Source organism: Streptomyces hiroshimensis (assembly GCF_014650335.1).
Taxonomy (GTDB): Bacteria; Actinomycetota; Actinomycetes; order Streptomycetales; family Streptomycetaceae; genus Streptomyces; species Streptomyces hiroshimensis.
This window is the reverse complement of record NZ_BMUT01000001.1, coordinates 982,124-1,209,579: the sequence shown is the minus strand read 5'-3', so window position 1 is coordinate 1,209,579 and position 227,456 is coordinate 982,124. Positions and strand designations below refer to the sequence as shown.

The 227,456-nt window shown below is 73.5% G+C and carries 199 protein-coding genes and 1 riboswitch (2 of these 200 running past the window's edge); of the genes, 102 read left to right on the top strand and 97 right to left on the bottom strand.

Annotated elements, in window-relative coordinates:
• On the top strand, positions 1-11 hold the 3' portion of the coding sequence (locus IE241_RS04950) for an Rv1733c family protein (protein WP_444545142.1). It extends 640 nt beyond the left edge of the window; only the last 11 of its 651 coding nucleotides appear in the window; its start codon lies beyond the left edge, outside the window; it ends in the stop codon at positions 9-11.
• Positions 12-117: 106 nt separating this feature from the next.
• Positions 118-2,547: a right-handed parallel beta-helix repeat-containing protein gene (locus IE241_RS04945; RefSeq protein WP_190020306.1), complete on the top strand. Its 2,430-nt coding sequence runs from the start codon at positions 118-120 to the stop codon at positions 2,545-2,547.
• On the opposite strand, the gene IE241_RS04940 is transcribed toward IE241_RS04945, so the two are convergent.
• Positions 2,517-4,931, bottom strand: a complete 2,415-nt coding sequence (locus IE241_RS04940) for a hypothetical protein (RefSeq protein ID WP_373300567.1) — start codon at positions 4,929-4,931, stop codon at positions 2,517-2,519. The genes IE241_RS04945 and IE241_RS04940 overlap by 31 nt on opposite strands.
• 187 nt (positions 4,932-5,118) lie before the next feature.
• Here IE241_RS04940 and IE241_RS04935 point away from each other — a divergent pair, with 187 nt between their 5' ends.
• Together IE241_RS04935 and IE241_RS04930 are read left to right on the top strand one after the other, a co-directional pair.
• Positions 5,119-5,979, top strand: a complete 861-nt coding sequence (locus tag IE241_RS04935; protein WP_190020304.1) for a DeoR/GlpR family DNA-binding transcription regulator — start codon at positions 5,119-5,121, stop codon at positions 5,977-5,979.
• Positions 5,980-6,023: 44 nt separating this feature from the next.
• On the top strand, positions 6,024-6,518 hold the full coding sequence (locus IE241_RS04930; protein WP_190020303.1) for an SRPBCC family protein: 495 nt from the start codon (positions 6,024-6,026) through the stop codon (positions 6,516-6,518).
• A gap of 97 nt (positions 6,519-6,615) precedes the next feature.
• Here the strand turns inward: IE241_RS04930 and cds1 are convergent, their stop codons facing one another.
• Positions 6,616-7,797: an L-cysteine desulfhydrase Cds1 gene (gene cds1, locus IE241_RS04925; RefSeq protein ID WP_229898745.1), complete on the bottom strand. Its 1,182-nt coding sequence runs from the start codon at positions 7,795-7,797 to the stop codon at positions 6,616-6,618.
• Between the two features lie 147 nt (positions 7,798-7,944).
• Between cds1 and IE241_RS04920 the strand changes: the two genes are divergently transcribed.
• Both IE241_RS04920 and IE241_RS04915 read left to right on the top strand, forming a co-directional pair.
• Positions 7,945-8,289 carry a hypothetical protein gene (locus IE241_RS04920; RefSeq protein WP_190020302.1) on the top strand — a complete coding sequence of 115 codons (345 nt, stop codon included), beginning with the start codon at positions 7,945-7,947 and terminating at the stop codon, positions 8,287-8,289.
• Between the two features lie 197 nt (positions 8,290-8,486).
• Positions 8,487-9,053 carry an ATP-binding protein gene (locus tag IE241_RS04915; protein WP_190020301.1) on the top strand — a complete coding sequence of 189 codons (567 nt, stop codon included), beginning with the start codon at positions 8,487-8,489 and terminating at the stop codon, positions 9,051-9,053.
• A 38-nt stretch (positions 9,054-9,091) separates the two neighbouring features.
• Here the strand turns inward: IE241_RS04915 and IE241_RS04910 are convergent, their stop codons facing one another.
• From IE241_RS04910 to IE241_RS04895, 4 genes are all read right to left on the bottom strand, one after another.
• A complete protein-coding gene (locus IE241_RS04910) occupies positions 9,092-11,674 on the bottom strand; it encodes an ABC transporter permease (RefSeq protein ID WP_190020300.1) in 2,583 nt (860 codons plus the stop codon).
• Positions 11,671-12,510, bottom strand: coding sequence for an ABC transporter ATP-binding protein (locus IE241_RS04905; protein ID WP_190020299.1), 840 nt, complete (start codon positions 12,508-12,510; stop codon positions 11,671-11,673). Before IE241_RS04905 ends, IE241_RS04910 begins: the two co-directional genes overlap by 4 nt.
• On the bottom strand, positions 12,507-12,806 hold the full coding sequence (locus tag IE241_RS04900) for an SHOCT domain-containing protein (RefSeq protein WP_190020298.1): 300 nt from the start codon (positions 12,804-12,806) through the stop codon (positions 12,507-12,509). Before IE241_RS04900 ends, IE241_RS04905 begins: the two co-directional genes overlap by 4 nt.
• Positions 12,807-13,068: 262 nt before the next feature.
• Entirely contained in the window at positions 13,069-14,289 is a 1,221-nt protein-coding gene (locus IE241_RS04895; RefSeq protein WP_190020297.1) for an ROK family protein, read from the bottom strand.
• 17 nt (positions 14,290-14,306) lie between these two features.
• Here IE241_RS04895 and IE241_RS04890 point away from each other — a divergent pair, with 17 nt between their 5' ends.
• Together IE241_RS04890 and IE241_RS04885 are read left to right on the top strand one after the other, a co-directional pair.
• On the top strand, positions 14,307-15,527 hold the full coding sequence (locus tag IE241_RS04890; RefSeq protein ID WP_190020296.1) for an MFS transporter: 1,221 nt from the start codon (positions 14,307-14,309) through the stop codon (positions 15,525-15,527).
• Positions 15,528-15,605: 78 nt separating this feature from the next.
• Positions 15,606-16,505, top strand: a complete 900-nt coding sequence (locus IE241_RS04885) for a DUF2797 domain-containing protein (RefSeq protein WP_190020295.1) — start codon at positions 15,606-15,608, stop codon at positions 16,503-16,505.
• A gap of 65 nt (positions 16,506-16,570) precedes the next feature.
• Here IE241_RS04885 and IE241_RS04880 read toward each other — a convergent pair whose 3' ends face one another.
• The 3 genes from IE241_RS04880 to IE241_RS04870 all read right to left on the bottom strand — a co-directional run bounded on the left by IE241_RS04880 (position 16,571) and on the right by IE241_RS04870 (position 20,090).
• The gene (locus IE241_RS04880) at positions 16,571-17,260 is read right to left on the bottom strand and encodes a response regulator (RefSeq protein ID WP_190020294.1); all 690 of its coding nucleotides are present in this window, start codon (positions 17,258-17,260) and stop codon (positions 16,571-16,573) included.
• On the bottom strand, positions 17,253-18,497 hold the full coding sequence (locus IE241_RS04875; protein ID WP_190020293.1) for a sensor histidine kinase: 1,245 nt from the start codon (positions 18,495-18,497) through the stop codon (positions 17,253-17,255). The genes IE241_RS04880 and IE241_RS04875 overlap by 8 nt, the downstream gene beginning before the upstream one ends.
• Before the next feature lie 363 nt (positions 18,498-18,860).
• Positions 18,861-20,090 (bottom strand): geranylgeranyl reductase family protein, encoded by a 1,230-nt coding sequence (locus IE241_RS04870; RefSeq protein WP_229898744.1) that lies wholly within the window; start codon positions 20,088-20,090, stop codon positions 18,861-18,863.
• Positions 20,091-20,267: 177 nt separating this feature from the next.
• Here IE241_RS04870 and IE241_RS04865 point away from each other — a divergent pair, with 177 nt between their 5' ends.
• Positions 20,268-21,665, top strand: coding sequence for a dipeptidase (locus IE241_RS04865; protein ID WP_190020291.1), 1,398 nt, complete (start codon positions 20,268-20,270; stop codon positions 21,663-21,665).
• Positions 21,666-21,910: 245 nt separating this feature from the next.
• Here the strand turns inward: IE241_RS04865 and IE241_RS04860 are convergent, their stop codons facing one another.
• Positions 21,911-22,948: an NUDIX hydrolase gene (locus IE241_RS04860; protein ID WP_190020290.1), complete on the bottom strand. Its 1,038-nt coding sequence runs from the start codon at positions 22,946-22,948 to the stop codon at positions 21,911-21,913.
• Between the two features lie 182 nt (positions 22,949-23,130).
• A complete protein-coding gene (locus tag IE241_RS04855; protein ID WP_190020289.1) occupies positions 23,131-24,102 on the bottom strand; it encodes an ROK family protein in 972 nt (323 codons plus the stop codon).
• A gap of 189 nt (positions 24,103-24,291) precedes the next feature.
• Between IE241_RS04855 and IE241_RS04850 the strand changes: the two genes are divergently transcribed.
• Positions 24,292-25,281 carry a LacI family DNA-binding transcriptional regulator gene (locus IE241_RS04850; protein WP_190020465.1) on the top strand — a complete coding sequence of 330 codons (990 nt, stop codon included), beginning with the start codon at positions 24,292-24,294 and terminating at the stop codon, positions 25,279-25,281.
• Positions 25,282-25,306: 25 nt separating this feature from the next.
• Here the strand turns inward: IE241_RS04850 and IE241_RS04845 are convergent, their stop codons facing one another.
• From IE241_RS04845 to IE241_RS04825, 6 genes are all read right to left on the bottom strand, one after another.
• Positions 25,307-26,581 (bottom strand): DUF6986 family protein, encoded by a 1,275-nt coding sequence (locus tag IE241_RS04845; protein ID WP_190020288.1) that lies wholly within the window; start codon positions 26,579-26,581, stop codon positions 25,307-25,309.
• Between the two features lie 202 nt (positions 26,582-26,783).
• Entirely contained in the window at positions 26,784-27,746 is a 963-nt protein-coding gene (locus IE241_RS04840) for an electron transfer flavoprotein subunit alpha/FixB family protein (protein ID WP_190020287.1), read from the bottom strand.
• Between the two features lie 57 nt (positions 27,747-27,803).
• Positions 27,804-28,592, bottom strand: coding sequence for an electron transfer flavoprotein subunit beta/FixA family protein (locus IE241_RS04835; protein WP_190020286.1), 789 nt, complete (start codon positions 28,590-28,592; stop codon positions 27,804-27,806).
• Between the two features lie 188 nt (positions 28,593-28,780).
• Positions 28,781-29,284, bottom strand: a complete 504-nt coding sequence (locus tag IE241_RS04830) for a flavin reductase family protein (RefSeq protein WP_190020285.1) — start codon at positions 29,282-29,284, stop codon at positions 28,781-28,783.
• A gap of 53 nt (positions 29,285-29,337) precedes the next feature.
• Complete coding sequence (locus IE241_RS34890) at positions 29,338-29,418, bottom strand: putative leader peptide (RefSeq protein WP_372504660.1); 81 nt, start codon at positions 29,416-29,418, stop codon at positions 29,338-29,340.
• 78 nt (positions 29,419-29,496) lie between these two features.
• On the bottom strand, positions 29,497-29,826 hold the full coding sequence (locus tag IE241_RS04825; protein ID WP_229898743.1) for a TlpA family protein disulfide reductase: 330 nt from the start codon (positions 29,824-29,826) through the stop codon (positions 29,497-29,499).
• A gap of 309 nt (positions 29,827-30,135) precedes the next feature.
• Here IE241_RS04825 and IE241_RS04820 point away from each other — a divergent pair, with 309 nt between their 5' ends.
• A complete protein-coding gene (locus IE241_RS04820; RefSeq protein WP_190020284.1) occupies positions 30,136-30,867 on the top strand; it encodes a lysophospholipid acyltransferase family protein in 732 nt (243 codons plus the stop codon).
• A gap of 102 nt (positions 30,868-30,969) precedes the next feature.
• Here the strand turns inward: IE241_RS04820 and IE241_RS04815 are convergent, their stop codons facing one another.
• From IE241_RS04815 to IE241_RS04805, 3 genes are read right to left on the bottom strand one after another with little or no spacing between them, the layout of a single operon-like run.
• Positions 30,970-32,052, bottom strand: coding sequence for a threonine aldolase family protein (locus IE241_RS04815; RefSeq protein ID WP_229898742.1), 1,083 nt, complete (start codon positions 32,050-32,052; stop codon positions 30,970-30,972).
• Entirely contained in the window at positions 32,049-32,810 is a 762-nt protein-coding gene (locus IE241_RS04810) for an SDR family NAD(P)-dependent oxidoreductase (protein WP_190020282.1), read from the bottom strand. Before IE241_RS04810 ends, IE241_RS04815 begins: the two co-directional genes overlap by 4 nt.
• A gap of 23 nt (positions 32,811-32,833) precedes the next feature.
• Positions 32,834-34,231 (bottom strand): DUF6421 family protein, encoded by a 1,398-nt coding sequence (locus tag IE241_RS04805; RefSeq protein WP_190020281.1) that lies wholly within the window; start codon positions 34,229-34,231, stop codon positions 32,834-32,836.
• Positions 34,232-34,642: 411 nt separating this feature from the next.
• Between IE241_RS04805 and IE241_RS04800 the strand changes: the two genes are divergently transcribed.
• From IE241_RS04800 to IE241_RS04790, 3 genes are read left to right on the top strand one after another with little or no spacing between them, the layout of a single operon-like run.
• Entirely contained in the window at positions 34,643-35,587 is a 945-nt protein-coding gene (locus IE241_RS04800) for an ABC transporter substrate-binding protein (protein WP_190020280.1), read from the top strand.
• Positions 35,584-36,501, top strand: coding sequence for an amino acid ABC transporter permease (locus tag IE241_RS04795; RefSeq protein WP_229898741.1), 918 nt, complete (start codon positions 35,584-35,586; stop codon positions 36,499-36,501). Before IE241_RS04800 ends, IE241_RS04795 begins: the two co-directional genes overlap by 4 nt.
• A complete protein-coding gene (locus IE241_RS04790) occupies positions 36,498-37,286 on the top strand; it encodes an amino acid ABC transporter ATP-binding protein (protein ID WP_190020278.1) in 789 nt (262 codons plus the stop codon). The genes IE241_RS04795 and IE241_RS04790 overlap by 4 nt, the downstream gene beginning before the upstream one ends.
• A 105-nt stretch (positions 37,287-37,391) precedes the next feature.
• Here the strand turns inward: IE241_RS04790 and IE241_RS04785 are convergent, their stop codons facing one another.
• The gene (locus IE241_RS04785) at positions 37,392-37,934 is read right to left on the bottom strand and encodes a GNAT family N-acetyltransferase (RefSeq protein WP_190020277.1); all 543 of its coding nucleotides are present in this window, start codon (positions 37,932-37,934) and stop codon (positions 37,392-37,394) included.
• A gap of 224 nt (positions 37,935-38,158) precedes the next feature.
• Here IE241_RS04785 and IE241_RS04780 point away from each other — a divergent pair, with 224 nt between their 5' ends.
• From IE241_RS04780 to IE241_RS04755, 6 genes are all read left to right on the top strand, one after another.
• Entirely contained in the window at positions 38,159-38,752 is a 594-nt protein-coding gene (locus tag IE241_RS04780) for a DUF5134 domain-containing protein (RefSeq protein WP_190020276.1), read from the top strand.
• 129 nt (positions 38,753-38,881) lie between these two features.
• The gene (locus IE241_RS04775) at positions 38,882-39,832 is read left to right on the top strand and encodes a M56 family metallopeptidase (protein ID WP_190020275.1); all 951 of its coding nucleotides are present in this window, start codon (positions 38,882-38,884) and stop codon (positions 39,830-39,832) included.
• A 154-nt stretch (positions 39,833-39,986) separates the two neighbouring features.
• Complete coding sequence (locus IE241_RS04770) at positions 39,987-40,694, top strand: phosphatase PAP2 family protein (RefSeq protein ID WP_190020463.1); 708 nt, start codon at positions 39,987-39,989, stop codon at positions 40,692-40,694.
• Between the two features lie 70 nt (positions 40,695-40,764).
• Positions 40,765-41,460: an HAD family hydrolase gene (locus IE241_RS04765; RefSeq protein WP_190020274.1), complete on the top strand. Its 696-nt coding sequence runs from the start codon at positions 40,765-40,767 to the stop codon at positions 41,458-41,460.
• Between the two features lie 148 nt (positions 41,461-41,608).
• The gene (locus IE241_RS04760; protein WP_190020273.1) at positions 41,609-42,226 is read left to right on the top strand and encodes a TetR/AcrR family transcriptional regulator; all 618 of its coding nucleotides are present in this window, start codon (positions 41,609-41,611) and stop codon (positions 42,224-42,226) included.
• Between the two features lie 119 nt (positions 42,227-42,345).
• Positions 42,346-43,707 (top strand): FAD-dependent oxidoreductase, encoded by a 1,362-nt coding sequence (locus IE241_RS04755; RefSeq protein WP_190020272.1) that lies wholly within the window; start codon positions 42,346-42,348, stop codon positions 43,705-43,707.
• Positions 43,708-43,757: 50 nt separating this feature from the next.
• Here the strand turns inward: IE241_RS04755 and IE241_RS04750 are convergent, their stop codons facing one another.
• Complete coding sequence (locus IE241_RS04750; protein WP_229898739.1) at positions 43,758-44,123, bottom strand: ArsR/SmtB family transcription factor; 366 nt, start codon at positions 44,121-44,123, stop codon at positions 43,758-43,760.
• Between the two features lie 164 nt (positions 44,124-44,287).
• Between IE241_RS04750 and IE241_RS04745 the strand changes: the two genes are divergently transcribed.
• The 4 genes from IE241_RS04745 (at position 44,288) to IE241_RS04730 (ending at position 48,477) form a co-directional block, all read left to right on the top strand.
• On the top strand, positions 44,288-45,382 hold the full coding sequence (locus tag IE241_RS04745) for an NADH:flavin oxidoreductase/NADH oxidase (protein WP_190020270.1): 1,095 nt from the start codon (positions 44,288-44,290) through the stop codon (positions 45,380-45,382).
• Positions 45,383-45,625: 243 nt separating this feature from the next.
• Positions 45,626-46,303: a uracil-DNA glycosylase gene (locus tag IE241_RS04740; protein ID WP_190020269.1), complete on the top strand. Its 678-nt coding sequence runs from the start codon at positions 45,626-45,628 to the stop codon at positions 46,301-46,303.
• A gap of 76 nt (positions 46,304-46,379) precedes the next feature.
• Positions 46,380-47,438 (top strand): N-acetylglucosamine kinase, encoded by a 1,059-nt coding sequence (locus IE241_RS04735; RefSeq protein WP_190020268.1) that lies wholly within the window; start codon positions 46,380-46,382, stop codon positions 47,436-47,438.
• A 106-nt stretch (positions 47,439-47,544) separates the two neighbouring features.
• Positions 47,545-48,477 carry a sirohydrochlorin chelatase gene (locus IE241_RS04730; protein WP_190020267.1) on the top strand — a complete coding sequence of 311 codons (933 nt, stop codon included), beginning with the start codon at positions 47,545-47,547 and terminating at the stop codon, positions 48,475-48,477.
• A 191-nt stretch (positions 48,478-48,668) separates the two neighbouring features.
• Here the strand turns inward: IE241_RS04730 and IE241_RS04725 are convergent, their stop codons facing one another.
• The 3 genes from IE241_RS04725 to IE241_RS04715 form a co-directional block, all read right to left on the bottom strand.
• Complete coding sequence (locus tag IE241_RS04725) at positions 48,669-49,778, bottom strand: lactonase family protein (protein ID WP_190020266.1); 1,110 nt, start codon at positions 49,776-49,778, stop codon at positions 48,669-48,671.
• A gap of 76 nt (positions 49,779-49,854) precedes the next feature.
• Positions 49,855-50,175 (bottom strand): DUF2180 family protein, encoded by a 321-nt coding sequence (locus IE241_RS04720; protein ID WP_190020265.1) that lies wholly within the window; start codon positions 50,173-50,175, stop codon positions 49,855-49,857.
• A gap of 68 nt (positions 50,176-50,243) precedes the next feature.
• Positions 50,244-51,191 carry a LysR family transcriptional regulator gene (locus IE241_RS04715; RefSeq protein ID WP_190020264.1) on the bottom strand — a complete coding sequence of 316 codons (948 nt, stop codon included), beginning with the start codon at positions 51,189-51,191 and terminating at the stop codon, positions 50,244-50,246.
• Between the two features lie 381 nt (positions 51,192-51,572).
• Here IE241_RS04715 and IE241_RS04710 point away from each other — a divergent pair, with 381 nt between their 5' ends.
• The 10 genes from IE241_RS04710 (at position 51,573) to IE241_RS04665 (ending at position 60,672) form a co-directional block, all read left to right on the top strand.
• Positions 51,573-52,493, top strand: coding sequence for a diiron oxygenase (locus IE241_RS04710; RefSeq protein ID WP_190020263.1), 921 nt, complete (start codon positions 51,573-51,575; stop codon positions 52,491-52,493).
• The gene (locus IE241_RS04705; RefSeq protein WP_190020262.1) at positions 52,490-53,323 is read left to right on the top strand and encodes a class-II aminoacyl-tRNA synthetase family protein; all 834 of its coding nucleotides are present in this window, start codon (positions 52,490-52,492) and stop codon (positions 53,321-53,323) included. Before IE241_RS04710 ends, IE241_RS04705 begins: the two co-directional genes overlap by 4 nt.
• Positions 53,320-53,760 (top strand): holo-ACP synthase, encoded by a 441-nt coding sequence (gene acpS / locus IE241_RS04700; protein WP_190020261.1) that lies wholly within the window; start codon positions 53,320-53,322, stop codon positions 53,758-53,760. Before IE241_RS04705 ends, acpS begins: the two co-directional genes overlap by 4 nt.
• Positions 53,732-53,971, top strand: coding sequence for a phosphopantetheine-binding protein (locus IE241_RS04695; RefSeq protein ID WP_190020260.1), 240 nt, complete (start codon positions 53,732-53,734; stop codon positions 53,969-53,971). The genes acpS and IE241_RS04695 overlap by 29 nt, the downstream gene beginning before the upstream one ends.
• Entirely contained in the window at positions 53,971-54,441 is a 471-nt protein-coding gene (locus IE241_RS04690) for a MaoC family dehydratase (RefSeq protein ID WP_190020259.1), read from the top strand. The genes IE241_RS04695 and IE241_RS04690 overlap by 1 nt, the downstream gene beginning before the upstream one ends.
• A gap of 29 nt (positions 54,442-54,470) precedes the next feature.
• Positions 54,471-55,289, top strand: a complete 819-nt coding sequence (locus IE241_RS04685; RefSeq protein WP_190020258.1) for an SAM-dependent methyltransferase — start codon at positions 54,471-54,473, stop codon at positions 55,287-55,289.
• A gap of 89 nt (positions 55,290-55,378) precedes the next feature.
• Positions 55,379-56,836 (top strand): catalase, encoded by a 1,458-nt coding sequence (locus IE241_RS04680; RefSeq protein ID WP_190020257.1) that lies wholly within the window; start codon positions 55,379-55,381, stop codon positions 56,834-56,836.
• A 34-nt stretch (positions 56,837-56,870) separates the two neighbouring features.
• Positions 56,871-57,656 carry an MBL fold metallo-hydrolase gene (locus tag IE241_RS04675; RefSeq protein WP_190020256.1) on the top strand — a complete coding sequence of 262 codons (786 nt, stop codon included), beginning with the start codon at positions 56,871-56,873 and terminating at the stop codon, positions 57,654-57,656.
• 143 nt (positions 57,657-57,799) lie between these two features.
• The gene (locus tag IE241_RS04670; RefSeq protein WP_190020255.1) at positions 57,800-58,951 is read left to right on the top strand and encodes a CynX/NimT family MFS transporter; all 1,152 of its coding nucleotides are present in this window, start codon (positions 57,800-57,802) and stop codon (positions 58,949-58,951) included.
• 233 nt (positions 58,952-59,184) lie between these two features.
• Positions 59,185-60,672 carry an FUSC family protein gene (locus IE241_RS04665; RefSeq protein WP_373300564.1) on the top strand — a complete coding sequence of 496 codons (1,488 nt, stop codon included), beginning with the start codon at positions 59,185-59,187 and terminating at the stop codon, positions 60,670-60,672.
• Here the strand turns inward: IE241_RS04665 and IE241_RS04660 are convergent.
• From IE241_RS04660 to IE241_RS04640, 5 genes are all read right to left on the bottom strand, one after another.
• On the bottom strand, positions 60,652-62,124 hold the full coding sequence (locus tag IE241_RS04660; protein ID WP_373300563.1) for an MATE family efflux transporter: 1,473 nt from the start codon (positions 62,122-62,124) through the stop codon (positions 60,652-60,654). The genes IE241_RS04665 and IE241_RS04660 overlap by 21 nt on opposite strands.
• Positions 62,125-62,132: 8 nt before the next feature.
• A complete protein-coding gene (locus tag IE241_RS04655; protein ID WP_190020252.1) occupies positions 62,133-63,158 on the bottom strand; it encodes a cysteine synthase family protein in 1,026 nt (341 codons plus the stop codon).
• Between the two features lie 74 nt (positions 63,159-63,232).
• Entirely contained in the window at positions 63,233-64,627 is a 1,395-nt protein-coding gene (locus IE241_RS04650) for a type III PLP-dependent enzyme domain-containing protein (RefSeq protein ID WP_190020251.1), read from the bottom strand.
• Complete coding sequence (locus IE241_RS04645; protein ID WP_190020250.1) at positions 64,618-65,634, bottom strand: ornithine cyclodeaminase family protein; 1,017 nt, start codon at positions 65,632-65,634, stop codon at positions 64,618-64,620. The genes IE241_RS04650 and IE241_RS04645 overlap by 10 nt, the downstream gene beginning before the upstream one ends.
• 28 nt (positions 65,635-65,662) lie before the next feature.
• A complete protein-coding gene (locus IE241_RS04640) occupies positions 65,663-66,655 on the bottom strand; it encodes a TauD/TfdA family dioxygenase (RefSeq protein ID WP_190020249.1) in 993 nt (330 codons plus the stop codon).
• A gap of 352 nt (positions 66,656-67,007) precedes the next feature.
• Here IE241_RS04640 and IE241_RS04635 point away from each other — a divergent pair, with 352 nt between their 5' ends.
• From IE241_RS04635 to IE241_RS04610, 6 genes are all read left to right on the top strand, one after another.
• Complete coding sequence (locus IE241_RS04635) at positions 67,008-68,561, top strand: ABC transporter substrate-binding protein (protein WP_190020248.1); 1,554 nt, start codon at positions 67,008-67,010, stop codon at positions 68,559-68,561.
• Entirely contained in the window at positions 68,546-69,568 is a 1,023-nt protein-coding gene (locus IE241_RS04630; RefSeq protein ID WP_373300582.1) for an ABC transporter permease, read from the top strand. The genes IE241_RS04635 and IE241_RS04630 overlap by 16 nt, the downstream gene beginning before the upstream one ends.
• Positions 69,565-70,398, top strand: a complete 834-nt coding sequence (locus IE241_RS04625; protein WP_190020247.1) for an ABC transporter permease — start codon at positions 69,565-69,567, stop codon at positions 70,396-70,398. The genes IE241_RS04630 and IE241_RS04625 overlap by 4 nt, the downstream gene beginning before the upstream one ends.
• 69 nt (positions 70,399-70,467) lie before the next feature.
• Entirely contained in the window at positions 70,468-72,060 is a 1,593-nt protein-coding gene (locus IE241_RS04620) for an ABC transporter ATP-binding protein (RefSeq protein WP_190020246.1), read from the top strand.
• A gap of 70 nt (positions 72,061-72,130) precedes the next feature.
• Positions 72,131-72,613: an Lrp/AsnC family transcriptional regulator gene (locus tag IE241_RS04615; protein WP_190020245.1), complete on the top strand. Its 483-nt coding sequence runs from the start codon at positions 72,131-72,133 to the stop codon at positions 72,611-72,613.
• A 164-nt stretch (positions 72,614-72,777) separates the two neighbouring features.
• Positions 72,778-73,698, top strand: a complete 921-nt coding sequence (locus IE241_RS04610) for a D-alanyl-D-alanine carboxypeptidase family protein (RefSeq protein WP_190020244.1) — start codon at positions 72,778-72,780, stop codon at positions 73,696-73,698.
• Between the two features lie 21 nt (positions 73,699-73,719).
• On the opposite strand, the gene IE241_RS04605 is transcribed toward IE241_RS04610, so the two are convergent.
• Positions 73,720-74,151, bottom strand: a complete 432-nt coding sequence (locus tag IE241_RS04605; protein WP_190020243.1) for a secondary thiamine-phosphate synthase enzyme YjbQ — start codon at positions 74,149-74,151, stop codon at positions 73,720-73,722.
• Between the two features lie 93 nt (positions 74,152-74,244).
• On the opposite strand from IE241_RS04605, the gene IE241_RS04600 reads away from it, so the two are divergent.
• The 5 genes from IE241_RS04600 to IE241_RS04580 all read left to right on the top strand — a co-directional run bounded on the left by IE241_RS04600 (position 74,245) and on the right by IE241_RS04580 (position 79,630).
• Positions 74,245-75,357 (top strand): NAD(P)-binding domain-containing protein, encoded by a 1,113-nt coding sequence (locus tag IE241_RS04600; protein WP_190020242.1) that lies wholly within the window; start codon positions 74,245-74,247, stop codon positions 75,355-75,357.
• A 35-nt stretch (positions 75,358-75,392) separates the two neighbouring features.
• Positions 75,393-76,190 carry a (Fe-S)-binding protein gene (locus tag IE241_RS04595; protein ID WP_190020241.1) on the top strand — a complete coding sequence of 266 codons (798 nt, stop codon included), beginning with the start codon at positions 75,393-75,395 and terminating at the stop codon, positions 76,188-76,190.
• Positions 76,187-77,674 (top strand): lactate utilization protein B, encoded by a 1,488-nt coding sequence (locus IE241_RS04590; protein ID WP_190020240.1) that lies wholly within the window; start codon positions 76,187-76,189, stop codon positions 77,672-77,674. The genes IE241_RS04595 and IE241_RS04590 overlap by 4 nt, the downstream gene beginning before the upstream one ends.
• Positions 77,671-78,339 (top strand): LutC/YkgG family protein, encoded by a 669-nt coding sequence (locus tag IE241_RS04585; RefSeq protein WP_190020239.1) that lies wholly within the window; start codon positions 77,671-77,673, stop codon positions 78,337-78,339. The genes IE241_RS04590 and IE241_RS04585 overlap by 4 nt, the downstream gene beginning before the upstream one ends.
• Positions 78,340-78,424: 85 nt before the next feature.
• Positions 78,425-79,630 carry a CaiB/BaiF CoA transferase family protein gene (locus IE241_RS04580; protein ID WP_190020238.1) on the top strand — a complete coding sequence of 402 codons (1,206 nt, stop codon included), beginning with the start codon at positions 78,425-78,427 and terminating at the stop codon, positions 79,628-79,630.
• On the opposite strand, the gene IE241_RS04575 is transcribed toward IE241_RS04580, so the two are convergent.
• Both IE241_RS04575 and IE241_RS04570 read right to left on the bottom strand, forming a co-directional pair.
• A complete protein-coding gene (locus IE241_RS04575; RefSeq protein ID WP_190020237.1) occupies positions 79,612-80,979 on the bottom strand; it encodes an MFS transporter in 1,368 nt (455 codons plus the stop codon). The genes IE241_RS04580 and IE241_RS04575 overlap by 19 nt on opposite strands.
• A gap of 75 nt (positions 80,980-81,054) precedes the next feature.
• Positions 81,055-82,872, bottom strand: a complete 1,818-nt coding sequence (locus IE241_RS04570; protein WP_190020236.1) for an ABC transporter ATP-binding protein — start codon at positions 82,870-82,872, stop codon at positions 81,055-81,057.
• Positions 82,873-83,014: 142 nt separating this feature from the next.
• Here IE241_RS04570 and IE241_RS04565 point away from each other — a divergent pair, with 142 nt between their 5' ends.
• Positions 83,015-83,455, top strand: a complete 441-nt coding sequence (locus IE241_RS04565) for a MarR family winged helix-turn-helix transcriptional regulator (protein WP_190020235.1) — start codon at positions 83,015-83,017, stop codon at positions 83,453-83,455.
• 33 nt (positions 83,456-83,488) lie between these two features.
• Here the strand turns inward: IE241_RS04565 and IE241_RS04560 are convergent, their stop codons facing one another.
• Positions 83,489-85,105, bottom strand: a complete 1,617-nt coding sequence (locus tag IE241_RS04560) for a peptide-N4-asparagine amidase (protein WP_190020234.1) — start codon at positions 85,103-85,105, stop codon at positions 83,489-83,491.
• Between the two features lie 149 nt (positions 85,106-85,254).
• On the opposite strand from IE241_RS04560, the gene IE241_RS04555 reads away from it, so the two are divergent.
• Entirely contained in the window at positions 85,255-87,078 is a 1,824-nt protein-coding gene (locus IE241_RS04555; RefSeq protein ID WP_190020233.1) for an ABC transporter transmembrane domain-containing protein, read from the top strand.
• Positions 87,075-88,856 (top strand): ABC transporter ATP-binding protein, encoded by a 1,782-nt coding sequence (locus IE241_RS04550; RefSeq protein WP_190020232.1) that lies wholly within the window; start codon positions 87,075-87,077, stop codon positions 88,854-88,856. Before IE241_RS04555 ends, IE241_RS04550 begins: the two co-directional genes overlap by 4 nt.
• A 31-nt stretch (positions 88,857-88,887) precedes the next feature.
• Here IE241_RS04550 and IE241_RS04545 read toward each other — a convergent pair whose 3' ends face one another.
• Positions 88,888-89,679 carry a metal-dependent hydrolase gene (locus IE241_RS04545; protein ID WP_190020231.1) on the bottom strand — a complete coding sequence of 264 codons (792 nt, stop codon included), beginning with the start codon at positions 89,677-89,679 and terminating at the stop codon, positions 88,888-88,890.
• 134 nt (positions 89,680-89,813) lie between these two features.
• Here IE241_RS04545 and IE241_RS04540 point away from each other — a divergent pair, with 134 nt between their 5' ends.
• Complete coding sequence (locus IE241_RS04540; protein ID WP_190020230.1) at positions 89,814-92,327, top strand: DEAD/DEAH box helicase; 2,514 nt, start codon at positions 89,814-89,816, stop codon at positions 92,325-92,327.
• Positions 92,328-92,376: 49 nt separating this feature from the next.
• Positions 92,377-93,240: an acyl-CoA thioesterase gene (locus IE241_RS04535; protein ID WP_190020229.1), complete on the top strand. Its 864-nt coding sequence runs from the start codon at positions 92,377-92,379 to the stop codon at positions 93,238-93,240.
• A gap of 30 nt (positions 93,241-93,270) precedes the next feature.
• Here IE241_RS04535 and IE241_RS04530 read toward each other — a convergent pair whose 3' ends face one another.
• Together IE241_RS04530 and IE241_RS04525 are read right to left on the bottom strand one after the other, a co-directional pair.
• Positions 93,271-94,266 (bottom strand): DUF6397 family protein, encoded by a 996-nt coding sequence (locus tag IE241_RS04530; RefSeq protein WP_190020228.1) that lies wholly within the window; start codon positions 94,264-94,266, stop codon positions 93,271-93,273.
• 117 nt (positions 94,267-94,383) lie between these two features.
• On the bottom strand, positions 94,384-94,770 hold the full coding sequence (locus IE241_RS04525) for a roadblock/LC7 domain-containing protein (protein ID WP_190020227.1): 387 nt from the start codon (positions 94,768-94,770) through the stop codon (positions 94,384-94,386).
• A 125-nt stretch (positions 94,771-94,895) separates the two neighbouring features.
• On the opposite strand from IE241_RS04525, the gene IE241_RS04520 reads away from it, so the two are divergent.
• Positions 94,896-95,537 carry a class I SAM-dependent methyltransferase gene (locus IE241_RS04520; RefSeq protein ID WP_229898738.1) on the top strand — a complete coding sequence of 214 codons (642 nt, stop codon included), beginning with the start codon at positions 94,896-94,898 and terminating at the stop codon, positions 95,535-95,537.
• Positions 95,538-95,557: 20 nt separating this feature from the next.
• On the opposite strand, the gene IE241_RS04515 is transcribed toward IE241_RS04520, so the two are convergent.
• The gene (locus tag IE241_RS04515) at positions 95,558-96,328 is read right to left on the bottom strand and encodes an alpha/beta fold hydrolase (RefSeq protein WP_190020226.1); all 771 of its coding nucleotides are present in this window, start codon (positions 96,326-96,328) and stop codon (positions 95,558-95,560) included.
• A gap of 101 nt (positions 96,329-96,429) precedes the next feature.
• On the opposite strand from IE241_RS04515, the gene IE241_RS04510 reads away from it, so the two are divergent.
• A complete protein-coding gene (locus IE241_RS04510; protein ID WP_190020225.1) occupies positions 96,430-96,957 on the top strand; it encodes a PadR family transcriptional regulator in 528 nt (175 codons plus the stop codon).
• Here the strand turns inward: IE241_RS04510 and IE241_RS04505 are convergent.
• The gene (locus tag IE241_RS04505; RefSeq protein ID WP_190020224.1) at positions 96,940-97,854 is read right to left on the bottom strand and encodes an oxygenase MpaB family protein; all 915 of its coding nucleotides are present in this window, start codon (positions 97,852-97,854) and stop codon (positions 96,940-96,942) included. The two genes, IE241_RS04510 and IE241_RS04505, sit on opposite strands and share 18 nt — an antisense overlap.
• Positions 97,855-97,955: 101 nt before the next feature.
• Here IE241_RS04505 and IE241_RS04500 point away from each other — a divergent pair, with 101 nt between their 5' ends.
• From IE241_RS04500 to IE241_RS04485, 4 genes are all read left to right on the top strand, one after another.
• Positions 97,956-98,243: a hypothetical protein gene (locus tag IE241_RS04500; protein WP_190020223.1), complete on the top strand. Its 288-nt coding sequence runs from the start codon at positions 97,956-97,958 to the stop codon at positions 98,241-98,243.
• 246 nt (positions 98,244-98,489) lie between these two features.
• Complete coding sequence (locus IE241_RS04495; RefSeq protein WP_190020222.1) at positions 98,490-99,482, top strand: alkaline phosphatase family protein; 993 nt, start codon at positions 98,490-98,492, stop codon at positions 99,480-99,482.
• Between the two features lie 2 nt (positions 99,483-99,484).
• Positions 99,485-100,837, top strand: a complete 1,353-nt coding sequence (locus IE241_RS04490) for an MFS transporter (RefSeq protein WP_190020221.1) — start codon at positions 99,485-99,487, stop codon at positions 100,835-100,837.
• On the top strand, positions 100,837-101,853 hold the full coding sequence (locus IE241_RS04485; RefSeq protein ID WP_190020220.1) for a TolB family protein: 1,017 nt from the start codon (positions 100,837-100,839) through the stop codon (positions 101,851-101,853). Before IE241_RS04490 ends, IE241_RS04485 begins: the two co-directional genes overlap by 1 nt.
• Positions 101,854-101,869: 16 nt before the next feature.
• Here the strand turns inward: IE241_RS04485 and IE241_RS04480 are convergent, their stop codons facing one another.
• Positions 101,870-102,052, bottom strand: coding sequence for a tail-anchor membrane protein (locus tag IE241_RS04480; RefSeq protein WP_058042796.1), 183 nt, complete (start codon positions 102,050-102,052; stop codon positions 101,870-101,872).
• Positions 102,053-102,119: 67 nt separating this feature from the next.
• A complete protein-coding gene (locus IE241_RS04475; protein WP_190020219.1) occupies positions 102,120-103,151 on the bottom strand; it encodes a fatty acid desaturase family protein in 1,032 nt (343 codons plus the stop codon).
• Between the two features lie 237 nt (positions 103,152-103,388).
• On the opposite strand from IE241_RS04475, the gene IE241_RS04470 reads away from it, so the two are divergent.
• From IE241_RS04470 to IE241_RS04460, 3 genes are all read left to right on the top strand, one after another.
• Positions 103,389-106,271, top strand: a complete 2,883-nt coding sequence (locus IE241_RS04470) for an SCO1167/SCO6262 family helicase (protein WP_190020218.1) — start codon at positions 103,389-103,391, stop codon at positions 106,269-106,271.
• Positions 106,268-107,548, top strand: a complete 1,281-nt coding sequence (locus IE241_RS04465) for an SWIM zinc finger family protein (RefSeq protein ID WP_190020217.1) — start codon at positions 106,268-106,270, stop codon at positions 107,546-107,548. Before IE241_RS04470 ends, IE241_RS04465 begins: the two co-directional genes overlap by 4 nt.
• Positions 107,549-107,670: 122 nt before the next feature.
• Positions 107,671-108,552 (top strand): YceI family protein, encoded by an 882-nt coding sequence (locus IE241_RS04460; RefSeq protein ID WP_190020216.1) that lies wholly within the window; start codon positions 107,671-107,673, stop codon positions 108,550-108,552.
• 38 nt (positions 108,553-108,590) lie between these two features.
• Here the strand turns inward: IE241_RS04460 and IE241_RS04455 are convergent, their stop codons facing one another.
• Positions 108,591-109,022, bottom strand: a complete 432-nt coding sequence (locus IE241_RS04455) for a hypothetical protein (protein WP_190020215.1) — start codon at positions 109,020-109,022, stop codon at positions 108,591-108,593.
• 92 nt (positions 109,023-109,114) lie between these two features.
• Positions 109,115-110,014: a phosphatidylinositol-specific phospholipase C/glycerophosphodiester phosphodiesterase family protein gene (locus IE241_RS04450; RefSeq protein ID WP_190020214.1), complete on the bottom strand. Its 900-nt coding sequence runs from the start codon at positions 110,012-110,014 to the stop codon at positions 109,115-109,117.
• 249 nt (positions 110,015-110,263) lie between these two features.
• Between IE241_RS04450 and IE241_RS04445 the strand changes: the two genes are divergently transcribed.
• The 3 genes from IE241_RS04445 to IE241_RS04435 all read left to right on the top strand — a co-directional run bounded on the left by IE241_RS04445 (position 110,264) and on the right by IE241_RS04435 (position 114,583).
• Positions 110,264-111,481: a phosphodiester glycosidase family protein gene (locus IE241_RS04445; RefSeq protein WP_190020213.1), complete on the top strand. Its 1,218-nt coding sequence runs from the start codon at positions 110,264-110,266 to the stop codon at positions 111,479-111,481.
• Between the two features lie 134 nt (positions 111,482-111,615).
• A complete protein-coding gene (locus IE241_RS04440; protein WP_190020212.1) occupies positions 111,616-113,028 on the top strand; it encodes a family 2B encapsulin nanocompartment shell protein in 1,413 nt (470 codons plus the stop codon).
• A gap of 148 nt (positions 113,029-113,176) precedes the next feature.
• Entirely contained in the window at positions 113,177-114,583 is a 1,407-nt protein-coding gene (locus IE241_RS04435) for a family 2B encapsulin nanocompartment shell protein (protein ID WP_190020211.1), read from the top strand.
• Between the two features lie 89 nt (positions 114,584-114,672).
• Here the strand turns inward: IE241_RS04435 and IE241_RS04430 are convergent, their stop codons facing one another.
• Positions 114,673-114,867 carry a hypothetical protein gene (locus IE241_RS04430; protein ID WP_190020210.1) on the bottom strand — a complete coding sequence of 65 codons (195 nt, stop codon included), beginning with the start codon at positions 114,865-114,867 and terminating at the stop codon, positions 114,673-114,675.
• A 110-nt stretch (positions 114,868-114,977) separates the two neighbouring features.
• On the opposite strand from IE241_RS04430, the gene IE241_RS04425 reads away from it, so the two are divergent.
• From IE241_RS04425 to IE241_RS04410, 4 genes are all read left to right on the top strand, one after another.
• Entirely contained in the window at positions 114,978-116,675 is a 1,698-nt protein-coding gene (locus IE241_RS04425; protein ID WP_190020209.1) for a P-loop domain-containing protein, read from the top strand.
• A 56-nt stretch (positions 116,676-116,731) separates the two neighbouring features.
• Complete coding sequence (locus IE241_RS04420; RefSeq protein ID WP_190020208.1) at positions 116,732-118,969, top strand: WD40 repeat domain-containing protein; 2,238 nt, start codon at positions 116,732-116,734, stop codon at positions 118,967-118,969.
• A 9-nt stretch (positions 118,970-118,978) separates the two neighbouring features.
• A complete protein-coding gene (gene lysX, locus IE241_RS04415) occupies positions 118,979-122,338 on the top strand; it encodes a bifunctional lysylphosphatidylglycerol synthetase/lysine--tRNA ligase LysX (protein WP_190020207.1) in 3,360 nt (1,119 codons plus the stop codon).
• 110 nt (positions 122,339-122,448) lie between these two features.
• The gene (locus tag IE241_RS04410; RefSeq protein WP_229898737.1) at positions 122,449-123,390 is read left to right on the top strand and encodes a DMT family transporter; all 942 of its coding nucleotides are present in this window, start codon (positions 122,449-122,451) and stop codon (positions 123,388-123,390) included.
• Between the two features lie 46 nt (positions 123,391-123,436).
• Here the strand turns inward: IE241_RS04410 and IE241_RS04405 are convergent, their stop codons facing one another.
• From IE241_RS04405 to IE241_RS04385, 5 genes are all read right to left on the bottom strand, one after another.
• Complete coding sequence (locus IE241_RS04405; protein WP_190020206.1) at positions 123,437-124,111, bottom strand: ABC transporter ATP-binding protein; 675 nt, start codon at positions 124,109-124,111, stop codon at positions 123,437-123,439.
• Complete coding sequence (locus IE241_RS04400; RefSeq protein ID WP_190020458.1) at positions 124,099-125,004, bottom strand: ABC transporter ATP-binding protein; 906 nt, start codon at positions 125,002-125,004, stop codon at positions 124,099-124,101. The genes IE241_RS04405 and IE241_RS04400 overlap by 13 nt, the downstream gene beginning before the upstream one ends.
• A gap of 95 nt (positions 125,005-125,099) precedes the next feature.
• Complete coding sequence (locus IE241_RS04395) at positions 125,100-125,945, bottom strand: ABC transporter permease (RefSeq protein WP_229898735.1); 846 nt, start codon at positions 125,943-125,945, stop codon at positions 125,100-125,102.
• 19 nt (positions 125,946-125,964) lie between these two features.
• Positions 125,965-126,930 carry an ABC transporter permease gene (locus IE241_RS04390; RefSeq protein WP_373300561.1) on the bottom strand — a complete coding sequence of 322 codons (966 nt, stop codon included), beginning with the start codon at positions 126,928-126,930 and terminating at the stop codon, positions 125,965-125,967.
• Between the two features lie 32 nt (positions 126,931-126,962).
• Positions 126,963-128,561, bottom strand: a complete 1,599-nt coding sequence (locus IE241_RS04385; RefSeq protein WP_190020204.1) for an ABC transporter substrate-binding protein — start codon at positions 128,559-128,561, stop codon at positions 126,963-126,965.
• Positions 128,562-128,633: 72 nt separating this feature from the next.
• On the opposite strand from IE241_RS04385, the gene IE241_RS04380 reads away from it, so the two are divergent.
• A complete protein-coding gene (locus tag IE241_RS04380; protein WP_229898734.1) occupies positions 128,634-128,975 on the top strand; it encodes a hypothetical protein in 342 nt (113 codons plus the stop codon).
• On the opposite strand, the gene IE241_RS04375 is transcribed toward IE241_RS04380, so the two are convergent.
• Complete coding sequence (locus IE241_RS04375; protein ID WP_190020203.1) at positions 128,967-130,019, bottom strand: LacI family DNA-binding transcriptional regulator; 1,053 nt, start codon at positions 130,017-130,019, stop codon at positions 128,967-128,969. The two genes, IE241_RS04380 and IE241_RS04375, sit on opposite strands and share 9 nt — an antisense overlap.
• Positions 130,020-130,178: 159 nt before the next feature.
• Here IE241_RS04375 and IE241_RS04370 point away from each other — a divergent pair, with 159 nt between their 5' ends.
• The 6 genes from IE241_RS04370 to IE241_RS04345 all read left to right on the top strand — a co-directional run bounded on the left by IE241_RS04370 (position 130,179) and on the right by IE241_RS04345 (position 139,798).
• Positions 130,179-131,498: an ABC transporter substrate-binding protein gene (locus IE241_RS04370; RefSeq protein ID WP_190020202.1), complete on the top strand. Its 1,320-nt coding sequence runs from the start codon at positions 130,179-130,181 to the stop codon at positions 131,496-131,498.
• 20 nt (positions 131,499-131,518) lie between these two features.
• Positions 131,519-132,385 carry a carbohydrate ABC transporter permease gene (locus IE241_RS04365; protein ID WP_190020456.1) on the top strand — a complete coding sequence of 289 codons (867 nt, stop codon included), beginning with the start codon at positions 131,519-131,521 and terminating at the stop codon, positions 132,383-132,385.
• Entirely contained in the window at positions 132,382-133,212 is an 831-nt protein-coding gene (locus tag IE241_RS04360) for a carbohydrate ABC transporter permease (protein ID WP_190020201.1), read from the top strand. The genes IE241_RS04365 and IE241_RS04360 overlap by 4 nt, the downstream gene beginning before the upstream one ends.
• Before the next feature lie 83 nt (positions 133,213-133,295).
• Positions 133,296-134,582, top strand: a complete 1,287-nt coding sequence (locus IE241_RS04355; RefSeq protein WP_190020200.1) for a glycoside hydrolase 5 family protein — start codon at positions 133,296-133,298, stop codon at positions 134,580-134,582.
• A 90-nt stretch (positions 134,583-134,672) separates the two neighbouring features.
• Entirely contained in the window at positions 134,673-136,748 is a 2,076-nt protein-coding gene (locus tag IE241_RS04350) for an endo-beta-N-acetylglucosaminidase (RefSeq protein WP_229898733.1), read from the top strand.
• Positions 136,749-136,774: 26 nt separating this feature from the next.
• A complete protein-coding gene (locus IE241_RS04345; RefSeq protein ID WP_190020199.1) occupies positions 136,775-139,798 on the top strand; it encodes an alpha-mannosidase in 3,024 nt (1,007 codons plus the stop codon).
• Here the strand turns inward: IE241_RS04345 and IE241_RS04340 are convergent.
• Complete coding sequence (locus IE241_RS04340) at positions 139,795-140,889, bottom strand: alpha/beta hydrolase (protein WP_190020198.1); 1,095 nt, start codon at positions 140,887-140,889, stop codon at positions 139,795-139,797. The genes IE241_RS04345 and IE241_RS04340 overlap by 4 nt on opposite strands.
• 49 nt (positions 140,890-140,938) lie before the next feature.
• Here IE241_RS04340 and IE241_RS04335 point away from each other — a divergent pair, with 49 nt between their 5' ends.
• The 3 genes from IE241_RS04335 to IE241_RS04325 all read left to right on the top strand — a co-directional run bounded on the left by IE241_RS04335 (position 140,939) and on the right by IE241_RS04325 (position 145,191).
• On the top strand, positions 140,939-141,514 hold the full coding sequence (locus tag IE241_RS04335; protein ID WP_190020197.1) for a DUF1697 domain-containing protein: 576 nt from the start codon (positions 140,939-140,941) through the stop codon (positions 141,512-141,514).
• 84 nt (positions 141,515-141,598) lie between these two features.
• Positions 141,599-144,322 carry an alpha/beta fold hydrolase gene (locus tag IE241_RS04330; protein WP_190020196.1) on the top strand — a complete coding sequence of 908 codons (2,724 nt, stop codon included), beginning with the start codon at positions 141,599-141,601 and terminating at the stop codon, positions 144,320-144,322.
• 5 nt (positions 144,323-144,327) lie between these two features.
• On the top strand, positions 144,328-145,191 hold the full coding sequence (locus tag IE241_RS04325) for an ABC transporter permease (protein ID WP_373300581.1): 864 nt from the start codon (positions 144,328-144,330) through the stop codon (positions 145,189-145,191).
• Positions 145,192-145,272: 81 nt separating this feature from the next.
• On the opposite strand, the gene IE241_RS04320 is transcribed toward IE241_RS04325, so the two are convergent.
• Positions 145,273-146,175, bottom strand: a complete 903-nt coding sequence (locus IE241_RS04320) for an SDR family oxidoreductase (protein ID WP_190020195.1) — start codon at positions 146,173-146,175, stop codon at positions 145,273-145,275.
• A complete protein-coding gene (locus tag IE241_RS04315; protein ID WP_190020454.1) occupies positions 146,172-146,957 on the bottom strand; it encodes an SDR family oxidoreductase in 786 nt (261 codons plus the stop codon). The genes IE241_RS04320 and IE241_RS04315 overlap by 4 nt, the downstream gene beginning before the upstream one ends.
• Positions 146,958-147,113: 156 nt before the next feature.
• Between IE241_RS04315 and IE241_RS04310 the strand changes: the two genes are divergently transcribed.
• Genes IE241_RS04310 through IE241_RS04295 form a run of 4 tightly spaced genes read left to right on the top strand, consistent with a single transcriptional unit; the run spans position 147,114 to position 150,575 of the window.
• The gene (locus tag IE241_RS04310) at positions 147,114-147,890 is read left to right on the top strand and encodes an enoyl-CoA hydratase family protein (RefSeq protein ID WP_190020194.1); all 777 of its coding nucleotides are present in this window, start codon (positions 147,114-147,116) and stop codon (positions 147,888-147,890) included.
• Positions 147,891-147,904: 14 nt separating this feature from the next.
• Positions 147,905-148,753, top strand: a complete 849-nt coding sequence (locus IE241_RS04305; RefSeq protein ID WP_190020453.1) for a CoA transferase subunit A — start codon at positions 147,905-147,907, stop codon at positions 148,751-148,753.
• A gap of 14 nt (positions 148,754-148,767) precedes the next feature.
• Positions 148,768-149,520 (top strand): CoA-transferase subunit beta, encoded by a 753-nt coding sequence (locus IE241_RS04300; protein WP_190020452.1) that lies wholly within the window; start codon positions 148,768-148,770, stop codon positions 149,518-149,520.
• Complete coding sequence (locus IE241_RS04295; protein WP_190020193.1) at positions 149,517-150,575, top strand: NAD(P)H-dependent flavin oxidoreductase; 1,059 nt, start codon at positions 149,517-149,519, stop codon at positions 150,573-150,575. Before IE241_RS04300 ends, IE241_RS04295 begins: the two co-directional genes overlap by 4 nt.
• A 56-nt stretch (positions 150,576-150,631) precedes the next feature.
• Here IE241_RS04295 and IE241_RS04290 read toward each other — a convergent pair whose 3' ends face one another.
• Genes IE241_RS04290 through IE241_RS04280 form a run of 3 tightly spaced genes read right to left on the bottom strand, consistent with a single transcriptional unit; the run spans position 150,632 to position 153,258 of the window.
• Positions 150,632-151,789 (bottom strand): acetyl-CoA C-acetyltransferase, encoded by a 1,158-nt coding sequence (locus tag IE241_RS04290; RefSeq protein ID WP_190020192.1) that lies wholly within the window; start codon positions 151,787-151,789, stop codon positions 150,632-150,634.
• 21 nt (positions 151,790-151,810) lie between these two features.
• Positions 151,811-152,425 (bottom strand): TetR/AcrR family transcriptional regulator, encoded by a 615-nt coding sequence (locus IE241_RS04285; RefSeq protein WP_190020191.1) that lies wholly within the window; start codon positions 152,423-152,425, stop codon positions 151,811-151,813.
• A gap of 14 nt (positions 152,426-152,439) precedes the next feature.
• Complete coding sequence (locus IE241_RS04280) at positions 152,440-153,258, bottom strand: SDR family oxidoreductase (RefSeq protein WP_190020190.1); 819 nt, start codon at positions 153,256-153,258, stop codon at positions 152,440-152,442.
• A 51-nt stretch (positions 153,259-153,309) separates the two neighbouring features.
• Here IE241_RS04280 and IE241_RS04275 point away from each other — a divergent pair, with 51 nt between their 5' ends.
• From IE241_RS04275 to IE241_RS04245, 7 genes are all read left to right on the top strand, one after another.
• Positions 153,310-154,164 carry an enoyl-CoA hydratase gene (locus IE241_RS04275; protein ID WP_190020189.1) on the top strand — a complete coding sequence of 285 codons (855 nt, stop codon included), beginning with the start codon at positions 153,310-153,312 and terminating at the stop codon, positions 154,162-154,164.
• A complete protein-coding gene (locus IE241_RS04270) occupies positions 154,164-155,327 on the top strand; it encodes an acyl-CoA dehydrogenase family protein (protein ID WP_190020188.1) in 1,164 nt (387 codons plus the stop codon). The genes IE241_RS04275 and IE241_RS04270 overlap by 1 nt, the downstream gene beginning before the upstream one ends.
• 76 nt (positions 155,328-155,403) lie before the next feature.
• Positions 155,404-156,423 carry an acyl-CoA dehydrogenase family protein gene (locus IE241_RS04265; RefSeq protein ID WP_190020187.1) on the top strand — a complete coding sequence of 340 codons (1,020 nt, stop codon included), beginning with the start codon at positions 155,404-155,406 and terminating at the stop codon, positions 156,421-156,423.
• A gap of 24 nt (positions 156,424-156,447) precedes the next feature.
• Positions 156,448-158,094 (top strand): FUSC family protein, encoded by a 1,647-nt coding sequence (locus IE241_RS04260; protein ID WP_190020186.1) that lies wholly within the window; start codon positions 156,448-156,450, stop codon positions 158,092-158,094.
• A gap of 72 nt (positions 158,095-158,166) precedes the next feature.
• On the top strand, positions 158,167-158,673 hold the full coding sequence (locus IE241_RS04255) for a MarR family winged helix-turn-helix transcriptional regulator (RefSeq protein ID WP_190020185.1): 507 nt from the start codon (positions 158,167-158,169) through the stop codon (positions 158,671-158,673).
• Positions 158,674-158,829: 156 nt separating this feature from the next.
• Entirely contained in the window at positions 158,830-161,097 is a 2,268-nt protein-coding gene (locus tag IE241_RS04250) for a heavy metal translocating P-type ATPase (RefSeq protein ID WP_190020184.1), read from the top strand.
• Positions 161,098-161,255: 158 nt separating this feature from the next.
• Positions 161,256-162,005, top strand: a complete 750-nt coding sequence (locus IE241_RS04245) for a polysaccharide deacetylase family protein (RefSeq protein WP_190020183.1) — start codon at positions 161,256-161,258, stop codon at positions 162,003-162,005.
• A gap of 24 nt (positions 162,006-162,029) precedes the next feature.
• Here IE241_RS04245 and IE241_RS04240 read toward each other — a convergent pair whose 3' ends face one another.
• The 8 genes from IE241_RS04240 to egtA form a co-directional block, all read right to left on the bottom strand.
• The gene (locus tag IE241_RS04240; RefSeq protein ID WP_190020182.1) at positions 162,030-162,560 is read right to left on the bottom strand and encodes a hypothetical protein; all 531 of its coding nucleotides are present in this window, start codon (positions 162,558-162,560) and stop codon (positions 162,030-162,032) included.
• A 41-nt stretch (positions 162,561-162,601) separates the two neighbouring features.
• The gene (locus IE241_RS04235; RefSeq protein ID WP_190020181.1) at positions 162,602-164,065 is read right to left on the bottom strand and encodes an ATP-binding protein; all 1,464 of its coding nucleotides are present in this window, start codon (positions 164,063-164,065) and stop codon (positions 162,602-162,604) included.
• A gap of 62 nt (positions 164,066-164,127) precedes the next feature.
• Positions 164,128-164,826 (bottom strand): response regulator, encoded by a 699-nt coding sequence (locus IE241_RS04230; protein WP_190020180.1) that lies wholly within the window; start codon positions 164,824-164,826, stop codon positions 164,128-164,130.
• A 112-nt stretch (positions 164,827-164,938) separates the two neighbouring features.
• Positions 164,939-165,154 carry a dodecin gene (locus IE241_RS04225; protein ID WP_190020179.1) on the bottom strand — a complete coding sequence of 72 codons (216 nt, stop codon included), beginning with the start codon at positions 165,152-165,154 and terminating at the stop codon, positions 164,939-164,941.
• Positions 165,155-165,318: 164 nt separating this feature from the next.
• Complete coding sequence (gene egtD, locus IE241_RS04220; protein WP_190020178.1) at positions 165,319-166,287, bottom strand: L-histidine N(alpha)-methyltransferase; 969 nt, start codon at positions 166,285-166,287, stop codon at positions 165,319-165,321.
• Positions 166,284-167,039 carry an ergothioneine biosynthesis protein EgtC gene (gene egtC / locus IE241_RS04215; protein WP_190020177.1) on the bottom strand — a complete coding sequence of 252 codons (756 nt, stop codon included), beginning with the start codon at positions 167,037-167,039 and terminating at the stop codon, positions 166,284-166,286. The genes egtD and egtC overlap by 4 nt, the downstream gene beginning before the upstream one ends.
• A complete protein-coding gene (egtB, locus tag IE241_RS04210; protein ID WP_190020176.1) occupies positions 167,039-168,364 on the bottom strand; it encodes an ergothioneine biosynthesis protein EgtB in 1,326 nt (441 codons plus the stop codon). Before egtB ends, egtC begins: the two co-directional genes overlap by 1 nt.
• Positions 168,361-169,767: an ergothioneine biosynthesis glutamate--cysteine ligase EgtA gene (gene egtA, locus IE241_RS04205; protein WP_190020175.1), complete on the bottom strand. Its 1,407-nt coding sequence runs from the start codon at positions 169,765-169,767 to the stop codon at positions 168,361-168,363. Before egtA ends, egtB begins: the two co-directional genes overlap by 4 nt.
• A gap of 95 nt (positions 169,768-169,862) precedes the next feature.
• Between egtA and IE241_RS04200 the strand changes: the two genes are divergently transcribed.
• On the top strand, positions 169,863-171,164 hold the full coding sequence (locus tag IE241_RS04200) for a cytochrome P450 (RefSeq protein WP_229898731.1): 1,302 nt from the start codon (positions 169,863-169,865) through the stop codon (positions 171,162-171,164).
• Here IE241_RS04200 and IE241_RS04195 read toward each other — a convergent pair.
• From IE241_RS04195 to IE241_RS04180, 4 genes are all read right to left on the bottom strand, one after another.
• Complete coding sequence (locus IE241_RS04195; protein WP_190020174.1) at positions 171,142-171,897, bottom strand: bestrophin-like domain; 756 nt, start codon at positions 171,895-171,897, stop codon at positions 171,142-171,144. The two genes, IE241_RS04200 and IE241_RS04195, sit on opposite strands and share 23 nt — an antisense overlap.
• Positions 171,898-172,005: 108 nt before the next feature.
• Positions 172,006-172,839, bottom strand: coding sequence for a hypothetical protein (locus IE241_RS04190; RefSeq protein WP_190020173.1), 834 nt, complete (start codon positions 172,837-172,839; stop codon positions 172,006-172,008).
• A 179-nt stretch (positions 172,840-173,018) separates the two neighbouring features.
• Positions 173,019-173,819, bottom strand: a complete 801-nt coding sequence (locus IE241_RS04185; protein WP_229898730.1) for a crotonase/enoyl-CoA hydratase family protein — start codon at positions 173,817-173,819, stop codon at positions 173,019-173,021.
• Entirely contained in the window at positions 173,816-175,465 is a 1,650-nt protein-coding gene (locus IE241_RS04180) for an acyl-CoA dehydrogenase family protein (protein ID WP_190020172.1), read from the bottom strand. The genes IE241_RS04185 and IE241_RS04180 overlap by 4 nt, the downstream gene beginning before the upstream one ends.
• Positions 175,466-175,577: 112 nt before the next feature.
• Between IE241_RS04180 and IE241_RS04175 the strand changes: the two genes are divergently transcribed.
• On the top strand, positions 175,578-176,339 hold the full coding sequence (locus tag IE241_RS04175) for a PaaX family transcriptional regulator C-terminal domain-containing protein (RefSeq protein ID WP_190020171.1): 762 nt from the start codon (positions 175,578-175,580) through the stop codon (positions 176,337-176,339).
• A gap of 53 nt (positions 176,340-176,392) precedes the next feature.
• Here the strand turns inward: IE241_RS04175 and IE241_RS04170 are convergent, their stop codons facing one another.
• On the bottom strand, positions 176,393-177,436 hold the full coding sequence (locus IE241_RS04170; protein ID WP_190020170.1) for a phosphatidylinositol-specific phospholipase C domain-containing protein: 1,044 nt from the start codon (positions 177,434-177,436) through the stop codon (positions 176,393-176,395).
• 119 nt (positions 177,437-177,555) lie between these two features.
• Positions 177,556-178,878, bottom strand: coding sequence for an NAD(P)/FAD-dependent oxidoreductase (locus IE241_RS04165; protein WP_190020169.1), 1,323 nt, complete (start codon positions 178,876-178,878; stop codon positions 177,556-177,558).
• Between the two features lie 80 nt (positions 178,879-178,958).
• On the opposite strand from IE241_RS04165, the gene IE241_RS04160 reads away from it, so the two are divergent.
• Positions 178,959-179,879, top strand: a complete 921-nt coding sequence (locus tag IE241_RS04160; protein ID WP_506004929.1) for a PAS domain-containing protein — start codon at positions 178,959-178,961, stop codon at positions 179,877-179,879.
• On the opposite strand, the gene IE241_RS04155 is transcribed toward IE241_RS04160, so the two are convergent.
• The gene (locus IE241_RS04155; protein ID WP_190020167.1) at positions 179,810-180,538 is read right to left on the bottom strand and encodes a (2Fe-2S)-binding protein; all 729 of its coding nucleotides are present in this window, start codon (positions 180,536-180,538) and stop codon (positions 179,810-179,812) included. The two genes, IE241_RS04160 and IE241_RS04155, sit on opposite strands and share 70 nt — an antisense overlap.
• 207 nt (positions 180,539-180,745) lie before the next feature.
• Between IE241_RS04155 and IE241_RS04150 the strand changes: the two genes are divergently transcribed.
• Entirely contained in the window at positions 180,746-183,073 is a 2,328-nt protein-coding gene (locus tag IE241_RS04150; protein ID WP_190020166.1) for a GH92 family glycosyl hydrolase, read from the top strand.
• 99 nt (positions 183,074-183,172) lie between these two features.
• The gene (locus IE241_RS04145) at positions 183,173-184,615 is read left to right on the top strand and encodes an amino acid permease (RefSeq protein ID WP_190020165.1); all 1,443 of its coding nucleotides are present in this window, start codon (positions 183,173-183,175) and stop codon (positions 184,613-184,615) included.
• Positions 184,616-184,636: 21 nt separating this feature from the next.
• On the opposite strand, the gene IE241_RS04140 is transcribed toward IE241_RS04145, so the two are convergent.
• The 3 genes from IE241_RS04140 to IE241_RS04130 all read right to left on the bottom strand — a co-directional run bounded on the left by IE241_RS04140 (position 184,637) and on the right by IE241_RS04130 (position 189,699).
• Entirely contained in the window at positions 184,637-185,503 is an 867-nt protein-coding gene (locus tag IE241_RS04140) for an Fpg/Nei family DNA glycosylase (RefSeq protein ID WP_190020164.1), read from the bottom strand.
• Between the two features lie 498 nt (positions 185,504-186,001).
• On the bottom strand, positions 186,002-187,159 hold the full coding sequence (locus IE241_RS04135; RefSeq protein ID WP_190020163.1) for an FAD-dependent monooxygenase: 1,158 nt from the start codon (positions 187,157-187,159) through the stop codon (positions 186,002-186,004).
• A gap of 125 nt (positions 187,160-187,284) precedes the next feature.
• Positions 187,285-189,699 carry an excinuclease ABC subunit UvrA gene (locus tag IE241_RS04130; protein WP_190020162.1) on the bottom strand — a complete coding sequence of 805 codons (2,415 nt, stop codon included), beginning with the start codon at positions 189,697-189,699 and terminating at the stop codon, positions 187,285-187,287.
• A gap of 186 nt (positions 189,700-189,885) precedes the next feature.
• Between IE241_RS04130 and IE241_RS04125 the strand changes: the two genes are divergently transcribed.
• The gene (locus IE241_RS04125; RefSeq protein ID WP_190020161.1) at positions 189,886-190,074 is read left to right on the top strand and encodes a hypothetical protein; all 189 of its coding nucleotides are present in this window, start codon (positions 189,886-189,888) and stop codon (positions 190,072-190,074) included.
• A gap of 13 nt (positions 190,075-190,087) precedes the next feature.
• Here the strand turns inward: IE241_RS04125 and IE241_RS04120 are convergent, their stop codons facing one another.
• The 10 genes from IE241_RS04120 to IE241_RS04075 form a co-directional block, all read right to left on the bottom strand.
• Positions 190,088-191,590, bottom strand: a complete 1,503-nt coding sequence (locus IE241_RS04120; RefSeq protein ID WP_190020160.1) for an ABC transporter ATP-binding protein — start codon at positions 191,588-191,590, stop codon at positions 190,088-190,090.
• Positions 191,584-192,435, bottom strand: coding sequence for an ABC transporter permease subunit (locus IE241_RS04115; RefSeq protein ID WP_190020159.1), 852 nt, complete (start codon positions 192,433-192,435; stop codon positions 191,584-191,586). The genes IE241_RS04120 and IE241_RS04115 overlap by 7 nt, the downstream gene beginning before the upstream one ends.
• Complete coding sequence (locus IE241_RS04110; protein WP_190020158.1) at positions 192,432-193,385, bottom strand: ABC transporter permease; 954 nt, start codon at positions 193,383-193,385, stop codon at positions 192,432-192,434. Before IE241_RS04110 ends, IE241_RS04115 begins: the two co-directional genes overlap by 4 nt.
• A complete protein-coding gene (locus tag IE241_RS04105; protein ID WP_190020157.1) occupies positions 193,373-194,953 on the bottom strand; it encodes an ABC transporter substrate-binding protein in 1,581 nt (526 codons plus the stop codon). The genes IE241_RS04110 and IE241_RS04105 overlap by 13 nt, the downstream gene beginning before the upstream one ends.
• A gap of 730 nt (positions 194,954-195,683) precedes the next feature.
• Positions 195,684-196,463, bottom strand: a complete 780-nt coding sequence (locus IE241_RS04100) for a class I SAM-dependent DNA methyltransferase (protein WP_190020156.1) — start codon at positions 196,461-196,463, stop codon at positions 195,684-195,686.
• 17 nt (positions 196,464-196,480) lie between these two features.
• A complete protein-coding gene (locus IE241_RS04095) occupies positions 196,481-197,728 on the bottom strand; it encodes an MFS transporter (RefSeq protein ID WP_190020155.1) in 1,248 nt (415 codons plus the stop codon).
• A complete protein-coding gene (locus tag IE241_RS04090; RefSeq protein ID WP_190020154.1) occupies positions 197,725-198,825 on the bottom strand; it encodes a dipeptide epimerase in 1,101 nt (366 codons plus the stop codon). The genes IE241_RS04095 and IE241_RS04090 overlap by 4 nt, the downstream gene beginning before the upstream one ends.
• Positions 198,822-200,027 carry a PLP-dependent cysteine synthase family protein gene (locus IE241_RS04085; protein WP_190020153.1) on the bottom strand — a complete coding sequence of 402 codons (1,206 nt, stop codon included), beginning with the start codon at positions 200,025-200,027 and terminating at the stop codon, positions 198,822-198,824. Before IE241_RS04085 ends, IE241_RS04090 begins: the two co-directional genes overlap by 4 nt.
• Positions 200,024-200,980, bottom strand: a complete 957-nt coding sequence (locus IE241_RS04080) for a Rossmann-like domain-containing protein (protein WP_229898729.1) — start codon at positions 200,978-200,980, stop codon at positions 200,024-200,026. The genes IE241_RS04085 and IE241_RS04080 overlap by 4 nt, the downstream gene beginning before the upstream one ends.
• Positions 200,977-202,233, bottom strand: coding sequence for an ATP-grasp domain-containing protein (locus tag IE241_RS04075; protein WP_190020152.1), 1,257 nt, complete (start codon positions 202,231-202,233; stop codon positions 200,977-200,979). The genes IE241_RS04080 and IE241_RS04075 overlap by 4 nt, the downstream gene beginning before the upstream one ends.
• Before the next feature lie 205 nt (positions 202,234-202,438).
• Here IE241_RS04075 and IE241_RS04070 point away from each other — a divergent pair, with 205 nt between their 5' ends.
• Positions 202,439-203,953 carry an alpha/beta hydrolase gene (locus tag IE241_RS04070; protein WP_190020151.1) on the top strand — a complete coding sequence of 505 codons (1,515 nt, stop codon included), beginning with the start codon at positions 202,439-202,441 and terminating at the stop codon, positions 203,951-203,953.
• A 109-nt stretch (positions 203,954-204,062) separates the two neighbouring features.
• Positions 204,063-205,268 carry an MFS transporter gene (locus IE241_RS04065; protein WP_190020150.1) on the top strand — a complete coding sequence of 402 codons (1,206 nt, stop codon included), beginning with the start codon at positions 204,063-204,065 and terminating at the stop codon, positions 205,266-205,268.
• A gap of 79 nt (positions 205,269-205,347) precedes the next feature.
• Here IE241_RS04065 and nicT read toward each other — a convergent pair whose 3' ends face one another.
• Positions 205,348-206,496 carry a Nickel transporter NicT gene (gene nicT / locus IE241_RS04060; RefSeq protein ID WP_190020149.1) on the bottom strand — a complete coding sequence of 383 codons (1,149 nt, stop codon included), beginning with the start codon at positions 206,494-206,496 and terminating at the stop codon, positions 205,348-205,350.
• Positions 206,497-206,527: 31 nt separating this feature from the next.
• A riboswitch (cobalamin riboswitch) is annotated at positions 206,528-206,745 on the bottom strand.
• Positions 206,746-206,915: 170 nt separating this feature from the next.
• Here nicT and IE241_RS04055 point away from each other — a divergent pair.
• The gene (locus IE241_RS04055) at positions 206,916-208,502 is read left to right on the top strand and encodes an APC family permease (protein ID WP_190020148.1); all 1,587 of its coding nucleotides are present in this window, start codon (positions 206,916-206,918) and stop codon (positions 208,500-208,502) included.
• Between the two features lie 11 nt (positions 208,503-208,513).
• Positions 208,514-209,116, top strand: coding sequence for a hypothetical protein (locus IE241_RS04050; protein ID WP_190020147.1), 603 nt, complete (start codon positions 208,514-208,516; stop codon positions 209,114-209,116).
• Between the two features lie 130 nt (positions 209,117-209,246).
• Here IE241_RS04050 and IE241_RS04045 read toward each other — a convergent pair whose 3' ends face one another.
• The 4 genes from IE241_RS04045 to IE241_RS04030 all read right to left on the bottom strand — a co-directional run bounded on the left by IE241_RS04045 (position 209,247) and on the right by IE241_RS04030 (position 212,985).
• Positions 209,247-210,458: a cytochrome P450 family protein gene (locus tag IE241_RS04045; RefSeq protein WP_190020146.1), complete on the bottom strand. Its 1,212-nt coding sequence runs from the start codon at positions 210,456-210,458 to the stop codon at positions 209,247-209,249.
• Between the two features lie 148 nt (positions 210,459-210,606).
• On the bottom strand, positions 210,607-211,818 hold the full coding sequence (locus IE241_RS04040; RefSeq protein ID WP_190020145.1) for an MAB_1171c family putative transporter: 1,212 nt from the start codon (positions 211,816-211,818) through the stop codon (positions 210,607-210,609).
• The gene (locus IE241_RS04035) at positions 211,811-212,506 is read right to left on the bottom strand and encodes a hypothetical protein (protein WP_190020144.1); all 696 of its coding nucleotides are present in this window, start codon (positions 212,504-212,506) and stop codon (positions 211,811-211,813) included. Before IE241_RS04035 ends, IE241_RS04040 begins: the two co-directional genes overlap by 8 nt.
• On the bottom strand, positions 212,503-212,985 hold the full coding sequence (locus IE241_RS04030) for a helix-turn-helix domain-containing protein (protein ID WP_190020143.1): 483 nt from the start codon (positions 212,983-212,985) through the stop codon (positions 212,503-212,505). Before IE241_RS04030 ends, IE241_RS04035 begins: the two co-directional genes overlap by 4 nt.
• Before the next feature lie 434 nt (positions 212,986-213,419).
• Here IE241_RS04030 and IE241_RS04025 point away from each other — a divergent pair, with 434 nt between their 5' ends.
• Together IE241_RS04025 and IE241_RS04020 are read left to right on the top strand one after the other, a co-directional pair.
• Positions 213,420-214,670, top strand: a complete 1,251-nt coding sequence (locus IE241_RS04025) for a hypothetical protein (protein ID WP_190020142.1) — start codon at positions 213,420-213,422, stop codon at positions 214,668-214,670.
• Positions 214,667-215,185 carry a hypothetical protein gene (locus IE241_RS04020; RefSeq protein ID WP_190020141.1) on the top strand — a complete coding sequence of 173 codons (519 nt, stop codon included), beginning with the start codon at positions 214,667-214,669 and terminating at the stop codon, positions 215,183-215,185. Before IE241_RS04025 ends, IE241_RS04020 begins: the two co-directional genes overlap by 4 nt.
• Positions 215,186-215,209: 24 nt before the next feature.
• Here the strand turns inward: IE241_RS04020 and IE241_RS04015 are convergent, their stop codons facing one another.
• Positions 215,210-217,618: a tetratricopeptide repeat protein gene (locus IE241_RS04015; protein ID WP_268254335.1), complete on the bottom strand. Its 2,409-nt coding sequence runs from the start codon at positions 217,616-217,618 to the stop codon at positions 215,210-215,212.
• 173 nt (positions 217,619-217,791) lie between these two features.
• Here IE241_RS04015 and IE241_RS04010 point away from each other — a divergent pair, with 173 nt between their 5' ends.
• Positions 217,792-221,037, top strand: coding sequence for an AfsR/SARP family transcriptional regulator (locus IE241_RS04010; RefSeq protein ID WP_190020139.1), 3,246 nt, complete (start codon positions 217,792-217,794; stop codon positions 221,035-221,037).
• Positions 221,038-221,271: 234 nt separating this feature from the next.
• Here the strand turns inward: IE241_RS04010 and IE241_RS04005 are convergent, their stop codons facing one another.
• The gene (locus IE241_RS04005; protein ID WP_190020138.1) at positions 221,272-221,685 is read right to left on the bottom strand and encodes a hypothetical protein; all 414 of its coding nucleotides are present in this window, start codon (positions 221,683-221,685) and stop codon (positions 221,272-221,274) included.
• A 179-nt stretch (positions 221,686-221,864) separates the two neighbouring features.
• Between IE241_RS04005 and IE241_RS04000 the strand changes: the two genes are divergently transcribed.
• Complete coding sequence (locus tag IE241_RS04000) at positions 221,865-222,803, top strand: trypsin-like serine peptidase (RefSeq protein ID WP_190020137.1); 939 nt, start codon at positions 221,865-221,867, stop codon at positions 222,801-222,803.
• Positions 222,804-222,842: 39 nt separating this feature from the next.
• Here the strand turns inward: IE241_RS04000 and IE241_RS03995 are convergent, their stop codons facing one another.
• From IE241_RS03995 to legP, 3 genes are all read right to left on the bottom strand, one after another.
• The gene (locus tag IE241_RS03995) at positions 222,843-223,613 is read right to left on the bottom strand and encodes a hypothetical protein (RefSeq protein WP_190020136.1); all 771 of its coding nucleotides are present in this window, start codon (positions 223,611-223,613) and stop codon (positions 222,843-222,845) included.
• Complete coding sequence (locus tag IE241_RS03990; RefSeq protein WP_190020135.1) at positions 223,613-224,884, bottom strand: VWA domain-containing protein; 1,272 nt, start codon at positions 224,882-224,884, stop codon at positions 223,613-223,615. The genes IE241_RS03995 and IE241_RS03990 overlap by 1 nt, the downstream gene beginning before the upstream one ends.
• A gap of 101 nt (positions 224,885-224,985) precedes the next feature.
• Entirely contained in the window at positions 224,986-225,804 is an 819-nt protein-coding gene (gene legP, locus IE241_RS03985; protein ID WP_190020134.1) for a Dot/Icm T4SS effector Zinc-dependent metalloprotease LegP, read from the bottom strand.
• Positions 225,805-225,899: 95 nt separating this feature from the next.
• Between legP and IE241_RS03980 the strand changes: the two genes are divergently transcribed.
• Positions 225,900-226,250 carry a hypothetical protein gene (locus IE241_RS03980; RefSeq protein ID WP_190020133.1) on the top strand — a complete coding sequence of 117 codons (351 nt, stop codon included), beginning with the start codon at positions 225,900-225,902 and terminating at the stop codon, positions 226,248-226,250.
• Positions 226,251-226,256: 6 nt separating this feature from the next.
• On the opposite strand, the gene IE241_RS03975 is transcribed toward IE241_RS03980, so the two are convergent.
• The 3 genes in view from IE241_RS03975 to IE241_RS03965 are tightly spaced (each overlapping or abutting the next) and all read right to left on the bottom strand, a layout consistent with a single transcriptional unit that may run on beyond the window.
• The gene (locus IE241_RS03975; RefSeq protein WP_229898728.1) at positions 226,257-226,943 is read right to left on the bottom strand and encodes a restriction endonuclease; all 687 of its coding nucleotides are present in this window, start codon (positions 226,941-226,943) and stop codon (positions 226,257-226,259) included.
• A complete protein-coding gene (locus tag IE241_RS03970; RefSeq protein ID WP_190020132.1) occupies positions 226,940-227,140 on the bottom strand; it encodes a hypothetical protein in 201 nt (66 codons plus the stop codon). The genes IE241_RS03975 and IE241_RS03970 overlap by 4 nt, the downstream gene beginning before the upstream one ends.
• On the bottom strand, positions 227,140-227,456 hold the 3' portion of the coding sequence (locus tag IE241_RS03965; protein ID WP_190020131.1) for a hypothetical protein. The gene runs 547 nt beyond the window's last position; 317 of the gene's 864 nt are visible here — the last part of the coding sequence; its start codon lies beyond the right edge, outside the window — the gene reads right to left on this strand; its stop codon occupies positions 227,140-227,142. Before IE241_RS03965 ends, IE241_RS03970 begins: the two co-directional genes overlap by 1 nt.

The following is a 227,456-nucleotide window of genomic DNA, read 5'->3' as shown; positions in this document are numbered from 1 at the left end:
CGGGCAGCTGACCGGTCAACTCCCGGGGCCCGCGCGCGCTACGGTGGCTACGGTGACCGGCGCCGTACCGGCCGGCCCCGGGTGAAGGCACGCACGAGGTGGGGGCACAGCAGCGCCATGGCAGAGGGCTCCGTCCAGGTGACGCATACCGGCACGTCGCGTTGGCGGCGGCGCACGGGCGAATACGACTCCCTCGCCTCGGCCCTGGAAGCGGCGGTGGACGGGGACGTGCTGTCCGTCGCCCCCGGCACCTACCGGGAGAACCTGGTCGTCACCCGCGCGGTGACGCTGCGCGGCGCGGAGGGCTCGCGCGGCAGCGTGCGCATCGCGCCCGCCGACGGAGTGGCCCTGACCGTACGGGCGTCCGCGGCGCTGCAGGACCTGCACATCGAGGCGCACGACGCCGCCGCCCCGGCGCTCGTCGTCGAGGACGGGGCGCCGGAACTGGCCGGCCTGCGGATCGTGACGCGCTCCGCGGTGGGCATCGAGGTGCGCGGCGGCTCCCGGCCGACCGTGCGCCACTGCACCGTCGACAATGCGGGCGGCGTCGGCATCAGCGTGCTGGACGGCTCGGGCGGCGTCTTCGAGGACTGCGAGGTGGTGGCCGCCGGGCAGTCCGGGTTCGCGGTGCACGGCGGGGCGCATCCCCGCCTGGAGCGCTGCCGGGTGCACCACACCTCGGGTGCGGGGCTGTCGCTCACGGGTGAGGGCAGCTCGCTGGAGGCGGTCGGCTGCGAGGTGTACGAGGTGCGGGGGGCCGGGGTACAGGTGGCCTCGCGGGCTGCCGGCCGGCTGACCGACTGCCGCGTGCACCGCACGTCCGGGGACGGCGTGACGCTGGACACCGACGCCGTGCTCTCGCTGGTCGACTGCGACATCCACGACGTGCCGGAGAACGGCGTGGACCTCAGATCCCGCTCCGTGCTGTCGATGACGCGCTCGGCCGTCCGCCGGTTCGGGCGCAACGGCCTGTCCGTGTGGGACCCGGGCACGCGCGTGGACGCCGACCTGTGCGAGATCCACGACAGCAAGGGCGACTATCCGGCGGTGTGGATCAGCGACGGGGCGACGGCCTCGCTCGGCTCCTGCCGGGTGCACGACGTGCCGGACGCCCTGTTCGTCCTGGACCGCGGCTCGCACGCGGACGTGGTCGACAGCGACCTCTCCCAGGTCCGCAACACGGCCGTGTCGGTGAGCGACGGGGCGACGGCCCGGCTCGCGGGCTGCCGGATCCGCGAGGCGGGTACGGGCGCGTGGTTCCGCGACCACGGCAGCGGCGGCTCGATGGCGGGCTGCACCATCGACTCCGCGGCGACGGGCGTCATCGTCACCAAGGGCGCCGACCCCACCGTCGAGCAGTGCACGGTGAGTTCGCCCGTGGAGGCGGGCTTCTACGTGTCGGCCGGGGGCCGGGGCACCTTCCACGAGTGCCGGGTGACGGGCAGCGGCGGCTACGGCTTCCACGTCATCGACGGCTGCCGGTCGACCCTCACCCGCTGCCGCACGGAGCGCTGCGAGCGCGGGGGTTACGAGTTCGCGGAGGCCGGCCCGGTCAGCGAGGGCTGTACGAGCGACGAGGCGGTGACGTCCGCTGCGGTGGCGTCGGTGCCCTCCGGGGCCGCAGGCGGCGGGAGGTCGGTGGTGACGGCCGTCCCGCGGGCGACGGTGCTGCCGGTGGCCGTGCCGGTGCAGCGCTCGGCCGGGGAGGCGCGGCCCGCGGCCGTCCCGGAGGGCGCGCGGGGCTCGGTGACGGTGCTGCGGGAACTGGACGCCCTGGTGGGCTTGGAGAGCGTCAAGAAGGAGGTCCGTGCCCTCACGGACATGATCGAGGTCGGGCGGCGGCGGCAGGAGGCCGGGCTGAAAGCCGCCTCGGTGCGCCGGCACCTGGTCTTCACGGGCTCCCCCGGCACGGGCAAGACGACGGTGGCCCGGCTCTACGGCGAGATCCTCGCCTCGCTCGGGGTACTGGAGCGCGGCCACCTGGTGGAGGTGTCGCGCGTGGACCTGGTGGGCGAGCACATCGGCTCGACGGCCATCCGCACTCAGGAGGCGTTCGACCGGGCCCGCGGGGGTGTGCTGTTCATCGACGAGGCGTACGCCCTCGCCCCCGAGGACTCCGGGCGGGACTTCGGCCGGGAGGCCATCGACACCCTGGTGAAGCTGATGGAGGACCATCGGGACGAGGTCGTGGTGATCGTGGCCGGCTACACCGACGAGATGGAGCGCTTCCTCACGGTCAATCCGGGCGTGGCCTCGCGCTTCTCACGCACCATCACCTTCGGTGACTATGCCCCGGATGAGCTGCTGCGCATCGTGCAGCAGCAGGCGGACGAGCACGAGTACCGGATCGGGGACGGGGCCTCCGAGGCGCTGCTGCAGTACTTCACGGACATCCCCCGGGGGCCGGCCTTCGGCAACGGCCGCACGGCGCGGCAGACCTTCGAGGCGATGGTCGAGCGGCACGCGGGCCGGGTGGCACAGCTGACCGACCCGAGCACCGACGACCTCACCCTGCTCTACGCCGAGGATCTGCCCGCGCTGCCCTGAGCGGACACCGGTATCCAGGCGGCGAGGCGGGTCAGCAGGGCCGCGCGGGTCCGGGCGAACTCGGGGTCGGACTGGTAGTGGGAGTGGCCGAGGATGGCCGCGGGCAGCGGGTGCTCGGCCGTACGGCCGTAGGCGAGGGGGTCCTTGAGGGGGCCGCGGTCCACGGCGGTGGCGCCGGTGCCCTCGCCGGGCAGGCGGACGGGGCCTCCGATGGGGTCCGTGAGCCGCCACAGATTGCACCAGCAGTGGATGTCGTCGTGCAGTGCCGCGAGCTTCACCGGCCCGAAGTAGGCGGGGAACCAGCGCCCGTAGAGCCGCTCCAGCGGCGATCCGTAGGTGAGCAGGGCGACGCGGCCGCGGGTGGCGGCGGGCAGCTGCCAGACGGCGGCCGCGGCGAGGACGCTGCCCTGGGAGTGGCCGGAGATGACGAGGCGGCCGCCGGTGCGCTCGGTCCAGGTCCGCATCCGCCAGGTGAGGTCGGGGACGGCGCGCTCCGCGTAACAGGGCGGTGCGAAGGGGTGGGCGGCGCGCGGCCAGAAGGTGCCGACGTCCCAGAGGATGCCGACGGTGCGGCGGGCGGCGGGGTCGCGGTAGGCGCGGCGGCCCCAGGCGAGCAGCAGGACGAAGCCGAGGCCGACGCACCAGGACCCGAGCGCCTGGGCGGTCTGGGCGACGTCCTCGACGATGCGGGCGGTGCCTGAGGCGGCCCGTCCCGGCACGTCGTGGGTGCTCCAGGCTCCGGCGACCGCACCGCCGCCGAGGAGGAGCGTGAGCGCGGCGACGGTGCCGAGGACCCAGGGGGCGGCGTCGGTGAGGCCGGCGCGGGCGACGGTGCCGGCGATGGCACGGGTGCGCGCCCGGTCGTGGCGCTCGCCGGGATAGCCGTCGGGGACCGTGCGGCACAGGCGCTCGCGCAGGCGCAGGGTGCGGGTCACGAGGACGACGAGCAGCAGGAGCAGGGCCGCGAGAAGCGGCGGGATGACGGACGCCTGCCAGGTGAGCAGGACCGGTGGCCCGCCGATCGGGCCGTCGCCCATACCGGGGGTGGCCGGGCCGTCGAGCCAGTCGGCGACGCGCTGGGCGACGCCTGCGGTCATGACGCCGCCGAGGGCGCAGGCGAGGGTGGCGACGGCGGGGCCCGCGAGCCCGCCCAGCGGCGTCCGCTCGACGGGGGCGGCGCGGTGCAGGCGGCGGGCGGCGAGCGCGAGGAAGAGCACCAGGGCGCCCTGGCCGAGGGCGATCAGGCCGAAGACGCGATCCCCGGGGAGCACGCCGTGGGACTGCCAGCCGGGGCGGTCCCAGGCGGCGTAGACGGCTGCGAGGAGGAGCAGGCCGAGCGTGGTGAAGGGCAGGGCGGCGACGGTGAACCGGTCGAGGGTGTCGTCGGGGGCGCCCTCGCTGCGGCCCCGGCGGCAGACGGCGTGGACGACGAACACGGCGGCGGCCGCCAGGACGGCGTCGAGCGCCCAGCCCAGGGCGTCGAGCACGGCGCTGCCGCCGGGCGCGCGGTCGTACCGGGAGGCGGCCTGGGCGAGGAAGGCGGCGACGGTGAGCAACGCTGCGGCCGTGTGGGCGGCGCGCAGGCGGGCCACGATGCGCCGCCCGTACCAGAAGCCGGGCAGGCACAGCGCGGGGCGTCCGCCGGCCCTGCGGGTGTCCTCGTCGGAGCCGGCGCGGGCGGGCACCTGGGCTTCGTAGGCGCTCCAGGTGCGGCGGGAGAGGAGCCACAGCAGGCCGGTCAGGGCCGTGGGCACGGCGGCGGCGAGGGCGAGCCTGCGGCCGGGAGGGCTCCACCAGCCGCCCCGGTCGGCCGACATGAAGCCGAGCCAGGCCTTGCCCGAGGAGCACGCGTGCGTGCCCGCGCACTGCCACGCCGTCAGGTCGAGGGCCACTTCGCAGGCTGCGGCGGTGAGCAGCACGGTGAGGGTGAGGGCGACGAGCCGCACCAGCAGGCCGTAGGCCCGGACGGTCCGGGCGCGGCCCTCGGAGGTGGGGCGCATCCAGTGGGCGAGGTTGATGACCATGAAGGGCAGCAGCATCAGCCACAGGGCGCGGGAGCCGTCGCCGGAGGTGAGGTTGGACCAGACGTAGGCCTCCCGGACCGGCTCGCCCCGGTGGTCGCCGGGGTGGGTCTCCGCGTCGAGGTCGGCGACGCGGCGGTGGATGCCGGCGATGCCGTCCCCCGTGACACGCTCGGTGCGCGGATCGCCCAGCATGGCCTGTGGCGTGGCGCCTCCGACTCCGTGCACGAGCAACTCCAGGGCGAGGCCCGGGGTGTCGGCCGGTAAGGCTTCCACCGGCGGGGCCTTCGCCGTTAAGGCTTCCTCCTGCGCCTGCCCGGGCACTTCCGCCGCTTGCCTGCGCGCTCGTTCCTCCGGTGCCACCGCGTCCCCCGATCCCGGTGTGGTTCTCCCTCCACCAGCATGGTGCCGGTAGGCACTGACAATCGGCCGTAGCCGGGGAGGCGAGGCCCAATCGTGATCCGGCCGAACGAAGACGATCGCTGCCGCGGCTCGCGTGGGAGGATGAGCGCGCACGACTGCCGGCGGCTGACCGGAAAGGACGGGCCGGGTGAGCGACAACCAGAATCTCCTGGCGGAGCAGCGGCGTGCGCTGATCCTCGACGAGGTCAGGAGGCGCGGTGGGGTGCGGGTCAACGAACTGACGCGGAGGCTCAATGTCTCGGACATGACGGTCCGTCGCGACCTCGACGCCCTGGCCCGGCTGGGCGTGGTGGAGAAGGTGCACGGCGGTGCGGTGCCGGTCGCGGAGGCGACCACGCACGAGCCCGGGTTCGAGGCGAAGTCGGCGCTGGAGCTGGCCGCCAAGGAGGACATCGCGCGGGCGGCGGCGCGGATGGCGCCGCCGGGCAGTGCGATAGCGCTGGCGGGCGGGACGACGGTGTACGCGCTGGCCCAACGGCTGGTGGACGTACCGGATCTGACGGTGGTGACGAATTCGGTGCGGGCGGCCGACGTCTTCCACAGCGCACAGCGGCCGGTGACGGCCGCGGGGCCGTCGGCCCGGCCGGGGGCGGCGACGGTGGTCCTGACGGGCGGGGTGCGCACTCCTTCGGACACGCTGGTGGGACCCGTCGCGGACACGGCGATCCGCTCCCTGCACTTCGACGTGCTGTTCATCGGGGTGCACGGCATATCCGCGGAGGCGGGCCTGTCGACGCCGAACCTGGCGGAGGCGGAGACCAACCGGCACTTCGTGCGCTCGGCGCGGCGCGTGGTGGTCCTCGCGGACCACACCAAGTGGGGGACGGTGGGGCTCAGTTCGTTCGCCATGCTGGACGAGGTGGACGCGCTCGTGACGGATGCGGGACTGCCGGAGACGGTGCGGCGGGAGATGGCCGAACGGCTGCCGGAGCTCGTGGTGGCCGATCCTTCCGGGGACTCCACGACATGCGACGGCGCGCGGGGCTAAGGTGTCGGCACCCGGCAGGCCGCCGACCCTTGGGGGTTCTCTCGATGGTGTACCGACTGCGCCCGGTAGGGCTGGAGTTCGTCGCGGACGCACCGCTGCGGATGGTCCTCGCGTCCCGCACGGCGGCCGCGCCGGAGGAGGTCTTCCGGGCGCTGGCGCTGGACGTGCCGGGCTGGACGCGCTGGTTCCGTGCGGTGACGCTGGCGCGGCCCGTGCAGACGGCCGGGCACGAGGGCCGGGAGGTGCATCTGCTGGGAGGGGCGCGCTTCATGGAGACGGTGATGGCGGCCGAGCCCTCCCACCGGTACGCGTACCGCGTCGACGTGACGAACGTGCCGGGGGTGCGGGCACTGCTGGAGGAGTGGCAGCTGCTGCCTTCGGGGACGGGCACGGTCGTGCGGTGGACGATCGCGCTGGACGCTCCCGCACCGGTGCGGCTGCTGGTCGCGCTGGGGCGCCCGGGGCTCAGGCACGCCTTCCGTGACGCGATACTGACGCTGGACCGGCGCCTCGCGGCGATGCGGGGCAGCACGCGCTGACGGCAGGCGCCCGGCACGGGCGCCGGGGGCCGGGCCGGGAGCCGGTCCGGCCGCGGCCGGGCGAGGCCGGGCGGGGAGTGGACCGGGAGCGGACGGGTCAGTCCGGCCAGTGCCCGGTGGCCAGGAACGCGGCGATGGCGGCGGCGTACGGCCCGATGTCCAGGCCCTGCTCGGCGAGCCAGGCGTCGGAGTAGTACGTGTCGAGGTAGCGCTCTCCCGGATCGCACAGGAGGGTGACCACGCTGCCCTTGGAGCCGTTGCCGGCCATCTCTGCGACGATCTTGAGGGCGCTCCACAGCCCCGTGCCGGTGGAGCCGCCGGCCCTGCGGCCGATGGCCTGCTCCAGGGCGCGGACGGCGGCGATGCTCGCGGCGTCCGGCACCTTCATCATCCGGTCGATCACACCCGGCATGAAGCTGGGTTCCATGCGCGGCCGGCCGATGCCCTCGATGCGCGAGCCGCGCTCGCCGGTCGCCGTGGGGTCGCCGTTCCGCCAGCCGTCGAAGAAGCAGGAGTACTCGGGGTCGGCGACGCAGATGCGGGTGTCGTGCTGCATGTAGCGCACGTAGCGGGCGATGGTCGCGGAGGTGCCGCCGGTGCCCGCGGTGGCCACGATCCAGGCGGGCACGGGGTGGCGTTCGCGGCGCAGCTGGCTGTAGACCGATTCCGCGATGTTGTTGTTGCCCCGCCAGTCGGTGGCCCGTTCGGCGTAGGTGAACTGGTCCATGTAGTGGCCGCCGGAGCGCTCGGCGAGCAGGGCGGCTTCCGCGTACATCTTGCGGGGGTCGTCCACGTAGTGGCACCGGCCGCCGTGGAACTCGATGAGGCGGGTCTTCTCGCGGCTGGTGGTGCGGGGCATGACGGCCACGAACGGCACGCCGATCAAGCCGGCGAAATAGGCTTCGGAGACGGCCGTGGAGCCGCTGGACGCCTCGACGACCGGGGCTTCGGGGCGGATCCAGCCGTTGCACAGCCCGTGCAGGAACAGCGAGCGGGCGAGGCGGTGTTTGAGGCTTCCGGTGGGGTGGGTGGACTCGTCTTTGAGGTAGAGGTCGATGCCCCACTCCTCGGGCAGGGGGAAGCGCAGCAGGTGGGTGTCGGCCGAACGGTTCGCGTCGGCCTGGACTTTGCGGACCGCTTCGGCGAGCCAGGCGCGGTAGGCCGGGTCGCTGCGGTCGACGTCGAGGGTGGGGGTCGGGGTGGGGCCTGCTGCGGAGGCGGCCGGGCCCGGGCCGGGGTCCGCCGCGTCCGCCGCCCCGGGGTCCACGGTGCCGTTCACGCCGCTCCTCCCGTTCCGTCCGGGCCGTTCCATCCGGGCCCATGCGGAGCACTCGGACCTTTCGATCATAAATGGGCACTGGTGCGTGAGCCGCCTCACAGGCAGACTGCGCACGAGGCACACGAATCGGCCGGGGAGGCGGTTGGCGTGGCGGAGCCGGAGTTCACTGCGACCGGGGTACGGATCGAGCGGTCCCTTCGCTCGCTCACCCGGGCGGGCCAGGTCAAGATCAGGGACGGCAGGCTGGAGCTGCTCACCAGCTACGGCCGGGAGATCGACAGCGCTCCCCTGGGGTCGGTCCACGCGAGCAAGCCGTGGTTCTCCGGCCGGGACCGCGCCCGGGCGACCGTGAACGGCACGCGCTACCTGCTCACCCTGGGCCGGTTGGAGGACGCACCGGAGGAGACGTCGGGGGAGACGTCCGGGGAGGCCGCCGTCCGGCGATTCCTGGAGGCCGTCCGCTCCGGACGCCATGGTGACACCAGGGGCTGAAGGTGCAGAAGTTGCGCTTCCGGCTGTGGGAGCCGACCCTTGACTCGTACCAGCATCACTGAGGGTTCACCGGTGGCTACGCTCTGGACATCAGCCGCCGCCCGGCTCGGCAGCCACCTCCGCCGGCCCGGCCCCAGCGCGTGCCAGAACGCCCTTCTGCATCAGGCTAGCCCTACTTCTTCCAGGGAGTCGCAGCCGTGATCAGCCGACCGAACAAGCACTGCACCGTAGAGCTCCAGGCTCTTCCGCCGCGGATCGGCCAGGTCCGCAGAATCGTATCTGCGCAACTGCGGTACTGGCACCTCGATCCGCTCATCGACCCCGCGGCGCTCTGTGTCACCGAGCTCCTCACCAACGTGCACCAGCATGCCGAACCGGACAAACGCTGCACGGTCGAGATCGACCTCGTACTGGACCGGCTCACCGTCTCGGTCCGCGACCACGATCCGCGGCTGCCCCGCATCGCGGACGCGGACGCCGGCAGCACCCACGGCCGCGGTCTCGCCCTGATCGCGGCCGTCAGCGACAGCTGGGGCGTACAGGAGCGCCACGACGGCGGCAAGGTCGTCTGGTTCTCGCTGCCCGTCCCCGAGCCGTCCGCCGCCGCCCGCCGGACCCGGGACGACCGGACCACCGTCACGTTCGAACAGCCCGTGCCGGCCCTCCCGCCGCTGGAGGAGCCCGCGTTCGACGAGCCCGCCGCCGCCCGCAGGCCGGCCGCGGTGCTCGAGCGCTCCCCCGTCCGCTCCGCCGTTCCCGGCTGACCGGACGGGGGTCCCCACCCCGGGCGGGTGCGCGGTGCTCACTCGGCCGCGACGGCGCGCAGGACGTCCAGGCGCGCCGCCCGCCGGGCGGGCCGCAGCCCCGCCAGCGCGCCGGCTGCAAGCCCCACCAGGGCGACCACCGTCAGGCGCAGCGCCGGCACCGCGAAGGCGGCGGTGCCCGTGGCCCGCACGAGGGCCCAGCCGAGGAAGCCGCCGAGCACCAGGCCGCCGGCCGTGCCGAACGCGGCGACCAGCACCGACTCCCAGCGGACCATCGCGCGCAGCTGCCCGCGGGTCTGTCCCACCGCCCGCAGCAGGCCCAGCTCGCGGGTGCGTTCGCGGACCGCGAGGGTCAGGGTGTTGGCGATGCCGAGCAGGGCGATGACCACTGCCAGGGCGAGCAGAGCGTAGACCAGGGTGAGCATCGTGTCGACGGTCTTCGCCGAGGAGGCCGCGTACTCGTCGCGGGTCTGGACCTCCGGATTGCCGTACGCGGCGGACGCCTTCTCCACGGCAGCCTTGCCGACGGCGGCGGAGACGCCCTTCTTGAACGCGACGGCGACGAGCCGGTCGGAGTCCTGGCCCCGGTGCGGGCTCCACGCCTCACGGGAGAGGACGTAGTCGCCCACGAGGCTCCGCTCGCCGTAGACGGCCCGGACGGTGAACCGCTGCTTCTGCCCGTCGACGAACGTGACGGACGCGGTGCTGCCCACCTTCCAGCCGCGCTTGTCCGCCTCGTCCCGGGAGACCGCGAGGCCATCGCTCCCGAGGGCGCCAGGCGCTCCGTCGACCGGCCCGAGGTCGAGCACGGCGGTGAGGGCGGCGGGATCGGCGACGGTCACCTGCCGGCCGCTTCCGTCCACCTCGGCGACGCCCTTGCCCAGGCCCAGCGCGGTGCCCACCTCGGGCAGCCGGGCGAGGGCGGGCGCGAGCTGCGGGCTGAGCCCGCTGCCGCCCGCGCCCAGCGCCGGGGTACTGACGGCGACGTCCCCGGCGAAGGCGCGGCCGACCGCCTGGTCCGTCGTCGCCTTCAGCGACGCGGCGAAGACGGTGAAGAGCGTGACGACGGCGACGCCCAGCATGAGGGCCATGGCCGTGGCCGCGGTGCGCCGGGGGTTGCGCAGGGCGTTGCGGCGCGCGAGCGATCCGGTCAGCCCGCGCAGCCGGACGAGCGGTCCTCCCAGCGCGCGGACCACGGAGGAGGAGGTGACGGGGCCGAGGGCCACGAACGCCGCGAGGACGAGCAGGGCGCCGGTTCCGGTGAGCAGGACGGAGGGCGTCCTGGCAGCGCCCGTCACGGTCAGGGCGACTCCGGCGGCGAGCAGCACCGTTCCGGCGAGCGCCCGGCCGCGGGAGGCCGCGGAGTCGTCGACGGCCGCCTCGCGGAGGGCGGCCAGGGGTGCCGTGCGCCCGGCCCGTACGGCGGGCAGCAGCGCCGAGCCGAGGCAGACGAGCAGGCCGACGGCGGGCGGCAGCAGCAGGGAGAGTGCGCCGATCACCAGGCCGCCCTGCGGGAACGGGAACCCGACGGCGGGGAAGAGCGCCTGGAGCCCGGCGGCGATGCCGATGCCGCACAGGAGCCCGGCCGCCGAGGCGACGGCTCCCACGGCGGCGGCCTCGGCCAGGGTGGCGGCCAGGAGCTGCCCGCGCGAGGCGCCGATAGCCCGCAGGAGGGCGTTGTCGCGCGTGCGCTGGGCGACGACGACGGCGAAGGTGTTGTGAATGCTGAAGGTGGCCACCAGCAAGGCGATTCCGGCGAACACGAGCAGCAGCGTCGTGAACAGCGACAGGAACCCGCCGGAGATGCTGTCCCGGCTCTCGTCGGCCCACTCCCGTCCGGTGATGGCCTCGACCCCCTCGGGGAGTACGGGCCCGAGGCGCTCGACGAGTTGGCGCTGGTCGACGCCGTCGGCTGCGCGGACGCGGACCGCGGTGGCCCGGCCCGGCTGCGGGGTCAGGTACTTCTCCGCGTCGGCCCGGGTCAGGCCGGTGTACGTGGTCCGGCCGAGGCCGTCCTCGCCGCCTGCCGTCGCGATGCCCACGACCGTGACGGTGAGGGGGTCCGGCGTGCGCAGGACGGTGCGGTCGCCGATCCGCAGGCCCCCGTCCTCGGCGGCGCCGCGGTTGACGACGGCCTCGCCGGGGGCGGCGGGCGCGCGGCCGGCGGCGAGCCGGTAGGGGTTGAGGCGCGGGTCGTCGATCCAGTTGCCCGCCAGGGTGGGCGGGCCCTGGCCGCCCACGGGCTCGCCGTCGCGTCCGATGAGCTGCCCGGCGCCCTGGATCTCGGGCACGGCGGCGGCGACGCCGGGGACCTTCTCCAGGGACGACGCGAGGCCGGCGGGCACGGTGCGCCTGCTGCCCTGTCCCGCGTCGGGCGCGGTGACGACGTCCGCGCTGCGCACGACCGCGTCCGTGCCCGCCGCGGCGTTGGCGAAGAGAGTGTCGAAGGAGCCGCGCAGAGTGTCGCCCATGACGAGGGTTCCGCTGAGGAATCCCACGCCGAGCAGGGCGGCGAGGAACGTGCCCGCGAAGCGCCTCTTGTGGGTGCGCAGGGAGGCGACGCTGAGGCGCAGGGCGGCGGCGAGGCCCCTCAGGCGCGGGGGTGCGGTGCCGGTGTTCATGACGGCACCTCCGCACGCCCGGGGGCGCCCGGCCGGTCGAAGTTCTTACGGTCGAGGTTCTTGCGGTCGAGGCTCTTGAGCCGGTCGAGGACGCTGTCCGCCGTGGGGTCGCTCAGGTGGCCTACGAGCCGCCCGTCGGCGAGGAAGACGACGTCGTCGGCGTGGGCGGCGGCGACCGGGTCGTGGGTGACCATGACGACCGTGCGGCCCATGGTGCGCACGGCGCGGCCGAGCAGGTTCAGCACCTCCTCGCCGGAGCGGGAGTCGAGGTTGCCGGTGGGCTCGTCGGCGAAGACCACGTCGGGACGCCCGGCGAGCGCGCGGGCCACGGCGACGCGCTGCTGCTGGCCGCCGGAGAGTTCGCCGGGCCGGTGGTGCAGCCGGTCGCGGAGGCCGACGACATCGATGAGGGCGTCGGCCCACTCGGCATCGCCGCGGTCGCCTCGCCGGCCGGCGAGGTCCTGGGGCAGCAAGATGTTCTCGGCCACGGTGAGGGTCGGGACGAGGTTGAAGGCCTGGAAGACGAAGCCGATCCGCTCGCGGCGCAGCAGCGTCAGACGGCGGTCGTCCAGGCCCCCCAGCTCGGTGTCGCCGATGAACGCCGAGCCGGAGGTGAGGGTGTCGAGCCCCGCGGCGCAGTGCATGAGGGTCGATTTGCCGGAGCCGGAGGGGCCCATGATGGCGGTGAACCGGCCTGACGGGAAGTCGACGCTCACTCCGTCGAGGGCGGTGACGGCGGTGACGGCGCCGCGCGCGGCGGTGCCGTAGACCTTGACGGCATCGACGACACGGGCGGCGGGGGCGGGCGGGACGGCCGCGAGGTGCGGGGTGTTCATGCCGCACCGCCGCGCTTGCCGGGCGTGCCGAAGTGCTCCTCCAGGACGGACACGCGCCGCCAGTACTCGTCCTCATCGATGTCGCCGGCTGCGAAGCGGCGGCCGAGGAGGGTCAGCGGCGAGTGCTCGGAGCGGGCCTGCCGCTGGTGCCAGGGGGCGCCGGCGCGTCCGCCGCGCCAGACGGTGCGGCGCAGGACGGTGACGACGCCGATGACGACGGCGGCCCAGACGAGGGGGAAGAAGAGGATCCAGGGGCCCGGGCCGCCGTCGGCCAGGGCGTGGGCGAGGGTGTTCATGAGGGATCGGCTCCTCGGTGGTGGCGGATGCCGGCGACGGGTCGTCGCCCACCACCGAGCCTCGCCGCCGCGGGGCTCCGGGTCGTCATACGGCCGGCTGCCGTACGGCTGCGGCGCGGGGAGTACGCAGGGGTGGTGCGCGTACTCCGCGGTGCAGCTCGTGCGCTGTCCCTGCAGTTGGTCGTGAGTGGCCACGCGTGCGCGCGCACGCGTGGCCACTCAGGGCGGCTGTCGGTAGCCGAGTAGCCGATCACGGCATCCGTCAGCCCAGGGCCGCCAGCGGGTCGTCGAGGACGGGCTGCCAGGCGGCTTCGGCCGCGCCGATGAGGCTGTTGAAATCGAGGGTGCAGGGCAGGATCGGGACGCTGCCGCTGCGACCCCACAGGCTGCGGTCGGCGACGACGGCGCGCAGCCGCTCGGGGTCGGCGTCCAGCAGGGCGCGGTGGAGCCCGCCGAGGATGATGCGGTCGGGGTTGAGGATGTTGACCAGACCCGCGAGGCCGAGGCCGAGCCGGTCGACGATCAGCTCGGCGGCGGTGCGCACGGCGGGGTCGGCGTACTCCGTACGGAGCAGGTCGCGGGACTGCTGCAGGAGGGACACTTCGGGGCCGGGGGTGCGGCCGGCCGCGGTGAGGAAGGCGAGCGGGTCCGTCTCGACGTCCAGGCAGCCGCGGCTGCCGCAGTGGCAGGGCAGGCCGGCGGGGTTGACGGTGAGGTGGCCGACCTCCAGGGCGAGGCCGGAACTGCCGCTGTGCAGGCGGCCGTCGAGGACGAGTGCTCCGCCGACGCCGCGGTGGCCCGTGGCCACGCACAGCAGGTGGCGCGAGCCGCGGCCGGCGCCGTGCCGGTGTTCGGCGAGCGCGGCCAGGTTGACGTCGTTGCCGGTGGAGCCGGTGGCGGTGACGCCTCCCGGGCCGGGGATTCCCGCCTTGGCCAGTGCTTGGGTGAACAGCTCGCGGACCGGCGCGCCGGCGGGCCAGGACAGGTGGAGCGGGTTGAGGGCGGTGCCCTCCGGCTCGGCGACGGCCGAGGGTACGGCGAGGCCCGCGCCCAGGCAGCGGCGGCCGGTCTCGCGCAGCAGGCCGGCCCCGGCCTCGACCACGGCGTCGATGATGTGCGACGGGTCGGCGGGGACGGTCATACAGCCGGGTGCGGTGGCTACCATGTTGCCGCCGAGGCCGACGAGCGCGGCGCGGAAGCCGTCGGCGTGGATCTGGGCGGCGAGCACCACCGGTCCGCCGGACGCGATCGACAGCCGGTGCGAGGGCCGGCCCTGGGAGCCGGCCGCCGCGGGGCGGGCGTCGACGGTGATCAGTCCGAGGGCCTCCAGCTCGGCCGCGACGGCACCGGCGGTCGCGCGCGTCACCCCGAGTTCGGCGGTGAGCACCGCGCGCGTGGGGGCGCGGCCGGTGTGTACGAGCTCCAAGGCCGGGCCGAGGGCGCCACGGCCCCGCTCCAAACGTGTTGTCCGAGTCTGGGTCACACCCCTATTCTGACTTTGTGCCGACGCTAAACAAAATACGGACGGCCCTTCTGGGCGAACAGCGCCCGGCTCCGGCCGCACCCGCCCTCCGCCGCCTCCGCATCGCCATCACCCTCTTCTTCGCCCTCGACGGCTTCCTCTTCGCCGGCTGGGTGGTCCGCATCCCCGCGATCAAGGAGCAGACCGGGGCGTCCGCGGGCGCCCTCGGCCTGGCCCTCCTCGGCGTGTCGGCGGGCGCCGTGGCCACCATGATGCTCACCGGACGGCTGTGCCGCCGGTTCGGGAGCCACCAGGTGACCGTCGCCGCCGCCGTGCTGATGTCCGCGGGGATCGCGCTGCCGCCCCTGACCCATTCCGCACCGGCCCTCGGCCTGGTCCTGCTCGTCTTCGGTGCCGCCTACGGAGGCATCAACGTCGCCATGAACAGCGCGGCCGTCGACCTCGTCGCCGCGCTCCGCAGGCCCGTGATGCCGAGCTTCCACGCCGCGTTCAGCCTCGGCGGGATGCTGGGCGCGGGCCTGGGCGGCCTCGTCGCCGGACACCTCTCCCCCACCCGCCACCTGCTGCTCCTGACCCTGATCGGGCTCGCCGCGACCGCAGTCGCAGGGCGCACCCTGCTGGCGCACCCGGCGCCGAGGACCGAACCGGCCCGGACCGTCACGGCGGCGGACGGCGCACCCTCCGGCCGCGGGAGGCGGACGGTCGCCCTCTTCGGCGTGATCGCCCTGTGCACGGCCTACGGCGAGGGAGCGCTCGCGGACTGGGGCGCGCTGCACCTCCAGCAGGACCTCGGGGCCCGCGCGGGCGTCGCCGCCGCCGGCTACTCCGTCTTCGCGCTCGCCATGACCCTGGGCCGCCTGAGCGGCACCGTGCTGCTCGAACGCCTCGGCCAGACGACGACGCTCGTCGCGGGCGGCGCCGCGGCCGCCGCCGGCATGCTGCTCGGATCGCTGGCGCCCACGGTCTGGGCCGCGCTCGCGGGATTCGCCGTCACGGGCCTGGGGCTGGCCAACATCTTCCCCGTCGCGGTCGGACGGGCCGGGGAGCTGGGCGGCCCGGGCGGTGTGGCCGCGGCCTCCACCTTCGGCTACGGCGGAATGCTGCTCGGCCCGCCGGTCATCGGCCTCGTCGCCGACGGATCGTCCCTGCCCACGGCCCTGACCACCGTCGCGGGCCTTGCAGCCGTGGCGGCGGCGGTCGCCTACGCCACCCGCCGCCAGGTCGCCGGGGCCCGCTGAGGCCGATCAGCCCGCCTGCGGGCGGCGTTGTCAGTGGGGGCTGACACAATCCGAAGGCGTGGACGGAAGGGGTGGGCCATGAGCACCGAGCAGGGGGACTGGCGGTGCGGCGGGCTGCGCTGGGCGGCGGACGGGCCGTCGCTGGCCTGGCTGCACCCCGTGCACGGCGAGCGCAGCACTCCGCTGCCCGCGGGCCGTCCGATCGCCTTCACGACGGGTGCGGCACGGCGGTGCGTGGGGGTCCGCAGGGGCGGCCGGCGCACACCGTGCCCGGTGGGCGCGGAGGTGGCGGCACCCGCGGTCTCGGCGCAGTGCGCGGAGTGCGCCCGGCTGGACCGCTCGCACTCGGTGGCCGCCGACACCGCCCTCGACGACCCCCGCCCCTACGACGTGTACCTGGCGTGGTCGGTGCCCGGAGCGGTCAAGGTCGGCATCACCGCGGCCGAGCGCGAAGGGGTGCGCCTGCTCGAACAGGGCGCGCTGTCCTACGCGCTGCTGGGGCGTGGGCCGCTGATGGCGGCCCGCCGTGCGGAGGCGGTGCTCGGTGCGGCGCTCTCGGTCCCCGACCGCATCCCCTACGCCGCCAAGCGGGCGGCCCGGTGCCCGGCGCCCGCCCGGGAGTTGCGGACGGCCGAGCTGGCAGGCCTGCACGCCCGGGCGTGCGCGCTCGGCACGCTGCCGGAGTCCCTGACCGTGCTGCCCTTCGCTCCCGTGCACCACGACGCGCTCTTCCACCTCGACCGGCTGCGGCCGGGCTGCGGGACGGTCGTGCTCGCGCCCGGGCGCACGATATCGGGCGGCGTCGCCGCGGTGGCCGGGCCCGACCTGTACCTGGATGCGGCGGACGGACGGCAACTGCTGGTGGACGCACGGCAGCTCGCCGGGTGGGCGCTCACGGCAGCCGCACCGGGGGCGGAGACGACCGCGGAGGTGCACATACGGCCGCCGGACGCCCCCGGCCCGGAGGCCCTCTTCTGACCCGGAGGCCCTCTTCTGAAGAGGCCCGCTGTACAGGTGCGCAAGCAGGGGGGGCGGGAGCGGAGTCAGCCCAGCCAGCCGGGCCGGACGAGCCCGCTCTCGTAGGCGAGGACGACGAGCTGGGCCCGGTCGCGGGCACCCAGCTTGACCATGGCGCGGCTGACGTGGGTCTTGGCGGTCAGCGGGCTGACGACGAGCCTCCGCGCGATCTCCTCGTTGGACAGGCCCATGCCGACCAGCGTCATCACCTCGCGCTCACGCTCCGTCAGCTCCGCGAGGCCCGCCGCCTCCGCGGGCTCCTTGGAGCGCGCGGCGAATTCGGCGATGAGGCGGCGGGTCACGCCCGGCGAGAGCAGGGCGTCCCCGTGCACCACGGCCCGTACCGCACGCAGCAGTTCCTCCGGCTCGGTGTCCTTGACCAGGAACCCCGAGGCACCGGAGCGGATGGCCTCGAAGACGTACTCGTCCAGTTCGAAGGTGGTGAGCATGATGACCCTCACGTCCGCCAGCGCCGGGTCCCCGGTGATCCGCCGGGTGGCGGCGAGGCCGTCGAGGACCGGCATCCGGATGTCCATGAGGACGGTGTGGGGCCGCAGTTCACGGACGAGGGCGAGGGCCTGCTCACCGTCGGCGGCCTCGCCGACGACGGCGATGTCGGGCTGGGCGTCCAGCAGGGCGCGGAAGCCCGCGCGGACGAGCAACTGGTCGTCCGCGAGCACCACACGGATCTCGGTCACGGCCTCTCCTTCACCCATCGCCACTCCGCCGCGGCGTCTCCTTGCGCGAGGAAGTGAGGGGCAGCCGGGCCCGTACGCGAAAGCCTCCGCCCGGCCGGGGGCCCGCCTCGGCGGTGCCGCCCAGGGCCGCGGCGCGCTCGCGCATGCCGAGCAGGCCGTTCCCCCCGCCGGTGACCGTACCCGCAAGGGCGGGCCCTTCGTCGTCGACGGTCACTTCGAGGGCGCCGGTCCCGTAGTGCAGCAGGACCTCGGCCGTGCGGGAGCCGGAGTGCCGGACGATGTTGGTGAGGGCTTCCTGGACGATGCGGAAGGCCGCGAGGTCGGCGCCGGGCGGCAGGTCCGTCCGCGGGCCCTCGGTCGTGACCTGCACGTCCAGTCCGGCCACGGCCGCCTGCCGGATGAGCTCCTGCAGCCGGTCGAGCCCCGGGGCCGGGGAGCGGGGCGCGTCGCCGGGGGTGCGCAGGGTGTCGAGCACCTGGCGCACCTCGCCGAGCGCCTCCTTGCTGGCGGCCTTGATGGTAGTGAGGGCGGCCCGGGCCTGCTCCGGATGGCTGTCGATGAGGGCGAGCCCCACCCCGGCCTGGACGTTGATGACGGAAATGCTGTGCGCGAGCACGTCGTGCAGCTCGCGCGCGATGCGCAGCCGCTCCTCGTCCGCACGGCGGCGCTCCGCCGCGGCGCGCTCGGCCCGGGCGTGCGCCCACTGCTCGCGCCGCACGCGCAGGAGCTCGGCCGCGACGACGACGGCGACGGCCCAGGCCGCGGGCGCCCACTCCTCGCCCCAGGGAGCCGGCCCGTCGCCGCCGGGCGGCAGCCACCGGTAGAGCCAGTGGGCGATGAGGAGGTGCCCGGCCCACAGCAGGCCGACGGCGCACCAGACGGCGCGGCGGTGCCCCGCGACGACCGCCGTGAAGCAGCTGATGCCGACGCTGGCGAACACCGGGCCGTAGGGGTAGCCGCCGCCGAGGTAGAGCGCGGTGACGAAGCAGGTGCCGAAGACGGCGAGGGAGGGATGGCGGTGGCGCAGGAGCAGAAAGGCGGGGCCGGCCGCGAGCAGCACCCGGGCGAAGGAGTCCAGGGGCACCCGGTCGGGCTGGTTGAGCGCGGCGTAGTGGCTGCCGACCTGCTGGAGGGCGGCGACGGCGAGGGTGGAGGCCCAGGGCAGGCGGCCCGCCGGGCGGGCGAGCCACCGCTCCCACGGCGGCTCGGCGCCGCCGCGCTCCCGCGCCCACGGCGCCCGTCTCTCGCTGCCCATACGGGCAAAGCTAGTCGGCGGCGGCGCCCGCCGCGTCAGCCCGGCGCGGTGGGCGCGTCTACTCCACCGGGAGTAGGGGGCCGGCGCCTGGCGCTGCTCCTTCCGGGCCCCGCGGCGGGGCCCGGAAGGAGCAGCGCTCGCCGGCTGACCGGCCGGGCTCCCGAGGCGGGTCCGGCACCGCCCGGAGCCCGGGGAACGCATTTCTTCCTCCCGCCACAGCGGCACTCATATGCCGCGGCGGAGTCCGGCAGTGCAGGACGAGCCCCTCGGGGCGGTCCGGCAGCGCCGGGCAGCTCGCCGGGGGCTGAGCGCCACCGCGGCGGATGCGTGCTGCCCGGGCACCGCCCACGCCCGGTCCGGGAGCTACGGGCGGTCCGCCGCCGACAGCACGCGCCGGGCCACCGGGTGCGTCCGGACGATCTCCGCGAGCGTGGTCGTACCCCGGGTGATCTTGGTGAAGGCGTGCCACGCCGGACGGAAGCCGGTGAGCGCGGCGTGCATCAGGCCGGGGCGGCGCTCGTAGAAGGCGAGCATGCGGCGGCCCACGCCCATCTCCACGCCCAGCCCGGCCTTGATGGCGAAGGCGTAGTTGAGGGCCTGGCGGCGGGCGTCGACCGCATCCTGCGCCTCGCCGATGCGGACCGCCCACTCCCCCGCCAGGCGCCCCGAGCGCAGGGCGAAGGAGATGCCCTCGCGCGTCCACGGCTCCAGGAGGCCTGCGGCGTCGCCGCAGACGATGACGCGGCCGCGCGAGAGCGGGGAGTCGTCCGAGCGGCAGCGGGTGAGGTGGCCGGAGGAGATGCTCGGCTCGAAGCCCGCGAGGCCGAGACGGGCGATGAAGTCCTCCAGGTACCGCTTGGTGGCCGAGCCGTCGCCGCGGGCCGCGATCACGCCCACGGTGAGGGTGTCGCCCTTGGGGAAGACCCAGCCGTAACTGCCGGGGATCGGGCCCCAGTCGATGAGCACGCGCCCGGCCCAGTCCTCGGCGACCGTCGGGGGCACCGGAATCTCGGCCTCCAGGCCGAGGTCGACCTGGGAGAGCTTCACTCCCACGTGTGCCCCTATGCGCCCGGCGCTGCCGTCGGCCCCGACGACCGCGCGGGCGAGGACGGTCTCACCGTCGGCGAGGACCACGGCGACCGTGCGCCGGTCGGGCACGGCCGGGCCGTGCTGCTCGACGCGCGAGACGGTCACGCCGGTGCGCACCTCGGCGCCGGCGTCCTGGGCGGCCTCGACCAGGGCGGCGTCGAACTCCGGCCGGTTGATGAGGCCGAACAGCATCCGCTTGGAGCGGCGCGTGCGCGTCAGCTTCCCGTTGAGGGAGAAGGTGACGGCGTGGACGCGGTCGCGCAGGGGCAGTTCGAAGCCGGGCGGCAGGGAGTCCCGCGAGGGGCCGATGATGCCGCCGCCGCACGTCTTGTAGCGCGGCAGCCCGGCCTTCTCCAGGAGCAGTACCCGGCGGCCCGCGGAGGCGGCCGCGTGGGCTGCGGAAGCCCCGGCGGGCCCTGCGCCCACCACCACGACGTCCCACACCGGCTCCGGGCCCCCGCCCGCGTCCCGCTCCGCGCCCTCGGCTGCGTTGTCGCTGCTCACCTGTGCTTCTACTCCCGCTCGATCACCGGCTACGGCTACCGCCCGCATCCTACGGCCAGCCCCTCGCGGCGCGGCCACGGGAAGGCCGTGGGCGCAGCGGGCGGCGGGCGTGGGAGGATCGAACGGCACAATCGCCCATACGTACGGATACAACGCCGCGTCCACAAGGAGCGTTCCATGGAAGCGTCCTCGAATCACCAGCACCGGCCGGCCACGGCCGCGCTGGCGGCCACCGTTGCCTCGCTGCAGTCCCGCGCCAGGACCGAGCTGGCCGAGCTGGTGGCATTCCGATCGGTGGCGGACGAGGCGCAGTTCCCCAAGAGCGAGTGCGAGGCGGCCGCGGGCTGGGTGGCCGACGCCCTGCGGGCCGAGGGGTTCGAGGACGTCGCCCTGCTCGACACCCCCGACGGCACCCAGTCCGTCTACGGCTTCCTCCCCGGCCCGGCCGGCGCCCCCACCGTGCTGCTCTACGCGCACTACGACGTGCAGCCGCCGCTGGACGAGGACGCCTGGATCTCTCCCCCGTTCGAGCTGACCGAGCGCGACGGGCGCTGGTACGGGCGCGGTGCGGCCGACTGCAAGGGCGGGGTGGTCCTGCACCTCACCGCCCTGCGCGCGCTCAGGGAGCACGGCGGCGTGCCGGTCAACGTGAAGATGATCGTCGAGGGCTCGGAGGAGCAGGGCACCGGCGGCCTGGAGCGCTACGCCACGGCGCACCCGGAGCTGCTGGCCGCCGACAGCATCGTCATCGGCGACGCCGGCAACTTCCGCGTGGGCCTGCCCACGGCCACCGCGACGCTGCGCGGCATGACGCTCGTCCGCGTCCGGGTGGACACCCTGGAGGGCAACCTGCACTCGGGCCAGTTCGGCGGCGCGGCGCCCGACGCCCTGGCGGCGCTGATCCGCATGCTGGACTCGCTGCGCGCCGAGGACGGTTCGACGACCGTCACCGGTCTGGAGGCCGAGGCGGCGGCGAGCTGGGAGGGCATGCAGTACCCGGAGGAGGACTTCCGCAAGGACGCCAAGGTCCTCGACGGCGTGGGGCTGATCGGCTCGGGCACGGTCTCCGACCGGCTGTGGGCGCGTCCGGCGGTCACCGTCCTCGGCATCGACTGCCCGCCCGTCATCGGCGCCACCCCCTCGGTCCACGCGGGCGCCCGCGCGCTGATCAGCCTGCGCGTGCCGCCGGGCACGGACGCGGCCGCGGCGACGAAGCTGCTGGGCGAGCACCTGAAGGCGGCGGCCCCGTGGGGCGCGCGCGTCTCGTGGGAGCAGATCGGCCAGGGGCAGGCGTTCCGCGCGGACACCGGCAGCCCGGCCTACACGGCGATGGCCGATGCCATGCGCATCGCCTACGAGGGCCAGGAGATGCAGATCTCCGGCATGGGCGGCTCGATCCCGCTGTGCAACACCCTGACCGCGCTGTACCCGGAGGCGGAGATCCTGCTGATCGGGCTGAGCGAGCCCGAGGCGCAGATCCACGCGGTCAACGAGAGCGTCTCGCCGGAGGAACTGGAGCGGCTCTCCCTGGCGGAGGCCCTGTTCCTGGGCAACTACGCGGAGAGCAAGCGCTAGCCCCGTCCGGGGTGGATCACGAAGGAGGGGCCGGCTCCGGGTAGGCGGGCATTCCGCCGGCTCCTCACCACGGCGGATTCTCGCCGTTGCGGCGGGCACATCCTCCCGCCGCAACGGCGCGGGACCACGACGAGGCGAGCCGGCGGTGCCCAACCGCGCCGCAGCCTGGGCGAACCCCGCAGGAGAGGAGCCCTGTCCCGGGAAGGGAACCGGGCTCCGCGGCCCGGCCCTTGGCGCCTGCGGGCTCACCCCACAGGGACGCCCGCCTCGAGGTTGAGCGGGCGCCCCTGTTCGCGGGCGCGCAGCGCCCAGCGCAGTCTGCTCAGCCGCACGGGCGGCAGCAGGGAGGCCGCCTCGCCTTCGGTGACGAACCGCCAGCCGCGCAGTTCGGAGCCTGGCAGCAGGAGGCGGCGGGCGTCGGCCCCGGCCAGCCGCCCTCCGTCGAAGAGGAACCGCAGGCCGCCGTAGCCGGGCGGCTTGGGCGGTTCCCAGTCGACGACCAGCAGGCGGGGCACCTCGGCGAGCTGGATGCCGATCTCCTCGGCCACCTCGCGCATCCCGGCGCGGGCGGGCGCCTCGCCGGGCTCGACCACGCCGCCGGGGAACTCCCAGCCGGGCTTGTAGGTGGGGTCGACCAGCAGGAAGCGGTCCTCCTCGTCGAAGAGGAGCACCCCGGCGGCGAGCGTCTCGGCCGTCGGCTCGGGGGTCTGCACGATCGCGCACGCCCCCGCGGCGCCGCTGCGTACGGCGTCCGCGACCCGTTCGGCCGCCTCGTGCGGCGTCAGCCGGCCGGTCTCGACGGCGTAGGCGTCGCTGCGGAGCCAGGGCAGCGCCTCGCGGTAGGGGGCGATGTGGTCCAGCGCCCACTGCCGGAGGGACTCGCTGCGCTCAGGGTCGTCCGCGAACTCCTCGCGCCCTGCTATCCGTGTGCGCAGGATCGTTTCGTCGACATCCAGCAACACATGCCGCACCGGAATGCGGCGGGCGGCGAGCCCTCCGAAGATCTCGTCCCGGTACTCCTGGCGCAGCAGCGTCATGGGGACGACGAGCACCCCGCCGACCTCGGCGAGCAGGGCGGCCGCGGCATCGACGACCAGCCGCCGCCAGACCGGCAGGTCCTGGTAGTCGCCGGCTTCGCCCATTCTCTTCGGCGGCAGCAGGTACTTCAGCGCCCCGCCGATCACCTCGGGGTCGTAGAGGGTGCTGTCCGGGATCAGTTCGGTCAGTTCCCTGGCCGTACTGGTCTTCCCTGCACTGAATGCACCGTTCAGCCAGACGATCACGGTTCCCCCTTCTCCGTAGACCCCTGTGAAGTGCCCGGAACACCTTGCCACGGAAACGCGTGTGAGGGGCACGGTGCCGGGGCTCCACAGGCTGCCGGAAGGGACGGAGCGGCGGCCGGTGCGTCCGGCTGCGTCCATCACGGCAGCGGCCCCTACCGCCGCTGTCCGGCGCGTTCTACGTCCTACGCCGGGCCGGGCTCCCGGGCGGTCCACAGCCCGAGCTGCTGCGCGGCCGCGGCGGCGGCCCCCACGAGGCCCGCGTCGGAGCCGAGTTCGGCGGGCAGCACCTCGATGCCCGCGGCGAACGACAGCGTCGCGTAGTCGCGCAGGCGTGCGCGCAGCGGGGCGAAGAGGACGTCCCCCGCGCCCGCCACGCCGCCGCCTATGACGGCGACCTCGACCTCGACCAGCGTCGCGGTGGCGGCGATGCCCGCGGCCAGGGCCTGGGCGGCCCGCTCGAAGGAGGCGCGGGCCACGGCGTCCCCCGCCCGGGCCGCCGCGGCGACGGCCGCCGCGCTCCGGTCGCCGTCCGGTCCGGGGAGCCAGCCGGCGTCCAGCGCGCGGCGGGCGATGTTGGGCCCGCTGGCGATGCGCTCGACGCAGCCGCGGGCGCCGCAGGGACAGGGGTCGCCGTCGAGGTCGACGCTGATGTGCCCGATGTGGCCCGCGTTGCCGGTGGGCCCGGGGTGCAGGCGGCCGCCGAGGACCAGGCCGCCGCCGACGCCGGTGGACACCACCATGCACAGGGCGTTCGCGCGCCCCCGGGCGGCGCCCTGCCAGTGCTCGGCCGCGGTCATCGCGACACCGTCGCCGACGAGCACCACCGGCAGGCCGTCCGCCCGCCGCGCCACCTCGGCGACCAGGTGATAGTCCCGCCACCCGGGGACGTTGACGGGGCTGACGGTCCCCCGGGAGGCGTCCACCGGCCCCGCGCTGCCGATGCCCACGGCCCGTACGCGCGGCCACTGCGGCGCGCGCCCGAGCTCCTCCAGCACCGCCGCCACCGCGCCCATCACCGTCGCGCCGTCCTCACGCGCGGGGGTCGGCCGCTGCGCGCGGGCCAGCAGCCGGCCCCGGTCGTCCACCAGCGCACCCGCGATCTTGGTGCCGCCGATGTCGAGGGCCGCGACAAGGTCGTCGAAGTCGGTGCGCATGGGGACGATCTCTCCTGGTGGGGCAAGGGTGCGGGCTCTGCGGACGCCAGTCTGTCCGGATCTGACAACGTTGTCTAGGCTCTATGCTCGACCTCACCCCGCACCGGCCCCTGGTAAGGACGAGCACCCGTGTCGAGCAGCGCCCAGCCCGCCCGCAGCCCTTCCCCCCGATACGGCGCCCGCCCGACGATGAAGGACGTGGCGGCCCGCGCCGGCGTCGGCCTGAAGACCGTCTCCCGGGTGGTGAACGGCGAGCCGGGCGTCACCCCCGACACCGAGCGGCGCGTGCAGGACGCGATCACGGCCCTGGGCTTCCGGCGCAACGACAGCGCCCGCATCCTGCGCAAGGGCCGCACCGCCTCCATCGGGCTCGTCCTCGAAGACCTCGCCGACCCCTTCTACGCACCGCTCAACCGGGCCGTCGAAGAGGTCGCCCGCGCCCACGGCGCCCTGCTCATCAACGGCTCCAGCGCGGAGGACCCGGAGCGCGAGCGGGAGCTCGCGCTGGCCTTCTGCGCCCGCCGGGTCGACGGTCTGATCATCATCCCGGCCGGTGACGACCACCGCTACCTCGAACCGGAGATAGCGGCGGGCATCGCCACCGTCTTCGTCGACCGCCCGGCCGGCCGGATGGACGCCGACGTCGTGCTCTCCGACAGCTTCGGCGGTGCCCGCGAGGGCGTCGCCCACCTCGTCGCCCACGGCCACCGCCGCATCGGCTTCATCGGCGACCGCCCGCGCATCCACACCGCCACGGAGCGCCTGCGCGGCTACCGCGCCGCCATGGCGGCCGCCGGCCTGCCCGTGGACGAGTCCTGGGTGTCCCTGGGCACCACGGCCCCCGAGCGCGTACGCACCGAGGCGGAGCGGATGCTCTCCGGGCCGCAGCCGGTGACCGCGCTGTTCGCCGGCAACAACCGGGTGACGGCCACGGTCGTGCGCGTCCTGGCCCGTTCGCAACGCCCGGTCGCCCTCGTGGGCTTCGACGACCTCGAACTGGCCGACCTGCTCTCCCCCGGTGTCACCGTCGTCGCCCAGGACGCGGCCCGGCTGGGCCGGACCGCCGCCGAGCGGCTGTTCCGCCGGCTGGACGGGGTGGCCGAGCCGCCGCAGCGGGTGGAGTTGCCGACCCGCCTGATCATCCGCGGTTCGGGCGAACTGCCCCCTGCGGAGGGCTGAGAGGGCCGGTCACCGGGGCGGACGATCAGCCCGCTCGCCCCGCCAGCCCCTCCAGGCCGTCGCGGCTCATGCCCGTCAGAGCGGTCACCTCCGCCGCGTCCACGGCGCCGCAGTCCAGGCCGCGCAGCAGGTGGCCGCTGAGGGCCCGTGCGGTGGCGGGCTCGTCCAGGATGTCGCCGCCGGAGCGGTTGACGTAGGCGTCCAGGCGGGCGGCGGCGCTCTCCAGGCCCTCGCGGTAGAAGGCGTACACCGCGGCGTAGCGGGTGGGCAGATGGCCCGGGTGCATGTCCCAGCCCTGGTAGTAGGCGCGCGTCAGCGACCGCCGCACGAGGCCGTAGTGGAGCCGCCAGGCGGCGTGCACCTGGGGTGTGGGCCCGACGGGCAGGACGTTGGTCGAGCCGTCGGAGACGCGGACGCCGGTGCCGGCCGCCGCCACCTGCATGACGGCCTTTGCGTGGTCGGCCACAGGATGGTCGGGCGACTGGTGCGCGGCGCCGACGCCGCAGGAGGCGCTGTAGTCGAAGGTGCCGTAGTGCAGCGAGGTCGCACGGCCGCCGGCCGCGTCGATCATCCGGGCGACGGTGGTGCGCCCGTCGGCCCCGAGGATCGCCTGGGTGGTCTCGATCTGTATCTCGAAGCGGATCCGGCCGCTCTCCAGCCCGCGCGCCTTCTCGAACTCCCCGGCGAGCTCGGCCATGGCGGCCACTTGCTCGGCATAGGTGACCTTGGGGAGGGTGAGGAGCAGTCCGCGGGGCAGCCCGCCCGCTTCCATCAGGCCGGTGAGGAAGATGTCGAGGGTGCGGATGCCGCGGTCCCGGACGGCGGCCTCCATGCCCTTCATGCGGATGCCCATGAAGGGCGCCGCGGTGCCCTCTTCGTGCATCCGGGCCACGAGCCGTGCCGCACGGGCGGCGGCCGCGTCCTCCTCGGCGTCGGGGCGCGGCCCGTAGCCGTCCTCGAAGTCGATGCGGAGGTCCTCGACGGGCTCCCGCTGCAGCTTGGCGCGCACGCGGTCGTGGACAGAGCCCGCGAGGGCCTCGGGGAGGCCGAGGACGGCGGCGAGGGCCGTGGCGTCGGGCGCGTGCTCGTCGAGGGCCGTGAGCGCCCGGCTGCCCCAGAAGCGGAGGGTGTCGGCGGCGAAGACGTCGGCGGGGACGTAGACGGTGTGGACGGGCTGGCGGGTGCCGGGGTCGCCGGGGTAACGGCGCGCGAGCTCGGCGTCGACGTCCGCGAGGGAGGCGCCGATGCGCTGCCCCACGGCGCTCGCGAAGGTCGTCGCGACCGTACGGTGCTGTCCCATTGCACACCCCTCAGCGCAGCCCCCGCGACCTGCGCCGGGAGGCACCCCCACCCACGGAACCGATCGTCCGTGCGGGCGAAGCTATCGACGGTCCCGGCGGCGGGTCAACAGGCCGGTGGCGTCGGCTGGCGGTGCTCCCGGACATGCCGGGGCCCCCGCACGCCGTCGCGTACGGGGGCCTCGGCACGGTGGTGCCGCCGGGTCAGCCCTTGCGGGTCTTGACCTCGTCGGTCAGCTGCGGGACGACCTCGAAGAGGTCGCCGACCACGCCGTAGTCGACCAGGTCGAAGATCGGGGCCTCGGCGTCCTTGTTGATGGCCACGATGGTCTTCGAGGTCTGCATGCCGGCCCGGTGCTGGATGGCGCCGGAGATGCCCGCCGCGATGTACAGCTGCGGCGAGACGGACTTGCCGGTCTGGCCGACCTGGTTGGTGTGCGGGTACCAGCCGGCGTCCACGGCGGCACGGGAGGCGCCGACGGCCGCGCCGAGCGAGTCGGCCAGGGCCTCGATGATCGAGAAGTTCTCGGCGCCGTTGACGCCGCGGCCGCCGGAGACCACGATCGCGGCCTCGGTCAGCTCGGGGCGGCCGGTCGACTCACGCGGGGTGCGGGAGACGACCTTGGTGCCGGTGGACTTCTCACCGAAGGAGACGGCGAGCTGCTCGACCGTGCCGGCGGCCTGGGCGGCCTCCGGAGCGGCGGAGTTGGGCTTGACCGTGATGACCGGGGTGCCCTTGGTGACGCGGGACTTGGTGGAGTACGAGGCCGCGAAGACGGACTGCGTGGCCACCGGGCCCTCGGCGCCGGCCTCCAGGTCGACGGCGTCGGTGATGATGCCGGAGCCGATACGGACCGCGAGGCGGGCCGCGATCTCCTTGCCCTCGGCGGAGGACGGCAGCAGCACGGCGGCCGGGGAGACGGCGTTGTACGCGGCCTCCAGCGCGTCGACCTTCGGCGCGACGAGGTAGTCGGCGAACTCGGAGGCGTCGGCCGCGAGGACCTTCACCGCGCCGTACTCGCCGAGCACGGCGGCCGCGGCGTCGGCACCGGCGCCCAGGTGCACGGCGACGGGCTCGCCGATGCGGCGGGCGAGGGTGAGCAGTTCGAGGGTGGGCTTGCGGACGGCGCCGTCCACGTGGTCGACGTAGACGAGGACTTCAGCCATGGCGTTGCTCCTGCGGAAAAAGTGGGGCGGGTGACGGTTCGTTCGGGATCAGAGAGCTCAGATGAACTTCTGGCCCGCGAGGAACTCGGCGAGCTGCTTGCCGCCCTCGCCCTCGTCCTTGACGACGGTGCCGGCCGTGCGGGCCGGGCGCTCCGTGGCCTCGTCGACCTTGGTCCAGGCGCCCTCCAGGCCGACCTCCTCGGCCTCCAGGCCGAGGTCGGAGAGGTCCAGGGACTCGACCGGCTTCTTCTTGGCCGCCATGATGCCCTTGAAGGACGGGTAGCGGGCCTCGCCGGACTGGTCGGTCACGGAGACGACGGCCGGGAGGGAGGCCTCCAGCTGCTCGCTGGCGGCGTCGCCGTCGCGGCGGCCGGTCACCTTGCCGTCCTCGACCTTGACCTCGGAGAGCAGGGTGACCTGCGGGACGCCCAGGCGCTCGGCGAGCATCGCCGGGACGACGCCCATGCCGCCGTCGGTGGAGGCCATGCCGGAGACGACCAGGTCGTAGCCGACGTGCTCCAGGGCCTTGGCCAGCACCAGCGAGGTGCCGAGGGCGTCGGTGCCGTGGAGGTCGTCGTCCTCGACGTGGACGGCCTTGTCGGCACCCATGGAAAGCGCCTTGCGGAGCGCGTCCTTGGCGTCCTCGGGGCCGACGGTCAGGACGGTGATCTCCGCTTCGCCGTCGGCCGCCTCCTTGATCTGCAGCGCCTGCTCGACCGCGTACTCGTCGAGCTCCGAGAGCAGGCCGTCCACGTCGTCGCGGTCGACGGTCAGGTCTTCGGCGAAGTGCCGGTCGCCGGTGGCGTCGGGCACGTACTTCACAGTGACAACGATCCTCAAGCTCACGCCGGCTCTCCTACTGCATCGTCTCTTCGTAGCTGCCTTGGCAGGCAGCATAGGCGCCTTGTGGGGCGGATTCCGCCCGTGGCGGGCCGCGCCTCGAACGGAATGTTACTCGTCAGTACAGCGACCCGTTCACCGGGGCGCAAGGCCGGTCGGCTGTGATCTGCCCAACGCGGGAAACGCGGGACGTCTCAGTCCCGCAGACCGTTGAAGCGCCCCTGGTGGTAGACGAGCGGACGGCCCGCCCCCGCGGAGTCTCCCGCGACGACCTCGGCGAGCACGACCCGGTGGTCCCCGGCGGGCACACGGGCCACCACGCGGCACACGAGCCATGCGAGAACACCGTCCAGCAGCGGTACGCCCTCCGGGCCGGGGCGCCAGCTCGTGGGCGCGGCGAAGCGGTCGGCACCGCTGCGCGCGAAGGTGCCGGCCAGCTCCCGCTGGTGCTCGCCGAGTATGTGCACGCCGACGTGTTCCGCCTCGGCGAGCACGGGCCAGCTGGACGAGCCGGTGCCCACGCCGAAGGAGACCAGGGGCGGTTCCGCGGCGACGGAGGTCAGCGAGGTGGCCGTGAAGCCGACCGGTCGCGCGCCCTGCGCGGTGATCACGGCGACGCCGGCGGCATGCCGGCGGAAGACGGAGCGCAGCAGTTCGGGGGTGGCGAGGGAGGTACCGAGCCCGGGCGTGGCCGTCATGGAACTGTCCTTCTGCTGGAGGGTCGAGCCGGTCTGAACGGTCGTCGCAGTGCTCACGCGCCCGGACAGCACGCGCTCGCCGTCCGCAGCAGGTCGACGTGCGCGCGTCCGTGGAGAAACGGTCCTGGCCACATAACGTCACACTGACGATTCGCGGTGCGGAGCGTCAAGTGCGGTCCCGGAGATGGGAGAGGGATCACGATCACGACACTTCACACCGCCGCCCCGAGCGCCGCGATGACGTCGGCCCTGCGCGGCTGCCCGGCCGCGCGGCGCACGATGCGGCCGGCGGCGTCGAGGACGAGGACGGTGGGCGTCGCGGTGATCTCCAGGGCCCGCACCAGGGCGAGGTGCGCCTCCGCGTCGACCTCGACGTGGGCGACCCCGTCGACCATGGCCGCGACCTGCTCCAGGGTCCGCCTGGTCGCCCGGCACGGCTGGCAGAAGGCACTGGAGAACTGCACGAGCGTGGCGCGCTCCCCCAGCTCCCCGCCGATGTCGGCGGCCCCCAGCCGCAGCCCCTCGTCGCCCTCGCGCCGCACCTTCTGCCTCGCTTTCCCGTTTTTTCCAGACCCTTGCGGGTTTATCTAGACCCTTGCGGGCCATGCGTCCCCAGGTGCAGCGCCGTGGGCACCGGGGAAAATTCCGCCGCGCTCACCGGCTGGTTTCGGGCCTACGTGATGAGGATCTCCCGGCCGCCGGGGCGTCCTCGCTGGCCCCGGGCCGGGCATTCAGGCACGATCTGGCAGAAGCCACACCCTACGGCCGCGTAACTTAGCCGGTACGTCAAGCAACACAAGCAGCACTTCAGCCGGGAGTCCCCTCCCCAGGCCCGGAAGGAACCTCCCCCGATGGCAGAGCTCGTCTACCCCCCGGTGATCGGTGTCGCCCGCACCATGTTCAAGGCGCTCGACCTGCGCTTCGACATCCAGGGCGCCGAGCACGTCCCGGCGCGCGGCGGGGCGGTCCTGGTGAGCAACCACATCGGCTACCTCGACTTCGTCTTCTGCGGCCTGGCCGCCCGCCCCGCCAAGCGGCTGGTGCGGTTCATGGCGAAGGAGTCCGTCTTCCGGCACAAGGTGTCGGGGCCGCTGATGCGGGCGATGAAGCACATCCCCGTGGACCGCGCGGCCGGCATGGACGCCTACAAGCACGCGCTCTCGGCGCTGCGCTCCGGTGAGATCATCGGGGTCTTCCCGGAGGCGACGATCTCCCCGTCGTTCACGCTCAAGAACTTCAAGTCCGGCGCGGCACGGCTCGCGCAGGAGGCCGGGGTGCCGCTGCTGCCGATGGCGCTGTGGGGCACCCAGCGGCTGTGGACCAAGGGCCACAAGCGCGACCTGGGCCGCAACCACGTGCCGATCGCGATACGGGTCGGCGAGCCGATGACCGCCGACCCCGCCGAGCACGCGGACACCGTCACCGACCGGGTGCGCTCCCGGGTGCAGGACCTCCTGGAGGCGGCCCAGCGCGCCTATCCCGTGCGCCCCAAGGACGCGAACGACACCTGGTGGATCCCGGCCCACCTCGGCGGCACGGCGCCCTCGCCCCACGAAGCGGCGGCCATGGACCGGCGCCGCTAGGGCTCTGCCTCCAAAGCCCTGTAAAGACCGGAAAGGGGCACTCGGCCGCACTCGCGGCCGGGTGCCCCTTTCCGGTCTTTTCCGCCGTTTTCAGGCGAGCCGCTACTGGCGGCCCATCTCCTCGGCCAGGGCCGCCGCGAAGGCGTCGACATCGGCCTCGGTCGTGTCGAAGGAGCACATCCAGCGGACGTCGCCGGCGCCCTCGTCCCAGAAGTAGAAGCGGTAGCGCTTCTGCAGGCGCTCGCTCACGTCGTGCGGAAGGCGGGCGAAGACGGCGTTGGACTGCACCGGGTGCAGGACCTCCACGCCCTCGACGGCCCGCACGCGCTCGGCCAGGCGCGCGGCCATGGCGTTGGCGTGCGAGGCGCTGCGCAGCCACAGGTCGCCGCTGAGCAGGGCCTCGAACTGCACCGAGACGAACCGCATCTTGGAGGCGAGCTGCATCGACATCTTGCGCAGGTGCTTCATCGCCCGCACGGCGTCCGGATTCAGGACGACGACGCACTCGCCGAAGACCATGCCGTTCTTCGTGCCGCCGAAGGAGAGCACGTCCACGCCCGCGTCGGTGGTGAAGGCCCGCAGCGGGACCCCGAGGGTGGCCGCGGCGTTGGCGATGCGCGAACCGTCGAGGTGGACCTTCATGCCCCGCTCGTGGGCGTGGTCGCAGATCTCGCGGATCTCCTCGGGCGTGTAGCACGTGCCCAGCTCGGTGGTCTGGGCGATCGAGACGACCTGCGGCTGCGCCCGGTGCTCGTCGTCCCAGCCGAAGGCCTCGCGGTCGATCAGCTCCGGGGTGAGCTTGCCGTGCCCGGTGGGCACCGTCAGCAGCTTCAGGCCGCCGACGCGCTCGGGCGCACCGCACTCGTCGACGTGGATGTGCGCGGTGCCGGCGCAGATCACCGCGCCCCAGCGCTCGGTCAGGGCCTGGAGGGCGACGACGTTGGCGCCCGTGCCGTTGAAGACCGGGAACGCCTCGGCGGTGGGGCCGAAGTGGCCGCGCATCACGTCCTGGAGGTGGGCGGTGTAGTCGTCCTCGCCGTAGGCGACCTGGTGGCCGCCGTTGGCGAGGGCGAGCGCCGCGAGGATCTCGGGGTGCACGCCCGCGTAGTTGTCGCTGGCGAAGCCGCGCACCTCGGGGTCGTGCCGGCGTATGGCGTCGGTCGCGGCCGACGGGTTGGTGCTCACGCGTGCGGAGTCAGCCACAGACGGGATCCGTTCACTTCCTGGGCGGGCTTGTCCCACACGCCGACGATGGCCTCGGCGAGGTCCTTGACGTCGGTGAAGCCCGCGAACTTCGCGTTCGGGCGCTCGGCGCGCATGGCGTCGTGCACCAGTGCCTTGACGATCAGAATGGCGGCGGCGGCCGACGGCGCCTCCTCGCCCGCGGCCTTGCGGAAGGAGTCGGCGAGGGCGAGCGTCCACGCCTCGGCGGCGGCCTTGGAGGCGGCGTAGGCGGCGTTGCCCGCGGTGGGCTTGCTGGCGCCCGCCGCGCTGATGAGCAGGAACCGGCCGTTTCCGCTGCGCTGCAGGGCGGGCTCGAAGGCCAGCGAGGTGTGCTGCACGGTGCGGATGAGCAGCTTCTCGAGCAGCTCCCAGTCGGCGAGGTCGGTCTCGGCGAAGGAGGCCGAGCCGCGCCAGCCGCCCACGAGGTGGACCAGGCCGTCGATGCGGCCGAACTCCTTCTCGGTGCGGTCCACCCACTGGCGGGTGGCCTCGAGGTCGAGGAGGTCCACGATGTCGCCGGTGACGGTGGCACCGCCGTGGGCGTAGCGGGCGGCGTCCACGGCCTCGGCGAGGCGGGCCGCATCCGCGTCCGACGCGACGACCGTGGCACCGGCCTCGGCCAGTCGCAGCAGCGTGGCGCGGCCTGCGGGGCCGGCGGCCCCCGCCACAGCCACGACGGCGCCGTCCAGCCGGCCGTTGCCGTTGGTGGGAGTGCTCATGGTCGTCTCCTTCGTCTGCTCGCTCACGCGGCCACCCGCTCGGCCTTCGCCGCGGTGATCCCCTTGGTCGAGGCGATCACGTGACGCAGCTTCTTGGCAAGCGCCTCGTAGAACATGCTGAGCGGGAACTCGTCCGGCAGCACGTCGTCCACGAGCTTGCGGGGCGGCTGGGCGAGGTCGAGGGCCTCGGGGCCCTTGGCCCAGACGGAGCCGGGGTGCGGAGCGAGGTAGGTGGAGACCAGCTCGTAGGCGGCGAGCCAGTGGACCAGCTTGGGCCGGTCGATGCCGTCGCGGTAGAGCTTCTCGATCTCGCCGCAGAGCTGGTTGGTGACCTGCGGGGCGCGGTCCCAGTCGATGTGCAGAGTGTTGTCCGTCCAGCGTACGACGTCGTGCCGGTGGAGGTACGCGAAGAGCAGCTGACCGCCGAGGCCGTCGTAGTTGCGGACGCGGTCGCCGGTGACCGGGAAGCGGAACATCCGGTCGAAGAGGACGGCGTACTGCACGTCGCGGCCGTGCGAGTTGCCCTCGGCCTCCAGCTTCACGGCCTCCTTGAAGGCGGTGAGGTCGCAGCGGAGCTCCTCCAGGCCGTACATCCAGAACGGCTGCCGCTGCTTGATCATGAAGGGGTCGAAGGGCAGGTCGCCGTGGCTGTGCGTGCGGTCGTGGACCATGTCCCACAGGACGAAGGCCTGCTCGCAGCGGTGCTGGTCGCCGATCATGTCCTGGATGTCGGCCGGGAGCTCCAGGCCGAGGGCGGAGACGGCCGCCTCGGTGACGCGGCGGAAGCGGGCCGCCTCGCGGTCACAGAAGATGCCGCCCCAGGTGAAGCGCTCGGGTGCCTCGCGGACGGCGATGGTCTCCGGGAAGAGGACGGCGGAGTTGGTGTCGTAGCCCGAGGTGAAGTCCTCGAAGGTGATGCCGAGGAAGAGCGGGTTGTCGTAGCGGGTGCGCTCCAGCTCGGAGAGCCACTCGGGCCAGACCATGCGCAGGACGACGGCCTCGAAGTTGCGGTCGGGGTTGCCGTTCTGGGTGTACATCGGGAAGACGACCAGGTGCTGGCGGCCGTCCTCGCGGTGGGCGGCCGGCTGGAAGGCGAGCAGCGAGTCGAGGAAGTCCGGCACGCCGAAGCCGGCGTCGGCCCAGCGGCGCAGGTCCGCGACCAGGGCCGCGTGGTAGGCGGCGTCGTGCGGAACGAGCGGCGAGAGCTGCTCGACGGCCTCCGCGACGCACTCCACCTGGGCCCGGACGGTCTCGCCCGGTGGGGCGCCCTCGGCGGCGAGATCGATGGAACCGTCCTGGGACTGCCACGGCCGGATCGTTTCCACGGCGTCCTTGAGCACGGCCCACGCGGGGTGATCGATCACCGGGTCGGCGGCCGTTTTGTCGGTCGCTATCGCCGACGACGCAAGGATTTCCGTCATGGCTGCCCCTCCTCGGGAGAACTTGGTGTTAAGACACCGTATCTGTGCGCGCTTCTCCTGCTCAAGAGGGGAGGCCACAAATTATCCTGCCGAACCCCCGGTCGGGCCGACGTTTTTCCTGCACCCCTCCGCCATATGCGCCCTCATGGGTACGTTTCCGTCACACCAGTCCCACAGACCCCATGAGCTGTTCTAGGCGGGATCCGGCCATTCCCCTGCCCGCCCGGCTGAGCGCCGCCCCGGGGCGCCCCGGGGCGCCCCCGCCACCGGGCGCCCCGCCTCCGGCGCCCCGTCCCCCGGGCCTACCCCTGTACCGCCGGTGAATTCATGAAAGTGCAACAGTCTTCCGGTATGCGGACGGTTGGTGATCCGACCTGGACAGCGTGGTGATCACGCTGCCAGTCTCCCGCCATGCCCGTCGTCAACCGGCCCACGCGCCGCACCGCCACGCCCGCCGGCACCCGCCGCACGGCCCGCCTCGCCGCCTCCTTCGCCGTCCTGCTCACGGCCGCCGTCGGCTGTGCTCCCCAGGACGACACCGGTTCCTCCTCCGGCTCGGGCTCGGGCGCCGGCAAGTCCTCCGCCGCACCGCCCACCGCAGCCGCGTGCGCGAAGGACAAGCTGGCCACGCAGACCCCCGGCAAGCTGACCGTCGGCACCGACAAGCCCGCCTACGCGCCCTGGTTCCAGGACGACGACCCCGCGAGCGGCAAGGGCTTCGAGTCGGCGGTCGCCTACGCCCTCGCCGAGCGGCTCGGGTACGGCCGGGCCGACGTGGTCTGGCAGACCGTTCCCTTCAACACGGCCGTCGCCCCCGGCGCCAAGAAGTTCGACCTCGACGTCAACCAGATCTCCGTCAGCGACGAACGCCGCCGGGCCGTCGACTTCTCCTCCGGCTACTACGACGTCCGCCAGGCCGTCATCGCCCTGAAGGACTCCCCCGCCGCCAAGGCCCGGAGCGCCGCCGACCTCAAGCACGTCAAGCTCGGCGCCCAGGTCGGCACCACCAGCCTCGACGTCGTGAACGACGTCATCCGGCCCGACCGGGCGCCCGCCGTCTTCCAGAAGAACGACTACGCCAAGACGGCGCTCAAGAACGGCCAGGTCGAGGCGATCGTCGTCGACCTGCCGACCGCCTTCTACATCACCTCCGCCGAGGTCCAGGACGCCCGCATCGTCGGCCAGTTCGCCGGCACGGGGGACAAGCCCGAGCAGTTCGGCTTCGTCCTCGACAAGGGCAGCCGCCTCACCTCGTGCGTCTCCGGCGCCGTCGACTCCCTCCGCAAGGACGGCACACTCGCCCGGCTGGAGAAGAAGTGGCTGTCCGAGGCCGCCGACGCCCCGGTGCTCAAGTGAGCTCCGGGGAAGCGGCCGCCGCCCCCGAGGGCGCCGCACCGTCCCTCGCGAAGGCGGCCGCCGAGGACGCCTACACCCCCTCGGCACGCCGCCTGGAGCGGGAGCGCTTCAAGCGCGCCCGGGCGCGCCGGGCCACGGCCGTCGCCGCGTGCAGCACGCTGATCACGGGCGCCGTCCTGTTCGTCGCCGTCGTCAACTCCCCCGGCTGGCCACGCACCCGTGAAACGTTTCTGAGCGGGCACTACGCGCGCGAGGCGCTGCCCAAAGTCCTCGACGGGCTGTGGCTGAACCTCCGCCTGCTGGCCGTCTGCGGGGCGGCCGTGCTCGTCCTGGGGCTGCTGATAGCGGTCGCCCGGACGCTGCGCGGCCCGGTCTTCTTCCCCCTGCGTGCGCTCGCCACCGCCTACACCGACTTCTTCCGCGGGCTGCCGCTCGTGATCTGCCTGCTGATGGTCGTCTTCGGCGTGCCGGCCCTGCGGCTGCAGGGCGTGACGACCGACCCCGTGCTGCTGGGCGGGACCGCGCTCGTGCTGACGTACTCGGCCTACGTCGCCGAGGTCTTCCGCGCGGGCATCGAGTCCGTGCACCCCAGCCAGCGCGCCGCCGCCCGCTCGCTGGGCCTCAGCGCCCGGCAGACCCTGCGCCACGTCATCCTGCCGCAGGCCGTGCGCAGGGTCGTGCCGCCGCTCCTGAACGACCTGGTGTCCCTGCAGAAGGACACCGGCCTCGTCTCGATCGCGGGCGCGGTGGACGCCGTCTACGCGGCGCAGATCCTCGCGAGCAAGAGCTTCAACTACACGCCGTACGTCGTCGCCGGGCTCATCTTCGTCGCCCTCACCATCCCCATGACCCGCTTCACCGACTGGGTCACGGCACGGACGGACCGCCGGCGGGCACAGGGAGGAATCGTATGAGCGACGTGACGGACGCGAACCCGGCCGGCAGCACCGGTACGCGGCCCGTGCTGCGCATGGAGGCCGTCCGCAAGACCTTCGGCGGCACGGTCGTGCTGCGCGACGTGGACCTGGAGGTCGCCCCGCACACGGTGACCGCGCTCATCGGCGCCTCCGGATCGGGCAAGTCGACGCTCCTGCGCTGCGCCAACCTGCTGGAGGAGATCGACGACGGGGCGATCCTCCTCGACGGCGAGGACATCACCGACCCGCGCGTGGACCCCGACGCCGTCCGCCGCCGCATCGGCGTCGTCTTCCAGGCCTACAACCTCTTCCCGCACATGACCGTGCTCGACAACATCACGCTGGCGCCGCGGCGGGTGCACGGCGTCGCCCGCGCGGAGGCCGAGGAGCGGGCCCGGGAGCTGCTGGACCGGCTCGGCCTGGGCGGCAAGGCCGGCGAGTACCCGGACCGGCTCAGCGGCGGCCAGCAGCAGCGGGTGGCGATCGTACGGGCGCTCGCCGGCCGGCCGCGGCTGCTGCTCCTGGACGAGATCACCGCAGCGCTCGACCCCGAGCTCGTCGGGGAGGTGCTGGGCGTCGTGCGCGACCTCAAGGAGGACGGCATGACGATGGTCCTGGCCACCCACGAGATGGGCTTCGCCCGGGACGTCGCCGACCAGGTGTGCTTCCTGGACGGCGGCGTGGTGCTGGAGCGCGGCACCCCCGCCGAGGTCTTCGGCGCGCCGCGGCAGGAGCGCACCCGGAAGTTCCTGCGGCGGATCGTGGAGGCGGGCCGGCTGTGAGGTAGCCAGCTGTGCGGTAGCCAGCTGTGCGGTAGCCAGCTGTGCGGTACCGGCTGCGATGTAAGGGGCTCTGCCCGTGGAGCAGAGCCCCTTACAGCAGCTCCTTTACTGCAGTTCCTTGATCAGCAGCTCGAACTCGAGGTCGTCGCGCTGCGGGATGCCGAAGCGCTCGTCGCCGTACGGGAACGGGCTCATCCGCCCGGTGCGCCGGTAGCCGCGCCGCTCGTACCAGGCGATCAGCTCGTCCCGCTGCTTGATCACGGTCATGTGCATCTCGGTCGCGCCCCAGCCGGCGCGCACGAGCCGCTCGGCCTCCGCGATGACGACCTTGCCGAGCCCGCCGCCCTGCATCTCCGGGCTGACGGCGAACATCCCGAAGTACGCGTGGGTCCCCCGGTGTTCGAGCTGGCAGCAGGCGACTATCTCGCCGCCGCGCTCGACCACGAGCAGACGGCTGTCCGGGTCCGTCACCACAGCCTTCACGCCGTCGGGGTCGGTGCGCTGGCCCTCCAGCAGATCCGCCTCGGTCGTCCACCCGGCGCGGCTCGCGTCGCCGCGGTAGGCCGATTCGACGAGCGCGACGAGAACGGGCACGTCGTCGACGGTCGCGTCCCGGAAGGTCGTCTCCGTGCTGCTGGTGGTCTCCATGGTGTTCCTGTGGTCCTCTCCGTACGGTTCCGGCTCCACGTGCACACTAACCCGGGCCCGGAGAAACACCGCCGGGCCCTTGCGCGCCCCTGACATGCCACCGCGCGTGCGCGGGCGCACTCTCACGCGTTCAGTGCTCCGCTTGTGCGCCTGTGCGCTCCCATGTGCTCTCGCCGCCGGGGGAATCAACCGTGGGTGGGTCTGCGCGTCCGGGGAGGTGTGCCGTGCACGGACCGCCGCTGATCGGCTGGCTGCTCGTCGCGGTATGCGCCGCGACGGGCGCGTACTGCCTGGTGCGCCTCCGCGCGCGTGAGGGAGCGGGAGGGGAGCGCCGGGCCGTCGGGAGCGACGCCCTGATGGGGCTCGGCATGGCGGCCATGGCCGTGCCGCCGGCCGTCCTGGACACCCGGCCCTGGGGCGCGCTGCTGTTCGCCGTCGTCTTCGGAGCCGCCGGGGTCCACACGCTGCTGGGCGTGGCGCGGGGCCGCGCGGACACCCACCATCTGCACCACGCCGTGAGTGCGTTCGCCATGGTCTATATGGCGCTCGCGATGGCGGGCACCCCGTTGGGCGGCCGCGCGGAGCACACGGGGGCGGGGGCCACGCACGCCGCGGGCGCACATGTCCCGGCCGGCACACCCTTGCTGACGGGACTGCTGCTGGTGTACTTCGCCGTGTACGTGGTCCGCACGGTGGCCGTGCTCGTCCCCGTCACCGTGGCCGCCGGGCAGGTGTCGTGGCCGGCCCGGCCGGATCTCACCCATGCCTGCAGGCTGTCCATGGGCATCGGCATGCTGGCGATGCTGCTGACGCTGTGACCCTGAGCCCGCCTCCCGCGGGGGCGGCCGTGCAAGCAGCCGTGCAAGGCGTCACTTCGGCCGTGGCATGCATCACTTCACACACCGGACCGTACCCGTGGGCGCTGCCCCGCTCATAGGCTGACGGCCATGATGGTCCCGCTCGCGCTGCTGGTCCTCGGCGCACTGGTCGCGGCCATGGCCCCGCGCGTGCTGACCCGCTCCGACTGGCCCGACCGCGAACCGGTCGTGGCCCTGTGGGTGTGGCAGTGCGCGGTGGCGGCCGTGCTGCTGTGCTGTCTGCTCGCCATGGCGCTGAGCGCCGCAGCGGCCTGGGAGGCCGTGCGCGGGCATGTCTTCGCGATCGCGCCGCACGGCGTGGTCGAGGCCTACGCCCTCACCGCCTACGGTGCGTGGGCCGCGCCCCTGGCCGTGGCGCTGGCGAGCGGCGCCGTGTGGACCGCCGCGATGCTGACCCGCGAGATCAGCTGGTCGCGGGCCCGGCGCCGGCAGCGCCGCGCGGAGCTGCTCGTGCGCTCCCCCCGGCTGCCCGGCGAGGAGCCGGGCGAGGACCGGCTCGTGGTGCTGGAGGGGGACCGCCCCGATGCGTGGTGGCTGCCCGGCGGCGCCGCGCCGCAGCTGGTGATCACGACCGGCGCCCTCCGCCGCCTCAAGGGCCCCCAGCTCGATGCGGTGCTGGCCCACGAGCAGGGGCACGCCCGGGCCCGGCACCACTGGCTGCTGCACGTCTCCTCGGCGCTGGCCAACGGATTCCCGCAGGTCCCGGTGTTCGCCGCGTTCCGCGACCAGGTGCACCACCTGGTGGAGCTGGCGGCGGACGACTCGGCGTCGCGCCGCTTCGGCCGTATGACCACGGCGCTCGCCCTGGTGGAACTGAACGAGGACCGCGGGGTGTTCGGGCCGTGCCCGACGCAGCTCTCCCAGGTGCCGACGCGGGTCCACCGGCTCCTGGCCCCCGCGCCGAGGCTGACGGCCGCGCGGCGGCTGCGGCTGACGGCGGTCGCGGCGCTGGTGCCCGCGGTGCCGCTCCTGGTGACGTTCGTACCGGGGCTCAGCGCGCTGAGCTGGTCCGGGTCGTAGCACCCGCCCGGACCGTAGCCCCGGCCCAGGCCGAAGAGCCCCGTCCGGACCGTAGCCCCGGCCCAGGCCGTAGAGCCCGTCCGAGTCGCGGTCCAGGCCGGAACGGCCCGCAGGAGTGGTGGCCCCTCCGGTCCCCATGCGCGAGGATCTGCTGATGCACGCCCCTCCGCGCCCCTCGCCTGCGCTCCGCCGTTCCCCGTCCCTCCCCCGCTCGGTGCCCGTCGTGACGGGTCTCGGCCTCGCGGCCGTCTTCGGTGTCCTGCTCACCCTGGTCGCGGGCGCGTGGGAGCCGCTCGTCTCGCTGGACCGGCACGTCGCGGACGGCTTGCACACCGTGGCCGTGGAGCACCGGGGCTGGACCCGGTTCGTCCGCGTGCTCTCCGACTGGCTGTGGGACCCGTGGACGATGCGCGCCGCCCTGGCCCTGGCGGTCCTGTGGCTCCTGCGGCGGCGCGACCGGCTGCTCGCCGCCTGGATCGCCGGGACGTCGGCCCTGGGCACCGCTCTGCAGCAGGGCATCAAGGCGGCCGTGGGCAGGGCTCGTCCGAGCTGGCCGGATCCTGTGGCGACCGCGCACTACGCGGCGTTCCCCTCGGGGCACGCCCTGACGGCGACGGTGGCGTGCGGGCTCCTGGTGTGGCTGCTGAGGAGGCACGGCGTACGGGCGCGAGGCCTGCGTGCCGCCGCGGCGGCGGGCGCGGTGTCGGTGCTCGGAGTGGGCTTGACCCGCCTCTACCTGGGGGTCCACTGGGCGTCGGACGTCGTGGGCGGCTGGCTGCTGGGCGGGGCGCTCGTGGCCGTTTCGGCGGGGCTGTTCGGCATGGTGACGCAGCGACAGGGACACGAAAGGCTTGGCGGATGAAGGGACTTCGTGGGGTGCACCGGAGAGAAATCGCCACAGCGCGGCAGGCAGGAACGGCGGAGGCGGCGTCATGACGCTCAAGGGGGTGCTCTTCGACTTCTCCGGCACGCTCTTCCGGGTCGAGCCCACCGCGTCATGGCTGGCCGCGGCCCTGGAGCGTACCGGAGTGCGCATGAGCGAGGCCGAAGCCGCCCGGGCCGCCGAGCGGTTGGAGGAGGCGGGCGCCCTGCCGGGAGGCGGGCACCCGCTCTCCGTACCACCGCACCTGGCCACGGTGTGGGCCGAACGCGACCGCAGTGCGGAGCAGCACCGCGCCGCGTACACGGGGATGGCGCGTGAGGTGCCGCTGCCCCGGCCGGAGCTGTACGACGTGCTGTACGAGCGGCACATGGAACCGGCGGCCTGGCGCCCGTACGCCGATGCGGCCGGTGTCCTCGGGGAACTGCGGCGGCGTGGGATACGGACGGCCGTGGTGAGCAACATCGGCTGGGACCTGCGGCCGGTGTTCCGTACGCACGGCCTGGACGCCTGCGTGGACGCCTATGTGCTGTCCTTCGAGCACGGGGTGCAGAAGCCCGATCCCCGGCTCTTCCTGGCGGCCTGTCAGGCGCTCGGGCTGACGCCCGGGGAGGTGCTGATGGTCGGTGACGACCGCCGGGCCGACGGGGGCGCCGCCGCGCTCGGCTGTGCGGTGCATCTGGTGGACCACCTGCCGGTCGGGGAGCGGCCCGCCGCTCTGCGCCCGGTGCTCGGCCTGCTCGGCTGACAGGCGCGGTTGCCACGCTGGTCTGGGCGGTCCCCCGCGCCGCCCAGGCCAGCCGACACGCCGGTGCCGTACCACGCCCGGGCGGGCAGGGCACCGGATTCCTCCCTGAGTATATTGGCCCGGAGCCAGTCAACGCAGGAGTTGTGGAATGTCCCCGCGCAGCGCGTCGGCCAACGAGGAGATGCGCCGCCGTTCCCGTGAGCGGCTGCTCCAGGCCACGGTCGAGCTCGTCGGTGAACGCGGGTACGAGGCGACGACGCTCGCCGACATCGCCGACCGGGCCGGCACGGCGCGCGGCCTGGTCTCGTACTACTTCCCCGGAAAACGGCAGTTGCTGCAGTCGGCGGTGCACCGGGTGATGCACCTGGAGCTCGAGGCGGGCCTGGAGCGCGCCCCGTGCGCCCGGGACGGCCGCGAGCGCCTCGCACGGGCGATCGACGCGATCCTGGGCCTCGCGCGGGACCGCCCCCTGCTGATGCGCACCCACATGGCCGGGATCCTCCAGGCGGAGGGCTTCATCCAGTGCCCCGAGCAGCAGCGCCTGGCGCACCTGCTGCACGACACGGTGGCGGCCTACGGCTCCCCCGACCCCGACTCGGACTACCCGCTGCTGCGCGCCCTGCTGATGGGCGCCGTCGTGGCGGTCCTGCTGCCGGGCGCACCCATGCCGTTCGAGAGGCTGCGGGCCGAGCTGTTCCAGCGCTACGGGCTCGACTGGGAGCTGGGCGTCCCGCCGGGCGCCGAGCCGCCGCCCGCGGGCGCCTGACCCGCACGGCCCACCCGAACCGGCCATGACCACGCGTCGCACTCCCGTCCCGCGCTCACCGGTGCGATCCTGGAGGGATCTGCGGGACATCTGCGGAGGTCTGCGGAAAGGGGCCCACCGTGCTTCGCGTCGCAGTGATCGGGTCGGGGCCGAGCGGGGTCTACACCGCTCAGGCCCTGGTGCAGCAGCAGGACGTCCCCGGCGTGACGGTGGACGTGCTGGACCGGCTGCCCTGCCCGTACGGGCTGGTGCGCTACGGGGTCGCCCCGGACCACGAGAAGATCAAGTCCCTGCAGGGCAACCTGCGGGCCGCCATGGAGCACCCCGCCATCACGTTCTTCGGCAACGTCCCGGTGGGGGACGACCCGCGCGGCCTCGCGCCGCGGCGGCTGCTGGAGCTCTATCACGCGGTCGTCTACTGCGTAGGCGCCGCGGCCGACCGGCGGCTCGGCGTCCCGGGCGAGGATCTGGCCGGCAGCTTCTCGGCCACCGAGTTCGTCTCCTGGTACAGCGCCCACCCGGATGCGGCACCGGACGGGTTCGTGCTGGGCGCGCGCTCCGCGGTCGTCATCGGCGTGGGCAACGTGGCCGTCGACGTGGCCCGCGTGCTGGCACGCGGCCCGGGCGAACTGCACGGGACCGACGTGCCGCACGCCGCGCTGTCCGCCCTCGCGGCCAGCCGGGTCACGGATATTCACGTGGTCGGCCGGCGCGGCCCGTCACAGGCGAAGTTCACCACGAAGGAGCTGCGCGAGCTGGGCGCGCTGCCCGGCGCCGAGGCGCTCGTACGGGCGGATGAGGCGGCGCTCGACCCCGCGTGGGGCGATCCCGCCGGGCTGCCCGCGGTGGGGCGGCGCAACGTCGAGGTCCTGCGGGGCTGGGCAGAACAGCCGCCGGGCGGCCGCCCGCGCCGCATCTACCTGCGGTTCTTCCTCCGCCCCGCCGCGCTGCTCGGCGGCGATGACGGGGCGGTGCGCGCCGTGCGCTTCGAGCGGACGGCGCCCGACGGGCGCGGCGGCGTCGTCGGCACGGGCGAGTTCGAGGACATCGAGGCTCAGCTGGTGCTGCGCTCGGTGGGCTACCGCGGGGTGCCGATCGCGGGGCTGCCGTTCGACCCGGAGCTCGGGATCGTGCCGCACGAGGCGGGCCGCGTGCTGCGGGAGGGCGTCCCGTCGCCGGGCGAGTACGTGGCGGGCTGGATCAAGCGCGGCCCCACGGGCGTCATCGGCACGAACCGCTCGTGCGCGAAGGAGACGGTGACGTCCCTGCTGGCGGATGCCGGGGCGCTCGCGGCGCGCCGGCCCGCGCCGGTGGACGACGCGCATGCCGTCCTGCGGGCGGCGGGGCGAGAGCCCGTGGAGTGGCCGGGCTGGCTGGGGATCGAGGCCGCGGAGGCCGCTCTCGGCGAGCGGCTGGGCCGCGGGCCGGTGAAGATCCCCGACTGGGAGGGGCTGCTGGCCGCGGCCCGCGCCGGCGGCTGAGCGGCTCGGGCCCCCTGGCCGGCCCCGGACCCGAGACCCCGGACCCCGGCTCAGGAGGGGACGGCGAGGCGCGACGCCTGTCGTCCGGCCGCCTCGAGGACGGTGCCGAGCAGCCCCGGGAAGAGCGATTCGAGATCGTCACGGCGCAGGGCGTTCATCTTCGCCGTGCCCCGGTAGACCTGCCGGACCACGCCGTTCTCGCGCAGCACCCGGAAGTGGTGCGTCGTCGTCGACTTGCTGACCGGGAGGTCGAAGACCGAACAGTTCAACTCGCCCTCGACCGCGGCGAGGTCGCGCACGATCTGCAGGCGCATGGGGTCGGAGAACGCGTGCAGCACGCCTTCCAGGCGGATCTCCGCGCGGTCGGGGTGCTCCAGTGAGCGGCCGCTCGACGGCGGACGGTTCTGTGCTGGCACGGCTGCTCCTCCAGGTGCGTCGGGCTCTCCGCGACGCCTCCATTGTACGAAGGGCATCGTAGTTTGACATCCCTCGTACTACGATGAGTATCGTACGAACCGTGCCCGCCGCGGAGCCTTCGCGGTCGGGAAGACGTCGCCGTGAAGCGCCTAGGAGAGCTGCCGTGACCTCCCTGTTCACCCCGTACACCCTGCGTTCGCTCACGATCCCCAACCGGGTCTGGATGGCCCCGATGTGCCAGTACAGCGCCGAGGTCTTCGGCCCGGGCGCAGGCGTCGCGAACGACTGGCACTTCGCGCACTACACCGCCCGGGCGACCGGCGGAGCGGGGCTGATCCTCGTCGAGGCGACCGCGGTCGGCCCGCAGGGCCGGATCAGCCCGGCCGACCTGGGCCTGTGGAACGACACCCAGGTGAACGCGCTGCGCCGCATCACCTCCTTCTTCGAAGAGCGCGGCACCGTGGCCGGCATCCAGCTCGGTCACGCAGGCCGCAAGGCCGCCACCGACCGGCCGTGGCGCGGCGACGGGCCGGTCGGCCCGGAGGAGGCCTGGCAGACGGTGGCCCCGAGCGCAGTGCCGTACAACGAGGAACACCGCGTCCCCGACGAGCTGACGGTGGAGCAGATCCAGGAGATCGTGGGGCAGTTCGCGGACGCGGCACGGCGCGCCCTGGCCGCAGGCTTCCGGGTCGTCGAGGTGCACGGCGCCCACGGTTACCTCATCCACGAGTTCCTCTCCCCGCTCAGCAACCGCCGCACGGACCGGTACGGCGGATCGTTCGAGAACCGGGCGCGGTTCGCGCTGGAGGTCGTGGAAGCGGTGCGCGAGGTGTGGCCGCAGGAGCTGCCGGTGTTCTTCCGGGTCTCGGCGACGGACTGGGTGACGGAGAACCCCGAGGACGGGCGTGACGGCTGGACCGCGGGCGACACCGTGCGCCTCGCACACGAGCTGCGGGCGCGCGGCGTGGACCTGATGGACGTCTCCACGGGCGGCATCACCTCCGGCATCCGCATCCCCACGGGCCCGGGGTACCAGGCGCCGTTCGCCCGGCGCGTCCGCCAGGAGGCCGGCATACCGACCGCCGCGGTCGGCCTCATCACCGATCCGCGGCAGGCGGAGAAGATCATCGCCGAAGGCGACGCCGACGCCGTCCTGCTCGGCCGCGAACTCCTCCGCGACCCCCACTGGCCGCACCGCGCAGCGGCCGAACTCGGCGCGGCGAAGCGCTTCCCCGACCAGTACGCCTGGGCCGTCTGACACACCTGTGAAACACCTGGGCCGTGTGAGGCGTGGGGGTGACGGGCCCCACCGCCGGCACCCTTACGGCTGAATCTGCCGGGCGCGGATCCATGCAGGCGCGCACCGCTCCGCGCCCGGTTCCCCGCGGCCGCCCGCGCCGTCCGGCCGCGGGGGCCGGAATACGGGCGCGGCCCCTCCTTCGCGTACGATCCTGGACTTGCGCAACTGCCAGCAGTTTGTTTACAGGGAGGGGCGGCAGCTGTGGCTGCACGACCTTTGAACGAGATCGTCGAACCGGGCTGGGCCAAGGCCCTGGAGCCGGTGGCGGACCGGATCGCCGCGATGGGTGACTTCCTGCGCTCCGAGATCGCCGCGGGCCGTACGTACCTGCCGTCGGGCGCCAACGTGCTGCGCGCCTTCCAGCAGCCGTTCGACGACGTCCGGGTGCTGATCGTGGGTCAGGACCCGTACCCGACACCGGGTCACGCCGTCGGGCTGAGCTTCTCGGTCGCCCCGGAGGTGCGGCCGCTGCCCGGCAGCCTGGAGAACATATACCGCGAGCTCCACACCGACCTGGGACTCCCCCGCCCGTCCAACGGCGACCTCACCCCGTGGACCCGGCAGGGCGTGCTGCTGCTCAACAGGGCGCTGACCACCGCCCCGCGCAAGCCGGCCGCGCACCGGGGCAAGGGCTGGGAAGAGGTCACCGAGCAGGCGATCCGGGCGCTGGTCGAACGGGGACGGCCGCTGGTGGCGGTCCTGTGGGGCCGCGACGCCCGCAACCTGCGGCCGATCCTGGGCCAGGTGCCGTCCGTGGAGTCGGCGCACCCCTCCCCCATGTCGGCCGACCGCGGTTTCTTCGGCTCGCGGCCGTTCAGCCGGGCCAACGACCTGCTGGCGCGGCAGGGCGCGGCCCCGGTGGACTGGCAGCTTCCGTGAGCCGGGTCCGATCAGGACCGGCGCGGCTGACGCGACCGACACAGCTGACGCGACTGAAACGACCGGCACGACCGGCATGACCGGCCATGTCCTGGGGGTCGACTCCGGCGGCTCGGGGGTCCGGGTCGCCCTGCGCCCGGTCCCCGGTGACGGCCCGGACCTGACCTGGTCCTCCGCCGTCCCCGCCACGGTCGGCGCCAAGGGCGTCGACGCCCGCAGCCTGCTCGCCCAGGTGGTGCCGGCGGCCAGGGACCTGCTGGCCCGGGCCGGGGCGCAGCACTGCGAGGCCGCCTGCGTCGGCGCCGCCGGCATGGCCTCCCTCGGCGGCGATCTGCACGCCGCCCTCCCCTCCGCCCTCCGTGAGGCCCTGGGCGTGCGCACGCTCGCCCTGGCGTCGGACGCGGTCACCGCCTACGCCGGTGCCCTGGGCCAGCGGCCGGGAGCCGTCGTCGCCGCGGGCACCGGGCTGATCGCGTTGGGCACGGACCTGACGGCGGAGGGCGGCTGGCGGCGCGCCGACGGCTGGGGCCACCTGCTCGGCGACTGCGGCAGCGGGGCGTGGATCGGCCGCGCCGGGCTGGAGGCGGCGATGCGCGCGTACGACGGGCGGGCGGGCGGTTCGCAGGCTCTGCTGGAGCGGCTGCGCGCGGTCTTCGGCCCGGCGCCGGAGCTGCCCGCCGCCCTGTATCCCCGCGCGGACCGGCCCGCCGTCCTCGCCTCCTTCGCGCCCGAGGTGGGCCGGTGCGCACCGGCCGACCCCGTCGCGGCCGGCATTCTCCGGCGGGCGGCCCGGCACATCGCCGAGGCGGCCGCGGCGGTCTGCCCGCCTCCCCGGTCCGGCCGGGAAGGGCCTCCCGCAGAAGCGGCCCGGCGGACGGACGGAGTGGGTGAGGTCACACAGGGGACGAGCGAGGCCGGCGGGACGTACGAGGTGGCACTGACCGGAGGCCTCCTCCGTATGGGCACCCCCCTGCTCACACCCTTGTTCGAGGAATTGCACATGCAACTTCCTCATGCGCGACAGGTCGCGGCGGCGGGCGAGCCGCTGGACGGCGCATTGTGCGTGGCGGAGGCCCTGCTGACGGATGGTCTGCTACTGCCCGCCGATCCGCCGATGCTCCGGATCGTTTGCTGAACACTTCTGCGATGAGCGTATTTTCGGGCGAATAAATCCGGACAGACGCCACCGAGACGCCCCCACCCGAACGGCCCAGTGCCCCGAACGACTAACATGCGGCGCCATGAGCTCCCCCACAGGGCCCGCGCCTGGCCTGCCTGTACGAATGCCGCGACCCCGTCAGCCCGGACGGCACCGGCGGCCGGAGCCGGCGGCAGCGCCCGTCGGTGCTCCGCCGCTGGTTCTCGCCGTTCCGGGTCTCCCCGACACGGCGACGCGCCTCCTCGCCGAGGAGACCCTCAGCATCGCGCGCTCCGAGCTTCCGGGCCTCGACGCGCGCATCGGCTACGTGGACGCCGACGGCACCGCCGAGGGCTACCCGTCGCTCGAGTCCGTCCTCGCCTACGCCGCCGCCCAGCGCGCCGCTCGCGCCGGCGAAGCCCGCGAAGCCGGTGCCGAGGACGGCGCCTGGGACCAGTGGCCCCCGGCCATCGTGGTGCCGCTCCTGGCCGGTCCGGACAACTCCCTCCTGCGCCGGATCCGCCAGTCCGTGATGAGCAGCGGTTCCGCCGCGGAGCTCACCGACGCGCTCGGCCCGCACCCGCTGCTCGCCGAGGCCCTGCACGTGCGTCTGTCGGAGGCCGGCCTGGCCCGCGCCGACCGCGCGCGACTGTTCACAGTTGCAACGGCCGCGGACGGGATCATCCTGGCGACGGTCGGTGGCGAGGAGGCCGTGCAGGCCGCCGGGATCAGCGGCATGCTGCTCTCCGCCCGCCTCGCCGTGCCGGTCCTCGCGGCCGCGCTGGACATCGAGGGCGACATCGCCCGCGCCGCCGACCAGCTGCGCGCCTCCGGCTCGCGGAACCTGGCGCTCGCCCCGGGCCTCATCGGCCCGGAGATCGCCGAGGGCCTCGCGGACGCCGCCGCCAAGGAGGCGGACTGCACGGCAGCCGCGCCGCTCGGCGCCTACCCGGCGATCGGCAAGCTCGTCCTGGCCAAGTACGCGGAGGTCCTGGGCATATCCGTGCAGCCGCCCCAGGGCGTTCCGGCGCGCTGACCCGTACGACCGACGAGGCCCTGCGACCAGACCGTGCCGTGACTGTCTGACCGCTCGTCCCGTCCGTTCCACCTCTGCTTCCCGAAAGAGGGGCTCCCGCCGCGCGGGGCCCCTCTTCGGCCGTTCCAGGGCCCGTACGGTACGGGTTGTGCCGCCTCAGGCGATGATCGGCTTGCGCACCGCCGGCCGCCTCAGGCGAAGATCACGCAGGACGCAGCCGGCACGGGGACCGAGCCCGCGAGCCGCGGCGTCCCGGTCTCCGGGTCCACCGCGAACCAGGTGACGTCGCCGGAGCGCTCGTTGGCGGCGTACAGGTGGCGGCCCGACGGGTGCAGCGTCAGGTCCCGCGGCCAGACGCCCCCGCAGCCGACGACCTCGGGGAGCCCGAGGACGTCCCCGGATGCGTCGAGGGCCAGGACCGAGATGCTGTCGTGGCCGCGGTTGGCCGTCCACAGGAACCGCCCGTCGGCGGAGACCACCGGCGCCGAGGGGTACGTCCGCACACCCTCGCCCGGCGGCAGGACCCGTGTCTCGCCGAGTGGTTCGAGCACTCCGTCCGCGCCGTTCCAGCGGCAGACCGTGACGCTCGGGACCAGCTCGTTCAGCACGTAGACGCGGTCGGTCACCGGGGAGAAGACGAGGTGCCGGGGTCCCGTGCCGGGCCGCAGCGGCGTCTCCCCGTGCGGGCGCGGCAGCCCCGTCACCGGGTCGAGGAGGTACGTCCACACCGAGTCCGTGCCGAGGTCGACGGCCAGGAGCCTGCCGCCCGAGGGGTCGGGGACGACGGCGTGGGCGTGCGGGCCCTTCTGCCGGTCGGCGTCCGGGCCGCCGCCCCGGTGGGCCATGACCGCGGCCGGTGCACCGAGCCCACCGCCCGTACGGACCGGGAGGGCGCTGACGCTGCCCGAGCCGTAGTTGGCGGTGAACAAGTGGCTGCCGGTGACGGCCAGGTGCGTGGGGCCGTCACCGCGTACGGGAACCGGCGGTCCGAGCAGCTCTGGGCGTACGGGGTCCGCCAGGGAGAGCGCCGCGGCGGCGCCCTCGTCGGTCTCGCCCACCGCGTACAGCACGTCGGCCCCCGGCGAGAGGGCGAGGAAGGAAGGGTTCGGCACAGCGTCCGTGGAGCCCAGGAGCGTCAGCGCGCCCGTGCCGGGGTCGGTCCGCGCGACCGTGATCCCCCGGCCGCCGGCCTCCGTGAACGACCCGATGTACGCGAGGAGCCCGCGCTGCCCGGCCTGTCCGGTCTGCCTTGCCTGCCCGGCCCGTTCGTCCTGCGCGCCCTGTCCGCCGCCGACCGCCATCCCGCCGCCTTCCCCGCCCGCCCCGCCCCGAACTCTGTGATCCCGACGCTACACGGCGGTACCGGCCCGCCCCAGGTCAGGCCTCTGCAGGGCACTCCGCGGCCCCGCGGGCACCCGCGGAGTCCGGCCCCGGTGCGGCGGGCCCCGGCGCGGCCGGGACAGGAGCGCGTCGCGCTGCCGGAGCGGCGGGCAGGCCGTTCCGGGCGGCGTGGCAGGTGAGGCACAGCACCTGCCGGGCCGGGGTGGGGCCGTGGGAGACGCCCATGCCGTTCGGGCGGTGCAGCACAGGGCGGATCATGCGGAGGTGGTCGGGGCAGAGGCCGGAGTGACAGCCGTGGCAGACGGCTACCGCAGGGGTGTGGGCGCTGTCGGCGGCGTAGCAGTCGTAGCAGTTCATCCAAGTTCTCCTTCAGGTTCGGACGGCTCCGCCCCGCGGAGGACGGCCACGGCCGGGGCGGCGGTCGCTCAGCGCACCAGGCACCCGCGGTCCGCGCCGTTGCCGGCGTACCCGATCCGGCAGCACGCGGCGACGAACCGCGAGGCCAGCTCCGGGTCCTGGTCGTAGCGCCAGACCACGGCGATGTCCGTGCGGGGCTCGGGCAGCCCCAGCGGACGCACGCGCAGGTCCGCGCTGAGGCTCATCCATTCGGCGATGCCGCGGTCCATGTACGACACGCCGGCACCGGAGGCCACGGCCGCGGCCACGTTGATGTAGTCGGGCTCTTCCCACGCGACCTGCGGGGACCGCTCCTGCCGGACGAAGTCCAGGACCTTGTCGTAGAGCCCGGGGGCGAGCGACCGGGGCCACATGATGAGCGGAAGCTCCTCTGCGGGCCGCTCCTCCGCCATGCGGTCGGCAGCACCTCCTCCCGGAAGGAGCTTGACCAGCTCCACGTCTCCCACCACGGACATCCGCAGGTCGTCCGCTTCGACGGGCGGCCTGACGAACGCGAAGTCGGCTTGCCCGGCGCGCACCAGATTGACGTTCCGTTCCGACCAGCCGGATTCGACGGAGACGGGGACGGCGTTGCGTTCCCGGAACTCCGCGACCATCTCCCGCTGGCGCAGGGCGTGTCCCGAGCGGCTGAAGACGACCCGGATCGGGCGTCTGCTCTCCGCGGCCGCCTGCCGGATCCGCTCCTTGATCGAGTACGTGCACTGCAGGAGCCGCGGCGCCTCCTCCTGAAGTGCCTTGCCGGAAGCGGTCAGTGCTATCCGGCGGCTGCCGCGGCTGAGCAGTTCGGCGCCCAGCTCCTTCTCCAGCACCTTCATCTGGTGCGAGAGGGTGGGCTGGCTCACCCCGCAGCGCCGGGCCGCTCTCCCCAGATGAAGCTCGTCGGCCACTGCGACGAAATACTCCAGGCGGCGCAGCAGTCCGGAGAGGCTCAGTAAAGGCTCCTCGTCACCCCGCACGCCCACGACCTCCCGCCTGAACAGGGTTTTCCCGTACGAAAGTTGTTTTCCGGGTGCTTCACGAGTGTAGCAACCGTAGACGAAGCCGGGTCAACAACGCCCCAAGGGATACGGGGTGTTGACGGGGCGACGCCGGCCGCAGCGGCGCGGCCCACTCGCTACTCCGGAACTCACATATCACCTGACACCAGGCATCCCGACCAGCTCCAGCGCGCCCCACCCTGTGACCCACGCCACTCACAGCACCCCGGAAAGGCGTCCCGCCAGCCCTCTTAGCAGTCATCTATTTGACCTATAGAGCGGTTTTATTGGACCGTTCGGAGAACGCGTGGAACTGTCGCCCTGGATTGATCAACCGCCCCCCGGACAGCAGGAGGTAGGATGATCAGCGAGCTGATCAGCAAGGACGACCGGTTCCAGGAGATCCTGGAACGCCTGAACCGCAAATCGGTCGAGGATTACTACAACCCCTACCGGATGTTCGACTGGCCGGATTCCCTGCCGGAGCACCAGTGGTGGATGAGTCCCGAACTCACGACCACATTCGGCACCGATGTCGCCCCCGAACTCGATCGGGAACAGCTGTACCGCCTGTCCCGGTACGAGAGCATCAATTTCTACAGCCTCAATGTGGACGGAATCCGCGAGCTCATCGTCGAGGTGACCCGGCGCATCCACACCCGGGGCTTCGAGATTCCGTCGGAGTTCTTCCACCATTTCATCGGCGAAGAGAACGAGCACATGTGGTTCTTCGCCGAGTTCTGTCTGCGCTACGGCAAGAAGATCTACCGGCAGCTGGAGCCGGCCGGGCAGGGGAACACATGGTCCGACGAGGCCGCGAGCTTCCTGGTGTTCGTCCGCATCCTCCTCTTCGAGGAGCTGGTCGACCACTTCAACAGCACGATGGCGGCCGACGAGCGGCTGCACGACACCATCCGTGCGGTCAACCGGATCCACCACCAGGACGAGTCCCGGCACATCGCCTTCGGCCGCGAGCTGGTCTCCCTGCTCTTCAAGGACCTGCAGGCGAAGGCTTCGGAAGAGGAACTCCGCCGGGTGCGGGAGTACCTCAAGCGCTATCTGAACTACAGCTTCGAGTCGCTGTTCAACCCGCAGGTCTACCGGGATGCCGGAATCCCCGAGCCGTTCGCCGTCCGGCGGCGGCTGCTGGCCTCGCCGCGCAGCGCGGAGTTCCAGCTGCAGGTGTTCCGCAAGCCCCTGAATTATCTGATCAAGACCGGGATTCTGCAGGACCGGGAGCTGAGCCTCTCCCGGGCGTCGGTGGGACAGGGGGAGGCGTGACCGCGACGATCTCGACGGCCGAGGGCGGTGCCCTCACCATCCTCGGGCCCGACCAGACCGACCTGCTGCGCGATCTGGACCGCACCATCACCGGCTGGGCCGGCGAGTCCGGCGCGCGGGAGATCATGCCGCCGCCCGTGTACCCGCTCAGCGACCTGGAGAAGTTCGACGTCTACGAGAACTTTCCGCACCTGCAGTTCGTCGGCGGTCCGCTGGATGTGACCGGTGCCCCGCCGGCGCCGGTGGAAGGCGCCTTCGCCAGCGGCGACGTCGATCCCCCGTTCCTGGGGCTGCCGCACTCCAGCTGCTACGGCGCCTATCTCTACTTCGAGAACCGGGCGGTGGCCCCCGAGACCACCATCACCCTCATCAACCGGTGCTTCCGCAACGAGGAGAAGTACGAGGGGCTGAGGCGGCTGCTCAGCTTCCAGATGCGGGAGATCGTGGCCATCGGTTCGTTCGAGCACACCCAGCAGATCATCGCCCGCTTCACGGACCGGATCGAGCAGTTCGCGAAGAACCTCGGCCTGGAGCTGACCAAGGAGGCGGCGAGTGACCCGTTCTTCGAACGCGACAGCGGTCGTGCCCTCCTGCAGCGGCTCAGCCCGGCCAAGTACGAGTTCCAGGCCGACGGCCTGGCCATCGCATCGGTCAACACCCACCGCAACTTCTTCGGCGAGCGGTGCCGCATCACGATCGACGGCACGGGCGAGCACGCCTTCACGGGGTGCGTCGCCTTCGGTCTCGAACGGTGGCTCGCAGTGCTGAGCGACCGGTTCGACGGCGATCTGCAGCGCGCCCGCGCAGCCGTCAACGCCGCCGCCTCGTGAGCGGGCCCGCGATCCGGGTCGGTGTGGACCTCGTCCCCCTGAGCCGGGTACGGACCATGGCCGGCACCGACGGCGGCAGGCTGCTGCACCGGATGCTCACTCCGGCGGAAGCGGAGCTGAGCCGCTCCGGCGCCGGATGGGACATCCACGGGGTGGCCGGCCGGCTCGCCGCCAAGGAAGCGGTCTTCAAGCTCTTCCACGTCACCGGTCAGCCGCTTCCCTGGCAGTCCATCGAGGTTCTCAAGAGCCCCGGGGAATGGCCCTGCGTCCGGCTCAGCGGGCCGGCGCGCAGATGGGCCGCCGACGCCGGCATCGAGGCCGTCGACATCAGCATCTCCCACGAAGAACAGTTCGCCGTCGCCGTCGCGGCCGGCGCGACGGCACGCCCCCCACTCGAGGAGGAATTCCATGCCCAGCAAGACCTCGTCCAACGTTGACGCAGTGCGGAACTGGCTGCTCGCCAAGCACCCCGAGCGCACCTCCATCGCCCCGGACGAGGACCTCATCGGATCCCGCCTCGTCGACTCGCTCTCCTTCGTCGAGTTCGTCCTGACGGTCGAGGAGGCCAGCGGCGTGGAGATCGACCACGAGGCCATCGACCTCGCCGACTTCCGCACGCTGGAGGCCATCGAGCGGAAGTACTTCTGATGGGCCGTCTGGTCCACGCCGAGGATTACGAGACCGGGACGCGCTACGACCTCGGGTCGCACAAGGTGACGGCCGAGGAGATCACCGCCTTCGGCCGGACCTACGACCCGCAGCCGTACCACCTCGACGAGGAGGCGGGGCGTGCCTCCGCCTTCGGCGGCCTGATCGCCAGCGGGTGGAACACGGCGGCGATCTGGATGCGCCTGTACGTGACGACGCTGCTGCCCGACGCCGCGGCCGAGGGCACGGTCGAGGGCTCCCCCGGAGTGGACGAGGTGCGCTTCCTGCAGCCGGTCCGGCCGGGCGACGTGCTGCAGGGCACCTGCGAGATCCTCGGCTCCCTCCCCTCCCTCTCCGCGCCCGGGTTCCGCATCGTCCGCAACCGCGGACGCCTGGTGAACGCGGACGGAGCCGAGGTGCTGACGCTGATCCTCAACGCCCGGTTCCGGTGCCGGCCCAAGTCCGTCTGAACCACACCATCCCGAGAACGGAGCCCGTCATGGAGACCGTGTCCTACACGTCGCAGTGGACTGCGGCCGCCCGCGCCCTGGAGAGCGAGCGGAGCGACGCGCTGTTCGACGACCCGCTGGCCCGGGCGCTCGCCGCGCCGCGCGGCTTCGAGCTTCTCGACCACTACGGCGGCGGCGGACTCGTCGAGTTCGTGGCCGTCCGCACCCGCTATCTCGACGACGCCATCAACGATCTCGTGGGACGTGGCATCCGGCAGGTCGTGCTGATCGCCGCCGGCATGGACACGCGCGCGTACCGGCTGAGCCTCCCGGGCGACGTCACCGTCTACGAGGTCGACCACCAGGCCCTGATCGACGAGAAGGAGAAGCGTCTCGCTCAGCTCGGATCCCCGTCGCCGACCGTGACGCTGCAGCGTGTCGGGGCGGACCTGGCGGGCGACTGGTCCGCGTCGCTGCGCGCCGCCGGCTTCGACCCCTCCCTGCCCACGCTGTGGATCCCCGAGGCCCTGCTGTTCTTCCTGACCGAGGAGCAGTCCGCCACGCTGATGCGCACCTTCGCGGCCAACTCCGCCCCCGGCAGCTGGGTGGCGGTGGACATCCTCAGCAAGACGCTGCTGCGCAGCCCGGCGACCCAGATCTTCCTGTCCTCCCTCAACGAGGACGGCATCCCCTGGCTCTTCGGGACCGACGAGCCCGAGGAGTTCATGGCCGGCACCGGCTGGACCGTACGGGAGCTCAAGGAGCCCGGCGAGCCCGGTGCGGGCGAGGGCCGCTGGCCCTACGACGTCCAGCCCCGCGGGGTCAAGGGAGTGCCGCGCAACTGGCTGCTGCGCGCGGAACTCGCCTAGTCGCGCACCACGCCAAGCGGCACAGCCCCCGGGGCTGTGCCGCTCCGGGCCGTTCGTACCGACCATCCGCCAAGCGAAGGGAACGTGCCATGACCGACAGTCGTCCCGTGACGACCACGGACAGCGGTATCCCCGTACCGAGCGACGAGTTCTCCCAGTCCGTGGGGGCCGACGGCCCGCTGCTGATGCAGGACCACTACCTGATCCAGAAGCTCGCGCACTTCGACCGCGAGCGCGTGCCCGAGCGGGTCGTGCACGCCAAGGGCGGCGGCGCGTACGGAGTCCTCGAGATCACCGAGGACGTCAGCCAGTACACCAAGGCCGACGTCTTCCGCCGCGGCAAGCGCACGGAGCTGTTCCTGCGCTTCTCGACGGTGGCCGGCGAGCTCGGCTTCGCGGACACGGCCCGCGACCCGCGCGGATTCGCGGTGAAGCTGTACACCGAGGAAGGCAATTACGACATCGTCGGCAACAACACGCCGATCTTCTTCATCCGCGACCCGCAGAAGTTCCCGGACTTCATCCACTCGCAGAAGCGGCGTGCCGACAACCACCTGCACGACAACAACATGCAGTGGGACTTCTGGACGCTCTCGCCGGAGTCGGCGCACCAGGTCACGATCCTGATGTCCGACCGCGGCACCCCGTACTCCTGGCGGCACATGAACGGCTACGGCAGCCACACGTTCCTGTGGTACAACGACGCCCGGCAGAAGTTCTGGGTGAAGTACCACTTCAAGACCGGCCAGGGCATCAGGAACTTCACCCACGACGAGGCGGCGGCCGCGGGCGCCGACGACCCCGACTTCCACATCCGGGACCTCTTCCAGGCCGTCAGGAAGGGCGACCACCCGACCTGGACCCTCCAGGTGCAGGTCATGCCCTTCGAGGACGCCGCGGACTACCGCTTCAACCCCTTCGACCTGACCAAGGTCTGGCCGCACGAGGACTACCCCCCGATCGACATCGGGACCCTGACCCTCAACCGCAACCCGGAGAACTACTTCGCCGAGGTCGAGCAGGCCGCGTTCGAGCCGTCGAACCTGGTGCCGGGCGTGGCCCCCTCCCCGGACAAGATGCTGCAGGGGCGGCTGTTCAGCTACCCCGACACCCACCGCTACCGGATCGGCCCCAACTACCTGCAGCTTCCGGTCAACCGGCCGAAGAACGCGGTGCACTCCTACAACCGCGACGGGTCCATGCGCTACGGCAACCCGGGCGACCCCGTGTACGCGCCCAACAGCTTCGGCGGGCCGGTCGCCGACCCGATGCTGCTGGCCGGCGAGCACTACGAGGTCACCGGCGAGATCGTCCGCAGCGCCCACCGGCTCCACACCGAGGACGACGACTTCGTCCAGGCCCGGGCCCTGTGGGAGAAGGTCATGACCGATACCGACCGCGCGCATCTGGTGACCAACATCGTCGCGCACGCCTCCGCGCCCGAGGTGACGACGGAGACGAAGGAGCGCGTCGTCGACTACTGGCGCAGCGTCCACAAGGACCTGGGCGACCGGGTCTCCCGGGGCCTGGGCGTCACCGGGCAGTGATCACCGACAGCGGTACGAGGAGCAGGAGCACACCATGAGTTCGGCCGAGACCGTCACCCTGCGGCGTCTCGCCTGGGCCGGCGTCGAAGTGGCCTCCGGGGACGACCGGATCGTCATCGACGCCCTCAAGAACCCCGCGGACCTCGCGGGGTTCCAGGGCATGCCCCGGCGCCCGCTGCCCAGCATCGAGGCGCGCCCGGGCGTGCGGACCCACGCGTTCGTCACCCACCTCCACCCCGACCACTGCGACCGGCTGCTGCTCGCGGAGTTCGCCGCCGCCGAGGGCTCCACCGTGGGCTGCCACACCCCGATCGTGGACGTGCTCGGGAAGATGGGGGTGGCCGCCGTCGCACAGGACATGGGAGAGCGGCGGAAGATCGGGCCCTTCACCACCATCCCCGTGCCCTCGCACGACTGGCGCGGCGACGACCAGGTCGCGTGGATCGTGGAGGCCCCCGGGCTGCGCGCCATCCACTTCGGCGACACCATCTGGCACGGCAAGTGGTGGGAGATCGCGCGCGAGTACGGCCCCTTCGACGTCGCGTTCCTGCCCATCGCCGGGGTGATGGCCCGCCGCGACGGCATCACGCCCACCAACCAGCCCGCCACGCTCACCCCGGAGCAGGCCGTCGAGGCGGCGGTCGTGCTGGAGGCGTCGACCGCCTGCGCGATCCACTACGACCTCTTCAACAACCCCCCGTACTACACCGAGCAGCACGACGTGCGCGGGCGCTTCCTGCGGGCCGCCGAGGCCCGGGGCATCAACGGGATCGCTCCCGGCGACGGGAAGCCCGTGCCGTTCGCGACCGCCGCTGCCTGACCGCGGACACCGCTGCCCGACCGGAACCGGAAGGATGGTTCGTGACCCCACCCCCTGAATCGGAAACCACGGTTTCACCGCCCCGAGGGACGGCGGACGAGCCAGGGCCCGGTCCCGCCCGCGGCGCCCCGGGGAGCCGCCGCGTGCTCTGGTACGCGCTGGCGGTGCTGCTGGTCGGGATCAACATGCGGCCCGCCATCGTGGCGGTCTCACCGCTGCTGGACGAGATCCGGCACGTCACCGGCCTGTCCAACGGCGGCGCCGGCGCGCTGTCGACGCTGCCGCTGATCTGCTTCGGCATCTTCGCCCCGCTCGCGCCCCGGCTGGCCCGCCGCTGGGGCATGGAGCGCACCCTGGTCGCGGTGCTGGCGGTGCTGCTGGCCGGCACCGCGATACGCCTCGTGCCGGCGCTGTTCCCCCTGTTCGCCGGAACGTTCCTGGTCGGCACCGCGGTGGCCGTCGCCAACGTGGTCATCACCGCGCTGATCAAACGGGACTTCCCTCGGCAGGTCGGGCTGATGTCCGGCCTGCACACCACCATGCTCGTCGGCGGCGGCGCGGTCACGGCCGCCGCGACCGTTCCGCTGCGCGACACGCTGTCGCTGTCGTGGGCGGGCGGCCTGTCCGTCTGGGGTGTGCTGGCGCTCGCGGCACTGGTGGTGTGGGCGCCGCGGCTGCGCCGCGGACGGTCCCGGCCGCCGGTCCCGGAACAGGCGGGCGGTTCGATCTGGCGGAGCGGGCTGGCGTGGGCGGTCGCCCTGTTCTACGCGTTCCAGTCGCTGCTCTACTACACCGCGACCACCTGGCTGCCGTCGTTCTACATCGACCACGGCTGGACCGAGGGCGGCGCCGGGGTGCTGCTGGCGGTCTGCATGGGCTCCGCCATCGTCACCTCGCTGCTGGTGCCGGTGTGGGCGCAGCGGTCCCGGCGGCAGAGCTACCTGGCGGTGGGGGGCACCGTGCTGTGCATGGCCGCCTTCGCCGGCCTGATCGCGGCGCCGGCCGGGGCGGCGGTGCTGTGGGCCGTCCTGCTGGGACTCGGTCTGGGGGCCGTGCTCTCCCTGGGCATCGCCTATATGTCCATGTGCGCCCGCACCACGCACGACGCGGGCCTGCTGTCGGCGATGTCCCAGTGCGTGGGCTACCTGGTGGCGGCCGTGGGCCCCACCGCCTTCGGTGCCGCCCGCGACCTGACGGGGGCGTGGACCGCGGGGCTGATCGCCCTGGTGGTCCTGGCCGTGCCGATGGGGGTCACCGGAGCGCTGGCCGGCCGCGGCGGCCACATAGAACGGTAGGGAGGTGCGTGCCATTGGCCCTCCCCCGGCGCGGCCCGAGCGGCCGCCACTGGGCCAATGGCACAGCAATCCTCGTCTCTCTTGAGCCAGCAGTCGATGTGATGGTCTGATGAGGGTGTCGATGGCGCTGCGGATCCCCGCGGCGCCTTTTTCATGCCGGCTTCCGTGCCGGCTGTCGTCGGCTTTCACACCGGAGCGTCGAAGGGGCGGGAGCATTGCTGAAGAGGGCGTTCATGGCACCGGATCCGGGCCTGGGCAGACTGCGGGTCGCCGTCCGCGCCGTCCTGGGCGTGACCTTCGCGGTCACCGTCGTCCAGCTGTCCGGCCTGCCGCTGACCGCCTCCATCACCGGTGGGCTCGCGGCGCTGCTCGCGCTGTTCACCGTCGCCGACCCGACCGTGCGGCGCCAGGTGACCACGACCGCGCTGCTGCCGGTCGTCGGCTTCCCGGTGCTCGCCCTGGCGGCCGGGCTGCACGGGCTGCCGCTGGTGCGCGACGCCGCCTTCCTCGCCGTCGTCTTCTGCGGGGTCTACGCCCGCCGCTGGGGCCCGCGGGGCAATGCGCTCGGGATCTTCGGCTTCATGATGTTCTTCGCGACGCAGTTCCTGCACGCGGTCCCCGCCCAGCTGCCGCACCTGTACACGGCCGTGATCATGTCGCTGGCGGCCGCCGGCACCGTCCGCTTCGGGCTCTGGTGCATCGAGCGGCGCACGCCGCCGCCCGCCGGCCCGGCTCCCCTCGCGGGGCGCGGCCTGGCGCGCGTCACGACCCGGCAGGCCTTCCAGGCCGCCTTCGCCTGCGGCCTGGCGCTCGCCGTGGGCCAGATGGTCTCCGACGAACGCTGGTACTGGGCCGTCGGCACCGCCTGGTGGATCTTCGTCAACACCGCCTCGCGCGGCGAGACGCTCGTCCGGGGCTTCCGCCGGGTCCTGGGCACGATGATGGGCATCGTCACCGGGATGGTCGTCGCCATCCCCCTGCACGGGGCGGCCGCGCCCACCGCGCTCCTCGTCGCGCTGTGCGTCTTCGGCATCTTCTACACCGCGGCCGTCTCGTACACGTGGATGATGTTCGCCGTCACCGTGATGGCCGGACTGCTCTACGGGCTCCTCGGGGTCCTCGACGCGGACCTGCTCACCCTCCGGCTCGCCCAGACCGGCGTAGGAGCGGCCGGTGCGGCGCTCGCCGTTCTCGTCGTGCTGCCGGTGACGACGCACGCCTCCACCGACGCCTGGATCCAGCGCGCCCTGCGCTGCGTGCACGCCTGCGCCGCCGAGGCCGCCGCCCGCCTGGCGGGTTCCGGGACCGCCGACCCCGCGCCGCGCGTCGCCGAACTGGAACTGCTGCTCGGCCGGGTGCGGCTCTCCCTCGCTCCGCTCGTCCACCCGCTGAACCCCTTCCGCACCCGCAAGGAGAAGGCCCGCCGCGTGCTCGCGCTCCTCGACGACTGCGCCCGCGAAGTGCGGGGGCTGGCGTCCGTCGCAGCCGACCCGGAGGCCTCCCACGACGACCGGCTCGCGGCCGCCTGCTGGCGCGTGGAAGCGGCGGTGGAGGCGCTCACCACGCCCGGGAAGGCGCGCGAGGCGGCGGCCGCCTCCGCGGCGCCCGAGCACCTGCCGGCCGAGCCGGCCCTCGCCCACCTGCACGACCTGGAGAGGGCCCTGGCCGAGCTGGCGGCGCCGCTGCGCAGCTCCCGGCCCTCACCCCTGGTCGGCGCCTGACCGCTTCCGCAGCGGGGGCCCGGCCGGCGGGCCCGGATACGGTCCCTGATACGCGGTGGCACCGGCCTCCTGCTCCCGTGCGCGGGCGCGGAGGCCGCTGCCGTAGCGGCGCAGGAGGAGGATCGCGGTGGTGGCGAGGCCGGTGAGGAGGCCGAGCCAGATGCCGAGGGTGTCGAGGCCGGCCGCGTAGCCGAGGAGCCAGGCGGCGGGAAGGCCGACGGCCCAGTAGCCGACGAGGGTGATGCGGAAGCCGCTCCCCGTGTCGTCGAGGCCGCGCAGGAGGCCGACGCCGATGTTCTGCGCGCAGTCGAAGAACTGGAGCACGGCGATGACGAGCAGCAACCGGCTCGCGATGGAGACGGCCTCGTCGTCGCCCGCGGCACCGGCGTCGAGGAACGGGCGCAGCACCAGGCCGGGCAGGGTGACGTAGACGACGGCGACGACGGCCATGACGGCGGCGGCGCAGGCCAGCGCGGTGTTCTTGATGCGCTGAGCGGCGTCGAAGCGGCCGAGGGCGAGTTCGCGGCTGACGTTGACGGACGCCGCGTGGGAGAGCCCGACGGCGACCTGGAAGACGATGTAGACGAGCTGGTTGACGGCGGTGTGGGCGGCCAGGGCGGCGCTGCCGAAGGAGCCGGCCATCAGGGCGGTGACCGAGAAGAACCCGGCCTCCGACCCGTAGGTCGCGGCGATGGGTATGCCGAGCCCGATGAGCTCGCGCACGGTGGCGCGGTCGGCCCGCAGCGCGTTGAGGCTGAGCAGCGGGGCGAGGACGCTGTCCCTCCTCGCCGAGGCGTACAGGGCGAGGAAGGAGAGCAGGTAGACCGTGGAGGTGGCCACGCCGATGCCCGGCAGGCCCAGTTCGGGCAGGCCCCAGGTGCCGTGGATCAGCAGCCAGTCGAGCCCGGCGTTGACCGCGACCGAGGCGATGGTGATCTGCAGCAGCGCCTGCGGGCGGCGCATGCCGACGGTGAACTGGCGGATCGCCTGGAACCACAGGCACGGCAGGAGGCCGGGGGCCAGTGCCGGCAGCATCGTCTGTGCCCGGTCGGCGACGGCCTCGTCCTGGCCGAGCAGCGGGAGGGCCTGGCCGATGAGGAGCATGAGGACCGCCCCGGCCAGCCCGGCGAGGGTGGCCACCGCCGTGCTCGCGCGGACGGTCTTCCGAACCCCCTCGTCGCTCTCCGCCGAGTCGCCTTCCGCTGCCTCCGCGCGTGCGGCGGCAGCGGCGATCCGGTTGCCCACGGAGGTGACGAGACCGACGCCCATGGTGCGGAGCTGGTTGAAGATGACGATGGCCAGGCCGCCCGCCGCCAGGTCCCGGGTCCCGAGGAGGCCCATCATCACCGTGTCGGTGGTGGTCAGGGCCACCTGGGCGAGCTGGGTGAGGATGAGGGGGACGGCGAGGCCGGCCAGGGCGCGGCTGTCGCGGAGGAGAGCGGTCGGCTGCATGGAGGGCATCAGTTCTCGCGGAGCTTGGTGAGGGTTTCGTCGATCTCGCGCTCCGTGGCGGGGTCGATGAGGTTCCGGTCGTTCATCCAGTCGTCGTTGAAGACGGTGTCCATGTACTTCTCCCCGCCGTCGTTGATGAGCGCGACCATGGTCGTGCCCGGCGGCAGCGAGGGCAGGCGCGTCAGGGCCTCGTGGACGACGCCGCCGGCGGACCCGCCGATGAGCAGGCCGGTGCGGGCGACGGCCCGGCAGGTGGCGAACGCTTCCACGTCACCGACCTTGACCCCTTCGTCGATCAGGGCGAAGTCGACCAGCGCGCCGATCCCGGCGCCTTCGGGGGTGCCGGTGCCGGACTGGTAATAGTCGTGGGCGGGACCGCCGAAGGCCACCGAACCCTTGGGCTCGACGCCGACGGTCTTCACGCCGGGGACGAGCTTGCGCAGCTCCCGGGTGGTGCCGCACAGGGCGCCGCCCGTGCCGACGGCGCCGATGAGGATGTCGATCCGTCCGTCGAGGGCCTGGTGGAGCTCGTGGGCGACCGGGAAGTAGCCGACGCCGTTGGCGGGGTTGTTGTGCTGCTCGGTGAAGATGGTGTTGTCCTGGCCGCGGGCCATGTCCTCGGCGAGCTCCTCGCGGGCCGCGGTGGCGAGCTCCTCGGTGCCGTCGCCGACGACGTAGACGAGCTCGGTGCCGAGCGCCTTCATGCCGCGCAGCTTGTCGGAGCAGGCGTGGTGGTCGACGACGGCGGTGAAGGTGTAGCCGCGCTCGGCGGCGATCACCGACAGGCCCAGGCCGGTGTTGCCGGAGGTGGACTCGATGATGCGGCCGCCGGGGCGCAGCTCGCCCGCGGCTTCGGCGGCGTCGACCATGGCGCGTGCCATACGGATCTTGGCGGTGCCGGTGGGGTTGTACATCTCCAGCTTCAGGAGCAGGCGGCTGCCGTTCTCGGTGCGGCACAGCTCGAACAGCGGGGTGTATCCGATGAGGTCGGATATGCGGGAGACCACGGCGGGGCGCGTCAGTGCCTCGTTCATGGGAGAAGCTCCTGTGACAGGTGGGGAGGGGAACAGCAGGCGGGGGGCGAGGATCAGCAGGCGGGGAGCAGGGATCAGCAGGCGGGGCGGCGGTCCAGGTGCCAGCGCGGCCGACCGCAGCCGGTGGGGGTGGCGGTGGTTTCCAGGACGATCTTGGGTGGCAGCGCCAGGTCGTGGAACGGCGACTCGTTGGAGTCCATCTGGTAGCCCGCCGTGTTGGGGTAGACCAGCAGGTCGCCGGCCGAGGGACGGGCCGGGAAAGGGATCTTTCTCCAGGTGAGCATGTCCGACTCCAGGCAGGTCGCTCCGCCCACGCACGCGGGGTGGACGCCCTGGCCGCCGACCCGGCCGGCCGGGGTCACGAGCACGGGGTCGGGCAGGTACTCGCTGTTGAACCACTGCTCGGACAGGCTCAGGCTCGTCCCGTCGACGGTGAGGACCGCGTAGCCGTCGCGGTCCTTGACGCCCTGGACGCGGAAGACGGAGCAGCCGGCGCGGTCCAGCAGTGCGCGGCCGGGTTCCATCAGCAGGACGGTGCCGGTCTCCCGGAGTCTGCGGGCGAGGCTGTCCCGGCCGCCTGCGGGGACGGCGGCCAGCACGGCGCGGAGCGCTTCGGCCCCGGCGACCGGCGAGTGGTAGGGGTAGAAGTCGGCGGGCGTGAACCTCCTGCGCGCGTGGTAGTGCCCGGGCTGCTGCGCCGCGAGGAAGGAGTCCCAGTCGCCGGCCGCCGCGTAGTCGACGGCGAAGCCGCCGCCGATGCTGATCCGGTCGGCCTGGAGCCCCAGGACGCGGGCCTTGAGGCAGAGGTCGACCAGATGCCCGGCGAGGTCGGCGCGCGGCTGGACGGCGTAACCGGACAGATGGAAGCTGAAGCCCTCCATCCGGACGGCGTCGCCCGCCCGTACGCACCTCGTCAAGGCCTCTTCGAGCTCGGCCTCGTCCAGGCCGAAGCGGCTGTGGGGCTGCGCCGGGGGGAGCCGGCGCAACAGCAGCCGGGCGGGGCGGACCTCGCCGGTGCGCGCCAACGCGATGATCCGGTCCAACTCGTCGAGGGAGTCGACGGCGGTCAGGGCGCCCTGGAGGACGGCGATCCGCAGCAGTTCCTCGTTCTTGGCCGGGCCGGTCACCACGACGTTCTCGCCGCGGACGCCGTGGCCGAGGACCTCGCGGAGTTCGCCCGGGCTCGCGACGTCCACCCCGGCGCTGGTAGCCGCGCAGCGTTCGATCCATGCAGCGGCCTTGTTGGCTTTCTTCGCGTAGTACACACACCCGTCCACCCCGGCCTCGTCCAGCGCTGCCCGGAACGCGGCGAGGTTGGCGTCGAAGCGGTGCGGGAGGAGGAAGTGGAAGGGTCCGCCGAAGGCGTGGGCCAGCTCGTGGAGGAGACCGCTGTCGAGGACCGCTTCGGTCTCGGGGTCCGGGTGCACGGGGAGCGTGGGGAGCGCCTGGGGTATGCCGTTCACCGCCACAGCGGCACCTGCGTTCCCAGGCCCTGCTCGATGGCGAGCTGGGCGAAGCGGTGGCCGAGGGCGATGTCCGTGACGACCAGGCCGCTGTTGTAGGCGAAGATCCGCTCGTGCGGTGCGGTGCGGCCCGCCGCCTCGCCCGCGAGGACCGGGGGGAACTCGGCGTCGACGGCGGGGAGGTTGCCGCCGGCGTCCGCCATGTCGGTGCCCGTGACGTTCATCTGGGCCTCGCTGGTGGCCACGACGCGGTCGGCGCGGTGCAGCGTGGAGGGGGCCAGGCCGTGGCCGACCAGGATCGACAGCGCGCCCGGCTTGAGGTCGTCGGCCTCGACGGCTGCGGGGGTGTGGCCGCCGGCGGTGGCCACGACGACGTCGGCCTCGGCCGCGGCCGCCCGTGCCTCGGTGACGACCTCGACGTCCCGGTCGGGGAAGTGGGCGCGCAGCCGTGTGCGTACCGCCTCGATGCCCTCCGGGTGGGTGCCGAAGAGCATCAGCCGGTCCAGGCCGGGCAGCGTGGTCAGCAGGAACGGCAGGGCCAGCCGTCCTTGCGTGCCGGTGCCGATGACCAGCGCGCTGCGCGCCCCGGGGGCGGCGCACTCGCGGGCGAGGAGCGCGGAGACGGCCGGGGTCCGCAGGGAGCCGATGCGGCCGCAGTCCATCATCGCCACGGGCAGGCCGGTGACGTCGTCGTAGAGCGTGAGCGAGGTGTAGTAGTGCTGCTCCTCGCGGCCCTTGTCCAGACCGTGCTTGTACGAGGTCTTGATGGCGACGACGTCGCGGGAACCGTCTCGGCCGAGCATCGCGTACGAGACGGAATGGCCGTCGGAGGGCTTGACGGTGAGCTTGCGGGGGTTGTCCGAGAGGCCTGCGGCCAGGGTGCGGTAGGCGCCCTCGACCGTGCCGACGACGTCGGTCAGGGTGATGTCGATGCCTGCGAGGTCGCTGGTGGACAGCAGGCGCAGGGTGGTGTCGTCGGCGGCTATGCAGGGGCCCGTGGTGGGGCTGGTCATGGTCGGCTCCTCGTCTGGTGGTCGGTGATCAGGCGGCGTACGCCTCGAGGGCGGCCTGGCCGTAGCCGTGCTCGGCGGCCTCGGCGGGCGGGCGGGTGGCGCGGCCGGGGACGCGCACCGAGGCGCGCTTGAGCCAGCGGTCGGTGCCGTCGTAGCGGGCCTTGAACGGGACGCGGCCGTGGACGACGAGGTCGTTGTCGACGACGAGGACCTCGCCGGGCTCCAGGCTCACCGCGACCGAGACGCGGGCGAGTTCGGCCTCCAGCCGCTCGTACGCCGCCCGGTAGCCGGGGCCGGCCTTCTCCAGCGGGGTGTAGGCGGGGTCGAAGCGCAGGGTGAGGCCGTCCTCGGAGTGCCACAGGACCGGGACGTCCGGCGGGCTCCCCCCGAAGCCCTGCGCCTCCGCGTAGGCGTCGTCGGGGAGGATCGGCAGCTCGGCGCGCGAGAGGACGGCGATGTCGGCGTCGTCCAGCCGTACCTTGCGGATGCTCGCGGCGGTGGTGGCGATGTCGTCGTGGTTGCGCATGCAGCCGAGCATCAGCAGGTGGGCGCGGCCGGGGTGGAAGGCGTCCTCGGTGTGCGGGCTGAGCAGGACGGCACTGCTGGCGCCGGTCTGCTCCTGCTCGTGGCCCGGGGCGGGGACGATGTTGTGGACGAACTGCCCGTTCTGCTGGCCCTCCCAGGCGATGGGGGTGCCCATGGCGGTGGCGAGCAGCAGCATCACGATGTCGTGGACGGCGCCGGCGTCCCCGGCGGTGGCCCAGCTTCCGGGCGTGGGGCCTATGCCGGCGTCGTCGACGGTCAGCCCGCGCAGCACGAACAGGCCGTCGTCGGTGTCTACGGGCCGCAGGTGCCGGCGGACCGCGTCGCTGAGGGCGGCCGCCGACTCGGCGACTCGTCCGAGGAGTTCGGGGGACGTGGCGGAGGTGCCGGATGCGGCGAGGATCTGTCCGGCGGCCTGGTGGAGCTCGGCGGCCGAGGCGGCGTCGAGCAGGCGGACGGGGGCGGTTCCCGTACTCATGGCGAAGTCATCCGTTTCCGTGGGGTGGGGGCGGAGGAGCGGTTTCCGGGCATGCCTCGGGGCGGCCGCAAGGCGGGGCGGTACGCAGGAGTGCGGCCTGTGGGGGGAATGGCAGATGGCGGGAACCGGCGGTTGGCGTCAGCGGCTGCCGAGGAAAGTACCACCGAAGTTAGGTAAGGCAAACCTTACCAAGCGGTAGTCCGGTTCATCCGATTTTGGCCAATTGGCGGGCCAGAAACGGAGGTTGAGGGCGATTCGCCTTTCGCTTCAGCGCCCACCCATCATTGCGATCATGACTGAAGTTAGGGTAGGCAAGCCTAAGTACCAGTAATTGCAGCGGAACGGGGACGACGTGAATTGGACAAGGCGCCAGGCGCTGTGGGCCGGCGGGGGCATAGGTGCGGCCGCGCTGCTCTCCGCCTGCGGCGGCGGCACGGACGCGGCTTCCTCACCGGCGGACTCCGCCGGCGGCACACCTCGCAAGGGCGGCACCCTCCGCATCGGCGCGCTCGGCCGCGCCTCCGCAATCACCCGTGACCCGCACGGAGTTCAGGGCAACGAGAGCGACTACCTCATCATCGCCCTCGTCTACGACACGCTCACCGCACCGGGCGTCAAGGACAACACCGTCGGGCGCCTGGCCTCCGCCTGGAAGCCCTCCGACGACCTCAAGACCTGGCGCTTCACCATCGCCGAGGGCGCCGCATTCCACGACGGTTCACCGGTCACCGCCGACGACGTGGTCTGGTCGCTGCGCCGGCTGCGCAACACCCCCGCGGGCCCCGGCCGGCTGCCGGGCATCAAGGCGGAGAACATCACCGCCGACGGCAAGGAGACCGTCGTCCTGGTCTCCGACGACGCCAACGCCGAACTCCCCCTGCTCACCCGCCTGTCGACGTTCGTCCTCAAGAAGGACACCGCCGACAAGGAGGTGGCCAAGGCACCCGGCACGGGACCGTTCAAGCTGGACTGGTACCGCAACGGCAACGCCCGCCTGCTGCGCAACGACAAGTGGCACGGCGGGCAGGTCCACCTCGACGCCATCGAGGTGACCATGTTCGAGAGCCCCCAGGCCATGGCCAACGCCCTTCTGGGCGGCCAGATCGACGTCGCCTCCAACGTGGGCGCCGTCGCGGCCCGCACCGCCGCCTCGCGCAAGGACATCCAGCTCGTCCGCCGCCCCGACGACATGGCGATGCCCATCGTGATGCGCACCGCCGACGGGCCCTTCGCCGACGTCAAGGTCCGCGAGGCCATGAAGCTCGTCGTCGACCGCGAGGCCATGGTCAAGCAGGTCCTCTCCGGCTACGGAACCGTCGCCAACGACATCCTGGGCACCGGCGACCCCGCCTACGCCAAGGACATCCCCCAGCGCAGGCGGGACCTCGCCAAGGCCAAGAAGCTGCTCGAAGAGGCGAAGTTCGACTTCTCCAAGACCTACGAGCTCATCACCACCGAGGACATCCCCGGCCTGGCCGAGTCCGCGACCCTCTTCGCCAACCAGGCCCGCGAGGCCGACGTCAAGATCAAGGTCGTCAAGCAGGAGTCGGGCGCCTTCTACGACAAGACCTGGCTCAAGGGCGAGCTCTACACCAACTACTGGGGCACCAACGACTCTGTGGTGTTCTTCGCTTCGAAGACCATGGTCACCGGCGCCGGGCAGAACGAGGCCGGCTGGTCGGACTCGCAGTTCGACGGCACGTACCGCAAGGTCATCGGCACCGCCGACAAGAAGGCCCGCGCCGCCGCCCTGCGCGAGCTCCAGCAGATCGAGCACGAGAAGTCCGGCTACCTGCTGTGGGGCATGGCCGACGGCATCGACCTGGCCGGGTCCAAGGTGCGCAACCTGCCCAAGCTGCCCGGCTACGGGCGGGTGCAGTTCGAGAACGTCTGGCTGGCGCGTTGAGCGAGGCAGCGATAGAGGGGGCCGAGGCCGCCGCAGCACCTGCGGCGGCCTCGGCCCTGCGCCGCTCCCTCCGGGCGGTCGGCCGTACCGGCGTGGTGCTCGCCAAACGGGCCCTGATGCTGGCCGTGCTGCTCGCCGTCGTGTTCGCCGCGATCGAACTGCTGCCCGGCGACGCGGCCTCGGCCACCTCCGAGCGCGGCGAGAGCGCCGCCGACACCGCGGCCCGACGCCGCTTGCTCGGCCTGGACCGGCCGGTGTGGGAGCGGTTTCCGGACTGGATGACCGCGTTGCCCACCGGCGACCTGGGCACCTCCGCGCGCGGCGAACACGTCACCGATCTGCTCGCCGCGCCCTTCCCCAACACGCTCCTGCTCGGGGCCACCGCCTTCGCCGTGACCCTCGCGGCGGCGCTCGCCCTGGGCTGCTGGGCCGCGCTGCGCCCCGGCGGCACGGCGGACCGGATCGTCGGCTTCGCCTCCGGCATCGCGCTGGCCCTGCCGGAATTCGTCGTCTCCATCGGCCTGTTGCTGGTCCTGTCGCTGTGGACCGGCTGGCTGCCCGCCGTCACGCTCACCGCCCCCGACGGCTCGCCCGCCTCCTGGACCATGCTCGTCATGCCGGTCCTGGCCCTCACCGTCCCGCAGATCGGCTGGAACGCCCGTATCGTGCGCGGTGCGCTGGCCGACCAGGCCGCGGCACCGCACGTGGCGGCCGCCCGGCTGGACGGTCTGTCCCCGCGCCGCGTGCTGCTGCGCCACGCGCTGCCCGGCGCGTGGCCCGCGATCGCCACGGGGGCCGCGACGTCCACCGGGATGCTGCTGGGCGGGGCGGTCGTTGTGGAGACCCTCTTCAACTATCCCGGCCTCGGCACCGTCCTGTCCGGTGCCGTCGCCGACCGCGACACCCCGGTCATCGCCGGGGTCGTGGCCTGCACCGGAGCCGTCATCAGCCTCGTCCTGCTCTGCGCCGACCTCGTCCGCGCCCGCACCCTGGGAGCCCGCCCATGAGCTCCGCCGCCCTCGCCCCGCCCCGCTCCCGGCGCCCCCGGGCGCGCGTCCTGATCGCCGTGGCACCCGGACTCCTGCTGACGCTCCTCGCCCTGACCGGGCCCCTGTTCGCCCCACGGACGGTGGACTCCCCCGTCACCGCCCCCTACGCCCCGCCCGGCAAGGACGCGCTCCTGGGCGGCGACCAGCTCGGCCGCGACGTGCTGAGCCGGATGCTGCACGGCGGCAGCGCCCTCATCGGCAGCGCGCTCGTCGTCGCCGTACTCGTCACCGCCCTGGCCGCCGTGCTGGGCTGCTTCGCCGTCCTCACCCCGGTGCTGGGGCGGCTCGTCGAGCGCAGCGCCGACGTCGCCATCCTGCTGCCGCCCGTGCTGGGCATGATGCTGATCGCCCTGGCCTGGCCCGGCGGCGGGCGCCTCGCCGTCATGGCCGCCGCCACCGTCCTCGGCGTGCCGTACGCGGTGCGCGTGGTGGCGAGCGCGGCCGCGCCCGTCGCCGCCTCGGGCTTCGTCGAAGCCGCCACCGCGGGCGGCGAACGGCTGTGGCACCTCGCGCTGCGCGAGATCCTGCCCAACCTGCGATCCACCGTCCTCGCGCTCTTCGGCCTGCGCTTCGTCGCCGCCGTCTACGTCATCTCCATGGCCGGCTTCCTCCAGCTCGGACCCCAGCCACCGGCCGCCGACTGGGCGCTGATGATCCGTGAGAACGCACCCGGCGCCCTGCTCAACCCCTGGGCCGTCGTCGCTCCCAGCATCGCCATCGGCCTCCTGGCCGTCAGCGTCAACCTCGCCGCCGACGCGCTGACGCCTGCGGCGCGGCGTGAGCCGTAGCTCGCCCGTGCCCGCGTCAGCGCCCCATCCCGCGTCAGCGCCCCCTCCCGCAGAGGAGCCTCCCCGGCCATGACCGACAGCCCGACCGCGGTGCACGTCACCGACCTGGAGATATCCATACCCGGCGGCCCCGCCCTACTGGCCAAGACCAGCCTCACCCTCCGCCGCGGCCGCATCACCGCCCTCACCGGCCCCTCCGGCTCCGGTAAGTCCACCCTGCTGCGTGCCGTCATCGGAGACCTGCCCGACGGCGCCCGCGTCGCGTCGGGAACGGTCGAGGTCCTCGGCCACGACGTCCTCGCCCTCCCCGCGGACCGGCTCAGGCACCTACGGCGCCACCGCGTCGCCTACGTCGGCCAGGACCCGGGCTCCGCCCTCGACCCCCGCATGCGCGTCCGCCGCCTCGTAGCCGAGACCGCCGTGGACCCCTCCCCACAGGCCGTGCGGGACCTGCTCGCCGAGTGCCGCCTGCCCGTCGGCGACGGGCTGCCCGACCGCCGCCCGGGAGCCCTCTCCGGCGGACAGCAGCGCAGAGTGGCGCTCGCCCGTGCCCTCGCCCGTCGCCCCGACGTCCTCCTGCTGGACGAGCCCACCGCAGGACTCGACGCCACCTTGCGCGACGAGATCGCCGACCTCCTGCGCCACCTCGCCACCACCCGCGACCTCGCCATCGTCCTCGCCTGCCACGACCCCGAACTCGTCGACCACTGCGCCGACGACGTCGTCGACCTCGGCACGGCGGCGTCGGTGAACACGTCCGGGGCTGCGCCCGTGGATACGTCCGGGGCCGCACCCGTGGGAATGTCCGAGAAGACGTCCGTGGAAGTGTCCGAGAAGACGTCCGTGGGCAGGTCCGAGGCGGCGCCCGCGAGCATCTCTGTGAACGCGCCCGCCAGCGCGTCGCCTCCCCGCGGCGACGCGACCGTCCCCCTGCTGGCCGCCCGGGACCTCGCAGTGACGTTCACCCGGCACGGGCGGACGCACCGCGCCCTGGACGAGGTCGGTTTCTCGGTGGCCCCCGGCAGTTCCACCGGCATCGTCGGCCCCTCCGGCTCCGGCAAGACCACCTTGCTGCGCGTCCTCGCCGGGCTGCAGCACCCGGACGCCGGCGCCCTCACGCTCGACGGCCGTCCCCTGCACGCCGGGGCACGACGGCGCAGCCGCGCACAGCAGCGCCGTATCCAGCTGATCCCCCAGAACCCTCTCGGCGCCCTCAACCCGGCCCGTACGGTGGGCGCCACGCTCGCCCGCCCCCTCCGCCTCCACCGGACCGCGGCGAAGGCGGACGTTCCCGACCGCGTCGCCGAGCTCCTCGACCACGTCGGTCTGCCGGCCGACTTCGCCCGCCGCTACCCCCACGAGCTCTCCGGCGGCCAGCGCCAGCGCGTCTCCATCGCCCGCGCCCTGGCCCCCGGCCCGGACGTGCTGCTGTGCGACGAGGTCACCTCCGCCCTCGACCCCGGCACCGCGGCCGCCGTCATGGACCTGCTCACCCGGCTCAGGACCGAGCGCCGGCTGACGCTCGTCGTCGTCAGCCACGAGCTCCGCCTCGTCGCCGCGTGCACCGAGACCGTCCACGTCCTCGAAGCGGGCCGGGTCACCGGGAGCGGACCGAGCCGGCGCCTGCTGCCGGCGGGCACTCTGCCTCCAATGGCTCAATAGCGGGGTCGGCCGCAGGGCCATTGGTACAGTTGCCGGCCGGAGACGCCGACCACGAGGAGGCCGCCGGCCCATGGCCGTCGACGCACTGGACGCGAAGATTCTCCGGCTGCTTCTGGAGCAGCCCCGCACGAGCGTGCGCGAGTACGCGCGCGTGCTGGGCGTCGCCCGGGGCACGCTGCAGGCCCGGCTGGACCGGCTGGAGCGCGAGGGCGTGATCACGGGTACGGGTCCGCGCCTGTCCGCCGCGGCGCTGGGCCACCCCGTGCTGGCTTTCGTGCACATCGAGGTGACCCAGGGGCATCTCGACACGGTCGCGGAGGCGCTCGCGGACGTCCCGGAGATCATCGAGGCGTTCTCGATCACCGGGGGCGGCGACCTGATGGCCCGGGTGGTCGCCCGGGACGCGGGGCACCTGGAGGACGTGATCCAGGTGCTGGTGCAGACGCCGGGGGTCGTACGCACCCGTACGGAGATGGTGCTGCGCGAGCGGGTGCCCTACCGGGTCCTGCCGCTGGTGGATGCGGTGGGGCGCGCCGCCCGGCGAGGTACGTGAGGCGGACCGCCGGCGAGGTACGTGAGGCGGACCGCCCGGCGCAGCACGGCAACTGAGGCGCCCCCAGGTTTCTCCCTGCCGGGAAACCGGTGCGATCATCGGCTCGCTCAGCAGTACAAGCGAGACGACTCGCTCAGCTCGACACGTGAGGAACAGAGGCATACATGGAGCGATCCGGAAGACCGGTCCGCCGCTGGGGCGCGGCCGCGGTCGCATCGACCGCGGCGGTCGCCGTCGTGCTCCCGGCGACGGGAGCGGAGGCCGCGAGCGGCCCGTCGGTCAGCGCGAAGGGCGCGTTCCTGCTCGACGGCAGCCGCAACCGCCAGCTGTGGGCCAAGGACGCCGACACCAAGCGGCAGATGGCCAGCACCACCAAGGTCATGACCGCGGTGACCGTCCTGGACACCAAGGGCGTGGACCTCGACAAGAAGGTCACCGTCAAGCAGTCGTACCGCGACTACGTCGCGCGGAACGGGGCCAGCACGGCCGATCTGCGCACGGGCGACAAGATGACCGTACGTCAGCTGCTGTACGGCCTGATGCTGCCGTCGGGCTGTGACGCCGCCTACGCGCTCGCGGACACCTTCGGCAGTGGCAGCACGGAGTCCGCGCGGACCACGTCGTTCATCGCCAAGATGAACAAGAAGGCCGCCGACCTCGGCATGAAGAACACCAAGTACGACTCGTTCGACGGCATATCGCGGGCCGGGGCCAACTACACGACCCCGCGCGACTCGGCGCAGCTGGCCCGGCACGCGCTGGGCAACAGCACGTTCAAGACCGTCGTCAGGACGCCGGCGACCCGTCAGAAGGCGGCGAACGTCAACCGCACGTACTACTGGGACAACACCAACAAGCTGCTCGGCTCGTACAAGGGCGCGATCGGCATCAAGACCGGCACCGGCACGGCGGCCGGCGCCTGCCTGGTCTTCGCCGCCGAGCGCGACGGCCGCACGGTGGTGGGCGTCATCCTCAACGACGGTGCCAACCGCTACCCGGACGCCGTGAAGATGCTGGACTGGGCCTACCGGACCAAGACCAACGTGAAGCTCCGCCAGCTGCCGGAGTCGGCGCAGAAGGACTGACGGCCCGGCGGGGCCTGCCCCTCAGCCGAGGAACGTCAGCCGCACCTGGCGGTCAGGGTTGTCCCTGTTGGTGTCGACCAGACACACCGACTGCCAGGTGCCCAGCTCCAGCCGCCCGCCGATGACCGGAAGGGTCGCGTGCGGGGGCACGAGGGCGGGCAGCACGTGGTCGCGCCCGTGGCCGCGGCTGCCGTGGCGGTGGCGCCAGCGGTCGTCCGCCGGCAGCAGGTCGTGCAGGGCGGACAGCAGGTCGTCGTCACTGCCCGAGCCCGTCTCCAGCACCGCCACACCGGCCGTCGCGTGCGGGACGAAGACGTTGAGCAGGCCGTCGCGGCCGGCGGCCGCCTCGCGCAGGAATGCCTCACAGTCGTGGGTGAGGTCGTACACCGTCTCCGAGGATCCGGTGGCGATGTCGAGGACGTGCGTGCGGAAGGTGCCATAGGTGTCTGCCATGCCTCCATTTTCTTACGAGCCCGGGGGAAGGCCGGGAAGGGAAGGCAGGGGAAGGCCGGGAAGATATACCTCACCCCGCACGTTAGTGGAATCATGAACAATCTTGTGGCGCGTGAGACCGAGGTCGTGGTGATCGGTGCCGGGCAGGCGGGCCTGTCCAGCGCCTACCACCTGCGCCGCGCGGGATACGAGCCGGACCGGGACTTCGTCGTCCTGGACCACTCCCCGCGCCCCGGCGGCGCCTGGCAGTTCCGCTGGCCGTCGCTCACCTACGGCAAGGTGCACGGGATGCACGCCCTGCCCGGCATGGAACTGACCGGCGCCGACGGCTCCCGGCCCTCGTCCTCGGTGATCGGCGGCTACTTCGCCGACTACGAGCGTGCCTTCGACCTGCGCGTGCACCGCCCGGTCGACGTCCGCGCGGTACGGGACGGGCAGGACGGGCGATACGGGCAGGACGGGCGGCTGACGGTCGAGAGCTCCGAGGGCCTGTGGTCGGCCCGCGCCCTGATCAACGCGACCGGCACCTGGGACCGCCCCTTCTGGCCCCGCTACCCCGGCCAGGAGACCTTCCGCGGCCGCCAGCTGCACACGGCGCACTACCCCGGCCCGCAGGAGTTCGCCGGGCAGCGCGTCGTCGTGGTCGGCGGCGGCACCTCCGCGGTGCAGCACCTGCTGGAGATCTCCGAGGTGGCGGCCGCGACGACCTGGGTGACGCGCCGGCCCCCGGTCTTCCGTGAGGGCCCGTTCGACGAGGAGTGGGGGCGCGCCGCGGTAGCCCGCGTCGAAGAGCGGGTGCGCCGGGGCCTGCCCCCGCAGAGCGTCGTCTCCGTGACCGGGCTGCCCATGACGGAGGCCATGGAGCGGGCGCGGGCCGCCGGCGTCCTGGCCCCGCGGCCCATGTTCGACCGCGTCACCCCCACCGGCGTGGAGTGGGCCGACGGCGGCACCGCCGACGCCGACATCATCCTCTGGGCCACCGGCTTCCGGGCGGCCGTCGATCACCTCGCCCCTCTGAAGCTGCGCGAACCCGGCGGCGGCATCCGCATGGAGGGGACGCGCGCGGCACGCGACCCACGGGTGCACCTCGTCGGCTACGGGCCCTCCGCCAGCACCATCGGCGCGAACCGGGCGGGCCGCGCGGCCGTCCGCGAGATCCACGCCCTGCTCGGTTCTTCACAGCCGCCGGTCCCTGCGGCAGTATGAGGCCCTCCGGATGATCACGACGCGAGGAGGGGCCCATGCGCGTGGGGCTGTTCGTGACGTGCGTCAACGACACGCTCTACCCGCGGACGGCCCGGGCGGTCGTCACCCTCCTCGAACGGCTCGGCGTGCAGGTCGACTTCCCTGCCGAACAGAGCTGCTGCGGCCAGCCCTTCTTCAACACCGGCTACCGGCACCGCACCGAACCGCTGCTGCGTCGCTACGCCGCCGCCTTCCGCGACCACGACTACATCGTCACCCCCTCCGGATCCTGCGCGGCCATGGTCCGCGACAACTACCCCCGGATCGCCGCGAAGGCGGCCGCCGAGGGACGCCCCGCAGCGGTCCCCGGGGCCGTGGCCGAGGCGGTGGCCAGGACCTACGAGCTGACGGAGTTCCTGGTCGACGTCCTCGGAGTGACCGACGTCGGTGCGTACTACCCGCACACCGTCACCTACCACCCCACCTGTCACGGGCTGCGGGTGCTCGGGCTGGGCGACCGGCCGCGGCGGCTCCTGGAGCACGTGGAGGGCCTGGACCTGCGCGAGCTGCCGGGGGCCGAGGAGTGCTGCGGCTTCGGCGGCACCTTCGCCGTCAAGAACCCCGCCGTCTCCACGGCGATGGGCACCGACAAGGCGCGCGCCGTCACCGCGACCGGAGCCCGCGCCCTGTGCGCGGTCGACAACTCCTGCCTCATGCACATCGGCGGAATCCTCGCCCGCGAGGGCTCGCCGGTCACCCCCGTGCACATCGCCGAGATCCTGGCCTGCAGCAAGGAGGAAGGCGCCGACAGGACCCGTAGCGGCGACGGGGCAGGAAGGGGAGCCGTCCGGTGACCGGCACCTATCTGGGGATGCCTTCCTTCCCGCGCGCCGCCGAGGCCTCGACCCGTGACCACCGGCTGCGCGCCAACCTCCGGCGCGCCACCCACACCATCCGCGCCAAACGCGACCGGGCCGTCGCGGAGCTGGACGACTGGGCGCAGCTGCGGGCCGCCGGTGCCGCAGTCAAGGACCGGACCCTGCGCCATCTCGACCACTACCTCCTCCAGCTGGAGGAGTCGGTGACACGGGCCGGCGGCACGGTCCACTGGGCGGCCGACGCCGCCGAGGCCAACCGCATCGTCACCGGCCTGGTCCTGGCCACCGGCGAACGCGAGGTGGTCAAGGTCAAGTCGATGGCCACGCAGGAGATCGGCCTCAACGGAGCCCTCGCGGCGGCCGGTATCCGTGCGTACGAGACCGACCTCGCCGAACTGATCGTGCAGCTCGACGACGATCTTCCCTCGCACATCCTGGTGCCGGCCATCCACCGCAACCGCGCCGAGATCCGCGACATCTTCCTCCGGCGGATGGCCGACTGGGGGCTGTCCGCCCCCGAGGGGCTGACCGACCGGCCCGCCGATCTGGCCGAGGCGGCGCGGCTGCACCTGCGGGAGAAGTTCCTGCGGGCCAAAGTGGCCGTATCGGGGGCCAACTTCGCCGTGGCGGAGACCGGGACGCTGGTCGTGGTCGAGTCCGAAGGCAACGGCCGGATGTGCCTCACCCTCCCGGAAACCCTGATCTCGGTGGTCGGGATCGAGAAGGTCGTGCCCACCTGGCGCGACCTGGAGATCTTCCTCCAGTTGCTGCCGCGTTCGTCGACGGCGGAGCGGATGAACCCGTACACCTCGATGTGGACGGGCATCACCGACGGCGACGGCCCCCGTGCCTTCCATCTGGTGCTGCTCGACAACGGCCGCACCGACACCCTCGCGGACGGGACCGGCCGCCAGGCCCTGCGCTGTATCCGCTGCTCGGCCTGCCTGAACGTCTGCCCCGTGTACGAGCGGGCCGGGGGCCACGCGTACGGATCGCCGTATCCGGGACCCATCGGGGCCGTCCTCACCCCCCAGCTCCGTGGCCTGGCCTCGCCCCTGGAGGAGTCGCTCCCGTACGCCTCTTCTCTGTGCGGCGCCTGTTTCGAGGCGTGCCCGGTGGCCATCGACATCCCCGAAGTCCTCGTCCATCTGCGGGAGAGGGTCGTGGAAGGGGGCGCCGTGACGGTCCGCGGCACCCGCACCGTCATCAAGCCGGCGAAGCGGCATGCCACCGAGCGCGCCGTGATGCGTGCCGCAGGCTGGGCCTTCGACCACCCCCGCGTGCTGCGCAGCGGCCAGCGGCTGCTGGCCCGGACCCGCGGGCTGCATCCCCGGCGGCTGCCCGGACCGGGCCGTGCCTGGTCGGACACGCGCGACCTGCCCGAGGTGCCACCCGAGTCCTTCCGCGACTGGTGGGCCCGCACCCGCGGCGGCCCCGGCCGGGGAGGAGAGCCGTCGTGAACGGCGGGACGAGCAGGGAAAGGATCCTCGGCCGGGTGCGGCGGGCGCTCGCCGACGTGCCGCCGTCGGAGCACCCGGGGGATCACCCGGTAGCACGTGACTACGCCGTGCAGCACGGCGAGCGCACGCATTCCGCGACCGTCGGCCTGCTGGCGGAGAATCTGGAGGACTACCGCGCCCGCGTCCACCGCACGGACGCGCCCGGCCTGCCCGCGCTCCTCGCCCGCCTGCTCGGCGAACGCGGCGCCCGCCGCGTGGTCGTGCCGGCAGGGCTTCCGGGCGGCTGGCTCGCCGGGGCTCCGGCCGAACTCGTCCTGGACTCGCCCGTGCTGACGGATCATGAGCTGGACTCCGTCGACAGCGTGGTGACCGGCTGTGCGCTGGCGATCGCCGAGACCGGGACCGTCGTCCTCGATGCGGGCCCGGATCAGGGGAGCCGGCGCATCACCCTCATCCCGGACCATCACCTGTGCGTGGTGCGAACCGACGACCAAGTGGTCGGCTCCGTGCCGCAGGCGATCCGGCGGCTGACCCCGGCACGGCCCCTGACCTGGATCTCGGGCCCGTCGGCGACGAGCGACATCGAGCTGGAGCGGGTCGAGGGCGTCCACGGGCCGCGCACCCTGGAGGTGATCCTGGTGGCGGGCGATCCACGCGAGCTGTGAGCTGCTGTCCATGGCCGCGACACTATGCCGTGGCCGGTCTCCGGTGTGCCGGGCTGTCCACAACCCCGGTCATATGAACTGCCTGATGGAAGGAGCCGAGTTGAAGCAGCCTCTGCACGACATCACGGTCGTCGCCCTCGAACAGGCCGTGGCCGCCCCCTTCGCCACCCGTCAGCTCGCGGACCTCGGCGCCCGTGTGATCAAGATCGAACGGCCGGGCCGCGGGGACTTCGCCCGCGACTACGACCGCAGGACGAAAGGGCTCTCCGCCTATTTCGTCTGGGTCAACCGCGGGAAGGAGAGCGTCGCCCTCGACCTGGGGACCGATACCGACCGCGCGCTGCTCGACCGCTTCCTGGCCCGCGCAGATGTCTTCATCCAGAACCTGGGCCCCGGCGCGGCCGGACGGCTGGGCCTCGGCTGCGAGGTGCTGCGCGCCCGCCACCCCCGCCTGATCACCTGCGACGTCTCCGGGTACGGCGCCGAGGGCCCGTACCGTGACAAGAAGGCGTACGACCTGCTGGTGCAGTGCGAGGCCGGGCTGGTCTCGCTCACCGGCGACGTCGCCTCCCCCGCCCGTCCCGGCATCTCCGTCGCCGACATAGCAGGCGGCATGTACGCCTACACGGGCATCCTCACCGCTCTCTACGAGCGCGAACGCACCGGCGAGGGCACGGCGCTGTCCGTCTCCCTCTTCGACGCGCTCGCGGAGTGGATGGGGCAGCCGTACTACGCAGAGGCGTACGGCGGCGCCCCGCTCACCCGCAGCGGCGCACGGCACCCGTCCATCTCCCCCTACGGCCACTATCGCTGCGGAGACGGCGGACAGGTGTTCCTGAGCGTGCAGAACGACCGGGAATGGGTGGCCCTGTGCGAACGGGTGCTGCGGCAGCCTGCGCTGATCCGTGATCCCCGCTTCGCGGACAATCCACTGCGCCGGACCCACGACGAGGAGCTCACCGGCGTCATCGAGAAGCACTTCGCCGCGCACACCGCGGACGGGGTGGTGGCCCTGCTCGACAGGACGGGCATCGCGAACGCCCGGCTGCGGACGGTGTCCGAGTTCACGGACCATCCGCAGCTCGCGGCGCGCGACCGGTGGCGCGAATTCGGCTCCCCCGCCGGACCGCTGCGCGGACTGCTCCCGCCGGTGGAGGTGAGGGGGCGGGAGGCGGCCATGCGCGCGGTACCGGCGCTGGGGGAACACACGGAGGCCGTCCGTGCCGAGTTCGCCGAGCAAGCGTCCTCTGGAGCCGACGCCTCCGGGGCGGATCAGCGGCCGGCAGGCTGAACGGAGCGGTCGAGCGGTCGCTTCGCCGTCTCCGGCAGGATCACGTAGACGCACGCGGAGACCAGGCAGAGCCCTGCCACGTACCAGGGGAACGCACCCGGGTGACCCGAATCCTTGAACCAGGTGCCGAGGTAGGGAGCCGTGCCGCCGAAGAGCGCCACGGTCAGCGAGTAGGGGAAGCCGATCCCTGCAGCCCGTACACGCGCGGGGAACACCTCGGCGTTCACGGCGGCCGCGATCGAGGTGTATCCGGTGAGCAGCACCATGCCGGCGCACTGCACGAGCAGCAGAGACGTGAAGGAGCCGCCGATCGCGTGCAGCAGGGGGACTGCCAGGGCGGCGAACCCCACCGCGAAGCCGATCAGCAGCGGTTTGCGGCCGACGCGGTCGGACAGCAGCCCGCCGAGGGGCTGGAGCGCCGCGAAGAAGGCCAGCGAGATCGTGCCCACGGCGAGCGCATCGCCCTTGTCGAATCCGGCGTTCATCTGGGCGTAGGTCGGCAGGTAGGTCGTCCAGGTGTAGTAGGCGAGGGTGCCGCCGGCGGTGATGCCGCAGATCAGGAGCGACTCACGGGGGTGCCGTCGTACGGCTTCGAAGAGGGCCGGCCGCGCGGCCTCCTTCCCCGGTACGTCGTGCGTCTCCTCGGCGCCCTGCCGGATCCAGAATCCGGCCAGGCTGATGACCGCACCGATGAGGAACGGCACACGCCACCCCCAGTCGCCCATCTGTCCCTCGGTGAGGAGGTGGTCGAGCAGTGCCGCGATGCCCGAGGCGAGGAGCTGGCCGATGGTCGTGGACACGTACTGGAAGCTGGAGAACAGCCCTCTGCGGCCCGGGCCCGCCGACTCCACGAGGAAGGTCGTGGACGCGGCGAACTCCCCTCCGACCGAGAGTCCCTGGATCAGCCGGGCGATCACGAGGACGACGGGTGCGAGGACGCCGGTGGCGGCGTAGGTCGGAGTGAGCGCGAGCAGGAGGCTGCCGGCGCCCATGAGCAGGATGGTGACAGTAAGGGCGGCGCGCCGGCCTCGCCGGTCGGCGACCGCGCCCATGAGCAGGCCGCCGACCGGGCGCATGAAGAAGCCGACCGCGAAGACGGCGAAGGTCGAGAGCAGCGGCACGAGGGAGTTGCCGGAGCCCTTGGGGAAGACCTGGTCGGCGAAGTAGACGGCCAGGAATGAATAGGCGTACCAGTCGTACCACTCTGCGGCGTTTCCCACGGACGCCGCAGCGAGCTGGCGCAGCGGGGAACGGGACGGCAGCGTGGGGACGTTCGTGACGTCGGGGGCGGCGGCGTCGGGGGCGGCGCTGATCTCGCCGCCGGCGGACAAGGGCTCGGATTGTTTCATGATCCCTTGGATCCCCCGGGCAACCCTCCCGCACACCCGTACGAACCCTCTCGGTCCGACGAGGGCTACCCGGTCTCAGGCATCGGCCGTCACGCGGTCGGCATCCTTGCGCACGAGCGCGGCGTAGTGCCCGTCCTCCGCGAGGAGTTCCTCATGGGTGCCGTGCTCGGTGACGCGACCGCGGTCGAGGACGACGATCCGGTCGGCGTTGCGGACCGTGGAGAGGCGGTGCGCGATGGTGATCGTCGTCCGCCCGGCGGAGAGGGCGTCGATGGCCTGCTGGACGGCGTGCTCGGTGCGGGTGTCCAGGGCGCTGGTCGCCTCGTCGAGGATCAGCACAGGAGGGTCGCGCAGGATCGTCCGGGCGATGGCCAGACGCTGCTTCTCACCGCCGGAGAAGCGGTAGCCCCGCTCACCGACGAGGGTGTCGTACCCGTCGGGGAGGGCGGCGATGTGGTCGTGGATCTGTGCGGCACGGGCCGCCGATCTGATCTCCTCGTCCGTCGCCTCGGGCTTGGCGAAGCGAAGGTTGTCCGCGACGGAGGCGTGGAAGAGGTAGGTCTCCTGGGAGACCACGCCGACCGCCCGGGCCAGGGTGTCGAAGTCGAGGTCGCGGACGTCGACCCCGTCGAGCAGGACGCGGCCGCCGGTGACGTCGTAGAGGCGGGGCACGAGGTAACTGAGCGTGCTCTTGCCCGAGCCGGTCGGTCCGACGACGGCGAGGCTTCCGCCGGCCGGCACGGTCAGGTCGATCCCGCTGAGCGTCGGGGCCGAGAGTTCGCGCGAGCCCGGGGCGTCGTAGGAGAAGGAGACCTCGTCGAAGCGCACTTCGCCCCGCACCTTCTCCAGGCGCACCGGCTTCTCCGGCTCGGCGATGTCCACCGGGAGGTCGAGGTATTCGAAGATCCGCTGGAAGAGCGCGAGGGAGGTCTGCATCTGCACGCCCGTGGACAGGAGCTGGACAGCGGGCCGGAACATGCCCTGCTGCAGGGAGACGAAGGCCACCAGGGTGCCGATGGAGATCCCCGGACCGCCCGTCTGCAGGGCGATGCCCGCGGCCCAGTAGATGACGGCGGGCATCGCGGCCATGACGATGCCGATGGTGGACATCCGCCAGCGCCCGGCCATGCTCGCCCGCACCTCGAGGCCGACGAGCCGATCGGACTCCTTGGCGAAGCCCTGGGCCAGGGAGTCGGCGCGGCCCATCGTGCGGCCGAGCAGGATGCCACTGACGGAGAGCGACTCGGTGACCATGGCGGCCATGACCGCCATCTGTTTCTGCCGCTGTGACGTGATCTTCTTGCGCTCGCGGCCGACGCGGCGGCTGATCGCCACGAACACCGGCAGCAGGAGCAGCGAGACGACAGTCAGCCGCCAGTCGAGGGCGAGCATCGCGACCACGGTGGCGACGACGCTGGTGAGGTTGGAGACGAGCGAGGTGGCCGTGGAGGTGACGGTGGCCTGCATGCCGCCGATGTCGTTGGCGATGCGGGACTGCACCTCGCCGGTGCGGGTGCGGGTGAAGAAGGCGAGCGGCATCCGCTGGAGGCGGTCGTAGACGGCGGTGCGCAGGTCGTGCATCACGCGCTGGCCGACGGTCGTGGAGAGCAGGGTCTGCACGACGCCGAAGACGCTGTTCACGACTGCGGCGACGATCATGCCGAGCGCGAGGAGGCTCAGCAGCCCCGTGCGCCCCTGGGGGATCGCGGTGTCGAGGACCTCGCGCAGCATGAACGGCGAGGCGACGGAGACGAGCGAGGAGGCGGCGACGAGCAGGCCGACAAGGGCGAGCCTGCCTCGGTAGGGGCGGAACAACCGGAGGATGCGACGCACCTGTGCGGGCTGCTCCGGATCAGCGGGCGGTGGGGTCCAGTTCTCTTCGTCGTGACGCATGGGCTCCTGGTTTTCAGAGACGGGCTGTCTTCGGACGGTGGTGTCTCAGAGGCGGATGCCTCAGAGGTGGAACGGTCGATCACCGAGCTTAGCTCACTGTTACCTAAGCTCACAATGAATTCCGTCCTGGTAACCTCTGATCATGACCGCCCCCGACACGTCCGGACAGCTCGCCGAGCAGCTGCTGCGTCTCACCCGCAGGCTCCACCGGGCCCAGAAGCACTATCTGGACCCGGTCGGGATCACCCCTGCCCAGTCACGGCTGCTGCGCACCGTCGCGCACTACGACCACCCTCCGCGGATGGCCGATCTCGCCCAGCGCCTGGAGGTCGTGCCGCGGGCCGTGACCACCCTCGTCGACGCCCTGGAGGCGGGCGGCTCGGTGTGCCGGGTGCCGGATCCGTCCAACCGCCGGGTCATCCGCATCGAGCTGACGGACGAGGGCCGCAGGATCCTGAGGAAGCTCAGGGAGGCCCGCCGGGCGGCCGTGGAGGACGTCCTCGCACCGCTCTCGGCGGAGCAGCGCGAGCAGCTCGGCAGCCTGCTGGACGAGCTGATGGCCGGTCCGGGCCCCGCCTGCTGAAGGCGCGGGCCCGGCACGCTTCCGCCAGGAGGGTCAGCAGGAGCGCCTGTCCTCCGTCAGCTCTCCCTGGGCGGTGGCCAGGGTCCGGTCGTAACAGGTCCCGGGGCCGAGGAGTCGGTAGCGCTCACGCGAGACGCCCGTGGCGTGCCGCTGGTCCCTCGGGACGTTCTGGTTGTACGCCGCGTCGCCCGTGTAGCCGTCGTCCAGCAGCGACCACCCGATCCGCTTGCCGGCGCGCAGGGTGACGTTCTCGGAGCGGTCACCCATCGTCATCACGGTGCGCAGCCGGTCGCCCGCGCCGATGCTGATCTCGCCGTCCATGCTGTAGACCCGGTGGGCGCGGGTCGTCGTGGCGGGTCCGTGGCCGGCCACCGTGACGTTCTCGTCGTCGGTCCAGCGGGCCAGGAGGGCGTCCTTCGACTCGCCGTCGGTCCAGCTGTGGGTGGACGCGGCGGCAAGCGAGCGGGTGACGGTGGTGGTCACCCTTCCGTGCGAGGTGTCGATGTAGCCGGCGACCTTCAGGGAGTGCCCGCCGTCGGCCTTCAGCCGGTGCTCCGTGCCCGGTTCGTAGGTGGCCGTGTTCGCGGGCGCACCCGCCTCGTGCGTGGTCAGGGCCCCGGTGACCTGCGTCGCCTTGGAGTCCTGCCAGACCAGGATGTTGGTCGGGGTGCTCCAGCCGCTCTGGCCCTCCGGCACGCCGGCGACCGAGATCGTGATCCGGTGCGGCCTGCCGTCGTTGAGCTGCCCGGCGAAGGGGGTCAGGTCGTACTCCACCGGCCGTACGTCGAAGGCCCGCGGGCCGGGAATGACGTACCACAGGAAGGGGTTGGACCAGCCGCCCGTCCATACGGTGGGGAAGGGTGCGGCGATCCCGGCGAGTTTGCCGTCCACGGACACCTGAACCTCGCGGTAGGGGCCGTCCTTGGCCTTGCACGAGTACGGTGCCGCGTCCGGCACGGTGAGGTACCAGAACTCCTCGCAGCCACCGCCCGAGCCGGTCGCGTACACCTCCGCCACGATCCGCTCGCTGTTGCGCGGCGTGGTCAACAGCCCTTCATAGGACGTACCCACGTTGTGCGCGCCGTCCAGGGTGAGCACCTTGTCCGGCGTATGTGCCGCCCCGGCCCGCCCCTCGGCGGCGTAGAAGGTCAGCGTCGCCTTGACCTTGATGACACCGGTGTAGGTCTCGTTCACCAGGTTGCCGATGAGCATCTCGACGGGCTGCTTGTCCCGGAAGGTGGCCGCGTAGCGGGTGACGTCCTTCTCCACGTGCCAGGTGATGCCCTCGGGAGAGGGCTCCGGGGTGGAGGTGCGCAGGACTTCCACGCCGCCGACCTGCAGATAGCCGAGGCGGTCGTACTGCCGTCCGGCGACGGCCCCGTCGAGCCGCAGGACGACCTTGTTCCAGCGGTCGCCGCAGCCCTTGGGCGGTATGTAGGTGCTCTTGTAGGGCGTGTAGTCGCGGAACTCGGTGTCGGCGAGCGTGGCCGTGCACGACGTGGTGCCGGGCGTGGCCACCGGCGGGCCGGCGGTGATCGGGTCGTGCCAGTCGGTGCCGAACTCGGTCGGCGGGCCCGCGGCCACGGCGGGGCCCATGCCCAGCACCAGACCGGTGGTCGCGGCGCACAGCGCGAGAAACAGTCGTCTCATGGGGCAGGAGTGAAGCGGTTCGTACTCCAGTGCGCCAGAGCCCCTTTGGCCTGATCCGACGCCGGAGTGTGAAAACCGGTTGAATGCGGCACTGCAGTGGCGCGAACCTTTCACAACTCCTGCCGGCTCGCCCGCACCCCTGGGATGACATGCAGATCCGCGACCTTCCGTATACCGATCCCGGCCGTCCCGACACCGGATCGGGACCGCGATTACTGCTCTGGCTCGGACGGAATCAGCTGGCCGGCCAGGCGAAGGCCATGGCATGGGGCGTGGTGCACATGGCCGCCGTGGCCGCGCTGCCGGTGGCCCTCGGCATCGCCGTCCAGGCCGTGGTCGACCGCTCCGGCGCCCGGCTCGCCCTGGCGGGCGGCCTGATGGTGCTGCTGGGCGGCCTCGTGGCGCTGGGCGACACGATGCTGCACCGTACGGCCGTCACCAACTGGATCACTGCAGCGGCGCGTGTGCAGCAGCTTCTGGCCCGCAAGACGGCCGAGTTGGGTGCCACGCTGACCCGTCAGGTCGCGGCCGGCGAGGTCGTCGCGGTGTCGACGGGGGACGTCGAGAAAATCGGCTGGTTCGTGGAGGCGCTGTCACGCTTCGGCTCCGCGCTGTTCACGACGCTAGCGGTGTGCGTGACCCTGGTGGTCTACCAGCCGGCCCTGGGCACGGTGATCGCGCTGGCGGTGCCCGCCCTGGTCCTGGCCGTGCTGCCCCTGCTGCCGCCCGCGACGAGGCGCGCCGACGAGCAGCGTGAGAAGGCCGGGTACGCCACGGAGCTGGCCTCAGACACCGTGGCCGGGCTGCGCGTGCTGCGCGGCATCGGCGGCGAGGAGCTGTTCCTGGACCGCTACCGGCGCGCCTCCCAGGAGGTGCGCCGGGCAGCCGTGCGCAGTGCCCGGATGTGGGCGCTGATCGCGGCGGTCCAAGTGCTGCTGCCGGGGCTGCTGCTGATCGCGGTGGTCGGCTACGGGGTCGGGCTGGTGGAGGACGGCCGCGTGGACGTCGGTGAACTGGTCACCGTCTACGGCCTGGTCACCTTCCTCCTCTTCCCGCTCAGGGTGTTCGAGGAGATTGCCATGGCCTATTCCTTCTCCCGGCCGTCCGCGGCGCGTGCGGCCCGCGTGCTGTCGCTTCGGCGTACCGCACGGGCCGGGGAGGGCGAAGGACCCGCGCAGATGCCGGCAGGCGACCTGTACGACCCCGAGAGCGGCCTGGCGGCGCCCGCCGGCCGACTGACCGCAGTGGTGTGCGGCGACCCCGACGCGGCCGGACGCCTGGCCGACCGGCTGGGCGGCCACGCCGCGGCCGGTGCCGGGGAAGCGCCCTCCGCGCTGCTCGGCGGCGTCGCGCTGGACGGGCTGCCGCTGGAGACGGCCCGCACCGCGGTGCTCGTCCAGGACAAGGACCCGGTGCTGCTGTCGGGGACGCTCGCCGAGCTGCTGGACGTGCCCGCCTCCGGAGCCGTCCCGGCCGAGGCCGCGCTGGCGGCGGCACAGTGCGGGGACGTGCTGACCGCTCTCGCACAGGCCTCTCCGGACGCCTCCGGAGATCCCATGCGGACGCGGATCACCGAGCGGGGGCGTTCGCTGTCGGGAGGGCAGCGGCAGCGGCTGGCGCTGGCCCGGTCGCTGGTGACCGATCCGCAGGTGCTGGTGCTCGACGAGCCGACCTCGGCGGTCGACTCGCACACCGAGGCCCGGATCGCCGACGGGCTGCGGGCGCTGCGGCAGGGCCGTACGACGGTGGTGTTCTCCTCCAGCCCCCTGCTGCTCGACCGGGCGGACCGTGTGGTGTTCGTCCAGGAGGGCCGCGCAGTGGCGGTGGGAACGCACCGCGCCCTCCTGCGGGACGACCCGGCGTACCGCGCAGTGGTCACGCGGGAGACGGACACCGGCGCGCGGCCGGCGGGGGAACTGGACGCGGAGCTCACCGAGCTCGGCGAGAGCGAGCAGATCGAGGAGTCGGCATGATCGGCGTGGCACCCCCGGCGCACGACCCCGCGGCGCCGGAGTCGGCGACCACTCTCCCGGTGGCCGCGCCCGCGACCGTCCGGGCCTACGTGCGCATGCTGCTCCGCAGACACCGCAGGGCGTTCGTCCTGCTGGTGGCGGTGAACGCCGTCGCCGTGACCGCCTCCATGGTGGGCCCCTACCTGCTGGGCGGCATGGTCGAGGACCTGGCGGCGAGTGCGAGGGAGGTGCATCTGGGGCGCACGCTCTCGCTGTTCGCCGTCGCTCTCGCCGTGCAGACCGTCTTCGTGCACATGGTGCGGCTGCGCGGGTCGGTGCTCGGCGAGGAGATCCTGGCGGATCTGCGCGAGGACTTCCTCGTGCGGTCGGTGGGGCTGCCGCCGGGCGTCCTGGAGCGGGCGGGCACCGGTGACCTGCTGTCGCGGATCACCACCGACATCGACCGGCTGGCCAATGCCATGCGCGAGGCCGTGCCCCAGCTGGCGATCGGTTTCGTGTGGGCGGCGCTGCTGCTGGGAGCGCTGACGGTGACCGCGCCGCCGCTCGCGCTGTGCGTCCTGGTCGCGGTGCCGGTGCTCGTCATCGGCTGCCGCTGGTACTTCCGCAGGGCGCCGGCCGCCTACCGTTCGGAGGCCGCGGGGTACGCGGCGGTCGCGGCGTCGCTCACGGAGACCGTCGACGCGGGGCGGACCGTCGAGGCGCACCGGCTGGGCGAGCGGCGCGTGGCGCTCTCCGACCGCCGGATCACTTCCTGGACCCAGTGGGAGCGGTACACCCTGTGGCTGCGTTCGGTCCTCTTCCCCGTGATCAACGTGACCCACTCGCTGGTCTTCGGCTCCGTGCTGATCATCGGCGGTGTCTTCGTGCTCCGGGGCTGGGTGTCGGTGGGACAGCTGACGACCGGCGCGCTGTTCGCGCAGATGCTCGTCGAACCGGTCGGCCTGATCCTGCGCTGGTACGACGAGCTCCAGATCGCGCAGGTGTCGCTCGCGCGGCTCGTGGGGGTCCGTGAGATCGGCACGGGCGGCGCCGACGACGGCACGGAGCCCGTGGGCCGGGAGGTACGGGCGGACGAGGTGCGGTTCGGCTACCTGGAGGGGAACGACGTCCTGCACGACGTGTCCCTGGCGGTCCGGCCCGGCAGCCGGGTGGCGCTGGTCGGGCCGTCCGGCGCGGGAAAGTCGACACTGGGCCGGCTGCTGGCCGGGATCTACGCACCGCGCTCGGGCGCCGTGACCCTCGGCGGCGCGGAGCTCGCGCGGATGCCGGCGGAGCGGGTGCGCCGCCATGTGGCCCTGGTCAACCAGGAACACCACGTCTTCGTCGGGTCGCTGCGCGACAACCTGCTGCTGGCGCGGACGGCGGCCGAGGACGGCGAGCTGTGGTCCGCTCTGGGCGCGGTGGACGCCGACGGCTGGGTACGTGCGCTCGAGGCGGGGCTGGACACGGAGGTGGGTTCGGGCGGGCTCGCGCTCACCCCGGCCCAGGCACAGCAGATCGCTCTGGCCCGGCTCGTTCTGGCGGATCCGCACACGCTGGTGCTGGACGAGGCGACGTCCCTGCTGGACCCGCGTGCGGCCCGGCACCTGGAGCGCTCGCTGGCGACGGTGCTGGAGGGCCGCACCGTGGTGGCCATCGCGCACCGGCTGCACACCGCCCACGACGCGGATGTGATCGCGGTGGCGGAGGACGGCCGGATCTCCGAGCTGGGCAGCCACGACGAGCTGGTCGCCGCGGGCGGTACGTACGCGGCGCTGTGGCGCTCCTGGCACCGGTGATCGCGGTGGGCGGGGCCGGGTGCCGCCGGGGTCAGATGAACTCCAGGGCGCCCAGCCCGCCCAGGCCGCCGAGGACCAGGAACGCCGGCATGAGGACCTTGAGCTCCACCCAGCTGCCCGCCCGGAAGCGCATGGCCTTCGGCGGTCCGATGGGATACCAGCGCTTGCGGCCGATGGGTATGGGCCACAGGATCGGGCAGCCGGAGACGGTGAGAGCGTCGCCGATGTCGTGCACGAGGGCGCCGAGGACGATCGGCAGGCCCAGCCACAGGTACTCCTGCCCGGGGTCGGAGAAGAGCCAGCCGGCGCCGTTGCCCGGCTCGTTCAGGACGCCGGCCAGTATCCAGGCGCTGGTGGCGCCGAGGAGCCAGACCAGGACGTCGCTGGAGGTGCGGGCCGCGCGCCACAGGAGTCCTTCGACGGCGAGCACCAGGTGGACGAAGAGGATGCCGAGCACGGCCCAGCGGCCGCCGGTCATGGCCAGCGCCGAGGTCCCGCCGCCGATCAGGACGGCCCACAGCCAGGTGTGGGTGAGGGTGCGGTGGCCGCCGTTGCGGCGCGGGTCGCCGTGTCCGCGGGTGGCCTTGTAGACCGAGTGCGAGAGCTTGTCGATGATGCCGCACAGCGCACGCGATATCGGGCCGAAGGCTCGCGATATCGTCGCCGACTTGTGGTCGAGGTCGGGGGCGAGGGCCGCTCCGGCGCAGATCAGGGCGCCGACGACGAGCACCGGCCAGGGCATCGGGTGGCCTGCGGCGGCCACGGCCGCTCCCACTCCCAGCCAGGCGGCCGCTCCCGAGAGCGAGTGCGCCGGTCCCATCATGGTCGATTCCCCTCCTCGTGCCGGTCGGCCCCGGCTTTTCTGACACGGGGTCGGCGACTCAGCGTAGCGTCCGGATGATCACCATTCGACCGGCCGGTTCCCTGATCCGGCCGGGGGCCAGGCAGTATGGAGGGGTGACCCTTATCGATCAGATGCCGAGCCATGCCGACCCCGATGCCCTTTTCGAAGCCTTCTCGACCTGGGCCGAGGAGCGGGGCATCTCGCTGTACCCCGCGCAGGAGGAGGCGCTGATCGAGGTGGTCTCCGGGGCGAACGTGATCCTTTCGACGCCCACGGGTTCCGGCAAGAGCCTCGTCGCGGCCGGAGCGCACTTCACCGCGCTCGCCAACGACCAGGTGACCTTCTACACCGCGCCCATCAAGGCGCTGGTGTCGGAGAAGTTCTTCGACCTGTGCAAGATCTTCGGCACGGAGAACGTCGGCATGCTCACGGGCGACGCCTCGGTCAACGCCGACGCGCCCATCATCTGCTGCACCGCCGAGGTGCTCGCCTCCATCGCACTGCGGGACGGCAGGGACGCCGACATCGGCCAGGTCGTGATGGACGAGTTCCACTTCTATGCGGAGCAGGACCGGGGCTGGGCATGGCAGATCCCGCTGCTGGAGCTGCCCCAGGCGCAGTTCATCCTGATGTCGGCCACTCTGGGTGATGTGTCCCGGTTCGAGGAGGACCTGACCCGCCGCACGGGACGCCCCACGGCCGTCGTCCGCTCGGCGACCCGGCCCGTACCGCTGTCCTACGAGTACCGCGCGACGCCGCTCACCGACACCCTCACCGAGCTGCTGCAGACGCAGCAGTCCCCGGTCTACATCGTGCACTTCACCCAGGCCGCGGCCGTGGAGCGGGCGCAGGCGCTGATGAGCATCAACATGTGCTCGCGCGAGGAGAAGGACGAGATCGCCAAGCTCATCGGCAACTTCCGCTTCACCACCAAGTTCGGCCGGAACCTCTCGCGCTACGTCCGGCACGGCATCGGCGTGCACCACGCGGGCATGCTGCCCAAGTACCGCCGGCTGGTGGAGCGGCTCGCGCAGGCGGGCATGCTGAAGGTCATCTGCGGCACGGACACCCTCGGCGTCGGCGTCAACGTGCCGATCCGCACGGTGCTGTTCACCGCCCTCACCAAGTACGACGGCCAGCGGGTGCGGACGCTGCGGGCCCGGGAGTTCCACCAGATCGCGGGCCGCGCCGGGCGGGCCGGATTCGACACGGCCGGGTTCGTCGTCGCCCAGGCCCCCGACCACGTCGTGGAGAACGAGAAGGCCCTGGCCAAGGCGGGTGACGACCCCAAGAAGCGGCGCAAGGTCGTCCGCAAGAAGGCTCCCGAGGGCTTCGTCAACTGGAACGAGAACACCTTCGAGAAGCTCATCGCCTCCGAGCCGGAGCAGCTCACCTCCCGCTTCCGGGTCACCCACGCGATGCTGCTGGCGGTCATCGCCCGCCCGGGCAACGCCTTCGAGGCGATGCGCCGCCTGCTGGAGGACAACCACGAGCCGCGCAGGAACCAGCTGCGGCACATCCGCCGCGCCATCGCGATCTACCGCTCCCTGCTGGACGGCGGCGTGGTCGAGCGGCTCGACGAGCCCGACGCCGAGGGCCGCATCGTGCGCCTGACCGTGGACCTGCAGTCGGACTTCGCGCTCAACCAGCCGCTGTCGACGTTCGCGCTCGCCTCCTTCGAGCTCCTGGACCCGGAGTCGCCCTCCTACGCCCTGGACATGGTCTCGGTCGTGGAGTCGACGCTGGACGACCCGCGGCAGATCCTCGCGGCGCAGCAGAACAAGGCCCGCGGCGAGGCGGTCGCCGCGATGAAGGCGGACGGCGTCGAGTACGAGGACCGCATGGAGCGGCTCATGGACGTCACCTACCCCAAGCCGCTGGAAGAGCTGCTGACCCACGCCTACAACCTCTACCGCAAGAGCCACCCCTGGGTCGGCGACCACCCGCTGTCGCCGAAGTCGGTCATCCGCGACATGTACGAGCGGGCCATGACCTTCACGGAGTTCACCTCCCACTACGACCTGGCGCGGACCGAGGGCATCGTCCTGCGCTACCTCGCCGGGGCGTACAAGGCGCTGGACCACACCGTCCCCGACGACCTGAAGTCCGAGGACTTCGAGGACCTGATCGCCTGGCTGGGCGAGATGGTGCGCCAGGTCGACTCCAGCCTGCTGGACGAGTGGGAGCAGCTGGCCAACCCCGAGGAGGAGACGGCCGAGCAGGCGCAGGACCGCGCCGACCAGGTCAAGCCGGTCACGGCGAACGCCCGCGCCTTCCGGGTGCTGGTGCGCAACGCCCTCTTCCGCCGGGTCGAGCTGGCCGCCCTCGACAAGGTCGGAGAGCTCGGCGAGATGGACGCCGAGTCCGGCTGGGACGAGGACCGCTGGGCCGAGGCCATGGACGCCTACTGGGACGAGTACGACGACCTGGGGACCGGGCCCGACGCGCGCGGCCCGAAGCTGCTGCGCATCGAGGAGAAGCCGGAGGACGGGCTGTGGCGGGTCCGGCAGACCTTCGCGGACCCGGGTGGCGACCACGACTGGGGCATCACCGCCGAGGTGGACCTCACCGCCTCCGACGAGGAGGGCCGCGCGGTGGTCCGCGTCGTGGAGGTCGGTCAGCTGTAGCCTCCGAGGCACGGCCCACGCGTCGGGCCCCGGCGGCGAAGGAGGCCCGATGACCACACCGACCGACCGTCTGGTGGGTTTGCTCGACCTGGAGCGGATCGACCTGAACATCTTCCGGGGCCGCAGTCCCGACGAGTCGCTGCAGCGCGTGTTCGGCGGGCAGGTGGCCGGGCAGGCGCTGGTCGCGGCCGGGCGGACCACCGATGGTGACCGCCCGGTCCATTCGCTGCACGCGTACTTCCTGCGCCCCGGGCGGCCGGGGGTGCCCATCGTGTACCAGGTGGAGCGGGTGCGCGACGGCCGCTCCTTCACCACGCGGCGCGTGGTGGCCGTCCAGCAGGGCCGTACGATCTTCAATCTCACCGCCTCCTTCCATGAACCCGAGCCGGGCTTCGAGCACCAGGTGCCCATGCCGGACGTGCCGGCGCCCGAGGAACTGCCACGGCTCGCCGACGAGATCCGCGACCGCCTCGGCGAGCTGCCCAGCGCCCTTCGCCACATGGAGCGCCGGCTGGCTTTCGACATCCGCTACGTGGACCGGCTCCGCTGGACCCCGCAGGAGCTGGCGGACACCGAGCCGCGCAGCGCGGTGTGGATGCGCGCGCTGGGGCCGCTGGGCGACGACCCGCTCGTGCACACCTGCGCCCTCACGTACGCGAGCGACATGACGCTGCTCGACGCCGTGCGCATCCCGGTGGAACCGCTGTGGGGGCCGCGCGGATTCGACATGGCCTCGCTGGACCACGCGATGTGGTTCCACCGGCCCTTCCAGGCGGACGAGTGGTTCCTCTACCAGCAGGAGTCACCCATCGCGACGGGCGCCCGGGGCCTGGCCCGTGGTCAGATCTTCGACCGCGAGGGCCGGCTGCTGGTGTCGGTGATGCAGGAGGGCCTGTTTCGCAAGGTGGGCTGAGCACCGGCAGAGCCGGACCCGGCAGGGCGTTCACATGATGCGGCGCAGCCGGCGCAGCCACCCCCGCAGACCCGCCGGAGCCGTCGGTGCCGCCGTGGGCGCCCCTGCCGCCTGTCCCTCTGCCGGCTCCCCTTCCGGCCCCTGCTCCTGCACTCGCTTCAGTGCCTGCTCCGGCTCCGGTCCCTGCCCACGCTCCGGCTCCGGCTCCCGCTCCCCCTCCGGTTCCACGACAGCCCAGGCCACGTGCCCGGCAGGCCTCGGCGCCGACCGGGCCGCACGGGCTGCGTCCAAGGCCAGGGCGAGCCGCTCCCGGTGGCGCCCGATCTCGTCGGCGTCGACGGCGAGCGTCACCGTCGCGATGACCTCCCGCGCCGCCGCCGAGTCCGAGCGGAAGCCGGCGATGTCCGGGCGCAGCGAGCTCACGTACGCCCGCTCGTAGGCGTCGGGTACGGCATCCGCCAGTTGGTCGGGGGCGAGCACGGCCGCCACGACCGCCGCGCGCTCCCAGGGATCCGCCGTCCGCCCGGACAGCTGGTCGAGCCGCCGGGCGCGCCAGCTCCGGGCCCGCTGGTCCTCACGCCCCTCCAGCTCCAGGCGGAGCCCGGGATCCGTGCGTCCCGTGAGGAGCCCGGGGTTGGCGTCGGCGAACTCCACGAGGTCGGCGGCCAGATAGTGCCAGACCACCGCCCGGTAGCGATTGACGTAGAACCTCACCGGCGCGAAGCAGCCCGCTCTGGCGAGGCGCGCGAAGCGGGCAGGGCTCACCCCCATCAGCTGGGCGGCCTCGGCCGTGCCCACCGCCCACAGACTGTTGCGCAGGGCTTCGGGGAATCCCGTGCCGGACCTCACCCGCTCGATCTCCTCGCGGGCGACCCGCGGCCTGCCGCCGACGACGGACACCGTCCGCACATGCCCCAGCTGCACGGCCAGTTGGAACTCGCGGGGCTTCAGCCCCAGCTCCCGCGCCGCTCTCCCGCAGGCCACCGTGGCCGTCGTACCCCGCTCCCGGCATTCCTGCACCGCCATGGAACCCTCCCCCGTCATCCGCTCGATCACTGACAGTGACGACGATAGCGACGGAGTACGACAGCGCGTCCGGCCTGTGGATAACTCTCCCGGCGCGCCCGACTCTGCTGACTCGCTCTATTGCCTGGCCTCGACGCCCAAGTGCTCGCCGACGCGGTTGACCAGCAGCGTCATCTCGTAACCGATCTGGCCGATGTCGGCCTCCGCTCCCCCGAGGACGCACAGACAGCTGCCGTCGCCCGCGGCCGTCACGAACAGCACGCCTTCGTCGAACTCGACCATCGTCTGCCGCACCCGGCCCGCACGGAACTGGCGTCCCGTGCCCTTCGCGAGGCTGTGCAGCCCGGACGCGACCGCGGCCAGGTGCTCGGCGTCCTCCCGTTGCAGGCTCGCGCTGGCCCCCGTCACCAGCCCGTCGTTGGAGAGCACCAGTGCGTGCCGTATGTGCTCGATCCGCTCGGTCAGGTCGTCCAGCATCCAGTCGAGCCCCTTGCCGACTGTCATGTCCCGCCTCCCCGTTCCGCTGTTCCCCGTAACTGCCGTGCCAGCCTTGCTCACCCGCGTGCCGTCGGCAACCCGTCCCGGCCCGTCGGCACGGGTCCGTGCGCAAGTTGGCACATGATGGGGACATGGCACAGCAGATGACCAGGGAACAGTGGCGGGATCCCGCCCACGTGCAGGAGTTCTTCACCGAGCGGGCGGGCGACTGGGACGCCCGCTTCCCCGATGACGGACCCGCCTACGACGCCGCCGTCGCCGATCTCGGGCTGCGCCGCGGCGACGTGGTCCTGGACGCGGGATGCGGTACCGGGCGGGCGCTTGCCGCCCTGCGCGCCGCGGTCGGCCCACAGGGCGTCGTGCTCGGCGCGGACCTCACGCCCGCGATGCTGGACGCCGCCGTGCAGGCGGGCCGGCACCTCGAGGGCCGGCTGCTCCTGGCCGATGTCACCAGGCTGCCGCTGCGCGACGGTTCGCTCGACGCCGTCTTCGCCGCAGGGCTCATCTCGCACTTGGCGGACCTGGTGGCGGGCCTGCACGAGCTGGCCCGCGTCGTACGGCCCGGCGGGCGGCTCGCGCTCTTCCACCCCATCGGGCGCGCCGCGCTCGCCGCCCGCCACGGCCGTCAGGTGACGCCCGACGACGAGCGCGCCGAGCCCAACCTGCGCCCCCTGCTGGCGCGCGGCGGCTGGCACCTCGACTCCTACACGGACGAGGACACCCGTTTCCTGGCGCTCGCGAGCCGGGCGGACCGGCCGGAGCCGACGGCATGAGAGGCAGCGGGTAAGGAGCGTCAGGACGGGAGCAGGGACCGCGCGGCGACCGCTTCGACGAAGGCGGCGGGGTTGTCGAACATCATGTTGTGCCCGGCACCGGGCACGGTCTCCACGGTCACCCCGGAGGCCTCCAGCTCTTCGCGCCCCGGCAGCTCACCGCTGAGCTCCCCCATCAGATACGTCCGGGGAATGGTCATCTCCTGCAGCATGCGACGCATCGTCGGCCGGGTCCCGCGCACCAGGCCGATCGCGCTGCGGTGCAGGGCGGTGGGGTCGGCGAGCCGCATCGTCGCGCGCCACAGCGGCCCCACCCGCTGCAGGGTGTCCGTGAATCCCCCGCCGTGGACGAAGCCCTCCTCCGTATAGGAGGCGATGCCGCTGCTGCCGGCCGTCCGGGGCGGATCGGGGTCGAGGTTGGCCTCGGCCAGGACCAGCCGCGAGACCAGCTCGGGCCGCCGCGCCGCCAGCACGACGGCGACGGCTCCGCCCATGCTGTGGCCCACGACCTCGGCCCCCTTGACCCCGGCCGAGTACAGGGCCGCCGCCACCGCGTCGGCGTGCTCCTCAAGCGTGTAACCGAAGTCCAGGGGGCGGTCGCTGATGCCGTGTCCCGGCAGGTCGACAAAGAGCGAGCGCCGGTCGGACAGCGCTGCGGCGGCGGCGATGTGCGCGTGGTAGACGGCCGAGGCCGACCCCAGCCCGTGGAGGTAGACCCGCGCGGGGCCGCCTCCGGAGGCCTCGGTCCATCGCACACAGGCCCCCGTGGATCCGAACTCCGCCTGTCGCATGCCCTTCTCCCCTCCAGCGATTCCGTACTGGATCATCACCATACATCGATCTCGATGTACCGCCATAGCGATGTACACCGGCTGTCGGGTTGAATACCGCCATGCTTGAACTCGCCATCCTCGGATTCCTCTACGACGCTTCACTGCACGGCTATGAGCTGCGCAAACGCATCGCCGCGCTCACCGGGCACGTCAAGCCCGTGGCAGAGGGCTCGCTATACCCGGCGATCAAGCGGCTGGAGTCGGCGGGGCTGCTCGCCCGGGAGACCCGGCCGGGCTGCGGAGCCGCGCCGCGGCACGTCCTCTCCCTCACGGCGCACGGCCGCGCGGAGCTGAGACACCGGCTCGCGGAGCCGGCCGACAACGACATCACGGACGAGAACCGCTGGTTCACGGTGCTCGCGTTCCTGCGCCACCTGGGCGAACCGGAGGGGCAGGCCACCGTCCTGGAGCGGAGGCTCGCCTTCCTTCAGCAGCCGGCGAGCTTCTTCTACGCCGGTGACCGGCCGCTGCACGCCGAGGAGATCGAGGATCCGTTCCGGCGGGGTGTGCTCACCATCGCCCGCGCCACCAGCCGCGCGGAGCTTGCCTGGCTGCGCGAGACGATCGGCTCACTCCGCGGCGTCTGAGCCCGACGACCCGTGCGGCACCGGGCAGGCGCCGGGCCGTGCGCCGCGCCGGGCGCCGGGGAAAGTACCGAGCTCCGCGACGGCATAGCCGTTCGGATAGCCCTTGATCTCGGGGTTCTGGCGCGCATAGTGGGGTGTGCGGCGCGGCGGGAGGAGCCGCACCGCCTTGGCCCGCGCCCGCAGGGCGCCCCGGACCACGGCGCGCGCGGCCGGGTGCGGCTGCTCGTAGCGGAATGCCTGCAGCAGGGAGTCGTCCAGCAGGGCCATGCTCGCGCCGCGCACGAGCGGGGCCAGGGGGCGCGGATACCAGGAGGCCATCAGGCCGAGCGTGGCGTCCGAGACGCGCCGGCCGCCCTCGTCCCAGCCGAAGTGCGCCGCCTCGTACTCGTCCAGGCAGCGCTCGAAGGCGGCGTAGGACTCCGGGATGTCCTGGATGCCCATGTGCTTGCCGAGGGTGCGGTAGTACGCGGCGATCGCGCGCCGCTCGTGCTCGGAGAGCCGGCGCCAGCCGTACGCGTCGAGCCACCTTCCGGGGATGACGACGAAGGTGCACAGGACGTAGCGCATGTCGTCGTTGCTGATGTCATAGCTGCGATGCATCTGGTTGATTCGGCGGATCGCGGTGCGCCCGCTCTCACTGTCGAATCCGTGCTCCACGACGGCGTCCAGCAGCAGGGCGGTGTCGTCGTACCGCTTCTGCGGGCGGCCCGGGAACTCGCCCGTGGCGGCGAGGAGACGGCCGATGCTGGGGACGGCGTAGGTCCTGTAGAGGGCCAGTTCGAGCGCGCGGCTGATGTCCCAGGGGAACTCCAGGGTCGCCGTGATCCGGTAGATCCTCAGGAAGTCCCGTTCGGGGTCCAGCCTCCGGATCTCCCTCAGCCAGTCGTAACGCTTCACTCGGCGGCCGCCCCTTCGTTCGTCGGAGGTTCAACTCTACGGGTGGCGGGCACACTTGAACGACCACGGCCCGGACGGCTCGCGGAGGCAGGTGACGATCGGTGTTCGACAAGCTCCGCAAGCGCATCGAGGAGGCCTGGCAGCTGCCTGCGCCCCCGCCGCCCGCCGGGCGGCAGCGCAATCTCTTCGAGGCGGCCGCCACCTATGTGGCGGCGTGCGCCGAGGACGACCACGACAGAAGCGCCGAGGCCGCCCGCTGGGTCTCCCCCGAGGCGCTCTGCTTCGGGGTGAACGAGCTCGCGTGCCGGGCGGTCGTCGCGCTCGCCCGTGAACACGACGAGACACCGCAGCACATGGCGCGCAAACTGCTGGGGCTGCCCGTCGCCTGAGGCTCGGGCGCACACCTGAGGCCCGGCCGCGCATCGCTCCGCGGCCGGGGACGTGCGCACCGGGGACGGTTCCGTGCACGCGCAGGACCACCGCCGGACAACCCCTCTGTACGGACGCATACAGAACGCCTTACGCGCGCCTGCAGCACAGCTCTGTACGTGGTCTGTACGCGCGCCCCCACCCCTGACGGCTGTCGCATTCCACTGGGGCTTTGTTCCCGAAGCCGTCACCTTAAGGGCGTGTACATGTCATGCGCGCCGTTCTACATTTCCCTCACGCCCCCGGCCGCCGCCCTGCCCAGCGCCTTCCCCGCCGAGCACCCACCCGCCTGTACGGAGGACACCGTGCCCGCCTCCCCCGCCCATGCCCCCGGCCTGCCCCGGTCCCGCCGTCACCTCGGCGCCCTGGCCACGGCCTTCGGCCTCGCCGCCACCTCCCTCGGCCTGTGGGCCTCGGACTCATCCGCCGCGGCGGCCGTGCCCACCCCGGACCACGTCGTGGTCGTCGTCTTCGAGAACCACGCGTACGGCCAGGTCATGGGCAGCTCCAGCGCGCCCTACATCAACTCCCTCGCCGCGGGAGGGGCCAGTCTGACCGCGTCGTACGCCGAGACGCACCCCAGCCAGCCCAACTACTACGCGCTGTTCTCCGGGGACACCCAGGGCGTCACCGACGACAGCTGTGTCACCCCGGGCTTCAGCGACGAGCCCAATCTCGCCTCCGAGCTGGTCGCCGCGGGCAGGAGCTGGGCCAGCTACAACGAGTCCCTGCCCGCCGAAGGATCCACCACCTGCAAGAGCGGCAAGTACGCGCAGAAGCACAACCCGTGGTTCGGCTTCGGCAACGTGCCCACCAACACCGCGCACACGATGAGCGCCTTCCCCGGCGACTACGGCAAACTGCCGACCGTCTCCTTCGTCGTGCCGAACCTCTGCAGTGACATGCACGACTGCTCGGTGGGCACCGGCGACACCTGGCTGAAGGACAACCTCAAGGGCTATGCGGACTGGGCCAAGACCCACAACAGCCTGCTCCTCATCACCTTCGACGAGGACAACAGGCTCAGCGGCAACCGCATCCCGACCGTCGTCTACGGGCAGCCCGTCAAGGCCGGTTCCACCTCCGGCACGACCTACAACCACTACGACGTCCTGCGCACCCTCGAGGACATGTACGGCACCGCGCACGCCGGGCAGGCAGCGGGCGCCAAGGACATCACCGGTATCTGGAACAGCTGACCGTGTACCTCGCGGACAGCCGCACCGCCCCGGGCGTCCCCGACACCGCCGGCCGGGCCCCCTCCCCCGGCCGGCGGGCCGCCGTCCCGGCGACCGTGCTCACCCTGGGCACCGTCAGCCTCGTCACCGACATCTCCTCGGAGATGGTCAGCGCCGTCCTGCCGCTCTACCTCGTGGCCGAACTCGGGCTGTCCCCCCTCGGCTTCGGCCTCCTGGACGGCATCCACAACGGCGTCAGCGCACTCGTACGGCTGCTCGGCGGCAGGTTCGCCGACCGCGGTCCGGGCGGCCACAAGGCCGTGGCCGCCGCCGGGTACGGTCTCTCCGCCCTGTGCAAGCCGCTGCTGCTCGTCGTGCACAGCGTGCCGCTGATCGGTGCGGTGCTCGCCGCCGACCGCACGGGCAAGGGCCTGCGCACCGCACCGCGCGACGCCATGATCTCGCTGGCCTGCGAACCGGCCGGACGGGGCCGGGCCTTCGGCGTGCACCGCGCCATGGACACCGCGGGGGCGCTGCTCGGCCCCCTGCTCGCCTTCCTCATCCTGCGGGCCGCAGCAGGCGGCTACGACGCCGTGTTCACGGTGAGCGGCTGCGTGGCCGTCCTCGGCGTCCTCGTCCTCCTGCTCTTCGTGCCCGGTCGCGCAGCCTCCCGCGGGCACCTCGCACCCGCAGGCAAGGCGCCCCTGCGGGCCGTCTCGCGCCGTCCGGAGGTCCGCCGGCTGACCGTCTGCGCGGTGCTGCTGGGGCTGACCACCGTCAGCGACTCGTTCCTGTACCTCACGCTGCAGCGCCGGCTGGACCTGTCCGAGGCGTGGTTCCCGCTTCTGCCGCTGGGCACGGCCACCGCCTTCCTCCTGCTGGCCGTCCCCCTGGGGGCCGTCGCCGACCGCTTCGGCCGCCGGCGGCTGTTCCTCTGCGGCCACCTCGCGCTCCTGGGGGCGTACGGCATGCTCGTCGCCCCGCTCGGCGACTCGCCCGCCCTGCTCTGCCTCGCTCTCGCCTTGCACGGCGGCTTCTACGCGGCCACGGACGGCGTACTGGCCGCCGCCACGGCCGACGCCGTTCCGGAGTCCGTCCGCGGCAGCGGGCTCGCCGTCGTGCAGACCGGACAGGCGGCCGCCCGCTTCGCCTGCTCGATCGCCTTCGGTGCGGCCTGGGCGGCGTGGGGCGACCGTACGGCGCTGGAGGCGGCAGCGGCCAGCCTCGCCGTCTCTGCCGCCGTCAGCGCCCTGCTGCTGCGCCCTGCGAAATCCCCGTCCGCGTCCCCCGTCGGCATCCCTGCCCGCGGACGGCCCTCCGGCGCCGGTCCGCTGAACAACCACGTGAACCGCGTGACCCACAAGGACCCGCCCTGATGAACCGCAAGAACCGTCTCCTGATCCTCGTCGCGGCCGTGCTGGTCCTGGGCGGCGTCGCGATCGCGGCCACCCTGCACGCCGCCGGGCGGGCCGCCGAGAAGGACCGGGCGCGCCCCGGCGACCCGCGCGTCGGCCGCGGCGAGGTCGTCCTGGACGCGCCGGGCCGGAGCGTCTTCCGGAACATGGCCTGGGGGCCGCACCGCGACGAGATCGCCTCCGTGCCCGCCGCCGCCCCGGCGGGGCCCCGCACCTCGTCCGGAGTGCGCTGCCTGCGCTTCCACGCGGCCGGCGGGACGGGGATCTGCCTGCAGGCGGTACACGGCAAGCTCCGGGACGGCTACCGGGCCGTCGTCCTGGACGCCCGGATGCGCGAGCTGCGCCGCTACGACCTGGCCGGCGTGCCGACCCGGGCGCGGGTCTCCCCCAGCGGCCGCTCCGTCGCCTGGACCGTCTTCGTCAGCGGGGACTCGTACGCGGGGACGGACTTCTCCACCCGCACCTCCGTACTGGGCCTGGACGGCTGGACGCTGGACCGCAACCTGGAGGACTACCGGTTCTTCCTGGACGGCCGGCTCCACAAAGCTGCGGACGTCAACGTCTGGGGCGTCACGTTCGCCGACGACAGGCACTTCTACGCGACCGTCGCGACCGGCGGGCGCACGTACCTGGTGCGCGGCGATCGCACCGACCGGACGCTGCGGTCGCTGCACACCAACGTGGAGTGCCCGTCCCTCTCGCCGGACGGGACGCGCATCGCCTACAAGAAGCGCGTGGAGGGCGTGCCCGACGACGCGCCCTGGCGGCTGTACGTCCTGGATCTGCGCACGCTGCGCGAGACTGCGACGGCCGAGCGGCGCAACATCGACGACCAGGCGGTGTGGCGGGACGGGCACACCCTCGTCTATGCGCTGCCCGGCGACTACGGATCGGATCTGTGGACCGTCCCGGCGGACGGATCCGGCAGCCCGCGGGTCACGATGCCCGCGGCGCTGGCGCCGGCCTTCACCGGCTGATCCCGCCCGGGAACCGTCAGCGCCCCAGCTCCTTGCGCGACACCCGGCGCAGCCTCTTGCGCTGCGAGGAGTCCAGCAGGAGATACGCGCCGACCGGCACCCCGACCATCACCAGCAGCGCGGCCCAGAAGGGCAGCAGCCACAGCAGGATGACTCCGACCGCCACGCCTCCGACGGCGACCTTGGTCCTGTTGCTCATGTCCCTGCCTCCTTCGCGACGGCTGCCGCTCTGTCCGTGAGAACGCCCGGCGGCGGCGTCTGGTTCCTCACCCGGTCCGCAGCGGGGCGCCCACCGCGTGCATGTGGTGCAGCGCCTGGCGGTACGAGTCGACGATTCCAGTCTCCGTGTACGCGAGCCCCGACGCGCGGCAGTGTGTGCGGACCAGCGGCCGGGCGAGGCGCAGGTGGGGGCGCGGCATGCTGGGGAAGAGGTGGTGCTCGATCTGGTAGTTCAGCCCGCCCATGAGCCAGTCCGTGACGGGGCCGCCGCGTACGTTGCGCGAGGTGAGGACCTGGCGGCGCAGGTGGCCCCAGCGCTCACCGTCCGGGTCGGGCATCTCCATGCCCTTGTGGTTGGGGGCGAAGACCATGCCGAGGTGGAGGCCGAAGAGGGCGTGGTGGGCGAGGGCGAAGACGACGGCCTTGCCCGGGGACATCGCGGACAGCAGCAGAGCGGCGTAGCCGGTCGCGTGGAGGGCCAGGAGTGCCGCTTCCGTCCGCCGCTCGGCCGGGCTCTGCCTCTTGAGGTCGCGCACGCTCGAGATCTTCAGGTTGACGCCTTCGAGCAGGAGCATCGGGAAGAAGAGAACGGCCTGGTTGCGGGTGAGCCACCGGGAGAAGCCCAGTCGCTGTGCGGCCTGCCGCCGGGTCCATACGAGCGCCCCGACGCCGACGTCGGGGTCCTTGTCGACGTGGTTGGGGTTGGCGTGGTGGCGGTTGTGCTTGTCGTTCCACCATGCGTAGCTCATGCCCAGCAGCAGGTCCGCGTGGACGAGGCCGATCAGCCGGCCCGCGCGGCGGGTGCCGGCTATCTGGGCGTGCCCGCTGTCGTGTCCGACGAACGCGGTGCGGGCCCAGAACAGGGCGGCGGGCACGGCCAGCAGGACCGTCCACCAGGAGTCGCCGCAGAGCACGATCCCGGTGGCCGTGGCGGCGAGCGCGAGGAGGTTCACGGCGATGCTGCGCGCGTACCAGCCCCTGCGGCGTTCGAGGAGGCCCTGCCCCCGCACCTGACGGAGGAGCGGGGCGAAGTCGCTGCCTGCGGCAGGTTCCGCGAGCAGGGTGGTGGCCTGGGGCATGGGTTCTCCGGACGGTCGGCAGGCTGGGCTGACCTCACAGAACGTACGGACCGGAGCCGGTCGGGGGCCATGGAGTCACCACCCGGTTCCTGCGGGGGCAAGCCCCCGCAGCGCACAGGGGGGTTGAGTACACCTCGCCTCCGGCATGTGGCGCGGCTCACCTCGCGAAGGTCTTCGCCGGGAGCGTGCGTCCTGTACCCTCGGGCGCTCCGGACCGCGACTAGTCAAATTTGAGGAATGCGCAGCGCTGTGACACCGCCCTCTGCCGCAACACCCTCCGAGATCTCCCGGCTCGCCCAGTGCTCGGCGGTCTTCCTTCCCGGAGACCCCGCACGCACCGGGCGGGTGGCCTTCTGGCTCCCGGACGCCGAACCGCCCGCCTCCCCCGGCGGCGTCGAGGACCTGACCATCGCCGTCCCGGACGGCACCGACGTCACCACCACGACCGTACGGGCCGCCGTGCTGCCCGTACGCGACGCCCTTCCTGTCCTCACCCGCGCCCGGGCCGCGCGGGCCGACGAGGCGGCCGCCTTCTGGGGCGCCGCCGCCGTGCTCGCCCTGCAGATGGCGGCGCGCGGCCGCCTGCTGCCCGGCCTGTCGGAGACCGATCACGACGCGTGGCGGGTCGGCCCGCTCACCGCCGACGACCTGCGCCGGGTACGTGAGCTGGCCGCCGCGATGCCTCCCGCGGCGCACGCCGTGCCGCTCCCGGGCACCGGCCCCCTGCTGCTGCCGGAACCCGAACTGCTCGTACGGTCCTTCCTGGACGCCGTCGCCGACGGGCTGCCCCGCTCCCCCGCCGCCGCCCTCGCCGCCGGCGGCCCCGCCTTCGCCGCGCCCGAACCGCGCCGCCTGCCCGAGCAGCGCGCGTGGGCCGCCGGCGTCGCCGCCGGACACGATGCAGGCGTACGGCTCTCGCTGCGCGTCGAGGTGCTGGGAGCCCTCGCCGACGAGGACGCCGCGCCCCGCTTCCGGGCCGTGCTCCAGCTGCACAGCCTCTCCGACCCCGCGCTCGTCGCGGACGCCGCCGAGGTGTGGTCCGGAGCGTCGTCCGCGGCCGCAGCGCTCGGCCGGGACGCCCGGATGAAGGCGCTCCTCGCGCTGCGCAGGGCCGCCCGTGCCTGGCCTGCGCTCGCCCCGCTGCTCTCCGCCGCGGTCCCCGACGCCATCGACCTCGCCGACGAGGAGGTCGGCGAACTGCTGGGGACGGCTTCCGCTGCGCTGGACGCCACCGGGGTCGAGGTGCACTGGCCGAAGGAGCTCGTCCGCAGCTTCACCGCGCGGGCCGTCGTGGGGCCCCCGGAGGGCGACGGCACGGGGGCGGACCGCGAGCGTTCCGGCATGCCGTCACTGCTCTCGGCCGACGCGCTGCTCACCTTCGGCTGGCGCTTCGCCGTCGGCGGCCTGGAGCTGACGCAGGCCGAGCTGGACCGGCTGGCGGAAGCGGGCCGCCCCGCCGTACGGCTGCGCGACCAGTGGGTGCTCGTCGACCCCGGCGCGGTGCGCCGCGCCCGCGAGCGGCAGGACCGCAAGCTCACGCCGGTCGAGGCGCTGGGGGCGGCCCTGACCGGCCGTGCGCCCGTGGAGGAGGGCGACGAGGAGGGCCCGCAGGTCGACGTCCGGGCCACCGGCTGGCTCGCGGCGCTCCGCGACCGCATCGCCGACCCCGAGCGGTCCCGCGAGCCCGTCCCCCAGCCCGCCGGGCTCGCCGCCACCTTGCGCGACTACCAGCTGCGCGGCCTGGACTGGCTGCACCGGATGACCTCCCTCGGGCTCGGCGGCTGCCTGGCCGACGACATGGGCCTCGGCAAGACCATCACCCTCATCGCCCTCCACCTGCACCGGCAGGCGCTGCCCGAGGCGGCCGGTCCCACGCTGGTGGTCTGCCCGGCGTCCCTGATGGGCAACTGGCAGCGGGAAGTCGAGCGGTTCGCGCCCGGCACCCCCGTACGCCGCTTCCACGGCCCGGCACGGTCCCTGGAGGGGCTGTCCGGCGGGGAGTTCGTGCTGACGACGTACGGCACCATGCGCCTCGACGCCCGGCGGCTGGCCGGCGAAGCCTGGGGCCTGGTCGTCGCGGACGAGGCCCAGCACGTCAAGAACCCGTATTCCGACACCGCCAAGCAGCTGCGCACCATCGGTGCGAAGGCGCGCGTCGCACTGTCCGGCACACCGGTGGAGAACAACCTCTCCGAGCTGTGGGCGATCCTCGACTGGACGACGCCGGGACTGCTCGGCCCGCTGAGCCGGTTCCGCAAGCGCTACGCCCAAGCCGTCGAAGGCGGCACGGACCCCGCCGCGGCCGAGCGCCTCGCGGTACTCGTCCGTCCGTTCCTGCTGCGCCGCCGCAAGTCCGACCCCGGCATCGCGCCGGAGCTGCCGCCGAAGACCGAGACGGACCGCGCGGTCGCGCTCACCAAGGAACAGGCGGGCCTGTACGAGGCCGTGGTGCGGGAGATCCTCGCCGAGATCGAGGGTGCGGACGGCTTCGAGCGGCGCGGCCTGATCGTCAAGCTGCTGACCGGCCTGAAGCAGATCTGCAACCACCCGGCGCAGTTCCTCAAGGAGAAGTCCCCGAGGATCGCCGGCCGCTCGGGCAAGGTCGAGCTCCTGGACGAGCTGCTGGACACGATCCTCGCCGAGGGCGCGAGCGTGCTGGTGTTCACGCAGTACGTGGCAACCGCCCGCATCCTGGAGCAGCACCTGGCGGCACGGGGCGTCCCCACGCAGCTCCTGCACGGCGGTACGCCCGTCCCGCGCCGCGAGGACATGGTGCGCCGCTTCCAGGACGGCGAGGTTCCCGTCTTCCTGCTGTCGCTCAAGGCAGCCGGTACGGGCCTGAACCTCACCCGGGCCGGACACGTCGTGCACTTCGACCGGTGGTGGAACCCGGCAGTCGAGGCGCAGGCGACCGACCGCGCGTACCGGATCGGACAGACGCAGCCGGTACAGGTGCACCGGTTCGTCACCGAGGGCACGGTCGAGGACCGCATCGCGGAGATGCTCACCCGCAAGCAGGCCCTGGCGGATGCCGTCCTCGGCACCGCCGAGGCGGCCGTGACCGAACTGACCGACGCCGAGCTGGCGGATCTCGTCGCACTGAGGGGGAACGGACGTTGAGCGGACAGGAAGGCTCCGGCCGGCCGGAGCACACGTTCGAGGCGCTGCCGCCCGAGCCCGGGCGGAGCTCCGCCCGGACCTGGTGGGGCCGGGCGTGGCTCAAGGCCCTGGAGGACACGGCGCTGGACGGCAAGCAGGTGAAGGCCGGGCGCAGCCACGCGCGCGCGGGCGCGGTGGGCGCGGTTTCGGTGCGGCCCGGGCGCATCACGGCCGTCGTACGGGACCGCGACGGCACCCCGTACCGCGCCGACGTGGTGGTACAGGAGTTCGGCGCGGCCGACTGGGAGCGCCTGCTGGAGCTGGTGGCGGGTCAGGCGGGGTACATCGCCGCTCTGCTCGACCGTGACATACCGCCGCACCTGGCCGAGGACGCACTCGCGGCCGGGGTGGACCTGCTGCCGGGCATCGGGGATCTGGAGCCGGAGTGCACGTGCGGCGCCTGGGACCACTGCGCGCACACGGCGGCGCTGTGCCATCAGATGGCACGGCTGCTCGACCAGGACCCGTTCGTGCTGCTGCTGATGCGCGGCCGGGGGGAGCGCGAGCTGCTGGAGGAGCTGCAGGCCCGCAATGCTGCGCGCGGATCCGGCGGGGCGCCCGGACAGGGCGCCGAAGGGCCTTCCGGAGTGCCTGCGGCGGAGGTGTTCGCCATGGCGTCCTTCGTGGCCCCGCTGCCGGATCCGCCTCCCGTGGTGGAGAGCCCGGGCCGCCCTCCGGAGCTCGGCGGAGACGTGGCCCCCGCGCCCGGGCTGGATCCCGCAGCGCTGGAGTTCCTCGTCGCGGACGCCGCGGCCCGGGCCCGGCAGCTGCTGGCCGAGGCGCTGGCCCCCGGTCATGAGACCGCTCCCGTCGCCGGGGAGCTCTCGCTGTGGGAGGACGCCGTGCGCCTCGCGGCGGCCGGACCGGACAGCCGCATCACCGCCCGGCTCGCGACGGGCTGCCGGCGGGAGCGAGCCGAGCTCGCGCGGGCCGTACGCGCCTGGGAGCACGGCGGGCCGGCGTCTCTCGCCGTACTGGAGGAGGAGTGGACTCCGGAGGGCGAGGGCCTTGCACGGGCCCGCGCGCAGCTGGCTGCGGCCTGGGGCGAGGAGCAGGCTCCGCAGCTGCGGGCCGTGCGCAACCGATGGACCGCGGTGGGCACTTCCGCGCAGCTGCGGTATGGGAGGGACGGCCGCTGGTGGCCCTACCGCAAGGAGGGCGGTCGCTGGCTGCCCGCGGGGCCCTGTGACCACGATCCGGCGGCCGCGCTCGCAGCACTCCTCACCGACGACCGGTGATTCAAAGGCAGAAGATGACAAAAAGGGAGCTTTCATAGGCACCCCGAGGATTTTGCCTATCAGCGACAGAATATGGTGATCTACAGTTCAATCACCTTCTGGTCACAGAAAGGCCCTTTGGGATGGCTTTCGCCCTGATCCGCCGGTTCACGCGCCCCTCCCGCCCGGAGACCGCGCCGATTCCGCTCGGGGCGGGGGCTCTCGAATGCGTCGTGGTGGAGCCGATGCAGACACCCATGCACAGAGCCGAGGTCTCCGTACGGGACGCGGGCGGCCAGGAGGTGGTGCACGGTCAGACCGACCCGCACGGCCGCTTCGCGACGACCGTCGCCCCCGGCGAGTACAGCGTCTCCGTGACGGCCGACGGCTTCCGGCCTGTCATGCGCACCGTCACCTGCGCCGAGGAGACACGCACATCGCTCGGCACCGTCGCGATGGAACTCGCCCCGGCGCCGCCCATGCCCGCCCCGGGCGCATGGCGCATCGACCCGGACCACACGGCGGTGCGCTTCATCGCCCGGCACATCGGCCTCGCCGAGGTGCACGGCCGCTTCAACCGCTTCGAGGGCACCCTCTGGATCGCGGAGGACGTCCGGCACTCCCGCATCGACGTCGTGATCGAGACCGCCAGCATCGACACGGGGGTCGCCCAGCGCGACGAGCACCTGCGCTCGCAGGAGTTCCTCGACGTCGTCAACTTCCCGTACATGCAGTTCACCAGCGAGCACTTCGTGCACCGCGGCGGCTCCCGGTGGACCGTGCAAGGCGTGCTCAACCTGCACGGCGTCAGCAGGAACATCGCGCTCGACACCCGCTACCTGGGGATCGGCACCGGCATCATGGGCGAGTCCCGCACCGCCTGCTCGGCCTCCACCGAACTGCACCGCGAGGACTTCACCCTGGACTGGCGCTCCATGCTCCGGCGCGGCATCGCCATGATCGGCGCGACGATCAGGATCGAGCTGGACATCCAGGCCGTTCCGCAGCAGACGCCGGCCGGCTGACGCCCCGTACGCCTCACCGCCCCGTACGCCCCCGGCGGTCAGCCCCGGTCGCCGTCGCCGGCGACCGGGAGCAGGCCCGAAGGAAAGCCGCTCGGCAGGCTCGTGGGCAAGGACGTGGGCAGACCGCTGGGCAGACCGGACGGCAGGGCCGTCGGCCACTGCGACGGGAACCCGCTCGGGACGGTGAGCGAGGGCGACGACGTGCCCGCGCCCGGGCCGCCGGATGCATTCCCGTCACCCGGCCTGCCCGGCTCGCCGCCCTTGCCGCCGACGACCAGGACGGCGCCCAGGGCGAGCCCGGCCACCGCCACCAGCGCGACGACGAGCAGGGCGGCCCGCCGCCCGCCGCCGCCCGGGCGAGGGGGCGGGGGCGGTGACGGCGGCGTGCCCCACGGCGGCTGGGCGGGCCCGAAGCCGCCCGGAGGCGGACCCGCGGGCGGCCCGTACGGCGGTCCAGGTGGAGTGGCCATGCGACCAGCGTCCCGCCGGGCGCGCACACACCGGCGGGCGGTGACGGAACCACCACAGGTTCCACCCCGGACCGGGACATTCCACCCGGCGCTCAGCCCTCCGCGCGCAGGAACGCCTCCAGGCCGGACAGATCGTCGGTGTTGAGCAGGTCCACGCCGGCGGAGAGCAGCTCCCGCCACACGGCCTCGCGCGCCGGGCCGGGCCGGTCCGGTGTGGCCCAGAACCGCACGCGGCGGCCCTCGGCGTGCGCACCGGACACGATCCGCCGGAGCCGGGCCCTCTCCGTGGCCGGCATCGGGCCGGCGCCCTGCCAGCCGAAGTTGGCGCTCCAGTTGTCGCTCACCAGGGGGATGAACGACGCGGGGGCACCGCCTCCGAGGTCGGCGAGCCGGCCGTCGTAGAAGGCGTGCCGGAGCCGCTCCTCCGCCATCGGCCCCCGCGCGCCACGGTCACCCGAGACGACCGCCGTGACGGCACCGCGGCGGATCCGGCCGTCGGCACAGGACGTGAACAGCGTCCCGTAGCGGCGCAGGCGCCGCGAGAGCTCCCGGTAGGTCGCGGCGCCGTCGGTCTTGATGTCGACGAGCAGCTGCAGCGAGAGGTTGTAGCCCTGGTAGACACGGCCGTGACCGGCTCTGACCCGGCGCTGCAGCGGATCGAGGTAGAGGGCTTCGAGAGTGCGGGCCGGGTCGAGGCCCGAGGCGTCGTGGGCGACGAGGAGCCGCCCGTCCACGAGCCAGATGTCCGCCTCGACGCTGCCGAACCCGTGGGAGAGCGCATCGGTGAGCGGGTGGGTGTGCTCGTAGTCGTTGTGCGCGTGCGCGCGGCGCAGGGGCAGCCTGCCCGGCGCGCCGGACTCATCGCGCCCCCGCGCCGCCGGCTCGGCGAACGTCGTGGTGGCGAAGGCCGGGGTGGCGAAGGACCCCGTGAGCGCGCCGCCCAGGGCGGCTCCGAAGGCGACGACGGCTGCGCGGCGCGTGCGAAGGCTCATGGCAGCTCTCCCAGTTCTCCAGGAACTCCCAGGTCGGTGTGTGTGCCAGTGTGCAGCGGCGTCCGCCCGCACGTGCCGGCACCTGTGAGTATCCGGGCCCGACGGGCCTCTGGGCAGGGATGTGCCGAGAGTTGCCCGCGTCGACGTCGGCGCGTTCCCTGTCGTTCTTTCGGGGCATGGTGAACTGTTCTGCACCGTGCCAGAGTTGACGAGACCTCTGGGGTGACTGTGAAGAGACGCAGAAGACGTATGCGCTCGGTGCTGACGGTTCTGGTGGCGTGGACCTCGCTGATCGGCGGAGGCACCGCCCTGGCGGATGCGAGCGACCGGCCCGCACTGCAGTTCCGGACCCTGGCCCCGGTCGCGCCGGGCGTGGAGTACCGGGAGTTCTCCCTGTCCGCCTCCCACGGCCCGGCGTACGGGCATGTGCTGAGGGTCGATCTGAGCCGCTCGGGCGTCTCGCTCGACCTGCTGTATCCGGGCTCCGTCGCCGCGAGGTCGACGGTTTCGCGGATGGCGGCCGCCCGGGGCGCCGTGGCCGGGGTCAACGGCGACTTCTTCAATATCACGGAGACCCAGCACCCGGGGGTCGAGGCGACGGGTGCACCGGTCGGGCCGTCCATCGCGAGCGGCCGCCGTCTGGGCGCGGCCGTGCCCAACGGGCAGCGCTTCGGGCCGGCGATGCCCCCGGGCGTGTCCACACGGGACGTCATCGGCCTGGGCACCGACTACAGGGGCCGGCTGGACCGGCTCACCCTGGAGGGCACCGTGACGGCCAACGGCAGGACGCTGCCGTTGCGCGGGCTCAACCAGTACGCCCTGCCGGTCGGCGGCATCGGCGCGTACACCCCCTCCTGGGGCTCGGCGTCACGGCTCCGCGCCACCTGCGGCACGGACGCCAGCAGGGGCGCGCCCTGCACGAACGACACCTACGAACTGACCGTGCGGCACGGCAAGGTGACGGCCGCGGCGCACAAGCCCGGCCACGGCGCGATCGCCTCCGGCACACTGGTGCTCGTCGGGCGGGACGCGGGGGCCCGGGAGCTGCGCAGACTCAAGGTCGGTGACGCCGTGCGCGTCGAGGACAGGCTGAAGGCGGCGCACCGGGGCGCGCTGCGCTTCGCGATCGGCGGGTTCCCCGTGCTGCGCGACGGCCGGCCGCTGTCCGGACTGGACGGCTCGACCTCCGCCGTACGCACCGCCGCGGGCCTGGGCGACGACGGACGGCTGTTCTACCTTCTGGCGCTGGACGGCGCCGCCGACTACCGGACGGGGCTCACCGTCGCCGAGCTCGCCGACCTGATGCGCGATCTCGGCGCGGACGACGCCGTCAACCTCGACGGCGGCGGCTCGAGCACGCTGGTCACCCGCGATCCGGACAGCGGCCGGACGGCGGTCCGCAATCATCCGTCGGGCGGGGCGGAGCGGCCGGTGGCAAACGGTGTCGGGGTTTTCGTCCGAACGTAACATGATCGATCAATCCACCCTTTTGAGTGACTGCGCCCACCGATATCCCACTGATAACTTCGAGGGCGGGCAGGGGAATTCTTGAGCAGGCCCGCTGCGGCCTGTTTCCATAACGGATGGGTGGGCATTCGCATATGACGACGTCAGTGGAGACCGGTAACGAAGGCAATAACGGTGCCGGCCGGCTGAGTCTGGGCACCGAGGCCGCACGGAATCTGGCGACCACGACAAAGTCCGTTCCTCAGATGCAGGGAATCACCTCGCGGTGGCTCCTGCGCATGCTGTCCTGGGTGCACGTCCCGGGCGGTACGTACCGGGTCAACCGGCGTCTGACGCACACCCTCGGCGACGGCCGGGTGGAGTTCGTCTCCACCGGCGCGGACGTCCGGGTCATCCCGGCGGAGCTGGGCGAGCTCCCGCTGCTGCGCGGCTTCGGCGACCCGGAGGTCCTCGAAGCGCTCGCGGGCCGCTTCACCCAGCGGGAGTTCCGGCCGGGGGACGTCGTCGTGGAGGCCGGGCAGCCGGCGGACCAGGTGGTCCTGATCGCCCACGGCAAGCTCAACAAGGTCCGTGAGGGCGAGTACGGCGATCCGGCCGTCCTCGGCGTCCTGGCCGACGGCGGCTATTTCGGCGACAAGGCCCTGGCCGCGGCGGCGGAGAGCGACTGGGACTTCACCGTCAAGGCCGTCACCGCCTGCACCGTGCTGACCATGCCGCGCCAGGCGTTCCAGGAGGTCATGGAGGCATCGGCCGGGCTTCGGTCCCATGTGGAGGCGTTCCGCACCGCCACCGCCCGCCCGCAGAACGAGTACGGCGAGTCCGCCATCGACGTGGCCTCCGGCCACTCCGGCGAGCCGGCGCTGCCCGGCGTCTTCGCCGACTACGAGCTCTCTCCCCGTGAGTACGAGCTGAGCGTCGCCCAGACGGTCCTGCGCGTCCACACCCGCGTGGCCGACCTCTACAACGAGCCCATGAACCAGGTCGAGCAGCAGCTGCGGCTGACCATCGAGGCGCTGCGCGAGCGCCAGGAGCACGAGATGGTCAACAACCGCCGGTTCGGCCTGCTGCACAACGCGGATCTCAAGCAGCGCATCCACACCCGCAGCGGCCCGCCCACCCCGGACGACCTCGACGAGCTGCTCGCCACGGTCTGGAAGGACCCGAGCTTCCTGCTGGCCCACCCGCGCACGATCGCGGCGATCGCCCGGGAGTTCAACAGCCGGGGGGTCTATCCGGACAGCGCCGCCGTCGGCGGCCACTCCGTGCCCGCCTGGCGCGGAATTCCCATCTTCCCGTGCAATAAGATCCCGATCTCCGAGAACGGCACCAGCTCCGTTCTCGTCATGCGCACGGGCGAGGAATCCCGAGGCGTCGTCGGGCTGCACCGGACGGGAATTCCCGATGAATATCAGCCGAGCCTCTCGGTGCGTTTCATGGGGATCAGCGAACAGGCCATCATCTCCTATCTGGTGAGTGCTTACTACTCCACCGCCGTGCTGGTGCCGGACGCCCTCGGAATTCTGGAGAACGTCGAGATCGGCCACTGACCCCGGCCACCGACCCCGGCATCAGACCCCCGGCTCCGACCCCGGTCGCCGCCCCGGCCTCCGGCCACAGCCGCCGGAGGCCGCCCGCACCACGCCCCGCACCGCGAATCCGCGCCTCGTACCGCACACAGATGGGTGATCATCAGCTATGACCACGTCAGTGGAGTCCGGCCAGGCCGCACCGGCCCCGGAGGCACAGCTCAGCCTCGGCACCACAGCGGCACGCCAGCTCGCCACGACGACCAAGTCCGTACCGCAGATGCAGGGGATCTCCTCCCGCTGGCTCCTGCGCGTGCTGCCCTGGGTACAGGTATCCGCCGGCACCTACCGGGTGAACAGGCGGCTCACGTACACCGTGGGGGACGGCCGGGTCGAGTTCATCTCCACCGGTTCGGAGGTCCGGGTCATCCCGCCGGAGCTCGGAGAGCTGCCGCTGCTCCGGGACTTCGGCGACAACGACACGCTGGAGGCGCTGGCCAACGGCTTCGTCCAGCGCGAGTACGCGGCCGGTGACACCCTCGTCGAGGCCGGCGCCCCGGCCGACCACATCTTCCTCGTCGCCCACGGCAAGCTCAACAAGACGGGCACCGGCAAGTACGGCGACGAGACCGTGCTCGGGGTGCTGGCCGACGGCGACTACTTCGGCGAGCAGGTCCCCCTGGAGCCGGACGGCACCTGGGGGTTCACCGTCCGGGCCGTCACGCGCTGCACGGTCCTGGCCCTTCCCCTGCAGGCCTTCCAGGAGCTGGCCGAGCGGTCGGAGGCTCTGCGCGAGCACGTCGCGGCGTACTCGTCCCGCCCGGCGCGGCCGCAGAACAAGCGCGGTGAGGCCGACATCGCCATCACCTCGGGCCACGCCGGCGAGCCCTCCATCACCGGCACCTTCGTCGACTACGAGCTCTCCCCCCGCGAGTACGAGCTGAGCGTCGCCCAGACCGTGCTCCGGATGCACACCCGCGTCGCCGACCTCTACAACGACCCGATGAGCCAGCTCGAGCAGCAGCTGCGGCTGACGGTCGAGGCGCTGCGCGAGCGCCAGGAACACGAGATCGTCAACAACCGCCAGTTCGGCCTGCTGCACAACGCCGACATCAGCCAGCGCATCCACACCCGCACCGGCCCGCCCACCCCCGACGACCTCGACGAGCTGCTGGCGCGCCGCCGCAAGACCCAGTTCATCCTCGCCCACCCGCGCACCATCGCCGCGTTCGGCCGTGAGTGCACCAGCCGCGGGCTCTACCCGAAGTCCATCGACGTCCTGGGCTCCTCGGTGCGCTCCTGGCGCGGAGTGCCGCTGCTGCCCTGCAACAAGATCCCGGTGAGCGAGTCGGGAACGAGCTCGATCCTCGCCATGCGGACCGGCGAGGACAACCAGGGGGTCGTGGGCCTGCACCAGACCGGCATTCCGGACGAGTTCCAGCCGAGCCTCAACGTCCGGTTCATGGGCATCAACGAGCAGGCGATCTCCTCGTATCTGGTGAGCGCCTACTTCTCGGCGGCGATCCTGGTGCCGGATGCCCTGGGTGTCCTGGAGGACGTCGAGATCGGGCGCTAGGCGCGCCGCGCGGCGGCATCCCGGGCCGGATCCCCTGACAGCGGGCCCGGCCCGGGCGCCGTTCAGGGCCCGTATCCGTCCGGGCCGTATCAAGGCCGTACGCCGCTCACGAGGCGAGCGGTCGTCGACAGGCCGTCGGAGATCGTCGGCGCGATGCTCGTGCTCGCGAGGAGGAAACCGAGCAAAATACAAACCAGGGCGTTCGACATGCGCAGCGAGCCGCTGCGCATGAACACGACCACCAGGACGAGCAACAACAGGACCACGGAGATCGAAATGGCCATGGCGAACCTCCTCGGCGGAGCGGTTGTACGTCAGTCTGTCCCACCATGCGCCGCGGCCTGCGCAAACGGTGTACTCCATTCAGGTACGGCGGAACTCTCCACGCGGTCCCGTGGTCGTTGAGATCGCGGTCGGTGCGCTCCTCAAGGCCGTTGCCACGGGAGCCATCGGATCGCTTTCGGGCAAGGTCACGGGCGCCGCGTGGGAGAAGCTCAAACGGGATCCGGCCGTCACGGCCTTCCAGCGCGCGCTTGCCAGAGCGCTCGAGCTCTACGGCTCCACCGGCCAGCGGCTCGCCCTGGCCAAGCCCTTGCTCGCCCGGCGCGGCCCCCTGTCGGACGAGGAGGTCACTGCCGAGCTCGGTAAGGTGCTCCGCCCCGATGCAGCTCCCGATCCGGCTGTCATCGCGGCTCACTGGCGTGCCGCTCTGGACGGGCCGGTATCCGCGGACCTCACTGCCGAAGCAGCGATCCTGCTCGGTCATCTGACCGCTGAGCTGCGGGAGGAGGAGGTGTTCCGGCCGGTGTTCGCGCAGCGGTCCCTGGAGGCGATCGCCGACAGCTCCGAGGCCGGAGCGGAGGCCCTGCAGCAGCTCGTCGAGAACCTGGCCAACCTGACGAGGCTCACGGGCAGCGGCCTGGCCGGGCTGGCCGACGCGGTCCGGTCGGTACATCCCGCGCTCTCCCTGCACGTCCGTTCGTGGACCCGGCTGATCAACGAGCGGACCCGGGGATTTGTGGGCCGCGCCTTTGTGTTCGAGGCGTTCGAGGCATTCACCGGAAGCAACCCGTGCGGCTACTTCCTGGTTCTGGCGAAGCCGGGCGTGGGCAAGACGGCGATCGCAGCCGAGCTGGTCCGCCGGGGCGGCCACGTCCATCACTTCAACGTGCGGGCCGAGGGCGTCAACCGCGCCGACATGTTCCTGCGCAGCGTCTGTGCCCAGCTTGTCGCCGCGTTCGGCCTGCCGTACACGGACCTGCCTCCCGACGCCCACCGTGATGCCGGATTCCTGTCGGCCGTGCTCGACCAGGTGTCGGAGCGGCTGGCGGACGGCGAGCGCTGCGTCATCGTGGTGGACGGTCTCGACGAGGTCGAGACGTCGGACCACGAGATGGCCAATGTGCTCTTCCTGCCGACCCTGCTGCCCCCGGGCGTCTTCGTCGTCGCCACGGTCCGCGACGGTTCCCCGGTCCCGCTGCGCGTCGACTGCGCGCGCCTCCCGTTCAGGATCGACGCGGGCTCTGCGGAGAACCTCGCCGACATCCGCGCCTACGTAGGCTCGGCGGCCGCCCGAGCGGGTGGCTTCATGGCCGCGAGGCGGCTGACGAGCGACGGGTTCGTGAGGCTGCTGACCGAGCGGTCCGAGGGCAATTTCATGTACCTCCGGCACGTACTGCCCGAGGTGATTTCCGGGCGCTATGACGACACCCGTATTCCGCAGGGCCTGGAGAACTATTACGAGGACCACTGGCGCCTGATGCGGTCGGGCGGCCGGCTGGAAGAGCAACTACCCGTACTCATGGCCCTGACCACGGTCGACACGCCCCTCACGGCGAGCGCGATCGCCGAGTTCGCCGGGGTCCCGGATCCGTTGCGCACCGTCTCCCTGCTGGCCCAATGGGGGCAGTTCCTCGTGGCCGACAAGACCGAGCTCGACGGACGACCCCGTACCCGATACCGGATCTACCATCAGTCCTTCCGTGACTTCCTGCGGGAAAAGGAAGAGGTCGGGGAACTCACCGTCACCCATCGCCAGGCACTGGACCGGGCGGCGGACGCCCTGTGGAACAGGCTTCAGTCCCATGACTGAGCAGTCCCATGGCTGAGGGGTCGCACGGATGAGGGGTCGCATGGATGAGCAGTCGCATGGCTGACATGGAGCGCGCCCTCGCGGGGATGGACGAGGAGTCCCGCCGCACGGTCCTGCGCGAGCTGGTCCGCATGCAGCTGGATCTGCAGGAGCTCGGTCGTGCCGGGGCGCTGCTGACGGACATGGCCTTCCTCGGTGCCAAGTGCCGGGCGGGACTGCTCTACGAGCTGCTCGCCGAGTTCGCGCGGGCCGATGCCCTGGGAGCCCCGGGCATCGGCCCGTGGCGTCGTTTTCTGGACGAGCAGAGCCATGTGCTGGGCGTCGGCCCGCATTTGTTCGCCCAGCAGGCCGTCAACCGGCCGCGGGGCGATCCGGTCGGCAGAACGGCGCAGCGCCTGCAGATCGACGAGCCGTATCTGGAGTTGTTGAACAAGGAGCCCGCGGATGACAGCCCCCTCGCCCCGGTCCGTACGCTCTACGACTACGGGTCGTTGACGACCGGCGTCGGCATCACGCCCGACGGACGGACCGCCGTCTCCGTCGATCTCACGCACCGGCTTCGGGTGTGGGACCTGGAGACCGGCAGATGTGTCCGCAGGCTCGGCCAGCCGTACGCGACCGCCGTCGCACTGAGCGCCGACGGCCTGCGGATCGTGGCGGCCGGGATGCACGACCTGGAGTTGTGGGACCTCCGTACGGGGGTGCCGGAGACGCTGTCGCCGACGCAGCACTCCCAGGTGATCCGTGCCGTCGCCATGACCCCGGACGGACGCCGGGCGGTCTCCGGCGGGGACGAGACCGTCGTGCTGTGGGATCTGGAACGACGGTGTCCCCATGCGGTGTTCGGCGGGCACGGCGACGAGGTGCTGGCCGTGGCGATCACCGATGACGGGCGCCTGGCGGTCAGCGCGAGCAAGGACCGTACCGTCCGGCTGTGGGACGTACCGAACCGCCGGTGCGCCCGTGTGCTCGAAGGGCATGACGGGGCCGTGTACGGGCTGGCGATGACGGGCGACGGAAGGCTGATCGTCTCCGGTGCGGAGGACCGGCTCGTCAAGGTCTGGGAAGAGGGCGAGTGGAGGGCCGATCTCCCGGGTCACGCCGATTCGGTCGACGCGCTCGGAATGAGCGCCGACGGCAGCTGCTGCGTCTCGGGGAGCTCCGACGGGGAGGTGCGGTTCTGGGATGTGCCGTCCCGCTCGTGCCGGGCGGCGGTGCGTGGGCATGCCTTCGCCCTGAGTGCTGTCGCGGTGACGCCTGACGGGCGCCGTGCTCTCACCGGGGCCTGGGACGGGAAGGTCAAACTCTGGGACCTCGGGGACCTTGACGGGCTCCCTGCCTCCACAGCGCACACCCCGGCCGCCGACGCCGTGCACGAGGCCGTGCTCGCCCCGTCCGGCCGCCGGGCCGTGGTGGGCGACAGCGCGGGTCGTCTGCACCTGTGGGATGTGGGCACGGCCCGGCGGGTGGGCAGTTTCGGTGTGCGCGGGAGCGAGGTTCATGGCGTCGCCTTTGCTCCGGACGAGCGGCATGTGTTCTCCGGTCACGGCGACGGGACCGTTCGGCGCTGTGCTCTCATCACCGGAGCGACCACCGTTCTCGGACGCCACGACGATGCGGTCCGGGCGCTGGCCGTGTCCCCGGACGGCCCCACTGTGCTGTCCGGCTCGGACGACAAAAGCATCCGGCTCTGGGATCCGGCGCGTGGTGAATGCGTCGGGGTGATGAAGGGCCACGAGGAGCCCGTCGTGGCCGTCGTCGCACGGCCGGGACTCGTGGTCTCGGCCGAGAGCAGCCGCATTCGCCACTGGGATCCCGGTCGGCGTGTCTGCCGGCACGTCACCTCGCTGCCCGACGGCCCGCAGGATTCCCTCATGGCCCTGGCGCTCAGCCCGAGCGGCCGGATCCTGGCTGCGGCCGGCCTGGCGGGCCTCGTGTGGCTGTGGGACACCGAGAGCAAGGAGCTCGTCGGAGTGCTGTCACCCGTCCGTCCCGCCATGATGGTGCACAAGCTCGCCTTCACCCGGACGGGCCTGCTGGTCACCGCGGGAGCGGACAATTACCTCCGGGTCTGGGACGTGCCGGAGCAGCGCAACATCGCGAGCTTCCCGACGGCCGGGAACGTGCATGCGATGGACGTCGGCGACGACGTGATGATCTGCGGGGACAGTCTCGGCGGGATCTTCCTGCTCCGCTTCCGTCCGGGGGCGGCGCGCTCTCCGGGGAGCTCGGCCGGCGCGTGGCCGACCGGCCGCGCGCCCACTCGGCAGGCAAGCCGTCCGCCGGGTGCCTAGGCTGGCGGAATGAGCCGCACAGCCGCCGACAGCAGGCCTTCCGCGGAGCGGCCCGCACCGGTTCCGCAGGACCGGGAGAGCGGGGAGCGCGAGTCCGCGTGGCGGCGGCTGCTGCACCGGGTGCCGAACGGATTCGCGATCTTCTTCGGCGCCCTCGGGCTGTTCTGTGCGATCACTTCGCTGATCATGCCGCTGCGGCGGGCGGCGCTGCCGCTGACGGAGGCGCTGGACACGCTGACCGTCCCCACCGCCCCGAACCTGGCCTACGCCGTCTTCCTGCTGCTCCTCGCGGCGGCGATGGCCGCCCGCAAGCGGGTCACGCTCTGGTTCGTCCTCGCCTATCTGACCCTGCTGCTGGTCGCGGACGTCCTGCTGCTGGTGGTGGGTTACTGGGACACGATCCCCTCGCTGGTGCTGTGCCTGGCCGCGATGGCGCTGCTGGTCCTGGCCCGGCGGGAGTTCTACGCGGCGTCACGGCGGGGCGCGTTCCTGCGGGCCTCGCTCGTGCTGGCGGCGGGGCTCGCGGTGGCCATCCTGGTGGGCTGGGGCCTGGTGTCGCTGTTCCCCGGGTCGCTGGAGCCCGGGGGCGGCAACCGGCTGCTGTTCGTCGCCAACAAGGTGTGCGGCGGGCTGGTGAGCGGCCGGCACTTCACCGGCCACCCGCCGCACTGGCTGTACTTCCTGCTCGGGCTGCTCGGCGCGCTGGCGCTGCTCAACGCCGCCATGTCCCTCTTCCGCTCGCAGCGCCTGGAGGCGGCGCTCCATGACGACGAGGAGCCCCGGATCCGCGCCCTGCTGGCCCGCTACGGCGGCCGGGACTCGCTGGGCTACTTCGCGACCCGCCGGGACAAGGCCGTGATCTTCTCCCCCAGCGGCAAGGCGGCGGTGACCTACCGGGTCGAGGCGGGTGTCTGCCTGGCCTCCGGTGATCCGCTGGGCGATCCGGAGGCGTGGACGCCGGCGATCGACGCGTGGCTGGAGGTCGCGGGCCGCTACGGCTGGCAGCCGGCCGTGATGGGAGCCAGCGAGGCGGGTGCGAAGGCGTACGCCCGCTCGGGCCTGGGCGCGCTGCAGCTGGGTGACGAGGCGATCCTGCAGGTCGCCACGTTCGACCTGGACGGGCGTGAGATGCGGGTGACACGGCAGGCCGTCCACCGCGTGGAGCGCACCGGTGCCACCGTCCGCATCCGGCGCCACTCGGCGCTCACCGACGAGGAGATGGGCGAGGTCATCCACCGGGCGGACGCCTGGCGGGACACCGAGACCGAGCGCGGCTTCTCGATGGCGCTGGGGCGGCTCGGCGATCCGGCCGACGGCGACTGCCTGCTGGTGGAGGCGTTCGACAGCGAGGGGACGATGATCGCCCTGCTGTCGTTCGTGCCGTGGGGGCGGGACGGGGTCTCGCTGGATGTGATGCGCCGTGACCGGGCCGCGCCCAACGGCGTCATGGAGTTCATGGTCACGCAGCTGTGCGCGCAGGCCGGGCGGTTCGGGGTCAAGCGCGTCTCGCTGAACTTCGCGGTGTTCCGCTCCGCGTTCGAGGAGGGCGCGCGGATCGGGGCGGGGCCGGTGCTGCGGCTGTGGCGCAAGCTGCTGCTGTTCTTCTCCAAGTGGTGGCAGCTGGAGGCCCTTTACCGCTCGAACGTGAAGTACAACCCGGAGTGGCACCCGCGGTTCCTCTGCTACGCGGACGCGGGCGCGCTGGCGCGGATCGGGCTCGCCGCCGGCATCGCCGAGGGGTTCGTCGCGGTGCCCAGCCTGGGCCAGTTGTGGAACCGCGGGCGGGCCCGGGGCATCACCAGCCCGTCGTCCACCGCGGGGCTGCCGCCGCTCTCCGAGCTCGGCCTGGAGGCCGGGGCCGAGGAGGCGGGGCGGGAGGGGCTCGCGGGTCTGCCGGAGCAGGTGCGGGTGCGGCGGCGGAAGCTGGAGCTGCTGCGGGCGGCGGGCGTGGAACCGTATCCGGTCGACGCGCACCGCACGCACACCCTCGCCGCGATCCGTGCCGCCCACGCGGGGCTCAAGCCGTCCACCCGTACGGGTGAGCGGGCGACGGTGACCGGCCGTGTGCTGCTGGTCCGCAATCACGGCGGCGTCGCCTTCGCCGTGCTGCGCGACTGGTCCGGCGACCTGCAGCTGACCTTCGCCCGGGAGGACTGCGGCCGGGAGGGGCTGCGGCGCTTCGCCACGCACATCGACCTCGGCGACCACATCGAGGCGGAGGGCGAGATCGGCACCACCGACCGCGGTGAGCTCACCGTCTTCGTCAGCAACGCCCGGATGACCGCGAAGTGCCTGCGCCCCCTGCCCGACAAGCGGCACGGCCTGAGCGACCCCGAGGCGCGGGTGCGGATGCGTTACGTGGACCTCGCCGTCTCGCCGGAGGCGCGGCGGACGGTGCGGGCGCGCAGCACGGCCGTGCAGGCGCTGCGCCAGGGGCTGCTCGACCGCGGTTTCCTGGAGGTGGAGACGCCCATGCTCCAGCAGATCCACGGCGGCGCCAACGCCCGGCCGTTCACCACGCACATCAACGCCTACGACCTCGACCTGTACCTGCGGATCGCGCCGGAGCTGTATCTCAAGCGGCTGTGCGTGGGCGGCATGGAGAAGGTCTTCGAAATGGGCCGCACATTCCGCAACGAGGGCGTCTCGTACAAGCACAATCCCGAATTCACGATGCTGGAGGCGTACCAGGCGTTCGCGGACTACGACGTGATGCTGGACCTGACGCGCGAGCTGATCCAGGCCGCGGCCGTCGCCGCCCACGGGTCGGCGGTGGCGCTGCGGGCGGACGCCGGGGGCAGGCCGGTCGAGCACGACATCTCGGGGCCGTGGCCGGTGAAGACCGTCTACGGCGCGGTCTCCGAGGCGCTAGGCGAGGAGGTCGACGCGGACACCCCGGTGGGGGCGCTGCGCCGGCACTGCGACGCGGCCGGGGTGCCGCACCGGCCGGAGGACGGGCGCGGGGACATCGTGCTGGAGATGTACGAGCGGCTGGTCGAGGAGCGTACGCAGCTGCCCGTCTTCTACAAGGACTTCCCCACCGACGTCTCGCCGCTCACGCGTCCGCACCGCCACGATCCGCGCCTCGCCGAGCGCTGGGACCTGGTGGCCTTCGGTACCGAGCTGGGCACGGCGTACTCGGAGCTGATCGACCCCATCGAGCAGCGGCGCCGACTGACCGCGCAGTCGCTGCTGGCGGCGGGCGGCGACCCGGAGGCGATGGAGCTGGACGAGGACTTCCTGCGGGCCCTGGAGTACGCGATGCCGCCGACGGGCGGGCTCGGGATCGGGGTGGACCGGCTGGTGATGTTCCTGACGGGACTGTCGATCCGGGAGACGCTGCCGTTCCCGCTGGTGCGGCGGCGGTGACCGCAGGCCACACACAAAAGCACCCCCAAGAACCACCTCAAAGGATCACTTTGGGAAAGGGATAGAATTCTTTATTTGCCTTATAGATCCGCCGTTGTTAGCTTGCGAATATGACCTCGGCACAGCGCACCCGAACCCCGTGGGCCCCGATGGCGGCGACCGCGCTGCTGTGGGGCTCGGCATTCACCGCCATCCAGGTGGCGCTGCCGGATTACTCCCCGGCCTCCGTCGCCCTCCTGCGTATGGCCATCACCGTCGCCCTGCTCGTGCCCTGCCTCCTCCTCGGGCGCATCGGCCGACTGCACCGCGGCGACGTGCTGCGCATGGCCGCCTTCGGCCTGACCGGCATGACGGCCTACCAGGTGCTGCTGTGCGCCGGCGAGCAGAGCGTGGACGCGGGCACCGCGGCCATGCTGATCGCCGCCTCCCCGGTCTTCACCACCGTGCTCGGCATGGCCTTCCTCGGCGACCGGCCCGGCACACGGGGCCTGGCCGGCCTCGCCGTGGCGCTCACCGGCGCACTCACCGTCGCCGTCACCTCGGGCGGCGGGAGCGGTTCGCTCATGGGCGCGCTCATGGTGCTCGCCGCCGCCGCGACGCAGGCGACGTCCTTCGCCCTGCAGAAGCCGCTGCTGAAGCGGTACTCGGGTGCGGAATGCGTCTTCTACGGCAGCCTGTTCGGCATGGTGCCGCTGCTGCCGCTCGCCCCCGAAGCGGTGGGGCAGATCGCGGCGGCCGACGGCCACCGCACGGCGGCGGTGCTCTGGCTGGGCGTGGGCTGCACCGCGATGGCCTTCTGGACCTGGTCGCGGACGCTGCGGGCCACGACGGCGTCGACGGCGTCGCTGGTGCTGTACGCCGTGCCGGTCGCTGCGCTCGGCCTTGACGCGGCGTTCCTGGGGAATCTGCCTGCGCTGAACGCGGTCGGGGGTGGGCTGCTGGTGCTTGCCGGCGTTGCGGTCGCTACGGTGCGAAGGGCGCCGAAGGCGCCGGAGCAGGCGCCGGAGTCTGAGCCGATCGTCGAGCGGGAGCTCGTGGACAGCCGACGCTAGTCTGCACGGGGCTCCTCCCCGGACCCCGGACCCCGGACCCCGGTCCTCAGACACCGGACCGGCTTTCCCTCGGTAGCTCGTCCCAGTGCACCGTCTCGTCGCACCAGCGGTTCAAGAGCACGCTGTCGTGTCCCACCGCCAGCAGCCCCGCCCCGCTCTCCGCCCGGTAGGTCTCGACCGCCGCCACGAGTGCCGCCGACGTCGAGGCGTCCAGCATCGCCGTCATCTCGTCGCAGATCAGCCAGCGCGGGCGCAGGACGAGGGCCCGGGCCAGGCAGGCCCGTTGCAGCTGACCGTCGCTGACCTCGTGCGGGCGCCGGCCCAGCAGTTCCCGGGAGAGGCCGACGCGTCCGGCCAGGCCGGCCACCGCCGCAGCGGCCTCGTCCCGGCGGCCCGTCGCCCGTAGGGGCTCCGCGATCAGATCGGCGAGCCGCATGCGCGGGTCCGCGGCCAGGCGCGGCTGCTGGAAGACCACGCCGAAGGCCGTGCGCTGCTCGCGCGGGGCGCGGTGGCGCCAGCCGCGGACGGGAACGCCGTCGATGACGACCGTCCCGGAGTCCGGCCGGTGCAGCAGCGCGGCCACCCGGGCCAGCGTGGACTTGCCGCAGCCGCTGGGGCCGAGCAGGCCGACGGACCGGCCGGCCCCGACCGTCAGCGAGACCTCGCGGACGACGGGCGCGCGGCGGTCGTAGCCGGCGGTGATACGGCTCAGTTCGAGCATGCGGTCGCCTCCTCCGGGTGGTGGCAGGCCACGCCGTCGACCGGCGCCGGCAGCGTCTCGCACCGTGCGCTCGCCCGTGCGCAGCGGGGGGCGAAGGCGCAGCCGTCGGGCAGGTCGCCGAGTTCGGGGGGCATGCCCGGGATGGGGGTGAAGGCCCGCTCGGGCAGGGCGTCGAGCAGGGCGCGGGCGTAGGGGTGGCGGGGGCCGGGTGCGCCGAAGAAGGCGGGGGCGTCGGCGATCTCCACGATGCGGCCCGCGTACATGACGGCGACGCGGTCGGCGATGCGCCGGGCCGCCGCGAGGTCGTGGGTGATCATCAGCAGGGCGCGGCCGGTGTCGGCGTGCCGCCGCAGTTCGTCCACCGTGCGGTCGACAAGGTCGCGGTCGAGGCCGGTCGTCGGCTCGTCGGCGAGCAGGAGCGGGGCGTCGCCGACGAGGGCGAGCGCGGTGGCGGCGCGCTGGGCGAGGCCGCCGGAGAGCTGGTGGGGGTGCCGGTCCAGGTGCGTGGCGGGGAAGGCCGCCCGCTCGGCCGCGGCTTCGGCCGCTTCCCGCAGCCCGGCCTTGGGGACGCCCGTCAGCTCCCGGACAGTCTCCTCCAGCTGGGAGCGCACGGTGCGTACGGGGGTGAGGTGCGCGGAGGGGCTCTGCGGTACGAGGCCGATGCGGCGGCCGCGTACGGTGCGGGCGAGGGTGCGCTCGTCGGCGGCCAGGAGGTCGAGGTCGCCCAGGAGGGCCCGGCCCGTGGTCTCGGCGTTGCGGGGCAGCAGGCCGAGCAGGGCCGAGGCCAGGACGGATTTGCCGCAGCCGCTCTCGCCGATGAGGGCGAGGCATTCGCCGGGGGCCAGCGCGAACGACGCGTCGCTGACGGCGGCGATCTGCCGGCCGCCGCGCATCCGGAACCGTACGGAGAGGTTGTCCACGGACAGCACGGGGCTCGTGGGGCTCACAGGATGCACAGGACTCACGGGAGTCACGGGGTTCACGGGACTCACAGGCTCAGCTCCGATCGGCGGCGCGGGTTGAGCCGTTCGCGCCACGCGCCCGCCAGGCCCGCCACGGCCAGGGTGGGGACGATGATGAACAGGCCGGGGAAGAGCGTCGGCCACCAGTCGCCCGCGAGGAGGGAGCCGCGCGCGCTCTGGACCATGTTGCCGAGGCTCGCCTGGTGCGTGGGCAGGCCCAGGCCCAGGAACGACAGCGCGGACTCGTGCCAGATGGCGTGCGGGATCATCAGCACCGCCGCGAGCCCGGCCTGCGGCAGGACGGCCGGGAGCAGGTGGCGGACGGTGACCCGCCAGCGTGACGCGCCGCCGGAGACCGCCGCGTCGATGTACGGGCGCGAGCGCAGCGACAGCACCTCGGCCCGGACGATCCGCGCCGTCGACAGCCAGTGCGTGACGACGACGGAGGCGACCACCGGCCAGACGCCCGGGCGGAACATCGTGACGACGAAGATGCCGAGCAGCAGGTGCGGCACGGACGAGAAGAGGTCGACGAGCCGCATCAGCACGCGGTCCGCCCAGCCGCCGAGCGCGCCTGCGACCGCGCCGACCGCCGTACCGATCACGGTCGCGGCGAGGGCGGCGGCGACGCCGACGAAGAGCGAGACGCGAAGCCCGTACACGCTGCGCGGCAGCAGGTCGCGGCCCACTTCGTCGGTACCGAAGGGGTGGTCCCAGGACGGCGGCCGCAGCTTGGCCGCGAGGTCGACGGCTTGTTCGTCCAGGGGGACGGCGAACGGTACGACCAGCACGGCGAGGACGACTGCGGCCGTCACGGCGGCGGAGACGCGCGTACGCGTGCGGGGACGTGTACGCGTGCGGGGGTCAGCCATACGCGTACGTGTGCGGGGGTCAGCCATCGAAGCCCACCCTCGGGTCCGCCAGCCCGTACAGCAGGTCGGACAGCAGGTTCCCCACCAGGACCGCCGCCGTCGCGAGCACGGTCAGGGCGGCGAGCAGCGGGAAGTCGACCTTGGTGGCGGCTTCGACGGTCGCGGAGGCGATACCGGGCCAGCTGAAGACGGTCTCCACCAGCAGGGCGCCCGTGATGAGTTCGGGGACGCGGGAGCCTATGAGGGTGAGGACGGGCAGCAGGCCGGAGCGCAGGGCGTGGCCGAGGAGCACGGTCCGCTCGCGCAGTCCGCGGGCGCGGGCGCCGCGCACGGGGTCTTCCTCCAGCGCGTCGCCGACGCCCTGGCGTACGTAGAGCACGAACCAGGGCAGCTGGGAGACGGCGAGCACGGCTGCGGGCAGGACGACGTGGGAGGCGACCTGGCCGGGTGTGGCGACGTCGCTGCCGGTGTCGGTGAGCCCGCCGGCGGGCAGGGCGCCGAGCTTGAGGGAGAAGAGCCAGATCGCGAGCAGGCCGAGCCAGAAGGGCGGGGCGGCTTCGAGCGCGTACGCCAGGGACGTCACGGCGCGGTCGAACAGGCCGCCGCGGCGGCGTGCCGCGAGGACGCCGAGGACGGTGCCGGCGGTCACGGCCAGGGCGAAGGCGATGCCGCACAGGAGCACGGACCAGCCGATGCGTTCGCCGATGACCTGGGCGACGGGCTGGCGCAGGGCCGCGGAGGTACCGAGGTCGCCGGTGAGGGCGGAGGTCAGCCAGTCCCACCAGCGGGCGGTGAAGGGCCGGTCGGCGCCGAGGTTGTCGCGCAGCTGGTCGAGGACGTCCTGGCGGGCGCCGAGGCCGGCGCTTCCGGCGTAGGCCCTCGCGGGGTCGAAGGGCGAGGCCGCGGCGACGGCGAAGACCCCGAAGGTGACGGCGGCGAGCACGGGGACGGCGGCCAGCAGCCGCCGTCCGGCCATGCGCGCCATGGGCCCCCACGGGAGCCCGGCGGCGGCGCGGATCACTTCTTCGGCTGCCAGTCCTCGACGTTCCACCAGGGGCCGGCGCCGAGGCCGTGGTCGTGCGGCTCGACCTGGGTGGAGAGGTCCTTCCACCGGTCGCTCATCACGTAGAGGTGGTCGACGTGGGTGAGGAAGGTGTAGCCGGGGTTGTCGGCGAGGCCGCGCTGGACCTTGTCGTAGGCGGCCTTGCGGGCGGCCTTGTCGCCGCTGCGGCGGCCCTCTTCGAGGGCCTTGTCGACGTCGGGGTTGCCGTAGGCGGCCATGTTGTTGAAGCCGTCGAGGGCGAGGGAGGAGTGGAGGAGGTTGTAGAGGTCGAAGTCGGGGTCGGCGGGGTTGCCGCCGCCGGCGAGGACCGCGTCGTTCTTCATGCGCGGCTCGATGACCTCCCAGGTGCCGCTCTGCACCTTGACCTCGATGCCGGCCTTCTTGGCGTCGGAGGCGAAGGCGAGGGCGTGCTCCTCGCGGAGCTTGTCACCGGCGGGGAACCAGAGGGTGAAGGAGGCGCGCTGTCCGTCCTTCTCGCGGATGCCGTCGCCGCCCGGCTTCCAGCCGGCGTCGTCCAGGAGCTGCTTCGCCTTGCCGGGGTCGTGCGGGCGCTCGGTGCCCTTGGCGAACCAGTCGCTGTCGGTGGGGACGGGGCCGTAGCCGGCCCGGCCCGCGCCTTCGAGCAGCTTGTCGACCATGGCCTTGCGGTCGACGGCGAGGTCGAGGGCGCGGCGCACGGCGAGGTCGCCGGTGACCTTGTTCGCGGTGGGGAGGGTGACGCCGCGGAAGTCGGTGGTCTTCGCCGTGAGGGTCAGCTTGTTCTTGTCGCCCTTGAAGCCCCTGGCCAGGTTGGGCGGCAGGATGGCGCCGTCGAGGTCGCCGGAGCGCAGCCGCGTGGCGCGCACGTCGTCGTCCTTGATGATCGCCATGGTGAGCTTCTTGACCTCGGGCTCACCGCCCCAGTAGCCGGGGTTGGCCTTGAAGGTCAGCTTCTCGCCCTTGCTCCAGCCGGTCAGGACATAGGGCCCGGTGCCGATGGGGGCGGTGTTGAAGGAGCCGGTGTTGACGTCCTGGCCCTTGGCCGCGTGCTCGGGGACGATCGGCAGGACGGTGCGCTCGGCGAAGGGCGCGTAGGGGTACTTGAGTGCGAAGACGACGGTGTCGTCGGACTCGGCGGTGACCTTGTCGACGGCGTCGAGCTCGCCCTTGGCGGCGTTGTTGGTCTTCTCGTCGAGGATGGTCCGGTAGGTGAAGACCACGTCCTCGGCCGAGAAGGGCTTGCCGTCGCTGAACTTCACGCCGTGGCGGAGCTTGAAGGTGTACGTACGCCCGTCGTCGCTGACCTTCGGAAGGGCGTCGGCGAGGGCGGGGCGCAGCTTCATCTGCGCATCGCGGCGGAGCAGACCGTCGAAGATCTTGGAGTTGCCGTCCTTGCCGTAGCCGAGGAGCGGGCTGAGAGTCTCGGGCTCGTTGGCGAGGCCGACGACGAGGGAGTCCTCGCGGCCTCCGGCGTCACCGCCGCCGCCACCCGGTGCCGAGCAGGCCGCCACGCCTGCCGCGAGAACGCCTGCCATGGCCGTGGCGGCCACTCCCCGTACGGACCGGGCCGTCATGCCCCACACCCCTGCTCAAGATCTGTTGCTATTGCGAACTAGTCGCAATTAAACAGTATGTAAAGTACCGGTATGAGGGCGGGGCACAGCACGACGACCGATGCCGGTGACGGCAGCATCACGCCCGACGGCGGCCGGTACGCCGAGGACATGCGTGCGGAGCGGCAGGCTGTGCGGGAGGCGGTGCGAGCCGACGCTTTCGGGGCGCACGTCGGGCTCGTCGTGACGGTTCTCGTCGTGGGAGCCGCCGTTGTCTTCGACGAACCGCAGTGGGCCGTGGTCATCGCCGGGGCCTGTGCGGGGTGGTTCGTCCTCGCCCTGGTGGTGACGTCCCTGCGCGGGGGCGGCGGGTGGGGCGCGGTGCGGAGGGCGTACATCGCGACCTTCGGGTGGGGCGACTACGTCTCACCGTGAGGAGAACGGCACCCGGGCCGTCGACGCGCGGTGGGCGAGTCGCGGTGTCGCATCCTGGATCCGGTGGCCCGGGCCGCCGTCGAGGAGGGCGACGAGCTGCTCGGCGGCGCGGCGCCCGAAGGCGGCGGTGTCGCGGACCAGCGCCGTGAGCGCCGGGTGGGTGCTGCGGCAGAGCACCGAGTCGTCCCAGGCCACGATCGAGAGGGCGGCGGGGACGGGCACGCCGCGCTCGGCAGCCACCGCGAGGCCTGCCACGGCCATCACGTCGTTGTCGTAGACGATCGCGGTGGGAGGGCGCTCGCCGGCCAGTTCCCGGCGGGTGGCCTCGGCGCCTTGCGCGTCGGAGTAGTCGGTGGTCACCGACCGTACGTCCGGCAGGCCGCGGCGGGCGGCCTCCGCGCGCAGGCAGGCCATGCGGCGCCGGGTGTGGGCGAGCTCGGGCAGGCCCGCGATGTGGGTGATGCGGCGGTGGCCCAGGCCGTGCAGATGGCCGATGATCGAGGCCATCGCGCCGGTGTCGTCGGCCCACAGGGTGGAGATCGCACCGTGTGGCACGCTCTGCCCGTCGAGCGCGCCGACGATCACGGCGGGCAGGCCGAGGCGGTCGAGCAGGGCCGGACGGGGGTCGTCGGCCCGTGGGTCGACGACCAGCAGGCCGTCCACGCGCCGCTCGGCCCACCAGCGGCGGTAGACGGCGCACTCGGCGTCGAGGTCCTCCACGACCTGGAAGAGCAGCCCGAGGCGGCGCCCGGCGAGCACTTCCTGCACGCCGGAGACCAGCTGCAGGAAGAAGGACTCGACGCCGAGCGTGCGGGCGGGCCTGGCCAGCACCAGGCCCACCGTGGCCGCACCTTCCCCGGACAGGGCGCGGGCGGCGGCGCTGGGCTGCCAGCCCAGCTGCTCGGCGACCCGGCGGATGCGCGCGCGGGTGACCTCCGAGACGCCCGGGCGGCCGTTGAGCGCGAAGGAGACCGCGCTCTCCGAGACGCCCGCCCGGCGCGCGATGTCCTTGATCGTCGGGCGGCGGGCCGGTGTGCGGCGCATGGCGCGTCCTCCCCTCCACCGACGTCGGCAGCGCACGAGCGGTAACACGCTAAAGCGCATTAGTCGTTGACGACAGTATTGACTAACTCCCCTTCCCGGTGCACCTTTTGGACCGCAACTCCCGTCACCTTCCCTGCCGACCGAAGGAGTTCGCCGGCCATGCCGATACGCCGTGGAGCCCTCGCCGCGACCGTTCCCCTGCTCGTGTCCGCCCTCACGCTGACCGCCTGCGGCTCGGGCGGATCCGGCTCAGGCTCCGGCTCCGGCTCCGGGAAGGGCGGCGGTGCGGACGGGAAGCCCGAGGGCGACATCTCCTTTCAGACCTGGAATCTGCGCAGCAATTTCAAGGACTACTTCACCGGCCTGGTGGCGGAATTCGAGAAGGCGAATCCGGGCGTCCGGGTCAAATGGCTGGACCAGCCGGCCGACAACTACGCGGACAAGCTCGGCGCGGACGCCGCCGCCGGGACCCTGCCGGACGTCGTCAACGTCTCCCCCGACCTGTCGTATCCGCTGGCCAAGGCAGGCCTGCTGATGAACCTCGACAAGGAGCCGGCGGCCGCGAGATTCAAGGCCGAGTACACCCCGGAGGCGTGGCAGGGCAATGTGCTTCCGGGGCTGGACGGCTCGTACTCCTTCCCCTGGTACCTCAACACCGGCCCGCTGTTCTACAACAAGGCCCTTTTCCGGCAGTCCGGTCTCGACCCCGAGAAGCCCCCGAAGACCTATGACGAGCTGTTCACGGCGGCGCAGACCATCGCGGAGCGCTCCGGCGGGAAGACCGCGACGCTCGGAGGCACACCCGCGATCGAGGACTTCGGCCGCTACGGCGTGAAGCTCATGAACGACGACGCCACCCGGTTCACCTACAACGATCCCAAGGGCGTGGAACTGCTCACCGCGTACAAGAAGCTCTACGAGCGCGGCGGCCTCGACCCGCAGGCCCTGACGAATACGCCGGACAAGACGGGTCAGAAGTTCCTGGAGCAGAAGGTCGCCATGAATCCGGGCAGCGCCCACGACCTGGAGAACTTCAAGAAGAGCGCACCCGGCCTCTACCGGAACCTCGGCATCACCGACGCGCCCAACAACACCGGCAAGCCCAATATGTACGTGATGGGCCTCGGCATCAGCGGCCGCAGCAAGCACAAGGCCGCGGCCGTCGCCTTCGCGCACTTCGTGACCGACCGGAAGAACCAGGAGGCCTTCGCCCACAAGGTCGCCGTCTTCCCCAGCACCAAGGGCTCGCTGGACGACCCGTACTGGACGAAGGACGACGGCAGCGACGAGGGCAGGGTGCGGGTGGCCTCCGCGAAAATGCTGAAGGGGGCGGTCAATTACACGCCGGTCGTGCTCAGCGAGGAGATGAAGACCGTCCTCAAGAACGAGGTCGCCAAAGCCCTTCAGGGAAAGAAATCACCCCGGCAGGCTCTGGACGACGCCGTCGCGCAGAGCAACAAGCTCCTCAAGCAGGGCTGACGGGCGTGAAGCGTGTTCGTATGCACCGGGCCGTCTCCCCCTGGCTCTTCCTCCTGCCCGGCCTCGGGACCGTCGCCGCCTTCAACCTCTATCCCTTCCTCACCACGTTCCACAAGGCGTTCACCGACGCCCGCACGCTCACGCCCGGCAGCTGGGTGGGGCTGCGCAACTTCCGGGAGCTGCTGGAGGACGAGCAGTTCTGGGTGGCCCTGCGCAACAGCGGCCTCTACGTCGTCCTCGTCGTGCCCTTCACCGTGCTGCTGCCGCTGCTGCTCGCGCTCCTGGTGCAGAAGCGGATCCCGGGCGTCACGTTCTTCCGGTCCGCCTTCTACACCCCCGTCGTGGCCTCGGTCGTCGTGGTGGCCCTGATCTGGGAGTGGATGCTCGACGACCGCGGCCTGGTCAACGCCGTCCTGCGCTTCCTCGGGGCCGGACCGGTCTCCTTCCTCGGCGACGAGTGGCTGCTGCTGTTCAGCGCGATGGCCCTGACGGTCTGGAAGGGCCTCGGCTACTACATGATCATCTACCTGGCGGCGCTGGCGAACGTGCCGCGCGAGCTGCACGAGGCGGCCGCCGTCGACGGCGCCGGCGCACTGCGCCGCTTCACCGCCGTCACCGTGCCGGCCGTGCGCTCCACGATGGTGCTGGTCGGCGCCCTGTCGTCGGTCGCCGCGTTCAAGGTCTTCTCCGAGGTCTACCTGCTGGCAGGGCCCACCGGCGGGCCGGCCGGCCAGGACACCACTTTGGTCATGCTCCTCCAGCGGACCGGCACGGGGCTGGGCGGCCGCGTCGGCTACTCCTCCGCGATCTCCCTGATCGTCTTCGCCGTCGCCCTGCTGCTGATGCTGCTGGTGCTGCGCGCCGGCCGGAGGAACGGACAGGGATGAGCCGGATCACCCCCTGGGAGAAGGCCGTGCGCTACGTGCTTCTCCTCGCCGTCCTGGCCCTGACCGTCGGCCCGTTCCTCTGGCAGCTGTCGACCTCCCTCAAGAGCACCACCGAGGACATCTACACCTCCCCGCCGCGCTTCCTGCCCGCTCACCCGACCGGGCACAACTACGCCGAGGTCGCGAAGATCGTCCCCGTCTGGGACTACGCCCTGAACTCCCTCAAGGTCGCCGCCGCGAACGTGCTCACCAACCTCGCGGGCGCCTCCATGGCGGGCTACGCCCTGGCCCGGCTGCGGTTCCGCGGCCGCCGGGCGGCGGGGCTGGCCTTCGTCGCGGCCGTGCTGGTGCCCCTGGAGTCCATCGTCGTCGCCCAGTTCACGATGATGCGCGACCTGGAGCTCAACAACACGCTCGTCGCCGTCGTCCTGCCCGGGGCGGTCGGTGCGCTCAACGTGCTGCTGATGCGCAACGCCTTCGCCGCCCTGCCCTACGAGACCGAGGAAGCGGCGGTCATCGACGGGGCGAACGCGTGGCAGCGCTTCGTCCGCGTCGCACTGCCGTCGGTGAAGGGGACGCTCGCCGTCGTCGCGATCTTCTCGTTCATGGGGGCGTGGGACGACTTCCTGTGGCCGCTGATCGTCCTGTCCGACCCCGACCGCTTCACCCTGACCGTCGGCCTGAACTACCTGCACGGCACCTTCCAGCAGGACCCGCGGCTCGTCGCCGCCGGCACCGTCATCGCCGTCGCCCCGCTCGTCGTGATGTTCGTCTGCCTCCAGCGGTACTTCTTCCGCGGCGTCGGGGAGGGCGCCGTCAAAGGCTGACCCCCGCCTTCCCTGCTGCCGCCACCGCCCGAAGGGGCACCCACAGCCCGAAGGGGCACCCACAGAAGGGACACCCGCGCCCCATGCGCTTCGGCGTCAACTACACCCCGTCCCGCGGCTGGTTCCACCACTGGCTCGACTTCGACCTGGACGACGTCCGCGCCGACCTGGACTCCGTGGCCGCCCTCGGCCTCGACCACATCCGCGTCTTCCCCCTCTGGCCCCTCTTCCAGCCCAATCGCACCCTCATCCGGCCGCGCGCCGTCGAGCAGCTCGTCCAGCTGGTGGACGCGGCCGGGGAACGCGGGCTCGACGTCAACGTCGACGGCCTCCAGGGGCACCTGTCCAGCTTCGACTTCGTCCCGTCCTGGACCACGACCTGGCACCGCCGCAACCTCTTCACCGACCCCGGCGTCGTCGACGCCCAGGCCCGCCTCCTCACCGAACTGGCCACCGCGCTCGCCGACCGGCCCCACTTCCTCGGCATGACCGTCGGCAACGAGGTCAACCAGTTCTCCGGACCGCCCCACCCCGACCCCGACCGGATCCGGCCCGGCGAAGCCGGCAGCTGGCTGCGCCGCATGCTCGCCGCGTGCGAGGAGGGAGCCCCCGGCAAGGCGCACCTGCACGCCTCGTACGACGCCGCCTTCCACGACGGCACGCACCCCTTCACCCCGGCGCACTCGGCACGGCTCGGGGCCATGACCGCCGTGCACTCCTGGGTGTTCAACGGCACCGCGCAGCGGTACGGGGCCGGTGACATCGCCGAGCGCCACGCGGCCTACCTCGTCGAGCTCTCGAAGGCGTGGGCGGAGGACGCGGCGCGCCCCGTCTGGCTGCAGGAGGTGGGGGCGCCCGCCCCGCACGTTCCGCCCGGCCGCGCCGCGGCCTTCACCGAGGCGACCGTCCGCCACGTCCTGGACTGCCCCGGCGTGTGGGGGGTGACGTGGTGGTGCTCCCACGACGTCGACCGGGCGCTCGCGGACTTCCCCGAGCTGGAGTACGGGCTGGGGCTGCTCACCAACGACCGCGAGGTCAAGCCCGCCGGGGAGGTGTTCGCACGCCTCGCCCGGGAGCACCGCAGCGCCGGGGCGTCCGGACCGTCCGGGTCCACCGCGCTGCCCGGGTCCGCCGCGCTGCCCGAGCCGCCCGCGCCCCGGCGGACCGCCCTGGTCCTGGACGCGGGCGACGTCGAGGACGCGCCGGGGCGGGCGGTGTGCGCGCCGGGCGGGGCGTTCTTCGAGGCCTGGATGCGGGGGGCCTCCGGCGGGGGGCGGCCGGCCGTGGTGCTGGCCCAGCGGGCGGGTGATGCTGCGCATCTGGCGGCGCGGGGCATCACCGAGGTCGTCGCCGTCGACGAGGCGGCCTAGGCGGTGCCGCCGTTCCCGCCCCGCAACCGGGGCTCCGCCCCGGACCCCGGTCCTCAGACGCCGGACGGCTTGAAGAGCGAAGGAGCCACCGTGAACGACCGCCCCGTACGCCCCACCGGCGTAACACGCCGAAGAGCCCTCGCCGCCGGCGCCGGCGGCCTCGCAGCCGTCGCCCTGTCCGGCGGGCGAGCGATGGCCGCCCCTGCCCCCGCCCCTGCCCTCCAGCCCTACGCCTCCTACTGGTTCCCCGACAGCCTGCCGTCCGGTACGCCGGAGCCCGGGGTGGTCTGGCGGAGTCTCGCCTCCTGGGAGCCGGGGAAGGATCCCGACCTGCCGTTCAACCGGGCGACCGTACCCCTCGCCGCCCGTTTCGCTCCCCCGCCGCCCAACGGCACCGCCCGCACCGGCCAGGCCCGCGTCTGTGCGCTCGCGGCCTTCGCCACCACCTCCGGGAACCCCTCGCAGGGCGCGCCGACCTCCGACTGCTACGCGCCGACCAACTGGGCTTACCTCGACGAGCTGGTCTTCTGGGGCGGCTCCTCGGGCGAGGGCCTGATCCTGGCGCCCAACGCGCCGGTCGTGGACGCCGCCCACCGCAACGGCGTGCCCGTCCTCGGCACGGTGTTCCTGCCGCCGGCGGCCTACGGCGGACAACTCCGCTGGACGCGGGACCTGGTGCGGCGCGGACCGGACGGCGGCTTCCCGCTGGCCGACCGGCTGATCCGGGTGGCCCGGACGTACGGGTTCGACGGCTGGTTCGTCAACGCCGAGACCGGCGGGGGCGACGCGCGGCTCGGCGCGGACATGCGCGACTTCATCGCGTACCTGCAGACGCACGGCGAGGGCCTGCGGGTGACCTGGTACGACGCGATGGCCGTCTCCGGCGGCATCGACTGGCAGAACCGGCTCAACGAGCACAACGCCCCCTTCTTCCAGGCGGCCGGGACGATGTTCCTGAACTTCAACTGGGACCGTTCCGGGCTCGTCTCGTCCGCCGGCCTCGCGCGCCGGCTGGGGCGCAGCCCGTACGACCTGTGGGCCGGGATCGACGTGGAGGCCCGGGGCTGGGACACGCCGGTGGACTGGGACGCGGTCGTCCCGGCGGCGGGCCCGCACGTCACCTCGTACGGCTTCTACCGCCCCGAGTGGACGTGGAAGAGCCTGCCCGCCGCAGGGCGCGGCCCGGGCGCCTTCCACGCGCGCGACGACCGCTTCTGGTCCGGGCAGGCCCTCGACCCCACCGCGCCGGAGGCGGGCCCGTGGCGGCCGCCGGCGGCGTCCGTCGCGGACCGGTCCACGCTCACCGCGCTCCCGTTCGCGACGACCTTCAACACCGGCCACGGCCTGGGCTGGTACGAGAAGGGCCGGCGGACGGGCGACGCCGCGTGGAACCATCTGGGGCTGCAGGACCGGCTGCCCGGCCGGCGCTGGACGGTCCGCACGGCGGGCCCGCGGCCCGCCGTCGGCTTCGACTTCGCCGACGCCTGGCGGGGCGGCAGCAGCCTGCTCGTCGACGGCGGGCTCACCGGCCCGGCGACGGTCGAGCTGTACGCGGCACGGCTGCCGTTCGCGGACTCCACGGTCGTCGAGCTGGCCCAGCGCACGGACCCCGGTTCGGCGGCGGTCCGCGTCGAACTGGCGGTCGCCGTGGACGAGGAGCCGTACGCCTTCCTGCCGGCCGGCACGCTCCGCGCGGGCGGCCGGGGCTGGACCACGGTCACCGTGCGGGCCGGGGCGAGGCTGCGCGGCCGCACGGGGCGGACGATCCGCTCACTCGGGATCCGGCTCACCGCCGCGGACGGCGGTGCGGTGCGCTGGCGCCTGGGCCGGCTGGCCGTGCGCGACGCCGCCCCGGCGGCCCCCGCCCGGCCTGCGAACCCGGCGATCACCGCGGCACGGGTGGGGGCCGGCGGCACGGCCGAGCTGCGCCTGGCGTGGGGAGCCCCCGCCCGGAGCGGTCACCGCACCGGCCCCGTACGCCAGTACGAGGTGCGCCAGGCCCTGCCCGGCGGGCGCTTCCGCTTCCTCGGTGGCACCTGCGGGCATGCCTACTACGTCCCGGCGCTGCGTCGTACGGACGGCGAGGCGGCCACCCGCATCGAGGTGCGCGCCGTGGACGAGCTGTACGCCGTCTCCGCCCCCGCTCCCGTCACCTTTCGCTGGTAAGGAAACCGACCTAAGGAACCGACCTGATGCACAACGACCGCACCATCACCGAAGCCCGGCTGAAGCGCGTGCTGGACGAGCGCATCCGGCCTGCCGTGTACCCCGAGTCGGTGCCGCTGTCCGTCACCGTCTGGAACGCGCCCGGCGAGCCCGTCCCGGTGGCCGAGGGGATCGCCGCCGGGGGCGTGCCGATCGAGGCGGGCGCGGCATGGGGGCCGCCCTGGGGCACGAGCTGGTTCACCGTCGCGGGGAGCGTGCCGCAGCAGTGGGCGGGCCGGACGGTCGAGGCGCTGCTCGACCTGGGGTTCGACGAGAACATGCCGGGCTTCCAGTGCGAGGGGCTCGTCTACCGGCCCGACGGCTCGCCCGTGAAGGGCCTGAACCCGCGTAATCAGTGGGTCCGGATCGCCGACAGGGCCGCCGGCGGCGAGGAGGTGCTGCTGCACGTCGAGGCGTCGTCCAACCCCGTGATCCTCGACTACCAGCCGTTCGTGCCGACCGAGCTGGGCGACCGGGAGACCGCGGACGGCGAGCCGCGCTACCGGCTCGCGCGCATGGACCTCGCGGTCTTCGACCGGACGGTGTGGGAGCTGGTCCAGGACCTGGAGGTGCTGGAAGGGCTGATGACCGAGCTGCCGGTGGAGTCGCCGCGCCGCTGGGAGCTCCTGCGGGCGGTCGAGCGGGCGCTGGACGCGGTCGACCTGCAGGACGTGGGCGGTACGGCGGCCGGGGCGCGCGAGCAGCTCACGGCGGTGCTGTCGGCGCCCGCGCACGCCTCCGCGCACCGGATCAGCGCGGTGGGCCACGCGCACATCGACTCGGCGTGGCTGTGGCCGCTGCGGGAGACGGTGCGCAAGGTCGCCCGCACGACCTCGAACATGACGGCGCTGCTGGAGGACGAGCCGGAGTTCGTCTACGCCATGTCGCAGGCGCAGCAGTTCGCGTGGATCAAGGAGCACCGGCCGGAGGTGTACGCGCGCGTGAAGAAGGCCGTCGCGGACGGCCGGTTCGTGCCGGTGGGCGGCATGTGGGTGGAGTCGGACACGAACATGCCGGGGTCGGAGGCGCTGGCCCGGCAGTTCGTGCACGGCAAGCGCTTCTTCCTGGAGGAGTTCGGGGTCGAGACGGAGGAGGTGTGGCTGCCGGACTCTTTCGGCTACTCCGCCGCGCTGCCGCAGCTGGTGAGGCTGGCGGGAGCCAAGTGGTTCCTGACGCAGAAGATCTCGTGGAGCCGGACGAACAAGTTCCCGCACCACACGTTCTGGTGGGAGGGCCTGGACGGCACCCGGGTCTTCACTCACTTCCCGCCGATCGACACCTACAACGCCCAGCTCTCGGGCCGGGAGGTCGCGCACGCGGTCCGCAACTTCCAGGAGAAGGGCGGGGCGACCCGCTCCCTCGCGCCGACGGGGTGGGGCGACGGGGGCGGCGGCACGACGCGCGAGATGCTGGCACGGGCCAAGCGGCTCGCGGACCTGGAGGGCTCGGCGCGGGTGGCCTTCGAGAAGCCGTCGGCGTTCTTCGAGAAGGCGCACGCGGAGTACGGCCAGGCGCCGGTGTGGGTGGGCGAGCTGTACCTGGAGCTGCACCGGGCGACGCTGACCAGCCAGGCCCGGACCAAGCAGGGCAACCGGCGCAGCGAGCAGTTGCTGTACGAGGCGGAGCTGTGGGCGGCGACAGCGGCCGTACGGACAGGCTTCGTATATCCGTACGAGGCGCTGGACCGGATCTGGAAGACGGTGCTGCTGCACCAGTTCCACGACATCCTGCCGGGCACGTCGATCGCGTGGGTGCACCGGGAGGCGGCGCAGACGTACGCGGCGGTGGCGGCGGAGCTGGAGGAGATCGTCGCGGGTGCGCTGTCGGCGTTCGCGGGCGACGGCTCGGGCGGCGGGACGGTGGTGTTCAATGCGGCGCCGCACGGGCGGGGCGGTGTTCCCGCGCAGGCCGCCGTACCCGCCGGTTCCTTCGCACCCGCACCGCCGGCGGTCCGGCAGCGCGAGGGCGGCGGCTTCGTCCTGGAGAACACCTGGCTGCGGGCCGAGATCGACCGGCGCGGGCTCGTGGTGTCGGTCTACGACCGCGAGGCGGAGCGGGAGACGATCGCGCCGGGAGCGGCGGCCAATCTGCTGCAGCTGCACCAGGACTTCCCGAACATGTGGGACGCCTGGGACGTGGACCACTTCTACCGGAACACGGTGACCGACCTGACGGACGCCGAGTCGGTGGGGCTCGCGGACGACGGGACGACGGTGCGCGTGGTGCGCACCTTCGGCTCCTCGCGCGTCGAGCAGCGGATCGCCCTCCCGGCGGGCGAACGGCGGCTGGACATCGACACGGAGGTCGACTGGCACGAGACGGAGAAGTTCCTCAAGGCCGCCTTCCCGCTCGACGTGCACGCCGACCGTACGGCGGCGGAGACCCAGTTCGGGCACCTCTACCGGTCCACACACACCAACACCAGCTGGGACGCCGCCAAGTTCGAGGCGTGCGCGCACCGGTTCGTCCACGTGGAGGAGCCGGGCTGGGGCGTGGCGCTGGTCAACGACTCGACGTACGGCTACGACGTGACGCGCACCGTCCGCCCGGACGACACGGGCACGACCACGACGGTCCGGCTCTCCCTGCTGCGCGCGCCGCGCTTCCCGGACCCGCGCACCGACCAGGGGGTGCACCGCTTCCGGTACGCGCTGGTGCCGGGCGCCTCGATCGGCGACGCCGTCCGCGAGGGCTACCGGATCAACCTGCCGGAGCGGCGGGTGCCGGGAAGCTCGGGCGTGCAGCCTCTGGTGCACGTCGACGACGAGGCGGTCGTCATCACGGCCGTCAAGCTCGCGGACGACGGCAGCGGTGATGTGATCGTGCGGCTGTACGAGTCGCTGGGCGGCCGGGCGCGGGCGCGCCTGGAGGCGGGCTTCCCCCTGGCCTCGGCCTCCGTGTGCGACCTGCTGGAGCGGCCGCTGTCCACGGCGGCGACGGACGGCGACGCCGTCCCGCTGTCGCTGCGGCCGTTCCAGGTCGTCACGCTGCGGCTCGGGCGGCGCGGCTAGGCACTGACGGCGCGCATCAGCATCGGGAAGGACGCGACCAGCTCCCGCTCCCAGTAGGGCCACGTGTGGGTGCCTTCGGAGGCGCACACCGTGGCCGGGATGCGGAGTTCGGCGAGGCGGGCGCGGAGCTGCCCGTTCATGCCGTAGATCGCGCGCTCGACGGCTTCGCTGCCGTGCGCCGCCGGGTCGGTGCAGCGGGCCGGGGAGGGCGGCGGGCCGCCCCACTGCCAGCCGGTGCCGCTGTCGGTGCCGTTTCCGTAGGAAACGTAGAGAGGCGTGCCGGCGAGGGAGGCGGCCTGGTGAAGGGGGCTGTTGTGCTCCCAGATGCTGCGCCGGCGCACGTCGGAGGGGTCGGTGGTGTCGAAGGGATAGCCGGGCTCGCCCCACAGGCGTTTCCAGTCCGTCAGGCAGCCGAGGCCGCCCAGCTTGACGGCGTCGGGGCCGTTGAACCCGCCGTCGGGCGACTTGTAGAGCGGGTTGACGGCGCCGCTGTAGGAGGCGGCCGCCTTGAACATGCCCGGGTGCGCGGCGGCGAACTTCAGCGCGCCCTGGCCGCCCATGGACAGGCCCGCGACGGCTGCCCGGTCCGTACCGGCGCGGTAGGTGCGCTCCAGGAGCGGCCTGAGCTCGCCGAGCAGATAGGTCTCCCAGGCGGGAGCGCCGCCCTTGCCGTGGTTCCACCAGTCGCTGTAGCCGCTGCAGCCGCTGGTCTCCGGCATGACGACCATGACGTCCCGGCCGGCGGCGAGCTCCTCCACGTGCGTGTTGGCGGTCCAGTCCTTGTGGTTCCCGCCGCCGCCGTGGAGCAGCCACAGTGTGGGCCACGTGCGCTGCGCGTGCCGGTCCCAGCCGGTGGGGAGCAGCAGCCGAACCCATCTGGTGTGCGTCAGTCCGTCGATCTCGGGCGACCGGACGGCGACGTCCAGCATCCGGTCGTTGATCCGTACTTCCTGCACGACTTCAGCCGGATTGTCCGCGGCACGGGCCGTACTCGCGCCACCGGCACCGGCGCCGGGAATCTGCATCCCCAGCAGCGTCAGGATCAGCACGAGCACCGTCAACGCCCCTCGCGTGCGGGCCTTGTGCACCATATGGCACCCCCTCACCCTCGGTGATGTGCGTCCACACTACGGTGAGGGTGTGACAACGTATGTGGCGCTGCTGCGCGGTATCAATGTGGGCGGCAAGAAGCGTGTTCCCATGCAGACCTTGCGGGAGCTCCTCGCGGGGCTGGGCTGCGGCTCGGTCCGTACGCACCTCAACAGCGGCAACGCCGTGTTCACCCACCCGAGCGCGGGCGCGGAGGAACTGGCCCGCGGGCTGGAGCAGGCGATCGAGCGGGAGCTGGGCTTCCCCGTGACCTGCATGGTGCGGGACGCGGGTGAACTGCGCCGCGTCGTCGACGGCAATCCGTTCGCCGGGCGGGACGTCGACCCCGCGCGGTTCGTGGTGACCTTCCTGACCGCGCCCGCCGACCCGGCGGCCGTCGCGGACCTGGACCCGGAGGCGTACGCACCGGAGGAGTTCGTCCTGGCCGGGCGCGAGCTGTACGTGTACTACGCGGAGGGGATCCGGGACGCGAAGCTGGCGAAGGTGCTGACGGAGCGGCGCCTGGGCACGGCGGGCACCGGGCGCAACTGGAACACGATCACCAAGCTGGCCACCATGGCGGAGGAGACGGCGGAGGCTGAGGCGGCGGAGGCGTCCGGGGAGTGACTCCGGCGCGGCCGCGGGCCCGGGGCCGAGCGGTGAATCCGGCCCGCAGCCCAGCCGGATGAGGTCTCCGCTTAGCATGCGGACATGAAGCTGCGTTTTCCCCGCCTGCGCGGGCGACGGCTCGTCGCCACCGCCGCCGCGGCCGTCGTGCTCGCCGGCGGCGGCACCTGGGCCGTGGCCTCCGCGACCGGTGGCGATCCGCCCGTGCACCGCGAGGACCGCTTCATGACGGTGCCGGAGGCGCCGGGCGCGGGCGGTTCGGTACGGATCGACACCTCGTTCTTCACCGCGGGCGGGGAGGGCCGCAGGCCGGCCGTCCTGCTCGCGCACGGCTTCGGCGGCAGCAAGGACGACCTGCGCGGCCAGGCCGAGGACCTGGCGCGCTCCGGCTACGCGGTGCTCACGTGGTCCGCCCGCGGCTTCGGGAACTCCACGGGGCGGATCGGGCTGAACGACCCGGACCGTGAGGTCGCCGACGTCAGCCGCCTGATCGACTGGCTCGCCACGCGCCCCGAGGTCGAACTCGACGGGGACAAGGACCCGCGGGTGGGGATCGCCGGCGGCTCGTACGGCGGCGCGGTCGCGCTGCTGGCGGCCGGTCACGACAAGCGCGTCGACGCCATCGCCCCGCAGGTCACTTACTGGAACCTCGCCGACGCCCTCTTCCCGGACGGGGTGTTCAAGAAACTCTGGGCGGGGATCTTCTTCACCTCCGGCTCCACCGCGGCGCCGGGTCCTGCCGCGGGCAAAGCGGGCGCCGCCCCGCGCAGCGCACCGGCCGCCCCCTCCGCGGCGCTCGGCTGCGGGCGGTTCGAGAAGGCGCTGTGCGAGATGTACGAGCGGGTGGCCGTGGCCGGCAAGCCCGATGCGCAGGCGCGGGAGCTGCTGGAGCGCCGCAGCCCCGCCGCGGTCGCGGGCCGTATCAAGGTGCCCGCGCTGCTCGTCCAGGGCCAGACCGACTCGCTCTTCCCGCTGGACCAGTCCGACGCGGCGGCCGCGGCGATCGGCCGCAACGGCGCACCCGTGGCGGTCGACTGGATCGCCGGGGGCCACGACTCCGGCTTCGGTGAGGCCGACCGGACGGCGACGCGCACGCGCGCGTGGTTCGACCGCTACCTCAAGGGCGACGACAGCACGTCCACAGGACCCGCCTTCCGGGTCAGCAGGACGGGCGGCATCGACACCACCGACGGCAAGGCGCAGCTGCGCGGTGCGAGCGCGGACGGCTACCCGGGTCTGCGCCACGACCCGCGGACGGTCGAGCTGTCCGGGCGGAGGCAGTCCTTCGCCAACCCGCCGGGGGCGGCTCCCCCGGCGATCTCCGCCGTGCCCGGGGTCGGGGGCGCGGTGTCGCAGCTGTCCGGCGTCGGGCTGGGGGTCTCGCTCGACTTCCCCGGGCAGCACGCCCGGTTCGAGTCGGCGCGCCTCGGCGAGGGCGTGCGGGTGACGGGTTCCCCGTCGGTGAAGGTGAAGGTCGCCTCCGACACGGGCGAGGCCGTGCTGTTCGCCAAGGTGTACGACGTCGGCCCCAACGGGCAGCAGCTGCTGCCCGCGCAGCTCGTCGCGCCGGTGCGCATCGAGGACGCCAAGGCCGGGCGGACGGTGGAGCTGAGGCTCCCTGCCATCGACCACACCTTCGAGTCGGGCCACCGGATGCGGCTCGTGCTCGCCTCGACCGACCTCGGCTACGCCTCGCCGGCCGCGCCCGCCACGTACACCGTCTCCCTGGAGGGCGGGCTGAGCGTGCCGACCGCGCCGGACGTGCGCACGGCCTCGGCCGCGCTGCCCTGGTGGACGTGGGGCCTGCCGCTGGGCGGTGCGGTCGTCGCGGCCGCCGTGCTGCTGACCGGGCGGCGGCGCACGGCCGCGCCGGTCCCGGATCCGGCGCTGGCGGACGTGCCCCTGCAGATCACCGGCCTGAGCAAGCGGTACGCCAAGTCCGCGGACCGGTACGCCGTGCGGGAGCTGTCATTCCGGGTCGAACGCGGGCAGGTGCTGGGGCTCCTGGGGCCGAACGGCGCGGGCAAGACCACGACGCTGCGGATGCTCATGGGCCTCATCCGTCCCGACGAGGGCGAGGTGCGGGTCTTCGGGCACGCGGTGCGGCCCGGTGCGCCGGTGCTGTCGCGGGTCGGGGCGTTCGTGGAGGGTGCGGGCTTCCTGCCGCACCTGTCCGGCCGGGCCAACCTCGACCTGTACTGGCAGGCGACGGGCCGGCCGGCCGAGGACGCGCACATCGAGGAGGCCCTGGAGATCGCGGGGCTGGGCTCGGCGCTGGAGCGCGCCGTACGGACGTACTCACAGGGCATGCGGCAGCGGCTCGCCATCGCCCAGGCCATGCTGGGGCTGCCGGACCTGCTGATCCTGGACGAGCCGACGAACGGGCTGGACCCGCCGCAGATCCGGGAGATGCGGGAGGTGATGATCCGTTACGCGGCGGCCGGCCGTACCGTCATCGTCTCCAGCCACCTCCTCTCCGAGGTCGAGCAGAGCTGCACCCACCTGGTGGTCATGGACCGGGGCCGGCTGGTGACCGCCGGCCCGGTCGGCGACATCGTCGGCTCGGGCGACACGCTGCTGGTCGGCGTCGAGGGCGAGGTGTCGGAGGTGACGGCGGACAAGGTGGCCGCGCTGCCGGGGGTCGCCTCGGCGGTACGGGCCGAGGAAGGCCTGCTGGTCCGGCTCGACGGCGCGAGCGCGCCGCAGCTGCTGGCCGAGCTGGTCCGGCTGGAGGTCCCGGTGGCGCGCGTGGGTCCGCACCGCCGCCTGGAGGACGCGTTCCTGACCCTGATCGGAGGCCCGTCGTGAGCGCAGTGGGGCACGTGGAAAAGGCGGCCGAGTCCGCTCCCGGCTACCGGGCGCGGCACACGCTGCCGCTGCGCGTCGAGGCGATGCGGCAGCTGCGGCGGCGCCGGACACTGGTGGTCGGGGCGGTGCTCGCGGTCCTGCCGTTCGTGCTGATCGCGGCGTTCGCGATCGGGGGGCAGCCGAGCGGGCGGAACGGGCGGGTCACGCTCATCGACACCGCCACGGCGTCCGGGGTGAACTTCACGGCGACGTGCCTGTTCGTCTCGGCGGGCTTCCTTCTGGTGGTGCCGGTCGCGCTGTTCTGCGGTGACACGGTGGCGTCCGAGGCCGGCTGGTCGTCGCTGCGCTACCTGCTCGCGGCACCCGTGCCGCGGACCCGGCTGCTGGTCAGCAAGCTGACGGTGGCGCTGGCGTTCAGCGCGGCGGCGATGGTGCTGCTGCCGGTGGTGGCGCTGGCGGCGGGCACGGCCGCGTACGGCTGGGGGCCGCTGCAGATCCCGACGGGCGGGTCGCTGCCGGGCACGACCGCCGTGGGGCGGCTCGCGATCGTCGTGGCGTTCGTCTTCGTGGGACAGCTGGTGACGGCGGGGCTGGCGTTCTGGCTGTCGACGGTCACGGATGCGCCGCTGGGCGCGGTGGGCGGTGCGGTGGGCCTGACGATCGTCGGGAACGTCCTGGACGCCGTGACGGCGCTGGGCCACTGGCGGGACTTCCTGCCGGCGCACTGGCAGTTCGCGTGGGCGGACGCGTTGCAGCCGCGGCTGGAGTGGGGCGGGATGATCAAGGGGACGGCGGTGTCGGTGGCGTACGCGCTGGTGCTGTTCGCCCTGGCGTTCCGCCACTTCCGGGGCAAGGACGTGGTGTCGTAGCCGACCGCTCCACCCCCGCCGGGCTCACCGGCAGAGGCCGGGTAACGCCCCGCCCCGCACCTCGGGGAAGGAACGCACGGATCAGGCCCCCGAACCCCCCGCCCCGTACACCGCCCCCGGCACCCGCGCCCCCGCCAGCAGCCCCCGGACCGCCTCCCCCGCCTCCTTCGGGGTCCAGCGGTCGCCCTTGTCCGTGACGGGGCCCGGGTGCCAGCCCTCCATGACCGTGATGCGGCCTCCCTCCGCGGCGAAGACCTGGCCCGTGACCCCGGCCGAGTGCGCCGAGGCGAGCCAGACCACGAGCGGGGAGACGTTGGCGGGGGCCATGGCGTCGAAGCCGTGCTCCGGCGCGGCCATCGCCTCGGCGAAGGTCCGCTCCGTCATCCGGGTGCGGGCGGCGGGGGCGACGGCGTTGGCCTGGACGCCGTAGCGTGCCAGTTCGGCGGCGGCGACGAGGGTCAGGGCGACGATGCCGGCTTTCGCGGCGGCGTAGTTGGCCTGCCCGACGCTGCCGAGCAGCCCGGCCCCCGACGTGGTGTTGACGATGCGCGCCTGCGGCGTGCGTCCGGCCTTGTGCTCGGCCCGCCAGTGCGCGGCGGCGTGCCGCAGCGGCAGGAAGTGGCCCTTGAGGTGGACGGCGACGACGGCGTCCCAGTCGTCCTCGCCGAGGTTGACGAGCATCCGGTCGCGCAGGATGCCGGCGTTGTTGACGAGCGTGTCGAGCCGGCCGTAGGCGTCGAGGGCGGTGGCGACGAGGGAGGCCGCGCCCTCGTCCGTGGAGACGTCGCCGTGGTGCACGACGGCTTCGGCGCCCCGTTCGCGGATCTCCTCGACCACCCGCCGTGCCTCACCTGCCGAATCGCCCTCCAGCTCGTTCACGACGACCCGCGCGCCTTCGGCCGCGAGCCCGAGGGCGTGTGCCCGGCCGAGGCCGCGGCCGGCGCCGGTGACGGCGGCGACGCGTCCGGCGCAGATTCCGCTCATGTCGGGGGCTCCTCGTGGTTGACGGTGGCGGCGGCGAGGAAGGCGGGCCGCTCGCCGCCGCCGTGGACGAGCAGCTCGGCGCCGGTGATGTGGGCGGCGTCGGCGGAGGCGAGGAAGACGGCGGCGGCGCCGACCTCGTCGGGCTCGGCGAGCCGTCCCGCGGGCACGGTGCGGGCGACGGCGGCGAGGCCGTCGGCGTCCCCGTAGTGCAGGTGCGCGGACTCGGTGCGCACCATGCCGAGGACGAGGGTGTTGACGCGTACGGCGGGGGCCCATTCGACGGCCATGGTGCGCGCGAGGCTGTGCAGGCCGGCCTTGGCGGCGCCGTAGGCGGCGGTGCCCGGCGAGGGGCGGGTGCCGCTCACGCTGCCGACCATCAGGATGCAGCCGCCGTCCGGCCGTTCGCGCAGCAGGGGGTACGCGGCGAGCGACGCGGTCAGCGGTGCGACGAGGTTGAGGCCGATGACGTGCGCGTGGCGTTCCGCGCCGGCCGTCTCCAGCAGCCGGAAGGGCGTGCCGCCCGCGTTGTTCACGAGGACGTCCAGGCGCCCGTACTCCTGCGCCACCCGGTCGAAGAGGGCGGTGACGGCGGCCGGGTCGCGCAGGTCCACGGGCAGGTGGCGGGCGGTGCGCCCGTCCGCCGTGACGGGCCTGTCGGGCGGGCGGCGGGCGCAGACGACGACGCGGGCGCCGGTGCGCAGGAAGGCCCGGGCGATCCCCGCCCCCACGCCGCGCGTGCCGCCGGTGACGACGACGGTGCGCGGCCCCGTACCGCCCGGCATCGCCCCCGTTCCGCCCGGCGCCCGCTGCGTGCCGCCGCGCCCCGCCTCCGCACCACCGCCCGGCATCGCGCCACCTCCCGCGGCGGGTCGTCCGCTGCTACCTTCATGAGCCAGCGCACCTAACAAACGTTTGGTGGAAAGGTAGCGGATCCTCCGATGAGTGTCTCCACCTCACGCCCCGAACCGGCCGTCGCCGTCGTCACCGTGGACTTCCCGCCCGTCAACGCCCTGCCCGTGCAGGGCTGGTACGACCTGGCGGGAGCGGTCGGCGCGGCCGGTGCCGACCCCGCGGTCCGCTGTGTCGTGCTGGCCGCCGCCGGGCGCGGCTTCAACGCCGGCGTGGACCTCAAGGAGATCCGGGACTCCCCCGGCCACGATGCCCTGATCGGCGCCAACCACGCCTGCGCGGCGGCCTTCTCCGCGGTCTACGACTGCCAGGTGCCGGTGGTCGCCGCCGTGCACGGCTTCTGCCTGGGCGGGGGCGTCGGCCTCGCCGGCAACGCCGACGCCGTCGTCGCCTCCGAGGACGCCGCGTTCGGCCTGCCCGAGCTGGACCGGGGCGCGCTCGGCGCCGCCACGCACCTGGCCCGGCTCGTCCCGCAGCACCTGATGCGCACGCTCTACTTCACCTCGCGCACGGTCACCGCGCAGGAGCTGTACCGGCACGGATCCGTCTGGCGCGTCGTGCCGCGCGAGGGGCTCTACGCGGCGGCCCTGGAGCTGGCCCGGGAGATCGCCGCCAAGGACGGCTCGCTGCTGCGCCTGGCGAAGGCGGCGCTCAACGGCATCGACCCGGTGGACGTGCGGCGCAGCTACCGCTACGAGCAGGGCTTCACCTTCGAGGCGGGCCTGTGCGGCGTCGGTGACCGCCTCCGCGAGGCGTTCGGCTCCGGCGGCGACCGGGAGGGACGGAAGGGGCGGGAGGAACCGTGAACGGCGACAAGAGGATGACCGCCGACGAGGCGGTGGCGCACCTGGCGAGCGGGATGACCGTCGGCATCGGCGGCTGGGGCTCCCGGCGCAAGCCGATGGCCCTCGTCCGGGCCCTGCTGCGCTCGGACGTCCGCGACCTGACCGTGGTCTCCTACGGCGGCCCGGACGTCGGCCTGCTGGTGGCCGCGGGCCGGGTCCGCAAGCTCGTCGCGGCCTTCGCGACGCTCGACTCGATCCCCCTCGAACCGCACTTCCGTGCCGCCCGGCAGCGCGGCGACGTCGAACTCGTCGAGCTGGACGAGGCGATGTTCATGTGGGGGCTGACGGCCGCGGCACACCGGCTGCCGTTCCTGCCCGTCCGGGCAGGCCTCGGCTCGGACGTCATGACCGTCAACCCCTCCCTGCGTACGGTGACGTCCCCGTACGAGGACGGGGAGGAGCTCGTCGCCGTCCCGGCGCTCACCCTGGACGCGGCGCTCGTGCACCTCAACCGGGCGGACGCGCGCGGCAACGCCCAGTACCTGGGCCCGGACCCGTACTTCGACGACCTGTTCTGCGAGGCGGCGCGCGAGGCGTACGTCTCGTGCGAACGGGTGGTCGACAGCGCCGGGTTCGCCGAGGGCGGCGGCCCGCAGACGCTGCTCGTGCAGCGGAGCTGCGTCAACGGCGTCATCGAGGCGCCGGGCGGGGCGCACTTCACCTCCTGCGTGCCGGACTACGGCCGGGACGAGGCGTTCCAGGCCGCCTACGCCGCGGCGGCGGCCGACCCGGGGACCTGGCGGGAGTTCGCCGACCGCTTCCTGTCGGGGGACGAGGACGCCTACCGCGCCGCGGTCGACGGCTTCGCCGAGGGCGCGGCGTGAGCACCGGACGCGGCATGAGCGCCGGGCGCGCCGAGGTGTGCGTCGTGGCGTGCGCGGAGGCGTGGCGCGGCGACGGGGAGATCCTGGCCAGCCCGATGGGCGTGGTCCCGGCGATCGGGGCGCGGCTCGCGCGGCTCACCTTCTCCCCGGACCTGCTGCTCACGGACGGGGAGGCGCTGCTGATGGCCGAGGTGCCGGCGCTGGGCGCGCAGGCCCGGGCGGTCGAGGGGTGGCTGCCCTTCCGGCGGCACCTGGCCGTGGTCACGGGCGGGCGGCGGCACGTGATGATGGGGGCGGCCCAGCTCGACCGGCACGGCAACCAGAACATCTCCTGCGTCGGCGACTGGCACCGGCCCGACCGGCAGCTGCTCGGCGTGCGCGGGGCACCGGCCAACACCCTCAACAACCCGACGAGTTACTGGATCCCCCGGCACTCGCCGCGCGTCCTGGTCGAGAAGGTCGACATGGTCAGCGGCGTCGGCTACGACCGGGCGGCGGCCGCGGGGCCGTCGGCGACGCGCTTCCACCGCATCCCGCGCGTGGTCACCGACCTGGCCGTCCTCGACTTCGAGACGCCGGACCGTACGATGCGGGTCCGCTCCCTACACCCGGGCGTGACGGCGGCCGAGCTGCAGGCGGCCACCGGATTCCCGCTGGAAGTACCCCGCGACGTGCCGCGCACCCGGCTGCCCTCCGCCGAGGAGCTGCGGATGATCCGCGAGGTCATCGACCCGGACGGGCTGCGCGCGCGGGAGGTACGGGGGTGAGGACGGCCCTGACCGACCTGGTGGGCGTCCGGCATCCGCTCGTCCAGACGGGCATGGGCTGGGTGGCGGGCCCGCGCCTGGTGTCGGCCGTGGCGGAGGCCGGAGCGCTCGGCATCCTGGGCTCGGCCACGATGACGCCCGACGGGCTGAGGGCCGCGATCAGAAAGGTGCGCTCGCGCACCCGGCAGCCGTTCGGGGTCAACCTGCGGGCGGACGCGGGCGACGCCCGGGAGCGCGTGGACATCCTGATCGAGGAGGGGGTGCGCGTCGCGTCGTTCGCGCTCGCCCCGTCCCGCGAGCTGATCGCCCGGCTCAAGGACGCCGGGGTGGTCGTCGTCCCGTCCGTGGGGGCGCGGCGGCACGCCGAGAAGGTGGCGGCCTGGGGTGCGGACGCGGTCGTGGTGCAGGGCGCGGAGGGCGGTGGCCATACGGGCGAGGTCGCGACGTCGGTCCTGCTGCCGCAGGTGGTGGACGCGGTGGGCATCCCGGTCGTCGCGGCGGGCGGATTCCGCGACGGGCGCGGGCTGGTGGCGGCTCTGGCGTTCGGTGCGGCGGGGGTCGCCATGGGCACGCGCTTCCTGCTGACCGCGGACAGCACGGTGCCGGACGCGGTGAAGGCCGTGTACCTCGCGGCGACGGTGCGGGACGTCACGGTCACGACGAAGGTCGACGGCCTCCCCCACCGGATGCTGCGCACGCCCTTCGTCGCGGGGCTGGAGCGCTCGGGGCGCCTCGGCGGGCTGGTCCGGTCGCTGCGGCACGCGGCCGCGTTCCGGGCGCTGTCGGGGAGCGGCTGGGCGGCGATGGTGCGCGACGGCCTGGCGATGCGCCACGGCCGTGAACTGACGTGGGGTCAGGTATTGATGGCGGCGAACACGCCGGTGCTGCTGCGGGCCGCGATGGTGGACGGCCGCACGGACCTGGGGGTGATGGCCTCGGGGCAGGTCGCCGGTGTCATCGACGACCTGCCGACGTGCGCCGATCTGGTCGGGCGCGTGATGGCGGAGGCGGAGGAGGTGCTGGCGGCGCTCGGGGCTCCCGGAGCCGCCCCGTAAGACTCACAGCCGACCACCCCGCAGGCCTCACGACCGCTCGATGCGTCCCGTAGCCCTCACAACCGCTCGATGACCGTCACGTTGGCCTGCCCGCCGCCCTCGCACATCGTCTGCAGGCCGTAGCGGCCGCCCGTGCGCTCGAGTTCGTGCAGCAGCGTGGTCATCAGCTTCGCGCCGGTCGCGCCCAGGGGATGGCCCAGGGCGATGGCGCCGCCGTTGACGTTGACCTTCTCCGGGTCGGCGCCGGTCTCCTGCAGCCAGGCCAGGACGACGGAGGCGAAGGCCTCGTTGATCTCGACGAGGTCGATGTCCGCCATCGTCAGTCCGGCCTTCTTCAGCGCGTGGGCGGTCGCCGGGATGGGCGCCGTCAGCATGCGGATGGGATCCTCGCCGCGTACGGACAGGTGGTGGATGCGGGCGCGCGGCGTCAGCCCGTGGTCGCGTACGGCACGCTCGCTCGCGATCAGCAGGGCCGCCGCCCCGTCGGATATCTGGGAGGAGAGGGCCGCCGTCAGCCGGCCGCCGTCCACCACCGGCTTCAGCGCGGCCATCTTCTCCGGGGAGGTGTCCCGGCGGGGTCCTTCGTCGGCCGTCAGCCCGCCGCAGGGGACGAGTTCGCGGTCGAAGCGGCCCTCGTCGGCGGCGCGTACGGCCCTTCGGTGCGAGAGCAGCGCGTACTCCTCCATGGCGGCGCGCGTGATGCCCCACTGCCGGGCGATGAGCTCGGCCCCGTGGAACTGGCTGACGGGCCGGTCTCCGTAGCGCGTCCGCCAGCCCTCGGAACCGGCGAACGGGCCCTCGGTGAGGCCGAGGGGGACGGCCGCGCGGTGGACGGCGTAGGCGATCGGGATCTGCGACATGTTCTGCACGCCGCCCGCGACGACGAGGTCCTGGGTGCCGGAGAGGACGGCCTGGGCGGCGAAGTGGACGGCCTGCTGGCCGGAGCCGCACTGCCGGTCGACGGTGACGCCGGGGACCTCCTCGGGCAGCCCGGCGGCCAGCCAGCTCGTCCGGGCGATGTCCCCGGCCTGCGGGCCGACGGCGTCGAGGCAGCCGAGGACGACGTCCTCGACGGCGGCCGGGTCGACGCCCGTGCGTGTCATCAGGGCGCGCAGCACCTGCGCGCCGAGGTCGGCGGGATGGACGGCGGAGAGCCCGCCTCCGCGCCGGCCGACGGGGGTGCGGACCGCTCCGGCGATATAGGCCTCGGCCATGGCTGCTGCTCCTCCAACCGGTCACTCCCGCACGGCGATGCCGTCCAGGACCATCGACAGATACTGGCGGGCGATCTCCTCCGGCGCGTGCTGTCCGCCCGGCCGGTACCAGGACGCGGCGACCCACACGGTGTCGCGCAGGAACCGGTAGGTGAGGCGGGCGTCCAGGTCGGCGCGGAAGGCGCCCTCGGCCGCGCCCCGCTCGATCGTGCCGAGCCACGCCTCCTCGAACCTGCGCTGCGACTCGGCGAGGTAGCCGAAGCGGGGCCGGCCGGCGAGGTGCGGCGACTCCTTCTGGTAGATGGCGACGGCGGGGCGGTGCCGGTCGATCTCCCGGAAGGACTCGGTGACCAGGGCCTCCAGGGTCTCGCGGGGCCCGAGCCCGGCGGCGAGCACGGCATCGTAGCCGGCCCACAGCTCGTCGAGGAAGGCGGAGAGGATCTCGTCCAGCATCGACTCCTTGGAGTCGAAGTGGTAGTAGAGGCTGCCCGCCAGCAGCCCCGCCTCCTCGGCGATCCGCCGCACGGTGGTGGCGTTGTAGCCCTGCGCGGCGAACACCTCGGCGGCGGTCGCGAGGAGCTCTCCGCGCCGCTCGGGCGCGGGCCGCTCGGTGGTGGTCTTCTTGCTGTTCGGCACGCTGCCATTCTCGGTCACGCGCGCTGGCTGCTGACGGAGACCGTCTCGCCGGTCATGTACGAGGAGTAGCCGCTGGCGAGGAAGACGATGACGTTGGCGACCTCCCAGGGCTCGGCGGCCCGCCCGAACGCCTCGCGCCGGGCCAGCTCCTCCAGCAGCTCCGGCGTGGTGACCTTCGCCAGGTGGGGGTGCAGGGCGAGGCTCGGCGCGACGGCGTTGACGCGCACGCCGTAGGCGGCGGCCTCCACCGCCGCGCAGCGCGTGAGCGCCATGACGCCGGCCTTGGCCGCCGCGTAGTGGGCCTGGCCGCGCTGGGCGCGCCAGCCGGCGACGGAGGCGTTGTTGACGACGACGCCTCCGGCGCCCCGGGCGCGCATGCGGCGCAGGGCGGCGCGCGTGCAGCGGAAGGTGCCGCCGAGGGTGGTGCCGACGACGGCGTCCCACTGCTCGTCGGTCATGTCGGCGAGATCGGCGGTGCCGCCGAGGCCTGCGTTGTTGACGACGACGTCGAGGCCGCCGTGCCGCTCCTCGGCCAGCTCGAACAGCGCCGCGACCTGCGCTTCGTCGGTGACGTCGCAGATCCGTCCGGCGATGTGGCGGGCGCCGAACTCCTCGCTCAGGTCGGCGACGGCGACCCGCAGGCGGCGTGCGTGCCGGTCGCCGAGCACGACGCGGGCGCCCTCCTCCAGGAACCGGCGGGCGGTGGCGGCGCCGATCCCGGCGCCGGCCGCGGCGGTGATGACGGCGGTGCGGCCGGACAGCAGGTCGTGAGCGGGGAGATAGGGCGGCGGGCCGGGCCGGACAGCGGTGGACGACTCCTCGACGCTGCTCATGGCCGTACGTTAACCTACCAAACACTTGTTAGGGAAGGATGGTCGACGCCGATGACCACTGGCCCTGCGGTGCTCCTCGAACGCACCGGACCCGTCGCGACGGTCACCATGAACCGGCCCGCGTACCGCAACGCCCAGAACTCCGCGATGACCTACGCACTGGACGGGGCCTTCTACGAGGCGTCGGCCGACGACGGGGTCAAGGTGATCGTCCTGGCGGGCGCGGGCGAGCACTTCTCGTCCGGCCACGACATCGGCACGCCCGACCGCGACGCCCATCTGCCGTTCGAGCGCCGGGCGGGCCTGTGGTGGGACCACTCGGACAAGGCGGGTGCCGAGAGCCGGTTCGCCCGCGAGTCCGAGGTGTACCTGGGCATGTGCCGCCGCTGGCGCGAGATCCCCAAGCCGCTGATCGCCTCGGTGCAGGGCGCATGCGTGGCGGGCGGCCTGATGCTGGCGTGGGTCTGCGACCTGATCGTCGCGAGCGAGGACGCCTTCTTCGCCGATCCGGTGGTCCGGATGGGCATCCCGGGCGTGGAGTACTTCGCCCACCCCTGGGTCCTGCCGCCGCGCGTCGCGAAGGAACTCCTCTACACGGGCGACCGGATGAGCGCCCGGCGCGCCCGCGAACTCGGCATGGTCAACCGCGTGGTGCCGCGCGAGCAGCTCGCCGCCCGCACCCGCGAACTCGCCGGGCGCGTGGCGGCGATGCCCCGCATGGGCCTCGCCCTGGCCAAGCGCGCGGTCAACCAGGCCGAGGACCTCCAGGGTCTGCACGGCGGTCTCGACGCGGCGTTCGCCCTGCACCACCTCGCGCACGCGCACAACGCCGAGACCTCCGCCGACCCCCTCGGCGGCATGGACGTGCGCGCGATGAAGGCGAGGGACGGGGCGGGCGGGGCCTGATGGACCTCGACCTCACCCCTGAGCAGGAGGCCTTCCGCTCGGAGGCCCGCGCCTGGCTCGCCGGTCACGTCCCCCGGGCGCCGCTCCCCTCGCTGGAGACCGAGGAGGGCTTCGCCGAGCACCGCGCGTGGGAACGGACGCTGCACGCGGGGCGGTGGTCGGCCGTCGACTGGCCGGCCGCGTACGGGGGACGGGGGTGCTCGTTCCTGGAGTGGCTGGTCTTCGAGGAGGAGTACTGGGCGGCGGGCGCGCCCGCCCGGGTCTCCCAGAACGGCATCGGCCTGCTCGCCCCGACGCTCCTCGGACACGGCACGGAGGAGCAGCGGGCCCGGATCCTGCCGGCGATGGCGAGCGGGGAGACCGTGTGGGCTCAGGCGTGGTCCGAGCCGGAGGCCGGTTCGGACCTCGCGTCCCTGCGGTCGGTCGCGGTGCGGACGGCCGGCGGCTGGCTGCTCAGCGGACAGAAGACGTGGTCGTCACGGGCCGCGTTCGCCGACCGCGCCTTCGGGCTGTTCCGCAGCCACGCGGGCGCCGGCCGCCGCCCCCACGAGGGCCTGACCTGCGCGTTGTTCGCGCTGGACGCCGAGGGGGTGCAGGTGCGCCCGATCGGGCGCCTTGACGGCAGGCCCGCGTTCGCGGAGATCTTCCTGGACGAGGTGTTCGTGCCCGACCGGGACGTCGTCGGCACGCCCGGCGACGGCTGGCGCGTCGCCATGAGCACCGCGGGCAGCGAACGCGGCCTCGCCCTGCGCAGCCCCGGCCGCTACGTCGCCGCCGCGCGCCGGCTGGTCGCCCTGTGGCGGGCGGCCGCCGACCCCGGGGACACGGCGCTGCGCGACCGGGTCGCCGATGCGGTGGTGCGGGCGCGCGCCTATCAGCTGTACGGGTACGCGTGCGCGGCGGGCGGCCCGCGCGGGGCGGAGCCGAGCCTCACCAAGCTGTTCTGGTCGGAGCTCGACCTGGCGCTGCACGAGACGGCGCTCGACCTGCTCGGCCCGTACGGCGAGCTGGCCGGGCCGGCGGGCGACGCCCCGGCGCACGGCGGCTGGGCGGAGGGGTACGTCTTCGCGCTGGCGGGGCCGGTGTACGCGGGCACGAACGAGATCCAGCGGGACATCGTCGCGGAGCGTCTGCTGGGACTTCCGAAGGGGCGGCGGGCATGAGGGGCGTGCACGGTGCCCCGCCGGCCGCCCCGGACCACGGGCACAGGCCCGTACTCGCCCTACAGGAGCAGCCGCTGTGAAGTTCGCACTCGACGACGAGCAGCTGGAGTTCGGCCGGACCCTCGGCCGGATGCTGGGCGCGGCGGACACTCCGTCATCCGTACGGGCCTGGGCGCGAGGTGACCACGGGCCGGGGCTCGCGGTGTGGGAGCGGCTGGCGCGGGCCGGGGTCTTCGGCCTGGCCGTGCCGGAGGCGTTCGGCGGGGCGGGGCCGCTGCCGGTGGAGGTGGCGGTCGCGTTCACCGAGCTGGGCCGGTACGCGGTGCCGGGCCCGGCCGTGGAGACCGTCGCCGTGTCGGTGCTGCTGGCGCGGCTGGCCGAGGCGGGCCGGCCGGTCCTCGCGGAGGCCTGGCTGCCGCGCGTGTGCGACGGCGGGGCCCGGGTGACGGCGGCCCTGCCGGGGGCGCCGGGCGGAAGCCCGTACGCGCTGGACGCGGACGTGTGCGACGGGGTGTTCGTCGCGGCGGGCGGGCCGGACGATCTGTTCCTGGCCACCGGCCACGGCCCCGTCCAGCCCTCGCTGGACCCTGCGCGGCGCCTGGCCCTGCCGCGGTGCGGCGCGGAGCCGGTGGCCGCGGGGCGCGCGGTGCGCGAGGCGGCGCGGCACGCCGCCGACTGGGCGGCGTTCGCGGCGGCCGCGCAGGTGCTGGGCGTGGGGCTGGCGCTGCTGGAGCGGACGGTGGGGTACGTGCGGCAGCGCAAGCAGTTCGGTGTTCCGGTCGGCGCCTTCCAGGCGGTCAAGCACCGGCTGGCGGACGTGCGCGTGGGCCTGGAGTTCGCCGGGCCGCTCGTGTACGGCGCGGCCGTGGCCCTGGCGGCGGGGGCGCCGGGCGCCCGGGCGGAGGTCGCCGCCGCGAAGGCCGCGGCGTCCGACGCCGCCTACGCCGCAGCCCGGGCCGCCCTGCAGCTGCACGGCGCGATCGGCTACACCGCGGAGTACGACCTGTCGCTGTGGCTGGGCAAGGCGCGGGCGCTGCGGTCCGCCTGGGGGACGCCGGCGGACTGCCGTGCCCGCACCCTCGATTTATTTTCTTAGTAAAACACTTGCTAATCTTCCCGTATGCCTCGCCCTCGCCTGCCGAAACGCTCCACCCTGCCCGGGACCCTGCCCGGATCCCTGCCCGGGACCCTGTACGCCGCCCTCCGCATCGGCCGGCCTGCGGACATCTGGTACAAGTCGGCCCTCAGCGGTGTCGTGGCGATGGCGGTCCCGTACGCCGCCCTGCTCGCCGCCGACAGGCTGGATCTCGCGCTCTACACCACCGCCGGAGCCCTGTGCGCGCTGTTCGGCCACGACCGCCCGTACGCCGCGCGCGCCCGCGCCCTCGCCCTGGTGGTGCTCGGCATGACCGCGGGCGTCGGCGCGGCCCTGGCCGCCGCGGTCCTCGCGCCCTCCCCCGCCGCCCTGGTGGCGGTCGCCGCCGTGCTCGCCGCCGCACACAAGACGGCCTGCGACGCCTCCCGCATCGGCCCGCCGGGCAACATCATCCTCACGTTCGTCACGGCGTCGGCGTGCTTCGTACCCCAGCGGGCCGGGGACCTGCCGCTCCACCTGGGGCTGACGCTGGCCTGCGGCCTCTGGGCGTGGCTGGTCTGCATGGTGCCCACCCTCGTCCGCCCGCACGGCCCCGAGCGCATCGCCGCCGCCCGCGCCCTGGAGGCCGCGGCGCGGCTGGCCGGCGCGAGCACGGCGGGCAAGGCGAACCCGGCGGACACGGCCCGTGCGCGGCACGCCGCCTGGCAGGCGCTGCTGCGTGCGCCTGCGGCGGTGCGCGCCCACGTGCACGACGCGCTCGTCCGCATGGAGGCGGCCGTGGCACCGGATGCCGGCGAGGCCTCCGTCACGCACAGCACGCCGCACGCCGGGCACTGGCAGGCCTGGGCGCAGGCCCTGCGCAAGGGCCGCACCCTGCCCGGGGACGCGCCTGCCGCACCCGGCCCGGGAGCCGTGCCGCCAGGGCCCGCTCCCCTGCCCCTGTTCCTCCCCGCGGGCCTGCGCGTGCTCACCGGCTCCGCCCTGGCCGGCTGGGCGTCGCTCGCCTGCGGGGTCGGCCACCCGTACTGGGCGGTGGTCAGCGCCGCCTCGGTCGTGCAGGCCGGCGGCGCGCCGTCCTGGCAGCGCGCGCTGCAGCGGGTGCTCGGCAACCTCCTCGGCGTCGCGTTCTTCGCCGCGCTGGTGCCCGTCGTCCGCACCGGTGAAGCGGCCATGGTCCTGGCCGTGCTCGCCCTGCTGGCCGGTGCCGAGGCGCTCATCTCCCGCAACTACTGGCTGGGTACGGTCTGCGTCACCCCGATGGCCCTGCTGCTGACCGAATTCGGCGGCAGCCGCCCCGCCGGGGAGCTCGTCGGCGACCGCTGGACCGATACGCTCGTCGGCGCGGCGGCGGGCCTGCTCGCCTGTGCGCTGGTCACCAACCGGCGGGCGGCGGACCGGGTCGACGCCGCCGTGCTCCGGGTGTCCGAGGCACACGCCGCGGCCCTGGCCGTACCGGCCGGTGCTCCTTGCGCCCACGAGGCGGACCGCGCCCGCGACCGGCTCGCGGCCGCCCTCGTGGAGCTGCGGGAGGCGGCCGACGCCGCGGCCGGCGAGTGGCATCGGCGGACCGTGCCCGGGGATCGGGTGACCCGCGCCGAACACGACGGCCACCGGGCGCTGGCTTCACTCGTCCGGGGGCATACACCCGGCAGCGGCGCGGCGGTGATGTGAGGGCTCCCTCCGGACGGTCACCGGCGGGACGGCAGAATCTACCCGGAGCACCGACTGGAAAGGATCACCAACGTGACCGAGGACATCGTCGCGCGCGTGCTGCGGCAGTGGCAGCAGGTCCACCCCGGACTCGACACCGCGCCGATGGCCGTGATCGGCCGGCTCAACCGCTGCGCGGCACTGCTCCAGCAGGCCACGGACGCCCCGCTGGTACGCGAGGGTCTGACGCGGGCCGAGTTCGACATCCTCGGCACCCTGCGGCGCACGGGCCGGGAGCTGACGCCGGGCCAGATCGCACGGGAGACCTTCGCCTCCGGCGCCGCCGTCACCAAGCGGCTGCGGGTGCTCGAAGCGCGCGGCCTGGTCGCCCGCCGGGCCGACGAGCGCGACCGGCGGGTGGCCCACCTGTCCCTGACGGAGGAGGGCCGGGAGCTCATCGACCGCCTGATCCCGCACCAGCTGGGCTACGAGAGCGTGCTCCTCGAAGGGCTCGGCGAGGGCCGCCGGACCGAGCTCGCGGAGACGCTCGCCGAGCTGCTCGTCCTGCTGGAGGGGCGGCTCGGCGGCCTGCAGCCCTGACCTCCTCCCCCTCCCGCCCCACCTGTTCCGGGCCGTACCCCCCAGGGGTACGGCCCGGAGTCGTTCCTCCCCCTTGCGTTCGATACACCCCAGGGGTATACATGGAGGTAGGAGATACCCCCTAGGGGTATGAGGGGAACGGCACGAGGAGCGCGGATGAGCACCACGACGAGCAGTACCACCGGCACAGCCGAGGTCGAACTCGCCATCGGCGGCATGACCTGCGCCTCCTGCGCCGCCCGGATCGAGAAGAAGCTCAACCGCATGGAGGGCGTCGAGGCCACCGTCAACTACGCCACCGAGAAGGCCAAGGTCGTCCACGCCGAGGACGTCTCGGTGGACGACCTGATCGCGACGGTGGTGGCCACGGGCTACACCGCCGAGCCGCCCGCGCCCGTCCGGGCGGAGCCCGCCGGTGCGCAGGAGGAGCGGCCCGCCGGGGAGGGTGACGAGCTGCTCACGCTGCGGCAGCGGCTGATCACGGCCGTGACGCTGGCCGTCCCCGTCGTCCTGCTGGCCATGGTGCCCGCCCTGCAGTTCGAGTACTGGCAGTGGCTGTCGCTGACCCTGACGGCGCCCGTCGTCACGTACGCCGCCTGGCCCTTCCACCGCGCCGCGTTCACCAACGCCCGGCACGGCGCGGCCACCATGGACACCCTGATCTCGGTCGGCACCTCGGCGGCCTTCCTGTGGTCGGTGTGGGCGCTGTTCCTCGGCGACGCGGGCATGCCGGGGATGACGCACTCCTTCGAGCTGACCGTCACCCGCGGCGGCGGCGCCGGGAACATCTACCTGGAGGCGGCCGCGGGCGTCACCGCCTTCATCCTGGCGGGCCGCTACTTCGAGGCCCGCTCCAAGCGCAAGGCCGGGGCGGCGCTGCGGGCCCTGATGGAGCTTGGCGCCAAGGAGGTCACGGTCCTGCGGGGCGGCCGGGAGGAGCGCATCCCCGTCTCCGGCCTGGCCGTGGGCGACCGCTTCCTCGTCCGGCCCGGCGAGAAGATCGCCACCGACGGCACCGTCGTCGAGGGCAGCTCCGCCGTGGACGCCTCGATGCTGACCGGCGAGTCCGTCCCCGTCGAGGTCGGCGTGGGCGACGCGGTCACCGGCGCCACGCTCAACGCGGGCGGCCGCCTCGTCGTCGAGGCCGCGCGCGTCGGCGCGGACACCCAGCTGGCCCGGATGGCCAAGCTCGTGGAGGACGCGCAGAACGGCAAGGCCGCGGCCCAGCGCCTCGCCGACAGGATCTCCGCCGTGTTCGTGCCCGTCGTGATCGTCCTCGCGCTCGCGACCCTCGGCTTCTGGCTGGCCAGCGGGGCGGGTGCGACCGCCGCGTTCACCGCGGCCGTGTCCGTGCTGATCATCGCCTGCCCGTGCGCCCTGGGGCTCGCCACGCCCACCGCCCTGATGGTCGGCACCGGGCGCGGCGCCCAGCTCGGCATCCTCATCAAGGGCCCCGAGGTCCTGGAGACCACCCGCAAGGCCGACACCGTCCTCCTCGACAAGACCGGCACCGTGACCACCGGCCGCATGACCCTGCTCGCCGTCCGCACCGCCGACGGCGTGAGCGAGACCGACACCCTGCGGCTGGCGGGCGCCCTGGAGCACGCCTCGGAGCACCCCATCGCCCGGGCCGTCGCCGCAGGCGCCGCCGACCGCGTCGGCACGCTGCCCGTGCCGGAGGACTTCGCCGACCTCCCGGGCCTCGGCGTCCAGGGCGTCGTCGAGGGCCACGCCGTCCTCGTCGGCCGGGAGAAGCTGCTCGCCGAGTGGGCGATGCACCTGCCGGCCGGGCTGCGGGAGGCGAAGGACGCCGCCGAGGCGGCGGGCCGCACGGCCGTCGTCGTCGCCTGGGACGGCGAGGCCCGCGCGGTGCTGGAGGTGGCCGACGCGGTCAAGGACACCAGCGCCGAGGCCGTCCGCCGGCTGCGCGCGCTCGGCCTCACGCCGGTCCTGCTCACCGGCGACAACAAGGCCGTCGCCGAGGCGGTCGCCGCCGAGACCGGCATCGACGAGGTGATCGCCGAGGTCCTGCCCCAGGACAAGGTGGACGTCGTCAAGCGGCTGCAGGCCGAGGGCCGTTCGGTCGCCATGGTCGGCGACGGCGTCAACGACGCCGCAGCCCTCGCCCAGGCCGACCTGGGCCTGGCCATGGGCACCGGCACCGACGCCGCCATCGAAGCCGGCGACCTGACCCTCGTCCGCGGCGACCTGCGGACCGCCGCCGACGCCATCCGCCTCGCCCGGCGGACGCTCGGCACCATCAAGGCCAACCTCTTCTGGGCCTTCGCCTACAACGTGGCGGCCCTGCCGCTGGCGGCCGCGGGCCTGCTCAACCCGATGATCGCCGGAGCCGCGATGGCCTTCTCGTCGGTCTTCGTCGTCGGCAACAGCCTGCGGCTGCGCGGCTTCCGCCCCACCGGCTGACGCCACGGGGCCGGGGCGCCGCCGCCCCGGCCGGACCTCTCGTACGTGAGCCCCCTATGCCGGGTACGTGAGCAATTCGTAACAAGCGCAACGCTCGTCCCCGCCCCCGCCCTCTCTTCCGGTGTAACGGACACCGATAGGGAGGGCGGGGCGACGTCATGGCGCTGCCGAAGAAGCACAGGAACCGGATCGCGGCCACGGCGGCGGTCTTCGCGATAGCGGCCGGGACGCTCGCCGTGGCCGTCAACGAGCGTGAGAGCAGCGGCACTTCCCGGGTGGCCGAGCGGCCCGCGCCCGGCACGACGGTCAGTCAGGAGATCGAGCACCTCTCGGAGGACTCCGGGAAGACCGTCAACCTCACGATCGACGACGGCCCCGACCCCACCTGGACGCCCAAGGTCCTGGACGTGCTGAAGCAGTACGGCGCCAAGGCCACGTTCTGCATGACCGGGCCCAACGCGCAGAAGCACCCGGACCTCGTCAAGAAGGTCGCCGCGGCGGGCCACCGGCTGTGCGACCACTCCATGTCGCACGACACCACCATGGACAAGAAGCCGGTGGAGTACCAGGAGAAGGAGATCCTGGACGCCAAGAAGCTCATCGAGGACGCCTCGGGCGGCGAGCCGGTGCGCTACTACCGGGCGCCCGGCGGAGCGTTCACCCCGGACAGCCGGCGCATCGCCGCCGGGAACGGCATGCGCCCGCTCGGCTGGAACGTGGACACCAAGGACTTCGAGCGCCCGGGCGTCCAGAAGATCCTCGACACCGTCGAGCGCGAGCTGGGCAAGGGCCCGACGATCCTGATGCACGACGCCGGCGGCCCGCGCACCCAGACCGTGGAGGCCCTCGGGCGGCTGCTGCCCAAGCTCCAGCAGGAGGGGTACGCCTTCAGCTTCCCGCGGACCTGACGCGGGCCGCCGGCCCGACCCGGATCAGCGGGACGGAGCCGGGGTCGGCAGCTTCCCGGCGGGGAAGGCGTTGTTGCTGTCGCAGACCAGGTCGGAGATGACGAACCCGCCACCGCTGAGCTCGACCTTGACGTCGTGGATCTGCCTGCCCCGCGGCACCTCGTTGGCGGCCGCCGTGCAGACGAACTGGGCCTTGGAGACGGGCGTCAGGCGCAGGACGTTGAACGGCATCTGGATGCTCACCCGCAGCGTGCCGGTCGTGACGTGCACCTCGCCCTTCATCTTGGGCACGTCGGTGTACAGGCCCCGGACCCTCTGGTCCTCGTCCGGCCCGTCCAGCAGCAGCGCGATGGCGTCCTCCGCACCGAGCTTGGCCTTGGCCTGGCGGGTCACCTGCGTCACCCCGGTGGGCGACATGAAGTAGAGCTTGGCCTCGGCCGAGTTGACCTCCCCCTGCCGCTTGGCCCCCGTGGCGGGCTGCCCCACGTCGATGACGTCGGTGGTGGTGACGCCGCAGCCCGCGAGCGCGACGGCCAGCAGGGCGGTCGGGGCCACGCGTCGTACTCGCCGGGCCGCCGGCCGGCGCAGGTCCACCCTCACGCCGTCTCGCTCCCGCCCTGCCGCAGGGGCAGATCCACGGTGAACACCGCGCCTCCTCCGGGTCGGTTGGCGGCCCGCACGGTGCCCTCGTGCAGGCGTACGTTCTCCAGGGTGATCGCGAGTCCGAGGCCGCTGCCCTCGGAGCGGGCGCGGGCGGAGTCCGCCTTGAAGAAGCGCTCGAAGACGTGCGGCAGCACCTCGGGGTCGATGCCCCGGCCGCGGTCCGCGATCTCGATCAGCAGCCTCCGCCCGGCGTCCTGCCCGGTCACCCGGACCGCGACGTCCACCGGTTCGCCGCCGTGCTTGAGGGCGTTGCCGACGAGGTTGGCGACCACGACGTCGATGCGGCGCGGGTCCAGCCGGGCGCGCACGCCCTCGGGCAGGTCGGCGGCCACCTTGTCCTGCCAGCCGCGGGCCTGGAGGGTCTTGCGGACGGTCTCGGAGACGTCGACCTCGTCCAGGTGGAGGGCCGCGGCGCCCGCGTCGAAGCGGGAGATCTCCATCAGGTCCTCGACCATCCGCGCGAGCTTGCCGGTCTCCTCGCTGATGAGGCGGACGGCGTAGGCGGTGTCGGGGTCGAGGGAGTCCGCGTCCTCGTCGAGGACGTCGACGACCGCGGTCATGGCGGCCAGCGGCGTGCGCAGCTCGTGCGAGACGTCGGCGGCGAAGCGCCGCGAGTTGGCCTCCATACGGCGCAGCTCGGCGACGTTCTCCTCCAGGGCCTCGGCCATGTCGTTGAAGGTGCGCGAGAGGTCGGCGAGCTCGTCGCGGCCGGTGACCTTGAGCCGGGTGTCCAGCTCGCCGGCGGCGAGCTTGCGGGAGGCGCGGCGCAGTTCGCGCACGGGCCGCAGCACGCCGCGCGCGGCGATCAGGGCGGGCACGGCGGCCAGGGCGACCGCGGGCAGGGCGCCTCTCTGCGCGGCCTTGACCAGAGCCTGGACGTTCGCCTCGTCCTCACGCAGCGGCATCTGCGCGTACACCTCCAGGCCGGAGGCCTCGCTGCTGCCGCGGTAGGTGACCGGCAGCCCGATGGCGAGCCAGGGGTCGCCCCCGCTGTCCAGGCGCTGGAAGGCGGGGATGCCCGCGCGGACCTTCTCCTGGACCCCGCGCGGGATGATCGGTCCGTGGTCGCCGCCGGGCACGAGCCCGCTGTTCCGGTAGCGCACGTGGACGGTCCAGCGCTGGGCGCTGCCGGCGGCGTTGAGCCGGTGCTGGAGATCCTGCAGGGCCTGCTGGGACAGCGGGAAGGCGTAGTCCGGCACCTGCGAGTTCACCTGGGAGCGCAGGGCCTCGATGGCCGTGTCCTGGGTGCGCTTGAGGATGGCCGTACGGGCCTCGCGGAAGGTCAGCGCCGCCGTCGTGAGCGCGCTGAGCGCGGCGACCAGCAGGAACGCCAGGACCAGGCGGGCGCGCAAACCGGCGGCGACGGCACGCAGGGACGGCCGGCGGAGCGCCGGCATGCGCGGGGACGACATACGCAGGGCCGGCATACGCAAGGCGGGCATGCGCAGGGCGGGCCGTCTCACAGGGGCCCGAAGCGGTAGCCGAAGCCGCGGACGGTCTGGATGTACTTGGGCGAGCGGGTGGAGTCCTCGACCTTGGTGCGCAGGCGCATCACGCAGGCGTCCACCAGGCGGGCGTCCCCGTGGTAGCTGTGCTCCCACACGTGCTCCAGGAGCTGCTGGCGGCTGAAGACGCGGCCCGGGGTGGCGGACAGGTACAGCAGCAGCTTCATCTCGGAGGGGGCGAGCGGCAGGTCCTGACCGTGCTTGGCGACGAGGAGGCCCTTGCGGTCGACGGTCAGGTCGCCGTGGATCTCCACGGGCTGGAGGGCGGCCGGGTCCGGGCCGCCGTCGCCGGGCGCGGCGCGGCGCAGCACGGCGCGGATGCGGGCCTCCAGGACCTCGCCGCGGGCGGGCTTGACGATGTAGTCGTCGGCGCCTGCCTCAAGGCCGAGGACGACGTCTATGTCGTCGCCGCGCGCGGTGAGCATGATGATCGGGATCTGCTGGGTGGCGCGGATGCGGCGGCACACCTCGAAGCCGCTCTTGTCCGGCAGCATGAGGTCCAGCAGGACGAGGTCGGGGCGGAACGTCTCCATGGCGGCGAGCCCGGCCTCGCCGGTCGCCGCGCCCTCCACCTCGTGGCCGCGGCGGCGCAGGGTGAGCGTGACGCCGTCCCGTACCGCGCGGTCGTCCTCGATCAGCAGTACCCGTGACATGCGGACAGTATCGTTCCCCTCTGCACACTCGTGCGCCGCACGGGCCTCCGAACGGCAGAACTGTCACGGATTGCTCATATTCACCCGCTCAGCCGCCGTCCCCTTCACCCGCTCAGTCGCCCTCCTCCAAGCGGAAGCCGACCTTCAGGCCGACCTGGTAATGGCCGATCGCGCCGTCGACGAGGTGGCCCCTGATCTGGGTGACCTCGAACCAGTCGAGGTTACGCAGGGTCTGCGAGGCGCGGGTGAGGCCGTTGCGGACGGCGTCGTCCACGCCCTTCGGGGACGAGCCGACGATCTCGGTCACGCGGTAGGTGTGGTGCGTCATGGGCGCTGCTCCAGGGGGTGAAGGCCGGTGCGGTCACCACCACCGTGGCCCACCCCGCGCCCGCGCGCGAGGCGAGCGCCCGCACCCGGCTCACGCCGGGCCGACCACCGTGCGCTCGGCCAGGACGTCCGGCGAGGGCGGGGCGGGCGGGCCCGCCGTGCGGGCTAACCGGCGGCGGGCACCGACAGCGACAGCGCGAACCGCCCTTCCTCGTCCGTCCACCAGTGGGTGGTCTCCAGGCCCGCCGCCGCCAGCTCGGCGCGCACCCCTTCCTCGCGGAACTTGGCCGAGATCTCCGTGCGCAGCTCCTCTCCGGCCGCGAAGTGGACGGCGAGGTCGAGCGCGGGGATCTTGGCGACGAGGGCGCCGCGGGCCCGCAGCCGCATCTCGATCCACTCCTGCCGGGGGTCCCACAGGGCCACGTGGTCGAAGGCGTCCGGGTCGAAGTCGGCTTCCAGCTCGCGGTTGATGACGGTGAGGACGTTCTTGTTGAAGGCGGCGGTCACGCCCGCCGCGTCGTCGTAGGCCCGCACCAGCGTCCGCTCGTCCTTGACGAGGTCCGTGCCGAGCAGCAGGGCGTCGCCGGGGGCGAGTTCGGCGCGGACGGCGGCGAAGAAGGCGGATCGTTCCTGCGGGCGCAGGTTGCCGATGGTGCCACCGAGGAAGGCGAGCAGGCGGGGTGCGGGGGTGGCGGGCAGGTGCAGGCCGTACTGGAAGTCGGCGACGAGGGCGTGCACCGTCAGCCCGGGGTGGTCGGCGAGCAGGCCCTCGGCCGCGCCGGTCAGGGCGCTCTCGCTGACGTCGACGGGCACGTAGTGGTCGAGGGAGGTCAGCGCGCGGATGAGGTGGCGGGTCTTGTCGGAGGAGCCGGAGCCGAGCTCCACGAGCGTACGCGCGCGCGTGGCCGCGGCGATCTCGTCCGCGCGGGCGATGATGATCTCGCGTTCGGCGCGCGTGGGGTAGTACTCGGGCAGGCGGGTGATCTCGTCGAACAGCTCGCTGCCGCGCGCGTCGTAGAACCACTTCGGCGGGAGCTCCTTGGGCGTGCGGGTCAGGCCCGTGGCGACGTCGGCGCGCAGGGCGGCGGCGGTCGCGTCGAGGGGGAGGGTGCGGGTCAGGGCGAACGGGCTCACGGGCAGGGCTCCTTGAGCGGTGACAGGGTGACGGCGGTGCGGTTCGCGGTGAGCAGGGTGCGGTCGGGGACCTCGGTCCAGCGCGGGTCGTCGTCGTAGGGCTCGGAGGCGACGGCCGTGCGGCCGGCGGGGTCCGCCAGGTACCAGAGGGTGTCTCCCCAGGCGGTGGCGGCGATGGTCGTGCCGTCGGTGAGCAGCAGGTTGAGCCGGGACCCGGGGGCGGCCTCGGCGAGCTCCGCGACGGTGTCGGCCAGGGCGCCGCCGGGGGCGTCCCCGCCGCGCAGCCGGTGCTCGACCAGGGCCCACACGAGGGCTGCGTCGCAGCGGGCCGCGAGCCGCAGGAGGGCCTCGGGCGGCAGCAGGGCGGCGAGCGGAGCGGCCGTTTCCGGCCAGCCGGTCACCGCGCCGTTGTGGCTGAAGAGCCAGGGGCCCGCGGTGAAGGGCGCGGCGGCGGCCTCCCCGTCCGCGTCCGCCGCGGTGGCGTCGCGCACGGCGGCGAGCAGGGCGCCGGTGCGGACGACCCGGGCGATGTCGGCGAAGGACAGGTCGGCCCAGACGGGGCCGGCGCGCCGGTAGCGGGCGGGCACCGGGTCGCCTTCGGCGTACCAGCCGACGCCGAAGCCGTCCGCGTTGACCGTGCCGTGGCGCTGCCTGCGCGGCGCCCAGGACTGGCGCACCAGGGAGTGCGGCGGATCGGCGACGCTCGCGCCGATGGGCTCCTGCGGGCCCAGTACGGCGAGGTGACGGCACATCAGACGGCCTCGGCGTCGCGCGCGGTGCGGAAGCCGGCGAAGATCTGCCGGCGGACCGGCAGGTCCCAGTTGCGGAAGGTGCCCCGGCAGGCGACCGGGTCGACGGCGAAGGACCCGCCGCGCAGCACCTTGTGGGCGCTGCCGAAGAACACTTCCGAGTACTCCCGGTAGGGGAAGGCCCTGAAGCCCGGGTAGGGCAGGAAGTCGCTGGACGTCCACTCCCACGCGTCGCCGATCAGCTGCCGGACGCCCAGCGGCGAGGCGCCCGCCGGATACGCGCCGACGGGCGCAGGGCGCAGGTGGCGCTGGCCGAGGTTGGCGTGGTCGGGCGTGGGGTCCGCGTCGCCCCAGGGGTAGCGCCGGGAGCGGCCGGAGCCGGGGTCGTGGCGGGCGGCCTTCTCCCACTCGGCCTCGGTGGGCAGTCTTCGCCCCGCCCACGCGGCGTAGGCCGCGGCCTCGTACCAGCTCACGTGCAGGACCGGCTCCGCGGGCGGGACGGGCTCGACGGCGCCGAAGCGCCGCCGCAGCCAGCCGGAGCCCGAGCGCCGCCAGAACAGCGGGGCCGTCAGCTTGTGGGCGCGGACGTGCCGCCATCCCTCGGGGTGCCACCAGCGTGCGTCCCGGTAGCCGCCGTCCTCGATGAAGCGCAGGTAGGCGGCGTTGCTCACGGGCAGCGTGTCGATGAAGAAGGACGGTACGAAGCGGTGGTGGGCGGGCCGTTCGTTGTCCAGCGCCCACGGCTCGGCCGAGGTCCCCATCGTGAACGGGCCTCCCTCGACCAGCACCTCCGGCGGCAGGAGCGCGGCGTCAGGCTCGGCGGGCGGCGGCTCGGGGGCCGTGAGCGCGGCCGGGCCCCGGCGCAGCTGATGGGTGATCAGCATGGTCTCGTCGTGCTGCTGCTCGTGCTGGGCGATCATGCCGAACGCGAAGCCCGAGGCGGTCAGCGGCGCGCCGTCGAAGGGGGCTGACTCCAGGACGTCCAGGACCCGGCCGCGGACGTCCGCGACGTAGCTGCGCGCCTCGGCGGGCGGCAGCAGCGGCAGCGCGGGCCGCGCGGCTCTCGGGTGCTCGAACGCGTCGTAGAGCGGGTCCAGTTCCGGGCGCAGCGCCTCGTGCCCGCCCACGGCGCGCAGCAGCCACTGCTCCTCCTGGTTGCCGATGTGCGCGAGGTCCCACACCAGCGGGGACATCAGGGGCGAGTGCTGGGCGGTCAGGTCGCGGTCCTCGACACAGCCGGTGAGCAGGCCGGTGCGGGCACGGGCGCGCAGCAGGGCGTCCGTGGCGCGCCGGCGGAGGACGTCGGGGTCCGGGCCGGGTGCGGTCATGCGGGGGTCTCCTTGCCGGTGGCGTGATCCTCGCCGGTGCCCCGGCCCTTGTCGTCGGCACGGGTCGTGCCTGCGACCCGGCTCTTGCCGTCGGCCCCGGCCCTTCCGGACACCCGGGACTTGTCGGCCACCCGGGTCTTGCCGTCGACCCGGTCGAGGAGGTCGTCGGCGGGGCAGCGGCCGCGGGCGACGTAGCGCCCGGTGAAGGCGTCGACGGCGTCCAGGATGCGGGGGCCCGCGCCGAGCCGGGGCAGGGCCTCGCGGGCGGCGGCGAAGCAGGTGACGGCTGCGGCGTGCAGCTCGGGGTCGGCCAGGCCGTGGCGGGCGGCGTTGCGCCACAGCGGATTGCGGGGTGCGGGCTCCTGGCCCGCCGTGTCCGCGAGGGCCTTCACGGCCCGGTAGGAGGTCTCGGCGGCCACGGGATCGTCGAAGAGGGCGGCCGTGACGGCCAGCGGCACCAGCCAGCCGTCCTCGCCGGGCTGCGCGTCGATCATGCGCAGCTCCAGGTGGCCCCGGGGCCGCACCGGGGGGAACAGCGTGGTCAGGTGGTAGGCGACGTCGTCGTCGGTGGCGGGCCGGGGGTGTCCCGTACGGGTCCAGCCGCGCAGGTCCAGCCCCCAGGGCGGCTCCCACGGGCCCTCGTCGGCGCGCACGCACATGATCCGGGCGTCCAGGGCGTACGCGGCCCACGCCGCCCGCGGGTCGAGGTCCTCGGGCGGGGCCAGGGTGCGGCCGGGGTCCATGCGCTCGTAGCAGGCCTGCCGGGTGGAGCGCCAGCCGGTGGGGCGGCCCCCGTCCAGCGGGGAGTTGGCGAACGCGGCGACGAGGACGGCGCCCAGCAGGTGCGCCAGCCGCCAGCGCCGGCCGAAGCCGAGCGGCCCGGGCTCCTCGTGGCCGGCGTCCACGCAGACCTGCACGGAGGCGGTCTTCGTCATCACGGTGCGCCCGGAGCCGCCCCAGTGGTCGTGGAAGTCCTCCATGGCCCGGTAGCGGGGTGTGGTGAGGACGCGGCGCGGAGGGTGCCAGGGGTCCTTGCCGTAGCCGGCGAGGGTGAGGCCGAGGGAGCGGAGCGCGGGGCGGGCCGTGGCCAGATCGGCGGAGACTTCCTCCGCACAGGCGGTGAGGGACTCCGCGGGCCGGGAGCTGAACTCCAGCTGGCCGCCGGGCTCGATGGTGATCAGGGACTTCAGGGGCAGTGTCCGCAGCCGGTCGGCGGCGGCTGCCAGGAGGCGAGGGGAGACGGGCCGGGAGGGATCCTGCAGGTCGTGGACGAGCCATTCCAGCTCGACGCCGAGGAACCGCGGCGGGCCCGTCTTGAAACAGATCCCGCGGACCAGGGCGTCCGCCTCCGCCTCGTCGACGACGCGGGGCGGGGCCGCCCCACCGGGCCTGGTTTCCGTCACTGTCCGTACCTCCGTCCGTCGTGCCGGCCGATGGTCACCCCCACATTGTGGCGAGCCCTTGACCCGCCCGCCAGAGGAGGGGCTACGGTCCCCGCGTGACCGTAGAACAGGTGACCGCCGACGTCTTCCTTCCCGGCACCTACGCCCGCGGCGTGCCGTACGCGCGCTTCCGGGAGCTGCGGGAGAAGAGCCCCGTGTGCCGGATCGGCGAGCCGGCCGTCGGCCCCTGGCCCCCGGGCCCCGGCTTCTGGGCGGTCTTCCGGCATGCCGACGTCAAGCACGTCCTGCGCAGCCCGCAGACGTTCTCCTCGCACCTGGGCGCCACGCAGATACGCGACCCGGACACCGAGGCGGACCTGCGGTTCGTCCGGTCCACGATGCTCAACCAGGACCCGCCGGACCACAGCCGGCTGCGCCGGATCGTCGCCTCGGCTCTCACCCCGCGCGCCGTCCGCGAGCTGGAGGCGGTGATCGAGGCCCGGGCCCGGGCGCTGGTCGAGGCCGTCGCGGAGCGCGGCGAGGCGGACTTCGTGGAGCTCTCCGCGGAGCTTCCCGTACGCACCCTGGCCCACGTCCTGGGCGTGCCGCAGGAGGACGGGGCGCTGATCCACGACTGGGCGAACCGGATCATCGGCTACCAGGACGCGGACTACGCGCTGTCGGACACCGCGGTCCGGGACGGGCTCACCCCCATGGGGCGCGCGGCCCTCGCCCGCCGCCCGGCCCCGCGGACCCGTCCCGACGGCCGCCCGGTCAACCCCCGCTCGCGCGAGGCGCTGGCCGACATGTTCCACTACGCCCACGCCCTGGCCGAGCGGCCCGCGCCCGGCAGTGTGCTGGCGATGATGCGCGAAGGCGGCCTCACCCGCGACGAGTTCGAGATGATGTTCTTCCTCTTCGCGGTCGCGGGGAGCGAAACCGTGCGGAACGCCGCACCCGGGGGCCTGCTGGCGCTCCTCGACCACCCGGACCAGTTCGCGCTCTTACGCAGCCGGCCGGAGCTGATCCCCTCGGCCGTGGAGGAGATGCTGCGCTACTGGCCACCGGTCGTGCACATCCGGCGCACCGCCGCCTGCGACACCGAGCTCGGCGGGCAGCGCATCCGGCGCGGCGAGAAGGTCGTCGTCTACCACCCCTCCGCCAACCGCGACGAGCGCGTCTTCCCCGGCCCGGACCGCTTCGACGTCACCCGTGCGCCCAACGACCACGTCAGCTTCGGGTACGGCCCGCACTTCTGCCCGGGAGCCCACCTCGCCCGCGCCCAGATGCGCGCCGTGCTGCGGGCCGTCCTGGGCCGGCTGCCCGGACTGGAGCGGGCGGGCGAGGCGGTGCGCCTGACGTCGAACTTCCAGAACGGCCTGAAGCACCTGCCCGTCAGATGGCGAACAGATCGGTGAACGGGCCGGTGGCGTCGGCGACGGTGTGGCCGAAGGGCGTGTTGAAGTCCCAGATGAGGAAGAGCAGGAAGGCGATCAGGGCGCTGTAGAGGCCGGCCAGCAGCAGCTCGCGCGGCGAGCGCCGGATCTGCAGCGTGAAGATCAGCCCCACCGCGATCACCGCGCCCGCGACCAGGCCGAACCACACCACGCCCGGCATGGTGTCGCCCGCGTTCTGCGCCCGGGCGTTGCGCGCGGCGTCCGCGGCACCGATCTGGTCCAGCAGCGGCTGGTAGGACTGGCCTTCGTGGTCGTTGGCCGGCTCGTACGAGGTCAGGTCCTCGCGCACCTTGTCCAGCAGCAGGCTGCCGCGCTCGGTCAGCTCGCCGCGCTTGAGCATCACCGGCCACTCCTTGTGCACCACGTAACTCACATAAGTGTTGACGTCCTCACGGGCGCGGTCCCGGGCCGCAGGTGCGTACGCCTGCACCCGCTCGGTGACCTCGTGCAGCGCCTGGGCCTCGGCGCGGACCTGGTCCTGGGCGCTGTTGCGGGCCTCCCAGACGCCGGCGATGGCCAGGCCCAGCACGATGGCGTAGACGACGCCCATCATCATCGTCATGTACTCGATGACGTCGGGTGTCTCGCTCGGGTCGTCGTCCTCGCCGCGCCTGCGCTCCCGGAGCACGGTGATGGTCAGCACGACCGCGCATGCCGCGGCCATGGCGAGGACCAGGACCAGCCACTCGGACAAGGGAAACCTCCGGAAGACGAGAGCGGGGGTGGAGCCGGGAACGGGAGGGTGGGCGGGCCGTGCGGACGACCGGGCCGCCGGGGCGTACGGACGTCAGGTGCGGCGTCCTCAGGTGCGACGTCCGCTGCCACCGCCGCCCCGCGGCCGCAGCATCGCCGCGGCGAGCACGGCCGGTGCGGTCAGCAGCAGGGTGAGGGTGACCAGGGACGCCCCGCCCGGGGGCGGGGGCGCGGCGGACGCGTGGTAGGCGCGCGGGACGATGTGCGGGGGCGTGGGCGGGACTTCGGGCGCGGGCGGCGGCTCGCTGCGCGGGGCGGCGAGCGGCCGCGGCGCCGGAGGCGGCGGGGGCACGGGCCGGGGTGCCGGGGCGCGGTACTGCACCGGTGCCGGGAGGGGCGGGGGCGGCGGTACGTACGGGGGCGGCGTGGGCACGGGTGCGGGCGGCGTCGAGGCGGCCGGGGCGACGACCGGGCGGGGAGCCCGGCCGCACCCGATGACGATCGCCGCGGAAGCGGTACCCGCGTGGGCGGTGACCCTGAGGCAGCCGGGCCGGTGGTCGATCTCCGCGGCGGCCGCGTCGCCGCCGGGGCCGCCGGTCCCCGCACGGATGCGGCCGTGACCGGGGATGCCGCCCGGAACGGGAAAGCCGTGCTGGGCGGGATGGCCGTGCCGCCCGGGAACGCCGTCGTGCCGGGGAACGCCGTCGTGCCGGGGAACGCCGCCGGGACCGGGGTCGTACTCGATGGCGGCGGAGCCCGGGCGGACGCGGAGCACGCCGCGCAGGGCCTCGGCCGCCGGCCCGGGCGCCGGGCGATCGCCGCCGGCCCGGCCGGGCCCGCCGGCACCGGGGTCACCCCCCGGGGCGGGCCCGGCCCCCGTCGTCGCCAGCACGGCCGCGAAGGCCACGATCCCCGCGCGCCCGGCGCGCACCCATCCGCTCACGGGGAGATCCTCGCGGCCTTCCGGCCCTCAACTGCCGTGCGAGGGGGTCAATCCCATCGAAGGGGTGAAGAACTGTGTGTTTTGTGTGCGGGGTTCACCCCGCAAGAAGGACGAAGAGGGCGCGCGGCGAACCTGCCGTACGCCCTCCGTCCACCCTGCACCGCCGGTGCCGGGCGGCCTCACAGGTCCGAGAAGTCCCCGTGCCGGCCCGCGCCCGCGGCGAACCGCGCGGCGCCCTCGGCGGCTTCGGCCAGCGAGCCCAGGCCGTGCGCGAACTCGGTCTCCATCGCCCGCTCCTCGGTGAGGCCCTCCTGGTCGAGCACGGAGGCGCGGTCGCCGCGCAGGCAGCCCTGGGGGAACCGGGCGATCTCCGCGGCCAGTTGCTCCGCGGCGGCGCGGGACGTGCCCGTGGGGACGACACGGTTGGCGAGCCCCATGGCGTACGCCTCGGAGGCCGGGACCGGGCGGCCCGTCAGCACCATGTCCATCGCGCGGCTCGTCCCGATCAGCCGGGGCAGGCGGACCGTGCCGCCGTCGATCAGCGGTACGCCCCAGCGGCGGCAGAAGACCCCGAAGACGGCGTCCTCCTCGGCCACCCGCAGGTCGCACCAGAGCGCGAGTTCCAGACCGCCCGCGACGGCGTACCCGCTGACCGCCGCGACCACGGGCTTCGACAGCCGCAACCGCGTGGGGCCCATGGGGCCGTCGCCGCCGGGCTCCACCCGGTTGGCGAGCTCACTGCCCACCGCCTTCAGGTCGAACCCGGCGCAGAAGGTGCCGCCCTCGCCCCACAGCACCGCGACGAGGGCGCTCTCGTCCGCCTCGAACGCCCGGAAGGCGTCGGCCAGTGCGGCGGCGGTCCGCCCGTCCACGGCGTTGCGGGCCTCCGGGCGGGACAGGACGACGGTGGTGACCGGTCCGCGGCGCTCCGTGCGTACGGTCGCGGCCGGGGTCACGGGCGGGGGCACGGCCGGGGTCACAGCGACGCCTCCTTCAGCAGGGCGCGCTCCAGGACCGGCCCGAGGTCCGTGCCCGGCGGCAGGGTGCCGAAGGCGTGGCCCCAGTCCGCGCCCAGCCGGGAGGCGCAGAAGGCGTCCGCGACGGCGGGCGTGCTGTGCCGCACGAGCAGGCTGCCCTGCAGGACGAGCGTCAGCTGCTCGGCCAGGCGCCGGGCCAGGAGCTGGGCGCGGCCGGGGTCGGAGAGCTCCCCGAGGAGATCCCGCAGGCGCGCGGTGGCCGCGTCGAGCCGGGGGTCCGCGCCCGCCGCCTCGCCGACCTCCGCGAAGTAGGCGTCCAGGGCGGCCGGTTCCTTCGCCAGGGCCCGCAGGACGTCCAGGGCGGCGACGTTGCCCGAGCCCTCCCAGATCGACAGCAGCGGGGCCTCCCGGTAGAGCCGCGGCATGCCGGACTCCTCGACGTAGCCGTTGCCGCCCAGGCATTCGAGGGCCTCGGCCGCGTGGGTGGCGCCGCGCTTGCAGACCCAGTACTTGCCGGCCGCCAGGCCCAGGCGGCGCAGGGCCGACTCGGCGGCGTCCCCGGCTTCGGAGCGGTCCAGGGCCGCCGCGAGCCGCATCGCCAGCACCGTCGCGGCCTCCGACTCCACGGCGAGGTCGGCCAGGACGTTGCGCATCAGGGGCTGGTCGATCAGCTCGGCGCCGAACGCCTTGCGGTGGGCGGTGTGGTGCAGGGCCTGGCGCAGTCCGGCCCGCATGCCGGCCGCGGAGCCGATGACGCAGTCGAGCCGGGTCATGTTCACCATCTCGACGATCGTGCGCACGCCGCGCCCGGGCTCGCCGACCGGCCAGGCCACGGCCTGCTCGTACTCGATCTCGGCCGAGGCGTTGGAGCGGTTGCCGAGCTTGTCCTTGAGCCGTTGCAGGTGCATGGCGTTGCGGGTGCCGTCGGGCAGCACGCGCGGCATGAGGAAGCAGGTCAGGCCCTCCGGCGCCTGGGCGAGGACCAGGAAGACGTCGCTCATGGGCGCGGAGGTGAACCACTTGTGGCCGGTGATCACGTACGAGCCGTCGCCCGCGGGCACGGCCGTGGTGGTGTTGGCGCGGACGTCCGAGCCGCCCTGCTTCTCCGTCATCGACATGCCCGCGATCAGGCCCTGCTTGCCGAGCGGGGGGCGCAGCCCGTAGTCGTACGTGCGGGAGGCCAGCAGCGGCTCGTAGGCGGCGGCCAGTTCCGGCTGGGCGCGCAGCGCCGGGACGGCGGCGTACGTCATCGAGACCGGGCAGCCGTGGCCGGGCTCGGCCTGGGCCCAGACGTAGAACTTCGCCGCGCGCACCAGATGGGCGCCGGGGCGGGCCTCGGCCCAGGGCGCGGCGTGCTGGCCGCTCTCCACGGCGGCGGCCATCAGCCGGTGCCAGGAGGGGTGGAACTCGACCTCGTCGATGCGGTGGCCGTAGCGGTCGTGCGTGCGCAGCACCGGGGGGTGCGCCTCGGCCGTGCGGGCCCAGTCCTGCACCTCCTCCGTGCCGGCCCGGGCGCCGAGCGCGCGGACCTCGGCCTCGCCCCACCCACCGCCGTCGCGGCGCAGCGCCTCCAGCAGCGCGGGGTCGTCGGCGGTGGTGAAGCCGGTCAGGGGCGGAGCCTGGTTGAACACGTCGTGCGTGGCGCTCATGGCGACCTCCGGGCGGGCCGTTCGGGTTCGGCGGGACGACGGGCGGTGGTGCGCGGTATTACAGTTTCATGATGCGTGATGAAGGACTGTAATGGATAGGGTTGGCCCAGCCATGGACGAGACCGTTGCCGTTTCCCCCTCCCTTCCCGCCCTGCGGCCCCTGACCGCACGCTCGGTCGTGCTCTCCACCCTCCTCGGGCACCACCCGCCCGCGCTCCCCGCGCGTGCCCTCGTCCGCGTAGGGGAGCTCTTCGGGACGGCGGAGGGGACGGTGCGGACGGCCCTGACCCGGATGGTCGCGGCGGGCGACCTGGAGCAGCACGACGGCACCTACCGGCTGACCGACCGGCTCCTCGCCCGCCAGGCCCGGCAGGACGACAGCCGCGCGCCCCGCACCCGGCCGTGGGACGGCGGCTGGGAGATCGCGGTCGTCACCCCGGAGCGCCGCAGCGCGGCCGACCGCGCCGCCCTGCGCCAGGCCATGGCGGCGCTCCGCCTCGGCGAACTCCGCGAAGGCTGCTGGATGCGCCCGGCCAACCTCCTGCGGGAGAGGCCGCCGGTCGTCACCGCCCAGTGCACGCTGCTGACGGGTGCGCCGGAGGGCGACCCGGCGCGGCTCGCGGCGGCCCTGTGGGACCTGGACGGCTGGGCCTCCCGCGCCCGCTTCCTGGAGTCCGCCCTGCGCGAGGACCGCACGGCGGCGCTCGCCGAGCGCTTCACGGTCTCGGCCGCGGTCCTGCGGCACCTGCTGTCGGACCCGGTCCTGCCGCAGGAGCTGCTGCCGGAGGGCTGGCCCGGGGAGGAACTGCGGCGCCGCTACGAGGCGTTCGACCACGACTTCCGGGCCTTGCTGCGGCGCCACATCGGCATCTGAGACATCGGCATCCGAGACGTACTGCCCGGCCTGGCCCGGCCCGTGACCGCCGGTCAGCCCCGCGGCACCACCGTGGAGAGCACCTGCGGCAGCGGGTACCAGTCCGCCGTGACGAAACTGGCGTGGGCCCGGGCCAGGAGGGCGAGGCGGTCGCGGGCCTGGGCCTCGGTGGGGCGGGTGACGTCGATGGCCGGGGGCACCTTGTGGGCGTCCGTCATGACGAGGAGGTAGTGCCGGTCGTCGTACCAGGCCGTGTCGATGCGGCCCGCGGTGTACGTGGCGGCGTCCCCGTCGAAGACGACGAACCAGGGGCGCAGGGCGGGATCGGCGTAGCGGGTGCGGGGGTCGCCGGGGACGGCGCCGTGGACGGCGGGGAAGGCGGCGGCCTGACGGAGCCGCCCGGCGGCCGCGAGGTCGCGCAGGTGCTGGGCGTACTCCCGGTCGGTCCACAGCCGGTCGACGGGGTTGCCCTCCTCCACGGTGCCGGGGATGAGCTCGACGAGGAACTTGCCGGCCATCGCGGACCGGGCGGGCCGGCCCCCGGCCCGGACGGCCTCGTCGAGCGTGGCGTGGCCGCCGGCGAGGTCGGCGGGGCGGTAGAGGGCGTCGCCGAGCTTCTCGGTGAGCAGGGCGTCGAGTTCGGCGGGGCCGCGGCCGCTGTCGGCGTTGAAGCCGTCCTTCATCTCGACCTTGAGCAGGACGGGCCGGTGGCCGGGGTGGGCGTCGTGCCAGGCGCGGATGTCGGCGAGGCAGCCGGCCAGGGGCTGGTTACGGGTCCCGGTGCGCAGCTTCGCGGGCGACGTGGCGCCCTCGCAGTTGTTGGCGTTGCGCAGGGGGTTGGCGTGCGAGACGCGGAAGGAGCGGCCGCCGAAGCCGTTGGTCCAGACGTCGAGTTCGAGCAGGGAGGCGCCGGAGTCGAGGGCGTCCGCGAAGTAGGGGTACTTGGCGCTCTCGTAGGCGTTGTGGACGCCTACGGAGGTCGTCGCCGAGTAGGACGGGCCGCTCGCCGCCCCGGCCGGCGCGGACGCGACGGCCGTGACCGCCGTCAGTGCCGCGGTCACGGCCGTCGTCAGCCCCGTGCGTATCGCTCTTCTCATGTCCCCCGCTGCTCTCGCTCAAGTGTGCTGATATGAACGGGCAGAAGGGTACGTCACCGGCGGGCGGATCCCGGGTTACGGCGGGTCACGGGCTGCGGCGGGGCACGGACCGCCGCGCGTCACGGCCCGTCGTACGGCGTGCGCGCCACCTCCGGCGTCTCCGTGTCCAGCGGGACGGACCCGGAGCGGACGAGGCCGAGCTGGACGCCCTGGCGGGGCAGGAGCGCGTCGAGGAGCCAGTCGGCGGCGACGCGGATGCGGTTGCCGGGCATCGCCGCCAGGTGGTAGCCGCGGGTGACGGCACTGGCCAGGGGTCCGGAGAGCGGGATGTGCAGCGGGTCGGCCGCGGCCTGGACGCCGCCGAGGTCGACGGTGAAGCCCAGGTCGCGGTGGCGGTAGGGGCGGCGCTCGCCGCGCCCGTAGGAGGCGGCGATGTTGCGGCCGGCGGTACGCCCCTGGCGCTGGGCGTGCTGGGCGGTCATCGGGGTGTACTCGCCGGGCCGGGTGAGGTCGGGCACGGCCGCGGCGTCGCCGCAGGCGAAGACCTCCGGGTGCCCGGGGACGGCCAGGTACTCGTCCACGCACAGCCGCCCCCGCTCGGTGGGCAGGCCGAGGCCGGCGACCAGCGGGTCCGGGCGCACCCCCACGCACCAGACGAGGGAGCGCGTCGGGACGAACTCCCCGTCGTCCAGGTGCACTCCGTCCCGGGTGGCCTCCTTGACGGACGTGCCTGTACGGACCTCGACGCCGCGGCGGCGCAGCACGTGGTCCGCGGTGCGCGAGAGGCGCTCGTCCAGCTCGGGCAGGACGCGCGGGGCGAGGTCCAGGAGCACCCAGCGGGGGCGGGCGCCCGCCTCGCGCAGGGCGCTGTTGCGGCGCACCAGCGCGTCGGTGAACAGCACGCCGTGGGCGGCCACTTCGGTGCCGGTGTACCCCGCTCCGACGACCACGAAGGTCAGCCGGGCGGTGCGCTCGTCCGCGTCGGCCGCGGCGCCCGCCAGCTCGGTCTGGCGCACGACGTGATCGCGCAGGTAGAGGGCCTCGGGCAGGCCGCGGAAGCCGTGGGCGCGCTCGGCGACGCCGGGCACGGGCAGCAGCTTGTTGACGCTGCCCACCGTCAGCAGCAGCCGGTCGTACTCCAGGCTGCCGCGGTCGCCCTCGGGGTCGGCGTAGCCGATGCGCCGGTCGTCGAGGTCGACCGTGTCGACCTGGCCGAGGACGAGCCGGACCCGCGGCAGGGTCCCGGTCAGGGACACCGTGACCCTGCGCGGTTCGAGTACGCCGGCCGCGACCTCGGGGAGGAGGGGCAGGTAGAGGAAGTAGTCGTGGGGGTTGACGAGCACGATCTCGGCGGCGCCGCGCGCCGTGCGGGACAGCTCGCGGGCGGCCTGGTAGCCGGCGAATCCGGCTCCGACGACGACGATCCGGGCTCGGCTGCTCACTGACGGCTCCTGGGGTCCGGGTTGCCGGGAAGAGCGGGAAGCGGGAGAAGAGGGGGCAGGGATACGGGTGCGGGATACGGGTGCGGGAAGCGGCACCCCTCCGGGTATCCGGCCCGGCGGCGGCCCAAACGGAGGGCCGGGGACGGGATTCGGGCCCGTCGGCAAGTCGCCTATTCCGGTCGTATACAGAACTGCACGATTGTGCAGTGGTTCGTGGCGTGACGCTCCCGGGCGCGGCCCGCCGGGCAAGCACTGGACAGGCCCTTGGACGGGCACGGGACGAGCGAGGGGCCGGGCATACCGTGGTGAGCGACGAATACATCAGTTGGCGCAATCATTTCCTGCTGCTTCTCGACCGTATCCCGACGCCCATCGCGGTCTGCCGGCCGGACGGCGAGGTCACGGTCGCGAACCCGGCCATGGCCGCCGAGTGGGGCACCTCGCCGGTGCGGTTGCGCGGTCGGAACCTGCACGAGATGTTCCGGCCACGCCTGCCCGGGCGACTCGACCGGCACATCGAGGCGCTGCGGCTCGGCCGCCGGCCCCGGCACCCGATCGAGGTGCGGTGGCTGGCGGGCGCGGGCGGCGTCGAACGGGAGGGGGAACTGCTCGTGGACCCGGTCGGGGACGGCTTCCCGCCGAGCCCGATGCTGCTGGCGGTGCTCCGGGTGCGGGTGGCCGAAACGGTCCCCCGGCCGGCGGAACCGGCCGCCGAGGTGAGCGTGGTGGAGGGGCACATCCTGGCGCTGGCCGCCGCCGGGGCGACCACCGCCGCCATCGGCAAGGCGGTCGGGCTGACCGTGGACGGCGTCAACTACCACCTGACGCGGCTGACCCGCCGCTGGCGCGTGCCCAACCGCACGGCGCTGGTGGCCAAGGCGTACGTCCTCGGCGTGCTCTCGACGCGGGAGTGGCCGCCCGCGCCCTCCCCTCAGCGCACCCGCGGCGGCGCGTGCCGCAGCACGCAGTCACCGCACATCCCGCCGGGCGGCACCCGGTAGTAGAGACAGCAGGTGCTGCGTACGAAGGCCGGCGCGGAGCGCGGCGTGGCGCCGGGGGTGAGGGTGCCGGTGCCGCGCAGGAGCGGGTCGCCGAGCACGGCGCGGGCCAGGTCGAGGGCGCGGGCGGCGTCCTGCGGGCGGCCCTGGTCGTGGCACCAGCCGTGCAGCACGCGCAGCGAGCCCGCGAGCGATGACGCCGCGTTGCCCCACAGCAGGCGCCCCGAGACCGGGACGACCGTGCGGGTGAGGGCGTGCAGGTCCGCCAGGGGGCCGCGCAGGACGTGCTCGCGGATGACTTCGGCCAAGTCGCCGGCGGTGTGCGGCAGGGCCGTGGGGCCGGGCAGCCACAGGTCGTCCGGCGCGGTGCGGGCCGGGTGCCAGCGCAGCCTGCCGCGGCCGAGGTCGGGGACCTCGCCGGAGAGGACGGCCGAGCCCAGGGCGACGGACAGCAGCCGCCCGGCGATGCCCTGGTAGGCGACGGACGCGGCCACGCGACGGTCCTCCGTCCCCAGGCGCCCGGCGACGGTCTCCACGCGCGCGTGCACGACCTCCTCGCCCAGCGGCAGGTACTCCCCGGAGGCTTCCCCGAGCGCCTCGGGGCCCTCTTCGGTCCGCAGGGCGAAGAACGGCCCTACGGATGCGAGTGCGGTCAGGCGCATGGGCGAGGCGGTTCCGTTCGGTCGGCTGAAGCGCCGCCCACCGTACACGGGGCGTGACGGCGGGGCCATGATTCCGGGGTGCCTCCGGGGGTGGGGGTCGCCACACATGGTGCGCGGGGCATCATGACAGCACGTCATGCGCTCGATACCCTCGGCGCTGACAACGATGTCGGCATCCTACGTGGCGTCACCCGAGGGGCGTGGACGATGAGATGGACCGGACACCTGCGCTCGCGCACCTGCGCGGCCGCACTCGCTCTCGCGGCGGTACTGGGCGGTGCCTCGCTCACGGCCCCGCGGCCGGCCGCCGCGGCCGACGGCCTGACCGGCCTGGTCAACCCCTTCATCGGCACCCAGAACGAGGGCAACACCTTCCCCGGGGCCGCCGTGCCGTTCGGCATGGTGCAGCTCTCCCCCGACACCGGCCACAGCACGGGCTACGACTACAAGCACGACCACATCCGCGGCTTCAGCACCGTGCACCTGTCCGGGGTGGGCTGCCGCCTCGGCGGCGACCTGCCCGTGCTGCCCACGACGGGCGACGTCACGCTCACCGACAACGCCCGCTACGCCGCCCGGTTCGGCCACCGTGACGAGAGCGCACACCCCGGCTACTACCGGGTCGGCCTGTCCTCCTACGGCGGCATCACCGCGGAGCTGACCGCGGGCCGCCGCACCGGCCACCAGCGCTACACCTTCCCGGCCACCGGCAAGGCCAACGTCCTGCTCAACACCGGGCAGTCGCTGCACCGCACCGTCTCCACGACCGTCGAGGTCCTCGACTCCCGCACCGTCCGCTCCGCCATCACCGGCCGCGGATTCTGCCAGGACACCCGCCCGTACACGGTGTACACGATCACCCGCTTCGACCGGCCCTTCACCACCTTCGGCACGTGGAACGGCGACAAGGTCTCCGAAGGCACCCGCAGCTCGACCTCCGCCGGCCGCAACGGCGCCTGGGTGCGCTTCGACACCACCCGCGACCGTACGGTGGAGGCCACCACCGCCATCAGCTACGTCGACGCCGACGGCGCCGCCGTCAACCTGCGCGCGGAGGACGACGGCTTCGACCGCACGGAACGGGCCGCGCGCGAGGCGTGGGAGCGGCGCCTGGACGGCGTCCGCGTGCAGGGCGGCCCGGCGGCGCTGCGCCGCACCTTCTACTCCTCGCTGTACCGCGCCTTCCTCGCCCCCACCGTCGGCGGCGACGCCGACGGCCGCTACACCGGCTGGGACGGCAGGATCCACCGCGCCCGCGGCTTCACCTACTACCAGAACTGGTCGCTGTGGGACACCTACCGCACCCAGGCGCAGCTGCTCGCGCTGCTGGCGCCGGAGGAGTCGCGGGACATGGCGCTGTCGGTGCTGCAGGTCGAGGCGGACGGCGGCTGGCTGCCCAAGTGGGGCTACGGGACGGTCGAGACGAACATCATGACCGGTGACCCGGTCACCCCCTTCCTCACCAACGCCTATCAGCACGGGCTGCTCAGGGGCCACGAGGAGGAGGCCTACCGGGCGCTGAAGAGGAACGCCGACGGGATGCCGCCCAAGGACTCCCCGTACGTCGGCCGCGACGGCAACGACCGCTACATCCGGGACGGTTACGTGCCATGCGTACCCGGCAGGCCCAAGGAGAAGCCGGGCGACACCGACCTCCACCAGGGCGCCTCGGCGACGCTGGAGTACGCGCTGGCCGACGGGATGCTCGCGAAGATGGCCCGCTCCCTGGGCCACCACGCCGACGCCGACCGCTACGCCGCCCGCTCCCGGAACTACCGCAACGTCTACGACCCGGCGACGGGCTTCTTCCGGGCCCGCGGCGCCGACGGCGCGTTCATGGGTCCCGCCGACCCGGCGAAGAGCGTCTGCTTCCACGAGGGCACCGCGTGGCAGTACCAGTGGCTGGTGCCGCAGGACCTGCCGGGGATGATCGGCCTGATCGGCGGCAAGGCGACGGCGAACAGCCGGCTCGACTCCTTCTTCGCCTACGACCGGCTGCTGAAGGACCCCGCGCGCACCGCCCGCGAGGTGTGGGTCCACGGCCCGTACGACTACTACAACGCCGACAAGTACAACCCGCAGAACGAGCCCGACCTCATCGCCCCGTACACGTACCTGTCGACCGGCCAGCCCTGGAAGACGACGGACGTGGTGCACGCCGCGCTCACCCTCTTCACCGATGCGCCGACGGGGATGACCGGCAACGACGACCTGGGCACGATGTCGGCGTGGATGGTCCTCTCCGCCATCGGCGTCTTCCCCGTCCAGCCGGGCGCGGACGTGTGGGGGCTCAGCACCCCGGTCTTCGAGCGGGTGGACCTGAACCTCGACGGGGAGCGGTTCACCGTGACCGCCCCGGGGACCTCCGACCGGGAGCGCTACGTGCAGTCGGTGCGCCTCGACGGCGACCGCTACGGGCTCACGTACCTGACGTCGCGGCAGATCACCGGGGGCGGGAAGCTGGACTTCACGGTCGGCGCGTCCCCCTCGGGCTGGGGCACCGAAGCCCGGGCGGTGGCGCCCGCCATCGGCTGAACCCGGCCCGCCGGCGCGGGGCGGCGCCTTCCGTCGCCGCCCCCGCCGGGCCATGATGTCGGCGATGATCCGCCGTCAGCGCCGACGAGAGGACATGACATGGCCGGGCTCCGGACGGGACAGGGCATCCTGCGCCGCAAACCGATCGAGACGATCGAGGAGGCGGAGGAGACCGAGGCGCACGGCGAGCACCTGACCCGGACCCTGGGCCTGTGGCAGCTCACGGCGATCGGCGTCGGCGGCATCATCGGGGCGGGCATCTTCAGCCTCGCGGGCACCATCGCCAACGGTGTCGCCGGGCCGGCCGTGCTCGTCTCCTTCCTCATCGCGGGCGTGGCGAGCGCGGCCGCGGCCTTCTCGTACGCGGAGTTCGCAGGCCTGATCCCGCGGGCCGGTTCCGCCTACACCTACGGCTACGCGGTGCTCGGCGAGATCGGCGGCTGGTTCATCGGCTGGGACCTGCTACTGGAGTACACGGCGATCGTGGCGGTGGTCGCCATCGGCATCTCCGGGTACATCAACTTCCTGCTCGGGGAGATGAACGCCGAGCTGCCCGCCTGGATGCTGGGCGCGCCGGGGACGGGCACGGGGCACCGGGTGGACCTCTTCGCGGCGCTGCTGTGCCTGCTGATCGCCTGGCTGCTGAACATGGGCATGAAGAGCGCGGCCCGGTTCGAGACGGTGGTCGTCGGCCTGAAGATCCTGGTGGTGCTGCTGGTGGTCGTCGTGGGCTTCTTCCACGTCAAGAGCAGCAACTACACCCCCTTCTTCCCGTTCGGGGTCAGCGGGGCCTTCACCGGCGCGGCCACGGTGTTCTTCGCCGTCTTCGGCTACGACGCGATGTCCACGGCGGCCGAGGAGTCCAAGGACGCACAGCGCCACATGCCGAAGGCGATCCTTTACTCGCTGGCGATCTCGATGGTGCTGTACGTGCTGGCCTGCCTGGTGCTGACCGGCATGCAGAACTACAAGGACATCGACAAGGCCAGCGGCTTCTCCACCGCCTTCAAGTCGGTCGGGCTCGAAGGCATCGCGGACGTCATCGCGGTGGGCGCGATCATCGGCATCCTCACCGTCATGTTCACCTTCATGCTCGGCGTGACCCGCGTGTGGTTCGCGATGAGCCGCGACGGGCTGCTGCCGAAGTGGTTCGCCAAGACGCACCCCACCCGGCACGTACCGACGCGCGTGACCTGGATCGTGGGCGTGGCGTCGGCGGCCATCGCGGGCCTGGTGCCCATCGGCGAGGCGGCGGAGCTGACGAACATCGGCATCCTGCTGGCCTTCGCGGTGGTGTGCACGGCCGTGATCGTGCTCCGCTACAGGCGGCCGGACCTGCCGCGCTCGTTCCGCTGCCCCTGGGTGCCGGTGGTGCCCGGGATCGGGGTCGCCGCGTCGATCTGGCTGATCACCTATCTGGCGTGGCAGACGTGGCTGCGGTTCGCGGTGTGGTTCGTGGTGGGGCTGGTGGTGTACTTCGCCTACTCGTACAAGCACTCGGAGCTCCGCCACGCGGACGCCAGGGGGATTCCGCAGGACTAGCCCGGATTCCTCAGGGTCGGCCTATTTGAGCAGGCGGGACAGCCTGCGGTCGGCGAGCGGCTTGCCGCCCGTCTGGCAGGTGGGGCAGTACTGCAGCGAGGAGTCGCTGAAGGACACCTCGCGCACGGTGTCGCCGCACACGGGGCAGGGCTGCCCGGTGCGGCCGTGCACCCGCAGGCCGCTCTTCTTCTCCGCCTTCAGCTCGGCCGCGGCGTGTCCGCGCGCCCGCTCGACGGCCTCGTGCAGCACGGTGCGCAAGGCCCCGTACAGGGCGGCGGTCTCGTCCTCCGTCAGGCTCGCGGCGAGCTTGAACGGGGACATGCGGGCCGCGTGCAGGATCTCGTCCGAGTAGGCGTTGCCGATGCCTGCGATGACGCTCTGGTCGCGCAGGACGCCCTTGAGCTGCCGCCGCTCGTCGCGCAGCAGGGCGGCGAAGGCGTCGAGGCCGAAGCCGGGGGCGAGGGGATCGGGGCCCAGCCGGGCGATGCCGGGCACCTCGGAGACGTCGTGCACACAGTAGGCGGCGAGCCGCTTCTGGGTGCCCGCCTCGGTGACGTCGAAGCCGCCGCCCCCGGCGAGCCGTACGCGCAGCGCGAGCGGGCCCTTGCCGGGGCGCGGGGGTGCCTCCGGCAGGGTGTCCTGCCAGCGCAGCCAGCCGGCGCGGGCCAGGTGGAGGACGAGGTGCGGTCCGTCGCCGCCGGTGGCGAGGTCGAGGAACTTGCCGTACCGGCGCACGGCGGTCACCTCCCGCCCCTCCAGGGCGGTGAGCGGCGGGTCGTAGGTCTTGAGGACACTCACGGCCACGGGCAGCACGCGCTCGACCGTACGGCCGACGAGGTGCCCGGCGAGAAACCCGGCGAGAGCCTCGACCTCCGGCAGCTCCGGCATGGCTCCAGTCTGCCGCAGCGGGCGGACGGGGCAAGCGGGGCGCACCACGGATGTGCGCCGCCCCGCGGGTCGGCAGCTCGCCGACAGGTGCGGTGGGCGCGGCACCCGGCCTTCCGGCGTGCCGGGACCGGCCGGCATCGCACCGGCGGGCGGGGTCTGCGGCCGCGACCGTGGCCGTGGCCGTGGCCGTGGTCGGCAAGGCGGCGCAGCCGACGCGCCCCGGCAGTGCAGCCCGGCGGACCGGCCGCAGCGCCCTTCTCCCGCCGCAACGGCGATCGACCACGACGGCGGACTCCGGCGGTGCCGGACCGGCATCGGCCGTGACGTGGCAGGGCGGACGACGCGGTCACGCAAAGCCTCCCCAACCGCCGCCCGGCGAACAGCGGCAGACAGCAGTCACAGCAGACTCCTCCCGCCGCGACGGCGATCAGCCAAGGCGGCGCGCTCCGGCGGTGCCGGATCCGCCTCCGTCGGGTCGGGGTCCGGCGGACGGCTGCGTCAGCTGACGGGCGCGTCCCAGTCGACGCGGTAGGACGTCAGCCAGTCGTCGGCGCCGTCGGGGTTCGCGGGCGTCCGCGGCTGCTCGGGCGGGGCGGCGATGCGGCCCGCCATGGCGGCGCTGAGCGCCACCACGCGCTCCACGCGCTCGCGCCGCAACCGCTCGTACGCGGCGAAGGCCTGCCGCGGGCCGGGCAGGTCGCGCAGGCAGCGGGCGAGGGTGACGCTGTCCTCGATGGCCATCGAGGCCCCCTGGGCGGCGTTGGGCGCGGTGGCGTGGACGGCGTCGCCGACGAGGACGGCGCGGTCGCCGTGCCAGACGGGGAGGGTGGGGATGTCGTAGGCGTTCACGCCGACGACGGCGTCGCCGGTGGCGGCGACGAGGCCGGTCACGGGGGTGCGGTCCCCGGCGAACGCGTCCAGGACGCGCTGGCGCCAGCCGGCGGGGCTGACCGCGGCCAGCGCCGGCCGGGGCTGCTCCGGCGCGGGGATGTTCGCGAACCAGTACGTGGTGCCGTCCGGCGCGGTGGTGCAGCCGAAGAAGGCGCGCTGCCCGTAGACCATCCGGTACGTGCGCTCCGGGACGGCGTGGCCGGCGTCCTGCGTGCGGCCGCAGATCGTGAGCTGGCCGGTGTGGCGGGGCGGGGGCGCCGCGGGGTCGAGGAGGGTGCGGGTGCGGGAGTGGATGCCGTCGGCGCCGACGAGGACGTCGCCTTCGGCGCGTGTGCCGTCCGCGAAGTACGCGACGACGCCGTCGGGTCCGGTGGTGGCGTCCACGAGGCGCTTGCCGTACACGACGCGCACGCCCCGGCGGACGGCTTCGTCACGCAGCGCACGGTAGAGGGCGGCGCGCTGCAGGGTGCGGGGGCTCAGGCCGTCGTCCCCGGCGCCGGTGAGGGGCCGGGCGCCGAGCCGGTCCCCCGTGGGGCCGAGGAACTCCACCGTGTCCGCGGGGAAGGAGCAGTCGAGCACGGGCCCGTCGGCTCCGACGGCGCGCAGTGCCGCCAGGCCGTTGGCGAAGAGGACGAGGAACGCCCCGAGGTGGTCCGCGCCGGTCGGATGGGCTTCGTGGACGGTGGCTTCGATGCCGGCGCGCCGCAGCGCCATCGCGGTGACGGGTCCGGCGATGCCGCCGCCGATGACCAGGGCGTGGGTCATGCTCCGAGCGTAACCGGGGAGGGGGGCGGTGCGTCCAGAGCGCGTCGGGGCCTGCCGGCCGGCGTAGGAGAGCACGGCGGCCGGCAGGAGGCCGGCCCCTCCGCAAGGCGCGGAGGCGACGCCCGTCACCCGCCCGCGACGCCCCCGGCCAGCGCCTCCGCAAGGTAGCGCGCCGTCACGCTCCCCGTGGCGCCCGCCACCTCCCGCGGCACCCCGGCCGCCACCACGCGCCCGCCCTCCGCGCCGCCGCCGGGCCCGAGGTCGACGACGTGGTCCGCGCCTGCGGCCACCGTCATGTCGTGCTCCACGACGACGACCGTGTTGCCGGCGTCGACCAGGCCGTGCAGCTGGCGCATGAGCAGTTCGGTGTCGGCCGGGTGCAGGCCGGTGGTCGGCTCGTCCAGGACGTAGAGGGTGTGGCCGCGGTGGGTGCGCTGGAGCTCGGTGGCGAGCTTGATGCGCTGGGCCTCGCCGCCGGAGAGCTCGGTGGCGGGCTGCCCCAGGCGCAGGTAGCCCAGGCCGACGTCCTGGAGCGTGCGCAGGCCCCGCCGGGCGGCGGGCACGTCGGCGAGGAAGTCCGCGGCGGCGTCGACGGTCATGCCGAGCACCTCGGCGATGTTCGCGCCCCGGTAGGTGATCTCCAGCGTCTCCGGGTTGTAGCGCGCTCCCCCGCACGCGGTGCACGGGGCGTACGAGCCGGGCAGGAAGAGCAGTTCGACGGCGACGAAGCCCTCGCCCTGGCAGGTCTCGCAGCGCCCGGCGGGGACGTTGAAGGAGAACCGGCCCGCGCTGTAGCCGCGTTCACGGGCGCCGTCCGTCGCGGCGAAGACCTTGCGCACGGCGTCGAAGAGGCCCGTGTACGTGGCGAGGTTGGAGCGCGGGGTGCGGCCGATGGGCTTCTGGTCGACGCGCACGAGCCGGTCGACGGCGGCCAGGCCCTCGGCCGCGAACCCGGTGCCGTGGCCTTCGAGGGGGCGGCCCTCCAGATGCGCTGCGACGGTGCCGGCGAGCACCTGCCCCACCAGCGTGGACTTGCCGGAGCCGGAGACGCCCGTGACGGCGGTGAACACGCCGAGCGGGAACTCGGCGTCGAGCCCGCGCAGGTTGTGCAGGGTGACGCCGCTCAGGCGCAGCGCGCCGGAGGGCTCGCGGGGCGTGCGGGGCGCGGGGGCCTCCTCCGCGAAGACGAAGCGGCGGGTCGCCGAGGCCGCGACGTCCGCGAGGCCGGGGACCGGGCCGCTGTAGAGGATCTCCCCGCCGTGTTCCCCGGCCCCCGGGCCGACCTCGACGATCCAGTCGGCGCGGCGCACCACGTCCATGTGGTGCTCCACCACGAACAGCGAGTTGCCCGCGGCCTTGAGCCGGTCCAGGACGGTCAGCAGGGCGGCGCTGTCGGCGGGGTGCAGGCCCGCGGAGGGCTCGTCCAGCACGTACACCACGCCGAAGAGCCCCGAGCGCAGCTGGGTCGCGAGCCGCAGCCGCTGCAGCTCTCCGGCGGACAGGGTGGGGGTGGGCCGGTCCATGGCGAGATAGCCGAGGCCGAGTTCGGTGAGGACCTCGATGCGGGCGACGAGATCCTGCGTGAGGGTCGCGGCCGCGCCGTCGCCCGCGAGGGCCGGCCGGAGCGTCTCCGCGAGGGCGGACAGCGGCAGGCCGGCGAGCGCGGCGATGTCCTGCCCCGCGAAGGTGACGGCCAGCGCCTCCGGGCGCAGCCGCCTGCCCTCGCAGACGGGGCAGGCGGCGCTGACCAGGTGCCGCTCGGCGCGGGCGCGCAGCGCGGCGCTCTTGGAGTCGGCGGCGGTGTGCAGGACGTAGCGGCGGGCGCTCATGTAGGTGCCCTGGTAGGGGCGCTGGATGCGCTCGGCGTCCCGGACGGGGTGGACGGTGACGACCGGCTGCTCGTCGGTGAACAGGATCCAGTCCCGGTCCTCCTGCGGGAGTTCGCGCCAGGGCCGGTCGACGTCGTACCCGAGGGCGTCGAGGATGTCCCGCAGGTTTTTGCCCTGCCAGGCGCCCGGCCAGGCGGCGATCGCGCCCTCGCGGATCGACAGGGCGGGGTCGGGGACGAGCGACTCCTCGGTCACCCGGTGCACCCGGCCGAGGCCGTGGCACTCCGGGCAGGCGCCCGCGGCGGTGTTGGGCGAGAAGGCGTCGGAGTCGAGCCGCTCGGCGCCTGCGGGGTAGTCGCCGGCGCGGGAGAACAGCATGCGCAGGGAGTTCGACAGCGTGGTGACCGTGCCGACGGACGAGCGCGAGGTGGGGGCGGACCGGCGCTGCTCCAGCGCGACGGCCGGCGGCAGCCCGGTGATCTCCTCGACCCTGGGCGCGCCGACCTGGTGGATCAGCCTGCGCGCGTACGGGGCGACGGATTCGAAGTAGCGGCGCTGGGCCTCGGCGTAGACGGTGCCGAAGGCGAGGGAGGACTTCCCGGAGCCGGAGACGCCGGCGAAGACCACGAGTGCGTCGCGGGGGATGTCGACGTCGACGGCTTTGAGGTTGTGCTCACGGGCACCGCGGACGCGGACGTAGGGGTCGTGCATGTGCGCGATTCTATTTGCCCGGTCCGTCCGGGCCCGGCGCCCCGCCGCCGCCTCGCCGCCGGGCCCCCGAACAGGGTGCCGGGGGATCGTTTCGGCCGCTCACGGACGGGTGACACCGCACATGCCCCGGCGCACCACGGGGCAGGGTGTCGCCACCGTCAACCCCCTTCCGTCGAAAGGCCTTTCATGCGCCGCATCGCCGCCGTCGTCCTCGGAACCGCCTGCCTCCTCGGGGTGAGCACGACCACCGCCGCAGCCGTGCCCGACCCCCTGGCTGTGGTCGGCTGCGTCGCCGGCGACGTCACGGGCCTCCTCGACCCGGCCGCCCCCGGGGTCCCGGCCGAGGTCCCGGTCACGCACTGCCTCGCCCCCTGACCCGTACCGGCCCTCAAGAACCCGGGGACCGGGCGGCCCGCTCGCGCACACGCCCCGCCTCCACCACGACGGTCCGCCCCGCGACGGCGGCCGTCGCGGTGTCGTGGGTGATGAGCACCAGCCCCGGCCCGCCCGGCTCGCGCACCAGCGCGGTCAGCAGGTCGAGGATGCCCCGCCGGGTGACCACGTCCAGCCCGGACGTGACCTCGTCGCAGATCAGGACCCGGGGCCGGGCCAGCAGCGCCCGGGCCAGGGCCGCCCGCTGGAGCTCGCCGCCGGAGAGCTCGCCGGGGCGTCGCTCCGCGTGGTCCGCGCCGAGCCCCATGCGGGCGAGCAGCGCCCGGGCCTCCTCCTCGGCCGCGCCCCGGCCGAGGCCGCGCAGCCGCACCGCCGTACGGGCGACCTGGCCGAGCACCGCCCGGTGCTCGTCGAAGGCGGCCCGTGCGTCCTGGAAGACGTACTGCACGGCTGCCAGCTCGGCCGTGCTGCGCCGCCTCAGGCTGCGCGGCAGAGCGGCCCCCTCCAGGGTCACGACGCCGTCGTAGGCGGGGTGCAGTCCGGCGAGGCAGCGCCCGAGCGTGGTCTTGCCGCTGCCGGACGGCCCGACGACCGCGACGCACTCGCCGGGGTGTACCGCGAAGGAGACGTCGCGGAGGACGCCGGGGGCACCGGGGTGGCGGGCGGTCAGGGAGCGGGCTTCGAGGACGGGGGGCCGGTCCGGTGCCCCGGCGCCGTCGTCTTCGCCGGCCGCAAAGCCTTCCGCCCCTGTCTCACCTTCTTCCAGCAGCTCCCGCGTCCACACCTGCCGCCGCGACCCCGCCCAGATCTCCTCCGGCGTGCCCTGGTCCACCACTTTCCCCTCGCGCATCACCAGGACCTCGTCCGCCAGGGCGCGGACCACGTCCAGGTCGTGGCTGAGGAGGACCACGGCGATGCCCCGGCGGGCCACGGCCGCCAGCTGCGCGGCCACGCGTTCCTTCGTACGGGGGTCCTGGCCGGTCGTCGGCTCGTCGGCCACCACCACCCGCGCGCCGAGCAGCAGCGCCTGGGCAAGGACGACGCGCTGCTGCTGCCCGCCTGACAGCTGGTGCGGGTAGCGGGCGAGCACCTCGTCCGGGCCGGGCAGCTGCGCGTCCCGCAGGGCGCCCCGGACCCGTGCGCGTGCCGCCTCGCGCCGTTCCCCGCGGGGCAGTTCGCGGACCTGGCGGCGGGCGATGTCGTACAGGAGGGCGCTCACCCGGCGGGCCGGGTTGAGGACGGACGCGGGGTGCTGCGGTACGTACCCGGTGAGCCCCTCCGCCACGCGCACCTCTCCGGTGACCTGCGCGCCCGGCGGGTACGCGCCCAGCAGGGCGAGGCCCGTCGTCGTCTTCCCGCTGCCGGACGCGCCGACGAGGGCGGTGACGCGCCCGGGCCGGGCCGTCAGGCTCACGCCGTCGACGATCGCCCGCCCGCCGGGCACCACCACGCGCAGCCCGCGGACCTCGGCCACGGCGTCCTCCGGACCGTTCACCATTGCCTTCCTTCCTTGCGCGCGGGTCGCGCGGGTCGCGCGGGCGTCCTGCACACCGCGTCGAACAGCAGGTTCGTGCCGACGGACAGGGCCACGACCAGCAGGGCGGGTACGACGACGGCCCACGGCTGGACGAACAGCCCGGTGCGGTTGCGGTCCACCATCACGGCCCAGTCGGCGGCGTCCGGCTCGGCGCCCACCCCGAGGAAGGCGGCCGTGGCCACGAGGTAGAGCACGCCGGTCAGCCGGACGCCCGCGTCGGCGGCGAGCGTCCCGGCCGTCGAACGGCCCACGTATCCGACGGCGATCCGCCCCCACGACTCGCCCTGCATGCGCAGGGCCTCCACCGCGGGCCGGGACGCCGCCTCGGCTGCCCGCGCCCGGACGATCCGCGCCGCATCGGGGATGTTGACGAGCGCCGCCAGCAGGGCGAGCCCGGCCGGTCCCGGCGGGCGGACCGAGGCCACGAGGAGGATCAGGAGGAGGGAGGGCACGGCCAGCAGGACGTCCAGGGGACGCAGCAGCACGTCCTCCAGCCACGCCCGGCGGGTGAGCGCGGCGGCCAGGCCGAGGGGCACGGCCACGGCGTAGGCGAGGGCGGTGGCGGCGAGGGTCACCAGGACCGCCGAGCGGCCGCCGAGGAGGACCTGGCGCCAGACGTCCCGGCCGGTGAAGTCCGTGCCGAGCCAGTGCCCTTCGCCGAGGGTGAACGAGGTACCGCGCGGGCCCGCCTCCCCTGCCCACCACGGGCCGAGCAGGGCGAGGAGCAGCGGCAGCCCGGCGACGGCCGCGCCGAGAACGAAACGGCCGGCTCTCGTACGCTCACCCCTCGCACGACCGCCGCTCACGCCGCCGCTCCCGCGCGCGGCGCGAAGCGGTGGGCGACCAGGTCCGCGGCCAGGTTGAGGACCACGGCGACCAGGCCGAAGACCACGGCCAGGCCCTGCACCACCGGGACGTCGCGGGCGGTCACCGCGTCCATCAGGACAGTGCCGAGACCGGGGATCACGAACAGCGCCTCGACGACGATCACCCCGCACAGCAGCCAGTCGACGGTGCGGGCGAGCTGCTGGGCGGCGGGGGCGACCGCGTTGGGCAGGGCGTGCGCATAGCGGACGCGGGCGCCGGAGAGACCGTAGCGGCGGGCCTGCGCGACGTACGGGGAGGCCAGCGCCTCGACCATCCCGGCCCGCACCAGCCTGCTGATCGAGCACACCGGGCGGGACAGCAGCACCAGGACGGGCAGGACGAGCACGTCCGGGTGGGCGAGCAGGTCGGTGCCGTAGCCGACCGCGGTCGGGGGCAGCCAGCCCAGGCGCAGGGCCAGGACGGTCACCAGCAGCACCCCGAAGGCGAACTCGGGCACCGCGTACACCGCGAGCGTCACCGACGAGACCACCCGGTCGACCGGGCCGCCCTCACGGCGGGCCGCCAGCACGCCGAGGCCGACGCCTGCCGGAATCAGGAGGGCGAGGGTGAGCCCGGCCAGCAGCAGCGTGGGCCCGAACCCCTCGGTCAGGACCGCCGCCACCGGGCGGCCCGAGGCGAGCGACACCCCCAGGTCGCCGTGGAGCAGGCCGGCGGCCCACTCCCCCAGCCGCTCGTGCGCGGGCCGGTCCAGGTGCAGGGCCGCGCGGATTGCGGCGATACGGGCGGGGTCGGGGTCGTCGCCCGCAAGGGCCACGGCCGCGTCGCCCGGCAGCGCCTCGGTGAGCGCGAAGACGAGCAGGACGACCGCGGCGGTCTGGGCGGCGCCGAGCAGGATCCGGCGGACGGTCCAGCGCCTCACGCCAGCCACACCTTGTCGAAGCGGGCCCAGTCGAGGGTGTTGGCCGGGGCGTCGCGGGCCACGCCGCGCACGCGGCGGGACGTGCCGACGATCCAGTCGGCGAAGCCCCACACCAGGAAGCCGCCCTCGCTGTACAGGCGGCGCTGCATCCGCTCGTAGAGCCCCGCGCGCTCCGCGGCGTCCTTGGTCGACTGCAGGCGCCGGTAGAGCTCGTCGAAGTCCTTGCGGCGCCAGTGCGTGGCGTTGGTGGTGGAGTCGCTCAGCAGCCGCTGGGAGATGTGCGACTCGATGGGCATGGCGCCGGAGCGGTAACTGGCGAAGGTGCCGTGGTCGAGGATGTCCTTCCAGTAGCTGTCCTTGTTGCCGACGCGCACCTCGACGGTGACGCCCGCCTTCGCGGCCTGGTCACGGAAGATGCCGGCGGCCTCCGTGAAGCCGGCGGCGACCGGGGAGGTGTCCAGGGTGACCTTGAGATCCCCGGCCCCCGCCTCCTTCAGCAGGTGCCTGGCCCGGTCGAGGTCCTGGCGGCGCTGCGGCAGGCCGGCGGCGTAGTGGGCGTAGCCCTTGCCGAAGAGGTCGTTGCCGGTCTCGCCCGCGCCGGACAGGGCGCCCTTGACGAGCTCGTCGCGGTCGGCGATGAGGAAGAACGCCTCCCGTACGCGCGGGTCGTCGAACGGGGGCCGGTCCGTCTTCATCACGAAGCCCTGCATCGCGCTGTTGCGCAGCCGCACGATCTCGATGCGGCCGCCCTTGCCCTCGTGGGCGCGGGCGGTGGTGGGGGCGAGCTCGTGCGCGTAGTCGACCTGGCCGCCGAGCAGGGCGTTGATACGCGCCGACTCCTCGTTCGCGACGACGAACTCCAGCTCGTCCAGGTGCGGGGGGCCGTCCCAGTAGGCGTCGTTGCGGCGGAACCGGGCGGATCGCCCCGGCGCGAACGATACGTGGCGGAAGGGGCCCGATCCCACCGGCTCGTCGAAGCGCTCGGTTCCTTTGGGGACGATGTACGCGCCGAACGCGGCGAGCACGTTCGGGAATTCGGCCGTCGGCCGCTTCAGCCGGAACTCGACGGTACGGGGTCCCGTGGCCCGGCTGGCTGCCAGGTCGATCGGTTCCAGGGACGCCCTGGCCCGGAAGGCCTTCTTCGGATCGGCGATCCGGCGGTAGCTGAAGAGGACGTCCTCGGCGGTCACGGGCCTGCCGTCATGGAACACCGCTTCCCGGAGGGTGACCGCCCACCGGTCGAGCCCGGCGTTCGCCTCCCACCGCTCGGCGAGACGGGGCCTGGCGGTCAGATCGGGCCCGTAGTCGGCGAGCTTGTCGAAGAGGGCCTTGGCGCGGGCGGCGTCGGCGAAGAGGTTCCCGAGATGCGGATCGAGCGTCTCGGCGGCTCCGCCTCCGGCGAAGGCGGCGCGCAGACGGCCGCCCTTGCGGGCGGTGCCGCCGCCGGAACGGGCGCCGGCACCGGTGCCGGCGGAGCACCCGGCGATGCCGATGCCGATGCCGATGCCGGCGGCGGCAGTGGCAGCGGCGGCGGTGAGAAACCCGCGCCGGCGGAGGCCGGGGTGGGGGTGATGCATGGAGGTTCCTCCTGGGGGTGGGGGTTGAAGTGGAGATGTGCGGCCGAAGGCGGCACCAGGGCCTGCACGGCACCGCCGGACCACGACGCCGTGGTTGCTCGCCGCTGCGGCGGACATGAGGCGCGCGGCGCCTTGAAGCGCCCTGCGGGCCAAGCCTGTTCGGCACCGCCGGACCACGCGGTCGTGGTTGCCCGCCGCCGCGGCGGACGTGAGATGCCCGGCACGTCCATGCCTCGCGGCACGCGCCACAGACCCGACGGCCAAGCCGGTGCGGCAGCACTGCACCACGACACAAGGCCCCCGCCACTGCGGCGGAACGACAGGCACACAGCGCGCCGAAACACCCAGCGCACCAAGCCCGTTCGGCACCGCCGGACCACGACGCCGTGGTTGCTCGCCGCTGCGGCGGACATGAGGTGCCCGGCACGTCCATGCCTCGCGGCACGCGCCACAGACCCGAGGGCCGAGCCGGTGCGGCAGCACCGCACACGGGCCCCCGTCGCCGCGGCGGAACGGAAAGTACACGGCGCCCCGAAATACCCGGCAGGCCAAGCCCGTTCGGCACCGCCCGACCACGACGTCGGGTGGTTGCCCGCCGCCGCGGCGGACGTGAGGCGCCCGGCACCTCCATGCCTCGCGGCACGCGCCGCAGCCTTGTGACCGCCGCCGTGGCGCGTAACCACCGCGGCGCGGCCCGGCGGGGCCGGACCGGGCCGTGGGCGGCCGGGAGTTACATGCGGCGCGCTATCACGTGCAGGCGGTCGCCGTCAGCCGTGATCGACGGCGGGTCCCCCTCCCGCCAGGGAGGCTCCGTGCGGGGGCCCGGGCCGTCGTGGAGGGAGACGAGGTCGAAGCCGTGCGCCGCCAGCGCGTAACGCAGTTCCTGGGGGAACAGCAGCCGCCACGCCGAGCGCTGTTCCAGCGGCGGGGAACCGTCCGCCGTCCAGACGCGGCGCCGCCGCAGCAGCTGCGCCGCCCGGTCGACGCGCAGCGTCGTCACGTGCCCGTACGTCCGCCCCCGCCAGGTGAACTCCCCGGACGTCGGCGCGTCCAGCAACTCCGTACGGCCCAGAAAGAACGCCCCGTTGCGCATCTCGGCGACGAGCAGGCCTCCCGGCCGCAGCGCCCGCCGGCAGGAGCCGAGCAGGCCGTCCAGCTCCTCGTTGGTGTGGCAGTACAGCAGCGCGCTGTCCAGGCAGACGACCGCGTCGAAGACGCCTTCGCCGAGGTCGAACCCGCGCAGGTCGGCGCGGACGTACCCGGGGCCGGGGTGCCGGGCCCGCGCGTGGGCGAGCATCGCCTCGGAGAGGTCCGCGCCGGTGACCTCGCGCCCCGCCCCGTGCAGCCACGCCGCGTCCCGCCCCGTTCCGCAACCGAGGTCGAGGACGCGCGGCCCGGCGCCGTGGGCGGTGAGGGTGGCCTGCGCCCAGCGGGCGGCGAGGCGTTCGGGGTCGGGGAACCGGGCTTCGTAGAGCTCGGGGTGGTCGGTCAGCAGGTTTCCGGTGTTCATGGGTCCTCGGTCCTCCTTCAGGCCGTCGCCGCGGTCGCCGGTACGGCCGCCGGCGGCGCCGGGAGCGCGCGGAGCCGGTGCAGCCGGGCCACGCCGCCCGCGGAGACGAGCCCGAGCGCCAGGCAGCACGCCCAGGGCAGCCACTGGGTTCCGTCGCGCCCGCCGGTGTCCATGGCCCAGCCGACGAGTGCGTTGCCGAGGGCGGCGGTGATGCCGGAGACGGCGTAGAAGATGCCGAAGTACGTGCCGGTCAGCCCGGGCCGCCCGAAGCCGGGGATCATCTCCATGACGAACGGCTGGGCGACCATGACGCCGAGGTACAGCAGCAGCGCCCCGCCGAGGACGGGCAGCAGCCCGAGCACGTTCCCCTCGGTGCCCGCCACCGCCATCGGGGGCAGGAACGCGAGGCCCATCAGGGCGAGCCCGGCCGCGACCCAGGCCCCGCGGCGACCTCGGCCCTTCAGGGCCCGGGTGATGCGCAGTTGCAGGCCCAGGTTGGCGAGGGTCCCGGCGAGGAAGACGAGCCCAGCGGCGCCGTCCCAGCCGGTGGCGCGGCGGGCTGCGTCGGGCAGCAGGAGGTAGAGCTGGTTCTCCATGGTGAACATGCCGACCATGGCGAGCGAGAAGGCCAGGAAGGCCCGGTTGGCGAGGACTTCGCGCCAGTCGGCGAGCACCCCGCCGCCGCTGGGCGCGGCCGGCCGCGCGGGCAGGACGAGCGCCTGGGCGACGGTCAGGAGGGCGAAGATCCCGGCGGCGGTGAGCGCGGACGCCCGGAAGCCGACGAGGAGGAGCGCGCTGCCGAGCAGCGGGCCGATGAGCGCGCCGGTCGTCGCGAAGACGTTGAACAGCGCGAACGCCTCGGCCTTGCGCTCCCCGGCCTCCTGCGCGAGGTACGCCCGCACGGCGGGGTTGAACAGTGCGCCCGCGAGGCCGCTGAGCACGGAGGCGGCGAGCAGTACGGCCAGGCCGTCGCCGAGGGCGAAGAGGGCGAAGCCGGCGGTCCGCAGCGCACACCCGGCGATGATCACGCCGCGCGCCCCGAGCCGGTCGGCGGCCGAGCCGCCGATGAGGAAGAGGCCCTGCTGGCTGAGGTTGCGGACGCCGAGGACGATGCCGATGACGGCGGCGGACATGCCGAGGTCCCGGCCGAGGTGGGTGGCGAGGTAGGGGACGAGCAGGTAGAAGCCGGTGTTGACGCCGAGCTGGTTGACGAGCAGGAGGCGGATCGCGAGCGGGAAGCCGCGTATTTCGTGCCAGGTCTTCACGGTGCGGGGTCTCCTTGCGCTGCTCGTGTTCCTTGCGCTGCTCGCGTTCCTTGCGCGGCGGGCCGGACGCCCAGGCCGGGGGCGGCGGGGGCCCGTACGGTCCCGTCCTCGCCGCCGATGCCGGTCCACGGGTCGTGGGCGAGCAGCAGGTGGCCGTCGAGGTCGGTCCAGCGGGCCCGGTCGGCGAGGTGGACGGCGGGGGCGAGGCCGAGCGAACTGGCGGTCAGGCAGCCCAGCATGAGGTCCGTACCGCTGCCGGCCAGGGCGTCGGCGATCCGCAGGGCGGCGTGGACGCCGCCGCACTTGGCGAGCTTGACGTTGACGCCCTGTACGCGCCCCGCGAGGCGGCGGGCGTCCTCAAGGCTCGCCGCGTCCTCGTCGGCGATGACGGGCAGCGCAGACGCCTCGGCGAGCCGGGCGAGGCCCTCGGGATCGCCCGGGAGGGTGGGCTGTTCGACGGCTGCGACGCCGAGCGCGGCGAAGCGCGGCAGCAGCTTCCGGGCCCGGGCGACGGTCCAGGCACCGTTGGGGTCGAGGAGCAGCCGGGCGTGCGGGGCGGCCTGCCGTACGGCCCGTACGCGCTCGATGTCGTCGGCGGGGTCCGGCGATCCGCCCTTGATCTTGAGGACGGTGAACCCGGCGTCGGTGAGGCAGCGAGCCGTCAGGGCGGCCCGTACGGGGGAGGTGATTCCGATGGTGCGGGCGGTGTGGGCGGCGGGCGCGGCCGTGCTGCCGCTCCCCAGGAGGCGGTGGACGGGCAGTCCGGCGCGCTTGCCCGCGAGGTCGAGCAGCGCGGCTTCGACGGCGGCGGTCACGGCGGGAGGGGTGTCGCGGGGCAGCAGCGCTTCTTCTTGTACGGCCTCCAGCGCGCTCTCCGGCGTCGTGAACCTGCCGAGTTCGACCGCGGCGTGGCACATCAGCCGCCGGATGGCGCCGGCGTCCAGCCCGTAGTAGGCACTGGCCACGGCCTCACCGAAGCCTCGGGCCCCGCCGTGCTCGACGGACAGCCAGACGGCGTCGCGGGCGTCCATGACGCCCCGGGAGATCCGCAGGGGCTCGGCGAGCCGGAGCCGGGCGGTACGCAGGGTGGTCTTCACGGGGTACCTCCGGTGGTACGGCAGTGGGGACGGCCGTCCGGCACCCGGCTCCGCGACCGGGCGCCGGGGGCGGCGTGCCGGATTCCGACGTGGGCCGGGGCGGCAGTGCCGGCGGAGGCCGGGGCACCGGCTCCGCCCGCCAGTGGGTCCACCACCGTCGTGCAGCGCGCCCACCCCGTCGCCTCCGCGGCCCGCGGGTGCGGGATTTCCACCGGGCGGCGCGCGGCCGCGCCGGGGCCGAGGCCGTGGGCCGTGGTGAAGTCGTCGTCGTAGAGCGTGCCGAGGTAGCGGTGGGGGCCGTCCGGGAAGACGGTGGCGACGACGGCGCCGGGGTGGACGCGGGCGGCCCAGGCCGCGACGAGGGCGGCCGCGCCCGTGGACCAGCCGCCGCTGACGAACGCTTCGCGCGCCAGGCGCCTGCAGGCGTCCGCGGCCTCGGCGGGGCCGACCCAGTGGACCTCGTCGAAGGCGTCGTAGGCGACGTTGCGCGGGTGGATGCTGCTGCCGAGGCCGCGCATCAGGCGGGGCCGGGCCGGCTGGCCGAAGATGGTCGATCCGGTCGCGTCGACGCCGATCACCCGCAGGCCGGGGAAGTGACGGCGCAGGGGCCCGGCGATACCGGCGCTGTGCCCGCCGGTGCCGACGCTGCACACGAGGATGTCCAGGTGGTCGAGGCCGGCGGCCAGTTCGGCGGCGAGCGAGGCGTAGCCGGCCACGTTGTCGGGGTTGTTGTACTGGTCGGGCCAGTACGCGCCGGGGTGCGCGGCGAGGAGCTGCCGCAGCCGGGCCAGGCGGGCGGCCTGCCAGCCGCCTTCGGCGGCGGGGCGGTCGACGATGTCGAGCCGGGCACCGTACGCGCGCAGGAGCCGCCGCATGGACGGTTCCAGTTCGGCGTCGCCGACGAGGACGACCGGGTGGCCGAGGGCCTGGCCCGCGAAGGCGAGGCCGATGCCGAGGGTGCCGGAGGTGGACTCGACGACGGGCGCGCCGGGCAGGAGCTCGCCGCGCTCCTCCGCGCCCATGAGCATGGAGACGGCGGCGCGGGCCTTCATGCCGCCGGCCCCGAGCCCTTCGAGCTTGGCCCAGAACCCGGGGTGCGGGCCGGGCAGTCCGGCGTCGATACGGGCGAGCGGGGTGCGGCCGAGGAGGGCGAGGAGCCCGCGGTTGGCGCGGGGCGCGACGGCCTGCAGGACGGGACTCATCGCAGGCCTCCGCAGTCTCCGGAGGCTCCGGTGACTCCGGTGACTCCAAGGCCTCCGGTTGCTCCAAGGTCTCCGCCGTCTCCGGTTGCTCCGGTTGCTCCGGTTGCTCCGGTGTCGCCGTGGACGGTCCCCAGGCCCCCGTAGCGGTGGACCACCCCGGGGCCGCCGTCGAGCCAGAAGAACGGGTACGGCTCGGCGCACACCGCGCTCACCCCGGCGCCGATCAGCCGCGGCAGGATCGCGCTGCCGGTCTGCGCGAAGGCCACGAGCGGCTTGCCGTGCCGCCGGGCGTGCTCGCGCAGGGGCTCGAAGGTGCCGTTGCCGAGGGTCATCCCGGAGACGAGCAGGGCGTCGCAGGATGCGAGCTCCGCGTGCGCGTCGGTGCACACCGGCTCGCCCCACTCGGTGACACCGCCCTTGAGGTCGCACGGCACATAGGCCAGGCCGCGCTCGCGCAGCGCCTCCAGCAGGGAGTTGACGACGCCGACGACCAGGACGCGCTGCCCGGGGGCGGCGTCCAGCAGGCTGACGACGGCGCGTGCCCGGGCACGGGACTTGCGCAGCGAATCGCCCGCGGGCAGGGCCCAGGGCCTGGCCCCGTTGGCGGGGGTGTGCGGGGTGGTGTGCATGAGGTAGGCGTCCAGGGCGGCCACCCGTACGGCGCGCAGGGGGTGGTCGAGCAGCGTGGCGACGTCGGTGCCGACGCACTCCTCGACGGCGCCGGCGGGCAGGGCGCCGGGTTCGACGGCGCAGGAGCCGACGGCCGCGCCGACGCGCAGGCTGAGCACCTCGTTGCGGTAGCCGCCGCGGCGGCCCTCGTGGCGTACGGCCTGGGCGGTGGTGAAGGCGACGCCGACGCGCAGGGTGCGGGGGTCGGGCCCGTACGCGCCGGCCAGGACGCGCTGTTCGAGGTCGGGGCAGGAGAGGGCGGGGACGGGGGCGAGAACGCTCACAGCGCCACGACCTTCGGGGTGAGGCCGGCGAGGAGGTCCTCGGCGCGGCGGCGCGCGCCGTGGCCGTCGGGGTCGGCGGCCATGACGTGCCCGAGGTAGTCGTTGTTGCTGCCGCTCGCCTTGACGGCGGTGCCCGGCCCGGCGAAGGAGGCTTCGAGCACGCCGGGGGCGTCGCCGACGCCGTCCGCCCCGTCGATGCCCTCCAGCGTCCCGGAGCGGCCGGGGACGAGGAAGGCGATGGCCGCGCTGTGTAGTCCCGTCGCCCGGGTGGTCAGGTCGGGCGTGCGCCCGAGGGCTACGTCCACGCAGGCGGCGGCGAGGTCGACGCCGGTGACGTGGCGGACGAGTTCGGTGATGCGGTTGCCCGCGGGGCGGGGGTTGACCTCGATGACGCGGGGTCCGTCCGCGGTGAGCTTGATCTCGGTGTGGGCGACGACGTCGTCGAGGCCGAGGGCGTCCAGGGCGCGCAGGGCGGTCGCGGCGGCCTCCCCGGCCTGCGCCGGGTCGAGGGCGGCGGGGAACATGTGGCCCGTCTCGACGAACGCCGGGGCGCCGCCGACGCTCTTGTCGGTGATGCCGACGACGTGCGCCGTCCCCCCGGAGGAGACGGTTTCGACGCTGACTTCGGGCCCGTCGAGGAGCTCTTCGAGGAGGACGACGGGGGCGCGGAGCTGCCCGCGCGCGTTCACGGGGAAGCCGGCGAGGGCCTGGTGGGCGGCGGCGAGCCCGGCCTCGTCGTCGACCCTGCGCACGTACATCCCGGCGCACAGGTCGACGGGCTTGAGGACGAGGGGGTAGCCGAGGTCGCGGGCCGCCTCGGCGGTGGCGGTCCAGTCGGGGCAGACGGCGAAGCGCGGTCCGGGGAGGCCGGCGCGGTCGAGGGCGCGGCGGGTCGCGTCCTTGCGGCAGGCGTCGGTGACGGCCCGCACGGGCGGGCCGGGCAGGCCGAGGCGGCCGGCGATGCGGGCCGCGGTGGGGAGGTAGTAGTCGCAGGAGGTCAGGACGCCGTCGAAGCGCAGTGCGGCGTGCAACTGCTCGATGTGCGGGAGCAGCGTGGCGGGGTCGTTGGTGTCGGCCTGGACGACGTTGCGGGCGGAGAGCAGGGGGTGGGCGGTGCCCTCGGGCGCGGAGCGCAGGTAGTGGTGGAGGTCGCGGGTGAGGAAGGTGAATTCGTGGCCGGCTTCGCGGATCGCCCGTGGCAGCAGCCTGCTCATCGATCCGACCCAGCTCTCGACCATCAGCAGATGTCCCACAACTCTCCCTCTTCGTAGTGCAGTCAGCCGTCCCGGCGGAGGCCCGGGGCGTGCCCGGGCATGCCGGAGGAGGCCCTCGGGGCGGCCCGGCCCGTCTTGACCCCGCACACGCTATCGATAATGGTTGTCATTGTCATCTGCTGAACCGTCAGCCGGTTCCCCTGTGTGCCCTCCGCCCCACCCCGCCCCACCGATTGCGAGATCCATGCGCCGCCCCACCCGCCCGGCCGCCGTCCTGTGCGCCGTCGCCGCCACCGCGACGGCCCTGCCCCCCACCGTCCCCACCGCCGCCGCGGCCGCCGCGCAGCCCGCCGCGGCGATCGCCTTCGGGCCGTGCCCCGCCTCCGTGCCGGCACCGCCCCCGCCCGCCCGCGTCGAGTGCGGCACGCTGAGCGTGCCCCTCGACCACGCCCGGCCCCGCGGCCCGCACCTGTCCATAGCCGTCTCGCGCGTCCGCGCCACCGGCACCCCCGCCGAGCGCCGCGGGATCCTGCTGGTCAACCCCGGCGGGCCGGGCGGCTCCGGGCTGCCGTACGCCGTCACCAAGCGCGCCAAGCTGCCCGAACGGGTCCGCCGCGCGTACGACGTCATCGGTTTCGACCCGCGCGGCACGGGCCGCAGCGCACCCGCGGACTGCGGCGCGATGGGCGGCCTCTTCGCGGCGCCCGCGCCCGACCCCCTCCCCCGCGACCGCTCGGCCGAGCGGGAACACCTCGGCTCCCTGCGCCGCCTCGCCGACGACTGCGCGGCGGGCCTGGGCCCCGCCCTGCCGCACCTGTCGACGGAGGAGACCGCCCGCGACATGGACGCCGTCCGGGCGGCCCTGGGCGAGCGGAGCACCGGCTTCCTCGGCGTCTCCTACGGCAGCTACCTCGGCGCGGCCTATGCGGCCCTGTTCCCGCAGCGCGTGGGCCCGATGGTGCTGGACAGCGTCGTCGGCCCGGAGGACTGGTACGCCTTCGACCTCCGCCAGGCCCGGGCCCTGCTGCGGCAGCGGGAGACGCTCTTCACCTGGCTGGCCGCCCACCGGGAGCACTTCGCGCTCGGCAGCACGGCGAGCGCGGTCCGTGCGGCGTACGGGCGGGTGCGGGCCGGGCTCGCGGCCCGGGCCGTGGACGGCTTCGGACCCGCCGAGTTCGACCGCGCGGTCTACCGGGCGCTCGGCCGCACCGAGCGCTGGGCGCCCCTCGGCGAGGGGCTGCGCACCTACCTGCGCGACGGCACGGTCGAAGGCCTGCGCCCCGCGGCCCCCTTCGACGGCCGGGACTCCCGTACGTACGAGGCCGCCAACCGCGCCGTGAAGTGCGCCGACGGCCCTGGCCCCACGCCGGGGCGGGTCGCCGCCGATCTCCGCCGACTGCGCGGCCTCGACCCGCTGCCCGTCCTCACCGGCATCGAGGCGTCGGCCTGCGCGTACTGGCACCACCGCCCGGAGAGCCGCACGCGGCTCGGCAGCCCCACCGGCAGCCCCGCCGCTCCCCCGGCCCTGCTCGTCGCCTCGCAGCACGACCCCGTCACCCCGGCCGAGGGCGCCCGGGCCATGCAGCGCGTGCTGCCCGGATCCCGGCTGGTCACGCTGGAGAACGACTACTCGCACGGCGTCTTCGCCAGCCGGGGCAACGCGTGCGTGGACGACGCCGTGGCCGCGTATCTGGTGGACGGCACGCTGCCCCGCGGGGAGCTGCGCTGCCAGGGTCCGGGCCTGCCGGAAATCCCTTGACGGCCCTACGTGTTACGTATAACCATTCCCTCGTGATCTCACCCACGCAAGCGTCAGCGCCGGACATGGCCCCATGGCCGAGGGAGTCGACGAGCGGCGAGGTCTCCCCATGAGCTACGCGGATCTGCTGCGCGGCCCCCATGTGACCAGGCTGCTCCTGGGCACCCTCGTCGGGCGGCTGCCGAGCGCGATGGCGTCCGTCGCCGTGCCGCTGGCCCTCCGTCAGGCGGGGGCGTCGTACGGTTTCGTGGGCGTGGCCGTCGGGGTGTTCGCCATCGCCTCCGCGATCGGCGGCCCGCTGCTGGGCCGCCTCGTGGACCGGGCGGGCCAGCCGCTCGTCCTGCTGCCCACCTCCCTCGTGGCGGCCGTGGGCTTCGCCGTCGTGGCGACGGCGCCCGGCAGCCGCACGGCCGTCCTGGCCGGGGCCGCGCTCGCCGGAGCGGCGACGCCGCCGCTGGAGCCGTGCCTGCGGGCCCTGTGGCCGGACATCGTCGCGCCCGGAAAGCTGGAGGCGGCCTACGCCCTGGACTCGGCCTCCCAGGAGCTGGTCTTCGTCGGCGGGCCGCTGGTGGTGGCCGGCGGCGTGGCCGTCGCCTCACCCTCGGCGGCACTGTGGGCGGGAGCGCTCCTGGGCATCGCCGGGGTACTCGTCGTCGCCGGCGCCCCGCCCGTCCGGGCCTGGAAGGCACCCGCCCGGGCGGCCGACTGGCTCGGTCCGCTGCGCAGCCGCGGCCTGGTCGTGCTGCTCACGGGCCTCACCGGCGCAGGCATCGCCATCGGCACGCTCAACGTCCTCGTCGTCTCCTACGCGGAGGAGCACCGGCTGCCCGGCGGGGCCCCGGCCCTCCTCGCGCTCAACGCCCTCGGCGCGCTGACCGGCGGACTGGCCTACGGGGCCGTGCGGCACTGGCGGGTGGCGCCGCCGCGCCGGACGCTGCTGCTCATGCTCGGGCTCACGGCCGGATACGGGCTGCTGTGCCTGCTGCCCGCGCCGCCGCTCATGGCCTGCCTGATGATCTTCACCGGGCTGTTCCTCGCGCCCGTGCTCACCGTCGTCTTCGTGCTGGTGGGCGAGCTCGCCCCGGCGGGCACCGTCACCGAGGCGTTCGCGTGGCTGGTGACCCTGATGACGGCGGGCGTGGCGCTGGGGTCGGCCGTCGCCGGCACGGTGCTGGAGACGGCCGGGCCCACGTGGGCCGCGTCGTCCGGGGTCGCGGGGCTCGCCGTGGGCGCCCTGGTGATCCTCGCCGGGCAGGCGCACCTCGTCCCGGCGGCGCGGGAGGAGACCGAGGAGGCGCCTGCGCGCGCCGTCTGAACAGGGCCTGCTCCGGCGACCGAGCCCGGTCCGCGATCAAGCCCGGCCCCGGCCCTGCCGGGACCGGGCCGACCCGGCGTCAGCTCTCGGCCGCCGCGGCCTCCGTGCGGGCCGCCCAGCGCTGTTCGACCTTCCCGAAGCGCCAGTAGCCGAGGGCCGCCGCCCACACCACCACGAACAGGCCGACGATGACGAAGCCGACGTTGTCGAGGTTCAGGCCGGCGATCCAACCGGTCACCGCGTCGTCCAGCTCCAGCTTCTCGTGCAGGACGCCGACCAGTTCGATGGTGCCGATGAGGAAGGCGACGGCGATGGACAGGCCGGTGATGGTGAGGTTGTAGTAGACCTTGCGGACCGGGTTGGAGAACGCCCACTGGTAGGCGAAGTTCATGAACGTGCCGTCGAGAGTGTCGAACAGGCTCATGCCCGCGGCGAACAGCAGCGGCAGGCACACGATCGCGTACCACGGCAGGCCCGCGGCGGCGCCGCTGCCCGCCATCACCATCAGCGTGACCTCGGTGGCGGTGTCGAAGCCGAGGCCGAAGAGGAAGCCCAGGGGGTACATCTGCCCGGGGCGGGTGATGGAGCGCGTGAAGCGGCCGAGGATGCGGTTCATGAAGCCGCGCGAGTCCAGGTGCTGCTCCAGCTCCTTCTCGTCGTAGTGGCCCTCGCGCATGGCGCGGAAGATGCGCAGGATGCCGGCGAGGGCGACGAGGTTGAGCGCGGCGATGAGGTAGAGGAAGCCGCCGGAGGCGGTCGTGCCGACGATGCCGAGCGTCTGGTGGGTGGTGGACTCCTCGTCCATCAGCGTGCCGGCGAGCTGCGTGCCGCCGGCCACCAGCAGGGTCAGCAGCACGACGACGCTGGAGTGGCCGAGCGCGAACCAGAAGCCGACGGAGACCGGCCGCTTGCCGTCGGCCATGAGCTTGCGGGTGGTGTTGTCGATGGCGGCGATGTGGTCGGCGTCGAAGGCGTGCCGCATGCCGAGGGTGTAGGCGGTGATGCCGAGCCCGACCCCGTAGACCTTGGAGCCGACGGTGTAGTGGTTCGGGACCACGAGCAGGTAGAGCACGCCGAACGCGACGACGTGCAGGGCGGCTATGACGGCCAGCAGTGCGGCGGTCCGCACGGTGTCCTCACGGCGCCACCGGAAGGCGGGCGCGGGACCGGGGGAACCAGGGGAACCGGGTGAACCGGGGGAAGCGGGTGAATCAGCGGGACGGGACATCTTGGGTTGAACGCTCCAGCACCTCGTGGACCATTTGCGAGATGCCGTGGCCGGTCTCCTGGCTTACGGGTCCGTTCGCGCCCGTCCCCGCCTTCCCGGCAGCCGGCTGCGGCCAGTGGCTCCGCGCGCCCGTGGGGAGCGCGCGGACGGGACGGTCACTCCCCGATCACAGTGGCGAGGGCCGCTCCGGACTGGGACCACGAAGGTCCGTCACCGGTCTTCCCGAACACCACGGCCGGGCCACCTTAGCGGTTGTGCAGTAGTTCTGCAGTTGCAACGATCTCGCAATCGCCTGCGGCATTCGTCCATCACCGGCGTGTCGGAACGGTGGACGGCTCCGACACGCCGGTGCTACCAGTGCATTGGACGGATAATCAGGTCAGCCGGACCCCATCCGGCGCGAGAAAGGGCTGACCGCCATGGCAGACACGGATCCATCGCCGGATGAGCGGGTCGGCTTCGTACGCCGCATCGGGCTGTTCCAGGCCACCGCCATCAACATGAGCCAGATGTGCGGCATCGGCCCCTTCGTCACCATCCCCCTCATGGTCGCGGCCTTCGGCGGCCCGCAGGCCGTCATCGGCTTCGTCGCGGGCGCGGTGCTGGCCCTGGCCGACGGCCTGATCTGGGCCGAGCTCGGCGCCTCGCTGCCCGGCGCGGGCGGCAGCTACGTCTATCTGCGCCAGGCCTTCCAGTACCGCACGGGGAAGCTGATGCCGTTCCTGTTCGTGTGGACGGCGATGCTCTTCATCCCGCTGGGCATGTCCACCGGGGTCATCGGCTTCGTGCAGTACCTGGGCTATCTGTGGCCGGAGATGGGGCAGACGCAAGGGGACCTCACCGGACTGGCCGTCATCGCGCTGATCGTGGTGGTGCTGTGGCGGCGCGTCGAGAACATCGCGCGGATCACGGTCGTGCTGTGGTGCGTGATGATCGCCTCCGTCGTGCTGGTGATCCTCGCCGCCTTCACCCACTTCAGCCCCGACCGGGCCTTCACCTACCCCTCGGGCGCCTTCGAGCTGACCTCCGATCACTTCTGGATCGGCTTCGCGGCGGGCCTGACCATCGGCATCTACGACTACCTCGGCTACAACACCGCCGCCTACATGGGCGCCGAGATCAAGAACCCCGGGCGCACCCTGCCGCGCGCCATCGTCTTCTCCATCCTCGGCATCATGGCCATCTACCTGCTCCTGCAGATCGGCACGCTCGGCGTCATCGACTGGAAGCAGATGCTCGACCCCGGCTCGACGGCGTCCTCGTCCGTCGCCTCGGCGGTCCTGGAGGAGGCCTGGGGCAAGGGACCCGCGCGCACCGTCACCGTGCTCATCCTCGTCACGGCCGTCGCCTCGGTCCTCACCGGGCTGCTCGGCGGCTCCCGGGTGCCCTATGACGCCGCCCGGGAGAAGGTCTTCTTCCGCCCCTTCGGGCGGCTGCACCCCAGACACCGCTTCCCCGCGCTGGGCCTGGCCGCCATGGGAGTCATCACGGGTGCAGGCTTCCTGATCGGCCGTCATACGGACCTGGCCACGCTGATCCAGCTGCTGACCTCCGTCATGGTGATCGTGCAGGCCCTCGCCCAGGTCGTGGCCGTGAGCGTGCTGCGCCGCCGCCAGCCGGACCTGCCGCGCCCGTACCGGATGTGGCTCTACCCGCTGCCGAGCCTGGTGGCGCTGGTCGGCTGGCTCGTCATCTACGGCTACGCGGACCGCAATTCCCCCGGCCGGCACCCCATCGAATGGTCGCTGGCCTGGGTCGGGGCCGGCTGCGTGGCCTTCGTGCTCTGGTCGCGCTACGAGAAGGTGTGGCCGTTCGGGCCGCGGGAGATCAGCGAGGAGTACCGGCACGGGGCCGACCCCGACGCCGCCCACGCGACCGTTCCCGGAACCGCCCCTGACCTCACCGCGGGCGCGGTCCCGGACGCCAGGTCAGGCACGGCTGCGGGCACGGCTGCGGACGCCGGCCCGGATGCCGACCCGGACACCGGGGTGCCCGCCGAGCGGTGATACTTGCACCCATGCCTGTTTCTGCCTCCCCTCACTCACCTCCCGCCCCGCACGCCTCCGCCGCCCCCCGCCGCAGGCTGTACTGGCACCGCCTCTTCTTCGGGCTGTGGTACCGCCCGGTCGAGATCCTCGACGAGGCCCGGGACCGGAGCGTGTGGGGAGCTGCGGCGTTCCTGTGCATGCTCTGCGGAGTGCTGGGGACGATGGGCAAGGACTCCTTCTGGGAGGGGTGGCGGGTGGGCCCCGCCCTGGCCCTGGAGGCCATGGCGATAGCCGACGTCGTACTCGTCCTCGCCAGCCTGCTGCTGGGCATCGTCACGCAGGCCATCGCGCGCCGGCTCGGCGGCAACGGCAAGTTCGGCCCGACGGTCACGCTGTTCGTGGTCGTGTTCTGGGCGACGGATCTGCCGCGGCTGGCCCTGGACGCGTGCCTGGCCGGGGACTCCTTCCCCGTACGGGCGGCAGCCTGGATCACTTCGGCCTTCGGCTACGCCTTCGCCACGCTGCTGATCCGCGGTCAGCACCACCTGCCCACGCACAAGGCCGTGGCGGCGGTGAGCATACAGATGCTCGCTGCGGTCGCCCTGCTGAAGTTCCCCGCCACCACGGGCTGATCCACGCGTGAGTGGCCTGAGGTTCGAAGGCCCGCCCGGTGCGACGGGGGATGCACACCGGGCGGGCTCGAGGACAGTTCTACCTCATCAAGGATGGGTTATGCATCAAAAACCTGTTCGGCTTTGCTGATTACCAGCGAACAGGCAGCGAAATCAGGCCACGCGCACGTACCGAGGGCCGCCGGGCGATGTCCTCCCGCGCCCCGTCGAGCGTGAGCCCGGGGAACCGCTCCAGCAGCGCTGCCAGCGCGATTTCCGTCTCCATCCTGGCCAGCGGGGCACCGAGGCAGTGGTGGATCCCGTGACCCAGCGCGAGATGACCGGAACGATCACGGTTCAGATCCAGCCGATCCGGCTCGGAAAAGTGATGAGGGTCACGATTGGCCGACGCCAGGGACAGCAGGACGGTCTCCCCGGCCGGCACCGTCACTCCACCGATCTCCACGTTCTCCAGCGGAAACCTGCGGATCGCCAGGGGCGCGGGCCCGTCCCACCGCATGAACTCCTCCACGGCCGCTCCGAGTCCGGCCGGATTCGCTCGCAAAGAGTCCATCAAGGCGGGGTGGTCCAGCAGCGCCAGGACGGAGTTGGCGATCAGGTGGACGGTGTTCTCGTAGCCCGCGAAGAGGATCAGGAAGGCGAGCGAGCTCAGCTCGTCCTCGGAGAGCCGGTCGGCCCCGTCCCCCGCGTCGCCGTCGTGGACGGCGACGAGGTCGGAGAGCAGGTCGTCGCCGGGGGCGGCGCGCTTGCTCGCGATGAGGCCGGTGTAGAAGCGCATCATGTTGCCGATGGCTTCCTTCATCTGGTGCGGCCGCGCGGGGTCCGGAGTGATCAGCGCGTCCGTCCAGGCCCGGAAGTCCAGCCGCTGCTCCTGCGGTACGCCCAGCAGGTCGCAGATGACGGTGATGGGCAGCGGGCCCGCGTAGGAGGCCAGCAGATCGGTGCGGCCCTCGGCCTCGACGGCGTCGAGGAGTTCGCCTGCGATCCGGCGCACCGGCTCGCGCAGCTTCTCCACGCGGCCGGGGGTGAAGGCCTTGACCACGAGGCGGCGTATGCGGGTGTGGTCCGGGGGGTCCATGTTGAGCAGATTGACGTCGAGTGCCGGAGGCAGTGCGAATCCGGAGTAGTTGCCCGGCGTGGCGTTGCGCTTGTCCAGCGAGAGCCGCGGGTCTGCGAGCGCCCGGCGGACGTCCTCGTAGCGGGTCACCAGCCAGGCGGGCCGCCCGTCGGGGCCGGTGAAGCGGTGGACCGGGCCGGCCTCGCGCAGCCGGGCGTAGGTGCCGTACGGGTCGGTGGTGAGCGCGCCGATGTCGAAGGGCGCGGAAGGAGCGGGGTTCGGCATGGAACCCGACTCTAGAAGATCGCACCGTGCCGGAGGGGACGCGCACGGGCCGCGCCGGATCCGTCTGTTCGACGGACCCGGCGCCGGCCTGTGGCGCAGGCGGCCTTGACCCCCGTCCAGGGCCGCCTCGTCTGTGGGCCGCGCGCCGTCAGGGACGGCGTGCCGCGCTCATCTCCCGTAGTTCCTCGAGGACGGCGTCGACCATCGGGTCGTGGTAGACGTCGGCGACGAGGGCCAGGTGTTCGTGTTCCTCCGCCGGATCGGCGCTGACGGTCATGACGACGCTGTCGGCGTGCGGGGCGGGGACGTGCCCGGTGATCTGGTTCTGCAGGCCCCGGCGCAGGGCCGCGGCCTCCACGACCGCGGCGAGGCGGCGCTCGTCGAGCGCGGCGCCGGCCGCCTTGCGCCGGGCGATGTCCAGGGCGGCGGGCTCGACGTGACGGCGGATGCCGCGCTGGATGTCGCGGATCTCCGCCATCTGCCGGTTCGCCCGCCACTCCAGGTCCGCGAAGGGCCAGCGGCCCGTCAGGCGGTGCCCGGTGAGGGTGACCTCGGGGGCGTGGGCGGTGACGTCCTGCCACAGCGGCTGCAGCCGGTGCAGCCGGCGCCAGGCGGAGACCCGGGGGCCCGCGGCGGGCAGCGAGAAGCCGAGGAGGACCAGCAGTGCGGCCACCGAGGCGCTCATCGGGGCGACGCCGTTCGACAGCCAGTAGACGTCGTGGCCGGCCCAGGTCAGGACGAAGCCGACGAGCTTGCACAGGCAGTAGAGCAGGCCGAGCCAGCAGCCCGCGGCGAGCGTGCGCAGCCCCTTGGCGAGCCAGCAGGGGCCGAGCTGGGCGGCGTAGCGCGGGCAGAGCGCGCCGAGCCCGGCCAGCGCCGTGCCGAAGATGGCCAGATACAGCACCAGGAAGGCGACGACGCCCGGTGCGCCGGCGTAGGCGGTGCTGAAGTCGCGGGGGTGCTCGACGGCGTCGGGCCGGCCGACGGCGAAGCACGCGACGGCGGTGGCCCAGGCGACGGCCACGACGGCGACGGCGATCCGGGAGCGCACGGACGCGCGGGCACGGGCCCGGGCGTCGCCGTGGCTGGTCCAGCGCAGCAGGAGCACCGTGGCGCCCGAGGCGAACAGGACCACGGCCGAGTACAGGAAGACCATGGCCAGGTTGGCCACGCCGGTCAGCCGGTCGAAGGCGCGGTAGACGCTGGGCGCGGAGAACAGGAAGACGATGGGCACGCCGGAGGTCATCAGGGCGGTCAGGCCCAGGTCGACGTTGCCGCGGTCGCGGAACCAGGCGCGCGCCTTGTAGCCGACGATGGCCCAGGCGATGGCGCTGAAGGTCAGGTAGAGGGCGTCAAACACGGCCGCCTCCACCGCTTCCGCCGTCTCCACTGCTTCCGCTGTCCCCGCCGTTGCCGCCGTCCCCGCCGTTCTCCTGGATCCGGCGGCGGACGTGCTGCAGAGCGGGCCCGAGAGAGGCGGCCAGCTCGGCGGCCTCGCCCTCCAGATGGTCGTCCTGGCCGGGCGGCGGGGGCACGACCTTCGCCATCAGGAGCGTGCCGAGGATCTCCGTCTCGCGCTCGGTGAGGTTGTCGTAGCAGTGGTGGCGGGCCAGGCCCATGGTCAGGCCCATGCGGCGCATGGCGGTGGCCACGTCGACCGAGGGGGTCCAGACCTTGAGGGCGTCCTCGGTGACGGCCGGGTCCTGGTCGTGGCCGAGGAGGAGGTGGCCGATCTCGTGGAGGACGATGTGGACCTGGTGCCAGGGGGAGGTCTTCTGCTCGTAGATGACCCAGTAGGCGTCGTCGGTGGTCGCGGTCATGCCGGAGACGACGCCGTCGAGGCTCATGGGGACCAGGCGGATGGGCCGGCCGACGCGGCGCGCGACGATGTCGCACAGGCCCTGCAGGTCGGTGGACGCGGGCAGCGCGAGCTCATGGATGAGCTGCTTGCACCGGCGCCGTATGCGCCCCACTCGCATGCCTGCACCGTCCTCGTCCTCGGTACGCCGCCAGTAAGTGAAGAGCCGGTCATCCGCCGTGACGGTCACGGGCGCTCCTCACCACCCGCGTCGGGCGGGTCGGACGGAAGATTCATCTGCTGCCGGAACTGGCTGATGATCGTCGTAAGGCTGTCCTGCACCTCCGGGGGCAACCCCACCGAGCGCAGGGCGATGGCCCGCACCCGCTGGTCCCGCATGGCGACGAGGAAGCGGACCTCCTCCTCCACGCGCTCGGCCTGCGAGGCCGAGAGGTCGCCCATCAGATAGCCGACGGGCACGGCGAAGAACTTCGCCAGGGCGCGCAGCACGTCCGGGCTGGGGTTGGCGCGGCGGCCGTTGCGCAGCATCGACAGATACTGCTCCGTGAGGCCGACCTCGCCGTACTCCTCGCCGTGGGTGATCTCGTCGGCGACGTGGCCGTTGGTGTACGGCGCGCCGGGCGGGTGCATGTTCGCGAACAGGTAGTTGAGCCGCGCCGCGAGCGGGCTGCCCGCGTCACCTGCCGACCTGTCGCCCCCGACTGCCATCCGCTCCGTCCTCACCGGCCGATGTACTTCCCCCACGGCACCTCACGGCCAGTTAAGCCGGAGGTGACTGCGAGAAGCATCCTGTCACGGCTCCAACCTCCAGCACTAGTCCGCCGGGTGTTTCGGCTGGGTATCGGACTTAACCACGAGTTGATGCACGGCTCCGCCACGGATCCACCACGGCTCCATGACGGCTTCACGACGACTTCACCGCGGCTCCACGACCGGTGGGGACCCCGTCCGCGCCCCGGCGGCGCCGGAGCGGGCCGGTTCGCTCCCCCGGCAAGGAAGCGTCGAGGTGGCTGCAAGCATTCCGCCAGACCCCCCGGGCAGACCCGGTCCGAACGAAACACCGAAGGAACACCGGAAGACGACAGGCGCGGGGCCCGCCGGGGAGGGCGGAGGACGCGCCGGGATTCATGGGGGAAGTTCTCATGTCTGACACTCACGGGCGGCCGGGTCCGCTGCCGGCCCCCGAGGACCGGTGGCTGACGCTCCCGGGCCGCAAGCGCGTCCTGGTCGTGGTGCACACGGTCACCTACGGGCAGCGGCTGCGCGACGCGTTCTCGCTCCTGGAGGGGGACCTGCGGATCCAGCTGGTCTTCACGGCCGCGCCGCACGCGCTCGGGGAGGGGACCGGCGGCTTCCTCGACGAGCTGGGGGCGGCCGCGCTGCCCTGGCAGGAGGCGGTGCGCACGCGCTTCGACCTGGCCCTGGCGGCGGGTTCGCGCGGCATCGAGAAGGTGCGCGGCCCGCTGGTGCGGCTCTCGCACGGGGCCGGGCACATCAAACTGCTGCGCGGCGGGCGGCCCGCGGCGGCGGACGGGCGGCCCGCGGGGATGCTCAGCCGGCAGTACCTGACCCGCGGCGGCCGGGTCGTGCCCGCCGCCATCGCCCTCGCCCACGAGCGCGACCTGGACGAACTCGCGCGCTGGTGCCCCGAGGCCGTGCCGGCGGCCGCCGTGGTCGGGGACCCGTGTTACGACCGGATCCTCTCCAGCCTGCCGCTGCGGGACACCTACCGCCGGGCGCTGGGGGTGGGCCCGCGGCAGCATCTGGTGGTCGTCACCACCACGTGGGGCCCGTCCGCCTCCTTCGGCCGGTTCGACGCGCTGCTGCCGCGGCTGATCGGCGAGCTGGCGCCCGACCGCTACCGCGTGGCGGCGCTCGTGCACCCCAACGTGTGGGCCGGGCACGGGGGCCGGCAGATCCGCACGTGGCTGGCGGGCGTCCGGGCGCAGGGGCTCACCCTCGTTCCGCCGGAGACGGACTGGCGGGCGCTGCTGGTCGCGGCGGACACGGTCATCGGCGACCACGGCTCGCTCACCTCCTACGCCACGGTGGCCCCCCGCGTCCCGGTGCTCGTGGCCCGCTTCCCGGAGGACGAGGTCCATCCGTCGTCCCCGGCGGCCGCGCTCGCCCGGACCGCGCCCGCGCTCTCGCCGCTGCACCCGCTGGAGAGCCAGCTGGAGTACGCGGCGGCGGAGTACCGGCAGCGGGAGTACGAGCGGGTGGCCGCGCTGATCTCCTCCGAGCCGGGCCGCTTCAACCGGCGCATGCGCACGCTGATGTACCGCCTGCTCGGCCTGGGCCAGCCCGCGTACGCACCGGTCACCGAGCCCGCCGCGGTCCCGCCCCGGCTCGACGGCGGGGCGGCCCGGCGGCCTGCGGGGCCGCGCGCATGATGCCGGGTCATGTGCGCGCCGTCGTCCGGCCGGGCGGGCGTCGGCGCGGCGCGACGGTGCTGCTGGACGGCGTCCGCTGGACGGTGCGCCCCGGTTGCGGCGGCCCGCCGGCCACGGACGTCCACTGGAGCGTGGACCCTGACGGGCGGGCGGGCGCCCGCTGGGCCGGGAGCGCCGACGTACTGCGGTGCGGGCAGCCCTCGCCCGGCACCGGCGCGGCGTCGCTCCGGGCGATGAAGCTGCTCGCCCGCCATACGGGCTGCCTGCTCACGGCCGTGCCTGCCGACGGCGGCGGCCTGGTGATCGGGGTGCGGGGCGGACGGCTGCTCACGGTGGAGTACGGACCGCTTCCGCACGGTCCGTACGCGGGTGCCGGGGAGGCCGAAGTCGCCGTTCTCGCCTCGTACGTGCACGGCCGGCTCGTGGCGGGCCTGCCGCTGGACCCGCTCTCCGGGCTGGTCGCCGAGAGCGCGGGCCGGGTCCTGCACCTGCGGGAGGTGCACCCCGGGGCCTGAGCCCCTTCGCCCGGCCCGCACCGGCTAGGAGGGCCCCGCGCCGGGGAGTTCTGCGAGCCGGGCTCTCAGGCGGGCCGCGTCGGAGGGGCTGACGGGGGCGTAGAGGGCGAGGGAGCGGGTGAACCAGGCACGGGCGTCCGCCTCCTCGTCCCGCTCCCGGGCCACCAGGCCGAGCATCTCCATGGTGCGCGCCTGCCAGTGGACGGAGCCGGACGCCTCGAAGTTCTGGAGTGCGCTTCGGAGTTGGCGGAGGCCGACGTCCGGGTCACCGGCGAGGGCGGTGGCGCGCCCCAGGTGGGCGAGGGCGCGGGAGGCCTCGTAGTGCTCGCCCTCGGCCACGAGGTCGCCGTAGGCCCGGGACAGGTGGTCCACCGCCTGCCGGGGGCGGCCCCGGGCCGTGGCCGCCTCCCCCAGGCCCACCCGCGAGAGTGCGGCTCCGCGCCGGTAGCCGATGGTCTCGCGGAGAGTGAGGGCACGGGCGAAGAACCCCTCGGCGCGGTCCGGTTCGCCGTTCAGGTGGTGCGCCTTGCCGAGGCCGTGGAGGGCCTGGGCCTGCTGCCGTGTGTCGCCGTCCTCCGCGGCCCGGGAGAGGGCGTCGGTGAACCACTGGACGGCGTCGCCGAAGCGGCCGGCGTTGCACAGCCCGTTGCCGCCGGACGTCAGCATCCGGCCCGTGCCCGCGCGGTCCCCGTCCCGGAGCGCGGCGGCGAGCCCTGTCTCGTGGGCCTCCACCCACAGGTCGTAGGGGCGCAAGCGCAGGAACAGGGGCCACATGGCGTCCACGAGCTGCCAGGCACTCGCGTCCCAGCCCCGGTCGGCCGCGAGCCGTACCGCGGCCATGAGGTCGTAGCGGTGTCCGTCCAGCCAGGCCAGGCCCGCGTCCGCGGTGCCGAAGGGCGCGGGTCCGGCGGGCGGGTGGGCGTAGGAGCGCGGCAGGGTGCGGTGGCTGGGGGTGAGGAGCTCCTCGGCGGACGTGGCGGTGGCGAGGCACCGGTCCACGAAGCGACGGAGCGTCAGCTCCCTTTGCATTGCGGTCTCTTCGCTCTCTGCCCGGTGTGCGGCGTGGAGGCGGACGAGGTCGTGGAAGCGATAGTGCTCGTCCTCCTCGGTCTCCTCCAGCAGGCTCACGTCGGCGAGCAGGTCCAGCAGGTACTCGGCCTCCTCGGGCGCCACCGCGCAGGCGGCGGCGACCAGGTGCGCTTCGTAGTGCCGGACCGGCAGCAGGGCCATGGCCCGGTAGACCCGGGCGGCCTGTGCGGGCAGGGCGTCGTAGGACTCGTCCAGGGCGGTTCGCACCGCGGCCTCTCCTTCCACGCTGAGTCCGTCGAGGGGTCCGCGCCCGCGGGTCAGCGCGGAGGCCAGGGCCGCGACCGGGCGCCGCGGCCGGGAGGCCAGCTGGGCGGCGGCCAGGCACAGGGCGAGCGGCAAGCGGCCGCACAGGGAGACCACTTGGCGTGCGGCCTCGCGGTCCCGCTCGACGCGGTCGCCGCCGACGGCACGGGTGAGCAGCTCCAGCGCCGCCGCCGGTTCGAGCATGCCGACGCGGTGGAAGCCCGCGCCGTCGACGACGAGCCCGGTGAGCCGGTATCTGCTGGTGACGACCACGAGGCTGCCCGGGGCGGCGGGCAGCAGGGCACGTACCTGGGCGGCGGAGAAGGCGTTGTCGAGCATCACGGTCAGCCGCAGGTCGGCCGTGAGCGTACGCCACAGTGCCGTCTGCTCCTGCGCCGCGGCCGGCACGGAGACCGCGCCGAGGGCGCGCAGGAAGCCCGCGAGCGCCTCGGTGGGGTAGGCCGGTCCGGAGGAGGCGTGGCCGCGGAGGTCCGCGTAGAGCTGCCCGTCCGGAAACTGGGGCGCGGCGGCCCGCAGCCAGCGGGAGACGAGGGCGGTCTTGCCGACGCCCGCGGGGCCGCTCACGACGACCAGCTGGGGCGCGCAGCCGTCGCGCTGGGCCGTGCGGAGCGCGTCGAGGGTGCGCAGGTCGTCCGCCCGGTCGGTGAAGTGGGCGGGCACGGGCAGGAGTTGGCGTGGAGTCGGGGGACGCCGGGGCGGCGGGGCGTGGTGCAGGTGGACCCCGCCGTGGATGTCGCGGGCCTGGAGGCTCGATCCCTCGACCCGGGTGTCGCCCTGGAGGACGTTGGTGTGCCGGGCGGCGGCTGCGGCGCCCTTCCCGGCGTGCTCGTGGAGCCACTGCCGGAGGGCTTCGCCCAGGCGGGCGTCCCCGGTGTGCCGCACCAGTGCGGCGGCGAGCCCCTGCAGGCTCTCGGGCGAGCCGGTGAGCGCCGCCGCGCTCCAGGCCGCGGCAAGGTCGGTGTCGCGCTCCCGGGCGGCGGCGGTCAGCCGCTCCAGGGCCCGCCAGGCAGGACCGCCGGGCGGGCGGCCCGCCGCCGGTCCGGCGTCCGTGAACACGTCGACGAGGTCTCGTTCTCTCACCGGGTCCGTCGCTCCCCTCTGCGCCGGGCGGGATATGACGCATGCACATGGCGTATCCATCTGGCAATGCCTGACCGGAGAACTACCCATCCCGTGTGTTTTCGACCGCCCCCTTGGGAACCACAATCGATTCACGGCCACTCGTGCGCAATCTGGCACCATAGTTTGACGCTGTGTCATGCTCATCCTCCGAGTTGGACGTCCCGGCGGAAGGGGCGCAGGTGGAATTCCGGCTATTGGGCGCCGTCGAATTGCGGGCCGGCGAACGGCGCAACGGGCTCGGCTCCGCGAAGGCCCGCTGCACCCTCGCGGCCCTCGCCTACGACGTGGGCCGCCCGGTGAGCCTGGACACGCTCGTCCACCGCCTCTGGGACGACGATCCTCCGCGGCGGGCCCGGGACAATCTCTACACCTACGTGTCCCGCATCCGCTCCGCCCTGCAGAAGGTGGGCGGGGACGGCGCCCCGGCGCTCACCTCCTACGCGCACACCTACATCCTGGAGGCCGACCCGGACACCGTCGACCTGCGCCGCTACCTCGGACTGACCGCCCGGGCCCGCGCCCTCGCCGAGAGCGGCGACCCCGAGCGGGCGATCCGGCTCCTGGACGAGGCGGCCCGGCTCTGGCGCGGGGAGCCGCTGGCCGGGCTGTCCGGCTCGTGGGCCGAGCACGTACGCGCCACCGCCGAGGCGGCGAGCGTCTCGGCCACGCGCACGCACGCCGTCCTCACCATGCGGCTGGGGTACTTCGCGGACGCCGTCGCCGGGCTCTCCGGGCTGGCGCGCCGCTGCCCGACCGACGAGTCGCTGGCAGGCCTCCTCGCCGTGGCCCTGCACGGCTGCGGGCGCACCGCCGAGGCCGGTCGTCTCCTGCGCCGGGTGACCCACACGCTGGTCACCGAGCACGGCACGGATCCGGGCGAGGAGCTCCAGCGCGTGCAGCAGGGGGTTCTCAGCGGCGTCCCCGCCGTCCAGCTGCTGCCCCGCACCGGCGGCCCCGGACCCGGCCAGGAGCGGGCGGCCGTACCCGACAACCTGCCCCACGACGTGCCCTGGGTCGGCCGCACGGAGGAGCTGCACCGGCTCTCCACCGCCCTCGCGCCCGGCCCGGACGGACCGCGGGCCGTCGTCCTCCTGGAGGCCATCGACGGCATGGGCGGCGTCGGCAAGACGGCCCTCGCCGTGCACGTCGCCCACGAGCTGCGCGAACGCTTCCCCGACGGCCGCATCTACCTCAACCTGCGGGCCCACGCGACCTTCCAGGAGCCCATGGGACCGGAGGACGCACTCGGCCAGCTCCTGCGACTCTTCGGCGTGCCCGCCGAAGGGCTGCCTCGCACGCTCGACGAACTGACCGCACAGTGGCGCACGATGCTCGCCGACCGGCGCGCCGTCGTCATCCTGGACGACGCCGCCGGGCCGGAGCAGGTACGGCCGCTTCTGCCGGGCGCCACGCCCTCCCAGATCATCATCACCAGCCGGCGCCGGCTGGCCGGCCTGCCCGGCGTCCGCCCCATCTCGCTCGACGTCCTGCGCCGTTCGGAGGCGGTCGCCCTCTTCCGCGACCGGGTCGGGCTGCGGGAAGCGGGGAGCGAGGCGGACGGCGCGGAGGGGACGGACGAGGCGGACACCGCCGAGATCGTGCGCCTGTGCGGTCACCTGCCGCTCGCCATCGAGATCGTCGCCAGCCGCTTCCTCTCGCACGGCTCCTGGACCGCACACGACCTGGTGACCCGGCTCGCCCGCAGCGACCGGCTCCCGGAGATCCGCGACGGCCACCGCGACCTGGCCCGCACCTTCGACTTCTCCTACCGGTCCCTGACCGTCCTTCAGCAGACGGTCTTCCGCAGGCTCAGCCTGCACATCGGCGCCGAGTTCGGGGCGTACGCGGCCGCGGCGCTCACCGGCCTGCCGCTCGACGACACCGAGCGGGCGCTCGAAGACCTCCTCAACGTCCACCTGCTGCAGGAGCCCACGCCGCACCGCTACCGGATCCACGACCTCCTGCGCGAGTACGCGCGCGGTCTCGGGGCCGCCGAGCCCGCCGGCCGGGCGGAGGACGAGCAGGCGGTGCAACGGCTGCTCGCCTTCTACCTCCACTGCGCGGACCGGGCGGACCGCGTGCTGTACACGCACCGCATCCGGATCGACGTGACGCCGGTCCGCGCGCCCGCCGAGTCCCCGACGTGGATCGACCCCGCGGGCCCGCAGGAATGGTTCGCGACGGAGCGGAACAACCTGCTCGCGGTCCTCGGCCACGCCCGCGGGAAAGAGCGGCCTCGCGAGGCGGCGCTGCTGGTCAACGCACTCGGCGGCTTCCTCGAAGAGGAAGGCATCTGGGCCGTCGCCCAGGCGGCGCACCGGGACGCCGTCGCGCACTGGCGTCAGACGGGAGACCGCCGGGCACAGGCCCGTGCCCTCAACGACCTCAGCGTGGTCAGCACGCACGTCGCCGACTACGACGAGGCCGTACGCCACGCGGACGAAGCACTCGCCCTCGCCCGTGCCTGCGGCGACGCGGAGAGCGAACCGGAGGCCCTGCAGCGGATGGCCCTGCCGTACGCCTACACCGCGCGCACCCACGAGGCGCTCGCCTGCCAGCAGGAGGCGCTGACCCTCCTCATGCGCACCGGCAACCGGCTGCAGCAAGGGCGCTGCCTGAACAACCTGGGCATCATGCTGCTCGACCTGGGCCGCTACAACGACGCCGCCGAGTGCTTCCTGGACGCGCTCTCGCGCTTCCGGGAGGTCGACGACCGGCGGGGGCAGTGCAAGATCCTCAACAACCTCGGCGAAATCCACGTCATCCTCGGCCACCGGGAGCGGGCCGTCCGCTCCTACACGCAGGCGCTCGCCCTGGCCAAGGCGACGGGGAACCGCGGGTACCAGGCGACGATCGGGATGAACCTGGCGCGGGAGCTCCTGGACTCCAAGGACGTGGAACACCCGCTGGCCCTGTGCCGGCAGGCCCTGGACACCTTCCGCAGCATGGGCGAACGGCGCCACGAGTCCATCGCCCTCAACATCCTGGGCCGGGCGCTGCGCCGGGCGGGCCGCGAGGACGAGGCCCTGGCGCACCAGTCCGCCGCCCTGACCCTGGCCCGCAGGATCGGCGCCACCCACGAGGAGGCGAACGCGCTGCGCGAACTCGCCCTCACCGAGCTCTGGACGGGGCGGCTGCGCCATGCCGCCGAGCACCTGGCGGCCGCGCTGGCCATTCACCGGGCCGCGGGTGCGCATCTGGAGGAGGCGACGACGCTGGATGCGCTGGCGGAGCTGTGTGCGCAGAGCGGGGACGCGCCGGGGGCGCGGAAGGCACGGCGGGAAGCGGCGGATATCCGGGAGAAATTGAGTGAGCCGCTTCCTGATCCTTCACGGCCAACTCCGATCACTTTTGATCAGTTGGACCAAGGGGCCTAATAAGAGCTGACCGGAGTTGTAGCTTCTGCGTCAGCCGCCGCATATTCCTTACGACGGCCGCATGCCTGTGCATGCCTCGGAACCTCAGAGACCCAGAGGAAACAAGACCCGTGTTGAAGAAAGTCCGCCGGTTCGCCTTTGCGGCCGTTCTCGCCGTCACCGTACCGATTGCCGCCGCCGTACCGGCCTACGCCCTTTCCGGGGTGTGCATAGCCTCTTGATCCACCCGCCGCTTCACTCCGCCGGGGCGCTCCCACCGGGCGCCCCGGCGGACCCGTTCCACGTGATGTCCCGGCCCTGGATCACCGTGCCGGTGCGGGCGTTCCCGCCGATCGTGTTGACGACCTGACCGTTGTCCACGGCCACGGCCGGCCCCGGCCGCACCCCCTGCGCCCAGCGCGCGAACTCGGCCGCAGCAGCAGGATCCTGGTGCAAGCGGGCGAAGAGCAGCGCGGCCAGCGAGCGGACCTGCTCCTCATCGGCCGGATCGAGAGGCAGCGGACGGCCCGCGTCGTCCTCCTCCCTCCCCCTGCGGCCCAGTGCGCGCCGCGCCAAGTCCGCGAGGGACAGCCACACTTGCCGTCCCGCCTCGGTCCCCGCGGATCCCGCCGCGGCGGTGACCGCGGTCGTGACGGCTGTCAGTGACACCGGATCAACCACTGGCCCACTCCTGCCCGATGGCCGTTCGATTCTCCGTCCGGCTCGGAGGCTACCGGTGGCGCCCGCGGCGTGTCCCACGTCCTCGTGAATCCTGTCGCGTCCTGGCCTGTTCACCCCGGTCCCGTCCGTAGGACGATGGCACGCTCGCCACGAGGAGGTATCCGACCATGCTCAGACCTCACAGACCCCGTGCCCTGCACGGCCTGGCCGCCGCCCTGCTGTCGGGGCTGCTGGTCGCCGCCGCGTCCGGCACCGGCGCCGCGGCCGCCGGTGGGCCTCCGCGGCGCGCCGCGGCCGACGCCGACGCCTACTGGACACCGGAGCGCATGGCGGCGGCCGTGCCGGCCGGGCAGCGCGCCGGAGGCACGGGAAGCCGGGCGCAGGCCGGTCCCGTACCGCCCAGCCACCCGTTCGACGGGCTGCCGCAGGTGGGGACGTTCTTCTGGACCGACGGGAGCAACACCGGCCGGTTCTGCGGCGGTACGGTCGTGCGCAGCCCGCACCGGGACCTGGCCGTGAGCGCGGCGCACTGCCTGCGGTCGCCGGATCCCAAGAAGCAGCTGACGTTCGTGCCGCAGTACCACGACGGCCTGAAGCCCCACGGCGTCTTCCCCGTGGAGGACATCTACATCGACCAGCGCTACTACGACCTGGGGACGGACCGCGGCGCGCGCTGGGACTACACGGTCCTGCGGCTCGGCGAGCGCGACGACGGCGAGAACGTGCAGGACGTCGTCGGCGGCTTCGGGCTCGGCATCCGCCCGGGGTACACCCACCGCGACGTGCGGCTCATCGGCTATCCGGGCAGCAGCGACGCCAAGTACCCCAAGCCGCTGGACTGCTCCTCCTCCACGCACCGCTACACCAGCACCGACCCGAACGCCCCGGGCGACTTCCTGGAGATCGCCTGCGCGGGCTACGTCGGCGGCACGTCGGGCGGGCCGTTCCTCGTCCGGGGGGAGGACGGGTACGAGGTCATCGGCGTGATCGGCGGCTACCACACCGGGGGCGACACCCCGGACATCTCGTACAGCTCGTACTTCACGCACGACCTGCTGGAGCTCTATCTGGACGCCGTGGACGGCGACCGGCCGGCCGGCCGGTGAGCGGGGCGCCGTAGCCCCGCCCACCGGCCGCGCGAGGCGCTACTGCTGTGCGGAGCGCCGCGGGTGGCGGGTCAGCACGTAGCCGCCGATGGCCGCGAGGGCGCCGAGCACGGCGCCGCCGACGGTCCACGCCCAGCGGTCCGACCACCAGCTGCCGTTCCAGCCGTCCTCCGGCTCCTTGACGGCGGCGGCGTGCAGCGGGGCCACCTCGCCGCCCTCGGCGCGGGCGCCGCCCGCGTCCTTCGCCGTCGCCTCGACCTCCGCCTTCACCGGCAGGCCGTGGTCCCGGTCGGGGGCGTCGGTGAGGGTGAGGCGGATGTAGTACGCGCCGGGCAGCGGATCGTTCGCCCACCGCTCGGCCCACGGGCGGACGGTCCGCAGCGTGCAGGTCATGGTCACCGAGGTGTCCTGCTCGGAGGCGCGCTTCGTCGGCTCGCCCGAGGTACAGGCCTGGCGGCGGCGCAGCCCGTCGTAGACGTCGAGCTGCCAGACGGCGGAGCCGTGCCGCGTGGCCGCCTCCGGCAGGTTCACGGTGGCCTTCACCTGCGGCTGCTGGCCGGCTCCGGCCGGGAACTGCCAGTAGAGGTAGTCACCGGTGGAGGCGTCGGCGGTCGCCTTCTGCCCCTGCTTGAGGACGGTGGCGGTACGGAAGCCCGTGCCGGCCTCCGTGGGCGCGCCGTCCTCCCCGGCCGAGGCGCTCGGGCTCGGGGAGGCGGCAGCGGCGGCGCCGGCCGAGGTGAACAGTGCGGCGGCGGCGAGCAGGGCGGCCGAGGCCGCGCGGGTCGTGGGGGCCTTAAAGGGGAGTCTCATCAGTTCGCCCTCCACACCGTGACGCGCCAGCGGGAGACCCAGCCCCACACCAGCCCTGCGATCAGCCCGGTCAGGGCCAGGACGCCCAGCAGCACCCAGCCGCGGCCGAGGCCGAAGGCCGCCACGTCGGAGGGGTTGTCGGGGGCGTCCACGAGGTCGACGGCCAGCTCGACGGGCAGACCCGGGTCACGCTTGACGTTGGCGGGGGCCGAGAAGGAGCTGGAGACCTCCAGGCAGACGGTCCGCGACTCCTTGCCCTTCTCGTCCTTGTCGCCTGACTGGCCGTTGGGGAAGCGCAGGCCGGACGAGATCACGTCCGTACGCCCGCTCCCGGACTCCGCGCCGCGGACGAGTTCCTGGCCGCCTTCGCTCACGGCACGCACCAGCACGCCGTAGTCGCGGTCGACGGCGCGGTCCGCGCCGATGCTCACCGACGTCCGCAGCTCCTGACCCGGCTTCACGTTGACGCGGTACCAGCGGTGCTCGGAGAACGTCTCGCGGTCGGTCCACAGGCCGGCGCCGATCTCGGGGGCCTTGGAGCACGCGTCGGCGCCCTGGACGGGCTTCGGGGTCTCGACGGGTGTCTCCGCCCGGCGCACGAGCTGCTTGATCCGGCCGGACAGCTCCTTGGTGTGGCGCACGGTGCTGTACGTGCCGCCGGTGGCCTCGGCGATGCAGCTGAGCTGCTCGCGGGTCTTGTCGTCCTGGGCCAGACCGAGGGTGTCGATCGTCAGGTGCGTGCCCTTGGCCGCGAGTTCGCGGGCCACGTCGCACGGGTCGGGCTGGCCGCAGGAGTCCTCGCCGTCGGTGATGAGGACGATGCGGCGGGTGCCGCCGTCGGTGCCGAGGTCCTGGTCGGCGCCGCGCAGGGCGTAGCCGATGGGCGTCCAGCCGGTGGGCTGCAGCGTCGCGACGGCGGTCTTGGCCTCGGTGCGGTCGACGGGACCGACGCGGTAGAGCTGCTTGCTGTCGCGGCAGCCGAGCTCCTTGTCGTCACCGGCGTAGTTGGCGCCGAGGGTCCGGATGCCGAGCCGGACGTCCGCCGGCACTGCGTCGATGACCTCGTTGAACGCCTGCTTCGCGGCCGCCATGCGGGTGCGGGAGCCGCCGTCCACGTCCTGGGCGCGCATCGAGCCGCTGACGTCCAGCACCAGCTCGACCTTCGGGGAGTCCTTCGGTGGGCCGTCGGCGGCGTTCGCCGGCGCGATGCCCCCGGCCAGGGCGGCGAGGAGGGCGCAGGCGCCCGCTGCCAGCCGTTTTCTGATGATCATTGGAATGATCCTAGTGACCACCGGCCGGGGGCCCAACTCGAAGTACCCGGGGTTACGGGGCCCTTACCGGGCCTTCCTTCACCGGGCCCTTATGCGGGCCCTTATGCGGGTGCCGGATCGAAAATCGCGCGGACCGCGTCGATGTCCCGCGGGCTGAGCCCGATCCGCTGACCGATGACGGCACCGGGATCGGTGGGAGTGATGGTGTCCAGCCCGTTCCGGGAGAACGCGTCCCGCGGGTAATGCATGATCGAGCCGTAGTCGTACGGACCGACGTCGTCGCCGTCCGCGATGTGCTGGTCGAAGTTGTGCTCGAAGCCCGGGATGACGTTCTCGAAGTGGACGGTCACGAAGCGGTCCCGGTCCTCGCGGCTCTGCTCGTGCCACAGTCCCACGGCGTGCCCGATCTCGTGAATGGCGTTGCCGGTGCTGCAGTTGCCGCCGAGGGTGATGTCCTGGCGGCCGCCCCGGCGGCCCACGAACGACGAACAGCCGTCGCCCGGCACGAACCGCACGTAGTCCGGCTGCCCGGACCGCCGCGGGAAGCGCATCTGCGTGCGGGATTCCCAGTGCGCGACGGCGTCGGTGACCCGCTGCCGGTTCGGCAGCGCGGGGTCGATCTCGAAGGGCACCACGTGGCCCGGCCAGCGGACGCCCGGCCCCACGACGGCCACCGCCGACTGCGGAAGCCCCGTTTCGGGATGGTATTGCGCGGCCTGCGTGCGCCGCTCGACCTCGGCCGCGGTACCGAGGACGATATCGCCCTCGAATACGGCCAGTCCGTCGATCTCCACGTACCGGACGGCCCGGATGTCGAACGTCGCACCGGCGATCAGCGCGGTCTTCACCGTCTTCGCCGCGGGCGGGGAAGGGAATTCCCCGCGGCCCGCACCGGCATCATCGGTCTCGGCAGGGGACATGGTTCCACCCCGACTTCCGTCAACCTCAGTCGACCTTATAGGTCTCAATTCCGGAAAATACTGAGAGATATGCTGTCTGACAAGAGGTGAGGCGTATGTCCGTCGCGGACCCCGTGGAAATCGAAGTCGAAGTGACCTTGGCACCGGGCACCACCGCGCCCCGGACCCCCCTGATCCTTCACGTGAGCGTGGAGGACACGGGCACGGCCGACGCCCCGTCCCGCACAGTGGCCCACGCCTGCCTCCCCCGCACCCGCCTGGACCACCCCCCGTACCCCCGCGTACGCCTGACCTTCCCCGTACCGCCCCCGGGCTCCCGGTACACGGTCCGCGCCCACGCCGACCACGACGGCTCCGGCACGATCACCCCGGGCGACTGGATCACGAAGAAGAGCCACCCGGCCACACCGCCCCACGTGACCGTGGAACTGTCACCGGTGCCCTGACCCCCGTCACCGGTGCCCTGACCCGGCGTCGCGCACCCCCAGCAGCGCCGTCAGGGTGCGGCGGCCTTCGGCCCATTCGCGCAACCGGTCCCTGTCCACACAGTGGATGCCGTGACGCTCGCCCCAGGCCCGTGCGTCGCGGGTGAAGCCGCCGTTCGTCACCACCACGGCCACGTCGGCTCCGTGCACGGGCCCGGCCGTGCCCTTCACCTCGTACATCACGCGGGAACCCACCCGCCCGCCGATCGCGGTGTGCTTGCACTGAGCGACGAACACCCGCCCGTTCCGGTCCCTGCCGATGACGTCGGCCGCCTGGTCGCCCCGGCTGCCGACATGCCGCGCGGCGATGCCGTCACGCTCCATGAGGTCCCGTACCGCCAGCTCGAACTGCCCGGGCGAGAGGGCGTCCACGTGCTGCAGGGACAGCCGGAGCAGTCCGGTGACCCGTCCGGCCCGGCGCCGTGCCCGGCGCTGTGCCCGGCGCGGGGCACCGATGAGCCACCAGCAGGCCACGGCCGGCGGGACGAGCAGGGCGGGGAGCAGCCAGGCGTACGTGCCGAGCCCGGCGAGGAGCGCGAGCAGGCGGTGCGCGATCATCGCGAGGAAGAGGAGTGCGAGGAGCGCCGCCGCCGTCTCGGTCCGGGTGCGGGGCAGCCGGACCCGCCTTCCCCTCAGGACCCGCCGCGGTATCACGGGGACTCCGCCGGGCTCGCCGAAGGCAGGGGCCGGGGGCCGTGAGGGGTGTCCGTCTGCTCCGCGGTGCATCCGTTCAGCAGGCCCCAGCCGAGGAACGCGGCGAGTGCGAGGCCGATCCATGCACCGCTCGTGCCCCGCTTGGGCCTGGGCTTGCGCACCCAGTGTCCGCGCCGGTAGTACCTGTCACCGGGCATCAGAGCTCTCCCTCCGTCCCTGCCGGACCTTCCGGTGCCGTCATGGCGTAGATGCGCTCCGCCGCGGCCTTGGCCAGTTGCTCCTGTTCCTCCGCGGAGAGCCGGTTGAGGATCTCGTAGACGACGTCGCGCTCGGGGGGCGGTGCTTCGGTCGCCCTCGGATGATCGGTGACCCACTCCAGGACGTGCCGCACCTCGTTCGGATGGTGCAGCAGCCACAGAGCGGCGAGCGCGTCGGGGCCCGTACGGACCGCCTGGAGGTAGAACTCGTACTCCTCGCGCCGCTGCGGTGACCACAGCTGAGGCGGGGAGCTGT

Excerpts from the sequence above, each read along its gene's own strand:
- IE241_RS04065 (WP_190020150.1), top strand. The coding sequence starts at position 204,063 with ATGAGCTACGCGGATCTGCTGCGCGGCCCCCATGTGACCAGGCTGCTC.
- IE241_RS04340 (WP_190020198.1), bottom strand. The coding sequence starts at position 140,889 with ATGGTGCACAAGGCCCGCACGCGAGGGGCGTTGACGGTGCTCGTGCTG.
- IE241_RS04595 (WP_190020241.1), top strand. The coding sequence starts at position 75,393 with ATGCGCGTGGGGCTGTTCGTGACGTGCGTCAACGACACGCTCTACCCG.
- IE241_RS04480 (WP_058042796.1), bottom strand. The coding sequence starts at position 102,052 with ATGAGCAACAGGACCAAGGTCGCCGTCGGAGGCGTGGCGGTCGGAGTC.
- IE241_RS04145 (WP_190020165.1), top strand. The coding sequence starts at position 183,173 with ATGGCCGGGCTCCGGACGGGACAGGGCATCCTGCGCCGCAAACCGATC.
- IE241_RS04900 (WP_190020298.1), bottom strand. The coding sequence starts at position 12,806 with ATGAACACCCTCGCCCACGCCCTGGCCGACGGCGGCCCGGGCCCCTGG.
- IE241_RS04260 (WP_190020186.1), top strand. The coding sequence starts at position 156,448 with ATGCCTCGCCCTCGCCTGCCGAAACGCTCCACCCTGCCCGGGACCCTG.
- IE241_RS04685 (WP_190020258.1), top strand. The coding sequence starts at position 54,471 with ATGGAGACCGTGTCCTACACGTCGCAGTGGACTGCGGCCGCCCGCGCC.
- IE241_RS04330 (WP_190020196.1), top strand. The coding sequence starts at position 141,599 with ATGAAGCTGCGTTTTCCCCGCCTGCGCGGGCGACGGCTCGTCGCCACC.
- IE241_RS04885 (WP_190020295.1), top strand. The coding sequence starts at position 15,606 with ATGAGCACCGAGCAGGGGGACTGGCGGTGCGGCGGGCTGCGCTGGGCG.
- IE241_RS04245 (WP_190020183.1), top strand. The coding sequence starts at position 161,256 with ATGGCGCTGCCGAAGAAGCACAGGAACCGGATCGCGGCCACGGCGGCG.
- IE241_RS04135 (WP_190020163.1), bottom strand. The coding sequence starts at position 187,159 with ATGACCCACGCCCTGGTCATCGGCGGCGGCATCGCCGGACCCGTCACC.
- IE241_RS04305 (WP_190020453.1), top strand. The coding sequence starts at position 147,905 with ATGACCGCCGACGAGGCGGTGGCGCACCTGGCGAGCGGGATGACCGTC.
- IE241_RS04850 (WP_190020465.1), top strand. The coding sequence starts at position 24,292 with ATGAAGGACGTGGCGGCCCGCGCCGGCGTCGGCCTGAAGACCGTCTCC.
- IE241_RS04275 (WP_190020189.1), top strand. The coding sequence starts at position 153,310 with ATGACCACTGGCCCTGCGGTGCTCCTCGAACGCACCGGACCCGTCGCG.
- IE241_RS04805 (WP_190020281.1), bottom strand. The coding sequence starts at position 34,231 with ATGACGGAAATCCTTGCGTCGTCGGCGATAGCGACCGACAAAACGGCC.
- IE241_RS04355 (WP_190020200.1), top strand. The coding sequence starts at position 133,296 with ATGCGCTTCGGCGTCAACTACACCCCGTCCCGCGGCTGGTTCCACCAC.
- IE241_RS04845 (WP_190020288.1), bottom strand. The coding sequence starts at position 26,581 with ATGGGACAGCACCGTACGGTCGCGACGACCTTCGCGAGCGCCGTGGGG.
- IE241_RS04155 (WP_190020167.1), bottom strand. The coding sequence starts at position 180,538 with ATGCGCCTGACCGCACTCGCATCCGTAGGGCCGTTCTTCGCCCTGCGG.
- IE241_RS04905 (WP_190020299.1), bottom strand. The coding sequence starts at position 12,510 with ATGAACACCCCGCACCTCGCGGCCGTCCCGCCCGCCCCCGCCGCCCGT.
- IE241_RS04460 (WP_190020216.1), top strand. The coding sequence starts at position 107,671 with ATGGCTTTCGCCCTGATCCGCCGGTTCACGCGCCCCTCCCGCCCGGAG.
- IE241_RS04545 (WP_190020231.1), bottom strand. The coding sequence starts at position 89,679 with ATGATGGGACCGGCGCACTCGCTCTCGGGAGCGGCCGCCTGGCTGGGA.
- IE241_RS04370 (WP_190020202.1), top strand. The coding sequence starts at position 130,179 with ATGCCGATACGCCGTGGAGCCCTCGCCGCGACCGTTCCCCTGCTCGTG.
- IE241_RS03995 (WP_190020136.1), bottom strand. The coding sequence starts at position 223,613 with ATGAGACTCCCCTTTAAGGCCCCCACGACCCGCGCGGCCTCGGCCGCC.
- IE241_RS04485 (WP_190020220.1), top strand. The coding sequence starts at position 100,837 with ATGAACCGCAAGAACCGTCTCCTGATCCTCGTCGCGGCCGTGCTGGTC.
- IE241_RS04725 (WP_190020266.1), bottom strand. The coding sequence starts at position 49,778 with ATGGCGGTCGGCGGCGGACAGGGCGCGCAGGACGAACGGGCCGGGCAG.
- IE241_RS04580 (WP_190020238.1), top strand. The coding sequence starts at position 78,425 with ATGGAAGGAGCCGAGTTGAAGCAGCCTCTGCACGACATCACGGTCGTC.
- IE241_RS04475 (WP_190020219.1), bottom strand. The coding sequence starts at position 103,151 with ATGCCCCAGGCCACCACCCTGCTCGCGGAACCTGCCGCAGGCAGCGAC.
- IE241_RS04385 (WP_190020204.1), bottom strand. The coding sequence starts at position 128,561 with ATGACGGCCCGGTCCGTACGGGGAGTGGCCGCCACGGCCATGGCAGGC.
- IE241_RS04420 (WP_190020208.1), top strand. The coding sequence starts at position 116,732 with ATGGCTGACATGGAGCGCGCCCTCGCGGGGATGGACGAGGAGTCCCGC.
- IE241_RS04055 (WP_190020148.1), top strand. The coding sequence starts at position 206,916 with ATGGCAGACACGGATCCATCGCCGGATGAGCGGGTCGGCTTCGTACGC.
- IE241_RS04610 (WP_190020244.1), top strand. The coding sequence starts at position 72,778 with ATGGAGCGATCCGGAAGACCGGTCCGCCGCTGGGGCGCGGCCGCGGTC.
- IE241_RS04810 (WP_190020282.1), bottom strand. The coding sequence starts at position 32,810 with ATGAGCACTCCCACCAACGGCAACGGCCGGCTGGACGGCGCCGTCGTG.
- IE241_RS04855 (WP_190020289.1), bottom strand. The coding sequence starts at position 24,102 with ATGCGCACCGACTTCGACGACCTTGTCGCGGCCCTCGACATCGGCGGC.
- IE241_RS04180 (WP_190020172.1), bottom strand. The coding sequence starts at position 175,465 with ATGAGCGCCACGCACGACGTGTTCAACCAGGCTCCGCCCCTGACCGGC.
- IE241_RS04070 (WP_190020151.1), top strand. The coding sequence starts at position 202,439 with ATGCGCCGCCCCACCCGCCCGGCCGCCGTCCTGTGCGCCGTCGCCGCC.
- IE241_RS04270 (WP_190020188.1), top strand. The coding sequence starts at position 154,164 with ATGGACCTCGACCTCACCCCTGAGCAGGAGGCCTTCCGCTCGGAGGCC.
- IE241_RS04395 (WP_229898735.1), bottom strand. The coding sequence starts at position 125,945 with ATGGCTGACCCCCGCACGCGTACACGTCCCCGCACGCGTACGCGCGTC.
- IE241_RS04865 (WP_190020291.1), top strand. The coding sequence starts at position 20,268 with ATGGAAGCGTCCTCGAATCACCAGCACCGGCCGGCCACGGCCGCGCTG.
- IE241_RS04550 (WP_190020232.1), top strand. The coding sequence starts at position 87,075 with ATGATCGGCGTGGCACCCCCGGCGCACGACCCCGCGGCGCCGGAGTCG.
- IE241_RS04790 (WP_190020278.1), top strand. The coding sequence starts at position 36,498 with ATGAGCGACGTGACGGACGCGAACCCGGCCGGCAGCACCGGTACGCGG.
- IE241_RS04735 (WP_190020268.1), top strand. The coding sequence starts at position 46,380 with ATGACCGGCCATGTCCTGGGGGTCGACTCCGGCGGCTCGGGGGTCCGG.
- IE241_RS04675 (WP_190020256.1), top strand. The coding sequence starts at position 56,871 with ATGAGTTCGGCCGAGACCGTCACCCTGCGGCGTCTCGCCTGGGCCGGC.
- lysX (WP_190020207.1), top strand. The coding sequence starts at position 118,979 with ATGAGCCGCACAGCCGCCGACAGCAGGCCTTCCGCGGAGCGGCCCGCA.
- IE241_RS04470 (WP_190020218.1), top strand. The coding sequence starts at position 103,389 with ATGCGCAGCGCTGTGACACCGCCCTCTGCCGCAACACCCTCCGAGATC.
- IE241_RS03980 (WP_190020133.1), top strand. The coding sequence starts at position 225,900 with ATGTCCGTCGCGGACCCCGTGGAAATCGAAGTCGAAGTGACCTTGGCA.
- IE241_RS04410 (WP_229898737.1), top strand. The coding sequence starts at position 122,449 with ATGACCTCGGCACAGCGCACCCGAACCCCGTGGGCCCCGATGGCGGCG.
- IE241_RS04495 (WP_190020222.1), top strand. The coding sequence starts at position 98,490 with ATGTCATGCGCGCCGTTCTACATTTCCCTCACGCCCCCGGCCGCCGCC.
- legP (WP_190020134.1), bottom strand. The coding sequence starts at position 225,804 with ATGTCCCCTGCCGAGACCGATGATGCCGGTGCGGGCCGCGGGGAATTC.
- IE241_RS04250 (WP_190020184.1), top strand. The coding sequence starts at position 158,830 with ATGAGCACCACGACGAGCAGTACCACCGGCACAGCCGAGGTCGAACTC.
- IE241_RS04125 (WP_190020161.1), top strand. The coding sequence starts at position 189,886 with ATGCGCCGCATCGCCGCCGTCGTCCTCGGAACCGCCTGCCTCCTCGGG.
- IE241_RS04605 (WP_190020243.1), bottom strand. The coding sequence starts at position 74,151 with ATGGCAGACACCTATGGCACCTTCCGCACGCACGTCCTCGACATCGCC.
- IE241_RS04020 (WP_190020141.1), top strand. The coding sequence starts at position 214,667 with ATGATGCCGGGTCATGTGCGCGCCGTCGTCCGGCCGGGCGGGCGTCGG.
- IE241_RS04560 (WP_190020234.1), bottom strand. The coding sequence starts at position 85,105 with ATGAGACGACTGTTTCTCGCGCTGTGCGCCGCGACCACCGGTCTGGTG.
- IE241_RS04120 (WP_190020160.1), bottom strand. The coding sequence starts at position 191,590 with ATGGTGAACGGTCCGGAGGACGCCGTGGCCGAGGTCCGCGGGCTGCGC.
- IE241_RS04840 (WP_190020287.1), bottom strand. The coding sequence starts at position 27,746 with ATGGCTGAAGTCCTCGTCTACGTCGACCACGTGGACGGCGCCGTCCGC.
- IE241_RS04520 (WP_229898738.1), top strand. The coding sequence starts at position 94,896 with ATGGCACAGCAGATGACCAGGGAACAGTGGCGGGATCCCGCCCACGTG.
- IE241_RS04360 (WP_190020201.1), top strand. The coding sequence starts at position 132,382 with ATGAGCCGGATCACCCCCTGGGAGAAGGCCGTGCGCTACGTGCTTCTC.
- IE241_RS04570 (WP_190020236.1), bottom strand. The coding sequence starts at position 82,872 with ATGCGTCACGACGAAGAGAACTGGACCCCACCGCCCGCTGATCCGGAG.
- IE241_RS04600 (WP_190020242.1), top strand. The coding sequence starts at position 74,245 with ATGAACAATCTTGTGGCGCGTGAGACCGAGGTCGTGGTGATCGGTGCC.
- IE241_RS04770 (WP_190020463.1), top strand. The coding sequence starts at position 39,987 with ATGCACGCCCCTCCGCGCCCCTCGCCTGCGCTCCGCCGTTCCCCGTCC.
- IE241_RS04150 (WP_190020166.1), top strand. The coding sequence starts at position 180,746 with ATGAGATGGACCGGACACCTGCGCTCGCGCACCTGCGCGGCCGCACTC.
- IE241_RS04455 (WP_190020215.1), bottom strand. The coding sequence starts at position 109,022 with ATGGCCACTCCACCTGGACCGCCGTACGGGCCGCCCGCGGGTCCGCCT.
- IE241_RS04775 (WP_190020275.1), top strand. The coding sequence starts at position 38,882 with ATGATGGTCCCGCTCGCGCTGCTGGTCCTCGGCGCACTGGTCGCGGCC.
- IE241_RS04730 (WP_190020267.1), top strand. The coding sequence starts at position 47,545 with ATGAGCTCCCCCACAGGGCCCGCGCCTGGCCTGCCTGTACGAATGCCG.
- IE241_RS04535 (WP_190020229.1), top strand. The coding sequence starts at position 92,377 with ATGACCACACCGACCGACCGTCTGGTGGGTTTGCTCGACCTGGAGCGG.
- IE241_RS04575 (WP_190020237.1), bottom strand. The coding sequence starts at position 80,979 with ATGAAACAATCCGAGCCCTTGTCCGCCGGCGGCGAGATCAGCGCCGCC.
- IE241_RS04390 (WP_373300561.1), bottom strand. The coding sequence starts at position 126,930 with ATGGCGCGCATGGCCGGACGGCGGCTGCTGGCCGCCGTCCCCGTGCTC.
- IE241_RS04710 (WP_190020263.1), top strand. The coding sequence starts at position 51,573 with ATGATCAGCGAGCTGATCAGCAAGGACGACCGGTTCCAGGAGATCCTG.
- IE241_RS04175 (WP_190020171.1), top strand. The coding sequence starts at position 175,578 with ATGGACGAGACCGTTGCCGTTTCCCCCTCCCTTCCCGCCCTGCGGCCC.
- IE241_RS04280 (WP_190020190.1), bottom strand. The coding sequence starts at position 153,258 with ATGAGCAGCGTCGAGGAGTCGTCCACCGCTGTCCGGCCCGGCCCGCCG.
- IE241_RS04100 (WP_190020156.1), bottom strand. The coding sequence starts at position 196,463 with ATGAACACCGGAAACCTGCTGACCGACCACCCCGAGCTCTACGAAGCC.
- IE241_RS04515 (WP_190020226.1), bottom strand. The coding sequence starts at position 96,328 with ATGCGACAGGCGGAGTTCGGATCCACGGGGGCCTGTGTGCGATGGACC.
- IE241_RS04910 (WP_190020300.1), bottom strand. The coding sequence starts at position 11,674 with ATGAACACCGGCACCGCACCCCCGCGCCTGAGGGGCCTCGCCGCCGCC.
- IE241_RS04620 (WP_190020246.1), top strand. The coding sequence starts at position 70,468 with ATGACCGACAGCCCGACCGCGGTGCACGTCACCGACCTGGAGATATCC.
- IE241_RS04105 (WP_190020157.1), bottom strand. The coding sequence starts at position 194,953 with ATGCATCACCCCCACCCCGGCCTCCGCCGGCGCGGGTTTCTCACCGCC.
- IE241_RS04170 (WP_190020170.1), bottom strand. The coding sequence starts at position 177,436 with ATGAGAAGAGCGATACGCACGGGGCTGACGACGGCCGTGACCGCGGCA.
- IE241_RS04655 (WP_190020252.1), bottom strand. The coding sequence starts at position 63,158 with ATGAACGAGGCACTGACGCGCCCCGCCGTGGTCTCCCGCATATCCGAC.
- IE241_RS04000 (WP_190020137.1), top strand. The coding sequence starts at position 221,865 with ATGCTCAGACCTCACAGACCCCGTGCCCTGCACGGCCTGGCCGCCGCC.
- IE241_RS03970 (WP_190020132.1), bottom strand. The coding sequence starts at position 227,140 with ATGCCCGGTGACAGGTACTACCGGCGCGGACACTGGGTGCGCAAGCCC.
- IE241_RS04530 (WP_190020228.1), bottom strand. The coding sequence starts at position 94,266 with ATGGCGGTGCAGGAATGCCGGGAGCGGGGTACGACGGCCACGGTGGCC.
- IE241_RS04625 (WP_190020247.1), top strand. The coding sequence starts at position 69,565 with ATGAGCTCCGCCGCCCTCGCCCCGCCCCGCTCCCGGCGCCCCCGGGCG.
- IE241_RS04365 (WP_190020456.1), top strand. The coding sequence starts at position 131,519 with ATGCACCGGGCCGTCTCCCCCTGGCTCTTCCTCCTGCCCGGCCTCGGG.
- IE241_RS04085 (WP_190020153.1), bottom strand. The coding sequence starts at position 200,027 with ATGAGTCCCGTCCTGCAGGCCGTCGCGCCCCGCGCCAACCGCGGGCTC.
- IE241_RS04690 (WP_190020259.1), top strand. The coding sequence starts at position 53,971 with ATGGGCCGTCTGGTCCACGCCGAGGATTACGAGACCGGGACGCGCTAC.
- IE241_RS04235 (WP_190020181.1), bottom strand. The coding sequence starts at position 164,065 with ATGCCGGCGCTCCGCCGGCCGTCCCTGCGTGCCGTCGCCGCCGGTTTG.
- IE241_RS04290 (WP_190020192.1), bottom strand. The coding sequence starts at position 151,789 with ATGGCCGAGGCCTATATCGCCGGAGCGGTCCGCACCCCCGTCGGCCGG.
- IE241_RS04430 (WP_190020210.1), bottom strand. The coding sequence starts at position 114,867 with ATGGCCATTTCGATCTCCGTGGTCCTGTTGTTGCTCGTCCTGGTGGTC.
- IE241_RS04050 (WP_190020147.1), top strand. The coding sequence starts at position 208,514 with ATGCCTGTTTCTGCCTCCCCTCACTCACCTCCCGCCCCGCACGCCTCC.
- IE241_RS04140 (WP_190020164.1), bottom strand. The coding sequence starts at position 185,503 with ATGCCGGAGCTGCCGGAGGTCGAGGCTCTCGCCGGGTTTCTCGCCGGG.
- IE241_RS04400 (WP_190020458.1), bottom strand. The coding sequence starts at position 125,004 with ATGCGCGGCGGCCGGCAGATCGCCGCCGTCAGCGACGCGTCGTTCGCG.
- IE241_RS04405 (WP_190020206.1), bottom strand. The coding sequence starts at position 124,111 with ATGCTCGAACTGAGCCGTATCACCGCCGGCTACGACCGCCGCGCGCCC.
- IE241_RS04030 (WP_190020143.1), bottom strand. The coding sequence starts at position 212,985 with ATGGCAGTCGGGGGCGACAGGTCGGCAGGTGACGCGGGCAGCCCGCTC.
- IE241_RS04875 (WP_190020293.1), bottom strand. The coding sequence starts at position 18,497 with ATGGGCAGCGAGAGACGGGCGCCGTGGGCGCGGGAGCGCGGCGGCGCC.
- IE241_RS04830 (WP_190020285.1), bottom strand. The coding sequence starts at position 29,284 with ATGACGGCCACGCCCGGGCTCGGTACCTCCCTCGCCACCCCCGAACTG.
- nicT (WP_190020149.1), bottom strand. The coding sequence starts at position 206,496 with ATGTCCCGTCCCGCTGATTCACCCGCTTCCCCCGGTTCACCCGGTTCC.
- IE241_RS04660 (WP_373300563.1), bottom strand. The coding sequence starts at position 62,124 with ATGCAGCCGACCGCTCTCCTCCGCGACAGCCGCGCCCTGGCCGGCCTC.
- IE241_RS04800 (WP_190020280.1), top strand. The coding sequence starts at position 34,643 with ATGCCCGTCGTCAACCGGCCCACGCGCCGCACCGCCACGCCCGCCGGC.
- IE241_RS04440 (WP_190020212.1), top strand. The coding sequence starts at position 111,616 with ATGACGACGTCAGTGGAGACCGGTAACGAAGGCAATAACGGTGCCGGC.
- IE241_RS04645 (WP_190020250.1), bottom strand. The coding sequence starts at position 65,634 with ATGACCAGCCCCACCACGGGCCCCTGCATAGCCGCCGACGACACCACC.
- IE241_RS04665 (WP_373300564.1), top strand. The coding sequence starts at position 59,185 with ATGGCACCGGATCCGGGCCTGGGCAGACTGCGGGTCGCCGTCCGCGCC.
- egtB (WP_190020176.1), bottom strand. The coding sequence starts at position 168,364 with ATGACCGCACCCGGCCCGGACCCCGACGTCCTCCGCCGGCGCGCCACG.
- IE241_RS04640 (WP_190020249.1), bottom strand. The coding sequence starts at position 66,655 with ATGAGTACGGGAACCGCCCCCGTCCGCCTGCTCGACGCCGCCTCGGCC.
- IE241_RS03990 (WP_190020135.1), bottom strand. The coding sequence starts at position 224,884 with ATGATCATCAGAAAACGGCTGGCAGCGGGCGCCTGCGCCCTCCTCGCC.
- egtC (WP_190020177.1), bottom strand. The coding sequence starts at position 167,039 with ATGTGCCGTCACCTCGCCGTACTGGGCCCGCAGGAGCCCATCGGCGCG.
- IE241_RS04445 (WP_190020213.1), top strand. The coding sequence starts at position 110,264 with ATGCGCTCGGTGCTGACGGTTCTGGTGGCGTGGACCTCGCTGATCGGC.
- IE241_RS04880 (WP_190020294.1), bottom strand. The coding sequence starts at position 17,260 with ATGGGTGAAGGAGAGGCCGTGACCGAGATCCGTGTGGTGCTCGCGGAC.
- IE241_RS04320 (WP_190020195.1), bottom strand. The coding sequence starts at position 146,175 with ATGAGCGGAATCTGCGCCGGACGCGTCGCCGCCGTCACCGGCGCCGGC.
- IE241_RS04555 (WP_190020233.1), top strand. The coding sequence starts at position 85,255 with ATGCAGATCCGCGACCTTCCGTATACCGATCCCGGCCGTCCCGACACC.
- IE241_RS04510 (WP_190020225.1), top strand. The coding sequence starts at position 96,430 with ATGCTTGAACTCGCCATCCTCGGATTCCTCTACGACGCTTCACTGCAC.
- IE241_RS04345 (WP_190020199.1), top strand. The coding sequence starts at position 136,775 with ATGCACAACGACCGCACCATCACCGAAGCCCGGCTGAAGCGCGTGCTG.
- IE241_RS04720 (WP_190020265.1), bottom strand. The coding sequence starts at position 50,175 with ATGAACTGCTACGACTGCTACGCCGCCGACAGCGCCCACACCCCTGCG.
- IE241_RS04375 (WP_190020203.1), bottom strand. The coding sequence starts at position 130,019 with ATGCGCCGCACACCGGCCCGCCGCCCGACGATCAAGGACATCGCGCGC.
- IE241_RS04130 (WP_190020162.1), bottom strand. The coding sequence starts at position 189,699 with ATGCACGACCCCTACGTCCGCGTCCGCGGTGCCCGTGAGCACAACCTC.
- IE241_RS04680 (WP_190020257.1), top strand. The coding sequence starts at position 55,379 with ATGACCGACAGTCGTCCCGTGACGACCACGGACAGCGGTATCCCCGTA.
- IE241_RS04300 (WP_190020452.1), top strand. The coding sequence starts at position 148,768 with ATGAGCGCCGGGCGCGCCGAGGTGTGCGTCGTGGCGTGCGCGGAGGCG.
- IE241_RS04820 (WP_190020284.1), top strand. The coding sequence starts at position 30,136 with ATGGCAGAGCTCGTCTACCCCCCGGTGATCGGTGTCGCCCGCACCATG.
- IE241_RS04760 (WP_190020273.1), top strand. The coding sequence starts at position 41,609 with ATGTCCCCGCGCAGCGCGTCGGCCAACGAGGAGATGCGCCGCCGTTCC.
- IE241_RS34890 (WP_372504660.1), bottom strand. The coding sequence starts at position 29,418 with ATGTGGCCAGGACCGTTTCTCCACGGACGCGCGCACGTCGACCTGCTG.
- IE241_RS04785 (WP_190020277.1), bottom strand. The coding sequence starts at position 37,934 with ATGGAGACCACCAGCAGCACGGAGACGACCTTCCGGGACGCGACCGTC.
- IE241_RS04565 (WP_190020235.1), top strand. The coding sequence starts at position 83,015 with ATGACCGCCCCCGACACGTCCGGACAGCTCGCCGAGCAGCTGCTGCGT.
- IE241_RS04450 (WP_190020214.1), bottom strand. The coding sequence starts at position 110,014 with ATGAGCCTTCGCACGCGCCGCGCAGCCGTCGTCGCCTTCGGAGCCGCC.
- IE241_RS04310 (WP_190020194.1), top strand. The coding sequence starts at position 147,114 with ATGAGTGTCTCCACCTCACGCCCCGAACCGGCCGTCGCCGTCGTCACC.
- IE241_RS04765 (WP_190020274.1), top strand. The coding sequence starts at position 40,765 with ATGACGCTCAAGGGGGTGCTCTTCGACTTCTCCGGCACGCTCTTCCGG.
- IE241_RS04945 (WP_190020306.1), top strand. The coding sequence starts at position 118 with ATGGCAGAGGGCTCCGTCCAGGTGACGCATACCGGCACGTCGCGTTGG.
- IE241_RS04230 (WP_190020180.1), bottom strand. The coding sequence starts at position 164,826 with ATGTCACGGGTACTGCTGATCGAGGACGACCGCGCGGTACGGGACGGC.
- IE241_RS04315 (WP_190020454.1), bottom strand. The coding sequence starts at position 146,957 with ATGCCGGGCGGTACGGGGCCGCGCACCGTCGTCGTCACCGGCGGCACG.
- IE241_RS04615 (WP_190020245.1), top strand. The coding sequence starts at position 72,131 with ATGGCCGTCGACGCACTGGACGCGAAGATTCTCCGGCTGCTTCTGGAG.
- IE241_RS04025 (WP_190020142.1), top strand. The coding sequence starts at position 213,420 with ATGTCTGACACTCACGGGCGGCCGGGTCCGCTGCCGGCCCCCGAGGAC.
- IE241_RS04225 (WP_190020179.1), bottom strand. The coding sequence starts at position 165,154 with ATGACGCACCACACCTACCGCGTGACCGAGATCGTCGGCTCGTCCCCG.
- IE241_RS04525 (WP_190020227.1), bottom strand. The coding sequence starts at position 94,770 with ATGACAGTCGGCAAGGGGCTCGACTGGATGCTGGACGACCTGACCGAG.
- IE241_RS04380 (WP_229898734.1), top strand. The coding sequence starts at position 128,634 with ATGAGGGCGGGGCACAGCACGACGACCGATGCCGGTGACGGCAGCATC.
- IE241_RS04435 (WP_190020211.1), top strand. The coding sequence starts at position 113,177 with ATGACCACGTCAGTGGAGTCCGGCCAGGCCGCACCGGCCCCGGAGGCA.
- IE241_RS04045 (WP_190020146.1), bottom strand. The coding sequence starts at position 210,458 with ATGCCGAACCCCGCTCCTTCCGCGCCCTTCGACATCGGCGCGCTCACC.
- IE241_RS04930 (WP_190020303.1), top strand. The coding sequence starts at position 6,024 with ATGGTGTACCGACTGCGCCCGGTAGGGCTGGAGTTCGTCGCGGACGCA.
- IE241_RS04695 (WP_190020260.1), top strand. The coding sequence starts at position 53,732 with ATGCCCAGCAAGACCTCGTCCAACGTTGACGCAGTGCGGAACTGGCTG.